The organism is Nonomuraea sp. NPDC050556 (assembly GCF_044457355.1).
GTDB lineage: Bacteria > Actinomycetota > Actinomycetes > Streptosporangiales > Streptosporangiaceae > Nonomuraea.
This window is the reverse complement of the sequence record NZ_JBITGU010000001.1, coordinates 1,359,530-1,576,993: the sequence shown is the minus strand read 5'-3', so window position 1 is coordinate 1,576,993 and position 217,464 is coordinate 1,359,530. Positions and strand designations below refer to the sequence as shown.

The window sequence follows — 217,464 nt, the reverse complement described above, 5'->3', positions numbered from 1 at the left end:
TGCGCCAGACCGAGCCGACCGCCCAGATCTCCTTCGTGCCGGGGATGCGGGCCAGGCCCCAGAGGTCGACCTTGTTCCCCGCAACCCGGGGTGCGCTGGTCGTCCACTGGCCAGAGGCGGAGCGCGACAGCACCACGGAAGTGCCGTTTTCCGGGTGGGCGAGCAGGCGGATGCCGCCCGCCCCGTCGGCGACCGCCTGGCCGAGGGTCCAGCCGCGGTAGGGGAGCGGCACCGGTACGGACGTCCACGCGGAGCCGTCGAAGTGGGCGGCGACGGCGGGCTCGCCGAAGATCCACACGTCCTTCGCCGAGATCGCCAGGACGCCGGTCAGTGAGGTGGCCTTGGGTACGGCACTGCCGGGCCGTACCCGCCGCCACGTCGTGCCGTTGAAGCGCATCACCCGCTCGGCGTCGACGGCCCAGACGTCCGTCTGGGAGGCGGCGCTCAGCTGGGTGGGGACGAAGGGGGCCGTGGCGCGGCGCCACCGGTGACCGTTCCAGAACCAGGTGCCCGAGCCGAAGGTCCACACGTGGTGGCGGCCGAGCACCAGGCCCTGGTCGAAGCCGCGCATCCCGGGCGCGGTCGTGTCGCGCCAGCGGGAGCCGTCGAAGCGCAGGGCATGCGCCTCGCCGGTGTCCGACGAAGTGAACGCCCACACGTCGCCGGGCGCGGACGCGCCGCCGGAGGTGGCCGTGCCGTAGATCGGGCCAGGCAGCCTGGCGGTCTTCCAGGCCCGGCCGTCCCAGTGCTGGGCGACCGGGTGGACACCGCCACCGGCGCACTCGTCGTCGATCGGGTCCGTCTGGCCGAAGGCCCACACGTCGGAGCGGCTCAGCGGGACCAGCGTCAGCATCGAGTCGCACCCGCCGTAGTCGTGGAGCCTGATCACCTCCCAGTCCGCCGGGGCGGGCGGCGGCGGGAGCAGGGTCAGGACGGTGGCCATCGCCATGCGGATCAGCACACCGCCATTGTGACGAATCCACCGGCAACTGGTGACAGATGCCGATAGGCCGGCCGTAACTTGATCATTACCGTGGCAGCATGAAGCCCTTCAGCCTGGCGATCACGGTCCTCACCCTCTCCCTGGGAGTCGCGCCCGCCCATGCGAGCACCAGCGACGCGGTCTGCTTCTCGGGAAGCCGGACGCCGACCGGCGGCGGCTACTACAAGGTGTCGGCGTCCGGGTGCGACGGCCACAGCGGCACGACCGTCACCATCCGCTTCGGCCCCGCCGCCGGGACCTACAGCTGCGGCTGGACGTTCCTGTGGAACAGCCAGCTCGGGGCCGAGAACTGCCTGGTAAGCAGCTCGGCGTAACCCTTGCCCTGGTAAGGTGCGGACATGTCCGTCTCCGCGCGCCTCGCCCCTGGTTGCCGCCCGCGCGGCTGCCGGGCGCCTGCGCGGCGGGTGCACGGGCGCCGGGTCCGCTATGCGATCGGCTCCGACCCGGGTCAGGTGAACGGCATGCGATGGCTTCGCGCGCCGCGCATGACGCAGGGCGTCTGAGGACCCTTCCTCCGCCCGTCCTCTGCCTTCTGGTGCGAAGGCGGGAGTTCTGCCTCTCTGCGTGGAGACGCCCTCGGTGATCACCGCTGACCCTGACGGCAGAGGAGCTGTCGCATGTCCCTTTCCCCCCACCGAGAAGGCTACTTCGGCGCCTTCGGCGGCACGTTCATCCCTGAGGCGCTCGTCGCCGCGGTGAACCAGGTCGCCGACGAGTACGAGAAGGCCAAGGCCGACCCCCGGTTCGCCGCCGAGCTCGGCGAGCTGCTCGCCGACTACACCGGGCGGCCGAGCGCACTGACCGAGGTGCCGCGCTTCGCCGAGCACGCCGGCGGCGTACGGATGTTCCTCAAGCGCGAGGACCTCAACCACACCGGATCCCACAAGATCACGAACGTCCTCGGGCAGGCGCTGCTCGCCCGGCGCATGGGCAAGCCGCGGATCATCGCCGAGACGGGCGCCGGGTCGCACGGCGTGGCCACCGCCACCGCCTGCGCCCTGTTCGGCCTCGAGTGCGTCGTCTACATGGGCGAGGTCGACATGGAGCGCCAGGCGCTCAACGTCGCCCGCATGCGGATGCTCGGCACGACCGTCGTCCCGGTGACCTCCGGGTCCCGCACGCTGAAGGACGCCATCAACGAGGCGTTCCGCGACTGGGTCGCCAACGTCGAGTCCACGCACTACCTGTTCGGCACCGCGGCCGGCCCGCACCCCTTCCCGGCCATGGTCCGCGACTTCCAGCGGGTCATCGGCGTCGAGGCCCGCCGCCAGCTCCTGGAGCGCACCGGGCGCCTGCCCGACGCGGCGATCGCGTGCGTCGGCGGCGGCTCCAACGCCCTCGGCCTGTTCCACGCCTTCCTGCCCGACGCCGGGGTGCGCCTGGTGGGCTGCGAGGCCGCCGGGCACGGCATCGAGTCGGGCAAGCATGCGGCCACGCTGTCGGCGGGTGAGCCGGGCATCCTGCACGGCTCGCGCTCCTACGTGCTGCAGGACGAGGAGGGCCAGATCACCGAGGCGCACTCGATCTCGGCGGGGCTGGACTACCCGGGCGTCGGCCCCGAACACGCCCACCTGCGCGACCTCGGGCGCGCCCAGTACGTCCCGGTCACCGACGACGAGGCCATGCGGGCGATGCTGCTCCTGTCCCGCACCGAGGGGATCATCCCGGCGATCGAGAGCGCCCACGCCCTGGCAGGAGCGCTCGACGTGGGCAAGGAACTCGGGCCTGACGGGCTGATCCTGGTCAACCTGTCCGGGCGCGGCGACAAGGACATGGACACCGCCGCCCGCTACTTCGGCCTGTACGACACCGACGGGGAGTCCGAGTGAACCGGCTGCTGGACGACACCTTCGCCAGGACCAGGGCCGAGGGCCGGGCGGCGCTCGTGGCCTACCTCCCCGCCGGGTTCCCGACCGTCGACGGCGGCATCGAGGCGATCAGGACGGTCCTGGACGCCGGGGCCGACATCATCGAGATCGGGCTGCCGCACAGCGACCCGGTCCTGGACGGTCCCGTCATCCAGACCGCCGACGACATCGCCCTCCGCGGCGGGCTCAAGATCGCCGACGTGATCCGTACGGTCAGGGAGGTCCACGCGGCCACCGGCAGGCCGGTCCTGGTCATGTCGTACTGGAACCCGATCTCCCGCTACGGCGCCGAGCGGTTCGCCACCGAGCTCGCCGCAGCGGGCGGGGCGGGGTGCATCCTGTCCGACCTGCCCGTGCAGGAGTCGGCGACATGGCGCGAGCACGCCGACAGGCTGGGCCTGGCGACCGTGTTCGTCGTCGCGCCCAGCACCGGGGACGAGCGGCTGAAGCAGATCACGGCGGCCGGTTCCGGCTTCGTGTACGCCGCCTCGACCATGGGCGTCACCGGCGTTCGCGAGACCATCAGCGCCTCGGCCGCAGATCTCGTACGGAGAACCAGGGCGGTCACCGACCTCCCGGTGTGCGTCGGGATCGGCGTGTCCACCCCCGCGCACGCGGCCGAGGTGGCGGGCTTCGCCGACGGGGTGGTGGTCGGCACCGCCTTCGTCCAGACGGTCCTCGACGCGCCCGACGAGGCCGCCGGGCTGGAGTCCCTGCGCACCCTCACCACCGCGCTGGCAGAGGGCGTCCGGTCCTGACCCGAACGGGGGGAGACCCCGGTCTTCCCCCGTTCGCCTTGACCTTGTCACCAGCGTCAACCCTTAGCGTCGCGGGATGAGCAACACGGATCGGGTCGCCCTCCTCGCGCGCGACCAGAGCTTCTTCGACGCCCTGACGTCCGGCGACCTCGCGGCTCTGGAGGAGCTGCTGGATGACGACTTCGTCCTGGTCGGGGTCGAGGACGGGGCGCTGGCGGACAGGAAGATCGTGCTGGACCTGATGGCGTCCGGTGCACTCCGCTTCCCGGCCATCGACTCGTTCCCGGACGAGGCGATCGTCCGGGTCATCGGCCCGGTGGGCATCGTCGTCGGCCGCACGGGAATGACCTTCACCAACCCCGACGGGGCGACGTTCAGCGCAGGAAGCCGCTACACCCACGTGTACACCGCCGACACCCAGGGCACCTGGCACCTCCTCTCCGCCCAGGGCACCACCATCAAGCCCTGATCGGCGACCACACGCTCATCACCCGCCGCTCGCCCGAGCCTGACGCCGCTGTGCCCTCTCAATGATCCAGGTCGTGGTTTCCGATCCTGCTTCGGGCGAGAAGAGACCGAGGTGTCGCGGCAGGAGCGACACACCATCAAGCCCTGATCTCACTTCCCACAAGATCAGGAGATTTGACAGACTGTTGCCCCACACCGAACGCCCATGGCCCGATGAGGAGAGCCCCCATCTCCGCTCCGTCCAGCTTCGCGCAGGCGCTGCGCCGGCACCGGCGGGCAGCGGGCCTGACGCTGGAACAACTGTCCGAAGCCTCGGGCGTCAGCGTCAGGACCCTGTCCGACATGGAGCGCGGGCGCAGCACCGGCCCCCAGCATCGGACCGTCACCGCGCTGGCGCAGGCCCTCTCGCTGCCGGACGAGGACCGCCAGCAGCTCATCGACTGGGCGCGCGAAGGGCGCCTGCGCGACCACTGGGCCAGGCCCGGCGCCCTGGCGGAGCTGCCCAGGTCGGTGGACGACTTCACCGGCCGCTCAGCCGAGCTGGCGTGGGCCGACGACTTCATGCGCGCCGGAGACAGGCCGGGCGCCGCGGGCGTGGCTCTCGTCACGGGCGCGGCAGGGCTGGGAAAGACGACGTTCGCCGTCCGTACCGCTCACGTGCTGCGGCCAGGCTTCCCCGGCGGGGCGTTCTTCGTCGACCTGTTCGGCATGTCCGCCCGCCCGCTCCCCGCACAGGACGCCCTGTCCCTGCTGCTGCGCGCACTCGGAACCGCCGAGCGGGACATCCCACACGCCCCAGCGGAGCGCGCCTCCCTGTACCGGTCGTTGCTCGCCGAGCGGCGCGTGCTGGTGGTGCTCGACAACGCCGGGTCGGAGGAGCAGCTTCGCCCGCTGCTGCCCGGCGGGGGCGCGAGCCGCGTCCTGGCCACCAGCCGCCGGCTGCTGGCCGGGTTGGAAGGGGTGCACCGGCTGGGCCTCGGCCCGCTGCCGCCGGAGGAGGCGGCCGAGCTGCTGTCAGGCATCGTGGGCAGGCGCGGATCGTCGGACGGCGACGCGGCGATCAGCGAGCTCGCCGCGTTCTGCGGCGGCCTGCCCCTGGCGCTGCGCATCGTCGGCAACCGCCTGGTCAGCAGGCCGAGCTGGCCCGCAGCCGAGTTCGCCTACCGGCTGGCCGACGAGGAGCGACGCCTGGACCAGCTCAAGGCCGGCGATCTCAAGATCGCGACCGCGTTCGGGATGTCCTACCAGCAGCTCGCAGGCAGCGCGCAGCAGGTATTCCGCCGCCTGGCCCTGGTGCCGGGCCGCGACTTCGACGCCGACCTCGCCGCCGTACTCGGCAGCGTGCCGGTCGTGGACGCCTGGGACGCGTTGGACGACCTCGTGGACCTGGGCCTGCTGCAGGACGGCGCCTTCGGCCGCTACCGCTTCCACGACCTGGTCCGGCTGTTCGCCCGTGAACGGCTCATCGAGGAGGAGGCGACGGCCGAGCGCGAGGCGTCGGCGGAGCGGATGACGTCGTGGCTGGTGCGGATGGCCACCCTGGCCGGGCGCTGGTTCGAGCCCGCCTTCGGACCGCCAGACCAGCCAGACGCCGACCTCGCCGACCTGCCGTCGGCCGACCGCGCCGAGCGGTGGCTGCGCGCCGACGCCGACAACTGGCTGAGCGCCTTACGGCACGCGGCCGCGCACGGGCAGCACGCCCTCGTCCTGGAGTGCGCCGAGGCGATGCACTGGTTCTCCGACCGGTGGATCTCGTGGCCGCACTGGGCGGAGGTCTTCACCCTCGCCGCCGGGGCGGCAGCCGCCCTGCGGGAACCGGCCCGCCAGGCCACCCAGCTCAACTATCTGGCCTGGGTGCACTCGATCCCGCCGTCGGAGCCCGAGGCCGTGCTGCGGGTGGCCGCACAGGCGCTGGAGCTGGCCACCGCCAGCGGCGCCACCGCCCAGATCGCCGAATCCCACCAGTACCTCGCGGGCGCCTACCGGCGGCTCGGCAGGCACGCCGACGCCGTCGACTCCGCGGCGAAGGCCGCCGAGCTCTACCAGGACGACGGCGACGTGCTCAGCTACTGGATCAGCTTGGGCACCCTGGCGGAATGCCTGCGCGTCGACGGGCAGCACGAGGCGGCCCTGACACAACTCCGCCTGGTGCAGACCCTGGCGAGCCAGGACACCGCGCAGATGGCCTCCGCCGTCGCCCTGGAGGCGCCGCGCGTCCTGGCGGCCAACCTCATGGGAATCGGCCGCTGCCTGCTGCGGCTCGGCCGCCACGACGAGGCGATCACCACCCTGACCGAGGCCGTCCCCCTCCTGGAGCAGGCCCAGCTGCCGCACCATCGGGCCGTCGGCCTCCAGGACCTCGCGACCGCGCTCGGCGAGGGCGGCCGGACGAGCGAAGCCCTGGAGCACTACGCGCGTGCCGCCGACGCCTTCGACGCGGTCGGCGACGCAGCGGCGGCCCAGCGCTGCCGGGAGCAGGCGGCCGCCCTGGCCTGAGCAGAACTCTGCCTGCTGTTCTGCATGGTCCCGGCCGGGTGCCCGCGACTTGGATGGAGTCACACAAGGCACCATTCATCCAGGTCAGGAGCAACCATGACCATCAAGAACGTCGTGCTCGTGCACGGCGGATTCGTGGACGGATCCGGCTGGCAGGGCGTCTACGACGAGCTGTCCAGGGACGGCTTCACCGTCCGGATCGTGCAGAACCCCACGCTCTCCCTCGCCGGCGACGTCGCCGCGACCCACCAGGTCCTCGACGGTCTCGACGGCCCGGCCGTCCTGGTGGGCCACTCCTACGGCGGGGTGGTGATCAGCGAGGCAGGCAACCACCCCAACGTCGGCGTGCTGGCCTACATCGCCGCCTTCGCCCCAGACAAGGGCGAGTCGGTCAACACCCTCATCGCCGACCCGCCGCCCGGCGCACCCGTCCCGCCGATCCTCCCGCCGGTCGGCGGGTTCCTCTTCCTCGACAGGGACAGGTTCCACGCCTCCTTCGCCGCCGACCTGCCGGCCCAGCAGGGCGCGTTCCTGGCCGACGCGCAGGTGCCGTGGGGCGTGGACGCCCTGGGCGGGGCGGTCACCGAGCCGGCCTGGCGGCACAAGCCGGCCTGGTATCTGGTGGCGACCGAGGACCGGATGATCCCGCCGCCCGCCCAGCGGGCCATGGCCGAGCGGGCGGGCGCCACCACCGTCGAGGTGATCGGCAGCCACGCCGTGTACGTCTCCCAGCCCACCGGGGTCGCCGACCTCATCCGCCAGGCCGCCGCCTGACTTCAACGCATCACGCCCGGCCCGCGCGGGCCGGGCGGCACACCCCTCAACGTTCGGAGATCCGCCATGAAGTCCGCTTCGCCGCGCCGCCTGCTGCTCACGAGCGCCGCGGCCGGTCTGGCCGCCGCCCTGCTCGCCGTACCCTCCGCATCTTCGGCCGCCTCGGCCGAAGGCGGCGTCAAGCCCACGATCGTGCTGGTCCACGGCGGGTTCGCCGACGCCTCCGGCTGGACCGACGTGATCGAGCGCCTGCAGGCCGACGGCTACAAGACCATCGCCCCCGCCAACCCGCTGCGCGGCCTGCCCGTCGACGCGCCGTACATCACCAGCGTGCTCAAGTCGATCGAGGGACCGATCGTCCTGGTCGGCCACTCCTACGGCGGAGCCGTCATCACCAACGCCGCCGTCGGCGTCGACAACGTCAAGGCCCTGGTCTACATCGCGGCCTTCGTCCCCGACGAGGGTGAGCAGCTCGGCGCCCTGATCAACAAGTACCCCGGCACCGAGATCCCCGCCTCGGTCAAGGAGGTTCCGTATCCCGGCGGCGTCGACCTGTACCTGCGGCCCGACAGGTTCCGGGCCGCCTTCGCCGCCGACCTGCCCGCCTCCACCACCCGGCTCATGCAGGCCACCCAGCGGCCCTTCGCCGCCTCCTCCTTCACCGACACCACCACCGGCGCCGCCTGGCACACCATCCCCTCCTGGGCGCTGGTCGCCAAGGAGGACAAGGCGATCCCGCCCGCCCTGGAGCGCTACATGTACAAGCGCGCCAGGTCGACGGTCTACGAGACGGCCGCTTCCCACGTGCCGATGATGAGCCAGCCTCGGCTGGTGACCCGCATCATCAAGGACGCCGCGCAAGCAGTCGACTGACCCCGGCTTCCCCCGGCGAGGAGACGACACCCATGTCCCGCGAGCCCCTGCGGCCAGGCACCCACACCGTGGCCCTGCTGGGCATCCCGCACCGCTACCACGTCGCGGGCTCCGGCCCGCTCTGCCTGATGCACCCGGGCGGGCCGGGGATCGGGTGGGAGTACCTGCGGATGCCAGAACTGGAGCGGCACCTGACGCTGCTCTACCTGGAACCGGTCGGGACCGGCGGCTCCGGGCACCTGGCCACCCCCCGGGACTACACCGTCGGCACCTACACCGGCCTCCTGCGCGCCCTCGTCGATCACCTCGGCGCGCGGGAGGTGTTCCTGCTGGGCCACTCCCACGGAGGCCTCGTCGCCCAGACCTACGCCCTGACCCATCCGGGCAGCCTCGCCGGGCTCATCCTCTACAGCACCACGCCCGTCACCGGAGAGGAGTTCCGGAACCAGACCCTCCTGGAACGCCATCCCGCGGGCATCCTCCGGGCCTTCCGGCAGATGCTCGCCGCCACAGACAACGCGTCAGCGACCGAGGCCCTGCGCGCCGTCCTGCCCGCCTGCTTCGCCGACTACCAGGCACGCGAACACGACTTCGCCCCGCTCCGCGGCTCCATCCGAGCCTGGGCCGATCCGCTGCACGCGGAAGAGCCACCCTTCGACCTCCGCCACCGGCTGGCCGAGATCGGCACACCGACGCTGGTCGTCTCCGGCGCGCACGACGTCATCTGCGGCCCGCGCTGGGCCCGGATGCTGCACCACGGCATCCCCGGCTCGCGTTTCCTGCCCCTCAAGGGCAGCGGGCACCTGGGCCACATCGAGGAACCCGAGACCTTCGTCCGTGAGGTGACCGCATTCGTCCAGGTCAGCGGCGGGAGGCTATGGCGCCTGCCGAGGCGATGTTGATGATGACGATGGCGATCCACACCAGCAGGATGCCCGGCCCCTCCGCATAGGATCCGGCGATCGCGGTCAAGGGGATGCCCAGGGCCATCGAGCCCAGCGCGATGGGGATCATGGCCGCCCCGCCCCCGTCGGACTTCTTCCTGGCCTTCGGCCGTGGTCCGTACGCGTCCACCTCGGCACGCACCCGCGCGGCGATCGTGGCGTCCAGGCGCTCCGCGAAGGAGTCGACCAGCGCGGCTTCGTAGTCGGGTCCGAGGTCGCGGCGGGCGTCGAGAGTCGCGCGCAGATCCTCCCGGATGGGGTGCATGTCGGGCATGAGCCGACTGTGTCATGAGAAGGGCGCGCCGTCATCCCACCTGAGAGCCAGGTGCGAGATCCTCCCCAGGTACCGTTGCCCCATGGAGATCGAGACGCCGCGGGGGCCGGCGCTGGTCGAGGTGGACGAGGTGAAGCGGGCCAGGCTGCTGCTGGTCATGACGCACGGCTCCGCGGGCACCGTGGACGCGCCCGACCTGCTGGCCGTGCGCGACGCGGCGCTGGCGGCCAAGGTGACGGTGGCCCGGGTGACCCAGCCGTTCCGCCTGGCCGGGGCGCGCGCCCCCGGGTCGCCGGAACGCCAGGACGAGGCGTGGGCCGCCGTCCTGGCGGTGCTGCGGGCCAGGTGGCCGCGCCTGCCGCTGGTTCAGGGCGGCAGGAGCAACGGGGCCAGGGTGGCCTGCCGTACGGCCAAGGCCGTGGGCGCGAGCGCCGTGGTGGCGCTGGCCTTCCCCCTGCACCCGCCGGGCAGGCCGGAACGCTCCAGAGCGGACGAGCTGCGCGGCGCGGGCGTCGACGTGCTGGTGGTCAACGGCGACCGCGACCCCTTCGGCGTACCGGAGGAGGGGGACACCACCCGGCTGGTAGTCCTGCCGGGGGAGGGGCATGACCTGAAGAAGGACCCCGCGCGGGTGGGGGAGATCGTCGCCGAGTGGATCGCGGGCTACGCGAGACCCTGAAGGAGAAGCTCAGGCGGCTCCGACCGCGGGCCGGTGCGGCGCGATGCTCATGCCGCTCGGCAACAGCTCTCCGGTGTCCTCGAACAGGACGACGCCATTGCAGAGGAGGCTCCACCCCTGCTCGGGGTGGCAGGCCAGGGTGCGCGCGGCCTCGCGGTCGGGCGCATCAGCCGGCGGACAGGCCGGGTCGTGCGGGCACATCGGCGTGCCTCCGATATCTCGTGGACGGCTCCCCCGTGGAACGACTCAAGGGGAACGCTCGGGTGATGTTCTCAGCAAGTGTGCAATCTACGTCACACTTTCCGACATAGCCCGTTAGGACGGTTGAAGGAGGAGGCAGAGGGTGATCCTTCAGAGCCAGGGGGTCGTGTGACCTATGACACAGGGTGCCTCATGCTAGATAACGGTCCAACCTCAACACGCTGACAGAGTGGTAAACGATGGATTACGGCACCAGCCCGCGGATCAGCGCGTCGAGCCCGCGCTCGAAGTCGGCGTCGGCCCGCTGGTCGCGCCTGGTCCACGTGTCGACCTCGGGATCGGCCCACCCGGACTGCTGAACCTCGACCGCCACAGCCCCGAAGACGAAGGCCCGGAGCGTCCGTACGGCTTCCGCCGCCTCGTCCAGCCCGCCGTCCTCCAGCTGCTGGATCTGCTCGGTCACGGCGGCAGCCGTACCCCCTTTAGGTGGCTTGGTGAGGGCCAGTGCCAGCACGCCGGGGTGTTCGCGGAGCGCCTCCCTGCTGGCCCTGCACCAGGCGCGGGCGGTGTCCTGCCAGGTGGCGCCGCGGGCGACGCGGATGGCGGTGACGTGCTCGGCCAGGGCGTCCATCAGCGCCTCCTTGCCGCGGGGCAGGTGGTGGTAGATGGCCATGGCCTCCACCTCCAGCGCGTCGCCCAGCCTGCGCATGGTGAGCCTGCGCAGGCCCTGGCCGTCGGCGATGTGCAGGGCGGCGTCGATGATGCGCTCGCGGGAGAGCGGGACGGGCGGTCGTTTGGCGGGCATGGTGATCATCTTGCCAACCGTTACATTACTTTGTAAAGGGCGGCTCGCCGGGTCGAGTGCAGATCGCGATCGAAAACGGCGTAGGCTTCCGCTGGTAACGAGTGAAAGGGAGCTGTCGATGGCATTTTTCCGTCCGCGTGTGAGCCGTGAGGCCGAGGTGCGCTTCCACGCCGATCAGGAGATCTCCAAGAGCTTCCCCGACCTGCTGGCCAGGGCCAGGGCGGCCGAGCTGGTCCTGCGCGACCTGCTGGCCTCCGACGTGGACGAGATCGAGCTGCGCGCCGGGGGGCTGGCCTTCGACGAGGCGCTCACCGAGGCGCTGCGTGCCGCCGAGGCGGGGCAGCGGGCCACGTTCGGCGTGTACGCCTACGACGACCGCATCCGCCGCCGCAAGGCCAAGGCGACGCCCGACGGCGCGCTGTGGACCGCCGAGGTCGACAGGCTGCGCACGCTGCGCGAGGAGAACAGGCTCAACGGCATCGCGCGCGTCCCGCGCCCGGTGCCCGCCGCCGCCTGACCCACCATGGTGATCGTCCGGGTGCGGACCAACCTCGGGCTGGTGCCCGGGGTGGAGCGCCTGGGCGACGCATTGCTGGAGGCGGGGCTGGCCGAGGGGCTCGGCGCGGAGCTGGGCCCTGTGGTGGAGGCTCCGCCGTACCGGCACGAACGCGAGCACGACCTGCTCAACCGCGACGCTCTGGCGCGGGTGGCCGCCGAGCAGGCGGCCGTCGTCGGTGAGGTGCTCGACTCGGAACGGTTTCCGATCGTGCTGGGCGGCGACGACAGCGTCATCTTCGGCACCCTGCTGGCCCTGCGCGAGCGCGGCGTGCACGGGCTGGTGTTCCTCGACGCGCACACCGACTTCTACCCGCCCGCCGGCTCGCCCACCGGGCAGGCCTCCGACAGCGAGCTTTACCTGGCCTTCCATCGCGAAGGCGCGCTGGGCTGGAGCGGCCCGCTGGTGACCGGGGAGCGCGCCGCCCTCATCGGGCACCGCGACCCGGACGAACCTGGCGACACCGGCGAGCTCGTGGCCGACAGCGGCGCCCTGGTGATCACTCTGGAGCAGGTGCGCGAGCTGGGCGTGGCCGAGACCGCCAGGCGGGCGCTCGCCCGCGTCGGCGGCCCTTTCCTGCTGCACATCGACGCCGACGTGCTGGACGACGACCTGATGCCCGCCGTCGACTACCGGCTGCCCGGCGGGCTGAGCGCGGCGGAGTTCACCGAGCTGGTGAGCCTGCTGCCCGCCGCCGCGCTGGACGTCGCCATCTACAACCCGGCGCTCGACCCTGACGGCACCGCGGGCCGTACGCTCGCGCGGTGCCTGGTCGAAGGGCTAGGCCAGCAGGTCGAGCAGCCGGTCGACGGGTAGCGCGGGGGAGCGGTGCCCGTCGCGCCCGGTCATCTCGCGCGCCGCGAGCAGGGCGTTGAGCACCGCCTCCTCCACCGACCGCACGACGGCGTCGAAGAAGGGGTCCATGCGGCCCCACGGGACGAACCGGAGCTGCTGGTAGTCGTCGGATGGCTCGCCCGTGTCGGCCGTGGAGAAGGCCAGGAACACGTCGCCGGAGAAGTGGCTGCCGGTGGTGCCCGTCCTGGCCAGCCCGAGCGGCACCCGGCGGGCCAGGGCCTTGCACTGGCCGGGCAGCAGCGGCGCGTCGGTGGCCAGCACGACGATGACCGAGCCGGATCCCGGCGGCACGTGCCAGGCGCCCAGGGGGTCGTCGTCGAGCAGGTGCTCGCCGACGCGCACGCCGCCGACGGTCAGCTCGCGGCGGCTGCCGAAGTTGGCCTGGACGAAGGCGCCCACGGTGTAGGTGTCCCCGGCATGGGACACCAGGCGCGAGGACGTGCCGGAGCCGCCCTTGAAGGAGTAGCAGTTCATGCCGGTGCCGCCGCCGACGTTGCCCTCGGCCACCGGCCCGCCGGTGGCCGAGGAGATGGCCTGGGCGGCGTGTTCGGCACGCACGTGGGGGGCATTGATGTCGTTGAGGTAGCCGTCCCACGTCTCGGCGACCACCGGCAGCAGCCAGGGCGAGGGCACGCGCGGGGCTGCCCATTCGATGACGCCGCGGTGGACGGTGCCGACGGCGTGCGTGTTGGTGATCATGACGGGCAGGGTCAGCGCGCCGGTCTCCTCGATCCAGTGCGATCCGGTCATCTCGCCGTTGCCGTTGAGCGCGTGGATCCCCGCGGCGCACGGGACGGCCACGCCGTCCCTGCCGCGCGGAAGGATCGCGGTGACGCCCGTGCGCGCGGCGCCCTCGGTGAGGGTGACGTAGCCGACCTCCACCCCCGGCACGTCGGTGATGGCGTTGTACGGCCCGGCCGTGCCGTCCAGGACGATCGGCAGCTCCCGCGCCCTCACAGCGCGCAGCCCGTCGCCGACCTGGCATAGCTCAGCAGCAGCTCCAGCGCCCGCGAGGGCGGCAGCGAGCCGTTGCGCGAGACGATGTGCAGCCCGTAGGCGTCCTCGAGCGCCACGAGGTTGGCCGCCAGGTCGAGCACCGGCCCGGTCAGCTCGAAGTGCCCCTGCCCCACGCCCACCTCCAGGATCGCCGCGTACATCGCCACCTGCCTGTCCCACAGGCTCTGCGACAGCGCCGTGAACACCGGGTTGGTGCGGCAGTTGCCGAACTCGTACAGCACCACGGCCAGCTCGTCGTCCGGCCCGTCCGGCAGCCCGTGCATGATCGACTCGACCAGCTTGTGCCGGGCGTCGGGCAGCGCGGCCGCCGCGTTCATCCGGTCGGTGAAGAAGCGGTCGCCCGCCTGCTGGTAGACGCGCTGGAGGAGTTCGTCCAGGTCGCGGAAGTAGTAGTGGACGGAGCCTCGGGCCACCCCCGCCTCGTCGGCGATGTCGGCCACGCGCACCTGGGACAGGCCGTGCCTGCGCACGGCCCTGGTCGCCGCGGCCACGAGCTGGTCGCGGCGCGCTGTCTGGTTTCTCGGTCTAGCCACTCCACAATTCTTTGACGTAACCGTCAATTTACGCAAGTGTCTTGACGTGGGGTAGGTAAGTAACTTTGGCTGAGGTGCCAAAGAATCCCTCACCCCCCGGGATGCCACATGGCGTACGCGCAGGACCTGAACCGCTCCCTGTCCCTCAAGGAGAACGTGCTGATCACGCTCTCCTCCGTCACCCCCGCCTCCAGCGTCTTCATCATCGTGCCCGCCATCGTGGCCGGGATCGGCGGCGCTTCGGCGATCGCGCTGGTGCTCGGCGCGATCGTCGGCGTCTTCATGGCCTTCTGCTACGCCGAGCTGTCCAGCGCCTTCCCGGTCACCGGCGGCGAGTACGCCTTCGCCGCCAGGATCCTCGGCAAACCGACCGGGTTCGCCCTGTTCGCCCTGTCGATGGTGGGCAACGTCTTCATCGTCGCGGTGATCGCGCTGGGCACCGGCGACTACCTCGGCGTGGTGTGGACCGCGCTGTCCGGCAAGACCGTCGGCCTGATCGTGCTGGTGGCCGCCACGCTCATCGCGGTGTTCAACATCCGCGCCAACGCGTGGCTGACCGGGGTGTTCCTGCTGCTGGAGCTGGCCGCCCTGGTCGTGCTGTCGGCGCTGGGCTTCCTGCACGTCTCGCGGCCGGTCAGCGTGTTGTGGACGCCCGGCCAGGACGTGTCGTGGGGGCTGATCGCCAGCTTCACCGCAACCGCGCTGTTCGCCTACAACGGGTACGGCACGGCCGTGTACTTCTCCGAGGAGACCAGGAACGCCGGCCGGCTGATCGGCAAGGCCATCCTCGTCTCGCTGGCCGTCACCGTGGTGGCCGAGCTGGTGCCCACGGTCGCGGTGCTGCTCAGCGCCCCCGACCTGGCGGCCAAGGCGCCGATGAGCGACGTGCTGGGCACCCACGGCGGCGCGGTCGTCAACACCGTGGTCAGCCTGGGCATCGCGCTGGCCATCGTCAACGCGGTGATCGCGATCCTCATCCAGTCGGGGCGGCTGCTGTTCTCCTCGGCCAGGGACGGCTCGTGGCCCGACGTGATCGGCAGGCCGCTGGCCTCGGTGCATCGCAAGCTGCTCACGCCGGTGGTGGCCACGCTCGTCATGGGCGGGCTGGCGACGCTGGTCGCGGCGTTCGTGAGCCTCGACGTGCTGATCATCGCCACGGGTGCGAACGTGGTGGCGCTCTACACGCTGGTGGCGCTGTCGGCGCTGGTCGGGCGGGCGCGCGGGCTGACCGACCGGGGCGAGTACCGGATGCCGTGGTGGCCGCTGGCGCCCGTCGTGGTGATCGTCATGATGGTCTACGTGGCCTACCAGACGCTGGTGGCCGACTGGGTGCCGATGGCGGCGACGCTGGGGATCCTGGCGGCGGGCTACGTCTACTACGCCGTGTACCTCTATCCGCGCCGTGCCGAGCGGTTCACCCTTCCCGATCCCGTGCCGGAGGACTGAGGATAGGGGCGTGGCCGGTCGATGGGTTCCTGCGGCGGTCGCGATCGCCCTCGTGGTGCTGGGCGTGGTGGCGACAGCCGTACGGCTGGACGCTCCCTCCGACGGCACCGTGGTACGGCTGGGCGGGGCGACCTGGCACCTCGACGGCGTCGTGGTGGACGTCCTGGCTCCCCGTCCCGGGGAACTTCGCGCCGGGGACCTGGTCACCGGGGTCGCGGGCAGGCGGCTGGCCGACGGCCTCGGCACGGTCCAGCCCCCGGCCCCTGGCACGACCCTCGCCTACGAAGCGGGCAGGACGGTGGCGGTGCGGGCCGAGCGGTCCGACCCCGCCCCGATGCTCGTGGAGAGCTGGGGCAACCTGGTGTTCGTCCTGGCGCTGGCCGGGCTGGCCGCCGCCCTGTACCTGCGGCGGCCGGACGAGCCCGCCGCCGCGCCGCTGCTGGTGCTGTCGGCCGGGCTGCTGGGCAGCACGCTCACCGTCACCGCCGGGCTGCCCGCCCTGGCCCTGGCCACCGGCGGGCCCCAGCTGTGGCTGTTCCACCTGAACGCGGTCGTCTCCTACTCCGTCGCCTGGGGCGCGCTGCTGGCCTTCGCCACCGCGTTCACCGCACGCGAACCCCGGCCGCGGCTGACCGCCGCCCTCTACGCCGCGCCCCTGGCCGTGATGGCCGGGTGGGCCGCGCTCGCCGCCCTGGCCGCGCCCGACGCGTTGCGCTGGCTGGGCCTGCTGCACACCGGGCAGACAGCGGTCGTGGCGCTGTCCCTGCTGACCTCGATGGTGTGGGGCACGATCAGCTACCGGGCCAACCGCGACCCGCTGATGCGCGCCAGGATGCGCTGGCTGCTGGGCGGCGGCGCGGTCGCCGCCGTGCTCGGCATCGCGGGATGGCACGTGCCGCAGCTCATCACCGGCGCGCACCCGCTGCCGTGGGGCGCGCTCGGACTGACCGGGCTGCCGTTCGTGGCCGGGATCGGGGTGGCGCTGCGCAGGCACCGCCTCTTCGACATCGAACGGCTGGCCAACAGGTCGCTGGTGTACGCCATGGTGATCGCGGCGCTGGTCGCCGGGTACGCGGCCGTGGTGGCGCTGCTGGTCAGCGGGTTGCGGCTGTCGGGCACGATGGCGGCGGCGCTGGCCGCGGCGGGGGCCGCACTGGCGCTCGCGCCGCTGCGCAACCTCGCCCAGAGCACGGTCAACCGGGTGATGTACGGCGACCGCCACGACCCGGTGGGCGCCATGACCAGGCTCGGCGCTCGGTTGCAGGCGGTGCTGCTGCCCGACGACGTGCTGCCCGCCGTGGTGGAGACCGTGGCGCGGTCGCTGCGCGTGCCGTACGCGGGCATCGACCTGGTCGACGGCAGGACGGCCGAGTACGGCACGCCGGTCGGCGAGGTGCACCTGGAGCCGCTGCGCTACCACGGCACGCTCGTCGGCCACCTGCGGGTCTCCGCGCGCGGCGCCGACGACCCGCTCGACCCCGTCGACCTCGGCCTGGTCGCGTCGCTGGCCCAGCAGGTGGGGACGGCCGTGCAGGCGGTGCGCCTGCACGACGACCTGGTCAGGTCCAGGGCCGAGGTGGTCGCCTCGCGCGAGGACGAGCGCCGCAGGCTGCGCCGCGACCTGCACGACGGCCTGGGCCCGTCGCTCGCGGCCATCGGGCTGAAGGCCGGGCTGGCGGCCCGCGCGGTGCCCGGCGACTCGGCGGCCAAGGCCCTGCTGGACGAGATCGCGGTCGAGGTGAGCGCGTCGCTGGCCGACGTGCGCCGCCTGGTGGAGGCGCTGCGCCCGCCCGCGCTGGACGAGCTCGGCCTCGTCGGCGCGCTCAGGTCGCGCGCCGCGTCCCTGGAGGGCGCCATGTCCATCGACGTGCGCGCCGAGGAGGAGCTGCCCGACCTGCCCGCGGCCGTCGAGACGGCCGCCTACCGGATCGCCGTCGAGGCGATAACGAACGCGGCACGCCACAGCGGCGCGACCCGCTGCACCGCGACAATGACGATGGCGGACGGCGGGCTGGAGGTGCGGGTGCGCGACGACGGCGGCGGCCTCGACCCGGCACGGGCGCCGGGGGTGGGGTTGCGTTCCATGCGGGAGCGGGCGGCCGAGGTGGGCGGCGAGTGGTCGATCGGCTCGCCGCCCGAGGGCGGCACGCTGGTCAGGGCGTTCCTGCCGACGCGGAGGGGAGGGGCGGGATGATCCGGCTGATCGTCGCCGACGACCACCCCGTGTTCGTGTCCGGCCTGCGCGCGCTGCTGCAGGCCGAGGCGGACATGGAGGTGCTGGCCGTGGCGGCCACCGGCGCCGAGGCGCTGGCCGCCGCCCTCGAGCACCGGCCCGACGTGGCGGTGCTGGACGTGAACATGCCCGCAGGTGACGGGCTCACCGTCACGGCCCGGATGCGTGCGGAGGGGCTGCCGACGCGGGCGCTGATCCTGACGATGTACGACGACGACGAGAACGTCCTGGCGGCGCTGCGGGCGGGGGCGCACGGGTACGCGCTCAAGGGGGCCGGTGGCGAGGAGATCGTGGCCTCGGTGCGGGCGGTGGCCCGGGGGGAGGCGGTGTTCGGGGCGGGGGTGGCGTCGCGGCTGCTGGCGCACTTCGCGCGTGCTGTGTCCGCCACGCCGTTTCCGCAGCTCACCGAGCGGGAGCACGAGGTGCTGGGGTTGGTTGCTCAGGGGCTGGACAACACGACGATCGCGCGGCGGCTTGGTGTGAGCGGGAAGACCGTGCGCAACCACGTGTCCAACGTGCTGACCAAGCTGCACCTGGCCGACCGGTCCGCCGCCATCGTGAGGGCCCGCGAGGCGGGGCTCGGCTAACCCAACGCGGCTGGCGCCTCCAACCTAGGGCCCCGCCGGAGCCCACCCTCGGCGTGCGCCCGCGCGCCTTCCGCCTCACCCCAGAGGGCCGCGCCCACGCGCTGGAGCTGCTCGGGTTGACCGAGTCGGCTATCGCCTTTGTCTCCATCGGGACCGTCCTGCCCGACGGCGGCAGTCTGCTGCGGCGCTGGTACGTCCTCGACGTGCCAGGCATCGTCATCTCTACCCTGGAGCGCCATGAGCGACATCTACCAGTACACCGACCGCGACGGCGACGAGCTGACCGTGGAGTCCGTCGACTACGACGGCGTGCTCGGCGTCCTCACCACCGACGACAGGATTGTCGCCGTCCACATTGAGCCCGATCGGGCCTGGGAGGTCCGCGAAGCCATCCTCGAGGCCGCAGGGAGCTCGGTCTACGACCGGATCGAGTTGCGCATCGCGGAAATCCTCCAGGACGGGCCGACCGACCCGTCGGAGGTCGCGGGGCACGCGACATCGGCCGCCTGCGATGCCCTCGACGAGGCGGGCCTGGTCGTCGTCTTCCCTGATCACCATCAGGAGCTGCTCGCGCTGCTCGCTGAGCTGCACGACCCCAACCCGTGCGACCACTTCGACCACCACGGCAGCTGCCAAACCCATGGCTGGCTGGAGGACGGCCGCTGTGCTCGTGCACGAGCCCAACAACTCCTTGCAGCCCTTCCCGAGAGAAGTGCCGCTGACGGCCTCTGCCAGTGTTCAGCTGCGGTTCCGCCCGATGATCAAACGCCGGGTGGGAGGGATAGCGAACAGCAGCCCGAGGGCCGTAGCCCAAGCGATCATGATCGTAAGCGGATCCCCACCGGGGACCGCGAACATTGCGACGACATAGACGACGAATGCGGCGACAACTCCACGAAGAACGCGCACGTGATCGACTCTAGGGCACAAGACCTCCGCCACCGCTACGCCGAAGCGCTCATCGCGCGGATCAAGCAGTGCGTCGTCCCTAATTCGGGGTGGGGTCCTCAGGAATGGCTCAGATCTTCGGAGCCTCCGAGTTCGACCTTGCTGACGCCGCCTTGGCCATACGGGATGAGGAGCTGGAGCAGTTCCGCCATGAGGTGTACATCCAGAAGATCGGGACCAAGGGCCTGCATGCCGCCGCTGATCGCGGAGCACAGTACCTACGCTATGAACATCGTGAATGGCAAGTAAGGGGCAGTAGTCGGGCCGGCGCAACCCCCGAATACCTGGAAGATTCACTGCCTTCAGGTCTGGAGGAATGGCGCTTTCAGTTTTGGCCAGTGTTTCAGGCTGAACCAGAACTCCACCGTCTACCCCGTCGGCCCCTTCCCTAAGGTGCGCGGAACGGGAACGGCATGGGCTTCCGGGGTCTCCCTCGGCGGCAGCGTCCTTTGCGCGGTTCGCCTACTCGGTTTGAGCAGGTAAGCCGGCAAAGACCTGCTCAGTCGGTCCATAGAGGGCCGTACGCCCCGTCCAACGGGATCAGTGCCACCGTCGGGTGTTTCCCGGGTTGGTCGGGACTGCTGTCCCGTGACGTCGGGACATGCGCCCGTGCAGCCTGGCGTCCATGAGGACGCGGGCGGTCAGCGGGCTGGGCCTGGTCGGCGCGGCGGCGGTCTGTCTCACCGGGGCCGCGCTCGCACCGGCGCCCGCCGCGTGGGCGTCGGTGGTGGGCGCGTGGCTCGCCGTCGTGTCGGCCGCCCTGGTCTACCGCGACCTGGCCCGGCACAACGGCCGCAGGAGGACAGCGGTCGCGTTGGCGCTGCTGGGCGTCGTGGCGTCGGCACGGACGGTCGAGGCGACGCTGCTGGCGGCCAACACGCGGTGGAGCACGGCCCAACCCCTCAGTGCGATGGGCGCTGCTCAAGCGGGGTGGGCCGCCCAACCCCTCCTGGTGGCGGGGGCGGTCGCCGGGCTGGTGCTGCTGGCGTACGCCGCGGGCCGGGCCGGGCTGGCCGGACCCGTCCTCGGCGCGTGCGCCGCGGCCGCGGCGCTGCTCGGCGCCTTCCTCACCGACCCCTACACGCCGGGCGCGGGCCTGCTGGGCGCCGCCGTACTGGTCAGGACGATCTCGAAGGGAACGACAGGATGAGAGTGGTCTACAAGGTGACGGCCTACGTCATCGCGGCCGAGGTGGCCCTGCAGGGCGCGTTCATCGCGCTGGCCATCGCCGGGCTGGGCAAGTGGGTCGCCGACGGCAACGTGTTCGACAAGGCCGTCATGCAGAGCGAGGAGCTGCCGTTCCCCGAGGTCATCGGCATCATCCTGCACGGGATCAACGGAGGCCTGGTGATCCCCGCCCTGGCGGTCCTGCTGCTGGTGTTCTCCTTCTTCGCCCGCGTGCCCGGCGGGGTGAAGTTCGCGGTGCTGGTGCTCGTGCTGGTCGCCGTGCAGTCGAGCCTGGGCTACGCCGGGCACGACCTCCCGGCGATGGGCGGGGTGCACGGGCTGAACGCGCTGCTGCTGTTCGCCGCCGCGCTGCACACCGGGCGGCGGGCGCACCCGGTGAGCGCTGACGCGCCTGTGGCGACGACGGTCTGATGTCCCGGTTGCGGCTCGTGATCTCGGGGGTGGCGGCGCTGGCCGTCCTCGGTCCGCTCGGGTGGATGTGGCAGGACAGCCTGCTCCCCTCGGCGTACTCGGTGATGGGCGAGCACGCCCGTCACGGTGGGCGCAGCGTCACCACGCTGGTGGCCGATCCGCTGCGCAAGGCGGACGTCGAGGTGACGCTCACCGCGCGCGAGGCGCGGTTCCGGCTGGCCTCGGGCCGCCAGGTGGACGGGTACACGCTGAATGGGAGCTCGCCCGGCCCGCCGATCGAGGCCAGGCAGGGGCAGCTCGTGCAGGTGAAGCTGGTCAACGCCTCGGTGCCGGGCGGGGTGACCCTGCACTGGCACGGCGTGGACGTGCCCAACGCGGCAGACGGCGTGGCCGGGGTCACCCAGGACGCGGTGGCCGTGGGCAAGGAGTACGTGTACCGGTTCGTCGCCCGCCAGGCGGGCACGTTCTGGTACCACTCCCACCAGGTCTCCCACGAGCAGGTGGCCGGGGGCCTGCTCGGCGCGCTGGTCGTCCACCCGGCCGGGCGCGCCCCCGACGTGGACGTCGTGGCCCTGACGCATCTCTACCGGGGGACGCGCACGCTCAACGGGGCCGAGAGCGACACCCGGGTGGCCGCGCCGCCGGGCGCCAGGGCGCGGGTCAGGGTGATCAACACCGACAACGGCGCCACCTCGGTCTGGGTCACCGGCGCTCCGGCGCGGCTGGTGGCGATCGACGGCACCGACGTGCACGGCCCTGCGCCCTTCGAGCGCGCGGCGGTGCTGGTGACGGCGGGGGCGCGGGCCGACCTCGAGGTGACGATGCCCGCCGACGGCAGCCCTGTCCGGGTGCAGGTCGGCGGGCCGCTGTCGGTGGTGCTCGGCTCGGGCGCTCCGCCACCGAGCGCCAGACCGGCCGCGACGGTCGATCCGCTGACGTACGGCACCGCCGTACCCCTGAAGCTCGGCCCGCCCGACCGGAGCTTCCGCTACGTGATCGGCAGGCGGCCGGGGTTCATCGACGGGGTTCCCGGGCTCTACTGGACCGTCAACGGGCACCTGTTTCCCGACATGCCGATGTTCATGGTCGCCGAAGGGGACGTGGTGCGCATGACGATCGTCAACGACAGCGGCGAGGTGCACCCGATGCACCTGCACGGCCACCACGCGGTGGTGCTGTCCAGGAACGGGGTGGCGGCGACCGGCAGCCCCTGGTGGGTCGACTCGCTGAACGTCGGCACCGGCGAGTCCTACGACCTGGAGTTCGTGGCCGACAACCCGGGCATCTGGGTCGACCACTGCCATGACCTGCCGCACGCGGGCGAGGGGCTCATGGCGCACCTCATGTACGAGGGCGTGACGACGCCCTTCCTCATCGGCGGTTCTGCGAACAACTCATCGGAGTGAGACATGCGCGCATGGGCGGGCGTCAGCGGAGTCCTCGGCTTGGTCGCGGCCGCGTTCCTGGTGCTGTTCTACGTGGCCGCGCGGCCCTGGGAGGCAGGAGGGCAGGAAGGCTGGTACGGCCTGGCCAACGACGTCCTGACGGCGCTGCAGTACGTGGCGCTGGTGCCCGTCGTCGTGGGGCTGGGGCGGCTCATGCCGGGCGACGCGCGGGCGCGCCGGTGGACGCGGGTGGGGCTGGTGGCCTCGATCGGGGTGGTCGTGCTGCAGGTGCTGCTGGTCACCGGGCTGCTGCCGTTCGCCTACCAGGTCGTGCCGGTCAGCCTGTGCGGGGTGGCCGCCATGTGCTGGGCGGGCGGCATCAGCGCCGCCGGTGCCCGCGCGGGCGCGCTGCCCGGGGCCGTGACCGGGTTCGGGCGGGCGGTGGCCGTCGGGCTGCCGGTCGCGGTCGTCGCGTTCGCCGTCGGCGCGCTGGTCACCGCGGTGTTCGACGTGCCGTGGGCGTGGGTGGCCGGAGGGGTGCCCGGCGTGGTGGTGTGGGCGATGTTCCCGGCCTGGGCGGTGCTGCTGGCAGCAGTACGGCCCGGCACCACGTCGGTGCCGGGCCGTACCTGAGACGACGTCAGCTGGCCCAGTCGAGCAGCGGGCGGGTGTTGCTGGGGTGGCGCAGCTTGGACAGCGACTCCTTCTCCAGCTGCCTGATCCGCTCCCTGGTCAGCCCCAGGTGCTTGCCGATCTCGTCCAGGGTGTGCGGCTTGCCGTCCACCAGGCCGAAGCGCAGCGCCATGATGCGCGCCTCGCGCGGCGACAGGTTCTCCAGCACGCCGCGCAACTGGTCGCCCAGGAGCTGGCGGTCGACGATCTCGGAGGCCTCGGGGGAGTCGACGTCCTCGATCAGGTCGCCGATGGTCGTCTCGCCGTCCTCGCCGATGGTGGCGTTGAGGGAGATCGGCTGCCTGCTGGTGCGCAGCAGCTCCTCGATCTGGTCGGGCGTCTTGTCCAGCTCGACGGCCAGCTCCTCCGGGGTGGGTTCGCGGCCGAGCTTCTGGTGCATGTCGCGCTCGATGCGCGACAGCTTCGACAACATCTCCAGCACGTGCACGGGGAGCCGGATCGTGCGGGCGGAGTCGGCGAAGCCGCGCTGGATGGCCTGGCGGATCCACCACATGGCGTAGGTGGAGAACTTGAAGCCCTTGGTGTAGTCGAACTTCTCCACCGCGCGGATCAGGCCGAGGTTGCCCTCCTGCACGACGTCGAGCAGCGCCATGCCGCGGTCGGTGTACTTCTTGGCGACCGAGACCACGAGGCGCAGGTTGGCCTCCAGCATGTGGTCCTTGGCCTGCCTGCCGTCCTCGACGACCAGTTCCAGGTCGGCGCGGCGGGCGGGGGTGAGATTATCCTCACACTCCAGCTTGTACTCGGCGTACAGGCCGGCCTCGATGCGCCTGGCCAGGTCGACCTCCTGCGCCGCCGTGAGCAGCGTGCGGCGGCCGATCGACTTCAGGTAGGTGTGCACCGAGTCGCCCATGACGGACTGGTTGTCGTCCAGGTCGAGCGGCTCCGCCTCGATCTCGGCGTCCTCAGCGGACAGCACGACCTCGTCCGGCCCGTCCTCGTCGGAGGCCTTGGGAGCGTCCTTCTTGGCGGGTTCCGCCTTTTTTGCAGCGGTCTTCTTCGTGGTCGTGGCCTTTTTGCGTGCCGCCTTGGGGGCCGCGCCCAGAGAGGGCTCGTTCTCTGCCGCCAGGCTCACGCCTGCCTCGGTGAGTTCGCGCAGGATGGACCGGCCCTCGGTGGGGCTGATGCCGGCCTGGGCGAAAGCGTCGCGCAGCTCCGCAAGGGACAGGTGACCCTGCGCTCGCCCTCGGGAAAGGAGCTCGTCGAGGGTGGCTGGCTGGGTAGCCACGGCGGTTGTGGGCATGAGGACACCTCCTCCATCACGGAGTCGTACAACAGTCGTCAGAAGTTTGGGTGGGGCGGCTGCGGCCGCTCGGCGCACCAGTATCAATAACGCCACAGGCCGCCATTTGTTCCCGCGGCCACGAAAAAAGGGCAGATCAGCCTATGAGGTGATCTGCCCTGCAGGCAAAAGCTCAGCCGGCCGGCTTCACCTCGCCGTTGATCACCACTTCCGGCATGGGCATGGGCTCGGCCTGTTCCATGCGCTCGCCCGTCCAGTACTCGGCCACCTTCTGGGGGTCGCCGTTGACCTCGTGGGAGACCACGAAGTCGGGGGTCGTGGGGGTGGGGGACGGCTCGGCCGCCGGCTGTTGCTGCTCCACCACTGCCTTCGTCTCCTGGGCTGCCTTCTCGATCCTGCCCGCCGAGGCAGCGGCGGCCACGGAGGCTCCGCCGACGACGATGACGCCGACGACTCCCGCTGACACCCACATCTTGCGGGTCGGTTTCATGAAGGACTCCTTGTCGTTCCAGCTGCACTCACTATGACGCAGCCGGAGCCCGTCAGGTTCCGGTCCGGAGCGCGGCCATATCGGTTTTGCCATTCGCCAGCAGAGGAAGCGCGGACAGTATCCGCAGTTCACGGGGCGCCGCGTAGGGGGGGAGGCGGTCGGCGGCGTAGGCGCGCAGCTGCTGCAGGGTGGGCGGGCGGCTCTGGTCGGCTGGCACGACGAAGGCGGTGACGGCCTCGCCCCACTCGGGGTCGGGCGTGCCCACGACGGCGACGTCGGCGACCTCGGGGTGGCGGGCGAGGACGGCGGCCACCGAGGCGGCGACCACCTTCTCGCCGCCGGTGTTGATGACGTCGTCGGCCCTGCCCAGCACGCGCAGCCGGCCGCCGGTGAGCTCGCCGAGGTCGGAGGTGGCGAACCAGCCCCCGTCGTACGGCTCGCCGAACCGGTAGCCGGAGAACAGCACCGGGCCGGAGATGAGGATGCGCCCGTCGTCCCCGATTTTGAGATCTACATTGTAAAGGGGGCGGCCGTCGTACACGCAGCCGCCGCTCGTCTCGCTCATCCCGTACGTGGTGACCACCCGGGCGCCGAGCGCCCTGGCCTCGGCCAGCAGGCCGGGCATGGGGGCGGCGCCGCCGAGGAGAACGGTGCCGAACACCGACAGGTCGGCGTTCATGGCCACCAGCCGGTGGAGCTGGGTGGGCACGAGCGAGACGTGCGTCGCGCCCGACTCCAGTACTGCTACGGGGTCGAACCGCTCGTGGATGATCGGCTCGGCCTCGGCCAGGATCGATCGGACCAGGACCTGCAGCCCTGACACGTGCGACGGAGGCAGGCAGCACAGCCACCGCTCGCCCTTGGCGGCGCCGAGCCTGCGCAGCGAGGCGGCCGCCGAGGTCCGCAGCGCCTGCGCCGACAGCTGCACTCCCTTGGGCGTGCCGGTGCTGCCACTGGTGGCGATGACCACCGCGACGTCGGGCGGCACCCCTTCGCCGTCGGCCTGCCGTACCCCGTCCACGTGGGTCGGCCGCAGCGGTCCTGGATCCATGCCGGGCGGCAGCGGCAGGACCGCGGGACCCTCGCCCGACAGGGCCGCCGTGACGGCCTCGAACAGGCGTGGACCGGGCGGCAGCGTGAGCGCGTGCAAGGGCCGGTCCGGATGCGACGGGTTCCTCCTCATGCTCGTAAGGTTATGGGCACAGGCATCGGACAGGAGAACGGGCGTTGACACCGCGGGTCTTCAGGATTGCTATGCGTACCCGCTTTCGTGGTCAGAGCGTGCGCGAGGGCGTGCTCATCCACGGGCCCGCCGGGTGGGGGGAGTTCTCGCCCTTCCCCGAGTACGGGGCGCGGGAGTGCGCGCGCTGGCTGGCGTGCGCGCGGGAGGCGGCGTTCGACGGCTGGCCCCGGGCGGTGCGCTCGCGGATCCCGGTCAACGCCACCGTTCCAGCTGTGTCGGCTGAGCGCGCTTTCGAGCTGGTCAGAGGTTCGGGCTGCACGACGGCCAAGGTGAAGGTGGCCGAGCGCGGTCAGAGCTTCGCCGAGGATCTCGCGCGCGTGGAGGCGGTGCGGGACGCGCTGGGCTCGCAGGGCAAGGTGCGGGTGGACGCCAACGGCGCCTGGAGCGTGGATGAGGCGGTGCGCCACCTCAAGGAGCTCGACCGCTTCACCCTGGAGTACGCCGAGCAGCCCTGCGCCACCCTGGAGGAGCTGGCCGAGGTGCGCAGGAAGGCCGACGTGCCGATCGCGGCCGACGAGTCGATCAGGCGCGCCGAGGACCCGCTGAAGGTGAAGGCCGCCGAGGCGGCCGACATCGCGGTGGTCAAGGTGCAGCCGCTGGGCGGGGTGCGCAACGCGCTGCGGGTGGTGGAAGCCTGCGGGCTGCCGGCCGTGGTGTCCAGCGCGGTGGAGACGTCGGTGGGCCTGGCGGCGGGGCTGGCGCTGGCGGCGGCGCTGCCGGAGTTGCCGTACGCGTGCGGGCTGGGCACGATGTCGCTGCTGTCGGGCGATGTCGTGACAGACTCTCTGGTGGCCGTGGACGGTTTCATCGAGGTACGCCGCCCCCCGGTGAACCTTCAAGCTTTGTCGGAATATGAGATCCAGTCGCCGTCATGGCTCCACCGGATGCAGGAGGCCGCCCAGTGAACCCCGCCACCGCGCTGGCCACGGTCCTCGTCGACGAGTTGGTGCGGTGCGGGCTGACCGACGTGGTGCTGTCGCCCGGCTCCCGCTCTGCCCCGCTGGCGCTGGCGCTGCACGCCGAGTCGCGGGTACGGATGCACGTGCGCATCGACGAGCGCTCGGCCTCCTACGTGGCGCTGGGCCTGGCCCGGCGGATGGAGCGCCCGGTGGCGCTGATCTGCTCCTCCGGCACGGCGGTGGCCAACTTCCACCCGGCCGTCATCGAGGCGAGCGAGTCGGGCGTGCCGCTGCTGGTACTGACCGCCGACCGGCCCCCCGAGCTGCGCGGCACCGGCGCCAACCAGACGATCGACCAGGTCAAGGTGTACGGCGGGGCGACCCGCTGGTTCGCCGAGGTCGGCGTCCCCGAGGAGCGTCCTGGCCAGATCGCCTACTGGCGTTCGCTGGCCTGCCGCGCCTACCAGCGCGCGATGGGCCCCTCCGACCCCGGCCCGGTGCACCTCAACCTGGCCTTCCGCGAGCCGCTCATCCCCGACGGCGACACCACGTGGTGCGAGCCGCTGGACGCCGACGGCCCGTGGGTGCGCGCCCGGGTGGCGCCGCCGCCGGTGGCGCTGCACCTGCCGCCGACCAGGCGCGGCGTGCTCGTGGTCGGCGACGGCGCGGCCAACGTGCGCCGCTATATCGCCGCGGCGGGAATGGCGGGCTGGCCGGTGCTGTCGGAGCCGAACGGCGGCGGCCGTTACGGCGACCACGCCATCTCCACCTACCACTTCCTGCTGGGCACGCCGGAGTTCGCCGACGCATACCCGCCCGACGTGGTGGTGACGCTGGGCCGTCCCGGGCTGTCGCGGCCGCTGCTGTCGTGGCTGAAGCGGGCGCCGGAGCACATCGTGGTGGCCACCGACCTGTCGCGCTGGCCCGACCCGACCCGCTCGGCCACGCAGGTGGCGCAGGCGGTCGAGATCCCGGTCGCGGCCGGTGACGACAGCTGGCTGCACGGCTGGCGGCGGGCGGACGCGGCGGCGCGGGCGGCGATCGACGACCTGCTGGACACCTCGGGGCTGAGCGAGCCGCGGCTGGCGCGCGACCTGGTGGAGGCTCTGCCGAACGGGGCGCTGCTGTTCTGCGGCTCGTCGATGCCGATCAGGGACCTGGACCAGGCGATGCGGCCCAGGCGCGGCATCAGGCTGCTGGCCAACCGCGGCACGTCGGGCATCGACGGGCTGGTGTCGACGGCGATCGGGGCGGCGCTGGCGCACAACGGGCCGTCGTTCGCGCTGCTGGGTGACCTGACGTTCCTGCACGACCAGAACGGGCTGATCCTGGGGCCGCGCGAGCCCAGGCCGGACCTGTGCCTGGTGGTGGTCAACAACGACGGCGGCGGCATCTTCTCGCTGCTGCCGCAGGCGGCGCTGCGCGACCCGTTCGAGCGGATCTTCGGCACCCCGCACGGGGTCAACCTGGAGTACGCCGTGGCGGCGACCGGCACGCCGTACACGCTGGTCAGTGATCTGAGCGAGCTGCCCAAGGCGTTGCGCGGGGAGGGGTTGCGCGTGGTGGAGGTGCGGACGGAGCGTGAGCAGAACGCGGCCCTGCACGCGGCGATGCGCGAGGTGGCCCAGTCGGCGATCCGCGCGTCGTTGACCTGACGCGGAGCTGACACTGTGCGCGCCGGACGGCTGCTGTCGCTGCTGCTGCTGTTGCAGACGCGCGGGCGGATGACGGCGACCGAGCTGGCCGGCGAGCTCGAGGTGTCGGTGCGCACCGTGTACCGGGACGTGGAGGCGCTGTCGGGGGCCGGGGTGCCGGTGTACGCCGATCGCGGTCCTTTGGGCGGCTACCAGTTGCTGGACGGGTACCGTACCCGGCTGAACGGGCTGACGCCGGAGGAGGCGTCGTCGTTGTTCCTGGCCGGGTTGCCTGGTCCGGCGGCGGAGCTGGGGCTGGCGGAGGTGGCGGCCAACGCGGAGCTGAAGCTGCTGGCGGCGCTGCCGCCGGAGCCGCGCTCGCAGGCGGCCCGCATGCGGGAACGGTTCCACCTGGACGTGCCCGGCTGGTACCGGAGCTCGGACGACGTGCCGTTCCTGGGCGAGGTGTCCGAGGCGGTGTGGGACGAGCGGCCGATCAGGATGACCTACCGGCGCTGGGGCCAGCAGGAGGTCGAGCGCGTCGTCAACCCCTACGGGCTGGTGCTCAAGGGCGGCTCCTGGTACCTGGTGGCCGCGCCCGAGGGCGGGTCGCCGCGCACCTACCGGGTCTCGCGCATCCTGACCGTGCAGGTGCTGCCCGGCACGTTCACCCGCCCTGCCGACTTCGAGCTGACCGCGTTCTGGCGCTCCTACGCCCAGGAGTTCCGCGAGCGCATGTACACCGCCGAGGCGGTGGTGCGGGTCGCGCCGGGGATGGACAGCCTGCTGGCCTACACGCTGGGCACCGACGTCGTCACCGCCGCGCTGGCCGGGGCGGGTGAGCCCGACGAGCAGGGCTGGGTGACGATCACGCTGCCGGTGGAGTCGCTGAACCACGCGCGCTGGCTGCTGCTGCGGCTGGGCGCGTCGGTGGAGGTGCTGGCGCCGCAGGAGCTGCGGGAGCTGATGACGGCGGAGATAACCGCGTTGAGGAATCTGTACGGATAACCCAGGATGGGGATCATGTTCCTCCTCGCCTTCGTCGGCGCGTGCGTCCTGGTGGCCATGGTCCCCGGGGTCAGCACCGCGATCATCCTGCGTCAGACCCTGCGAGCCGGGCGCGGCAGCGGCATGGCGGCCCTGCTGGGCAACGAGACCGGCATCCTGCTGTGGGCCCTGGCCGCGGCGTTCGGGCTGTCGGCGCTGGTGCTGGCCTCCGAGGTCGCCTACGACGCCATGCGGATCGTCGGCGCGCTGGTGCTGCTCTACATGGGCGCGCAGTCGCTGTGGCAGGCCAGGCGTGCGGGCTCCGGGCTGCCCGAAGAGGGCAAGGCGGTCGACGGGTGGGGCAGGTCGTACCTGGCCGGGTTCGGCACCTGCCTGGCCAACCCCAAGGCGGCGGTGTTCGCGATGTCGTTCCTGCCGCAGTTCGTGCCCGAGGGCGCCAACGTGCCAGTAACGCTGGTCACGCTGGCAGTGGTGTGGGTGCTGGTGGACCTGCTGTGGTACGTCGGGGTGATCTGGATGGTGGGCCGGGCCAAGGCGCTGCTGAGCAGGCCTAAGGTCAGGTGGCGGCTGGAGCAGGTCTCCGGCGTCGTGCTCATCGGGCTGGGCGTGCGGCTGGTGATGGAGTCACGATGACCCTGCGGTACGGCAGAGCCGGATCGGGTGAACCGCTGCTGCTGCTCCACTCCGGGGTGTGCGACGCGCGGATGTGGGACCCGCAGTGGGAGGCGCTGGCCGCCCGGTTCCTGGTGGTGCGGCCTGATCTGCGGGGTTTCGGGGAGACGCCTTACGAGGCGGCCGGGCCGTACAGCGATGTGGGGGACGTGACGGAGCTGCTGGCCTCCCTCGGCCTGTCCAGGGTGGCGGTCGCCGCCTCCTCCTACGGGTGCCACGTGGCGCTGCAACTGGCGCAGGCCGGGCTGGTCAGCCGCATGGTGCTGCTCAACCCTGGCTCCGACCTGCCCGCCACCCCGGACAAGAAGGCGTTCGGCGCCGAGGAGAACCGGCTGCTGGAGGCGGGCGACGTGGCTGCGGCCACGGACCTGAACGTGCGCACCTGGCTGGGCCCCTCGGCCACCGCCGAGATGCGGGCGTTCGTGGGGGAGATGCAGCGGCACGCCTTCGAGCTGCAGCTGGCGGGGGAGGAGCTGGCTCAGGTGGACCACGAGGTCACCCTGACGCTGATCGAGACGCCGGCGCTGGTGGTGGGCGGCGGGCACGACCTGCCGTTCTTCCGTGAGAGCGCCAGGCACGTGGCGGCGTCGCTGCCGAACGGACGGCTGGTGGAGCTGGAGTGGGCCGGTCACCTGCCGGGGCTGGAGCGTCCTGAGGAGATCGCGGCGCTGCTGCTGGACTACCTTTAGCTCATGACGAACGACCTGGCGACGCTCATCACCCAGGCGCAGGACGACGACCCGCTGCTGGCGTTGCGCGCCACGACGGCGTTGCGGCGCGAGGTGGAGCGGCTGGAGGCGGTCCAGGTGCGCAGGGCGCGGATGGCCGGGTTCCCGTGGGCGATGATCGCCGACGTGATCGGGGTGAGCAAGCAGGCCGTGCACAAGAAGTACGGCAGGAGCTAGCCGTTGAGGGCCTCGGCATACCAGCGCAGGGCGATGTTCCAGGAGTAGCCGCGCCTGATGCGCCGTTCCACCTCGGGCGGCAGGGTGTCCAGGCCGCGGTGTTCCAGGGTGACGCTGGTGCCGTCGCCGTCGGGGGTGAAGACGACCTCGATCTCCATGGCCGCGCCGTCGTTGAGCAGGTCGGCCCAGGCCAGGCGGTGCGGCGGCTCCCAGGCGATGACGCGGCCGACGTCGACGTGGCCGCCGTCCGACCACAGCTCGCGCAGGTAGCCGTCGACGAAGCGGATGCCGACGGCTTTGGCCTGGTCGACCCAGCTGTGCGGGCCGCGCACGTACCAGGCGTCGATCTCGGCGGTGAAGACGGCGAAGGCGGTCTGCTGGTCGACCGGGACGGTGACGGTGGCCTGGACGGCGTTCACCGGGTGCGCTCCACGTGCTCCTTGAAGGAGCCGAGCTGCTCGGCCCAGAAGGCCTGCACCTGGTCCAGCCACGCCTGCAGCGCGGTGAAGGGCTCCTGGCGCAGGGTGTAGAGGCGCAGGCGGGCGTCCTGCTCGCCCGCTTCTGCCTCGACCAGGCCTTTGGCGCGCAGCACGCGTAGGTGCCTGCTCAGCGCCGGGGGGCTCATCTGCACGGCCTGGGCCAGCTCCCCGGCCGGTCGCGGGCCCTGGCGCAGCAGGTCGATGACCTTGCGCCTGGTGGGGTCGGCGAGGGCGGCCAGGGTGGCGTCCAGATCGGTCACAACGTTTAACGATAGCGGCAACCTTTGTCAGGCGGGGGCCTGGATGGTGCCGATGCCCAGGGTGCTGGTCATGGGCAGGATCCCGGCCTCGAAGACCGCGCCCAGGAAGGGCAGGTTGAGCTGCGCCAGCCGTTCGGCCCTGGCCTCGCCGAGCGCGCGCCACGGGCGGGCGGCCAGCTCGTCGGTGGTGCGTTCGACCTGGTCGCGCAGCGCGCGGCCCGCCTCTGTGGCGGTGCCGTCGGCGTTCACCAGGCCGCGCTCCTGGAGACGGTCCTGGGCCTGCGCCCACTCCTGCTCGCTCCACCCGCGCCCGGCGAAGTTGGCCACCGGGGCGGCGCCGACGGCGGCGAAGGACACCAGCGCCTCGCAGCCGTCCAGCCCGGCGTTCCGCAGCGCGGTCAGGTGGCCGTCGCCGCGGTGCTCGCGCAGCACCGTGTAGGCCTGCCAGAGCGCCAGGTGCGGCTCGTCGGGCCAGGGCAGGTCGAGGTTGGCGGCGGCCATCGGCCGGTGTTCCACGTCGACGGACTCGGCCGCCTCGATGGCCAGCTCGGCCGCCTCCTTGGCGTTCAACGCGTCGTCGCCGAGCATGTCGCGCAGGGTCCTGTCCATCGCCACGAGCCGCTTGTCCAGCAGCTTCTCCGGGCTCGCCGTGTGCCAGATGCCGGGCACGATCCCGGCGATCATCGCGGGGCTGAAGCTGTAGTAGGTGGCCGTCACCAGGGCCGGTCCTGCGGCGCCCAGCGGCGCGGTGCGCCAGGCGAAGTAGCTCGGCCAGCGCGACTCGACGTCGAGCCCGAGCTTGGCTGCCTCGTCGAAGGCCTGGGGGGCGAAGTAGAGGGCGGCGTGGACGGGCTCGATCTGGTGCCACATCCGGCGGGCGAGTCCGGCGAAAACATCCATCACATTTCCTCACTGGCTAGATAAGCTATGACAGTGACGATAGACGTGTGGAGCATCACTGGTCAATCCCAGGTAGACAGTTATGTCGGACGGTGGGCGGGCGTGGCCGTCGACCTGGTCAACCACCTGGCCGTCCGCGCCGCGCACGGCCGCCGGGTCGTCCTGCCCCCGGCCGAGCCGCCCTGGCCCGAGGTGAGCGCCGCGGACGTCGAAGGGCTGACGCGGGTGGCCGAGGAACTGCTGCCCGCCTTCCTGGGCGCGGCCACCTCGCTCAACACCATGCTCGTACGGCACGCGGCCGTCCCTGCCCTGCACGGCCCGGCGGAAGGGCCCTGGCAACTGGCCTTCCACCAGCCGGGCGCGCCGCTGGTGGAGGAGTGGGCGGCCAACGCCGGCACCGCGCTGGCCATGGTGATGGGCGTGGGCCAGGGTCAGCGGCTCGGCCAGTGCCAGGCGGGCTCCTGCGACCTGGTCTTCTTCGACACCACGCGCAACGCCTCGCGCCGCTTCTGCGGGCTGTCGTGCCAGAACCGCGCCAAGGCCGCCGCCTACCGGGCCCGCCGCGCCACGCCCGTCCCGGTGATCCCTAGAGAAGGTCGCTGACGATGCTCGCGGCCGCCGCCGAGCCCGCCGCCGCTGCGGTGATGAGCTGGGCCATGGGGTCGGCGACGTTGCCCGCCGCCCACAACCCGGGCACGCTGGTGCGTCCCATGGCGTCGACGACCACGCGGGTGAAGAACTCGTTGGTCTCGGTCTCCACGCCCTTGAGGAAGTCGAGGTTGCCGACCATCGCCGGGGCCACGAACACCGCCGACCGGGCGACCACGGAACCGTCGGCCAGCTCCACGCCGGTGAGCGCGTCCTGCTCGACCACGAGGCGCTCGACCACGCCGTCCACGACCTTGACGCCGCGTTCGGCGAGCTGGGCGGCGTCCTTCTCCGACAGGGGCGGCATGGTGTGGGTGAACAGGGTCACGTCCGGCGACCACAGGCTCACCAGTGAGGCCTGGTGGACCGAGCGGCTGGTGCCGCCGATCACGCCCAGGGGCTGGTCGCGCACCTCCCAGCCGTGGCAGAACGGGCAGTGCAGCGCGTCCCTGCCCCACCGCTCCGGTAGTCCCTCGACGGCGGGCAGCTCGTCGGTCAGGCCGGTGGTCACCAGGGCGCGGAGCGCGGTGACGCGGCGGTCGCCGAAGGTGACGGCGATGCCGCCCTCGACCTGCTCCACCCGGGTGACCTCGCCCTGGGCGAACTGCCCGCCGTACCCCTCGACCTCCTTGCGGCCGATGGCCAGCAGCTCGTGCGGCGGCAGGCCGTCGCGGGACAGGAAGCCGTGCAGGTGGCCGGCGAACCTGTTGCGCGGCGTGCCCGAGTCGATCACGAGTACGTTGCGGCGCGCCCTGGTCAGGACGAGCGCCGCGTTGAGTCCGGCGGCTCCGCCGCCCACGATGATCACGTCGTGTTCCATGCGTTCACCTTGCGCGACCGGAGGCGCTATTGGCAAACCTGGTTTGCTAGCATGGCAAACATGGACGAAGTGGGTGCACGGCTGCGGGCCGTACGGGTGGAGCGCGGGCTGACGCTGGCGCAGCTGGCCCAGGAGACCGGCATCTCGGTGAGCACGCTGTCGCGGCTGGAGTCGGGTGGCAGGCGGCCGACGCTGGAGCTGCTGCTGGCGCTGTCGCGGGCGCACCGGGTGTCGCTGGACGACCTGGTGGGAGCGCCGCCGGTGGGCGATCCGCGTGTCCACCTGCGGCCGGAGGAGCTCAACGGGATGACGATCGTGCGGCTGACCCGCGAGTCTGGGGGACTGCTGGCGTTCAAGATGGTCATCCCGGGCGGCAGGTCTAAGCCCGAGCCGAAGACGCACGAGGGCTACGAGTGGCTGTACGTGCTGAGCGGGCGGCTGCGGCTGATGCTGGGCGAGCACGACCTGGTGCTGAAGGCGGGCGAGGTCGCCGAGTTCGACACCCGGGTGCCGCACTGGTTCGGCAGCGCCGACGAGGCGCCGGTGGAGGTGCTGAGCCTGTTCGGCAGCCAGGGCGAGCGCATCCACGTGCGGGCGCAGCCCCGTAAGAAATCTACTTAGTAAAGGCGCTCGGCTTGAGCGACACCGCTGACGCGGCCATGAACAAGCACAACAGCACCGGGATGGTCAGGGCGGCGGGCAGGCCGACGAGTTCGGCCGCGCCGCCGATGATGACCGGGCCCAGCATGAGGCCCGCGTAGCCGAGCGTGGCCACCTGGGCGATCGCCTCGCCCGCGCGGGCCGGGTCGTGGTTGCCCGCGGCCGAGAACACCTGCGGCACCAGCGTCGCCAGGCCCAGGCCGAACAGCCCGAACCCGGCCATCGCCGCGGCGGGCTGGGCGACGACGAGCGCCCCGCCGAGCCCGGCCGCCGCCAGCAGCCCCGACCAGCGCACCAGCCTGACCGGGCCGAGCTTGAGCGCCAGCCAGTCGCCGGCGAAGCGGCCGAGCGTCATGCACGTGGAGAACACCGCGAAGGCGATGGCGGCGGGGCCGGGGGCGGTGCCGAGGTGTTCGTGCAGGTAGACGGCGCTCCAGTCGCCCGCAGCCCCCTCGCCGACCAGGCCGGAGAAGGCCATGACGCCCATGAAGACGATCCAGCCCGACCAGCGGGCGCGCTTCCTGGGCTCGTGGTGGTCGGTTCTGGCGGTGGGGAGCAGGGCCCGCTTTGCCAGTACGGCAAGCGCCGCCAGGGGGAGGGTGACGGCGGTGAAGGTGGGGCCGGGAGGCACCTCCAGCCAGGCGAACAGGGCTCCGAGACCGGCGCCGATGAGGCCGCCGACGCTGAACATGCCGTGGAAGGAGGACATGAGCGGCCTGCCGTACACGCGCTCCACCTCCACGGCGTGGGTGTTCATGGCGACGTCGAGGCAGGCGTTGACCATGCCCCAGGCGAACAGGGCGGCGATGAGGGCGGCCAGGTTGGGGGCGAAGCCCGGGGGGATCATGAGGAGGCTGGAGGCCACGCCGGCGGGCACGATGACGGCGGCGCTGCCGAGGCGGTCGGTGAGGCGTCCTGCGAACTGCATGCCGAGGACCAGGCCCACGGCGACGGCCAGCAGGGCCAGGCCCAGCTCGCCGTCGGTGAGGGAGAGGTTCTGCTTGACGGCGGGGATGCGGGCGGCCCAGACGCCGGACACGAGGCCCAGGACGGCGAAGAAGTAGGCGACGGCTCGTCGGGCTTTGACGCCTTGCGCGAGGTCTGTCACGTTCTCCCCAGATTCACCGGATCGAGTCTGCCGGGTTCCCCGTCTCCAGCACAACCGGGCAGGATGGCCGCATGGTTTCCTGGACGGAGTTCGAGAGGGAGGCGCCGGATCTGGCGCGTCAGGTGCTGGCGTTGATGGGGTCGCACAAGCACAAGGTGCTGGCCACCCTGCGCAAGGACGGCTCGCCGCGGGTGAGCGGCACCGAGACCGACTTCAGGGACGGCGAGCTGTGGCTCGGCTCGATGCCGGGCTCGCTGAAAGCGCTGGACCTGCGGCGGGACCCGCGGATGGCGCTGCACACCTCCTCCCCTGACGCGGACGAGGCGAATCCGTCGTCGTGGCCGGGCGACGCGAAGCTGGCGGGCCGGGCGGTCGAGGTGACCGACCCGGCCGTGCTGGCCAGGTTCGAGATGCCGGGGGAGGGGCCGCACCTGTTCCGGGTCGAGGTGGAGGAGGTGGTGTGGACGCGGGTCGAGGGTGACCTGATGGTGATCGACACCTGGCACCCGGGCCGGGGCACCCGCCGGATCAAGCGCCAGTAGCCCGGAGCCGCGCTCTAGGCGTCGCGGGTGTGCAGGAGGCGGGTGGCGGTGGCCAGGGAGGCGGCGGCCCAGGCGGCGGCGACGCCCAGGCCGGCCCAGGGGGTCAGGGGGAGTTCTGCCAGGTATCGGGTGCTCTGGATGGCCAGGCCGGCGTTCATGGGTGAGATCTTCCACACCCACCTCTGCCAGTCGGGGTCGGGGATCATGGCGCCCAGGATCGGCAGGAGGAACAGCACGCCCAGCACCGTCCCCACTCCGGCGGCCGGGTCGCGCACGATGGTGGCCAGGCCGAGGCTGAGCAGCGCCACGAGCACCAGGTAGAGCACCGATCCCGCCACCGCGCGCAGCGTGGTCGGGTCGGTGAGGGGCGGCAGCGGCGGGAACCCGCGTGCCGGCAGGATGAGCCGCCCCAGGAGCCACGAGGCGAGGGCGGCGGGGATGGCCGCGCCCAGCACGAGGGCGCTGAGCACGGCCGCTTTGGCGGCCAGCATCCCGGTGCGCCGGGGCAGCGCGAGGAGCGTGGTGTGGATCATGCCGGTGCCGTACTCGTCGCCGATCGACAGCACGGCCAGGACCGCGACGACGACCTGTCCTGCCTGGATGCCCATGAGGGCGAGCTTGGTGGTGTCCTGGCCGCAGCGGACCGCGTCGCAGGTGACGGTGGCGGTGGCGGCGGCGCTGACCAGGACGGCGAGCGCGACGATGCCCAGCAGCATCCAGCCGGTGCCGCGCAGGGTGGTGGCTTTGGTCCATTCGGCGCGCAGGTGGCGGCTCATGCGTCCCTCCTGCGCAGCCGTACGGTGGCCAGGGCCAGGACGCCGGCGGCGTAGGCGCACAGGACGGCCAGCCCGCCCCACGGGGGCAGCGGGTAGTAGCCGAGCTGGGGCGCGTAGTTGGAGACGACCTGTTCGTAGGCCGGGATGCTCTGCATGGCGGCCAGCCCGGCGGCCGGGGTGAGGCGCAGCAGCCATCGGGCGGCTTCGACGGGCAGGATCGAGGTGGTGGCCAGGGTGTAGGGCAGCACGATGGTGACGGCTGCGACGATGACGCCCCAGGCGCTGCGGCGCAGCAGCGCGCCGACGGCCAGCGCGAAGACGGCGGCGACGGCCATGAAGGCGGCTGCTCCGGCGATGACGCGGAGCTCGGTGAGGGTGCTGACGGGCCGCAGCGGGATGCCGTTGGCGCGCAGGATGGCGCTGCAGACGGGCACGACGACGGCGGCGGCGATGAGGCCGGTGGCGAAGGTGACCGCGGCGATGACGGCGGCTTTGGCGGCCAGGACCCCGGTGCGGCGGGGGAAGGCCAGGAGCGTGGTGTGGATGAGGTTGCGCCGGTATTCAGCGGTGATGAACAGGACGGCGACCACGATGACGACCAGGAGGGCGGCGATGAGGCCGGACAGGGTGGTCTCGATGGGCTGGCCCTCGGTGGAGGGGCCGATGTCGCCGGTGCCGGACACGGTGAGGGTGTCGCCGCTGGTGATGAGGCCGTTGGGGGTGTGGAGGCGTTCCCAGTCGGTGAGGTGTCCGGCGAAGCCGACGTCGGTGGCGGTCCAGCCGCCCGCTGGGGTGACGTGGTCGAAGGTGGCGGTGGCCTGGGTGAAGCGGCACTGGCCGATGGTGCCGCCGAGGTCGCCCTGCTTGAGTGTCAGGTCGCAGGGGGAGGTGACGAACAGGCCGATCTGGACGGTGCGTGGCAGGCCGGTGAGGTCGGCGTCGCCGATCGGGGTCCAGCGTTTGCCGTCGGGTGAGACGTGGCCGGTGAGGGTGTCGCCGGTGCGGGTGAGGCGTAGCCAGGCGCCTTCGCCGCCCGCGGTGTCATGGACGAAGTTGTGTTGCATGCGGACGCCGTGCGCGCCGGTGAGGGTGACGGCGGCGTAGCGGGAGCCGGGCCGGGTGCCGTCCTTGATCATGACTCCGGCTTTGGCCCAGGGCACGACGCCGGTGACGATCTGGTCGTGGTTGGGTGGCGGGTAGGTGATGATGCCGGTGAGTTCGGCGACGCGGGCGGTGATGGCGCCGTCGCCGTCCAGGGTGCGGTGGACGAACTCGAAGCGGTCGTTGACCTGCTCGCCCTCGGGTCCGGTCAGGACGACGGGGCAGACGCTGCCCGGGGCGCCGTCGCAGGAGCCGCTGCTGCCGTTGGCGGCCAGCAGCCCGAGCCCGATCATGAGCAGGGCGGCTGCGGCCATGGCGGCGACCCAGCCGCGTACGGTCCTGAACTTGGTCCATTCGGCGCGGATCATCGGGTGCCTCGGTATTCGACGGCGTCCTTGGTGAGCTCCATGTAGGCCTCTTCGAGGGTGGCGCGGTGGGCGGAGATTTCGGAGAAGGGGACGCCGCGTGGGCCGAGCAGGGCGATGATCTGCTCGCTGGGCAGCCCGGAGACGGTCAGTCCTGTGGCGTTGGGGGTGACGGTGGCTCCGGCGTTCGCCAGGAGGCCGGTGGCCTGGTCGGGGGCGGTGGTGCGCAGGGTGACGCGGTCGCCGGCGACGGCGGCGAGGAGCTGGGCGACGCTGGTGTCGGCCAGGACGCGGCCGCGGCCGACGACGACGAGGTGGCCTGCGGTGTCCTGCAGTTCGCTCATGAGGTGGCTGGAGACCAGGACGGCGCGCCCTTGGAGGGCCAGGTCGGTGAGGAATTCCCGCATCCAGACGATGCCGTCGGGGTCGAGGCCGTTGAAGGGTTCGTCGAGGATGACGACGGGCGGGTCGCCGAGCAGGGCGGCGGCGATGCCCAGGCGCTGGCGCATGCCGAGGGAGAAGCCGCCGGCGCGGCGGTGGGCGGCGCTGTCGAGGCCGGTCAGGCGCAGCACCTCCTCGACGCGGGCGGCGCCGAGGCCCTGGGAGTGGGCCAGCCACAGCAGGTGGTTGCGCGCGGTGCGGCTGGGCTGCAGGGCGGCGGCGTCGAGGAGGGCGCCGACGTGCCGCAGCGGGGTTTCGAGTGTCGGGTACGGTTTTCCGCCGACCAGGGCGGTGCCCGCGTCTGGGGCGTCGAGGCCGAGGATGACGCGCAGGGTGGTGGACTTGCCGGCGCCGTTGGGTCCGACGAAGCCGGTGACCGTACCCGGCCGTACGGTGAAGGTCATGCCGTCGAGGGCCTGGGTCTGGCCGAAGCGCTTGCGCAGGCCGTCGACGTCGATGGTTGCTCGCATGGCCAGAGTTGTACGCAGGTGCGCCTAACGGGGGCAGAACGGTCCCTGTCATGCCGGTGTTAGGTGGTGCAGGGCATTGTGGGGGTCATGAGGTTTCTGCGAGACCGGCCGATCGGGGCGCGGTTCACCGTGTTGTTCGGCGCGCTGTTCCTACTGTCGGGGGCGGGGTTGCTGCTGGTGACCAACGTGGTGGCGTTCGGGTCGACGCGGATCTCGGTGCCGGTGGGGGCGGGCGGGCCGCAGGTGTCGCTGGCGGCGGCGCAGGAGCACATCAGGCAGCTGGAGGCGCAGTTGCGGCGGCAGTCCTCGGTGCTGCCCGTGGCTTCTGTGGTGGCGTTGGCGATCATGGCGGTGGTGTCGGTGGTGCTGGGGCGGATCGTGGCGGTGCGGGTGCTGCGCCCGTTGCGGACGATCACCGCGGCCACGCGCCGCATCTCGGCGGACAATCTGCACGAGCGGCTGGCCGTACCCGGTCCTGAGGACGAGGTGAAGCGGCTGGCCGACACGATCGACGGGTTGCTGGAGCGGCTGGAGGGCTCGTTCGCGGCGCAGCGGCGGTTCGTGGCCAACGCCTCGCACGAGTTGCGCACGCCACTGGCGACGATGCGGGCCTTCGTGGACGTGGCCGAGGGCAAGCCGGGGCCGGTTCCTGAGCAGACGCTGGTGCTGGCCGGACGTATCCGTACCGAGCTGGATCAGGTGGACCGGTTGCTGGAGGGGTTCTTGACGCTGGCGCGCGCCCAGCACGGCGCTGTGGAGGGGCCGAGCGTGGTCGATCTGGGTGAGCGGGTCGGCCTGGCTCTGCAGGCGCGGGCTGAGGCGGTGGCGGCCAAGGAGCTGCGGGTGGAGGTGGTGGACGAGGGGTCGCGGACGCGGGGCAGCGCGACGCTGCTCGCGCGGCTGGTGGACAACGTGATCGACAACGCGGTCACGCACAACCGGCAGGGCGGCTGGGTCCGGGTGCTGACGTCCGGCGGCAGGCTGGTGGTGGAGACCGGTGGGCCGGTGCTGGACCAGGCCGAGCTGGTACGGCTGGCGCACCCCTTCGAGCGGCTGGGCGCCGACCGGACGGGTTCCGCGACGGGGTCGGGGCTGGGGTTGTCGATCGTGTCGGCGATCGCCGAGGCGCACGGCGGCGGCCTGGAGTTGGTGGCGATCCCGTCGGGTGGTCTTCGGGTCGAGGTCACGCTGGTGGAGGCGGGCGCGTGAGGGTTCTGGTGGTGGAGGACGCGCGGGCGCTGGCCGAGGCGCTGGTGGAGGGGTTGCGCGACCAGGGCATGGCGGTCGACGTCGCCTTCGACGGGCTGGAGGCGGCGGCGAAGCTGGACCTGAACCCTTATGACGTGGTGGTGCTGGACCGGGATCTGCCGGGCATCCACGGCGACACGCTCTGCCAGATGATCACCGAGCGGGACGACCGGGTGATGGTGCTGATGCTGACCGCCGCTGCCTCGCCGGGTGAGCGGGTCAGCGGGCTGACCCTGGGTGCGGACGACTATCTGGCCAAGCCGTTCCACTTTCCGGAGCTGGTGTTGCGCATCCACGCGCTGGCCCGCCGACGGCCCGGCGCCAGGTCGCGCACGTTGCGGGCGGCGGGGGTGGAGCTGGACGCGGTGCGGCGTAGGGTGACCCGCGACGGGCGGTTGCTGGAGCTGTCGGTCAAGGAGTTCGCTTTGCTTGAGGCGTTGCTGCGGGCCACGCCGGCGTTCCTGAGCACCGAGGACCTGCTGGAGCAGGTGTGGGACGAGCACGCCGATCCGATGACGAACACGGTGACGGTGACGATCGGGCGGTTGCGCCGCAAGCTGGGCGCCCCGTCGATCATCACGACGACGCCCGGGGTGGGGTACCGCATAGATCCGGACTTATGACCCTCTATTGTCACGAACGTGAAAAAGCTCCTTTATGCGGCACATACCTACATGATTGTTGGTGTGATCAGCGGGCTGTACTACCGCGAGATCACCAAGCTCAACGACTTCACCGGCGACACCCAGCTCGGCGTCGTGCACACCCATCTGCTGGCGCTGGGGATGTTGTTCTTCCTCATCGTGCTGGCGCTGGAGAAGCTGTTCACCCTCAGCGCCGTGGGCAAGCTGTTCACCTGGTTCTTCTGGGTGTACAACGCCGGGCTGGTGTTGACGGTGGCGATGCTGACCCTGCACGGCACGCTGACGGTGCTGGGCAAGGAGTCCGGCGCGGCGATCGCAGGGATCGCCGGGCTGGGGCACATCGTGCTGACGGTGGGGCTGGTCCTGTTCTTCATCACCCTCGGCAAGCGAATCCCCGCCAAGGCCTGATCGTCAGGGCGGCGTGGCCGTCCGGTCGATGGGGCGTGCGTGCAGGACGGCGTTGTCCAGGTGGCGATAGCTGCCTGGGCTGCCGACTCTGGTCGTGCAGGAGATGATGTACAGGGTGTTGTCCCCGCCGGGGCTGAAGATGCGCCGGGGGAGGTCGTGTTTGCGGTACTTGCGGATGGAGACCGTTCGGTAGTGGCGCACATGGTCACCCATGCGGAGGGCGATCTTCGCTCCGACCTTGACGGACATCAGCCGGTGCAGCGCCCCGGGGGTTCCGGCGGAGTCGGAGACGTGGCCGTCGAGAACGATGCCTCCGGCCGGGCTGGTGATCCTCGCCCCTCCCCGCCACCAGCCGACCCTGGCGATGGGTGGGACCTGAAGCACGCCTCGAACGATCGCGACCTGGTCGATCCTGGCGTGGACGCCGATGGACTCGATGGTGAGCCTGCCCACCTTGCGCCCGCGCCAGACCGGGACGGGGTTGCGTGCGGGGTCGGTCCGCGCCTCGGGTCCACCTCTTCCCCGGCCGCCTCCGGGCTCGGGTCGACCGTCTGCCGCAAGAGCGGCCGCCCGCACGGGGCCGGCCTCCGTCACAACCGTGCCAGGCAGCAGGAACGCTGCGCCCGCCATCAGCAGGCGCGCGACGCCCGTTGGGCGGGCGGATCTGCGACTCGTGCTCAGCATGTCTTCGCGGTCAGTAGAAGACCACACCAGGCAGCTTCACCCCACCGCCGGTCAGCACCTTGGGTGGCTTGTGATGCTTGTGATGTTTGTGCGGCTTGGGTGGGGTGGGCGGCTTGGGCGGAGTGGGGGGCTTAGGTGTCTTGGGTACGAGGCTGTGTTCGTTCGTGCCTCCACAGGAGGCGCCCAGGATGGTGCTGCCGTCGGACGTGTCGCGGTTGATGGGATCATCGCCTCCCTCGACGCGGATCACGATGGGAAAGGTGGAAGTGACTCCAGCTTCGCTGAAGGTGGCGGTCCCCCGGTTCCCCACACGTAGTAGCCGGGTGCGGTCACCTTTACGGGAGGGGTCGTGAATTTTCCGGATCTCAGGTCGCTCCCGGTGACCGTAAAGGTGAGGGGCTTCTTGGTGATGAGCTTCGCCGGTAGGTACGGCGCGTCCAGATCAGGTGTATCTGACGCGCAACGACCAGGGCCGGGCAGCGTGGGGTACGGCCCGTAGAGAACCGAGTAGAACTCGATCTTCACGATGGGCGCCGTGCTGTCCGCGGGCCGGGACCAGCTCACGGTATCGGTGAGCTCGAACCCGCCACCGCGCGCCCTGGCCATGCTCGACGTGGACTTGGCGTTGAAGATGGACACCGATCTCGCACGCTCATCGCTTCCCGTGATGCCTGCGTGTGCCGGGGCGAGGTGGCTCACGCTCATCGTCGCCAGCCCGGCGGCCAGAGCTAGCAAATGCCTGGAATACCCCATGATGTTCCCTTGACGTGTTGAACTCGGACTGCGGGCATCGCGCTAGCCAGCGCCGGCACACGCCGTATTCGCCGGGAGCGGGAACTCGGCGAATCGATACCGGTCACAGAGCGTTACGATCAGCTTGAGCGATGATTTCCCTCGAAGAGGTACCTGAAACGATCTTTCATTCCCTCTTCTGGCAATCCCGGCATGCCCCGGTCGTACACTTCGGCGCCCTCACGTCACAACGGAGGACGCCGAACGCGCGGGGAGGGGCTTCAGCCGTTGAAGGCGGTGAAGGCCAGGCGCTGGATCACCGGCGGGATGCCGTCGACGGGGGCCGTGGTGCCCACCGAGTAGGCCACGCGCCGGGTGAGGTCGCGGGAGGCGAACACGCCGCTGCGGTAGCCGGGGTCGGAGCCGGTCTTGCCCCACAGGAGCGTGCCGTCGGGCAGCGGCACGTACTTCAGGCCGACGCTGAAGCAGGCCGTGCCCTTGCCCGGCCCGACGTTGCAGTTGGCGTCGTCGGCGTAGGGCAGCGGCTTGCCGTCGGCGCCCGTCGGCACGGCGAACAGCTCCGCGGCCTGCGCCGGGCGCAGCAGCCGCCCGTCGAACAGGGCGGTGACGAAGCGGTCCAGGTCGGCGGTGGTGGAGGTCAGGCTGGAGGGCAGCCCGCCCTGCACGTTGACGTCCACCAGCTTGCCGTCGCCCGCCTGCTGGTATCCGGGCAGGTACGGCCGCGGCACGGGGGCGGCCGCGCCGGGCATGGTCACCGCGGTCTCGCGCAGCTTGAGCGGCTTCAGGATGCGCGTGTACACCTCGTACTGGTAGGGGTGCCTGGTGATCGTCTCGATGAGCTTGCCGGCGATGCGGTAGCCGAAGGAGTTGTACTCCTGCCGGGTGCCCGGCCGGAACCGGGCCCCGGGGGCAGGGCGGCCCACGGGGTGCAGCGTGCGCTGGATCGCCTGGTCGAAGGTCAGGTAGTCCAGGCGGCTCCGCAGTTCCTCATCAGGGGTGGGGGTAGGGGCGCCCTCGGAGTCGCGGGGCAGGCCGCTGGTGTGGTTGAGCAGCTGACGCACGCTGATCGCATCGGGGAAGCGGTCCTGCGGCAGCAGCCCGGGCAGGTAGTGCTGCACGCTCTGGTCCAGGTCGACCCGGCCTTCGGCGGCCAGCTGGAGCAGGATCACCGCGTCCATCGGCTTGCTGACGCTGCCGATACGGAACCGGGCGTCCGGGCTGACCCGCCTGCCGGTGACGACGTCACCGGACGCGCCCCTCCACGCCTCACCGTCGCGGTGCACCCGGGCCACCACCCCGCTGGCGCCGTCATCGGCGCGCACGGCGATCGCCGCACGCAGAGCGGAACGATCCAGACCTGCGGCTGCCTGCGCGGGGGCGGCGACACCGACGGCCACGACGGTGGCGGCCAGGGAAAGGGCCAAGATGCGACGCATGGGGGAAACTCCTCGTTAGGGCGGTGATCAACTGCGTCCGAGTCTGTCGAACCGGCCCCGTGGGTTCGACAGGGATCACCCCGACCCCGCCCCTGAACCGACCCCGGCCCCGCCTCAGGTCGGCGCTCCCCTCATGGCGCGCCGAAGAAGTCACGCAACGCCCGGGCCACGACGAGCGGCGCCCCGTCGTCCTCCGGCGCTGAGTGCCCGACCCCCGGCAGGGTGATGGTGCGCGAGTGCGGGAGCACCTCGGCGAGCCTGCGAAGGGCGAGACCCAGATACGCCGCGCTGCGCGCACCCCCGAGAAGCAGCACCCGCGCGTCGAGCGCCGCGTAGTCCATGACCGTGTCGGCCATCTCCCCGACCACCCGCATGTCGAAATGCTGCGTGGGGATGAGCGCTTTGACCGGCACCTCATCGGCGGGCCCAGCGCCCTGCAACCGCGCGCCGAGCGCCAGGAGCGGCACGAGGGCGAAGCGCGGGATCCTGCTGAACAGCGACGGCTCGGCCTTCAGCCCCTTCAGCGCGGTGACCAGCGCTGACGCGCTCTTGCCCGCGGCGATCTCGCGGTCGTAGCGCGGCACCCAGTCCACCGGCGCCGACCCGTCGATCGACAATGGGGGCTCGTACAGGGCGACCCGGTCGAGGGCGGGCGTGCTCAGGGCCGTGCGCAGGACGACGAGCGCGCCGGTGCTCAGCCCGAAGACCCGCGACGCGCCGGTCGCCGTGACGAGCGCCCGCAGGTCCTCGACCTCACGCAGGACGCTGAAGTCGGCCCCGTGCGGGCCGCTCAGCCCGCGCCCACGCCGGTCGGGCACGTAGACGGTGAAGTCCGCCGACAGGGCGGTGGCGAGCTTGGTGAAGTGCTGCGAGGCCTGCATCCCGCCGTGCACGAGGATCAGCCCGGGCCCGCGGCCGCGGCGGCGGTAGCCGATCGTGGTTCCGTCGGCGGAAACAACCTGTTCGAGTACGGCACGCAGCTCGTTCTTCAGAACACGTGTCATCGTGATCCCCCATCTCGAAGTGAACAACGTTCGCGTGTACATTGTTCACGTAGGGGAAGCAGGACTGTCAACCCCGGATCCGGAGGACACACGATGGGGCAGCGACGCGCCCAGGTGCTGCAGGCGGCGATCGAGCTGCTCGACGAGGTGGGCCTGGACGCTCTCACCATGCGGCTCCTGGCCGGCAGGCTCGGAGTGCGGGCCAGCGCCCTGTACCGGCACTACCCCAGCAAGCAGGCCCTGCTCGACGCCATGGTCGCGCACCTGGTCAGCCCGGCCGACGACATCGCCCCGCTCGCCGACGCCCCCTGGGAGGAGCTGTTGCGCGGCGTGGCCTCCGGCATGCGCGAGGTCATGCTGGCCCACCGCGACGGCGCCCGCCTGCTGTCCGGCTTCCAGCACCCTGGAGAGGCGGCCGTCGCCGCCTTCCAGCACCTCATCTCCGCCCTGACCGCCGCGGGCGTCCCCGCGGGCACGGCCGCCGTCGCCGTCGACACCGTCATGGCCTACGCCAACGGCTACACGATCGAGGAGCAGGCCCGCAAAACCGGCCGGCCCAGGGAAGACCGGGATCGGACCTTCGACGACGGCCTCGAACTGATCATCGTCGGCGTCAGAGGATCCCTGCCGTCGTGACGTTGCCATACTGTGGGCGTGGAGTACGTGTCCAGAGTGCCGCGGCCGCCGCTGGACGGGCTGATCGACGACCTCTACTACCTGGAGGGGACGCCGCCGTACGCCCGGCTGATGCTGCCGCCGATGCCCGCGGCGTTGCTCATCGTCAACCTCGGCGCGCCGTTCCGCATCCGCGCCGGCGCCGACGACGAGACGGACGGGTACGCCGACGGCTGCGTGGTCTCCATGCCCACGCGCGCCTTCGAGTTCGGCTATCCGCCGGGCACCCGGTCGGTCGGCGTGCACTTCAAGCCGTGGGGGCTGGCGCCGTTCGTGCCGATGCCCGCGGCTGAGCTGTGTGATCGGCCGGTGACCGTGGAGCAGGTGTGGGGCCGGCGTGCCGTCGCCGGGCTGCGGGATCGGCTGGCCATGGCGGCCGGGCCGTACGAGATGCTGACGGTGCTGGAGGAGGAGCTCAGGCGGCGGCTGTGCGAGGCCGACGGCCTGGGGCTGGTCCGCCACGCGAGCAGCGTCATCGGGGCGGCCGGTGGGTCGGTGGCGATCGGCGACCTGAGCGTGGCGGCCGGGGTCAGCAGGACTCACCTGGCGCAGCGGTTCAAGGAGCTCGTCGGCGTCACGCCGAAGCGGCTGGCCCGCATCCATCGCTTCACCGCGACCGTGTTCGCGATCGACCCGGCCGGGCCGGTCGACTGGGGCGAGCTCGCCAGTGGCGCGGGGTACTTCGACCAGGCCCATTTCGGTCACGAGTTCCGGGCGTTCACCGGGCTCACGCCGACCCGGTACGTCGAGGTGCGGCGGCGGTTCCTGCGTGAACATCCGGACCACGTGCTGGACGGCTGGTCGCTGCCGGTCGATTGATTTCTTACAAGAGCCGCAGCTCACGACGCGCTAATTTTGGGGCACCCCAGAGCAGAGGAGAGCCTCGTGGGCAAGGTGGTCTTGTACGGCTCGGTGTCGGTGGACGGTTTCGTCGCGGACGAGAACGACCAGCCTGGACCGTTGTTCGACTGGTTGACCAGCGGTGACGTCCCCTTGGACGAGGGCGGCGTGCTGAAGGTGTCGCAGGCGTCCTATGACCACACCCGGGCGTACTGGGACCAGATCGGGGTGACCATCGCCGGGCGGCACGTCTTCGACCTGACCGACGGCTGGGACGGCAAGCCGCCGAGCGGGATCGACCACGTGGTCGTCGTGACGCACCGCCCGGCGCCCGAGGGCTGGGACCCCGGGGCGCCGTTCCACTTCGTCGACGGCGTCGAGGCGGCCGTGGCCAGGGCGCGGGAGCTGGCGGGTGACCGTGTGGTCGAGGTCGCCGCCGGGGACGTCGGTGGCCAGGTGCTCGCCGCGGGTCTGGTCGACGAGGTGCGCATGGACGTCGTGCCGGTCGTGTTCGGGTCAGGCAAGCGCTTCTTCGGGTCGGTCGGCGCGCAGCACCTGCTGGAGGATCCCGACGTGGTGATCCAGGGCCACCGGGTGCTTCACCTGCGCTGTCAGGTGCGCAGGTAGAGGTCGCGCAGGAGGCCGATCTCGCCGCCGTGATGGGAGACCTCGACCAGGGCGTGCAGCGCGAGCTTCAGGTAGGTCTCCTCGGCCCAGCCGCCGGGGCCCATGCCGATCGGCGCCAGCAGGCGCTCGTCGCCGAGGGCGGCGATGCGGGAGGTGAAGTGCTCCCAGTCCTCGGCCAGCGCCTGGAGGCCCTCCTTCGCGGTGCCCGGCCACGCGTCGCGGTCGCCGAACTCGGGGACGTCGTCGAAGAAGTGGATCACGTAGCCGCGCAGGCACAGGCTGCCGATGTGCCAGACGCGCCAGGCGATCGTCGTGACGGGGTCCGGCACCCCCGGAACCGATTCCGGGATCATCTCGGCCACGCGGAAGACGCCGTCGTCGCCGGGGCGGATGCTGAGGCAGTCGCCGACCGGCTCCCACAGGTACTCGGCGTCGGTCAGGCCCTCCAGGCGGCCGAACAGGCGGGTACGGGCGCGTTCGAAGATCGCGCGAATGTCGCGCGTGGCGGGGTCGGGCAGGGTCATGTCAACTCCAGGGCTCGTTCGGGATGACTAGTGGGTGGAGAACCCGCCGTCGACGTACAGGGTCTGGCCCGTGACGAAAGCGCCCGCCGGGCTGGACAGGAAGACGGCTGCGCCGGCGAAGTCGGCGGGCAGGCCGTTGCGGCCCACCATGTGCCGCGAGGCCATGTGCTCGACCCGTCCGGGGATGGACTGGGCGGGTTCGGTCAGGGGCGTCAGGATGAAGCCGGGGATGATGGTGTTGACGCACACCCCGCTCGGCGACCAGGCCTCGGCCTGCGAGCGGGTCAGCCCCGCGATGGCCGCCTTGGACACCCCGTAGGCGCCGCTGTCGCCGAAGGCGCTGATGCTCTGCTGCGAGCCGACGTTGATGATCCGCCCCCACCCGCGCACGGCCATGAGCGGCCCGAAATGCTGTCCCAGCAGGTAGGGCGCGGTGAGGTTGACGGCGATGGTCTGCTCGTAGTCGGCGTCGGTCAGCTCGCCCATCGGTTTGCGTATGTTGTTGGCCGCGTCGTTGACCAGGATGTCGATCTGACCCGCCCCGGCGATGACCCGTTCGACGTCGGCGCGCACGCCCATGTCGGCGCTGATCCACGAGGCCTTGACCCCGCGGGCGGCGAGCCGGTCCACGGCCGCCGCCAGGCCCTGCTGACCGCGGGCGACCACGACGACCTCGGCGCCGGCGCGGCCCAGCGCCTCGGCCATGGCGTAGCCGATGCCGGAGCTGCCGCCGGTGACCAGGGCGCGCCGCCCGTCGAGCGAGAACAGCTCGCGCAGGAAGTCAGACATGGGCCAAGAAATTATCATCAGGCGCGGGAATGAGCGGGACCCGGAGTGCTGTTAAGCTGAAGCATTCATGCTCTGCAACAGTGTCTCGACAGACGTCCCGTTAGGAGTATACCACCAGATGGGAAACCGTCAAGCGGCCATCGCCGAGGAGCAGGTCAAGGTCTCGATGTTGTACGGCAGGCTGGACGAGGCGCGCGAGCGCTCGCGCCAGGTGCTGCGCGAGGTGCACGCCCTGGGCGGCGCGGTGGCCAACACCCAGGGCAGGGTCGAGCGCGAGGTGCTGGCCGAGGAGCGCACCCGCAGGCTGTCGCAGCTGTACGCGGTGGAGCGCGGCCTGTGCTTCGGCCGGATCGACGCCCGCGACGGCTCGCGCACCTACGTCGGCAGGATCGGGCTGCGCGACGACGAGCACGAGTCGGTGCTGGTCGACTGGCGTGCCCCGGCGGCGCGCCCGTTCTACACCTCCACCCCTTCCGAGCCGGGTGCGCTGGTGCGGCGCAGGCACGTGCACACCAGCGGACGCACCGTGGTGGGGCTGGACGACGAAGTGTTCGACCTGGAGCGGATGAGCGAGAGCGACCGCGGCACCCTGGTCGGGGGGGCCGCTTTGCTGGCGGCGCTGCGGCGTGGCCGTACCGGGCGGATGGGCGACGTGGTGGCCACCATCCAGACCGAGCAGGACCGGGTGATCCGCGCGGGCCTGGCGGGGGCGCTGGTGGTGCAGGGCGGTCCTGGCACCGGCAAGACGGTGGCGGCGCTGCACCGGGCCGCCTACCTGCTGTACGCCCACCGCGAGACGCTGGAGCGGCGCGGGGTGCTGGTGGTGGGGCCCAACGCGATGTTCCTGCGCTACATCGGCCAGGTGCTGCCCGCGCTGGGGGAGACGCAGGTGGTGCTGGCGACCGTGGGCGAGCTGTTTCCCGGCGTGCGCGCCACCGCCGTCGACCCGCCGGGGGTGGCGGTCGTCAAGGGGGACGCGCGGATGGCCGGCGTGGTGGCGGCAGCCGTACACGATCGGCAGCGCGTGCCGGACGGTGACCTGGAGGTCGAGGTGGAGGGGCAGGTGCTGCGGGTGGCGCACGCGGCGTGCGTGTCGATCAGGGACCGGGCCAGGCGGGTACGGCTGGCGCACAACCAGGCGCGCAAGCTGTTCGTCACCGAGATGCTGCGCGAGCTGGCCGAGGACGAGGCGCGGCAGTTCGAGCAGGTCACGGCGCTGGAGACGTTCCTGAGCCCGCAGGAGATCGCCGCCTTCGAGGCGGAACTGCCGCCTGTGACCGAGGAGGAGGAGCCGCCCGACCTGGCTCATGCGGCCGCCCAGCTGTGGGCCGAGCCGTCGGTGCGGCGGGCGCTGGACGCGCTGTGGCCGGAGCTGACCCCGCAGGAGCTGGTCGCCGACCTGCCCGCGCGGCTGTTCCCCGAGGGGCTGGACTGGCGGGCTCTGGTGCGTACGCCGGGGGCTGAGTGGACGGTCGGCGACGTGCCGCTCCTGGACGAGGCGGCCGAGCTCCTGGGCGAGGACGACTCGGCCGGCCGTTCGGCCCGGCGGCTGTCGCGGGAGCAGCGGCTGGAGCGGGAGCTGTACGCGCGTGAGGTGCTGACCTCGGTGGACCTGCCCGACGAGGTCCTGGGCGCCGCCGACCTGGCTGAACGGCACGCCGACGACGACGGGGCGCTGAGTACGGCGGAGCGGGCCGCGGCCGACCGCACCTGGGCCTACGGGCACGTGATCGTGGACGAGGCGCAGGAGCTGTCGGCGATGGCGTGGCGGATGGTGATGCGCCGGGTTCCCGCGCGTTCGCTGACGGTGGTGGGCGACATCGCGCAGACCGGTTCCGCGGCCGGCGCGCGCTCGTGGGGCGAGGCGCTCGACCCCTACGTGGCGGGGCGCTGGCGCGAGGAGCGGCTGATGGTCAACTACCGCACCCCGGTGGAGATCATGGACCTGGCCGCCGAGGTGCTGCGGGTGGTGGATCCCGGGCAGGTGCCGCCGGAGTCGGTGCGCTCCGGTGGCAGCGTGCCGGTGGCGTTGAGGCTGCCGGTGGAGGGGCTGCCCGAGCTGGTGGCGGCCGAGCTGGCCGAGGTCGGCGAGGGCAGGGTGGGGGTGGTGACCTCCGACGTCGTGCACGCGCGGGCCCAGGCGTTGATCCCGGGGAGCGGGGACCTGGACGCGCCGGTGGCGGTGCTGACCGTCACCCAGGCCAAGGGGCTGGAGTTCGACGCGGTCGTGGTGGTGGACCCGGCGGGCATCCTGGAGCAGTCGCCGATGGGCGGGCACGACCTGTATGTCGCGGTGACCAGGGCGACGCGTAGGCTGACCGTCGTTCATCAGGGCGACCTTCCCGACCTCCTTATTAATCTACAATGTAAAGGCGCCCTCCGGTGATCAAGATCACTACCTTTGAGGCCTGAAGGCCTTCTTCTTCAAAAACGAGGGGCCTGTGCCGGAAGCTGTCATCGTCGCCCGCCTGCGGGCGGCCGGTTGCGTGTTCGCCGAGGATGAGGCGCGCCTGATCCTCACCACCGCCTCGACCCCGCAGGAGCGGGAGGCGATGGTGGCCGCCCGGGTGTCGGGATTGCCGCTGGAGCACGTGCTGGGGTGGGCGGAGTTCTGCGGGTTGCGCATCCAGGTGGATCCGCAGGTGTTCGTGCCGCGCCGCCGTACCGAGTTCCTGGTGAGCCAGGCCGTCGCGCTCGCGCGGTCTGGCGCCGTGGTGGTGGACCTGTGCTGCGGCACCGGCGCGCTCGGTGCGGCTCTTGCCGCGCAGGTGGAGGGCGTGGAGTTGTACGCGGCCGATGTGGATGCGGCGGCGGTGCGGTGCGCGCGGCGCAACCTGCCGGGGGTGGGGGTGTTCGAGGGCGACCTGTTCGAGGCGTTGCCCGGTGGTTTGCGTGGGCGGGTGGAGGTGTTGCTGGCCAACGTGCCGTATGTGCCGTCGGGTGAGGTGGCGTTGCTGCCGGCTGAGGCGCGGTTGCACGAGGCGGCGGTGGCGCTGGACGGCGGGGGTGACGGGCTGGAGGTGTTGCGGCGGGTGTGTGCTGGGGCGCCGGGGTGGCTGGCGCCGGGCGGGGTTTTGCTGTTCGAGACGAGTGAGCGTCAGGTTCCGGGGGCGGTGGCGGCGGTGGAGGCTGCCGGGCTGGTGGCGCGGGTGGCTGTTTCCGAGGAGTTCTTTGCGACCGTGGTGATCGCGACAATGGGCCTTGACCGTTCTTGACTCGCATGTTGAAGTGGTGATCGTCTGCGACGAGAGGACCCCCATGGGAAACAGTAATTCGGACGGCGTGATGTTGCTCAAGCCCGGTGGTTGGGCGGTGGAGGATGAATTCTCGGTGACGCTGACGGAAAAGGCGTTGCTTGATGAGTTGTTCACCGCCGGTGACGAGCAGGACGTTTTCTGACGGTGAAGGGGCGCGCTGGGAGAGAGCGTGAGTTGGCGCCTGGTGCGGCTCTGGCGCTGGTGGAGTCGGTTCTGGATGAGCGTGGGTTGCGGGTGGAGTTCGTTTCTTCTGGCTCTGCTGGTTTTCCTTTGCATCGGTGTTCTGTCTATGGGCCTGGTGGGCGGCTGGTGGCGGAGTCGCTGGGTAAGGGGGCGGGTGGGCAGAGCCGGGTGAGTGCGTTGTTCGAGGCGTGGCAGCATCTGCGGCATCAGGAGGGGCAGGCCGCGTGTGATGTGCGGGTGTTGCCGGTGTCGTATGTGGTGGGTCAGGCGGGGCTGGCCGGTGAGGAGATGTTGCGGCGGTTGGCGGGGGATTTTCCGGCTGCGCGGTTGGCGTGTGTGTGGTTGGAGCCGTTGCGTGGTGGGTCGGGTGGGTTGTGGTTTCCGTTGTTCGCGCGGGCGCCGTGGTGTCGGGATTCGCCGGTTCCGGGTGATGACCTGCGGGGGTATGCGCCGTATTTGCGGTATGCGTATGACAACGGGACGGCGGCTGGGGCGTCGGTGAACGAGGCGGTGCTGCACGGTCTGCTGGAGGTGGTGGAGCGTGATGCGCTCTCGCACGCTTTGCTGGAGTGGTATGCGCGGGGTGAGGGTCCGGTGCGTGCGGTGGGGCGGGCGGTGTTGCCGGCGGATGTGCGGGTGTTGTTCGACGAGGTGACGCAGGTGTTGGGGGCGCCGCCGCTGGTGGTGGAGGTGACGTCGGACCTGGGGGTTCCGGTGTTCGCCGCGTTGCCGTCCGCTGCGTGTGGTTTTGCTGGGGTGTTGGGGTCTGGGGCGTCGTTGTCTCCGGCGTATGCGGTGGAGCGGGCGTTGTCGGAGGTGGCGCAGTCGTTGTTCAACCTGTCGTTGGGGGTGGATGCGTCGTTGGAGCGGCGGTTGTCGTCGTTGGCGCGGTGGCCGGTGCTGGAGCGGTGTGCGCGGGTGGATGCGGGGCCGTTGCTGGAGCGGGTGGTGTGGTCGGCGCGCGGGCCTGGTGAGGGGTCGTCGCTGGGGGTGGCCGATCAGGTGGAGGTGGTGTTGTCGGCGGTGGAGGCTGCGGGGTTTTCCGCGTATGTGGTGCGGTGGAATCCGTCCGATGAGGTGTGTCCGGTGGTGACGGTGGTGGTGCCGGGGCTGGATGCTTTTTCGATGGTGCACAACGCTGTTCCGGTGCTGCCGACGGGGCGGGCGGTGCGGTTGCTCGGCCGGCGCGGGTGATTCCTGGGGTGTTGCGGCGCCGGGATTTCCGGCTGGTGTTTTGCGGGATGGTCGCCAGTTTGCTGGGTGATGCTTCTTTGTTGTTGGTTCCCGCGATTTTGGTGAAGAAATGGACAGGGTCTTCGTCTGCTGCTGGGTTGACGTTGTTTTTCTTCACGTTGCCGCTGTGTTTTTCGCCGTTGTTCGGGGTGGTGGTTGATCGGGTGGATCGGCGGCGGCTTCTGGTGGTGGCTTGTTTGGTGTCTGCTGTGTCGTTGGTGCCGTTGGGTTTTGCTTCTGCTGTGTGGGTTGTGTATGTGGTGTCGGCGTGTATGGGGTGTTCGTACACGGTGGTGTTCGGGGCTTTGGGTGGGTTGTTGAAGGGGGTGTTGCCTGGGGGGTTGCTGGCGCAGTCGAACGGGGCTTTGCAGGTGGCTCGGCAGGGGGCGCGGGTGGTGGGGCCTGTGGTGGGGGTGGGGTTGTTGTCTTGGGTGGGGGTTTGGGGGGTGGTGGTTTTCGACATGGCGACGTTCGTGGTGGCGGCGGGTGCGTTCTGGCGGCTGCGGCTGTTGGGGGGTCGTTTCCCTTTGGCCGATCGTCCTCACTCCGCGGTCCGAGCTGATGAAGGCGGCGCCGGATGGGGACGGTGGTGGCGCGAGGTGGGGGCCGGGGTGGTGCATGTGTGGGGGGATGTGGTGCTGCGCCGGGTGCTGGGGTCGCTGGGGTTGATGTTCGTGGTGGGTGGGGTGACGGAGTCGTTGATTTTCGCGGTGATCGAGGGGTTGGGCAGGCCGCCGGAGTTCACCGCGGTGACGGGGATGGCGATGGGCGTGGGGGCGATCGTCGGCGGGGTGCTGGCCGCGTGGCTGGTGGGGCGGTTCGGCGAGGCGGCCGTGGTGGGGGCCGGGGTGGCGTTGTACGGCGTGGCGGTGGCGTTGTGGTTGATCCCCGCAGCGTGGGCGCTGGTGGGTGCGATGGGCGTGGCGGGGGCGAGCCTGACGGCGACGGCCGTGGCGGTGCGGACCGTGATGCAGCGCCGTACCCCTGAGGGGTTGCTGGGGCGGGTGTCTGCCGCCTATGACGCGATGGCGGGGATGGGGTCGCTCGCCTCTGTGGGTGTGGGAGCGGTGCTGGTATCGGTGGTAGATGCGCGGGTGCTGGTGGGGTGCGTCGCCGTGGCGATCGTGTGCGCAGGCCTCCCCGCCTGGCGCGTCGCCACGCTCTCGCCTAACGCGGTGAGCTCTGGCCGGTCAGGTCCTCACCACCCGTGAGGAGGTTCCGGTTGGACCGACCGACGCCAGTCCGTGATCAGTCCGCGGCTACGAGCTGACCAGCGCCAGGTCGAGTACGTCGATGCCGACGGGGGTGCGTTGGGTCGCGATCCGGCTCGTCGACCACGGACCGGGGAAGCGGTGCAGCAGTGCGTGAAGCGCGATGGCGACCTCGTGCCTGGCCAGGTGGGCGCCGAGGCAGAAGTGCACGCCGTGGCCGAAGGAAAGGTGCTCGTTGGGCGTTCTGCCGGGCCGGAACTCCTGTGGCTCGGCGAACACCCGGGGGTCCCGGTTGGCCGAGAGCATCATGGCGATCACTCGTCGGCCGGTCTCGATGGGGTGCCCGGCGAGGTCGGCCGGGCCGGTGGTGAACCGGTCGGTGCCACCGATCGGGGGGAGGAAGCGCAGCACCTCCTCGATGGCGGCGGGTACCAGTGCAGGGTCGGCTCGCAGCCTGGCCAGTGCTTCCGGGTGGGCTGCCAGGCACAGCACGGTGTTGACCAGCAGGGTCTTGGTCGTTTCATGGCCGTTGATGAGCAGCAGGGTGCAGAAGTTGAGCAGCTCTTCGTCGGAGAGCCGGTTGCCGTCCGGTTCTGCGGCCAGCAGGGTGTCGATCACGTCGCCTTGGGGCCGGGCGCGGTGTTCGGCGAACACCTGGTGGAAATATTCGGCCAGTTCGGCGTGCGCGGCGCGGAACGCGGCCTGACGCGACGGGTCCTCGCTGAAGGAGCCGGCGAAGGAGGTGATGGCCTCGGTCCAGCGCACGAAGTCCGGTTGCCTGTCCGCTTCCACTCCGAGCAGTGCGGCGATGGTGCGCACCGGCAACGGCTGGCCGAGCTGGCCGATCACGTCCAGTTCCCCGTCCACTTCGGCGAGCTGTGTCCGCACGGTGTCGGTGATCGTGGGAAGCAGCGCCTGGATCGCGCGGGGTGTGAAGGCTCGGCTGACGAGGCGGCGCAGCAGGTGGTGGCGGGGCGGGTCGATCGCCGCCAGGCTGCCGAGAATCGGGTTGTCCTCGTGCGGGACGGGTCGCGCGCTGTGGCGCAACTCGTCGGATGAGAACACCGGGTGGTCGGTGAGCACCTGCTTCACCTCGGCGTGGCCGTGCACCGTCCAGGCGCCGAGCGGTTCGACGAAGCGCACCCCGTCCCCGGCGAGACCGTCCTGTGCGGTGTGCCGGTACCAGTCGAGGATCTCCTTGACAGCATCATCAGCCATGCGTCGAGTGTGTTAGCCCCGGCCGGTCAGGGATTGGAGAAAACGGACGTCCGGCAGGAGTGTGGTTGGTGGTGCTCCCACCGCGTGCCGGAACTCGGCGAGCAGGTGTGACTGGTCGTAGCAGCCGCTGCGTACGGCGATGGCGGCCCAGTTCGGGCGTTCGCCCTTGGCCAGTGCGGCGCGTGCGGCGGCGAGCGCGTGGTGCAGCCGCACCACCCGCACGTAGGACTTGGGCCTTAGCCCGACCGCGACGCCGAACCGCCGCCGTAGTTGCCGCTCGGACAGCCCGGCCAGGGCGGCATGGCGGTCTACGGGCGCGCCGGGGGCTGCATGCATTGCCGCCAGGACGATTTCCACCCGCTCGTCTATGCGGCATTGCCCGGCCCGCGCCCGCACCAGTGCCAGCGCCCCGGCCAGCCGTTCGGTCACTGACCCGTCCAGTCGCCCGACCTCGATGGGCGTCCCGGCCAGTGGCACCTCGTCGGCTGCGACGCCGAACAGGCCGGTCACCGTTCCCGGTCGTAGCCGTACCCCGATCAGAGGCCCGCCTGCGGGCAGCGGTCCCTGCCGGACGCGTGTCTCCGGACCGGCCAGCCAGCATGTTCCGTCGGGCATGACGAGCAGGTCGACGGCGGGCTGTGGCAACCCTCTCGGCGCCGCGCCGCCGTCCAGCGCCCAGGTCCCGGCCACCAGGTGGGCCAGGTCGGCGGGCACGGGCATTGCGATCACCACTGCAGTCAACCCGGCGACCACCGTGTTCGCCAGCGATTAAGCGACCAAGGACGTGGGACGGGCGTCGCAGGATCAGGCCGTCCACAATCTCCCCGAGCTCGGCCATGATCGCCAGTGGCTGACGTACATGAATACGCCCTTTGTTAATGGTGCGCGATGTAGCGGCTGGAGCGGCCCTGCCTGCAGCAGGTGCATGGCCTGCTCGTAGCCCCACCAGGACTCCGACTGGCCGGGGACGAGCAGCGGGGCGGGCTTGTCGCCTCGGGGAAGTCGTGCGGGGCGTAGGTGCGGTCGGGATGGTCGGGGCCGTAGCGGTGACTGATCATCGGGCCTCGCCGAGGATCGACTGCAGGGCTTGGGACAACTGGGCCGGTGCGTCGGTGGGCTGCTGAGCACGCCAGGCGATGAACCGGTCGGGGCGGATCAGCACCGCGCCCGCCGGTCCGTGGCCGCGGTGGCGGGTCCAGGTGGAGCGGGGATCGAGCAGATCTCCGTCCTGGTGGCCGACGCGGACGACGTCCAGCGGCCAGGTTGCGGTGAGTTTGGCGGCGGCCTCGCACCAGTCCTGGCCGTCCTCTCCCGCGATGAGCAGGAATGTGCCCGGCTGGAGCAGGTCGTGCGTGGACAGCCGCCGTCCGTGGTCGTCCTCCAGCCAGGCGTGCGGCAGCGGATGGCCGGGCCGGGCGCAGGGCTGGTAGAGGCGGATGGGGTCGGGGTTGGCGGGCTCGGGGGTGCCGTCGTCGACGACGGCGGCCGAGGTGGCCGAGGGGTAGGTGTAGCCGTACTCGATGTTGTGCTCGTTGAACTCCATCGACTGGCTGGCGATGGCGCGGTGGATGGCGCGGGCGTGCTCGGTGTCCTCGGGCAGGCCGCTCCACAGGCGGCGCAGCTGCCCCCAGTTCGTCTCCGGATCACCACCGGGCACGAGGCCTGCGGCCTGGGTGGTGACGATGTGGTTGAGTGCGTTCTCGACCGAGCGTTGCACGTTGCGGGCGGTGACGGGCTTGCGTTCGGGCTCGTAGGTGTCCAGTAGCCGCTCGTGGGCGTGGCCGCGCAGGACGGCGGCGAGTTTCCAGGCGAGGTTGTGCGCGTCCTGGATGGCGGAGTTCAGGCCGAGGCCGCCGGTGGGCGGGTGGCGGTGGGCTGCGTCGCCGAGCAGGAAGACGCGGCCGTCGCGGAAGCGGTCGGCGACGACGCCCTCGATCGACCAGCGGGTGATCAGGTGCACGGTGAGCGGGTGGTCGGGCAGGCCGAGCGCGGTGCGCAGGTCGGCGATGACCGTCTCGTCGTCGAGGCCGCGCGGGTCGTCGGTGGCGTAGTTGAGGTGGACGACCCATTCTTCGCTGTCGGGGCCCCAGTGGTCGGGGCCCATGGGCACCATGGTGGCGCCGCCGCCGGTGTGCGGGAGGGTCAGCCAGCGGATGAGCACTTCGGGGTCGCGGGCGACGGCGGACAGGTCGGCCGTCAGGTGGACGGTGGCGACGCGGGCCAGGTCGCGGGCGCCCTCCATGACGACGCCCAGCTGCCGGCCGACGGTGCGGCCGCCGTCGCAGGCCAGCAGGTAGCGGGCGCGCACCTCATACGTCTGGCCGCTGTCGCGGTCGAGGACGGTGGCGGTGACGCCGTCGGCGCCGGTGGTGAAGGCGGTCAGTTCGTGGCCGAAGCGGATGCGGCCGGGCGCGAGTTCTTCGGCGCGGGCCTTGATGAGGGGTTCGAGGCGGAGCTGGGGGAGGTTGGTCTGGCGCTGGGGGCTGGCGGCGGCCCAGTCGCCGGACAGCCCGCCGCAACCCCACGACTCGACGAGTCCGAAGCGGCGGCCGTAGTCCTCCGTAGGGCCTGCCAGGCCGGCGTACCAGCCGGAGTAGCGCATCTGCTCGGGCGGGGTACCGCGTTCATAGACGGTCTCGGCGATGCCGAGGCCGGCCAGGATCTCCATGGTGCGCTGGTTGAGCAGATGCGCCTTGGGCAGTGCGGAGGTGGTCGGCAGCGAGCTGATGAGCAGGTGGTCGACGCCGAGCTGGGACAGCAGCATGGAGGCGGTCAGGCCGGCGCCGCCGCCGCCCACGATGAGCACGTCATGCACGGGGTGCCTCCTTCAGGCGGGGGAACAGGTTGCGGGCGTTGTCGTGGTTGATCGCCTGGTCGGTGGCCCAGGTGTTGAAGTAGGCGACGGCGAGTTCGGGGGCGAAGGGCCAGTCGCTGCCGTACAGGACGTGGCTGGGCTTGGCGAAGGCCAGCAGGGACGGCAGCGCGGCCGGGCTGGCCGACAGGGCGGTGTCGAAGTAGAAGCCGGACAGGTCGTCCAGGATGTGCTGGAGGTCGCGGCCGGTGTCGTTGAAGATGCTGAGAGCCAGGCGGTGGGCGGCGTAGGGGACGAACCCGCCGGCGTGCGCCAGGATGAAGCGGAGGTGCGGGAAGCGCCGGGGCACGTCGTGTTTGACGAGGTTGTAGGCGGCGCGGGTGGTGTCGAGCAGGAAGTCGGCGGCGAACGGCGCGATGCCCTCTGCGGCCGGTCCTGGCAGCTGGGCGGGGTGGACGAAGACGACCGCGTGGTGCTCGTCCAGGGCGGCCATGAGCGGGTCGAAGGCGGGGTCGCCGAGGTAGGCGCCGTTGCTGTTGGCCAGCAGCATGACGCCGTCGGCCGACAGGCCGGCGAGGGCGTGGGCGGCCTCGGCGACGGCGGCTTTCACGTCGGGCAGGGTAAGGGTGGCGAAGAAGCCGAACCTGCCGGGATGGGCGGCGGCGAGCTGGGCGGCGTACTCGTTGGCCTGGCGGGCCACGTGTGCGGCGTCGGCGCCGTCGCCGAGGTAGGCGCCGGGTGTGGTCAGCGACACGAGGGCCGCCGCGATGCCCTGCTGGTCCATCAGTTCCAGCGCCTGGTCCGGACTCCATTGGGGCAGTGGGCGGCCGCCGGGCGCGTCCACGCCGTGAGAGCAACCAGCGCGCGTACGGCTCGGGGACCAGGTGCTGGTGCACGTCGATGCGGCCGCTCATGCTGTGTCCTCCAGATAGCTGGCGCCGTAGACGCGCTGGACGGTGATCTCCAGAACGACGCGGTTCATCGCGGCCAGGTCCGCATCGCTCAGCGGCTCGACGTTCTGGCCGCCGATCCGCGACCACACCGCGGCCGTGTCGGCGCCGATGCCGGCGGTCCGGATCCGGGCCGTGCCTTCCAGCGTCACTGACGGGTACGGCGCCGCCGCCCCGACCACGCACAGGGACGCGCGGCCGGTGCGCTGCACGTCTTTGGCCTTGGCCCGGCCGGGTTCGGTGGAGATGAGCAGCCGGTCGCCGTCCAGGGCGAAGTACACCGTCGATTGGCGGATGCCGCCGTCGGGGCGGGTGGTGGCCAGCACCCCGGCGGCTTGCCGGGTGAGGAAGCCGCGAACCTCCGCACCGATCACCACGGTGCGGTGGCGGATGGCGTACCGGTCGAGGGCGGCGGCCAGGTCCGGGGCGCGGCCGATCAGCACGATCGGGCGGCCGTCTTCGAGGACCACGTCGGCCGCGGCGTCGGGGGCGAGTTCGGTGAGGACGCGGCGTACGGTGTCGGCGAGGAGTTCGGGCTTGAACAGCTTGCCGACCGCGGTGGTGGGCAGCTTGTCCAGCACGTGCACGGCCTTGGGTGCGGCGGCCGGTTCTGGCGCGTGCCGCCGTGCCCAGTCCAGCAGGTCCTCCTCGCTGACCGGACGCGAGCACGTCACGTAGGCGACGGGAACCTCGCCGGAGTGCGGGTCGGGGCGGCCCACTGCCGCCGCGCCCGTGACGGCCGGGTGGCTCAGCAGGGACTCCTCGATGGAACGCGGGTCGATGTTGTGGCCGCCGCGGATGATGAGGTCCTTGGCGCGGCCGGTGAGGTGGACGTAGCCGTCGGCGTCGACGTGGCCGAGGTCGCCGGTGAGCAGCCAGCCGTCGGAGATCTTGCCGGTGGGGTCGGGGCCGTCCGGGCCGAGGTAGCCGGGGAACACCGCGGGCCCCTTGATGGCCAGCACGCCCGTCTGGCCGGCCGGGCAGTCCTCGCCGTCGTCGGTGACCGCCTTGATCTGCTGGTACGGCAGGCGCAACCCGACCGATCCCGGACGCGGCGCGAAGGCGGGTGTCGCCGCGCTCACACACGTCGCCTCCGTCAGTCCGTACCCCTCCAGCATCGGCACTTTCACCTGCTGCTCGAAGTCGGCGCGGACCCGGCCGGGCAGCGGTGCGGCGCCGACCGCACCGGCCCGCAGGCTGGAGATGTCCACGCCGTCAGGGACCGGCGGCAGGCTCGCGTACACGGTCGGCACGGCCGAGAACGCGGTCACCCGGTACCGCTCGATGATGTGCCAGAAGTCCGCCATGAGCGTCTTGTCGCGGTAGCCGAGCGGCCCCAGGCTGACCACGGCGGCACCGTGCATGAACGGCGCCAGCCCGGTGACGTGCACCGCGTTGACGTGGAACAGCGGCAGCCCGGCCAGCGCCACCCCGCCGCCGTCCGCGTAGGCGCCGGAGCAGCCGAGCGCCCAGGCCATGTACACCTCCATGGCGTGCGTGTGCGGGGCGATCTTGGGTGTGCCGGTGGTGCCGCCGGTGTGGAAGTACGCGGCCAGATCTCCCTGCTCCGGACGGGGGGAGGTGGTCAGGCGGTCGCCGGGCTGTTCGGCGGCCAGCCGCTCGAAGTCGCCGCCCCGCACCTGCGCCGGAGCGTGGACGGCGTCGTTGGAGCCGTTACCGCCCACGATCAGCAGCGCCCGCAGTCCCGGCAGCGCTTCGGCCACGCGCAGCGCCTTGTCCCACAGCCCGGGCAGCGTCGCCGGACCGGCGACCACCAGGATCTCGGCGCGGGTGAGGCGGAAGATGTCGATGACGTGGTGGTCGGCGAGCATCGGGTTGACCGGGTTGGCCACGCCGACGGCTTGGGCGCCCAGCAGCGCGGCGTAGGTGTGCCCGCTGTTGGGCAGCAGCAGACCCACCGTCCCGCCCGGCGTCAGCCCCAGGGAGGTGTAGAGGTTGGCCGCCTGGTGCACGCGGCCCAGCAGCTCGCCGTAGGTCCATGTGGTCGGCGCGCCCTCGCCCAGCAGGTGCAGGGCCGGCGCGTGCGGGGTGGCGGCAGCCGTACGGCGCAGCAGCTCGTAGGTGGAGGCCGGCAGGTTCCGCTCGGCCAGCGGCACGGCCTCCACCAGCGGCAGGTCCTCGGGGACCAGCACCAGGGGCCGGTGCCCGTCGGTGTGGTGGCTCATGCGGTGTGCGCCCCCGCCATCAGCGCGGCCAGGTCCTCGGGCTCGATGAACGACGGCGGCAGCGGCGGCCCCCAGCTGTAGAGGATGCGCATGTCGGAGAACACCTCGGGCTTCCAGATCGCTTCGTCCACGACGCAGTCCAGGTCGCTGTAGTACTCAGCGAAGTTGCCTGCCGGGTCCTTGAGGTACCAGAAGAAGTTCGAGCCGATGTGGTGGCGCCCGAGACCCCACACGTGCCGCTCCGGGTGGCCTTCCAGCATCCGGTGGGCGCCGCGGCCGATCTCGTCGACGTCCTCGACCTCCCAGGAGGTGTGGTGCAGGTACGGCACCGGTGCGGGCTGCACCAGCACGTTGTGGTGGTCGGTCGAGCAGCGCAGGAACGCGGCGATGCCGGGCACTTCGTCGCTGACCTTGAACCCGATGCCGTCGGTGAAGAACCGCTGGCTGGCCTCCTGGTCGGTGGAGCCGAGCACCACGTGGCCGAGTTTGCGTGGCCGTACCGGCTGCTCGCGCAGTACGCCGGGGGCGCGGGCGTCGACCCGCTCGGCGCGGCCCGGCCCGTTGTAGACGGGGGCGGGCTCGGCGGGGCGGCTGATCCGGCCGGCGATCGACACGTGGACGCGGACGTTCGTGCCGGGGTCGGTCACCCGGCCGCCGGCGTCCAGCGCCAGATCCAGGCGGGCCAGGCTCGCCTTCATCCGGGCGAGGTCGTCGGGGTCGTCCACGCCGACGCCCAGCTCGACCAGGCGGCGGGTGGGCGTGTGGACCAGCTGCAGCTGCTCGCCGCCGTCGGTGGTGGCGAAGGTGTTCTCGCCGGTCTGGGCGAGGCCGAAGTCGGCGTAGTAGGCGGCGGTCTCGGCGACGTTCGGGACGCCGATGGTGATGCGGGTCAGGCGGTGCAGTGCCATGGTCAGGCTCCCGTGAAGCTGGTGCGGAGGGTGCCGATGCCCTCGATGACGGAGTGCAGGTGCTCGCCCGGGGCCAGGAAGCGGGCCGGGGTACGGGTGCCGCCGATCCCGCCCGGGGTGCCGGTGAAGATCACGTCGCCGGGCAGCAGCGGGGTCACCGCCGACAGTTTCTCGATCAGCTCCGGCACGCTGAAGATCATCTGGCTGGTGCGGGCGTGCTGCATGCGCTCGCCGTCCAGGAAGCAGGAGATCTCCAGGTCGCCGGGGTCGGCGAACTCGTCGGCGGTGACCAGCCACGGCCCCGTCGGCCCGAAACCCGGGAAGGACTTGCCGAGCGAGAACTGGTGCGGTTGCGGCGGCGACAACTGGGTGATCCGTTCCGACAGGTCCTGCCCTGCCGTCAGCCCGGCCACGTACTGCCAGGCGTCAGCCGTGTCCACCTGGTGGGCGCGGCGGCCGATCACCACGACCAGCTCCACTTCCCAGTCCGTCAGCCCGCCCGCAGGCAGTGCCACCACCGCGTCCTGACCGGTCAGGCAGGAGACGAACTTGGTGAACACCGGCGGTCTGGCGCCCGGCTCGATCTGCGACTCCTCGGCGTGCTCGTGGTAGTTCACCCCGATCGCGAACACCTGCCGCGGTGCGGGCGACGGCGCCCCCAGGTCGGCTTCCTCGAACGGCGCCGGCTCGGCATCCGGGGTCCAGGACCGCAGCTCGTCCCAGCGCTCGAACAGCGCCTGCGGATCGGCGGGGAGACGGCCGCCGCTGGCCTTCTCGATGTCGATCGCGCCATCACCGCTCAACAGCACGGCCCGGCCGGCGAGGTTGGCGACACGCATGGGTTTCCCTTCGTCAACGGCTTGTTACGCCGATTTAACGAAGGCCCCGCCACCCGCCGCTTGTGCTGAGCGCCCAAACTTTCGCCGCAGTTTGGGCTCAGGGCGGGCTCGATCGGGCTCAGAGCGGAATTCGGGTGATCTCCAGCGCCAGCCGCAGCTCCAGCAGGTCCTCCGGCAGCGGCCGGCCGAGCAGTTCCTCGGCCTGCTTGACGCGGTAGCCCACGGTGTTGCGCGAGACGTGCAGCAGTTCGCCGGCCCGCTGCGGGCTGCGCCCGGCGGACAGGTAGACGCGCAACGGCTCGCGCAGTTCCGCCCGCCGCGTGTCACCGCCGGCCAGCCCGCCCAGCGTCTCCTCGGCGAACCAGCGCGCCCCTTCCCCGCCCGCGGCCAGGAGCGACCGCACCCGGATGTCGGCGTGATGGCACAGCCGGGTCTCTCCCAGAAACGCCTGGGCTTCTTTGGCGCCCAGGTGGCTGCGCCGGAATCCGGCCGTCCCGTACGCGAGCGGCCCGATGGCCAGCCGCAGTCCCGCCGGCACCTCGACCTCCGCGCTGGAGGTGGAAGCTGTGCGCCGGCCTGTCCACGCCCACACCTGTGACGGGCCCGCCTGCACCGTCAGCACGCCGTGGCCGTTCATCGCGCGCGCCGCCTCCGCCGCGAGGCGCCGCAGCACCTCGGCCGGGGTGTCGAGCTCGTCGGCGACGACCACGAACGCCACATGGTGGCGGCCCAGCTCGTAGCCCAGCGTGCGCTCGGCCGCCTCCTGGTCGATACGCCGGCCCGCCACGATGTCGTCCACGATCCGGTGCCGCGCCGCCTCGGTGCTGGCCTGCCAGCGGTTCCGTTCGGCGATGTACTCCTCCGCCATCCGGCTGGCGTGGACGTCGGCATAGGAGAACAGCAACTCGCTGACCCGATGGCTTTCCGCCAGCCGCACCGGCTCCGGCTCGGCGTCGATGGCGTCCATCAGCCGCTGGTGCAGGCACGCGTGCCCGATCCGCACCCCGCGCAGCACCAGGTCCAGCGGCACGCCGCGGCGGACGAGATCCGCGTTGCCCTCTACAGCCTCCACCGGCACCAGCTCCGGCGAGGGACGAGAGCCCAGCAACAGCCCGGTCAGCGCCACCAGCACAGTCGACTCCACCGAGCGCCGCAACGTCTCGAACGGTGTGCGTCCGCCGCCGTAGGCCGGCACCTGCCTGATGACCTCCTGCGTCATCCACACGGCGGTCTCCACCGCCCACCGTGCCGGCCCGTCTCCCAGCGTCCGACGGGCGAGGGCCAAGGTGGCAGAGGAAGCCGCGGGCGGATGCCCGCCGCCCTGCGCCCGCAGGCCCAGCAGCCACTGGCACGGCATGTCACTCACGAGGCCAGTCCTAGCACACGACGACCCGGCGGTGGACGCAAGGACTGCCGGTGGAGAACAAGCTTCTACGAGCAGAGACCAGCCTGGTCTCAGGGCTTGTGGTTCATCCTGACCGCACAGGGCTTACCCACCATGCGATACGTAGAGCGCTATCGCGGGCATCCCGTGCTCGTCGCGCAGCACCGCGACGTGCTGCCGTACCTGCCTGGCGCGCTGGCACGACATCCCCGCCGAGCTAGGCTACGTCGTGGAAGCGATCTGCCTATGGATCGTTGGGCAGGCGGAAGCCGATGCCGCGTTCGCGTAGTCCGGCCCCGCAGGGAGCGGCCCAGGCCATCGGGTTGAACATCGGGCTATGGTCCAGGCCGCGCCGCAGGTTTTCGGCGAGGTGATTTCGTCCCTCACCCGTGTCACGGGCTGACGAAGTCGTTCGCGTAGGCCTCTCCCGGTGGGATCTCCGTGATCACGTCGATGAGCACGCCGTCGGGCCCCGCCACGATGAAGTGCCGCTGGCCGAACTCCTCGCTCCGCAGCTCCAGCGCGACTTCCAGGCCGCCCTCCACGACCAGCCGCCGGTACTCCTCGTCCACATCCGTCACCTCGAAGTTCAGCAGCAGCCCCTGAACCGGCTTGCGGTACCCGGCCGGGATCGTGGGGTGGCTGTGGTCGAGGATGGCCAACTCGTACGGCTGGTCGCCGGGCTGGCGGAGGCTGACGTACCAGTCGGCCTCGAAGACGACCTCGAAACCGAACCATTGGACGAAGAACGCGCTGGCCTCCTTCACCTGGCTGCTGGCGATCACTGGATAGAAGCTGGTGATGTTCATGATTACCACCTTTCGCATACCGTTGGTATGCGAAAGGCTATTGGCGTACCATCGGTATGTCAAAGCGAAGGAGGCCGGGTGAGCAGGGCGGAGCAGCGGGAGCGGACGCGGCTGGCGCTGGTACGTGAGGCCAGGCGGTTGTTCGCGGCCGAGGGGTACGGCGCGGTGGGGTTGTCGCAGATCGTGGCAGCTGCCGGGGTGACCAAGGGGGCGCTCTACCACCACTTCGAGGGCAAGGCCGAGCTGTTCCGCGCGGTGCTGGAGGAGGTGCAGCAGGAGGTCGGCGCGGGGGTGGCGAGGCAGGCCGACGCCCAGGAGGGGGCGTGGGAGCAGTTCGTGGCCGGGTGCCACGCTTTCCTGACGGTCAGTACGGCGCCGGATGTGCGGCGGATCATGCTCATCGACGGCCCGGCGGTGCTGGGGTGGGCCGAGTGGCGCGCGATGGACGAGGCTGCCTCGGCCCGGCATCTGGAGGAGGCGGTCGCGGGATTGGTGGAGGCGGGGATCGTGGCGAGCCAGCCGACGGGCCCGATCACGCGGCTGCTGTCGGGGGCGATGAACGAGGCGGCGCTGTGGCTGGCGGAGTCGGGCGATCCTGCCGACCTCGCGGCGACACAGCGAGCGCTGACGGGGCTGTTGGAGTCACTCAGGGAGGTCCCGGTCCACGGTCGCTCTTGACGGGACCGGGCCTCGCCCCCCTGTTCGCGCTCCAGTCCGCCAAGGGCACCTCAGGCCACATGGAGCTCGCCCCCGGCGCCCTGGCCTGCTGGGGTTAGCGGAGGTTGTGGTGGGTGGCGAAGGTGGTGAGTTCTTCGCGTTGTTCGTCGGCTGTGGTGGCGGCGCTGTTGATGACCAGGCGGGTGACGCCCTCGGCGGCCAGGGACTCCACGTGGTCCCGGGTGATGTCTATGGAGGCGAAGCGGGTGTAGTCCAGGGACTTGGGGTCGCGGCCTGCTTCGGCGGCGGTGGTTTGGGCCAGGTGCCACTGGGCGGTGCGTTCTTCAGCGGTCAGGGCGCCGCCGGGGAAGTAGCCGTCGCCGCGTAGCCCGGCGCGGCGGGCGGCGGAGCGGGTGGATCCGCCGATGTGGATGGGCAGCTGGGTGCTGTCGTAGGGCTTGGGGTAGCTGACGAGGGTGTCGAGGGTGAAGAACTCGCCCTTGTAGGTGACGCCCTCCGGGCCGCCTGCCCACAACAGGCACAGGGCGTCGATGGCTTCGTCGGCGCGCCGGCCGCGGGTGGGGTAGTCGACGCCCACGGCCTGGGCTTCGCCGGGCAGGGCGCCGAGGCCGATGGTGAGCAGGCGCATGCGGCCCCTGGAGAGCTGGTCGATGGTGGCCAGGCGTTTGGCGAGGGTGACGGGGTGGTGGTAGGGGAGCAGGAGTACGGCGGTGCCGAGCAGGATGCGCCGGGTGGATGCGGCGACGAAGGTGAGGACGTCGAGGGGGTCGGCGTAGGGGAGGGTGACGGGCAGTTCGTAGGGGCCGATGGTGGCGCCCGGGTACAGGACGATGTGTTCCGGCTGGTAGATCGATTCGAAGCCGCATTCCTCCGCCAGCTGGGCGAAGGTTGCGATCTTGTCGGGGTCGACGCCGTGGTACGGGGTGCTGTAGGTGATGCCGAACTTCATCGCTGGTCCCTTGGTCCGTGCCGACTTGGTTGCGCGGTCAGGCTAGGACCTTGCCACCGGCGTCAAGGCAAACCGCGCCCCATGGGTGGGCCTCGGGGCGGGCGCGCGGGTCAAGAGGGTCCGGCGGGCGGAGTCAGCGCGGGGTCAGTGCCGGGTCAAGGGGACGAGAGCGTGCCGGGCTTACGTAGCCGCGCTGGACCGCTGGGGGACAGGGGTTACGACGTGGGCGGGCAGGGGTTGGCGATGAGGTCTTCGGCTGCCTGGAGGATTTTGGTGGTGACGTCGTCCAGGGCGCGCAGGGTGTCGGTGTCCAGGCGTTCCATGATGCGCCGGAACGACTGGGTGCCGGTGTCGTTGATCTGCTCGACCAGGGTGCGGCCCTGGTCGGTGAGTTCGATCCTGCGTACGCGCCGGTCGTGCGGGTCCTCGTGCCGGCTGACGAGCCCGTGCCCGACGAGCCGGTCGACGATGCCGGTGACCGTACCCAGGCCGACACCCAGGTTGGCGGCGAGGTCCTGACCCGAGGCGGACCCGGTGAAGGACAGCAGCATGACGACCTTGAGCTGTCGCATGGTGAGGTTGGAGGTGAACAGGGGTGAGGGGTCTCTGGCGAAGTGTCTGCCCAGGTCGCGCTGGCTTTCGCTGATGCGTTTGATCAGCCGGTCACGCTCGTCGTTCACGCTCACCTCTCGCTTCCTGAGAAGGTTATCAGGAAAGCCACGCGCGGTTAAATATTCGTGCTGAGCGAAGTGTTAGTCTGGGGCGAACTCTTGAAGCGTCTCCCCTCGTGAGGACCCCCATGACCGCTCTGGCCAGGTTGAGCCTTGCCAACCGCAGCCTCGTCGTGCTGGTCGCGGTCGTGTTGAGCGCGTTCGGCGCTTTCACGATCCCCCAGCTGAAGCAGCAGTTGCTGCCGTCGCTGTCGTTTCCCGGGGCGTTCGTCATCGCCCCCTACCCCGGCGCCTCCCCCGAGATCGTGGAGGATCAGGTCACCAAGCCGATCGAGGACTCCTTCCAGGGGATCGACGGCGTGGAGGAGGTGACCTCGACCTCCAAGGAGGGCATCGCGCAGGTGCAGGTCGCCTTCGCCTACGGCACCGACATCGAGGCGTCGGTGGCCAAGATGCAGAACGCGGTGAGCCGGGCGCCGCTGCCCGACAGCGTGGATCCGCAGGTGGTGGCGGGCAACACCGACGACATCCCGGTGCTGGTGCTGGCGGTGGGCGACGGTGGCGATCAGCGGGCGATGGCCGACAAGCTGCGCAAGGTGCTCATTCCCGAGGTGCAGGGCATCGAGGGGGTGCGGGAGGCGACGGTCAGCGGCACGCGTGACGAGACCGTGGTGATCACGCCGGATCTGAAGAAGATGGCGCTGGCCGGGGTGTCTCCGGCGCAGATTCCCGACGTGCTGAAGGCCAACGGGACGCCGATTCCGGCCGGTTCGCTGACCGCTGACGGCAAGTCGCTGACGGTGCAGGTGGGTACGCGGGTCGACTCGGTGGACAAGGTCAAGGACCTGTACCTGACGCCGACCCAGCCGCAACCCCAGGCCCAGGCCCAGGCCCAGCCCCAGCAGCAGCAGCCGAACCCCCAGCAGATGCAGGGCCGCCCCCAGCAGCAGCAGCAGGTTCAGCCGGTCAAGGTGCCGAAGCTCAAGCCGGTCAAGCTGGGCGAGGTGGCCGAGGTCAAGCGCGACCTGGCCGCGGCGACGACGCTGACGCGCACCAACGGCCGTTCCAGCCTGGGCGTGTCGATCACGATGACGCCGGACGGCAACGCGGTGGCGATCTCGCACGCGGTGCGTGACAAGCTGCCCGAGCTGACCAGGTCGCTGGGTGATTCGTCGGAGACCGCGGTGGACGTGGTGTTCGACCAGGCGCCGTACGTGGAGCGTTCGATCGAGTCGCTGGCCACCGAGGGCCTGCTGGGTCTGGCGTTCGCGGTGCTGGTCATCCTCATCTTCCTGCTGTCGGTGCGCTCGACGCTGGTGACGGCGGTGTCGATCCCGCTGTCGGTGGTGATCGCGCTGATCGCGTTGTGGGCGGGCGACTACTCGCTGAACATGCTGACGCTGGGCGCGCTGACGATCGCGGTGGGCCGGGTGGTGGACGACTCGATCGTGGTCTTGGAGAACATCAAACGACATCTGGCGTACGGCGAGCCGAAACGGCAGGCGATCCTGGCCGCGGTGCGTGAGGTGTCGGGCGCGGTGACGGCCTCGACGTTGACGACGGTGGCGGTGTTCGCGCCGATCGCGTTCGTCGGCGGCATGGTGGGTGAGCTGTTCGCGCCGTTCGCGGTCACGGTCACGGTGGCGTTGCTGGCTTCGCTGGTGGTGTCGCTGACGGTGATCCCGGTGCTGGCCTACTGGTTCCTGAAGGCGCCGCAGCTGAACCCGGAGGCGGCGCGCGCCGCCCGGGAGGCGGCCGAGGCCAAGGAGCTGCGCTCGCCGCTGCAGCGCATGTATCTGCCGGTGCTGCGGTTCGCGACCAAGCGGCGCTGGATCACGCTGCTGGTGGGTGTGCTGGTGTTCGTCGCCACGATGGGCCTGGCGGGCAGGCTGGAGACCAACTTCATCGACTCCTCCGGCCAGGACACGGTGTCGATGACGCAGAAGATGCCGGTCGGCACCGACCTGAAGACCTCAGACGCCGCGGCGCAGAAGGTCGAAGAAGTCCTCAAGGGCCTGGACGGTGTGGAGTCCTACCAGGTGACCGTCGGCGGCGGCAGCCAGATGATGGGCGGTCTGGGCGGCGCGGCCGACCGGGTCTCCTACTCCCTGACGGTCAAGGACGGGATCAAGACCCCGGACCTGGAAAACCAGCTGCGTTCCCGCCTGGGCGACATGTCCGGGGTGGGGGAGATCACCGTGGGCGGCAACGGCGGCGGCATGGGCGGCTCGACCGACTCCGTCGACGTGGTCGTGCAGGCCGGTGACCCGGAGGCGCTGAAGACGGCGGCCGACACGGTGGCCGCCTCGATGAAGCAGCTGACCGGGTTGCGTGATGTGTCGTCGAACCTGTCGGCCAGCGCCCCGCGCGTCGAGGTGCGGGTGGACCGGGAGAAGGCGGCCGAGAAGGGCCTGTCGGAGGCGCAGATCGGGCAGAGCGTGGCGCAGGCGTTCCGCGGCGCCCCGCTGGGCCAGGTCACCCTGGACGGGCGGGCCAGCGACCTGATCCTGCGCACGGGCGACGCGCCTGAGGACGTGGCGGCGGTGGAGAAGCTGAAGATCCCCACCGCCGCGGGGCTGGTGAAGTTGTCGTCGGTGGCCGAGGTGAGCGAGGTGGCCGGGCCGACGCAGGTGACCCGCATCGACGGGGCGCGCTCGGCGACGGTGTCGGCCAAGCTGGCCGGCAGCGACCTGGGCAGCGTCACCACCGAGCTGACCAGCAAGCTGAAGACGCTGACGCTGGCCGGCGGCGCCACCTACAAGATCGGCGGGGTGTCGGCGCAGCAGAGCGACGCGTTCGCCGACCTGGGGCTGGCGATGCTGGCGGCCATCGCGATCGTCTTCATGATCATGGTGGCGACGTTCAGGAGCTTCGTGCAGCCGCTGATCCTGCTGGTGTCGATCCCGTTCGCGGCGACCGGCGCGATCGGGCTGCTGCTGGCCACCGGGACGCCGCTGGGCGTGCCTGCGCTGATCGGCATGCTGATGCTGATCGGGATCGTGGTGACCAACGCGATCGTGCTGATCGACCTGATCAACCAGTACCGGGAGCAGGGGCTGGGCATCGTGGAGGCGGTCATCGAGGGCGGGCGGCGCAGGTTGCGGCCGATCCTGATGACGGCGGTGGCCACCATCTGCGCGCTGACGCCGATGGCGCTGGGGGTGACCGGGTCGGGCGGGTTCATCTCCCAGCCGCTGGCCATCGTGGTCATCGGCGGCCTGATCTCCAGCACCCTGCTCACGCTGGTGCTGGTGCCCACGCTTTACGTTGGTGCAAGCATGACGCATGAGCGAATCAAGCGGCGTCGGGGCGCTGGCCAGGGGCCTGATTCCAGCGATCGGGTACATCCGCGTGTCGATGATGCTGGAAGAGAAAATCTCGCCAGCCATTCAGCGTGACTCCATTGAGTCATACGCCGCCCGGCGGGGCTACTACATCCCGCCGGGCATGTGGCCCGAAGGCGGCTGGATAGAGGACCTGGACGTGTCCGGGAGGACCTTCCAACGTAAGATCATGGACGCGATTGCCCAGGTGGAAAAGGGGGCAGTCAAGGCGATCCTGGTCTGGAAGTACTCCCGGTTCGGCCGAAACCGGACTGGGAACCAGCTCAACCTTGCCCGGGTGGAAGTAGCCGGTGGCGAGCTGATCTCCTCCACCGAGGAGGTGGACGCGCGTACCGCGGTGGGAAAGCTGACCCGCGGCGTGCTCATGGAAATCGCCGCGTTCGAGTCGGACCGGGCTGGCGAATCGTGGGCAGATGCGTATCAGAACCGAGTCGCTCGGGGCCTGCCGCCCTACGGCCGCGCCTACTTCGGTTACATCCGGCGCGGACGGATGCCTCATCCCCTATCGCCGACGCACACCCTGCGAGATCCATCTGACGGCGAGGAGCGGTACGAGCCAGATGTGGAATCAGGCGCAGCAGAGATGCACGCCGAGCTGTACGAGACGTGGGTCGTGGACCAGAATTTCGTGGCCCTGGCGCGGGAGCTCAACCGGAGGGGCTTCCGGACCGCTAGCGGGCTGCAGTGGAGCGCCGAGACCGTTCTCCAGCTCATGGACAGAGGGTTCGCCGCCGGTCTGATCCGCATCCACGATCCGGAATGCGGTTGCCGCAGGGCGTCGCACTGCACGCGCAGGGTGTTTCGGCCGGGAGCCCATCCTCCACTCATCAGCCCTGAGCTGTGGGCGCGCTACCAGGCGTTGCGAGCCGGGAAGGTCATTCGCCGGGTCCGCTCTGTCCATCACTACGTCTCGTTCATCACCTGCTGGCACTGCGGCGGTGGCATGCACCTGAAGCAGCATTCGGCCTCGTTCATCTGCGGGTCCAGGGCTCGCCACGATGAGGAGGTGTGTGGATCGCGGCATGTGCCGCTGCGTGCGGTGGACGAGGCTGTCGTGGGCGTCTTGCGCGCGTGGGCGCCGGAGATCGAAGCTGCCGCCGCTGCGGTGATGGTCGAGCCCGCGCAGCGGGAGAAGGACGTCCGGCGGTTGACGAAGGAGTTGGAGCGGGTTGCGGGGGATCTCGACAGGCAGACCATTCTGCTGACCCGTGGCCTGATCCCGGAGGACTCGTATGTACGTACCCGGGATGGCCTGCTCGCTGAGCAAGAGCAGTTTCGGGTGTCGCTGCGGCAGCTGGAGACGGATGCCGAGGAGGCGCGGATCTCGCCTCGGGCGGCTCGGCAGGTCATGGACGGCCTTGTGGCGGAGTGGCCGAGTTTCGGCGTGCTGGAGCGCCGCTCGCTGCTGATGCAGGTGATCGATCGCGTGGCGGTGGAGAAGCCGTCGTATGAGCAGGCATGGCTGTGGATCTATCCGACGTTCGAGGGGGAGGCAAAGCGGGTCCGTTTGGGCGGGAAGGCTCAGCTTGAGCGCGTCATTGAGGTGGTGTTGGAGCGGCTGACGGCCGCGGGTGGCCGGTCGGTGGGGGCAGGCGAACTGCATGCGTTGGCCAGGTGTTCGTCGCCGACGTTTTGCCGGGCGATGCGGGATCTGATGTCGCTGGGTGTGGTGGCTCGGGAGGGTCAGGGGCCGATCACTCGGTACCTGCTGTTGAAGCCGATGCCTGCTCAGCCCACCCTGGATGGCGTCAAGACGGAGATCGTTCGGGCGCTGGTCGAGATGCGAGGGGAGACGCTCGGCGCGCGTGAGTTGCGGCTGAGGATTGGAGCGACGTTGCCGACCTTCGGTCGTGCGGTGATGGTCCTGGCGGCGGAGGGTGTCCTGGCTCGAGAGGGGGAGGGCAAGCTGTCGCGGTATCGGCTGGTGAGGCGGTCTCGGTCTGGAGAGCGTCCGGCGCTTCTGTAGGGGTCGCTGCGCGCTGCTTGGGGTTGGGTCCGGGAGTTGGTCCCCCCATCGTCTCCTGGTCGGTTTGGGAGCTTCTGGGGACTGTTCGAGCTGGTCGCAGCGTAACGACCCGATCGGTTGCGAAAACGCAAGTGTCATGAGAGTATCGGTGAAGATCAAAGACGCTCTGAGCTGCGAAAACGCCGCCCGGAGTGACCCCGCCAAACCGGCTCAGCCACAAGACTCCAGAGACAACGCACAAGCCAAACCGCCAGCAGGGACCGGCATACGCCGGTCCCTGCGGCATTTCCCGGAAGGAACGCCATGACCCACACCCGCTACGTCGCCACCGGCATCATCGAAGCGGACACTTTCCTCACCGATCTCAACGGGGACAAGCTGCCCCGCAACTACCTGCTCGTCATCACCCAGGCCGACACGGACGAGCCGGAGGTCAGCAGCGATTCCCTCTACGCCACCGACATGGTGATCGCCGTCATCGACACCCACACTTGCTACTGCCAGCCCACCCCCGACTGGGACCAGGTCCTCGCCAGCCATGGCTGGAAGCGCCCCGATGACGCTCACTGGGTGGAGAGCGACGGCTGCTTCCAGACCGAAGTGGCCGCTGATGACGCCACCCAGGTTCCGCCGCCGGTGATCTACGACGCCGGTGAGCCGCTCCCGCTGTACGTGAAGGCCGCCGAAGCCCGTGAGGCGGGAGCGAGCGTCGAGCACATCATCGACGCCGTGGCATGGGCCGCCGCCCAGGACGCCCACCTGGACAGCTACGGCCTCACCTGGGATGAACTGCACGACAGAGTGGAAGACGCTGCCCACGACGCCGCCGCCATCGCAGCCGGGGCGCTCGGCCTGACCGCGGACGAGACGACAGGGCGCGACGCTCAGCTGATCGTCGCCGCCGCGATCGACGCGGCCTACGAGGTGCTGGAGGAGAAGCCCGCCTTCTGTCGGACCTGCGACAAGGTCGCGACCGGCATGTTCGAGGGTCAGCCGGTCTGCAGCAGCGGCCACTGACCCGCAAGCCAAAACGCTTTCCGGGCCGCGTCCAGCCAGCGCGGCCCGACCTCACCCGAAGGAGTCCCGATGTACAACTTCCATGCCCTGAAAGCGATGGCGGACGACCTCGCCAAGGGGGACGCGCCGTCGACGGCCACGCTCGCCGAGTGCCTGCTGATGACTCTCAGCGCCCTGAACCAGGCCGCCGACCAGACCCTGGCCCACGGCAACAACGCCTACGGCGATGTCCGGCAGGCCCTCATCAAGGTGCTCGCCACACAGGACTGGGGCCCGGAGATGGCAGCGCAGGCCATCGCCTTCGCGCTCGACCAGTCGGTGTCGATGCGTGAAGGCATGATCGCCACCCAAGCCTGACCTCGCAGTCTCCGCCCCGGCGTAGCAGACCGGGGCGGCACCCCCACCGAAGACGACCAGGAGATGACCATGGCCCCTACCCCCACCATCGAGCAGCAGTCCGTCATCGACGCCTACCTCACCGGCAAGAACCTCGTCATCGAGGCCGGCGCCGGAGCGGGAAAGAGCTCCACGCTCAGGATGTGCTCCGCCGCGACTCGCGGCAGGAAGGGTCTGTACCTGGCGTACAACAAGAGCATCCAGACCGATGCGGCCAAGTCCTTCCCCTCCGATGTCACGTGCAAGACCGCCCATTCCCTCGCGTTCGGGGCGGTGGGCCGCTTGTACGCACGTCGGTTGAAAGCCCCTCGGATGCGGGCCCTCGACATCGCCAAGGCGCTCAAGATCAATGATCCGATCCGCGTCAGCGAGCTCCTGATCTCGCCGCAGATGCTGGCCCGCGTCGTCATGGTCACGGTCGCCCGGTTCTGCCAGTCCGGTCACGCGGATATCGCGCTTCAGCCCGTGCCGCGCCTCACCGGCCTGGACGATCCGGACACGATGGCGGCGCTCCGTCAGGTCATCCCGCCGCTCGCGGCTGTGGCCTGGACCGACATCTGCCGGACCGATGGGCGGCTCCCGTTCTCCCACGACGCCTATCTGAAGATCTGGTCGCTGTCTGGGCCGCAGCTGCCCTACGACTACGTGCTGCTGGACGAGGCTCAGGACTCCAACCCGCCGGTCATCTCGATCGTGGAGGGCCAGCGGAACGCCCAGAAGATCATCGTGGGGGATTCGGCCCAGTCGATCTACGGATGGCGCGGCAGCGTCAACGCGATGACCTCGTTCGACGGAGTGCGCCTCACTCTGTCGCAGAGCTTCCGCTTCGGCGAGGCGGTCGCGGCGGAGGCCAACAAGTGGCTCGACATTCTGGATGCTCCTCTCCGCCTGACCGGCTTCGACCAGATCAACTCCCGCATCGACCTGCTGCCCGACCCAGACGCGATCTTGTGCCGCACCAACGCAGCCACTCTGCGACATGCGGTCGAGCAGATGGAGGCACATCGCCGGGTGTCGATCGTCGGGGGCGGTAGTCAGATCAAGTCGCTCGCCGAAGCAGCCATCCAGTTGAAGGCAGGGGCCGGGTGCGCGCACCCCGAGCTGTTCGCCTTCCAGAACTGGGGTCAGGTTCAGGACTATGTCGAGCAGGAGGAATCGGGCTCCGACCTGGCCCCCATGGTGAAGCTGATCGACCAGTTCGGGCCTGATGAGATCATCTCGCTCATCGAGGGGCTGTCCGCCGAGGACCGCGCCGACGTGGTGCTGTCCACCGCGCACAAGAGCAAAGGCCGGGAGTGGCACCGCGTCCGGATCGCCGACGACTTCCCCGAGCCGAAGCCCGCAGCAGACGGCAAGCCCGGCAGGGTGAGCGCCAGCGACGCAATGCTCGCCTACGTCACGGTGACCCGCGCCCAGTTCGTCCTCGACCGAGGCGGTCTCTCCTGGGTGGACGGCTACGCCAAACCCGCAAGCGAAAACGCCAACGACAATGCCTGAAGCTCCAGGAGAACAAGCCCCTATGACCGCGCTGCTCCCCGCCTTCGACCCTGACAGGCCGATCTTCGTAGTCCTCACCGAAGGTCTCGTACGGGACATCATGTACGGCCTGGAGGAGGCCGCCGCGGAGTACCACGAAGTGGGATTCTGCGCCGACTGCAACCGCATGGTCAGAGACTCTGGGATCTCGGACCTGCCCTGCGAAAACCATGCCAACGACTTCGCGAAAGCAGACGGATGACTGGACGTTGTCGCCATCTTGAAGACGCTGACCGGGGTGACCGAGTGACCGCTGTCACCTGGTCGAGACTCCTCCTCCCGCTGGAGACCAACTGGCCGTGCGGCGCCACCGGCTGCGATGACATCGCCGTTGTTGCTGCCACGATCGACGGCTGGCGCTACGGCCTGTGCCAGTCGGACGCCGAGCTGATCCCCGGCTTCGACCCCGCACTCCTTGAGACGGCCGAGCCACCCCCCGAGGCGACACAGCCCGCCATGCCCTAATCCCTGCGGGTGGCTCGACAGCCACGAGCCACCCGCACAACCCGCAAGCCAAATCGCTTTCGAGAGGACCTCACCCGACATGGCACGGACAACCACGACCCGGCGCAAGCGCCGACGCGTCACCGACGACATGAAGAACAAGGCCGCCGAAAACAAGGCGGTGGCCAACGCGCTGCTGGAAAGCTACGCTGCGCTGCTCATCGCCGACCCAGACGAGCTGGACCTGTTCTGCGCGATGGCAGCCAGCATCGGCGTCAAGCACGACCCCGCCGACGAGACCGGCGAAGGCTACTCGGCGAAGAACGTGATGCTGCTGGCCGCGCAGCGCAGGCCCATCTCCCACTGCGGCAGCTTCCAGTACTGGCTCACCCAGGGGCGCTGCGTCAAGAGCGGCGAGAAGGGCATGGTCACCTTCCGCCGCGCAGGCCGCAAGCACGAGGACAGCGAGGAAGACAAGAAGGCCCGCGAACAGGGAGAGATGACGATCCCGCCCAAGGTGCGCTGGTTCGTCAGGGGCGGCACGTTCGACGTGCGCCAGACCCGCCCGATCGAGACCTGCCTGTTCTGCGGCACCACCCCGACCAGCCGTGACGACACGACCACAGAGTGCCCAACCACGTGTGAGGCGTTCGCCCTGCGCTCCGGCCCTGTGATCGACCTCGAAGCCGCTCTGACGCTCGCCGAGGAGATTGTCGCTGCCGGGGAAGACGAGGACGACCTGTGATCACGATCAGGCACACCCACGTCGACGGCACCCTGGTCGAGGGCACTAGAAAGGGCGACGGCGCCTGGGAGATCCTCAAGCCGATCGGGTTCCACTACTTCCCGTCCATCCGCGCCATCGGTATCCGGCACTCCCGTGACCGGGTCGCCGACCGCTGGACGATCAACCGGGGCGCGGAGAAGCTGCGCGAGGCCGGGTTCGAGGTGGAAGTCGACATCGACGGCGAGCACCGCGACCGGGCGACGGTGCTCGCCGACCAGGCCGACCGGCTGGAAGACCGTCGCCACGCGCTGGCGAACAAAGCCGAGCGTCACGCCGGCCGCGCCGCCTCCGCGTACGGCAGGGCCCACGAGATCGCGGACGGCATTCCGATGGGTCAGCCAATCCTGGTCGGTCACCACTCCGAGAAGCGAGCTCGCAAGGATCGGGAGAAGATCGACCGGGCGATGCAGACCGGCGCTGCGGAGAGCGACCTTGCGAACGATGCGGCACGCAGGGCAAACGCGGCCGGTTCTGCCGCCGCCTACTCCGCACGGCCGAGGGTGACCGCCCGCCGTATCAAGAAGCTGGAGGCCGAGCTACGCGGAATCCAACGGAGCCTCAACGGATATGAGCGGGTGTTCCGCGACCACAACGGCAACCCGTACTACGTCGAGACCCACCAGCCCGCCACCGGCGAGCACCGCGAGCAGTTGCTTGCGCGCCAGGCCCAGCTTGAAGACCAGCTCGCCTACGACAAGCAGCAGGTGGCCGCCGCCGTTGAGGGCGGCACCCTCGTCCCGTACGGCAAGCACAACGTGCACGTCGGCGACCGGGTCTGGGCGTGGGGCTACAACGGGCTGGCCATGAAGGTCAACAAGGTCACTGTGCAGCTGGACTTCCGCGATCACTGGCGACCGAAGGTTGCCTTCACCGACGTGCTGAAGGTGGAGTGCCCGCATGACGCCGAGGGACCCGTCACCATCGCGGCCACCAGGGACCGGCCTGCGGCGCAGCGGGAGAAGGTGACGGTCGCCCCGATCGTGGACCAGGAGGCGATGGCCGCGCTCAAGTCGAAGGTCGCCGCGGTGAACACCACGGCGTCGGCGCACCTGGACGTGTTCGTCACCCCGCCTGAACTCGCCGTCCGGCTTGCGGCCCAGGCCGGAGTTCAGGCGGGGGTCACGGTGCTGGAACCTTCGGCTGGCACGGGGAACATCGCGAGGGCGGCGGCAGCTCGTGGCGGGCTGGTGGATTGCGTGGAGTTCCACCCGGGCATGGCGGGACAGCTCGCCGACGCCGGTCTTGCTCGGGCGGTCCTAGTCGCGGACTTCCTCACGGTCGACCCCGGACTTGAAGAGCTCCGCCCGAATGGCTACCACGCCGTGATCATGAACCCGCCTTTCCGATCCGGTAAGGACATCGAGCACGTCAACCACGCGCTCAGATTCGTCAAGCCCGGCGGGACCTTGGTCGCCGTCATGAGCGCGGGAGTGGCACATAGTACGAGAACCGCTGCCGTCGCCTTCCGCGGCATGATCGAGGCCCGCGCCGGTTGGATCGAGCAGCTCCCCCCGGAGACGTTCAAGGCGTCGGGAACGTCGGTCAGCGCCGTCCTCGTCGTCATCCCCGGCTGAGGGTAGAGCGTGCACCCGATCGCGAAGCTCGCCGCACGGCTCGCCGCGTGGGAGGAACTGGCTCAACGCAGCACGTCAGAGCACGAACGCGTCGCGGCCGACGAACGGGCCCAGGCCCTGCGCCGCAGATTGCGGCGGGAACGTGCGGAAGAGCTGCACGAGTGGCGCAGCCTCGACATTCCGGAGACCGGCGGGTACGGCAAGGCTCGCTACCAGGCGATGGTGTCGATCGTGAAGGCGTACGGCTGCATCCTGCCGGTGTACGGGCCGGGGGACTCGCCACGCGATCGGTGGGGCGGCTTCCTGTTGCGTTTCGGAGGGTTGGGCGGTTTGGCCGAGGAGGTGGCCCTCAGGCTGCCTGAGCTGCTGGATGAGATCGACGAGGCGTCCAAGGCCGCCGTGAAGGTCTACAACGTCCACCTTCGGTCGCTGCCGGACACTGATCACGATCCGCAGTGGCGGCCGTCGCTGCGTCGCCGTTTCCGCAGCGACTACATCGCCGCCTACGGCAGCGTGCTCGCCCACAAGATTCTCCTTGGTGGGGGTAGCCCTGACCTGCCGCTTTCTGATAGCCCCGAGGGTTTCTCCAGGGCCCTCGCCGACGCCGCCCAGGCCGATGTGAGGCGGTTGGAGCTCGGCGGAGGGATCGATGCGCCCATGGCGCGGCTGTCCCTGCGCCGGGTCCACGTCTTGGAGCTCGTCGAGCCGGATGGACCGGCCGACATGCCGCCAGCGGAAACGCTGGCGGCAAGAATGTCCGCACTACAAAGGGAAACAGGAGATCGATCATGAACAAGCGTGAGTTCGTTGCGGCCGTGGCCGCCGAAGCCAAGCTGCCCAAGAACGAGGCCGCAGAGGTGGTCAACGCCGTGCTCAACGTCATCGCCAACACCGTGGCCAGCGGCGAGAAGGTGAACATCATCGGATTCGGCTCGTTCGAGCAGGTCCACAAGCCTGCCCGCGATGCACGCAACCCCTCGACCGGGGCCAGGGTCGAGGTAGAGGAGAGCTGGGCTCCTAAGTTCCGGCCCGGTTCGGACTTCAAGGAGCTGGTGAACGTCAACGGCCGCCAGGCCGCCGACCGTTAGCCGTCAGTCTTCGGGTGCGAGCGGTGCCTCCGTTCGCACCCTGTCCCTCGTCCCCTCTCGTCCTTGGAGGCACTGTGAGTAGTTGGAGTGAACTCGAAGACGCGCGCCTGGCCGCGCTGTATGCGCAAGTCCCCGATGTCGGCTGCCGGGGGTTGTGCCAGGAATCGTGCGGGCCGATCACAATGAGCCCGCGCGAGCACCAGCGGATCCGCGGGGCCGGCTACCGGATCCCCACGGCGCAGCGCGCCTTGGGGCAGCTACTGGACGGAGGGTATGCCTGCCCTGCGCCGGAGGACGGCAAGTGCGCCGTCTATGAGGTGCCGGGCAGACCGATGCTGTGTCGGCTATGGGGCGCGGTAGACAGCCCGCTGATGTTGTGTGAGCACGGATGCCGTCCAGCGGAGGCACTGCTGTCGGCCGATGAGGGGCACCAGCTCCTGGCGGACTCGCTGGGCGGGGCCCAGCCTGAGGGCAGCGGGGGCTTGCTCAGGCTTGGACTTCGCCCTGAACGACCTTCGTGACCGAGCTCGCCTCGACATGATGCGGAATCTTCATGCGCATGAAGTAGGCGCTTAGCGCTGTCTCGGCCATGTCCTGGGGCCCCATCGCCATGTTCTCGCAGGCGTAGGACAGTCTCGCGTCCGTCAGGGGCAGCAGGCGGATGCCGATTGGAATCAGGTCCAGATGTGCGGTGCCGTGGGTGCGTTTCCGCGGGGTGCGTTCACGTGGAGCTCGTTCGCCCTGCGGAATGGGCAGGTCCTTGGGGACGCCGAGGGCGTCGAAGTAGAGATTGAGAGCGTCCTCGACCACCTTTTGGGGGCCGCCGCCAGTGACCTTGCATGCCACAGTGAGTCGGGCGTTGACGCTCGGGTCGATTCGTACGGCGAAGCGCAGGCGTGTGGTGGGCTGCTTGACGCGGCGGGCCGCAAGTTCCAGGTCTCGGCCTTGGGTGGTCGGCGCTGGCGGTTTTGCTTGTTCGGTCGTCGGCGAGACGCTTTTGTCTCCGGGCTCGACGAACATGGCCTGCGGAGCTGCGTCGGCGGCCTGTTCTCGCGAGTTTGCCCTTGCCATAAGGGTGGCTTTCTCCATCCGGCTCAGGACTCCTGTCCCCTAAGTGATCCCACGATTCCGGTTTTTGCGCAAACCGACGCGCCAATTCAGCATGCAAAAGCGCTTGCGCGACGACTTGCGAAAGGGGTCTGTATGCGTCTGTGTGCGTCCGTGACGGTCTCTGGTCGCGTGTCGGTCCGTTCCCGTCGGAACCCGTCTCGCGCTGACTGTGAAGGTCTCAGCGCGTTCTAGATTAAGTTGCGAAAACGCATTCAAACTGAGAGACTAACGAGTGATCACGAAGCGTGAACCGGCAGGTCAACGCGGTACACGCAAGCGAAAAAGCTGGCGACTAGCCATCGCCGGACCTCACCCGAACACTGCCCGCGAACGGAGTCCACGTGACCGACGTGTCCGACAAGATGCTCAAGCGCATCCAGAACCTTCTTGCCAAGGCCCAGGGCACCGACAACGAGCACGAAGCCGACACCTTCATGACGGCGGCTCTGGCCCTCATGGCCAAGTACGGCGTCGAGATGGCCCACCTCGCCGACAGCGGCCAAGTCGCCGACGAAGTCACCACCTTCGAGGTCCTCATCGGAACCTCCTACGGCGTCGACCGGCGCGCTCTGCTGGTCAACATCGCCCGCGCCAAGCGGTGCCGCCCCGTCTACAGGCAGATGCCCAACGGCTACCTGGTGACGATCGTCGGCCACGCCTCCGACCTGGAGCAGGTCAAACTGCTCAACGCCTCCCTCCAACTCCAGATGGGCAAGGGCGCACGAACCGCCCGCGACGACAGCGGCAAGAGCTCCACGGCGTTCAAGAAGGGCTGGATGCTCGGGTTCTATACCCGTGTCTACGAACGCATGTTGGACGCCGAGCGCGCCGCGACGCGCGAGCCGCGGCCCGCCGACACCACGGCGACCACGGGCCGCTCGACAGAACTGGTCCTGGCCAGCCGCGAACAGGCGGTCCAGGCGGCCTTCGAGAAGCGCTATCCGAAACTCGGCAAGGCACCGAAGCGGACGCTGACCAACGCTTCCGGATACGTGGCCGGGCGCGCGGCCGGCGACCAGGCCGACATCGGCGGCAGCAACCGGGTGTCCGGCGCTGCGGCGCAGGGCTCGCTACGGTGACGCGCTTCGCCATGCCGCTCGACGACACCGTCTGGGAAGGCGAGCGGCCGATCGCGCGCATGTTCCGGCACGGGACCAACCCGATCGGCCCCTCTGAGCCGGTCTGGTGGAACGTCTGCGACAGCTACGGCGCGCTCTACGCCTTCCTCGTCACCAACCACGGCGAACCCATCCGGTTCGGGCGCAAGCCGTATCAGATCACTCTGCGCGAAGCGTCCACCACCACCCCCTGAACTCAGGCTGGCTCCGCCGTACGGCGGAGCCAGCGTCACCGCAACGGAGGCACCACCCATGTACCTGCCAACAATCGACGACATCGCTACCGAGATCCACGACGGCCTGCTCCAAGCGCTCATCATCTCCGACGACTCGGACAAGCTGCCCGCACCCGAGAAACTCGACTACAGCGGCGGCGACACCGTGAGCATCGTCTACCCCGGCCGCCACTTCACGATCACCGTCAGCCAGGACGGCGCGTGATGGACCTCGACGACTTCGCGCCCGGCGACCGGGTCGAGCTCGTGGCCACAGCCGACCGCTACACCGGGCTCCAGCCAGGCGAACACGGCACGGTCATCCGGGTGGAACCGATGGGCGGCGTTGCCGTCCGCTGGGACTCCGGCGCCGTACTCGGCATGCTGCCTGACCAGGGTGACGAGATCAGGCACGCAAGAGGGCGCGCCGATGTATGACGTCGCCCAGCTCATCACCATCCTGACCGGCCACGGGCTGAGCGCCGTACCGGACGGCACGGGCGTGTTCGTCGCCGCGGACACCGAGGTCTGGCTCTTGGCAACGCCCAACGGATGGCAACTCGGCTACGACACCAGCTCGCCCACCGCCGAGGAGGGCGCACACACGCTCGCCGCCAGCGACGTGCCAGACGCGATGGTCGTCACCTTCGCCCTGGCGCTCATCGCCGAGCTGGAGAGCCGCATCGGCCCCGAGGTCACCTTCGACCTGCGCACCGAGGCCGGTGGACTCGCCGCGCTCAAGTGGCTGGCACTCCACCTCGACAAGCCCAGCACCGTGGCGCTCACCTTCACCAACGGCACGGCCTTCTACACCTACGACCTCACCGAAGCCCACCCCGAATCCGTCCGGGCGATCCGGCACAAGGATGGCTTCCCCCTCGAGGTGAAGCCGCGTGATACGCCGAGCATCTCCCTGACCGGCACGATCGTGTGCCGCTCCTACCCGGGCAGGAAGGAGGGACATCCGGATGCGTGAGCCGTACGGCTGGACCATCACCGTCGACCACTGCGGCGGCGAGTACACCGGGCGCTTCTTCCTCCGCGGAACCGGAAGCCGCGCCGCCCGAGACCAGGTGCGCGCCGCGCTCCTCGCTGGCCAGGGCACCCCGTTCCGGATCTACGACGGCGACGGGCGCCTCGACTACGAAGGAAGCATCGTGGTCCCGCCGGGAGAGGAAGGCGGAGCGCTCTGCTTCGCGCCGAAGGACTGGGCCGCCGCCGACACCGGATCGGCCGAGATCCGCTACCTCAACACCGACACCGGAGCGTGGGAACTGCTGTGACGCCGCACCCGGCCGGATGCCCGTGCGATTCCTGCGCGGGCATCCACTGGCCGCCCCCTGACGAGATCCGCGTCGACTGGGCCCAGCTCCAGGCCGACGCCGACCTGCTCGGCGACCTGGCCGCCGAGATCGGCCACAACAACCACGACCCCGAGATCCGCGGCGACCACACGGTGGTCTGCTGCGGAACCACCCTGCCCATCACGATCTACGGAGCACCATCATGAGCACCCTCGCCGAACTGGTCGCGGCCACCGGCCTTCCCGCATCGCACCCCATCAGGCAGCTGCCCGGCGTGTCCTGGCATCTTGCGAATCCGCTGGCCGGAGTCGGCATCCGTACCCTGGGCCACCTCGCTCAACACACCGACGACGAGATGCTGGGCTACGCCGGATTCGGGTCGGGCCGCCTGGCCAAGCTCAAGGACGCCCTTCGCGCGGCGGCCGACGAGTGATGGCCCAATCCGCCGCCCAGGGCAATCGGTTCGCCCATGTCCTGCTTGACCAGGTGGACCAGTCCGTGCTCGGCGACGCCCAACTCGTGCGCGGTCTCAAACGAGAGATGATCGCCCACTGCCGGGCCCATCACATCCCGCAAAAGCTGATCGTCCCCTACACCACGCGGTGGGGGTACGGGTTCCTCATCGCCGGGCCCACCCCTTATGGCGTGCATCCGAACACGATCACGCTGCTCACCACGCGGGGCTGGGTCGACTGCCCGCTGAAGCTCGGCGCATGGGGCTACAAGACGCAGTGCCTCGACGTGGCCGTGAACATCCCCGGCGGCACCACCGCCGGTCTCGGCCTGGTCCTCGACGCCATCGCCACCGACTACCCGGAAGGCACACCGACCTGCTCGATGGCCAAGGCACTCACCGAAGTCGTCCGGCTCGTTCTCGACAGCCGCGCTCACCGCCGATCGCTGGTCGACGGCCGTGCAATCGACGAAGCGCTCGCCCTCCACCTCAATCCCCACATCCGAGCCTGGCTCGGGCAGGAGGACTAATGACCCGTCTCATCGTCAAAGTGGAACCGTTCTCCAACCGCTGGCACATCGCGATCTGCCGAACCGGTACCTGCCTCTTCGTGTCACCGCGGCAGGTCGTGAAGGTCGCGGCCGAAGAGGCTGCAACCCACCACCGTCAATGGCACCGGGCCAACCCCGGAGCCGTATGGACGACATCCGCGGAACCGGTCGTGGAGTGGAACCACGACAAGGCGCACCGGTGCCCCTCCTGCCACACCATCGCCGTCGACCTCGACGACCACCCGAAAGCCGGGTGGATCTACACCTGCTGCGGCTGCAAGACCCGCTTCGCTGACGATCCCGGCGACTCGCTGCTGCGCGAAGCCGGAATCTGCTGCACCGAACACCCCAACGGCAAACCCATGCTCGGCCCTGGGGCGGTGTGAACCACGTGGGCACCTACACGATGACGGCGGACGCGGATCGGGTCACCGCCGCATTGCTGCGCGCAGACCAGCGGGAGGACCTGTTCGCGGGCTCGCCGCCTGCGGAGGCCAGCCACGTCCTGGTGCTGGCCGTGCCATACAACTGCGACGAGTTCGTGGTGCTCGGCAACCATGTCCAGGTGGCTGATCTGGTGAGGCGCATCGTCGTCACCGCTCGCAGCGCGCTGGCTGGGGGCGGTGCCCGGGTCATGCCAGAGCTCAGCATCCCGGTCGAGATAATCGCCGCCGTCCTAGCGACAGCGGGGGAGGGGATGGACGCAGTGCGTGCGATGCTCCTGGCCGACCAGATCGACATGGCCTTGCACCGCGCCGACCTGGACATCGTCAAGCGAGACGAACCGCCAAAGCAGGTACCGGTGCTCCCGCCAATCCAGCGGAGCGAGACGGTTCGTCCCACGGACCTGATAGCCGGTAGGACGATTTTCCGGGAGGTGGACCACCTCGTCGGTCTACGGCATGTGGCGGCGGTGCCGTGCTGCGGTCGACCGGTCGAACTCGAAGCCGATGTTGAGGAACTAGCCGCGATCATGTGCCCGTACTGCGGGCTGCTGTACGACGGCGAGCTGGTCGAGGAGCCCGATAGCGGCGGCTGGGATGAAACGCGGTCGTTCGTCGCACGCTTCGCGGTGGCACGAGCTGGTTTCCAGGTCGTCAAGCGCCACCCGCAGAAAGGCCGATCATGAGCGAGCTGAGTCGGCCGGTGCTGTGCGAGCACTGCGAGGACGCTGTCCCGGTCACGCACGTGGTGAGGATGAATTACTGGGTTGGCGAGTACATTCTGCTCGGCTGTCTGTCCATGGCGATGGAGTACCTCCGTCGCCCCCTGCCAGGACACCAGGTCCACGTGTGGGCGCTGGGTCTTCCGGTTGCCTTGGCCATCGAGAGCGAAGAGCTTCACGCGTGACGGCGCAACCGCAAGCTGAAACGCTGGCTGGCTCAAGCTGGGCACAGTTCAACGACTGGGTCAGGCCGTGGTACCCAGAGGGCTCCATCGGTCACGTCCACGCCGACTGCCACTGGATCGCCGAAGGTTTGTCGCTGGTCGAAGGATCCGGCTGGTTGAATCTCCGCGCCGCCTCCTCACCCGGGGGCTTCTCCTCATGCGAGGAGTGTGTGCGGCGCTATGACCCGTCCATGGCCGAGGAGCTGTTCGGCGAGCCAGACGAGCTGAAGCCTATGAAGCCCCGGAAGAGGAAGAAGGAGACGTCGACATCATGAAGGTGACGCTCGACCTCGCGCTCCTGCGCGACGCTGTCGCCTGGACCGGCCGGGCCGTCGCATCCCGACCTGTCTCGCCGGTCCTGTCGGGCATGCTGCTGGAAGCAGAAGGCGACAAGCTGCGGCTGTCGGCCTACGACTATCAAATATCCGCGCAGTGTGACATCACTGCGCAGGTCGCCGAGCCAGGACGGGCGCTGCTGCCCGCCAGGCTGCTCGTCGAGGTGTGCAAGAGCCTGCCACGCAAGGCGGTGGAACTGTCCTTGTCCGAGGCGGAGATGATCGTGCGCTGCGGTACGGCCGAATTCGGGCTACTCACCATGCCCGTTGACGACTACCCGAAGCTGCCCGCGCCTCCGAACCCGAGCGCGGTCGTCAGCGGCGCGCTGCTCCAGCAGGTAGCCGGACAGGTCACCGCAGCGGCGTCGAAGGACACCACGCTCCCGATGCTGTGCGTCGTCCGCTTTGACATCGAAGGCGAGAACGTGTGGGCCGCCGCCACTGACCGGTACCGGATTGCGGGCCGCACTTTCGCATGGTCCACGATCCCCCCGCAGGGCAAGAAGGCGGCTCCGCCTGCGTTCATGATGGTGCCGGCTGCGGAGCTGGAAAGCACCGTGAAGGGGTACGGCTCAGGCCAGGCGGAGATCGGCTGGAACGACAAACTGGTGTCGATCTCCGGTGCCGGACGCCTCACCACGATCCGGATGCTGGGCGAGGACTACATCGACTACCGGGCCCGGCTCAAGCTCGACTATCAGACCTGGGCCCAGGTCGACGGGGCCTCGCTCATCGCGGCGGTCAAGCGCATCGGGTTGGTGGCGGAGAAGAGCACGGCGGTGCGGCTGTCGTTCAGCGACGGCCAGGTGCTCGTTGAGGCCGGTGGCGGTGGTCTCGGAAGAGCCACTGAATCTGTGGAGGCGGATGTGTCGGGCCCGCCTGTGACCGTCGGATTCCAGCCGAGTTTCCTGCTGGACGGCCTCGTCGGCGTGGACACGCCGCGTGTTCGTCTTGGCATGAACCAACCGGCAAAGCCTGTGATGGTGACCGAGGACGCCGACCATCCGGAGTACCGCTACCTCGTCATGGCGCTGCGGTTGGGGTGACCAGCCACAATGGAGGGTCATTCCGCAAGCGGTTTCGCTTGCGGAATAACCTCGCCCATGACTGGAGGGAGCCCCTTGACCCAAACCACCCTGTGCGTTGCCCCCCGCTGCGGCGGAGACGGCGATCCCCGGCAGGCTGCGGACGGGCAGCTGATCTGCCTTCCGTGCACAAACCGGCTCCGGCGCGACCTGGGCGTGACGCCTGCGCTGCACCGCTGGCTCAGCGAGCACGTGATGCCAGGAACCAGCGGCGGTGACAAGGTCTCCGGCGGACGAACCGAAGCGCCTGTGCCCGCACGGCTGGATGTCCTCTGCATGATCAACGACGGTTCCGTGCCGTACCGTGGGGACGACGATGATCAGGTAGGTCCGCCGTCGATTCCCAGCACCCTGAAGAGCTGGACGTGGCTGATCTGCGAGCACCGGGGCCTCGTCTACCCCATCACCGCAGGCGTTGCGGAGCTTGCCGCGCTTCTCGCCCGGCACGTGGAGTGGGCCGCTGGCAGGGAGTGGATCGTCGACTTCATGGAGGAGATCGGCGCACTGCGCAGAGCAGCTCACGGGCTGGCCCCGTGGACGGTCCACGTGCAGGAACTGATCGGCCCCTGCCCGTCGTGTGACCTTCGCGCGCTGATCCGTACGGCGGGGGAGGAGTGGATCGAGTGCGACGCTGCCGTGGGTGGCTGCGGGTCCTTGTGGAGTTTGGCCTACTACAACGACCACGTCAGCGAGATTCTCAAGAGAAAGGCGATATCATGACGATCATGATAGAGGTCTCGCGGCGGGAAGCCTTGACTGCACTCCTCCGCCAGGGCAAGAGCGTGCCGGAGGCCGCCGCCGATCTGGAGATCCCCGTGGCCACCGCCTACCGCTGGGATGCCGAGGACCGGCGAGCCAGGGCGCACGATTGGCCGACTCTGGCCGAACAGCAGCAGGCGGCGGCCGACAAGTTGTCTACGGCGATCGAGACCTTCTATCGGGCGCGTGCCGCCATGGAGGAGGCCATCATCGCGGCCTGCCAACCGCCGCTCATTGAGCCGTCCACGACCCGGCCGCTGGTGAAGCGGCAGGACATCGTGGACATGACGAGGAACGCCGACCCGGCTGGGGTAGGTCTGACGATCTACGAGCTCCGGCAGATTGTGGACGGCGGCACCAGCCGCTAAATTCGGCTTGCGGGCGTTGAATGTCATCACATCCGCACCGGCCCCCGGCGATCCGTCGGGGGCTTCATTCATCAGCGCTGGACGGCGCGAAAGTCCTCCGTCATCTCCTGTGCGTGAAGCATTCCCAGCTCGTACGCCTGTCTGCGGTTGGCTTCTTTCCGGCGATGCCGCCAGATGACCACGCCGGCCAAGGCCCATCCTCCTGCCGCCACGACAGCGAGGATGGTGTCGGCGTAGTCCAGGAACGGCATAGATGGCCTCCAAGTGCGCAGTTAGGCCACATATTAGAGCATATGTTCGCATTCTGGGGTAGATGGGACGGGCTATCTGAACAGGGGAAAGTCCGCTCTGTCGAGGGTGTGCGGCACCCACGACGCCGAATCCTTAGGCGATCAGCTCACAAACAGGGTGCTGATCACGCGGAGTCGAGCCGTACCTCTGCCAGGGGTTGCCACTCCCACGTCGTTTCGGGCCCATCCTGCGCCACGAGGCTGAGGCTGTGGACTGTCACCTCTCGGTCGGGGAGCCGCTTTCCGAGCGCATTGATGATGGGTGCGGCTGGTCCGTTTGCACTGCTGTAGGCCACGGTCACATGGGGCGTCCAAGAGTCGTGAGCGAGGCGTCCTTCCTGACCAGTGACCGCGCGGGTAGCCGTCCTAGCCGCCTCAAGGAGCGGCGCTAGCCGCTCGGCGGGCTGAGCCGCCAAGATGATCGCTTCCGGGTGGTACAGCACTCGGCCTAAGGTCACCGAAATGGGTTCGGCCTCGGCCAGTTCACGCCCAGCCTCCCGAGCCATTTCGTCGACCTGGGCGCTGGTGATCTCGTGAGAATAGCCAGCGACCAGCACCGTCAGATGGATGTGGGTGAGCGGTACTAGGTCGAGCCCGGACAGCCCACCGAGGCGAGCCTGAGCTTCCTGCACGATGGCCACCGCATCAGGCTCGTCTCCCAGCAGCACGTGCCAGTAGAGCAAGCCCTGGCCGGGCGGCAGCATCAGGGATCGGCGAAGCTCCCAACGGTTTGCCATCTGTACAGGTAGGGGGCTCACGCGTCCTCCGTGGCGGGAAGAAGAGCGCGAGCTGAGGTGAATGCACTGATCTGCTCGCGCAAGGTGGACACCGTATCGGAGCCGCGAAACTGAGGCATTTGCAGGCGCGAGTCCATGCGCACCAGATAGCTGGTGATCGTGGCCAGTCGGTGCTCGGGTGGCAGGAGTAGCGCAGGGGCGATGTGCTCGGCCGCCGCTTCGACATCGTTCATCATCACGTAGGCGATCCCCGCGCCGAACCGCACCTGCGCCCACGACGCGACAACCCGTGGAACTCCATCAGCCCACGCACTCTCAGCCGCGTCCGCCGCGTCCAGGGCCGCTCTCGCGTCCCCAGCCTGGAGGGCCACGGACAGGGCATACAGGGATCGGCGCGGCGCAGGACAGGACCATGGGGTCACTCCGGAATCGTCGCTGACTACCTGGGCAGCATCTTCCGCGCGGAAGAGCGCGGCCTGGGCACGCGAGAAGTCACCCAGCAGGCTCGCCGCGTTCGCCTCCTGGCACGCCAGGAGCACACGCAGCGGGGTGGCCGGACTGCAATCGAAACCGCGACGAGCAGCATCGGCGGACGTCGTATACCGGCGTCGCCAGCGCTCTGTCTTCGCTTGGGCGCTCAGTGCCGCGGCCTGGCTTGCGTCGGCCTCTTCTGCGGACAGCCGTGCCGCCTCACCGTAGACCGCCGCCGACTCGTCGTCGTAGAGGTCGCCCATGAGGATGCACGCGTGCGCGAGGAGGTCAGCGTCTATGCGGAACAACTCACGGGTCTGCCTGAGCCGCTGTTTGCCGCCGTGCAGGAGTCCATGAACCTGGCGGTGATAGCGGAGCACGCTGGCGAGCATCTGAGCAGGCGGTGTGAGTGTGTGCCTCTCCCCGAGGTGGTAGCGGGTCTCGTCGAGCATGGCAATGGTGGAGTCACCCACGTTAGTTCGCTCGACCCACGAGGCGTGCTCCATGAGGTCGTCTACGGCGGGTTCCGCAAGCTGGGGCACGGTTTGGAACAGGGCGGCTTCGTCGATACCGAACACGCGGCAGTACAGCAGCGGGTACGGGTCTTTCGGTTTGTACGTTCCGGCCTCATGGGACTTGATCCGACGAACCACGGAATCGAACTCGGGTAGTACAACGGAGCAGGTGCTCGCCGCCTTGAACAGCTCCGCGGCCAGGTGCTTCTGGGACCAGCCTTTGGCGCGCCGTTCGTCGCGAATGCTGTCGGCCCAGGCCGGGGGCCTGCCCGCTTCGCTCATGTCCTGGCACCTCATCAGCAGGGAAGGGGACACGCTCGTGTCCCTCAGTGTCCCCCATCGACATCTGTCTGCGCATCGTTACTCGCCGTTGTGATGGGTGCATGAGTGAGATCCCCGACGACGCCGATGGCGCGGCGAAGACTGTCTCGACCTGCCGTGAGGCGATGGCCTACTCCTTCGCGGAGCAGTTCGAGCGCTGGCGCCGCTTGATGGGCTCGTGGCGCGGCGAGCGGGATGAGAGGTTTCGCCTGGCCGAGGTCGCCTGGGTGTCGGCCATGCATCAAACCACCTACAGCTATGCGATGGCCTCGACAACTAGGGCCCTGCTACAGAAGGCTCCAGTGCCCGCGGTTGTGGACGCGCTTGGCGTGGCCGACCTCGACGGCCTGTTGAGACTGTGGCAGCCGTGGGCATCTGAGCAGTCTGTGCTGTTCGTTGAGGGTTTTGGCATGGTGTCCCCGCAGGACTACACGCGGGTGGGCCGCCTGCTGGCCATTGGGCAACAGTGACGGTCGTTTCGCGGTTGCGCGTCCCGTACGTCACCGCCTACGACGAGGAGTGCGTCCAGCGTCCGTTCGCCGTCGTCCTCGACGCTGGCGCCACCGAGGGTTGGAGGCTTGGTTTCGTCGGTGCGGGCGAGCAGGACTGGATGCTGGGTGTGCTCTGGTACCGGCCGGGGCTGCATCGTCGAGGCAAGCCTGAATGGAGGCTCGTCAACACCCTCCGGCAGCGGCGATGCATGCTCTACTTGTTGTGTCAGGTGTGCGGTGGGACAGCAGTGAACGATGACCGCCGTATCAACTGGGTGCTGGCCGAATCGCCCGAGATGACCCCGCAGGGGGTTCCGTTCACGAACGCACCGCCCACGTGCCAGGGCTGCGTTTCCGAGGCCCTGGACTCCTGCCCAAGGCTTGGTTCAGAGGCCCGCGTCTATACCGTGCGAGCTGCTGCGCCGTACGCGGTAGTGGGCGACGTCGTTCAGATATCCCAGACGGGCTTGAGCGTGGCCGAATGGAATCGCCTCATCACCATCGACTCCTTCCGCCAGCTTGAGCACACCCTCGCCAAGCAGCTGCTCGTGACGCTCGACGACCTTCAGCCATCGTCGGCGTAATCCGCAGGCTCCTCGATGTGCAAGAATCCCGTCACTAGCCGCCCCACCAGCATGGACAATCCACGATGCAGCGCCTCAGCCCTCCTCTGCGCCAGCGCCACCTTGCTCAGCTCCTTCGCGACATGCGCGCCGATCGTGACCTGACGCTGATCGACGCGGTCGCTCGGCTACGCCCGATGGGACGGGCGTGGAGCCGAACCAAGCTCTCCAGAATCGAGACCGGGGAGACGCTGCCCACGCCTGGTGACTTGGCTGACTTACTTGACGTGTACGAGGTGAGTTCTGAGACCAGGACAGCGTGCAACGACCTTGCGCGTCAGGCCCGCATGAAGCCTTGGTGGAAAGAGTACGACGCCGTCATAGGGGAGTACATCGCGCTCGAAACCGAAGCCACGATCGAACGCTCCTGGCAACCCCTTCTCGTTCCTGGTCTGCTCCAGACGGCCGCCTATGCGCGAGAGATCTTTGCCGTCGGCCGCCACGGCTCTTCTACTCGGCTGATCGAGCTCCAGGTCAAGGCGCGCCTGGCCAGACAGGATGCCCTGCTGAACTGCGACCTCCCGGTCCAACTGCACGCGCTCCTCGGAGAACAGGCACTCCACCGCAGGATTGGCACCCATGACATCATGCGCGAGCAGTTGGAGAGATTGACTCTCATCTCCAATCGGCCGAATCTGACCCTTCAGGTGCTTGAAGAAACGGTGGGCGCGCACCCTGGTCTGAGCGGGTCTTTCGTGTTGTTATCGCTCCCCGGCGGAGCTGACTACGTGTACTTTGAGACGCCGCTGGACGAACGAGTCGCCGATAGGATCGACACCGTCCGTGAGTACGAGCGCCGCTTCGATCACCTCGCGGCTTTGGCGTTGACTCCCGAGAAGTCCGCCGCTCTGATTTCGGACATCCTGAAGGAGCTGTAGTGCTGACTCCCGAGTGGCGTAAGAGCACGTGGTCGGACACCGCAGATGGCTGCGTCAAGGTGCGCCGCATCGGCGACCGCATCGAAGTTGGGGATACGAAAGCCGAGGGTGCGGGCATCGTGCTCTCCTTCACGCCTTTCGAGTGGGCGTGTTTCCGCAACGGCATGCTTAATGGCGAGTTCGACCTGGAGGAGTGACGGCACCTTGTCCGGTGATGGTGTCGAGAGCGCGTGCCTCTACCTTTCCCGTCCTTGGGCGTCATCTCGTCCTTGGCGGTAGGCGTCCGCCGGGGGAAGAGGCACCGGGCCCTTGCGTGGCAGGAGAGGGCCTCCGAGGAGCGCGCCGGAGGCGAGGAGAACAACGAATGCCCATGTCAGGAGGGGGTGTTCCAACGCGTCTGGCGTGACGACGCTGGCGATCATCACCGTGGCCGCTCCGCATAGCGTGACGACCGCCGCCACGGCTCGGGCCGTTCGTCTCATGCGAGCCTTCTTTGGATGGGAAAGAGGTCCGTGATCCCCGATGGTCACACCATTGCATGTCTCGGGATTCCCGTGCCATGGGCGCGAGGTGCGGCGATAGCTGATCGTTATCATCGGTACTGACTTCTTGGGGTCCCTGCCTAGACAGGGGGTGTGCGCCTAAGTCCGCTGTTCAGAGCCGGGTCACCGTGTCGGAGATGAGGCTTCCACTCACCGCATGCCTCACTCGCGGGAGTTGCAGAGCCAAAATGGCCACAAGTTATCTCTTGTGCCCCACAGGTGATCGTGTCACTCTGTCGTGACGCGCAGAAGATCGTATAACTCTCACGTGATGGGGAGGTGGCATGGCGCGCCAGCCGTACCGCCGGCCATTGGCGGAGATGCTCGATCACTTGTTTAACACCGGCTTGCAGGACGATGGAACTCCCTACAGCTACGAGCAAGCGGCCGAGGAGATCACCCGCCAGGGGACGCCGATCTCGAACACCACGCTATGGCGGCTGCGCACCGGCAAGACCGACAAGGTAACCGTCCAGCACCTGGCTGCGATCGCCGAGTTCTTTGGCCTGGACATCGCGTACTTCTTCGACGCCGGCTATGCAGCCCAAGCCGAAGTTGAGCTTGGATTGCGTCTGGCGATGGCCAATAGCGACCTGCGGATCCTTGCTGTGCGCGCAGGAAGCCTGTCCGAGCTGGGCAGACAGAGTCTGATCAACATCGCGGGCGAGCTTGCCAAAATGGAAGGCAAGCCTGTCATGCCCGAGCTGGAGCACGACTCGCGCCGGGACGGTACCCAATGACGGCGCGCGCACGGAGCGAACCCGGAACGGTGAACCCGCAGGCCGTCATCCGGCCCCTACGGGTGAAGTTGGAAGACTGCCGTGCGGTCAATGTGCTCCATGATCGTCTCAAGGCTGGCGTCGGGGTCGTAGGCGAAAGCCTGCAGAGCCCACGGCAGATCGACCAGCACCGCCAGATATGTCTTGATGACCCGAGCAGCCTGCTCGCCGTCAACCAGCACGGCCTGCACCGGCTCTACGACATCATGCAGGCGACAGGTGGGATCGGCGAGGAGATTGCGCACCCACTGCCGTTCTCGGTTGGGAGCAACCAGGAATTGGTTGCCATCGAGCTGAACCACGGCGATCGGCGTGGAACGTTCCTGACCGCTCTGGCGACCACGCGTCACCATGACGCGCAGCACGTAGCCGCCCTCGATGTAGGGCCGCACCGGCATCCCCTTGATCCGCTCGATCATTAACGCATTGATCTCGCGCGGATCCCTGTCCTGAGGGTTCATGACCACCACTCACATTGGTATCTGGAAAAGATGATCAAAGGTAGCGTGCGATTCCGATGGAGAACAAGGGCACAGCCCTCGACGAGGGTCAGCGAGCGCGCGGTGGCGCGTCAATGTCGCAGACTGCTGCGGAAGCTGAACATCAAGCCGCCGCTGGACGTGTACGACCTGTGCCAGCGCTTCGCCGAATGGAGAGAAGCCCCCATCAGGCTGGTGCCCTGGGCCTTCGACACGCACGGAACGACTGGCCAGCTCCTCGAACTACCTGGAGGCGGTCACGCGATCGTGTACGAGGCTCGAACCTCGCTGCCGCACCAGCACCACATCATCGTGCAGCAGTTGGGCAGGCTGATCGCTGAGCACAGTGAAGGCGACCTTGACCTGGAGCCCAGGCAAACCATGACCAGGGTGCTCCTGCGCAGGCTACGCCTCACCCTCAGGCCACCCGTCAACTCTCCTGTGGAGCGGAAACTCGCCATACATGACGCCATCATCAAGCGTCGGAAGGCCGAGCTGACAGCCACGATCATCCTGGGATGGGCCAGCGTCGTGAACGCGACTCATCCCCGTCTTCTTGACCGGGCTGACCCCGGCAAGCACCCGCACCTTTCGCTCATTCACCACCAGGGGTGGCTGTGAACGCCGTCTTCGTCTGTTTCGTCGTAGTCGTTGTCGGACTCGTCGTGCTGGCGGTCAAGCTTGTGCAGGTCTGGCGAGCTCCCGACGACCTGCCTCTGCGAACTGTGATCGCCGCGATCGTGGCGATCTTCTTAGCAAACATCGTCAACTTGCCCGCAGCCCGTTCCACGCTGGACGGGATCGAGGTGGGCATCGCCAAGCTCTCGGTGAACCTTGTCACCCTGGTGTGCGCCTACCTGGTGATGGCGTTCTTCCTCTACTCACTGCGCGGCTACGCGGCGTTGTCCCGTACTCGTCGCGAGCGGATTGTGTTGAGCATCGCCTGCTGCGTAGTGACCGGCGCGTGGCTACTGGCCCCGAAGCAGATCCGCCAGGACCCGGCAGCTCTCACCAACAGCTTCGAAATTCACGGCCGGATCTTCCTCCTTGCCGCCATGGCGTACATGGGCTACGCCATGATCCGCTCCCTGAGCCTGGTGCGGGAGTACACCCGTCAGGCGATCAGTACCCACGTCCGGCGCGGCATGTGGATCGTCCACGCGTCGCTCTACCTCCTGCTGCTGGGTGTTGCACTCAAGGTCGTCGTCCTGTTCTTGCAGACCGGATCTGTATCGGTGACGTCGCCAACGCTGGTGATCCCCAACCACGGCTACCTCTACAGCGTCGGATTCGGCATCATGCTGTTTACCGTTGGGCTCGGGTACGCCTCCATCTCCGGAATGATCTTGAGCGTTCCGGTATGGATCAGACACCGAGACCAAGCGCGCCGACTGGACTTCCTCTGGCGTGCCGTTTGCGAGGACGGCCACGCGAACGGCGCACCGGCGCTCCTTTCAGAACCTCGCCGCGGGTTCGGTCTCCCTCACGTTCACCGCACCCGGTATGCCCGAGTGATGGAGATTCGCGAAGGAATCATTAACCTTGCGCCCTTCTATGACCAGCAGGCTGCGGAGGCAGCTGAAGCCGAGGCCGACCGTCGGCAGCTGTCCGGTGCGGAGAGGGACCGGTACGTTCAGGCGTCTCTCATCGTTCACGCCGTGCAAGCCAAGGGCACTACGCCCACTGTGGAGCGTGCGAACCTTGCCGCATTCGAAGGTGGGGTAGACCTCGACTCAGACGCCGAATGGCTGGCCGCCGTTTCCGTTCACGTGCAGGAACTCATGGACACACCTGTACCCGGTTCCAGCCAGGCCGGGAAGCCCTGACTCGGGGGCGCCACGATCACTGAAAGGGTGCCGCCGAAAGGAACGATCCAGCCCCTACACCTGCGGACCGGATCTTTCACCTAGAGTCGCCAGCGCTTCTACTTGCGAATTGCGCTCCGTTGGCCACACGAACGCGAGGAATCCCATGCCGCCAACTCGGACCAGACTGAGCCCATGCCACTCTTTCGCAGCCGCCGGCTGGGCCATCGCAGTAGCCGCGTTCGCCCTCATGTGTGCGCGGTCAACTGTGACGGCGCATTCGGCGAGCTTGCTGGTGGTTTGGCTGGTCTGCGTACCCCTGCCCGCATCTGTGTGCGTGGTCCGCATGAGTCGGTGGAATGGCCGTGCGGCCGCCGCCGTCGCGGCCTACGAGCTGGGTGTCCTGCACGAGCAAGAGCAGTTCCCCCGGTGGCTCTGCGACGAAGCGTGACACCTTCGGCCCAGATACCGCGTGCGGGCCGCTGCGTTGGAGGCCGATGAAGTCGGAAGTCCCGGCCTCTATCGGGAACGGAGCTTCAAGGTCGCGGCGTGCATGTCCAGCAGCGCGTTGAGCTGGTTGAAGAGAACCTCCCGCATCTGTACGCGGTCCTGTTCGGTTGCCCCGGGCAGGCGGTCGATTTCGGCCAGCTGACGCAGCAGCTTCTGCTTTGTCTCCTGTGGAATGTCGTTCAGGTCGAAGCGGGTCGCCGCTAGCTCAACCTGGGCCCGCTTGTCGATCTCCTGACGCAGCAGGCTGGCGGCACTATCCCGGCCGACCTCCTCAAGCTGTGAGGGAGTCGCGCCAACGACGAGTGCAATGAGCACTAGCTCCCAGTCTTGAGCGATCTTTCGGCCGGTCTCGATGTTGCGCCAGTTGCCGTCGGAGAAGCCGACGCCGTCCTCGCTGACTTCTGCTAGGCGCTCCATCGCAGTGGACAGGCTCATCTTGCGAGTCAGAGCGCTGGGCCGTTCGCGTAGCTGACGTACAAGGACCGCCTCGGGCGGCAGCGCCGGTGAGCCGCTCTGCTTGGTGGTCACAGCCTGCTCCTTCGTGGTTTCCGTGATCCTGCGGTTTTTGCGCTTGTTGCGCCAACCGTACCAGCGAGTACGCGGAATACCAGTACCTACAGGCAATTCCCAGCATCGCTAGAGCGTACGTGTTTTTCGAGAATTTCCCGAAAATCATTGACTTTCGCGCACAACCGACTAGCGTCTGATTGTGCTTGTAGATCATCACCAACCAAGGTCGAAATGGGGGACAGGAACCCCTTGAACGACACCACCGAAAGCGCAGAAGCCCTGGTAGACGGCATTCTCGACGCGGTGGCTCCCCCGGCCGTGACCATCCTGACCGTCAAACAGGCCGCGCTCGCCATGCGCGTGAGCGAGTCCACCGTCCTCGGGCTCATCCGAGACAACAGCCTGGGCAACATCCCGATCCACAAGAAGAGCTTCCGCATCCCACGCCAGGCTCTCCGAGACCATCTGCTCCACCGATACGTGGCCGTTGAACTCACTGCGGCCACGCAAGAGCTCGCCCTCGTGCAGCTGGAGCTCAAACGCCGTAAGGCCGAGCTCGACCACATCAACAAGCGCATCGCCCAAGCCAGCGGCGCGTCCACCGAGTAGCCCTCACCCGAAAAGGAGCCTGCGATGCCTCGACTCATCCCCTCGACGCTCAGCATCCGCACCCGCCGAAGCACGTGGACCGTGGTTCACGCCGACCACCTCGACGTCGTCGTCCGGCGGACGCCCGACAATCGCAGCCCCCGCTTCTATGCCTACCGCCACATCGCCGGGCTCGCCTGGATGCAGATCCCCGGCCACTCCTACCGCCTCGACCAGGCCCGTGCCGCTCTCGCAAGCGGAACTGCCAACATGACGGTCTGGGAGCCGCTGATCGCGCTACTCGACCTCGCGGCCCAGACCCAGCCGGTGAGCAGCGAGACTCTCCTGGCCGCTGCGGGTGGCGAGTGATGGCCATGCCCGACGTCGAGACCCACGCTGTGCGTGACATCGGCAAGCAGTACGGCAAGCCCGTCGCGATCCTCGCGCTCTCCACCTACCAGCACGAGACATGCCCCGCTTACGGGCCGCTGCGTGCCGCACTCGTGGAAAGCCTCCCCGAAGACCTCACCCCCCGAGAGGCATCCGACCTCGCCGACACGCTGATCGACAAGGTCCGCCGCCACGTCCTGATCGCCGAATCCGTCCCGGAGCCCACCCCGTGACCAGCGCCACCATCAATCCGCCGGGAGAGCAACCGCCCAGCGAGGACGAGCTCCACGCCTACATAGGAGCTCTCTACGATGACCAGCCCGCCCAGCAGCGGCGTCACCCGTACCGTCCAGTGCCGACGTGGCGCGGCGGACCAGCCTTGGGCGGCTACGGCGAGTGGGAGTACGAGCGCGAGCGTGGTCTGTGACGGCTCTGACCGCCCACCAGGTCCCGACCATCGAGCCCGGCTCGCCCGATTGGTTTCGCTACATGTCCGCGTCGAAGGCCGCCGCAGTTCTCGGTTTGTCGCCGTGGGAGTCGCCGTTCTCCCTGTGGTGCCTGATGGCCGGACTGGTGGAACCGGAACCGCAGACCAAGGAACAGGCGCGTGGCCACTATCTCGAGCCCGCGGTCGCGAACTGGTTGGCCGACCGGCACCCGGAGTATCGGATGCTGCCGGGCGGCACCTGGGTCAATAACGACCGACCCTGGCAGCTCACCTCGCCGGACCGGCTCCTGTACGCCGGGGACGAGCTGGCCGAGCTGATCGAGTGCAAGACCGACGCGGACGGCCGCGACTGGGGCAGGCCCGGCACCGACGAGATCCCGCTGTACTACCTCGTCCAGGTGCTGTTCCAGATGGACACCATCGGCGCCCGCCGTACCCGCGTCGGCCTGCTCACCGGCAGGCTCGAATTCCGCGAGTACGTGGTGGATTACGACGAGCACTACGCCGCCGTGATCCGCGAACGATGCGAGTCATTCATGGCCTCACTCCTCCTAGGAGACGTGCCCGACTTGGACGACCGTAAGGCCACGTACGAGTCGCTGCGCCGCCAGCATCCTCTGATCGACCGCGCTGGCAAGTACTTCATGGAGCCCGGCCTGGCCATCGAGGTGATCGACGCGCTGCAGGAGCTCGAATCCGCAGAAGCAGCAGTACTGACGGCCAAGGGCAAGCTGCTGGTCGCGATGGGCACCGCCCGCCGGGCCTACTTCAACGGCGACCTGGTCGCTATCCGCATGGCCAAAGGCGCGGAAGGCGTTCCCTTCCTGAAGTTCGAGAAGACCCTGCCCGACATTTCCGAGCTCATAGGAGCATTTTGATGACCACCGAGACTCTGCCCGCCGTGATCCATCGCGAGGACAGCCTCGTCGAACGGCAGGAGTACGCCAAGGCTCTGGCCGTGTCGGACCTCCTGCCAGCCCAGTACCGGAACAAGCCGGGCAACGTACTGTATGCGGTCGAGTTCGGCCGCTCGCTCGGCATCTCCCCGATGGCCGCGATCCTCGGCGTTCACATCATCGAAGGCCGGGCTTGCGCCTCCTCCGGACTCATCTCCGCACTCGTGCGGGACGCCGGCCACAGGCTGCGCATCTGGGTCGAGCGCAATCCGCAGACCGGCGCGCTGGAGAAGGCGGTCGCCACGATCGTCCGTGCTGATGACCCCGACTTTGTCTTCACCTCGGAATGGACGTGGGCCCGCGCCGTGGCCGCCGGGGTTACGGCAAAGAAGGTGTGGCAGAACTACCCCGAGGCCATGCTCAAGGCCCGCGCCATCACCGAAGCAGCCCGCGAAGCCTGCGAGGAAGCCCTGCGTGGCGTCGGCTACACCCCTGAAGAGCTCGGCGCGGAAGTCAACGAAGACGGGTCCATCATCATCACGGACGCGAAGCCGCCCCACGGCCAGGCGCTCGGCGACGCGCTCGGCGTCAACCCCGGTCGAGGCGACGGACCCCAGGAGACGGGCAAGGCGACCAGGAAGCAGCGCAACGAGATTAGCGCGGCGATGGTCGCCCAGGGCTACACCAAGGAAACCGCGCCCGCCTACCTGACGAAGGCCGTGGGCCGAACGGTGCAGAAGACCGAGGACCTCACCGGAGCCGAAGCAGCCCAGGTCATGCACGCCCTCAACCTCGCGGCCCAGACCCCGGCCGATCCGGTGACGCAGGCCGCGCCGGAGGACGACATCGACGAGGCTGAGTTGGTCGACGACGAGGAGGAGCATGAGTCTGAGCCGATCGTGATGATCAGTAAGAGTCAGCAGGCCGAGATGCATGCGCTGCTCAAGGACTGCGGTGTCACCACCGCAGTGGGCAAGGGCTCCACGGCCGCCAACGACGAGAAGCGGTTCGCCTACCTCTCCCACTTCCTCAACCGCCCGATCACGTCGAGCAGCGACCTCACGAACGAGGAAGCCACACGAGTCATCACCGCGCTGCGAGTGCTGCGAGCCGAAATCGAAGCCGAGCGCAGCCTTCAGCTCTCCCAGATCGGGGGCCTCTTCCAGGGGCTTGGCGTGGAAACCAAGGAAGACCGGCTCCGCGACACCTCCGCCCTTCTTGGCCGCACCATCTCCACGCCCGATGAGCTCACCTCGGCCGACATCGCCACGCTCCTCGAGAGCCTGAACGCCGCCGGAGGCGTCATCGACGTCTGGACCACGATCATCACCCAGGCCGAGGCCGCCCGCACCGAAGCGAACGGGCAGAGCTGATGACCCGCGAGAAGGCCCGCCAGCACGGCAAGGCCGGAACCTACAACAGCGGCTGCCGCTGCCAGCCTTGCACAGCCGCGGTAGCCGAGCGGCTCCGCATCACTCGGGCCAACCTCCGCGAGAAGGCTCGCACCAATCCAGAGCTGGTGCCGCACGGCACCTCCGGCGCCTACCACAACTGGGGATGCCGCTGCCCCATCTGCAAGTCCGCCCAGCGGGCTCGCCAGAGCCGTACCCGCACGTGACCCCCCGAACGGAGCCTCAGCATGATCAGACAGATTTTCGTCGCTGACACGCCATTCAGCCCCGATCAGATCTACCACCAGGTCAGCCTGGAGGAGATCACCCTCGTGGCAGGCCAACTCCGTATCCCGGTCGCAGGAGGCGACCTGAGCGCGCTGGCCGAAGCAGAGCGGATCGCGGACAAACTGGCACGGGTGGTCGCGGCCTACCACCACGACCTGAAGGGCAGGATCGCCCAGCTGCGGCGTGCAGACGAGCAGCGAGCCACCGCCGCGGCGTTGTGCTCCTGCGGCCAACCGGCCGCGCCCGGCCTGACGCACCGTACGGACGCGCCCTGCTATCGCGACGAGACCCACACCTTCGCCCCGGGCGAGTTGGAGAGCGCCCTGGGCGCCATCGACCCGCATCTCGGCAAGGTGGTGGACCGCGTGTTCGCGGCCCCCACCAACGAAGCCACCTAACCCGCAAGCGAAACCGCTTGCGGAAAGCCACCTCACCCGAAAAGGACACGCCATGGAACTGCTGAAGGAGCAGATCGTGCTCAACGGCGACGGCAGCGCCGACTACAGCGTCATCGACTACGACGAGGAGAAGGGGCCGTACTGGTACGTCTTCGTGGACGGCACCCCCGTGTCGCCGGACAGGCCGCTTCCGCTCACCTACGCGCTACGCGAGTTCGAGCGATGCGCCAGGCAGGCCATCGAGGAGGACGACGGCGAGAGCGTCGAGCTGCGTCCGTGCACTTCGGACGACCTCGAATGGGCGGGCGTCACCGGCGCCGCCGACAGGGGCGAGTGACGATGCTCCTCGCCTTTCTGATGATGGTCGCCTACTGGCTGGTCAACTCCTGGCTGATCATGCTGGCGGTCACCTACCTCCACCACCAGTGGTGGGCCGTCATCCCCGAGATGACCTATGGCAACGCCGTCGTCACCTCCCTCCTGCTGCACGTGATCGCCGCTCCGGCGGTCGCCGTCATCTCGAAGGGACTGCGCTGATGAGCCGTTACACCATCGCCAACGAGCCTGGTGCCTCCGCAGGTCGCACGACTGAGGTCGGCTGGGACGCGCCGCTGTCCACCTACTTCCTGATGGCGTTCGAGCCAGGCGACGACCCGGACGGCGATGAGACCGAGGTGTTCTGGTACGGCTGCACGCCCGCGGAGGTGCCGACGGTCGAGGCGCTCGACGCGCTTCTCGCCAAGCACAACCTCGTCGTCACCGCGCCGATCGCGCACGCCCTCGTCCAGGACCGCGAGCGCGAAGGCCGCCGGTTCGCCAACCGGCCCGCGGCGGTACTCATCGCGGACATGGTCCGCCTGGAGGTCGACGACGCGCAGCAGGAGCGCATCGATGCCGAGCTCGCCCGGAGGCGCTCATGAGGGCCGTCATCGGCCTGGCCCTCGTCGCCATCATCGCGGTCGCCATCATCGCGGTCGCCTACGTCGCCGTGGTGTGGATCCAGTCCCGCGTCAAGGACGCCCGCGCGAACCAGCGCGAGCTCGCCCAGCACCGCGAGTTCGTTGCCGAGCTCCACCAGATGGCCAGAGAGCAGCTCGGCGTCGACCCGACCGCCCAGCTGCTCGACCTGAAGATCCGCAAGTTCCACACTCGCCCCTCCACCCGCAAGGACATCCGCTCATGAACCGCAAGCTCACGCCCGTCGCCCTGCTCGCTGTCGCGCTCACGGCGACGGCCTGCACGATCACCACGCCCGAGCCGGACCAGGTCGGCATCGTGTACGACGCTGGAACGTTCTCCTCCACCACCTTCCAGAACTGCATCAACCCCGGCCAGCAGGACATCTCTGGTCCCGGCGACGCCGCCTACACCTACCCTGCCGGGCAGAGGACGTTCGAGTTCGCCGACAAGCCCGACGCCGAGGCTAAGCCGCTCACCGTCGTGTCCAAGGACAACCTGGAGATGACCGTGTCGGGCGTGGCCACCTTCAGCTTGGCCACCGACTGCAAGACGCTCCAGCAGTTCCACGAGCAGATCGGCCTGAAGTTCAAGGCATATGACGACGAGGGCTGGCGGAAGCTGCTCGGGGTCTATATCGGCCAGCCGCTCGACCGGGCGATGGACGCCGCAGCCAAGGAGTACGGCTGGAAGGACCTGTTCTCCAACCCGGCAATCAAACAGCAATGGGAGCAGTCGGTCGCCAAGTACGCCGCCCAGTTCATCCAGGAGCAGGGGGGCGCAGGGTTCTTCACCAAGTTCGCCGTCACCCTCCAGCAGCCGCAGCCTCCTCAGGGCGTCCGTGACGCCCTGGCTGCCGCCCAGCAGGCGATCGAGGAGAACGCGGCGCAGAAGAACAAGAACGAGAAGGCCAAGACAGAGCTGGAGTCCATCAGGGCCCTGGTGGACGTCCTGGGAGCCGAGGGTTACGTGCTCTACAAGGCGATCCAGGACGGCCGTATTCAGGTGATCGTGTCGGACGGACAGGTCAACGTCACCCCCGGCAAGAAGCAGTAGCCGACGCGATCACCCCGCGCTGACCGGCCGCCGTGTGCCTCACGCCGCAGCGGCCGGCGGCGCCTCCTCTTCGACTCCACCAAGAAGGCGACTGCCATGACTCTCCAACTGTCTGACCTGTACAACGGCGGCCTGCGCGCTCTCGACTCCGCCACCAAGTACCCCTCGATCCCTACGTACCATTCCCTCGACACGTCACGGCGCAAGGCTCCGCTGCTCGACGAGAACCCGATCGCATTCCACGGGGCTGTGTGGGGCCACGAGAAGGTGGACGGCACGAACGGGCGCATCGTCGTGCTGCCAAGGAACTCGGGCTGGCTGATTGGCTCGCGCGACGAACTGCTGACCGCCGTAGGCGACCTGGTGGTGCGCGACACGCTCAGCATCGTGGTGACGCTGAGCGGCATCGCCGAGCGGCTGGCCAACTCCCGCCCGGACGAGATCGTCACCGCATACCTGGAGGTGTACGGCCAGCAGGGTGAGGCCGCCACGCAGTACGGCGATAGAAGCGCTTCCGGCGCGCGGCTGTTCGACGTGTCGATTGTTCCCGCTGCGCTCCTGGATCGCGATGTTGAAGCTGTGGCTCGCTGGCGGGACTACGGCGGCCAGCAGTGGCTGAACGAGGACGAGCTGGACGCATTCGCCGAACGCCAGGGAGTCGAACGAGCCCCGGAGCTGTTCGGCGTGCCGTCGACCATGGTGCCGACCACGGTGACTGACATGCGCTCATTCATGGAGCCATACGCCACCACGCGCGCGCACCTGAACGGCCAGCCCGGTCGTAGCGAAGGGTTCGTGCTGTCCACCACGGATCGGCGCACCAAGGCGAAGGTCCGCTTCGCCGACTACGACCGCACGCTGAAGCTCCGGGCCGAAGCGGCGGCCAAGTGATCGGGGCGGCGTGGGCGGTCGTCTGGTCAGTCGTCACGTTCCTCAAGGACTTGGTGGGCTGGGTGACCCTGGCCTGGCTGGCGATCGGCTTCGGCTACGCCTACCTCAGGCACCGGACCAGCCAGCGAGCCGCCCGCGCCGCCGCTCGCCAGATTCGACAAACCGACCGAGAGTTCGCCCGGATCGCCAATCACCTCAAGAAGGACCTGCCGAGGAAGGGGGCGTCGTGAGGCTGCCAGACATCGCCATAAGGGTGCACGGCATACCCGCGCCGCAGGGCAGTAAGAACAGCTTCCCCATCTACACGGGCCGAGGAAAGAACCGCCAGTTCACCGGACGGGTGGCGCTCCAGGAGTCGTCGCAGAAGGTGGGCCCCTGGCGCGAAGCCGTCCGGGAGGCCGCCCTCCTCGAGGCCGGACCGGACTGGATCTGCCTGGATGGCCCCTTGGTGGCCGAGTTCTGCTTCACGTTCACCCGAGGACGGACTGTGAAACGCCTTCACCACACCGTCTATCCCGACCTCTCCAAGATCATCCGCTCGACCGAAGACGCACTCACCACCGCGCATATCTGGAAGGACGACGCACGCGTGGTCGCCTACCACAACCCTCGCAAGCTCTACGTCGGCGCACCCGACCCCGACGCCCTGCCCGAACCGGGCGTCGTGATCCGCATCTGGGCCCTGGGAGAAGCCCAGTGACGGAACGCGATCACGGCTACGCCCGGTACAAACTCGACCATTGCCGTTGCTACACCTGCGGCTACGCCAACGCTACCTACTACGAGGCCCGAGAGCGGGCCATCATGTACGGCACGTGGCAGCCGTTCGTGGATGTCGACCCCGTCCGCGAACATCTCCTCCGGCTCCGCGCGTGCGGCGTCGGCCTGCGTCGTATCGCCGAAGCCGCCAGCGTGGACCGCAAGAACCTTCAGGCAATCCTGAACGGTCGCTCCGATCGGGGGACCGGCCCGCAGAAGAAGATCCGGCCCCAGATCGCGACCGCGATCCTCGCGGTCGAGCCGACGCTCGAACTGATCGGCGGCAGGACCCCGATCGACGCGTCCGGCACCCGCCGCCGTCTCCAGGCGCTTGTGGCAATCGGCTGGTCACAGTCCAAGCTCGCTGCCCGCATCGGCTGCACGCAGGGCACCTTGACCAGACTGATGGTCGAACCGCGGGCTTTCGCCGCCATCGTGCGCCAGGTCCGTGCCATCTACGACGAGCTGTGGGACCAGCCACCGCCCGAAGAAGGCTGGCGAGACAAGATCGCAGCCTCGCGCGCCCGCAACCATGCGCAGGCCATGGGATGGCACCCGCCACTTGCCTGGGACGACGACCTCCTTGATACGCCAGATGACGAGCTGGAAGCCGCCATCGAGCGGCTGGTCGAGCGCATGGATGACGACGATCTTGCCCGTGCTCACGGCGCCTACTACCGCAACGGCGACCGCACCCCGCTCGTGGTCGCCGCGAAGAAGCAGTACACCCGGCTGACGAAGGAGAGGCAGCGCGCCAGCCGACAGGGTGTGACTGCTTGATCCGCACCCTCTTTGGCGAGGTCCCCGACTTCCACGCCCGCGCAGCCTGCGTCGGCAAGGCCCTGCTCATGTCGTCCAGAGAAGACCAGGACATTGCCCAGGCGAAGGCGATCTGCTCCCGCTGCCCAGTGCTCAGCGAATGCCGGGAATGGGCCGCAGAACTCACCCAAGAGCAGGACCCAGAGATGGTGATGGGCGGGCTCACGTACGCCGAGCGCCGCCGCGGCCTGCCGCGCCAGATGCGTCGCTGCAGCACCTGCAATGAGGTCAAGAGCATCGAGGAGTTCGGCCGGCGCAAAGACGGCAGGGACGGCCGCCAGTCGAGGTGCCTGGTCTGCACCAGGGCGCAGTCGAACGCGGCCTACGAGAAGAGGGTCGCGAAGACCAAGAAGGCTCCGCCCACGGGGTTCCGTCTCTGCCCTGGCTGCGACCGGGTGAAGCCAGACGACGACTTCGGGCGGCGGCGCACATGCGCGACCTGCTCGATCGACGCGCACCACATCAGCCAGCAGCGGAAACGCGACGCCCACAAGAAGAACAGCGAGACCGCGTCGTGACGTCACCAGACACCGACGATGCGGTGCCGATCCTCGTCGACGCCCAGCTGATCGGCCACCAGCTTCCCCTCTTCCAAATCCGCCCAAGCGAAAACCACAGCCGAGAGGAAACCTGATGATCCCCAGCGGATATGAGCTGTCCCTCTGCGGGCTGTGCCGAGAGCCCATCCTGTGGACCATGACCGAAGCCGGACAGCGGCTGGCAGTCAACCCCAAACCCATCCTCACGGGTAACACCGCCTGCTACCGGGCGGGGCCGCGCGCGTGGAAATCCAGAGCTCTACACGGCGCGGAGGCGCTCCCGCGACAGCCCTGGGAGGACGTGTTCATGCCGCACGTCGCCACCTGCGCCCGCGCCAACCCCGTCCAAGCCGAGCTGCCCGAAGTTCTGCCGTCGAACGTGGTCCGGTTCGACCTGGCCCGCCGCCGTGTCCTGAAAGGAGCCCGCCGAGATGCAACACGGTGAGTACGCCACCTACGTCATCCAGAGATGCCGCTGCGCGGAATGTAAGGCGGCATCGGCCGCCTACGCACGTGAACGGTACCGACTCCAGGCGTACGGCAGGTGGCAACCCTTCGCCGATGCGGAGGCTGTCCGGATTCATGTGCTGAACCTGCGCAGATACATCTCCTACGATGCCATCGCCGCGCTGGCAAAGGTTTCCGCTCGCAGCATCGACCTGCTCGTGTACGGCGAAGGAGGCTCAACGGGGTCGGCCCGGATCAGGACGGAACCAGCGAGGCGGCTGCTCGCGCTCACCATCGACCTGGACACGTTGCCCGACGACACACGCATCAACGTGGCTGGCAGCCGCCGACGCCTCCAGGCGCTCATGCTGCGCGGCTGGCCCATGCCGCTCGTGGCTGCTCGATGCGACGTGCCTCGCTGGCAGCTCGACCGTGTCCTCAACAAGGCGATGATCCTGAGGGCCTACCAAGCCCGTGCCATCCGCGATGTGACCGCCCTCCTGTTCGACCAAGATCCACCGCGAACCAACCGCGGTGAACGCCACGCCGCCTCCGTCGTCCGCAATCGGGCTCGGCGCAGTGGATGGATGCCGCTTGCCGCCTGGGACGACATCGACGATCCCGACGCCGAGCCCGATCTTGGGGCCACCGTGTCCCGAGCCCAGGCCGTCACGGAGGACGCCGAGTTTCTCGCCCGGCAAGGCTTCACCCCTGATCAGGTGGCCGAGCGCCTCCAGATCTCCCGCGGCTACCTGCAGACCGCCCGAGCCCGAGCCGCCGCCAGTGCTTGACGTCAGCCTGGCGATCCCCGGCCACCGCTAGGAGAACCGTGAAAACACTCAAGGAAGCGCCGTACGACCAGCGCGGCAACCTCATGCACTACCCCGAGGACAGTTACTGCAACGACGCCGAAACCGGCACCTCTGCCTGGGTGCCGCCGGATTGGCGGCCCATCAGCACGTTCACCGCCACCCTGACCTTGACGGGTCGCCGCCGTGGCCGGTCGGCCGCCTACTTCATGTGGACCGACCAGGACGGGCACGAGTGGCCGATGTTCCTGACGGACCTCGACTACCTGATCAGCTCGGCCACGATCACGAATGGCATCGTCACCGGCACCTGGACGGTTGGTAAGCGCGGCGCGAACTTCGGGGTCCGGTACGTGTCCTCGCCCGAAGGTGGCGCGTGAAGAGCCGCCCCAGCAACGCCGACCGGCAGGTCAACGCGAAGCCCCGCGGCGCGCACGACAAGTGCGTGGACGGCGAGAACCACCTGTGGAAGCCGCTGTCGTTCGTGTTCGAGACCCAGCTGCTCGACGCGTACGGCCGGGTCCGGATCCGTCAGCCGAAGACCACGGCCGCCAGGGTGTACTGCGTCTGCCTCGGCTGCCGGTCGTGGACGTACGTCGAGGCGGACTGGGTCGGCTACTACCTCGGGGGGCCCGAGCACGTCGATCCGACGCTCGACAACCCCGACGAGGTGTTCACGAAGAGCGCCGACCCGGAGCCGTGCGAGTGGTTCGTGCGGGTCAGCCAGCCGTACAGCTCATGCGACCGGTGCGGCAAACCCGCTTGGGAGCACCGCGGCCAAGAGACCTACATGCAGGGCGGTCCGTTCGATGCCGCTGAGACAGCCCGTCGCCTGTGGGCGAGGGGCGAGGCAGACCACATCCGACAGAAATGGGAGAGCTTCTGATGCGCATCTATTACGACACCGAGTTTCTCGACACGGGAACCACGATTGAGCTGATCTCGATTGGCCTGGTTGCAGACGACGGCCGGGAGTTCTACGCGGTCAACTTCAACGCGCCGTGGCAGGACATCGCGCGGCACGACTGGCTGGTGGAGAACGTCATCCCGCACCTCCCGCTGGTCGGCGATGTCCGGAGGAGCCCGTTCGGTGGGCCGCCGCAGTTCCAGATCGACCAGTCGAACGTAGCCGTCAAGCCTAGGTGGGTGATCGCTAACGAGGTTCGCGAGTTCATCTTGGCGACTCCGGAGCCGGAGCTGTGGGCCTACTACGCGGCGTATGACCACGTTGTTCTCGCGCAGCTGTGGGGGCCGATGGTGGAGCTGCCGACGGGTGTCCCGATGTTCTCGTGTGACCTGAAGCAGGAGCATGTCCGGTTGGGCCGACCGCCGCTGCCGTCCCGGGACGGGAGTGAGCACCACGCGCTCGCCGACGCTCGGCACAACCTGACGATGGGCGCACTGCTGGAGTTCCTAGGGCACCAGGTCGTCGTCGACGAGCTGGCCGTGACCGAGCGGAGTGACGCGTGAAGGTTTGGAAGCGCTGGCAGGTCATGGCGGAGGCGCGGTTCGGTGGGGCGATGGCCGATCGGCACTTGCGGCCTCGCCGGTTCTGGACGCGGGCCGGGGCGGAGCGGGACGCGCGACGTCGTCGTGCCCAGGCGGAGCTGGAGCTCAAGATGCACATCACCTACACCGTGGTGGAGGCACCGTGAATCCCAAGGTTCGGCCTGGTCAGGTATGGGCGGACAACGACAAGCGGGCCTCCGGCCGCACCATGCGCGTCGAGAGCGTCGACGGCCGGTACGCGCACGTCGTCGATTCTCGTGGCCGCAGGAGCCGCATCCTCATCGAGCGGATGCGGCCGACATCCACGGGATACCGGCTTGTTGAGGAGGCTCCCGGTGAGTGACCAGCAGAGGATCCTGGCGCCTGCCCGGTTTCGGGTGCTCGTCACCGGTTCGCGAACGTGGCGTCAGTGTGACCTTGTCGATCGCGCCCTGTCGGCGTTGCGGGCGGAGCACGGCGCGCTCGTTGTCGTGCACGGCGCATGCCCGACTGGCGCGGACGGCTACGCGTCGGCGTGGGTGATGAGGATGGCCGCGATCGGGTGGGACGTTGTCGAGGAGTACTACCCGGCGAACTGGGCGAAGGGCGGCAAGAAGGCGGGCCCGCGCCGGAACCGGGAGATGGTCGATCGCGGCGCGGATCTGGTGCTCGCGTTCATCCGGGACGGGTCGCCGGGGGCGACTCAGTGCGCGCGCTACGCCGAGAGCAAGGGCTTGCCGGTACGGCGGGTGATTGCGTGACGCTATGCATGATCAGTAAAGCGAGACCTTCCCTCAAGGCCCTCGGCACGTTGAGGGGGAGGGGAGCGGGTGAGCGCTCGACTGATAGGCGAGGTCGCCGGCTGGCTCGGTACGGCAGCCGCCGAAGGGCTGACTGCGGCCGAGCGGCTGGTGCTGCTGATCGTCGCGGAGCGCGCGAACGAGCACAGCAGGCGCATGTGGTCGCACCGTGGCGACCGGCGCGACGACGGAACGCGGATCACGCTGACCGAGCTGATCGCGGACCGGGCCGGGTTGACGCCGCGCGGGTTGAACGACGCGTTGCAGCGGCTCGCCCGGCGGGGCCTGGAGCTGCGTGTGCAGATCGGGACGGACACGCGCGGCCGACCGGTGTTCGCGCGGAAGGGTCACGCGACCGACTATCAGCTGCCGTTCCTGCCCGCGCTGTACGAGCTACCCCCGCGACCTGTGGATAACGGGTCGTCGGACGCCCCCGAACACGACAGGTAGGTCACGCCACAGCGTGACCTAAGGGCCTGTTAGGTCACGCCTGAACGTGACCTATGGGGCTCTTAGGTCACGCCACAGCGTGACCCCATCCCTATAAGACCTATCCCTCTAACACCTTCTATCCCTAACGCGGGCTGGAGTCTCACAACCTGAGGTGGAAGGGGACGAGATCACACCCGGAGAGATGTGGACAACCCGCAAGCAGAAAAGCCAGCAAGGAACCACCCATGACCACCCACGAGAGCCTCGACCGCCAAACCCGGACCGCCGTCGCCGCACTCGCCCACCGCATCCGCGAACGCGACCAGCAGGACGACCCCACCGACGCCGACATCTTCGCCCTCGAGTACCTCCACGCCCTCCGCGGCCAAGGCTGGCGGCCCACCAACGCACGCCGGCCCCAACCCTGGAGCACCGACCAGGGCCCACGCAGCGAAGACACCGCACGCCGCGGCGCCCACCTCGCCCGAGACCTCCTCGGGCTCCCCGCCAACGACCACCAGGAGCAGGAATGACCACACCCACCCTCGCCGACTGGCGCGGCACCCCCTACACGATCGGCACCACCGTGCTCTACACGCGCAGGAACAGCAGCAGCTGCGAGATCGCCGAAGGGGTCGTCCTCGACATCTACGACGCAGTCCGCGACCCTCGCATGCGCCGGTTGCGCTGGGTCCGCGCAAACCCCGACAACCCCACCCACCAGGCCATCACCGGCAGACACGAGCGCGAGACCCGCGTCATCATCCAGCCCACCGGACGCGAAAGCAGAAACTGGCGGCTGAACACCCGCCAAGTCCGCGACGAGAACGGGAGAGATCTCCACGACGAGCACGGCTCCCCGCTCTACGAGCCGGTCACCCACCCGCCCGTCACCCTCACCGCCCTGGAGAACATCACCGTGATCACCCCATGAGCCGCACCACCGTGCCCAGCATCGCCATCGCCTGCGACACCAACGGCTGCCCCGTCGCCTTCGTTCGCGTCAACGACACCAGCATCGAACGCTGCCGGGCCGAGGCAGCCCGACGAGGCTGGATCCACTGCGCCCTCGGAGGCGACCACTGCCCCCACCACACCTACAAGCCGAAGCGGACACTTCTCGACCGCATCACCGGGCGATGACCAGCACAGGCACGCGCGTCCCCAGCTCCACACCTCGTCGCTGCCGGGGTTGACCTTCTACGAACCGTTCGCGCAATACGCGCAAAGCTTGACACAAGACGCACGCTAGACGGTCCCAGAATCGATGCTGGGACACGAACAAGGGTCGGTCGGTATCACTGGATACCCCCGACCCTTTCGTGCACTCAGAGACGACTACAGCGCTTCGACCCTGGTCGGACCAAGATCAAGACGTCCCCTGAATCCGCTGAATCCGCCGACGAGTCGTCTCCGACCACTCCCCATACGCAGCCAACGCCACATCCCGCGCCTGAATCCCCAACTCCTCGCGACACCGAAGCACCAACTCCCGCTGCTGACGCTCGAACCTCGCCAGCTCGGCCGACACGTGCTTCAACTCCTCAAGCGCCACCCGCTGCTCATCCGACAACTCACGCTCAGCCATGCCCCACAGGCTAGACACAAAATGTCCCGCCCGGAAGAGCGTCAACCAACGTTGCCTCACCCCAAAAGCCGGGCCGCAAGTCAGCCAAAGTTGACGAATGCCACCAAAAGGCCAGGCCGGGAGCCAAATGTCGGCCCACAACGGTCGCTAGCTGATCAAATTCAATGTGATTATTTCGAGATCAACTTGAGATCGATTTGTGCTTCATGGCCACATGATCTAGCGACACAGTTTGTGTCGTGATGACATTCACCAACGCCCGACGGGGGATCGCAGCACTCGCCGCGACCCTCGCAATCACGGGCACACCAGTCGCCGCATACGCGGCATTCGATGATCCGCCCAGTGGAACACCCGGACCGGAGGTCACCGTAACGGTCACCGTCACCAAGACGGAGGTGATCGCGGTCACCGGTCCGCCCGGACCCAAGGGCGACACCGGACCTCAGGGTCCGGCGGGATCTCCCGGACCTCAGGGCCCGGCGGGTTCCCCCGGTCCGGTCGGCGCGTCCGGCAAGCCCGGCGAACCAGGCAAGGCAGGGGCAGACGGCAAACCCGGTGCGCAAGGACCCAAGGGCGACACCGGCCCATCCGGCAAGCCCGGCGCAGACGGGAAGCCCGGACCCGCCGGTCCGCCCGGAAGCACCGGCCCACAAGGGCAGGCAGGGCCGCGCGGCATCGCCGGTCCGAAGGGTGACCCCGGACCCACGGGTCCGCCCGATTCCCCCGGACCATCCGGAGCTCTCGGAAAGCCGCAAGCGGAAACGCAAGCGGACTCAACCGTCCGCCCGGACCCGCTCGCGGGAGCTGGCCTGGTCAGCGTGGACGGAGCAATCCCGCCCGCCGCTGGTCTGACGGTCGGGTCACTCCTGCTAGCCGCCGCCATCGGTATCTGGCTCACGTTCCGATCCCGCAAGCGGAAGCGCAAGCCGGTTAGCGCCTCCGAGCCCGCCACGTCCACGGACACGGGCGGAGAGACGCAAGTCCTGTAACACCCTCCGGCGCTCCCGTACAGGGCGGGAGCGCCACCTACAGCCCGAAAGGCGACAGATCATGACCAGCTTCAACACCGGCGAGATCCTTACCGGCATCGGTGACGCGCTCGCCGCGTTCGACAAGCTCAACCGCTTCACGCGGTACATCCCTCTCGTTCCCGCCGTCTGGGCGGACTACTTCACCGCCGGTCAGCTCACGGGCGACGTGATGCCCGTTGACGAGCTGGTCAAGGCAGGCGACGGCGACGCCGCCGCGCACGTCTTCACCGACACGAAGGGCGGCAAGTGGGTCAAGCGGTCCGCCCGTGGCCTGGCCAAGCTCGGCGGTGACTCCGCATACGTGCAGGCCATGACCCCCGCGCAGTTCCGCGCCGTCGTGGACAAGATCCGCGCGGAAGCGGCGGAAGCCGAGAACGCGCGCATGAAGGCGGAGCTTGAAGCCGCAAAGGCAGAGCTTGCCGCGCTCAAGAGCAAGCCCGCCAGCAAGCCCGCCGCCGCCAAGTAGCAACACTGGCGCGCGGTTCGGGGACCGCGCGCCACCCCACATGACCTAGCCAGTCACCCAACCTCACCCGAACGGAGCAACACCATGCGAATCCTGGTCAACGTCAAGACGCCGCTACTCCGCAAGGCGGAGCGCTACGGCATCGACATCAGCCGCGTCATGTACGACGGGCTTGCCGCCGCCGTGAGGCGCGCGGAAGCCGCCGCCCCCGTCAAGGTGTCCGACCGCATCGCCGCAGCGAACCTGTGCGTCGAGACTGCGGCGGAAGATTGGGCGGACATCCTTTACATGGCGGGCGTCGTCGCGCCGGTCGTCACTGAGGAAGCGGCCACCGGCGTACGTCGTGCCGTCGTGGACGACGGTTGGCTTGTGCAGGTCTGCACGTGGCTGACTAGGAAGCCCGCCGAAGTGCGGATCGTCACGACCACCGCAATCACTATCTGGCGGAGCCTGGCCGAGATCACCGAAACGGCCGCACGCAAGCAGTCGCGCCGCACGCCGGAGCACATCGAAGCGCGGTACGCCGACACGGTTGCCGCCCTTAGCCATGACATGGCGATGACCAAGGCCGCGCTTGCTACGCACGTCGGTGGCGTCGCGCCGCGCCGCGCCTAGCAGCACCGAACGAAGCCGCCGCAAGCGATCACCGCTTGCGGCGGCTTTCGCGCGTTCGGGGAGGGGGTACCCCCCAGCCGGCCACCGGCCCGCGCTGCTGTTGGCGTCGCGGTTTGGCGGGGTTGCCGCATGATGGTTGGTGTGTGGGTGGATCTTGATGGTGCTGCGGCTCGTGTTGGGGTTTCGCGTTCGACGTTGAATCGGTGGGTGGCGTCGGGTGCGCTTAGGTGTTGGGTCGTCGATCGGGGGTCGGGGGTGCCGAGGGGCCGTCGTCCGGGGGAGGGGGGCGGCCTGGTCAGCGTGTCGGAGTTGTTGAGGGTGGAGCGGGAGATGCGGAGGGCGCGGGGGAGGCCGGGTGCGAGGGGGGTGGGGCCGACTTTGCTGGCCGCGTCGCTGCAGGGGCGGGGGTTGGGGTCTGAGGCTGGCTGAGCTGGTTGACCCATAGGCCGATGGGGAACGAGATGACGGCGGATACGAGGACGCCGAGCCCGAATTGCGTCCATGAGCGGCGCCGGTCGGCGCGTTGAGAGTCGCTGGCCGCACGGGTGAGGTACTGCCCGACGAGTTGTGCGTGTTCGGGGTTTAGAGCGAGGACGGCGCGATGTTCTTCGGCCTGGGTGACGACGTCGTCGAGGGCGACTTGTTGAGCGGAGAGTTCGCGTTGCAGCTCGTCCGCCAGCGTCGTGGCTTCTGTGAATGCCAGGTTGACGGCTTTCACGCGGCGACGGAGACGGTCGGCAGGGTCTCCTAGGAGGTCAAGGTAGCGGCGTTCGAGTTGGTTGAACCGCCTGTACATGAGGGCGGATGCGGCAATCCAGCTGCCAGCGAGGAGAGGGATCCACCACCAGGTGACTGGTAGCTGGAGGTTGGCGAGGAGGGTGAAGACAACTACGAATCCTGCGATGCCTAATTGGGCCGCGATCTTGAGGTTGTCGTTCCCGCGGAGCGCCTTCCACTGTATCCGCAGCGTCATGGGGCTATTGGATCGCGCCAATGGGGTTGCTCGCTTGGAGTTGGCCGGATTTGGGCCCTGCTCAGAAGGGGAGCTGCCACAACGTGATGATGCCAGCGATGGTGATCAGCGCGATGGCGACGAAGTAGCTGACCGCGTTGATGATCGTCACGATGGTGCGGGCGAGCTCTTCGATCTGCTCGCGAAGCTTGGGCAGCCGGTCCACTTGTTCTCCATGACAGCAGCGGTGCTGCCGTGCGGCCGGTGTCGTGGCGGTTTCCTTGCTCTCACCCTAGAGCTTCGGTCTGTTCCAATTTTTCGCGTAAACCTTGTAACTCCCGATAGGGTTCCCTTATCATGGGTCAGAAACCTTGATCATCCTGCTAGCCACGGGATGATTCCCTCACCCGAAAGCGAGAAGACCATGAGCGAAATCCGCCCTCAGCGTGGCGTCGTAGTGCCGACACCGGAGGAGTGGCGACCAGGTGACCTCGTGCTCGACAACCAGGGCCGCATGTTCACCAGGGCGTCAGCCGAAGACGAGGCAAGCGGCTGGCCCTGGGGTTATGCCAGCGAAGACGTCCGCGATGTCACGGGCCGCCCGCACGTACCCGAAGGGGCGGTCGAGGAGGGCCATCCGACACGCCCGCTCCGGCTCCTGGTCCGCGACGGACGCCCAGTGACTGCGCCCGACGTAGCGAATGCGCAGCCGTACCTCGGGTTCGACGGGGTCGCGACCACTGACCTCATCCTCTTCGACCAGCTGCTGCGCGCCGACGAGACCGGCCTCACGGAAGCGGTCGGGCTCACTGGGCGTATCCGGGACGAGCTTGCCCGCCGCCCCGCCCACGACAAGGAAGCGGCCCTTCGGGACTTGTCGGAGACGGCCGTCCGGTTCGGCGGGTCCGGGACGTGGCCGGGGGCGAGCGCGTGATGATCGAGCGTGAGAACGTCACGGAGACGGAACAGGCGCAGCTCGACAAAATCCGGCGTGGGCTTGAGGAGCTCGGCATCACCAACCTTTCCGTGTGCCCCGCGCCGCAACCGGCCGCAGTGCGTCCGGCGGCGACCGAACGCCCTGCTGGCGGGCGGCGCCTGGTGCGGCGGGTGATGGCCGCACTGCCACCCCGCCCGGACATCCCCGTCACCGGCAACGTGCCCCGGCTCGATCCTGGGCAGTGGGCGCGCATCGTGCTCCTGGTCGTCTGCGAGGCGGCCCTGGTCGGTGGTGCGCTGGCACTGCTTGGCGGGAACGCGTGGATGCTGTCGTTGAGCGCGGTCGCCCTTCCGGCGGCTGGGCTCGGCTGGTTCCTGCCACTGGACGCCGCCATGTGGATAGCGATCGGCGTGCAGGTCGCCTGCACGATCCTCTGGTTCGTGCGCTTGTCTCGGCAGGACAATGAGTCGGCGGCGGCGTCCCGCTGGGACGCGACGACAACGGGAGCCTTTCAGGAGGAGGCGTGGTTCCGGCTCGGGGCCGAGCGCTGGACCCGAAGCCAGCGCACGAATAGCACCCTGCTGTTCGGGCTGGTGCACCTGACCTGGTACCTGCCGCTGATGGTCGCGGTCCTGCCCGCGCTCGGGGGGGTGCTGTACATGTCGGAGTACCTGCGGGGTACCCGCGCGGACGGCCAGGAGCAGGGAATGCTGCGCGCCACCGCGGTTCACGCCGCCTACAACCGGTACGGCATCGCGATGCTCGGCGGCCTGCTCGTGCTCGGCTTCGCGGTCTACGCCGTGGTGTTCCGGTGACGGGCGAGCTGGCGGCGCTCTCAGGCGGCACCCTGGTCATAGACGACGAGGTGGCGGAGCGGCTGGCCGCGCTCGACCAGGCAGCCATCGCCTACCTAGACGAGACGACCAAGCCGAACACCAAGCGCGCGTACGACGACGACTGGAAGACGTGGACCGCGTTCTGCGGAGACCTTGGCATCCCGACCGGCGCGGCGACGCTCGGCACACTGGTCGGGTTCGTTAACTGGCTGTACGCGGCAGGCAGTGCGCCCGCCACCGTCGATCGGCGGCTGGCGGGTGTGTCCGTGACGTTCCGGGACGCGGGCCGGCCGATCGACAAGCCGGTCATGCAGGCCGCGCGGAAGGCTATGGCCGCAGAGTCGGACAACCTCGCACGCGTGAACGAGCGTCGCGGCCGGGGTAAGGCACCCGCGGTCACGGTCGCGCAGCTGCGGCTGATGTGCCGGGCCTGCCCGAACGACAGGCTCGCCGGGGTCCGTGACCGGGCGCTTCTCCTGATCGGGTTCGCGGTCGCGGCCCGCCGGTCGGAGATCGCGGCGCTGTATGTGGCCGACGTCGACCAGGTCGAGGAGGGGCTTCTCGTCAGGGTCCGGTACGGCAAGCGCGGTGCCCGCGAGGTGGCTGTGCCATACGGGGCGAACCCGGTCACATGCCCGGTCAGGGCATGGCGGGCATGGCTGGCCGCATCTGGCTTGACAGAGGGTCCTGCGTTCCGATGGATCGACCGGCACGACAACCTCAAGGACCGCGGCCTGTCCGGGCAAGCGGTCGGGGACGTGGTGACCCGAGTCGCCGAACGGGCCGGACTGGACGGCCGGACAGCGCACGGCCTGCGCTCGGGCCTGGCGACCGAGGCCCGCCGCGCCGGGCACGACGCGGTGTCGATCGCGGCACAGGGCGGCTGGTCGCCCACGTCTAGGGATCTATTCGGCTATATGCAGATTGTGGACCGGTGGACGGACAACGCCGCCGCCGGGCTTGGGCTTTGATGCCCATGGAGAAATTTACAGTGGCGCCAAGATTCTCGTGTCACTCACATCATGAAGACGCCGTCCGAATCTACTGATTCCAAAATCGCACCCTCATACAGGTCGTGGAGGTGCTCCTTGCAAACGAGATAACCATGGGCGGGGCTGTGGTCACACTTCTTCCCCGGCTGCTTATATGTCATGCAGCCGCGTGAGGAATAGCCGATCACTGATCGCTGTCGCCCTTCAAGATTCATATCCAGAGCCGCAAGATCTTCCTCGGACCACGGGCGCTCGACGTAGCGTTCTACAGAGAAGTTCTCCGGTGAGATGTAGTCGTCATGCGGGGATTCGGCTCTACGGCGCTTGCGTTTCGGTTTGGGGGCCGCTGGGGCGCCTTCGTCGGCCGACCCGATCTCTATTGGGTTTGGGTTGCTTGGCTTGTCGTGAATAGTTGACGCCTTTCCCTGTGAGGGGGCCGTGCGCCGTGCATTTTCTTCACTGCCTCGATTCGGGGTATCGACAGAGCTATCGCCTGGGCTGCTTGGGCGGTGGCTGGGATCGGAGACAGGCCCGCTGGGTAGGGCGCGGCGCGTAGGCATGGTAAAAGCAGGCGGGATGGTGAACGGCAGTTGGTTTTCCGCGATTCTCTCGCCAAGCAAGGCTGCCTGGTTGACGTCTAGGGCTTGTATGGTCTTGTGATACTTGCCCTCGTCGCCTACGTGAAAGATATGATCGTCGAGTATGGCGGCCCGAATCGTTGGTCTATCGCTCACTCCGCGCGGCGAATCAAGAAAGAGGGCAAATACGTCGTATCCAGAAATCTGGAACGGGATTTTGACTTGATGTGGCCGACCGCAGAGTAGCGGGATGGTCAGAGTCGGACCTTCCCTTGATTTCAACCCGAACAGGACCCAGTGCGGTTGGATCGCGATCGGCTCGCGAACTGCAAGTCGTACGGACATTCGAACGGTGAGCGGAGCGCCATCCGATAGATCGATCGCACCCTTCGCATCCAGCCGTCGCTCGATGTACTTCCCCGTGGCTGCTTCAGCGCCTTTGAGGACCAACTGCCAGAAGGCCATTGCGATGGTCAGCGGGTCCACCATGTTCGCCTCCTGAGGGGGATCGCACTGAGATGATTACACGCGTTGTAGTCCCCGTGCCAGTCGATTCAGCCCGCCAAGAGAGGGGATCAAGGATGTACCGGCGGCCTCCGAGCTCTGGAGAGCTAGTGGCCATACGCGGATGGTGGACGATAACGCCGCGGCGGAACTCAGGCCCCTCGCGACCTTGTGTTCTCCGCCGTAGCACGGAAGGGGCCGAGAATTCATCCGCAGTCGTGGTTGCGGCGGCTTGACAAGCGTGCGTAGGGTAACGCCCATCGTGAGACGAGTGTCTCCACCACCATGATCTAACCCTTGAAAGGCCCCAGACCTGCACAGGTTTGGGGCCTTCACCATGAACGCGGGCATGTCCTGCACAGAGGTCTCGGGCTGGTCGCAGCGCTCATTTGGGGGAGTGAAGCGCACGACTGGCCCGGGAACCCAACATCGCCCCTCTGTCCGAACGAGGTGGACCTTGACGGCATCCCGCTACATCGAGCACATGGCGCTCGCCTCCATCCCACGCGCCCCACGCAACCCCAAGGACCACGACCTCGAGGGAATCCGCGGCGCGATCCAGAAGTTCGGCCTCCTCATCGCGGGCGAACTCGACGACCGGACCGGGCGCCTGGTCGTCGGTCATGGCCGGCTCGAAGTGCTCGAAATGATGAAGGCGGAACGCGCCAGCGCACCATCCGGTGTGCAGGTGGCCGATGACGGCGAGTGGATGGTTCCGATCCTGCGCGGCTGGGAGTCCCGGTCCGACGCAGACGCCGAGGCGTATTTGATCGCCAGCAACCACCTGTCCGAGAAGGGCGGCTGGCACAAGCAGGGCCTGGCGGAGATGCTCGCTTCGATCGCGGCGATCGACGCGCAGCTGCTGGCCGCGACCGGCTACGACGCCGACGACCTGGCCGACCTTGAAGAGGCGCTGAACGCCGACCGTCCCACGTTCGACGATCTCGACGAGCCGCTCCCCGAGCCGGGCGACGCCGACGAGGAAGACCGCCCGACCGTCTGGGGCGTGGTCGTCACCTGCGAGAACGAAGACCAGCAGGTCGAACTGCTCCAGCGCATGGTCAAGCAGGGCTACAAGGTCCGCGCTCTCATGTGATCATCCTGCGTTTGGTCCTTGAACGTCCCAGGCCCGTTCCTGCCAAGCAGGTGTAACGATCTCTATCGTGGAGTACCCGGCGGCGGCCAGCTCATCAGGGGAGTCAAACCGAAGTTCGCACGACGCGCAGAAGAACGCCTCTGGGAAGAGATGGTTCTTCTCGTCGAGTCCCTCTGACGAAAGAGGAACCGGGGAGATGTTCTGCAGAGCCTCGTAGCCCCATTCCATTCGTCCCCAGAGGGACGCTTCTGAGTTGTTGCACGCGGGGCATCTCGTTGGGAACCGTACGGCCAGGTAGTCGGTGAGTTCGTACTCCGGCTTGAAGAAGGTGTAGGACATCGGCATGAGCGCCTGGCGCGCGGCGTCCACCGCAGCCTGCTGGTCCGGGGGAACCATGCTCATCACGCGAATGAGATGCTGCTTAGCTGCCGTGATCTTCCTCTTGACCTCGTGGTCGATCTCAGTGAGTGAGTCTCTAATCAGCGATGCAGCGAGCTCAGCATGGCTACTCCAGCGAGACGACTCCTCTACTTTCATCTCGTCGTAGAGCTCGTTGGAGAATCGGAGGAAGGCCGCCAAGACCTCCCGGGTATTTGCTGGACTCAAGTAGCCCGCGTGAACGACACCGTCTCGCACATCGATAAGTTGCTCCAGCAACGGTCGAGGCGTTCGCACCGACGTCAGCTGTTCAACCCGCGTGAGCGCCTCCCTTGCGCTGATTGTCCGAGGCTCCTTGAGCTTGCGGGCACTGGCTCCTAAACCCGTTAGATGCAGCAGCGAGTCGAAGTGGCCGTTGCGGATCTCCATCAGCATCGCCGGATGCCTGTCGTACAGGTACGCCTTGCAGAGGTGCTCAAGCGAGAACGCGGCGTTGATCAGGATCACTCGCGTGTCGTCGTCGATGTAGGCGGTGAGAGCACGCCGGGCAAAGTCCTGCGCAGATGCTACGAGCTGGTCGCGGTCGAGGGTGGTCACGCCGTTGAGGCTAGAGCGATCGCGGATCGATCGCACCCTCATTCTCACTCGATGCCTTCTCCCGGACCCTCATCTTCCGCAGCAGCTCGCCCGGCTGATCACAGTCGATGGTTGGGCAGCGCGCTGGCCAGTCCCAGCCGATCGGGCCGAAATAGTGCCCACGGGGGCACCGGACGTGCAGCTCGAACGGCGCGAACGGGTTCGCTGCGGGTACTTCCATCCCTCATCCCCTCGAAAGGCGGTGCGCGGTGCGCGCTGACATCACCCTGTCGTCCCCTGTTCAGCCCTCAGCCCGAGTCCTCCAGCTTCAGGGCATGTTCGACGTCGCCATCGAGGAGAAGCTGACCAACTCCTGGGCCATCGAGCTCCCCATCGAGCAGAAGCCCTGGAACGTCGGACTGATCGTAGGGCCATCCGGCGCGGGCAAGTCCACGATCGCCCGACACCTGTGGCCAGACCAGATCATGGGCGCCCAGACATGGACCGACCAGGCCCTCGTGGACGACTTCCCGCAAGGGATGGGCATCAAGGACATCGTCGCGCTGCTCGGCGCGGTCGGCCTGTCCAGCCCGCCGGCGTGGCTCCGGCCGTACGGCACGCTGTCCAACGGGGAAGCCTTCCGAGCCTCGATCGCCCGCGCGCTGGCCGACACGAGCAGCCTGATCGTTGTCGACGAGTTCACCAGCGTGGTCGACCGCCAGGTCGCCAAGGTCGCCAGTCACGCCGTGGCGAAGGCCGTCCGGCGCGGTGGGCGCCAGCTTGTCGCCGTCACCTGCCATTACGACGTGCTCGACTGGTTGCAGCCCGACTGGATGCTCGACGTCGCCACCAGCACCTTCCAGTGGAGGTCGGTTCAACCCCGGCCCGCGCTCCAACTCAACGTCCGCGAGGTCGATCGGTCGGCCTGGGAAATCTTTCGCCGTCATCACTATTTGACCGGCACCCTACATAAGGCCGCGCAATGCTTCGGCGGTTTTATCGGCGGAGAATTGGTGGCGTTCACCTCTTTCCGCCATTTCCCGCACCCGAGGACCCGAAATATCAAGATGGCTCACCGAACGGTGGTGCTGCCGGACTACCAGGGGCTGTCGATTGGCGGCCGTATGACGGAATGGATGGGGCAGCACCTGTACGAGCGCGGCTATCGCCTGCGCGCCGTCTTGTCTCACCCCGCGCTGATCGCCTACCGCTCCCGGTCGCCACGCTGGAGGCTGGTCGGGCAGGACAAGAGCCTACGCACCACCTCGAAAGAGAAGCACCTGCACGCGCACTCCCTCAACCCCCGGCGGCTGGGCACCGTCTCTTTCGAGTACGCGCCGATCAGCCCCCGGTGACCGCCAGATCCCGCACCTTCGACCAACCCATCAGCCCCGGCGCGTCCACGTCGGTGAAGCCGCGCCGCCAGTCAAGCGGCGGCGCGAACAGCCCCAGCTTGCCGCTGACCTCGACGAACCGGGTCGCGGGCTGGGCATCGGACAGCACCCAGTTCCACTGGTAGGGGTTGGCCCAGGCAGAGTCGTGCTCACGCACGATGTCGTCGAGCTCGACCGACCCCAGGATCACGCCGAACTGAAGCAACTCCTGGGGGAGCGCTACCCCCAGCTCGGCGACTCGGGCCCAGCCGCGGGCGTCTTCCTTTTGGCCGGCATGGATGAGCAGCTCACCGCGGTAGCGAGTTTCCCACGAGCGGTTTTCCGTATCTTTGATCCCGGCGATGATCAATGCGGCCCAGGGCTGCTTGATGGTGATGGCCTTGACGACCTTCATGATGCGTTCCTCTCATTACTGTTGCGCCGAAGGTAAGCGGCGGCTGCTTCGCAGCGGTCAGGATCGTCGCCAAGGTTGCCCAGGCCGCGGTTGCAGCTACCGCAGAGGATGCCGCGGACGCGGCCAGTCTGATGGTCATGATCGACGTGCAGGCGGAAGTCTCTTCCGTCCGCCTGGGCACCACCGCAGATGGCGCAGCCGCCGCCTTGGTCGTCGAGCATCGCGTTGTAATCCTCGACGGTGATGCCGTACCGCTTCTTGAGGTGGGACTTGCGTCGGGCTCGTTCCCATCTCGTGGGGTTGGCCTCGATCCAGGCTCGCATGCGGACGCGAGCGCACGGGCGACAGATGGTGGGGTGCGACTTGGACATGATCGCGACGTACTTCGTCTCGTTGCAGTCGCGGCAGACCCGCTTCTCCGCATCTCTCGCCGTCGCAAGGTGCGCAGCGTACGCGGAGCGCTGAGCCCGTTTCGTGATCGCTGCCGAGTCTGTCCAGCCACAAAGGCATCCCGCAAGCGGATTCGCTTGCAGCATGCCGTGACCAACAACCATTTTCCCCACGAGTGGACCTGACACTTTCAGTGATTTGGTGAGCACAGCGCGAATGGTGACCCATTCGCATTTTCGCAGGATAGCTCACGGATTATCGATTTGAACGCAGACCAACTTTGACTATTTAGGGGGTGCTGCTCAATGAGTATTCTCCTTGCTAAGCGAGTTGAGGTCGCTGAGCGGCGAGCAAAAATCGTTCAGATGCGTCTGGCTGGAATGAGCCACGACGCGATCGCACGGCAGCTCGGCATCAAGGGCGGTGCCCGCGCTGTCTCTAAGGACATGACGCGTGCGCTGGCCAATGCGGCGAAGGCGCAGCAGGAGTCCTCGGAGCAGCTGCTCGACATCGAGATCAAGCGGCTGGACCGGCTGATGCAGGCCCTTTGGCCGAAGGCCCTCGATGGTGACGTCAAGGCCGTTGAAGCGTGCGAAAAGCTGATCACCCGCCGCAGCTACCTGCTCGGCCTGGACCAGATGAACCGCAACGGCGCCCAGGACGGCGACGTGCTGTCGCTGCTCGGGTCGCTGTTCGACTCGTTGCGCGGCCAGCACGTGCCGGGCGAGGTAGTCGAGGCGACCGTGGTCGGCGAGATCGAGTCCGGCGACGAAGACGACCTGGACGAAGAGGACGACGGGTGAGTCTGGGCCTCGTACGGCTGTCGCCCAAGCAGGAGAAGTCGATCGCGGAGTCCACCGCGCGCATCAACATCTGGACCGGTGCGGTCAGAAGCGGCAAGACCATCGCGTCGCTGCTTAGGTGGCTGATGTACGTCTCCCGAGCTCCTCGCGGCGGCAGCCTGGTGATCGTCGGCAAGACGAGCGATACGATCTCCCGGAACGTGTTTGAGCCGTTGATGGATCCCGCGCTGACCGGGCCTGTGGCGCGCAGAGTGTTCTACAACCGGGGCGCGCCGACCGCGAACATCCTCGGACGCAGGATCGAGATCATCAGCGCCAACGACGTCCGCGCCGAATCTCGCCTGCGAGGCATGACCTGTGCAGGCGCGTACGTGGACGAGGCCACCCTGATCCCCGAGGCGTTCTGGGACCAGCTCCTCGCACGATGCAGCGTCCCCGGCAGCAAGATCTTCTGCACCACGAATCCGGATGCCCCCAATCATTGGCTTCGCAAGCGTTTTCTCTTGCGAGTTCATGAGCTGGACCTGCGCTGGTGGCAGTTTCAGCTCGACGACAACCACAGCCTCGACCCCGTCTACGTCAGCAACTTGAAGGCTGAGTACACCGGGTTGTGGTTCAGGCGCTACGTGCTTGGCGAATGGTGCATGGCCGAGGGCGCCATTTACGACATGTGGGATCCGGATCGGCACATCGTCGACCACATTCCGCTCATGGAGCGCTGGCTCAGCGTGGGCGTCGACTATGGCACGGTCAACCCGTTCGCGGCCCTGCTCATCGGCGTCTCTACCCCGGACAAGGTCGGCCAGCGGCGCCTCTATCTGGCCTCCGAGCTGCGATGGGACTCCCGTGTCGAACGCCGCCAGCTGACCGACGCCGAGTACTCGTCGCGGCTGCAGGGCTGGCTCGACGGCATGCCGGACTCCTACGGGCCCGGCACCCGCGGCGTGCGGCCGGAGTGGCTGATCGTGGACCCGTCCGCCGCCAGCTTCATCACCCAGCTGCACCGCGACGGGCTCCTGCCAATGATGGGAGACAACGCGGTCCTGGACGGCATCCGCACTGTCTCCAACCTCATCGCCGCCGACCACCTGCGGGTTCACCGATCATGCACGGGATTCCTGGGTGAGATCGGCTCCTACAGCTGGGACGAGAAGAAGGCCGAACGTGGCGACGACGCACCCATCAAAACGGACGACCACAGCCTGGATGCCGCACGATACGGCCTGCACACCACGCTCGCCGCGTGGGCGCAGCTCCTGGAGCCTGTCCCCAACTACAAATAGTCGGAGGGCGGATTGGCGGGATTCCGAAACTCCTTCGACGGCGGCACGTCGGGCGCGACCATCACCGTCGAGAATTCCGGCGGGGCCAGCGGTGACGCTTTCTACTCCGTCGACGCCCTGACCTACAGCACCGCCCAGGTGTATGCGGGGACGCTGGCCGCCGCCAGCAGCTTCCTGTACTACACGGTCAAATATCTGGGGCTGTCCTTCGTGGGTGCCTGGTACCTGCGCTCTCACATCTACGCACCGGCGCTGCCGTCTTCAGCGAGCCGCATCCAGTCCATCGACGGCAGCGGAGCGCTGAACCAATACGTCAGTGTTTTGCCCGACGGGCGGCTGGAACTCGGAACCAAGGTGAGCAGCTCCGGATACGGGGTGGTAGCGACCACCTCGGCGGCCATGGCGACCGGCCAGTGGGTTCGGGTGGAAACCATGTGGGATCTGAGCGGCCCGGCCGAGGTCCGCCTGTTCAACAACCCGAGCTCGGCAACTCCCACATCGGTGGCCTCAGGCACCCTCAACACCAGCTTCGCCGGGTTCTCCACCGCGAACTTCATCACCCCAGCCGGATGGTATCTCGACGAGGTCGCCGCTGCCGACGGCGGCTGGATCGGCCCAGCTGAGCCGCCCCGCCTCACCGGCGGCGCGCGCCTGGTAGGCACCGCGGCCGCGCGCCGCGCAGCGACCTGGTAACGCCTACTTCCCGATCGTCCGTCCCGCCTACTCCGCGGGACGGGCCTGCTCCGCGCCTGCACCTCATCCCGCACGGCACGTCGAGCACCTGGTACGGCCCACGCCTTGCTCTGTTGAGGGGCAGCGCACGGCGCGGGCCGTACCTCTCCTACCTCCCGCCTGGCAATCGACCTCCAAGGAGAGGGCCTGTGGCCGATTTCAAGTTCAACGTGGGGCTCGGCCGGGTGGCTGAGCTGTACAACCGGGTCAAGACCGGCGATCCCGCCGGGTCCGCGCTGGTGCTGGTGGCTCTGTCCGCCGCCAACCTCGAGTCCGACGCCGTCCTGAGGGACAAGGACACGCTGGCCGACGTGCTGTCCGGCTCGACCGACGAGGTGACCAACACCGGGTATTCGCGCAAGGTGCTCCTGGCCGCCGACCTGGCGCCGCTCACCCCCGACGACGTCAACGACCGCCTTGACCTCGACATCCCCGACCAGACCTACACCAGCGTTCAGGCGGGTACGAACTGGGCCAAAATTCTGGTCTGCTACAAGCCGGGCGCCGCCTCGCCCGACACGGCGATCATCCCGCTGACCTCGCATGACTTCCCGCTGATCCCGGACGGCACCAACGTGGTCGTGCAGATCGACGCCCTCGGCTTCTGGCGGGGTGCCTGATGGCTAAGGCTGGATACACCGCCGCGACCGTAGTGGGGCAGGTCACCACCCCGGTCGTGCTGAGCGCTGGCGTGGCCCGCAGCGTTCTCGGAGTACTCGCCCCTGCCAGCTTCGGGCTAGAACTGAAGAAGATCCGGGTCGGCCTGTACGGGGTGTCGGCCTCCGGCGTGCCCGGCGACATCGAATTGTGCATGGCGACGTTCGCGACTTTCCCGCCCGTGGCGGCCACCACGGCGGACGTGACGGCGGTGACACCGCAACAGGTGTACGGCAAGACCATCGCCCCGGGGTTCCTTGCCTCGATGGCGTGGGCGGCGACGAAGGAGCCGACGGTCCTGACCGTAGTTGACACCTTCCCGCTGTCACCGAACGGTGGCCTGGTGCTGTACGACTTGCCGCTCGGTGACAGCCCCGACTGCGTGCCGGGCACCGGGTTTGTGCTGCGCGCAAAGTACGCCGCCGCCGTCAACCTGTCGGCCTGTATGTGGGTCGAGCGAATCTGAGTTGGTGCCGGGGGGAGGGGTTGTGCCGATCTTCTTCCGAGAGTCGCCCGCATTGGTCTTCGCCGACGCGGTGGGGACAGTCACCTCCGGCATGCTCGACCAGAAGGTCCGCGATCTGCTAGTGGCGGTGTGCTTTTCGGAGAACTATGGGGCGGCGCTCACTGTGTCCGATACCGAGGGCCGCGCTTGGGTCAAGCAGGCACACAGCAATGTGGGGCCCGGTACCTGCGCCGTTTTCACAACCTGGGCCGAAGCGACCTCCACTGCTACTGTCACCTTGGCCACCGACCAGGACGATGCGGCGCTGAAGGTTTTCATTGCGGCGGGCGTTGACCCCTTCACGCCCATCGGCGCGATCTTCGTCGGACAATCTGAGCTCGCCACCTTCGCGCCAACCACCTGGGTGGCCACCCGGCGCGGGTCGATCGCGGTCGGAGGCGGAACCGAGTACAGCGCCAGTGGCGTGTGCTCCTCACCTGACTATGGGGAGGCATTCGACGCCTCCAGCGATATGGGCGGCGTTGCCGTACAGAAGCCGTCGCCCGCTGAGAGCGCGGGCGAGGCGGTCACGCTCACCTTCACTACCACGGCGTCGTCCCCCAGATGGGCCGTTGCCGCCGTCGAGCTCCTGCCGCGCGAGGGCGTACCGTATCAAAACAGCTTCGACGGGGGCGCGCACGGCGCTTCGGTCACGCCTGCCAACTCCGATGGGCTGAGCGGTGATCCCTTCACCGGTTGTGTGGGCAATCCCGTCTACAGCAGCGACCAGTTTCACGGCGCGGCCGGGCTATCGGTCGTCAACGGAGTCCTGGACTCCGACACCCACATCGACTGGACCGCACCGCAGCCGGGCAACTCGCTATACGTCCGGTTCTACCTCTTCCGCACCGGTGCGCTGACGTCCGGCAACCTGTCCAAGCTCTTCGCAATTATCAGCGGAGCCGGTGTGGACAACATCATCTCTGCAGTGTGGCAGCGGAACACCAGCGGCCTGATCCGAGCCTTTACCGGCTTCAACACCGACACCGCGAAGACGGCGGCCACGACCGCGGTCCCCATCCCGCTGAACGCCTGGGTGCGGGTGGAGATCTGCTACACCCTGGACGCCGCGCAGAACGGCACCGTGGAGATCTGGACCTACCTGGATCCCGACTCGCTGGTCCACGACGACTACGTGATCTCAGCGCCGCTGACCTGGCCGGGCAGTAAGCCCGAGACAGCCGAATTTCACCTCATCAAGGAGGCGGCTGGTGCCTTGCACATGGATGACATCGCCCTCGGCCCCGCCAAGGTCGGGCCGGTTGCCGGTGATGGGCGAAGGCGCCGCCTGATCACCTCCGCTGCGGCAATCCGTCGCGCCGGTACCTGGTAGGGGGCCGGGGTGGCGATCGAGGTTCATTCGTCTTCTCCCTCCCTGGTGTTCGGGCACGTCAAGACGGTCACCACCGACTCGTTCACGCCGCCGGCGGGCGCGTTGCTGGTGGCGTCCGTGATGTCGAAATACGACAGCAGCATCCCGCTGACCAACGGCGGCTCGTCGCTGTTGTGGACCCAGCAGGTGCTGGCGATCAATACCAACGCCATCTCCGCGATCTACACCGCGCCCGCCATTGCGCAGTTCACGACGGTCACCGCGACGATCGACTACTTCGGCGGGAGTGAGACGACCGCACCACTGGCGTTGAAGATCTACGTGCTGACGGGGGCGGATGTCGCCAACCCCGTCGGGGCCAAGAACGCGGCCCAGAACACGGGGGTCCAGGACTGGAACTGGACACCGTTCTCCTCGGCCGAGGCCGACTCGCTCAGCATCTGCGCCGCCTGCGACGACTACCAGACCAACATCAACTCCTCCACCGACCCCTACGAGCAGTTCAACCAGATGGCGCCTGCTGGGACGGGAAGTTCCAGCTGGTTGTCGGGGCTGGCGCTACGCAAAGCGACACCAGTCGATGCGTCAGGTACCCCGGTCACCTTCAACATCCACTGCAACGCCTCTTCCCCCAGCACCAAGTGGGCGGCGACGGCGGTGGAGATCCGGGCGGCAACCACGCCCCGGCCCCGCCCACTCGCGATCACATCGTCGGCACACCGTGCAGGAGCCTGGTGAAAGAGGTGAGCCATGGCGCGTTCCGGGCGTAGCCACCCCAATCGGCCGATCGTCGTGCGTGCAGCCGCATTTCCGATGCTGACGCAGGTCGTGGAGAGCGACCAGGTAAGGCCGATGAGCGCCGCCCGCTCCCGGATCACAAGCTGCCTCGTCGAAACTGACCAAGTGCGCCCGATCACCGGCACGAAGATCGGGCTGCTGCGCCAGGTCGTCGAGACCGATTCGGTGAGCGCGCTGGTTGCATCCAAGCGCTCCCAGCTGGGCCAGGTCGTCGAAACCAGCCTGGTTAGGCCGATGCAGCGCACCAAGTGGCGAGTGCTGTTCAAGGTCACCGAGACCGACACGGTGTTCCTGTTCCGTAACAAGCCGATCCTTAGCCGCGTCGTCGAAGCCGACCAGGCCCGCCCGGTCACCGGCACGAAGATCGGGCTGCTGCGACAGGTCGTCGAAACTGGGCAGGCCAGGCCCGCCCAGTTCGCCCGCGCTGGGCGGCTGGCCCGCCTCGTCGAAGCTGACCAGGTGCGCCCGCTCACCGGGACGAAGGTCGGCGTCCTGCGACAGGTCGTCGAGAGCGACAGCGTCGGGCTGTTGCTGCGCCGTACCCCGCCGCTGTGGGTGGGACTGCCGTGGCGACGCTGGTCGGCACGCTACATCGGGAGGAGAGGTCGAGTGGAACCGATCAGCAGTGAATCCCGCGAATGGGTTCCCTTCTTCGTCGGCAACGCCCTTGGTAGCGAACCTGCGGAGATCGCATTCACCACACCTGGCGTAGAACCGGTCGAAAGCGACTGGCGGGCAGCTTCGTGGGCCGGACAGAACTCTGATGGCGCGATCGCTCAGGTCCTGATCGGGCCTGGCACAGCGTCGGCTCTGGCAGCTGGCACCTACCAGGGGTGGGTCCGCGTAACCCGACCCGACGAAAGGCCGGTACTGCCCTCCGGCCTGGTCCCCATCATCTGAGAGGTCCCTTTGTACCCAAAGCCGAGCGTCGGCCGCATCGTCCACTACGTCTCCTACGGAACCCCAGGGGGCGAGTACACCTCCCAGTGCCGGGCTGCCTGCATCATGGAGGTCGCCCCTGACGGGAACACCGTGGGCTTGGCCGTACTGAACCCGACCGGTATGTTCTTCCACTCCCTGGCGCAGGGAGGCTGCGAGCATCACGAGACGTACGGTGTCAACCCGCCCGCACGCCGTGGGGGCACTTGGCACTGGCCTGAGCAGCTCTGATCAACCTCCGCACCCAGCCCGCAAGCGTTTCCGCTTGTTAATTGTCACGTAGCTGACCACCCGTCTGCGGGGATCCGCACGGCCCAGTTGCTCCATTTCACGAGCTTCACGGCTCGCCATTCCCGCAAGCGATTTCGCTTGCAAGAAGGGAGGTGGCGGTGCCGCTTCCCGACCGTGATATGGAATGGCCCCCGCCCCACACACGGCAAGAGAACCGCCTGTACGCCCAGTGGGGGGCCTGGTACTCAGGCGACCCCGACCGCCTGTCGCAGGTGTACGGCGCAGGCGTGACGCCGGGCCTTGGCCTCGACCTGAAAGGCTGGGACCGACCGCTTCAGTACGCCGGCGGCGTCGTTGGCCGGGTGGCCCGCTGGTTCTGGGGATCGCCGATCCCTGCCGGTCAGTCGCGCAGCACCAAGCTGCACGTCCCGATCGCCTCCGACATCAGCGCCACCAGCGCCGACTTGCTGTTCAGCGAGCCGCCGACACTGCGCGTCCCCGGCAAAAAGGGCCAGGCCCGCCTTGACCGCATCCTCGCGGACGGCGGCGTCTACAGCATGCTGCTCGAGTCCGCCGAGATCGGCTCCGCCTACGGCGGCGTCTACCTGCGAGTCGGGTGGAACAGCGAGGTCGCCGACTACCCCATCCTCGACCTGGTCCCAGCCGACGCTGCCGTACCGGACTTCGCCAACAACCGGCTCCGCGCAGTCACCTTCTGGAAGGTCGTCCACGAGGAAGAAAAGGCGGTCTGGCGCCACCTCGAACGGCACGAGCTGGGCCGGATCTACCACGGGCTGTACCGCGGCGACCGTGAGCGGCTCGGCATGCAGGTACCCCTTGAAGATCACCCGGAGACCGCTGGGTTCGCGGAGATCGTGGACGCCGAGGGCGGCCTGGACACCGGCTACGACAAGGGGCTGCTCACCTACTACGTGCCGAACATCAAGCCTCACCGGCTGCTGCGCGGCACCTCGCTCGGCCGGAGCGACTACAGCGGCGTCGAGCCGCTCATGGACGCACTGGACGAGACGTACACGAGCTGGATGCGGGACCTGCGTCTCGGCAAGGGCCGGATCATCGTCCCCGAGGTCTACCTGGCCAACACCGGTCGAGGCAGGGGATCGACGTGGGACCCGGACCGGGAGGTCTACTCGGGGCTGGGCATGATGCCGCCCGCCAACGGCGGCCCCAGCATGATCACCATCTCGCAGTTCGACATCCGCGTCGCCGAGCACAAGGAGACCGCCCGCACCCTGCTTGCGCAGATCCTGCGCGGTGCGGGTTACTCCGTGCAGAGCTTCGGTGAGGCTGGCGACGGCCAGGCCGCCACGGCGACGGAGATTCACTCGCGTGAGCGCAAGTCGTTCGTTACCCGACAGAAGAAGGTCAACTACTGGACCCCAGCGCTCGCCTGGTTGGGTGAGGCGCTCCTGTCCATCGACTTGGCGGTGTTCGGGACGAAGGTCGTCGCGGAGCGTGCCCAGGTCGAGTGGCCAGACGGCGTTATGCCCGACCCGGAGGCGCTGTCGCGGACGCTGGATATGTTGAATCGCGCCCAGTCGGCCAGCCTCGATACACGTGTGCGCATGCTTCATCCGGACTGGGACGAAGGCCAGGTCAAGGCAGAGGTTCGGCGCCTGCGTGACGAGCTCGGGCTGAACCTGCCCGACCCGGTCGAGCTGTCGGAAACGTACGTCCCGGGCGATGGCGACGAGTAGCGGGCCCACACCGGCGCAAGCTGTCCAGCAGGCGTTGGAGCGGGCTCGGCTGGTGGCCAACATGTACGCGGAGTCGGAGAAGCTCCTGGCGGAGAAGATCGCTAAGTATGCCACCGGGGGCGATGACGAGCAGGATGGCGGACGCTGGCAGGAGCAACGGCTCGCGCAGATCAGCCAGCTGCGCAAGGAAGCGCAGCGGATCGTCAAACGCCTCGACTCGGTGGCGAAGAAGGCCGCCGAACGCGCCGTGATCGAGTCCTACCGCGACGGCATGGATGCCGCTGTGGTGTCGGCCATGCTTCAGGTTCACGAGGAGAAGCTGACCAAGCGGTTGAACAAGGTCCTCAAGGATGCCCGGAACCTGGGTTCCAAGAACCTCATCAACCCTGGCCAGGGCGTGAACGAGCTAGCACGGCAGACGGTCGACAAGCTGTCGTCGCTGCACTTGTCGGCATTGCGCGTGGTTGAGGACATCTACCGCAAGACCATCGCCGACACAGCGGGGGCGGTGCTGACTGGCGCTCGCACCCGCAGGGACGCGGCCCGTGACGCTCTGAAGCGCCTCGACTCGGTCGCGCCGTTCCGGGACAGCACTGGTCGTGCATGGAAAATGTCCACCTACGTGGACATGGCCATGCGCACTGCCACAGCCCGAGCCGCGGTAGATGGTCACCTCGCCACCATGCGCGATGCGGGCCTAGACCTCGTCATGGTGTCCACCACGCCATGGAACTGCTCCAGGTGCGACCCGTGGGAAGGCAAGATCCTTACACAGACCGGGGCGGCCGGGGTCCGCACGATGGAGCACGCCGTTGACGACGGCACGCAGGTTGAGGTGGACGTGGCCGCGACCGTAGCTGAAGCCCGGCTGGACGGCCTGTTTCATCCGAACTGCCGCCACTCGCTGTCGGTGTTCCTTCCCGGCGTAACTAAGGCTCCGACGAAGATGAAGGCGCTGCCTTCACAGAAGAAGTGACCGGCGACCGCGCCAGCCTCTCCATCCCCACCTCTTGACCTCGGATGGCCCGCCCCGTGCGGGCCATCCGCATGCCCAGCTCTGTGAGCTGTGGACCCCTGCTCGCGCAGCACGCAGGACGGCGGCGAGCAGCTTCCCCCAGATCACGCCGGACAGCCCGCAGGCCGGGCGCGGCAACCCGCAAGCGATAGCGCTGGCGGATATTCAGGCTGCCCGCAGGCCGGGCAGCGTGCGCAGCCCGTAGGCCGGGCGGCACCCACTGAACAAGGAGCACATCTTGGATCCCGACGAGAACGACAAGCCGCAGGACCCGCCCGCGCCAGAACCGGCACCCGAGCCGACTCCCGAGCCTGGTCCCGCACCGGACGAGAAGGCCAAGACCGACGCGCGCAAGATCGACGACCTGCCCACTTGGGCGCAGGCGGAGCTGCGCCGAGCCCGCATGGAAGCTGTCAACGCCCGTAAGGCCGCCGAGGAGCAGAAGGCCCAGCAGGGCCCCTCTCCCGAGGACCTGGTCTCCCAGGCGCAGAAGGACCTGGCCCAGCAGATCGGCAAGGCACTCGGCCTTGTGGCCGAGGAGGAGACGCCTCTCGACCCGCAGCAGGTGATCGAGAAGCTGACCGCAGAGAAGGACAGCACGGCCAAGGAGCGGGACGCCGAAAAGGACCGGCACCGCAGGGCCTTGATCGAGCTCGCAGTGCACCGGGCGAGCACCAAGCTGGGCGCCGACCCCGACGCCCTACTCGACAGCCGTTCGTTCCTGCGCAACGTGCGTGAGATGGACCCCGACGGAGACGGCTTTAGCGCCGCGCTGACCGGGGCGATTCAGAAGGCCGTCGAGGACAACCCTAAGTTCAAGGCGGCCGGCACGTCCGGCCCACCTGCTAAGAGCGGCGGCGAGTTCACCGGGGGTCCCGGTGCGCGCGCCAGCGACCCCGAGCAGATGACCACCGACGACTTCCGCGCCTTCCGGCGCAGTAAGAAGTCCTCTGACTAAGCCGCAAGCGGTTCCGCTGGCGACTTCCCATGCCTAAGGAGGGGCATTCGTGCCTAACAACTTTCTGACGCCGAACGTGATCGCGCGAGCGGCGCTTGCCACCCTGTACGAAACCTGCGTCATGGCGCAGCTCGTACACCGGGACTACGACGAGGACTTCGCGTCCAAGGTCGGCGACACCGTCAACGTGAGGAAGCCCGCAGTCTTCGAGGCCAAGGAATTCTCCCGCGCGAACGGAATCGAGATCCAGAACGCCCAGGAAACGGGCATTCCCGTCACCCTCAACCATTTCGCCGACGTCAGCTTCGCGGTCACGGCTGAAGACCTCACCCTCCGCATTGAGGACTTCGGTGTCCAGCTGCTCAACCCGGCGATGGAGGCGATCAGCCAGAAGATCGACCGGGACATCCTCGCCCTCCGGAACGACATCGTGCAGGAGGTCGGCCGAACCGGCCAGCACGCCGCCAACCCGCCCGGCGTCAACGTCTTCCTCTACGACAACCCGCGTACGGCGATCGATGCCCGCCGTGTGCTGAACCAGCGCAACGTGCCGGCCGCTGACCGCCACCTGGTTGTCGGTCCTGAGATCGAGGCTAAGTGGCTCGGTGACGAGCTGTTCCATCGAGCTGACGCGCGCGGTGACACGGACGGCCTTCGTGAGGCGTCGCTGGGAAGGCGCGTCTTCGGATTTGACCCCTACCAGACGCAGAACATCAAGGTGCCTGACCAGGTGACCGGCGCATCCACGACCGAGGTCGGCGTCGCCTTCCACCGGACCGCTTTCGCGCTGGTCACGCGCCCGCTGGTGCTGCCCCAGGGTGCGGCTAACGCAGCGGTTGCCTCCTACAAGGGCTTCGGTCTGCGCGTGGTCATGGACTACGACATCGACCTCAAGCAGGACGTCGTCTCAATCGACTGCCTCTACGGCACCAAGACCATCGATCCCAACCGCGCGGTGCTCATCAAGGGCCCCAACGTCGCCTAACCAGCGCCCCCACGCACATTCGAGCCTGCCCACCTGGCGGGCTTTTCGCATTTCAAAGGAGGACACGCGATGTCGTACAAGGCTCGGCTCACCGAGCGGGTCCTGACCCTGAAGGCCCCCGCCCCCGGCACCCACATCCTGTGGCGAGCACCAGTCGCCTGCAAGGTGAAGGCCATCCGCGCCTACCGCCTGGGCGGCACTGGCGCCACCGTCAACGCCCAGAAGAACGGCAGCAACCTCCTGGCCGCGGACCTGTCGGCCGCGGCTGCGGCCACTTGGGTCTCTGCCAGCCCTACTGCCGCTGTGGGCAAGCTGGCCCCTGGCGACACGCTCGCCGCCGTGGTGGTGACGGCAGGGGGCGCGCCAACCGATCTCACCATTCAGATCGACGTCGAGCTGGACGCCAACGGCTGATGTTCGTCTACCGCAACTCCAGCACCGGCCAGGTGGTCGAGCTGCCCGAAAGGGATGTCCGGCTCGACCACCTCGACGTGTGGCTGCTGATCGCTGAGCCAGCTCCCGAGGACATCCCGGACCAGGTCCTCGACCCTGAGCCGGAGCCCCGGCCGGAGCGGCCGTCCGAAAACGACAACAAGGCGGCCTGGGTGGTCTACGCCGTCGCCCGCGGCATGGCCGAAGGCGACGCCAGGTCCCTGTCCAAGGCCGCACTCATCGAGGAGTTCGGCCGAGATGACGAGGAGGATCACTGATGGCTCGCGCTGAAGCCACCATCACCCCTATGCCCCGAGCGGGCCTTTCGGTCGGAACCGCGCCAGTCAACCCGGCAGTCGCGGACGGCCTCATGTTCACCTGGTCAGACCGGCGGATGATCCGCATCAAGAACACCGACGCCGCGCCCAAGACCGTCACCCTGGTCATTCCCGGCGCGATCGACGGCCAGGAGATCCCTGACCGTGACTACATCATCTCGGCCATCAACGGGGATGTCCTCATCCCGCCGCTTCCCGCCGTCTACCGGCACCCGGACGGCAAGGTGTGGATCAACTTCTCCGCCATCACCGGTGTCTCGGTCGCCATCTACGAGCTTCCGGCCTGAGCCGTGCTGGTGTATGCGACCGCGCAGGACTACGCGGACTACACCGGCCAGATTGCGCCGGACGGGATCGAGCAGGCGCTCGCGCGGGCTTCGGAACGCATTGACGAATTGCTCATGGGCGCGGTCTATGCGGTCGACGCCATCGAGATGCCCACCGACCCGAAGATTCGGCAAGCAGTACGGCAGGCGACATGTGCACAAGTGGCCTGGTCGATCGCGGTCGGCGACCCTTACGGCGTCGCGTCAGCCTTCAAGAGCGTCAGCATCGGCTCGGTGAAGCTGGACCGCGCCAGCGGGGGAGCAGGAGACGGACCGCCGCGGTACGCCCAGGACGCTCTGTCGATCCTGCGCACAGCCGGTCTTTTGCCGGGCATCGTCATCGACGGCCCCCGCTGGTAGAGAGGCGGGTGCCCTGGTGACGACCCTGCCTGGCTGGCTGCTGCGACACACCGCCGTGATCAAGCCGTTCGAGGGTGACTCGGCCTATGGACCTGTCTACGGCCCGCCGGTCGCGGTGAGGTGCCTGGCCGACGACGAGCGCCGCATGGTCAGAGACGACAAGGGCGTCGAAGTCGTCTCCGAGATCACCATCTACATGCTGCCTGGGACCCGGTGCCCTTCCGGATCCCAGGTGACGGTCAACGGCCGAACCACCACCGTCCTTGCTTCCTACACCCGCGACGGCGGCGGACTCCCCACCCCGGACCACGTGGAGGTGGTGTGTCAATGAGCCGTGCCGAGTTCAACGCGAAGGTCACCCCCTACGAACTGACCGTCAAGGTCAACCGGGCCGCAGCGCGCGGACTCCGGATGGGCGCTGAACACGTGCTCCAGGTGTCCCGGACACAAGTCCCGATCGACGAGGCCACCTTGGAAAGGTCTGGCGCTGCCAGCGTGGACGACGCGTCGCTGACGGCCGCGGTCTCCTACGAGACGCCTTACGCGCTGGTCCAGCACGAGGACCTCGACCTGAAGCACGCGCCAGGCCGTAAGGCCAAGTATCTGGAGGACCCTGCGCGCGATGAGGCCGACATAGTCCGCGCGCTGATCGCCGCGCAGATCCGGCGAGCGCTGTCATGACCTTCACCCGAGATCTTCTGTCCGGCCTGGCCACCCTGCTGGCCGACGCCGGAGCAGGGGACTGGAACCCGTCCGGCATCTACAGCGACGACCAGACCGCGATCACCATCGGTGGACTGCCCGCCAGCCCGGACATGGCCATCACACTCACGGTGTACGGCACCGGCCGCGCCGGCGACGACCTGACCCAGTCCGACACGAACACCCAGATCCAGATCCGCATCCGCGGCAAGGCCGATCCCCGCGTGGTGGACGACCTGGCCGACCTAGTGTTCGACGCGCTGCACGGCCTGTCCAACCACACCTTGGACACAGGCGTATACGTCCTGCTCGCGCAACGCCGCATCGTCGCGCCAATCGACCGTGACGCCAACGGGCGGTGGGGCCGCGCCGACTCGTACGAGCTGCTCGTCGACCGCCCATCGCCCCACCGCCACGGATAACTCACAACCCAACCCGCAAGCGAAAACGCGTGCGGGTCTTCCGCATGCCCGAAGGAGCAAGCACATGGCGCTTCGCAGCCTCCTCGCCAAGGACTGGACCCTGGAAGTCAACACGTCCAGCACAGCCGTACCCGCCTGGACCACGGTCAAGGGCCTCACCAAGGTCGAATTCACCCTCGACAGCGAGACTGAAGACGACAGCGACTTCGACAGCAACGGCTGGGCGAGCGAGGTCGTCACCCAGCGCAAATGGTCGCTGGAGATCGAAGGGCGCCGCAAGCGCGACACCGGCAGCGCCTCGTTCGTGCCCGACCCAGGCCAGGAGGCCCTTCGCAGGGCCGGTCTCGTCGTCGGCATCAACGCCAACGTCGAGATCCGCTGGTATCGCAAGGACGGAAGCCCCGACGCCTTCCGAGGAACCGCCGCCGTGCAATACAAGGGCGCGGGCGGCGAGGTCACCGACCTGGAGCCCTTCGAGTGCGAGCTGACCGGCCAGGGCGAGCCCGTCGAGATCGACAACCCGGTGGCGGCCTGACCTCGATGGCGAAGTTCACTGACCTCAACGAGTTCTTCCACGACGGCCTAGACCTCCCGGTCGGCGGCAAGGTCTACCACGTGCCGCCCGCCTCCGCCGAGGTCGGCCTGTTCTGTCACAAGCTGATGGCGGCTGGGATCAGCGCCGCCAACGGCCAGGAGATCGACGCCGCCGACCTTGACGACGACGGAGAGAAGGATCTGTACCGCCGGGTACTGGGCGCCGTCTACGACGAGCTCATCGCCGATGGGGTGTCCTGGGCGAAGATCAAGCATTGCGGCGTCACGGCGTTCCTGTGGATCGCCAGTGATGAGGACACCGCGGCCAAGTACTGGCGGGCCGACCCGGAAGCGGCAGCCCCGAAGGCGAAGGCTCGGGCGGGCCGATCGACCCGGTGACGGGGCTGCGCGAATGGTATGACGCGGATGACGGCCTGGCCGTGGAAGGTAATGCCGTCTCCTGGGCTGACCTGCTGGAACGGTGGGCCCTGGTCGAGGCCGACCTGCACACCGAGTACGGCGTCGACCTCGGCCAGCCTGACCTTCTTCTCAACCGCACTTGGCGATGGCTGCGCGTGCGCATCCTCGGCCTGTTGTCCGCCGACACGCGGACCACCCGCTCTCTCACCCCCGAAGACCGTCACCACCGGAGGTGAGCCGTGGCGTTGAACGTGGGCGAGCTGTACGCGACGCTCGAATTGAAGGACCGCCTGACCGGTCCGCTGGGCAAGGCCACCGCCGGGATCAAAGTCAAGGCGACCGGCATCCACGCGGCGATGATCATGGTCGGGATGGCCGCCGTGCGGATGGCGGGTGCGGTCGCCTCCGGTGCGTCGAGAGCTGGGGCCGCATTCGTCTCAGCTGGCGCGATGATGGCGTCGGCGGGCGCGAAGAGCGCCGGGCTGCTGGCGGGTGTCGGCGTGGCTGGCGTCGCTGTTGGTGGCGTTCTCGCAAGCGTTTTCGCTGGCATTACTGCTGGGATTGCCAAGATTGGCATCCAGGCGGCGATGTCCGCGCCCCAGGTGAAGGCCGCATTCGCTGACCTGAAGTCGAGCGTGCAGACCGACCTGGCGGACGCGGCATCGGTGTTCCAGGGGCCGCTGATCGCAGCTGCTGGCCAGCTCAAGGGCATGTTCTCTTCCCAGATCGCGCCCGCGCTGGCGGACATGTTCAAAAGCCTATCGCCGCTGATCGGCCAGTTCACGGCCGGGCTGGGCAGCTTCCTAACGCCGATGCTGCCCGCGATCCAAGGCGTCGTCGCGGCGGTCACGCCCATGCTGTCGGCGCTGGCTGGGTCGATGGGCACCTTCGGCTCGCAGCTGGCCGGATTTCTCGCGCCCATCTCGCAAGCGCTTTCGCAATCAAGTGGGCTGCTCTCTACACTGGTAACCGGTATTGGCAGCATCCTACAAGCGCTAGCCCCTTTGCTTGCGGCTTTCGTCGGGTTGGCCAACCAGGTCGCCGGTCCGCTCATGAGCGGGCTGACGCTGGTGGCGCAGACCCTGTCGGCGCAGCTCGGGCCAGTGATCACACAGCTCGGCCCGATCATCGGGCAGCTGATCACGCAATTCGCGCAGATCGCCGTTGCGCTGATCCCGCTGCTGCCGCCGTTTCTCCAACTGGCCGCCACGCTGGCGTCAGCCCTGATGCCGGTTCTAACCCAGATCGTGCAAGCGCTGGTATCGGCTCTCCAGCCGATCCTGGTGGCGCTCCAGCCCGTCCTTGCTGCTCTGGCAGAGGTCTTTGGCCAGGTCATCACCGCCCTGATGCCGATTCTGCCGCCGATCTCTCAGCTGATCACCGCGCTACTACCGGTGGTCGTCACACTGGTCAAGGCGCTGACGCCGATCTTGACCATGCTCGCGACGGTTTTCGCCAAGATCGTCGGCGCCGTCACCCCCTTCATCGCACCGCTGGTCCAGATAACAACCGCGCTTCTTCCGCCGCTGATTTCCCTGGTCCAGGCCGTGGTCAAGCTCTTCCAGGGAGATTTTCAGGGGGCGCTGAAGGTCGTCCAGGACGCCTTCTCGAACGCGGGCAAGGTCATCAAGGACGCCTTCCTCAAGATCATCGATCTGGGGAAGAACCTGCTAAGCGGCCTGTGGGAAGGCATCAGCACCAAGGTCCAGTGGTTCCTGAACAAGATCGGCGCGTTCTTCGGCAACCTCCTGCCCGACTGGGTCAAGGACATCCTCGGCATCCACTCTCCGAGTCGCGTGTTCGCCGCTATCGGCTCGTTCACGATGCTCGGCTTCGCCGAGGGCGTCTCGTCCGAGCAGCCGGCCATCCTGCGCGCCGCTGACCAGGCGACCAGCGGGTTCGGGGCTGCGTTTCGCGCCGGGCTCGCCCGCGAGTCCAGCGGCCTGGGCGATGCGATCAGCGGCGCTATCCCCGACAGGGTGGGCATCATCCCGCCCGGACTCGGGAGCGCGTTTCGCGCCGGGGGTCGCCGAGCGGGGAGGGTTCCAGCAGGGGCCACCCGCCTCGCGGGCACCCAGGTCGGGGGCACCGCCTCGGGGAACGTGACGGTGAACGTCACCAACATCCACCCCCAAGCGGAACCGACCAGCCGCACGGTGAATCGAGGGTTGCAGTACGCCGCCATGATCGGCCTCGCCTGATCCGCATCGCGCAAGCCGGACGGGAGGTGCGCGGTGGCGATCAACGTCGGCGAGCTGTTCATTCTGCTCGACCTGCGCGACACCATGTCCGCCAAGCTCCAGCGGGCGTTCGTCCGGAGCCGCGCGTCGGCCACGGACTTCGGGGACCGTCTCGGGCGGGTGACCGGCGGCGCGGTCCAGTCGCTCACCTCCACTGCCGTCGCGGCGACCGCCACGGCGGTCAAGTTCGCGGTCCTGTCCGCGGCTGCGGTCTCTACGGCCAGCCACCTGCAAGCGCTCGGTGCCGCACTGGCTCCAGCGGGCGGCATCATCGCCGCCCTGCCAGGGGTGGCCGCGCTGGGCGCCGCCGGGCTGGCCACGCTCGCGCTCGCCTTCCGCGGCGTCGGTGACGCTGCGGGGGCGGCGCTCGGCGACGACGAGGAGAAGTTCGAGAAGGCGCTGGCGGGCCTGTCACGCGAAGCCCAGGGCGCGGCGCGGGAACTACGGCAGCTCAAGCCTGTCATCGACGGCTTGCGTTTGTCGGTGCAGGACGCCTTCTTCGCTCCACTCGCGGGGCAGGTCACAGCCGTTTTTGATGCTCTTTCCGCAAGCGTTTCCGCTGGCATGTCAGCGGTCGCGGCTCAGTTCGGCCTCGCCGGACTGGCTGTCGCTGACTTCCTTCGCACTGCCGACACCGCCGCCGCGCTGGAGGCTGTGTTCGGGTCGCTGGCCAGCGCCATCGCCGATCTCACCCCAGCGATCCAGCCCGTCGCCGCAGGGCTTCGGGACCTGGTGGTGGTCGGCGCGTCGTTCTCGGCCGGGCTCGCGCCCGGCATCGCGAGCGCAGCCGCCCGCTTCGGCGACTTCCTGAGCACGGCTGCGGCCTCCGGTCGCGCGCTGGCCTGGATGACTGGCGCGGTCGAGGTGTTCAAGCAGCTCGGCACGGCGGCCCGCGATGTGGGCGGCATCGTGACCGGCGTGCTCGGCGCGCTGCGCAGCGCCGGTACGAGCGCGCTCGGCGTGATCGGACAGGTGCTCGACGGGGTCAACCGATGGGTCAACTCGGTTGAGGGCCAGCGGGTCCTGGTCGAGGTCTTCGCAGCGCTCGGCAGGGTCGGTGAGGCTTTCGTCCCGGTTGTGCTCGCGGTAGCGAGCGGCCTGGCCGAACTGGCGCCCGTCGTCGCTGATCTGGCTGTGCAGCTGGGTCCGGTGCTGACGGACGCCATCTCGGCCGTTGCCCCTGCTCTTGCCGACCTCGGTCCAGGAGTGATCGCCGTCGTCGAGGCGATAGGTCTCGCCGTGCAGGAGCTCGGCCCCGCGCTTTCCCCCATCGCAATCACGCTAGCGGAACTGCTTACGGCAGTCGCGCCGCTGATTCCCGTGGTGGCGGACCTAGCCTCGATCATCGTGCGCAGCCTGGCCGCTGGGGTGCAGGACATCCTGCCGGACCTGGCCCGCATGGTGTACGCCTTCACCGACGTCGTCTATGCGGCGCTGCCGCTGCTGCCGCCCCTGCTCCAGCTCGCCACAGACCTGCTGCCGGTCATCGCCGACCTGGTCACCGGCGTTGCACGACTCCTGTCTGGCGACTTCGCCGGAGCGCTCACCGCCGCGGGCTACGCGGCCATCGGCTTCGTGACCAGCATGGGCAACATCGGCTACCTGCTGCTTACCGGCCTGTGGGACGGCATCGTGTCGGCCGCAGCCTGGTTCAGAGACGCGATCTACAGCTTCTTCTCGTCGATTCTGCCGGACTGGGTGCGCGACGCGCTCGGCATCCGCTCCCCAAGCCGTGTATTCGCCCAGATCGGACGCCAGACGATGCTGGGAATGGCGGACGGCATGACGAACTCCACCGGGCGAGTCCTGGCCACGGCCGGAGGAATCGCGGCCCGGTTGGAGAAGTCGTTCGCTCCGAACCTGGCCGCTTCCATCGCCTCAACGGGGACGGTCGCGTCGGGCGCGAGCCGTACTGCGGGGCCGGTCAATATCACCGTCCACACCTACAACCCGCAGGCCGAACCAACCTCGTCCACGATCAACCGCGGACTGGCGTACGCGGGCATGCTGGGGGTGCTCTGACCTTGCCAACCTACACACTCGATGGCGTAGCACTGGATCATCCGGCAGGCTGCTGGAGGCTCAAGAGCGGTACCCGACGCCGTCCGCTTCCCGCCGCCCGGTCGGTGTCGGTCAAGATGCCTGGCCGGTCGGGGGAACTCCCCATGGTGGGCCTCGATCTGGAGACCACCACGATCCCGCTGACCTTCGGACTCACCAGCCGGACACCGTCCGGCGCAGACGGCGGGTTCGAGCAGTTGGAAACCAACCTTGAGGCGCTCACTGCCTTGATCGGCGTCCGCCACCGCCTGATGACGCTCACCTACACCGCGGGCTCCATCGTCCGCGTCGCCCAGGTCGCACTCGACTCGGTGTCCGAGCCGGAGGTAGACGTCGGTTCGGCCCGCGGGCGGCTCACAGCGGTCTTCAAGATACCCGGTGTCTTCTGGCGAGACCCGATCACGACCACGTGGGCAGGGAACGCGAACGCGGCCGAGCAGCCCGTCACAACGCTGGCCGGGTCAACCGGCGAGGTGACTGACGCGCTGCTCCGCTTCACCGGCCCTGCCGTCAACCCCGTGATCACAGACGTAGCCACCGGGGACACCATCACTCGGCCCTCTGGCCTGACGGCCGGGCAGCGTCTCCTGCTCGACTGCGGCCAGATGAAGGCACGCCTGGTCACCACCGACACCTGGGACATGAGCGCGGGCACAGACGTGACCGGCCAGATCCAGGCCACCGGCCCCGGCTCGGCGTACCACTGGCTCCACCTCACTCCTGCGGTCGGCGTGGCCGACCCGTTCTCGCGCGTCGTGCTCATCACGAGCTCGGCGACTTCGACCACCGCGGCCTCCCACGTGGAGATCCGCGCTCGACGCTCCTATTTGTGAAGGAATCCATGACCGGCACAACCGCGCCGCACCAGCACTCCGAGTACACCCATTTCGGGCAGCGAGGCTTCGCCCAGACCATCCCCACCTACGCCAGCGCCACCGTGCTGGCCAGTGCCAACGTGCCAAACCTGATCGCGGTCGCGATGACCCTGCCCGCTGGCCGGGAGACCAACGGGTTGTCTGTGGCGACCATCCCGGAGTCGTTCGTCGCCGGTACGTGGCGAGCGGCGATTTACGACGCCACCGGTGGGGACTACCTGCCTCTGGGCGTCACCCAGGCCGCGCCTACCGACAAGAACCCGTGGTGGTACGCGTCCCTTCCGCGCCCCATCCCGGCCGTTGACCAGCCGCGCTCGATCTGGGTGACGGTGGAGACCACCCAGGCCGAGGGTATGGCGCTGCTGGTGCACAAGCCGTATCTCCCCCAGCTCCTGGACGGCCTGTCCTACGCCACATCCGACCACACTGAGCTGCCGGCGCGGCTGGCCTTCCACGGGTGGAGCGCGAACAGCCACATCCCGGTAGTTGCCCTGAGCTAACTGCGCTTGTAGTCCACTGCGGCAAGTCGGTGCCCCTTCGGAGAGTGCGGGGAGGGCGCCATGTATCTCAGGCTCGCCATCTACGCCCCGAACGGGGCACGGATGGGCGTTCTTCCGGCAGTTCTCGGCACAGAGATCGGCTGGCCGTTCAACGACGTGCCCGCGCTCAAGCTGATCCACAGCCAAGCTGGTCCGGGGAGCCACCTGCTCGCCGACCCGTGTGAGATTGCCGTCGAGGTCTCGAGAGACGGGGTCGGTTGGGCTGAGCCCGCCGACTCCCGGTTCCTGCTGATCCGGCGTCGTCTCGATCTCACCGACAAGGCGGCCATCGAGCAGTTCGACCTTCCGGGCTATGTGTGGATGCTGCGCAAGCTCGTCCTGTACCCCGGCAGTCAGCCGCTGGTCGACGGCAAGCGGGCGTTCCTCAGCGCGACGCCGGGTGCGATCCTCGCCACGTTCCTGGCCGAAGGGCAGGCGCGCGGCACACTGTCTGGGTTGACGTGGAGCTTCACCTCCACTCACGACTCCGCTGGCCAGCCGTGGGCCAAGATCCTGACGATCTACTACGAGCCCGGCCTGGACGCGCTCACCACGCTGATCAACCTGGCCGAGCAGGGCGTCTGCGACTTCTCCGTACAGGGGCGCGAACTGCGCGCCTATAACTCCGACACAGCGTTGGCGCGTGACCTCGCGACCGGGCCCGCGCCGGTAGACCTGCGCCATGGTCGCGACATCACCCAGGCGCCCGATATCGGCACCCTGGAAGACACCGCCTCCGCTGTCCTGGTCGTAGGCGACAACGAGTTCCAGCAGACCTACACCAACCCGTCAGCTGCCGCGCCGTGGGGACGGTGGGAGCAGTACGTGGGCCAGGGCGGCGTGTCCGACCCTGGTACGGCAGCGCTGCTCGCCGACGCAGCGCTTAAGCGCGCCGAGCACGAGCGGGTGCAGCGCACCCGACAGATCAGCCTGGCGGCGGCACGCTGGACGCCAGTCCTGGACTACCGGCCTGGTGACCGGGTGCTCGCACCTGGCGCGGACGGTCGGTTGGAGTCGCTGCGGGTACGGCAGATCACCCTTGTTCGTGACCAGTCGGGCGTGATCTCCGGCAACGTCGTCCTCAACGACAGACTGCTCGAACAAGACATCCGGCTCGCCCGCCGTACGGCGGGCATCGTCGGCGGCTCGACAGCGTCCGGCGGGTCAGGGGCACGTCCGGCGCCCTCATCGCCCCGGCCGCGCACCCCCGCCGCGCCCGCCGGTCTGATCGTGGAGGCGCAGGCGTACATCGACTCGGCAGGCGTCCCCCAGGGCCAGGTCACCGCTACCTGGGGTGCGGTCGTCACCGACGTCAACGGCACAGCCGTCGAGATTGACGGCTACGAGCTGTTCATGCGCGTCAACCAGGCGGGCGCACCGTGGTTCCTCGTCGCACTGACCCAGGCCGACGACACGAACGCGACCTACAGCCCGCTCGTGATCGGCGAGCAGTACGCGTTCAAGGTCAGGGCCACCAACCAGGGGGCACGCGGCGCGTTCTCGGCGCAGCAGGTGGTCACGGTCCCCGACGACGTCGATGCGCCGCCCGTGCCGACGCCCCCTTCGCTCTCGACCCGTCTCGGCGTCATCCACGTCGGATGGGATGGGCACGGCGTCGGCGGTGTCCTCATGCCGTCCGACTTTGCTCGCCTCCTGGTGTGGATGCAGGACCCGCTCGCGCCCGGCTGGTCCGACGTCGGCTACCTGGAGCAGGCGGGCGGCATCGTCGTGCCCGGCCAGCCGTACGGCCAGGACAGAGAATTCCGGTTGACCGCGGTGGATCGCTCGGGGAACGAGTCCGCGCCGTCGAGCTCGGCCACGATCGCGGCCGTTCAGCTGGTGTCCGGGGATGCCGCGGAGGGCTCGATCACAACTGGACACCTGGTCGCCAACGCCGTTACCGCGGTGAAGGTTGACGTCGGCGCGATCCAGGCAGCCCACATCGGAGCCAATCAGGTAACGGCGGGCAAGCTCGAATCGGTGCTGACGCTGTCCACCCGGATCGTCGCGGGCAGCGCGGCCGGGGCCCGGGTCGAGCTCAACAGCACCGGGCTGGCCGCCTACGACTCGGGCGGCGTCCAGACGGTCTCCATGTCCTCGGCGACCGGCAGCGTTTCGCTCGTGGGCCAGCTGGCCTCCGGCGTGACCGGGGCGCGCGTCGTCATCAACCCGTCCGGCGCGACCGTCCCAGAGTTGCGCTTCTACCCCGGTACTGGAGCCAATTACTCGCGCATCTACAGCGACGGCTCGCTCTTCCCCGGCGAGGCCACGCTCATCACCCTGTCTGGCACGAACGGCAGCACCGCCGAGACCAGGGTGATGCACGCGGCTGGCGCCTACCACGTGCGGGTCCGTGACCCGGCCACGACCTTTGACAACGGCGGGTTCCTCGCGCTGGAGGAGTCACAGTCGCGGGTCGGCTTCAACCGGCACGCTACCGCACAGCTCCAGCAGCTCACCTTCCTCCCGGCCTCAACCCGGCACACCGGGACCTGGTCCTACAACGGCGGCGACGCCGGGCTCGTGATGAGCACGGTCACCATCCCCGCCAACCAGGCCGGAGCCACCTTCACCTACGGCCCGACCATGGCCAGCGCCCCGTTCGTGGTGGCCACCATCGACGTCGGCTCGACCGGCAGCCCGCGCGTCGGCGCATGCGTGTCAGCCAGGACCACCACCAGCGTCTTCGTCAGCCCCACCACGACGCAGGTCGTCTCCATCACCGCCCAGCTCTGGGGCTGGCGCACGTAACCAAGGAGCACTGAATGCAGGACCTGAGTATCGAGGCCGAGCGGATCATCACCGTCCTCCGCCGCCGCATCGACGAGCTGAGCTACGAGAACGTCGTTCTGTCGGTCGCGGTGGACCAGTTGCAGGAGCGGCTCGCCGAGCCGATCCGCAAGAACGCGAACTGAACCGCATGGCGGGCATGAACGGAGGCCAGCCGTGCAAGTGATCATCCCGGGGGAGCGTCTCCGGTTCGGGATGCGACTCGTTGCCCACGCCCCGAACGGGCCCCGGCTCGGGCTTCTGGGAGAACCCCTGAGCTGGGACGCCGGACTTCCGCTCAACGACGTGCCGAGCCTGGAGCTGACCTACACCACCCACGCTCAAGGCGCGGCCTGGCTGCGCGAGCCATGCGAGGTGGCGCTGGAGTACAGCGTGGATGGCGGTGCCTGGATCGAGGCCGCCAACAGCAGGTTCCTGAGGATCAAGAGGTCCGGAGACGCGACCGACCAGACCGGTGCGCGCCGCTACTCGCTGCCCGGATGGGCGTGGATGCTGCGCAAGCTCGTCCTATATCCGTCACTCGACATGGTGGACGGCAAGCGCCAGTTCAACGCCGTCCGCGTCGGCCACATCCTGACCACGCTGATCAGCGAAGGAGCAGGCCGCGGCACACTACCGGGCCTCGGCGTGGACTTCACGGCCACCCACGACTCCGCAGGCCAACCCTGGTCGGCCGAGCTGACCATTGGGCTCGAACCCGGAACCGATCTGCTCCAGCTCCTCATCAACCTGTCCGAGCAGGGCGTATGCGACTGGCAGATGACCGGCCGGGTACTGCAGGTCTACAACGAGGGCACCGCGTTGGGCCGCCAGCTGGCCGCCGGACCGGCGCCGGTCGAGCTGGTCCTGGGGCGCGATATCGACCAGGCCCCCGACGACGCCACGCTCGAAGATGCAGCCTCGACCATCCTGGTTGTTGGCGAGGAGGGGCTGCGCGTCGAGGTCACCAACCCTGGCGCGGTCGCGCCATGGGGTCGTTGGGAGGCATACCAGTCTCAGGGCGGCGTCAAGGACGAAGGGACTGCGCGGCTTCTCGCCGGGCAGGCGCTGGAACGGGCGAGCCGGGAGCGGGTGCAGTTCACTCGCCAGATCAAGCCGCAACAGGCACGGTTCCTGCCGCTGGCCGACTACCGGCCGGGTGACACCATCCGGGCGCCGGGGGAGGAGGGCAAGCTCGACGCGCTGCGGGTTCGGCAGATCACTTTGTCCCGGGGTGATGACGGCGTCGTGGGCGGCAACCTCACGCTTAACGATCGCTTTTTGGAGAGGGAGATCAAGATCGCCCGCCAGGCTGCGGGCATCCTCAACGGCGGCGTCTCCAGCGGAGGCAACGGCGGAGATCCCGGTGGGGACAGCGAGAACCGCGTCCCGGCAGCTCCAACTGGCCTTCTCGTAAGCCCTTCCGCTTACCAGGACGACGAGGGCTATACCTACGGACAGATCACCGTCTCCTGGGTCGGCGTGACCACCGACATCAACGGCACGCCGCTCACCGTTGATGGCTACGAGCTGGTCGGACAGACCCCGCCCGGCACTGGGGCGACGCGTGTCTTGGCGATCTCGACGAGCACGAGCGTCACCTACTCGCCGCTTGAGCCGAAGTCGCGATGGCAGTTCGGCGTCCGAGCCACCAACCAGGGCACGAAGGGCCTGGTCGCGGGCACCGCCGTGATCACTATCCCGGACGACGAGACGCCGCCGCACGATCCATCCACCCCGCAGGTGGACTCCCGGCTCGGGATCTTCCGCATCGCCTGGGATGGATTCACCAGCTCAGGTACCGGCATGCCGCGCGATTTCGCGCGGGTCCTGGTGATGATGCGTGACCCACTCGACCCCGCCGACGAGGGCCACCAGGTCGAATGGCTGGAACGAGCAGGAACCGCCGTGGTCCCCGGCCAGCCGTACCACGTTGACCGGGAGTTCTGGCTGCTCGCCATCGACAGGTCAGGCAACCTGAGCGGCGCTTCGGCTCACGTCATCTCGCAAGCGAAACCGCTTGTGGATACCGACATCATCGGCCAGGTCATCAACGGCGCGACCGCCATCATCGACGGCACCGTCCCGGCGAACGCGAAGATCACCGCAGGCACGATCACAGGTGGACTGATCCAGGCGTTGGCGATCAACGCCGGGCACCTCAATGCCAACAGCGTGACCGCCGACACGATCGAGGCTGGTGCGATCCAGACGGCACACCTGGCCGCCGCTGCGATCACTGCTGACAAGATCGCAGCAGGCTCGATCACCGCGTCCAAGATCGACGCGGATGCCCTCAACGGCAAAATCATCACCGGGCCGATCGTGCGCAGCTCGGCCACCGGCCGCCGCTGGGTTCTCGACAGCAGCACACTCGACCTGCGGTTCTACCCATCCGGCGGGTCCAACTACTCGCAAATCTACGCTCAGGACTACGGCGGCGAGGCAGCGGTCTACCTGACCACCAACACCTCCTTCAGCAGTCAGCAAGCCCAGCTCCAGGTGTCGTCGGGGCTGATCCGGCTGGGCATGGTCGGCAACGGCAGCCCATCCGGTGGCGGGCTGGACATCGCCTCCACCTACGCCCGCTACGGCTACAGCGCGGGAAGCAGCTACAGCGAGGCGTCTATCTACTTCGACGGCACCGGCGGCCGATGGACCATGAAGGGCAAGGTGTATGAGTGGACCACGTCCAGCCCTAACGAGACGGTCTGCGCCGGATCCGGCGTCCTGTCCTCCGGATACTCCGGGACAACGATCACCTACGGCCCGACCATGCTCGACAACATGGGGCCGATCGCGACGATCCGCGACGGCGCCCGCACCCCGAACTTCTACTGGTGCGAAGACGGCTCCAGCAAGTCCGGGTTCTCTCTGGAGTGGAGCCAAGGCGGCGGCGTCTACTCGGGCAAAGCCTTCTACTTCTGGTCCTTCCGCCACCCCGGGTCGGAATGACGCACACCTCACCCAAGAAAGGAACGGCATTGGCGGCAGAAGTATGGAAGGTGTGGGATGCCGAACTCGGCTACACCCCCACCGACTTCACCCAGCTACGAGAAGGACAACCGATCCCTCCGCGCGATGGCGCGGATCCGCTGTGGGGCGTGAGCAGGGTCGATGAACAGGGCAACGCCAAGTTGCACCTGTTCCCGCACATCACCTTCGAGTGGCGGTGTGCCGAGTACGGGTTCGACCCCGACGACATCGCGACCATCCTCGATGTGATCTTGCATGAGCCGTGGATTCCCAACGCTGACGACCCGCTCGCGCTCACCGACGAGCGCGCGGCGAAGATCCTTGCTGACATCCACGGCCTGCCCACCTGCTGGACTCCGGGCGTCAGCGACGAAACCCGGCGCCAGGCACACCTGACCCGCATCGCTGCCGTCAAGAGCCACAGCGCGCGACTCGAACCCGAGACGCTCACGATGCGGCAGGGAGTCATCGACTACCTCGGGATCGACGCCACCCTGCCGGAAGATCCGCTCGCCCCGCTGCATCAAACCCGGCTAGACCCCATCCGGGTAGAGGCCCGCAAACTCGCGCTCGCGCGCTACCGGGACCGGCGCAGCAGCTTCACTCCTGTTTCGATCACGTCGAAGCCCCCCTCGACCTTCGCGGGCCGACGCCCCTGGCCGGCTGCTAGCACCGGGGCCGCAGAGTGACGGGAATCCTCTGGCTAGACGTCTTCGTCACCATCACGATCGTCGGCGGCGCGCTTGGCCTTCTGGCACGCGCGCTGACCAGCCTCGCCCGCCGATTGCGCCGCCTATCGCACTTCCTGGACGACTGGAACGGCGAGGAGGCCCGCCCTGGCGTGCCGTTCAGGCCGGGGTTCGCCGAGCGGGTGGCACTGATCGAGGCCGAGCTGAAGCCCAATCACGGATCGTCGCTTCGGGATGCGATCAACCGCGTGGAAGACGGCGTGCGTCGAGTCGAGGACGGCCTAGCTGCTCATCTCCAGCAGCACCGCGATGCGCTCTCCTCTGTGGTCGAAGCTCCCGAGGACACGCCCCCCACACAATGACGATCTTCCCGACAGACGGCGGTGTGCTCGTCGTACTCCCTTTCCACATACCGAGCTCGGCGCTCGGAATCACCGTCGCCGAGTGGCTTCACCTTGACCCCGCACAGGAGGTGACCAATGTCCGAACCGACTGAGGAGCAGCTCGTGGCCACAGGGGTGGACCAGCGGCCGTGGGGCCCGACCGAACCCGACGAAGAGCACGTCCTGCGCGCTTTGGGCTACGTCCTCAACCCGTCGACCGGCATCTACGAAGGCGATCCCCACGACGAGGACGGAGAAGACGCATGAGCATCGGCACCATGCTCGCCGCCGCGCGCGCAACACTCGGCACCCAGGGCCGCCCCAACCCGATCACCCGCGCGTATGCGGGACGACACGGCGCCCTCTTCCTCACCGCGCCCTGGTGCAACATGAGCGTGACCGAGTGGGCACGACGATCCGACAACGCTCCAGCCGTACTGCCGCGCGGCGACCGCGCCTACACCGTCTGGCACGCCCAGGACGGTAAGGAACTACGCCTCTGGTTCGCCGGTACGGCCGACAACCTCCGCAAGCACGCCCGCCCCGGCGCGATCGTGTTCTTCGACTGGTCCGGCAGCGACACCATCGGCGCGATCGACCACGTCGGCATCGTCGAACGCAACCTCGGCGACGGCAGAGTCCAAACCATCGAGGGCAACACGGGCGACGCCTGCCGACGCCGCGTCCGGGCCGCAAGCGTTATCGCTGGCTTCTGGAACCCGCCCTACAAGACGCCGACCAAGCCCTCCCAGCCTAAGCCCCAGCCCGAACTCGATTGGATGGAGGAGATCGTGAGGAAGCTGCCCACCCTCTACTACAACGGAGACAAGCCGCTCAGCGGCTGGCACGTCAAGACCCTGACGTGCCTGCTGGAGGCCCGCGGCTACCCCGTGCCGGACACGGTCGACGCCACGGTCTTCACCCGCCACCACGACCGGCAGCTGCGCGAGTTCCAGAAGGCCGCGGGCCTGGCGGCCGAAGCTGGCCGGACCAGTCCTCCGACATGGGCTGCCCTGCTCAAGGTGGCCTGACGTGGAACAGGACGGCGCCGCCGCCCAGCCGGACAGCTTCGAGACCCCGGTGGACGTCGCCGAGGTGGAGCACATCCTCGACGAGCTGCACATGCAGCGTGTGCCGGGCGTGATTGACGAGACGAACTAACCCCGGATATCCCTTCGCCCCGCTCGGCGCGGGGCTTTCGCATTTCTAGGAGTGATCATGTTTCATGCGTGGATTCTGTCGCTGTGGCGCACCGTCGTGCCGACTGCGGTAGGCGGTCTGCTCGGGTGGCTCGCGCTTCGCGGCATCACCATTGAGGGCGTCACTGCCGAGCAGCTCAGCGCTGGCGCGGTCGTGCTCGGCACCGGCCTGTACTACGGCGTCTTCCGGGCGCTGGAGCAGCGTTGGCCCGCGCTCGGCGTCCTGCTCGGCTCGACCAAGCAGCCGTCTTACACACAATCGCAGCAGCGGCCCTTCCGATACGACCAGTAAGATCATCGCGTCTCACGTCCCGGCACCTTGAACGAGGACATCCGTGAGACCCCGGCATCGTGAGGTGCCGGTCTACGGCGGCCCGGCCTAGGACAACGGGCCGCCGACGACGCGGGGTGACGCAGTCAGGAAGCGTGCTGGCCACATAGCCAGAAGTCGCCGGTTCAAATCCGGTCCCCGCCACCAACGACGAAGGCCCGGTCATCCGTTGAGGATGACCGGGCCCTTTTGCCGTGCGCCGCTACTGCCGAAGGAACGCGTTGACCACCATCGGGAGACTCGCGTCGAGGCCCGCGATGTTCAGCACCCCCTGGTCGCGCGGGTCGCCGATCGTGTGCCCCGCAGGTGTCATCGCGGCTACGACCACACGGGCCTGAGCCGACGTGGTGCGCCGGTAGGACTCCAACGCCTGCGACGGGTGCGAACGTCCCGCCCAGCTCTCGCTGTCCGTCAGGACGACGAAGCCCTCCACCTCCATGCGCTCCCTGGCCGCCCAGGTGAAGGGGAGACTCAGGTCCGTGCCGCCGCCAGACGGCCGCCACGACTTGATCTCCCGCAGGTTCGTGCGCGGCGTGACGCGTGAGGGGTGGACGCTCGTGTCCACGTCGATGACGTGCGCATTGCCCTTCTCGATCCTCGCCAGCATGACCGCCATCGCACAACCGACCTCGTACGGCGTGCCGATCGCCGAACCGCCCACCACGACAAGGCCGCCATACCAGCCGCCCGACATGGACCCCGAGGAGTCCACCGCGACCAGCAGACGACTGCCCGAGGGCTCGACCGAGCCGAACGACAGCTCGTACGTCTCCTCCAGGGCATCCATGAGAGCCGGGACCGGCGCCCAGGTGTGTGCCTCGGCACGAGGGTTGGGCTGCGACCGGCCCGAGCCGTACACGCGGAGCGCCAGGAACACGTCCATCGGATGGATGCGCGCCCGCAGCAGCGCATCCCGGTCGGTGAGACGCGCGACCGCGCGACTGGTGGCGTCGGCCATCGGCCGCAGAGTGCCCAGGCGGGTCATGCGTGCCAGGTTCCGCAGAAGAGCAGTCAAGCCGACCGTGTCCACCAGGGCATCCCACACCTCCGGCTCGCGCAGCAGGTCACTGGGCAGGAACTCCCACGGCACACGCTCCTCGGACACGATCCGGACCGCCTGCTTCACAGTGGTGACCGCCTTCGCGGTCAGGAACCGGTCGAGCGCGGGCAGCTCGTCACGCGCCTCGTCGTCGGTGAGGTTCCCAGCAATCCACCCGAACAGCGTCTTCCGCTGCGCGGAGTCCGCCGTCGGGTGGGCGATGCGGAGCACGTCGCGCAGATCGAACGCCTCGCCCTGCGGTGTCTTGCGCTGCCGCGCCTTGACCGCCTTGAACGCGACATGGTCGACATCGCCCTGAAGGAACCAGGAGCCGAGCGCGGTCCGCAGCGACCGACCGACGCGCGGAGCCGTACCACGCGGGGTCGGCTTACCGCCCAGGCTCTTGTGGTAGCCGAAGAACTGGGCGAGGTGGTCGGTCGTTCGTGCCACCTTCGGCAGCGCCACCTTGGCCGCCTGGCGGGTCGCGGCGTCCCCGCGGGCGTAGCAGGACGCGAGCGCGAACAGCGCAGGCCGCTGCTTCGGCGCCCGCGGCGGGTGCGCGGTGGAGATGTCAGTGAGCAGCGCGACGACGCGCGGGCCGTCCTCGGCGATCGCCTGGAACAGCACGTCGGCGTTGTCCGCCGTCAGCTTGTCCTCACCCACGTAGTAGGTGCCACCGGTTGTGCCCAGGATCAGGAAGTCCTCGACGCGCTGCCACACGTCTTTGCCGAAGGTGTAGCCTCCCGCGTTGTTGCGCACCATGTCGGCAGCCCGACCCGGGATGGGCTGCGTCTGTGTCGTCGCGAAAGCGGAAACGCTTGCGAGAGGGTCACGGTTGCGTGCCATCCGGCACCTCCTTGTGTTCGACCCGCCAACGGCGGATGCAGCGGAGGGGAGGGGCGGATGTGGTGACGCCTACCGGATCAAACCGCAGTCCTGCCGTTGAACGACACCCTCATGAGCCGGGCGGCGGGGACTCGAACCCCGCATTGGCGGTACCTGGAGATAACCGGTCAGCTTCGACCCGCCCCTCCCCGTGCTCGTCAGCCCTGCCGATGCCATGGATATGGCACTCCGCACCGGGTGCCCAGCCGACCTGGGCCGTGGCAGCCTTGACGGGGCTACCGCAGGAGTCGAACCTGTACCTCACCTAGATAACCGGCAGGATTCGACCCATGACATCGGCGGGACTGACGAACAATGCGGTCTGGAGAGGGCACGGATGTGGGATGTCCAACGGCGTTTAGGTGCTCTGCCAACTGAGCTACTGACCCAAAAGTCAGACAGGACTTGAACCTGCGACAACCCCGTTAATAGCGGATAACCGGCGGACTTCGACCCGTGCTCCCACCAGACCGCACCAACGATCGCAAGGCCGGGAGCGTGCGCGGATATGGTCTCGACGCCGGATGGTGTCTTCTTAGCAAAAAGATAACCGGCGGCCGTTCGACCCGCGCCCGCACCGAGCCTGACGATCAGGACGCTGAGGGAAGCGATTTCGCTTGCGAGACTAGCCGGATCTTCGACATCCCCGCATCTGGAATTGCGTGTGAAAACGACCACGCACCCCCGGACGGTTGCATGCCATTCGGCATCCTCATCCAAGGGCGCGTGGCCGCGACTGGCTATTGACCGATCGTGGCTGACCAGCGGCCACGCCGAAGAGTGATCACCCCATCTGGAGTGATCGTCGCTCTGGCACCTCGGAACGGCAACTCGCCGTTCCGGAGCCAGAAGTCGCGCACCTGGTCGAGGTAGTCCCACAAACGCCGCGGTCCGGCCTGGTGGACGATGACGTTGCCGTCACGCTCCTCGGCGCGGGCCCATGAGTTGTCCTCGTGCGTCATCACTGCGACGCGGACGTCCCCAGCCTCGTGGTAGTGGTGGGCGATGCCGGGGGCGAGGATCGTGAGCATGGTGTGCACGTCCCACGCCTCGACCACGTCCAAGACCGGGTATCGGCTCGGGCCTACATGCTCCCCGTCCTCGACGAGAGCGCGCTCGAGGAGCGCAGGATCACGCGACGGGTAGTCGTCGCCGCGTCGAGTATGCATAAATGCGGCTTGGTCACGTTCGATCCGGCCTGCGGCTGTGCCGTCTTCGCGCTTCTCCGCGGTGAGGATGACGCCCATGTCCACGAGCGTGGTGGCCAGTCTTCCGCCGGTCGGCAACGCCTTCAGCCAGGAGGGCGGCACGGTGGGGACGGCGACCATGGCGACGATGCGGTCCCACTGGCCGTCCAGCGGACCGGTCGCGTCCCCGGTGACGACCTGAGGCCGCAGGTTCAACTGCGCCAGCCGTTCCCTGCCCACCCGGTTCAAGTGGTCGTCCACGTCGATGGCGGTGACTCGTGCGGCACCGACGCGAGCGCAGAGGATTGCGGTGCCGTACGCGCTTCCTGTGCCGACGTCCAGGACGGTGGAGTGCTCCCCGATGGAGGCGTGCCGGTACATCTGCACGACCAGGCCGGGCAGAGTGGATGACGAGGTGGGGCGCCCTTGCACGACCGAGCCCGGTGTGGCGTGGTCGGCATGCAATGGTCCGACGCGGGTCACGAGCGTCTGATCACGGTAGGCGGCGGCCATCCACGCGTCCAGGTCGGAAGGGCCATCGCGCAATACCCACCCGTCGTCTGGGTCCGACCACGCCCACCAGCGAGGGACGAACAGGTGGCGCGGCACGGTTTCCACCGGCCCCCGCCAGCGGGAGCCAGGCGGGGTCGCGACGGCGGCCAGGCGGGCGGCATGATCCTTCCAGTCCATGCTGAAGTATGTCCCGGCACTGCTCATTCAGCGCTACCGTTCGGGCGGATCAGCTGGGAAGGGATCATCGGCAGGATGAGGGCGTTGCTCTCGCAGATTGTTTCGGCTGGCGAGCAGTCGTTGCCGTCCGACCCTGGCTTGCAGGCGCGCTGGCCGTGGCGTGGCACTTGGACGAGCAGCCCATTCCACTCCTCGCTGCGGAGGATGGTGGCCAGCGGCGTGGAGCGGACGTTTCCTCCGGCGGGGAGGAAGCGGGACAGGACGCACATGCGGACGTCGCCGTCCCAGGAGACGGCAGCGCGGCCGTCGCCACACTGACCGCACAGCTCGCCGACGTTCGACTCCATCGCCATGGCGTCGGTGGCGCGGCCGACCGCGCGCACGCGGTCGATGGGTCCGACGCGGGGGACACCGAGCGCGATCATCTCCGCGTGAGCCTCTTGGGCGCGTTGGTTGGGGTCGCCGAGGTCGATCACGGCGACCTTGAGCGCGATGTCGCGCTGAAGGGCCTCGCCGATCGCAGCGCGGGTCCGCTTGTGTGAGCCTGCCCGCCCAGTGATCTTGTCGTGCTCGGACGCTGTGTCGCTGTAGTAGCTGGTCGCGAGGGTGACGCCGGGCCTGCTGTAAAGATCCCAAAGGGCGGGGCTGACCTTGTAGAGGTTGGAGTACACCTGCACGTGAAGGCCGGTCTGGAGTGCATGGAGCATCAGGGGCAGGAAGTCGGGGTGCATGGTGGGTTCGCCGCCGATGGCCTGGACGGTCTCGATGCCGGCAGCTGGCGCGCTGTCGATCAGATGCAGCCAGTCAGTGAGAGTCATGGTGCCGTGGCCCTCTGTGGGGGAGGCACCGGAGTAGCAGTGCGTGCAGGCGAGCTGGCAGCGGTTGGTGAGCTCCAGCTCAAGAAAGGTCACGGGGCTGAGCTGGCGAGCTGGCGTGGTGAGGTTGGTTGCGACTTCCATCGTGGTGCCCTTCTGCGAGGTGGGGACTGGCGGACGTGTCGTGATGGTGCGTCATTTCGGTGTCGAGAGCTGATCGGGGCGGGCTTCATGGGTTCTGCGGTGTCTGGCCGTGTGGGTGGTGCCTGCGGTCCCGGGAGATACGGCCGGAAGGGTGCGCCCCCTCCGTGCGCTTCCGGCGGCGGGGCTCGATCCCGGGACCGCAGGGTTTTGCCCAGCAGGCTCTCCAGGCAGGGCGGATGCCTTTCGAGCCGGGGTGTGGGCTTCGCGAGCCTGCTGGAGTTCGAGTTCAACCTCGACCATCAGCCATGTGAGCAGGGTCTGATCCTTGGCCTCGACGACACGGCACTCGGACGGGTCGGCCAGGTGCCAGGCGGTCAAGGTCTGGGCCCACGGGCGCGAGTAGATCCACCAATGCCCCGGCGTAGGCGACAGGAGCGCCACAAGCTGGTTACTCGTGGGCGGCATCGTTCACCTCCGGCAGGTCGAGGGCGAAGTCGACGAGCTCGGCGAGCGGCACAGGAAGAGGCCGCGTGCGCAGAATCCGGTAGGTGTCGGCGAGCCTGGCCGCGGCGGTAGGGGCAACCCAGGCGAAGGTCCAGAGCGCCCGCCCCCGCACGCTGCGGCGTGACGTGGACCACCAGATCATCCGCCCGTCCATCCTCGCCACGAGGTCGGGCCACAAGCTGCATACAGCCCTCTCGGCGTCTCCCATGACGATCGCCGGCACGTTGAGGGCGGCGAGAGCGGCCTGCAACTCCTCCGCCATCGCGTCGGCTGCCCTCGCAGGCAAGTCAGAGGTGATCCCAGCCAGGGGCCCGAATCCTTGAGAGGGACCAGGATCTATGGAAGCCACATGGCCCTCCCTTGCACGTGAGGTTGGATGGGTCGCCTCCTATCTGACCTTGGGCGGACCGCGCTGGGGAGAGAGCCAGCGGGGTCGGGGTGGTCAAAGTGGTCAAAGATCAACGGCGAAAGCGGAGATCTTGAGGCGCTTTCCCGAAGGGGCTGGGAACGGCCCTCAGAGACAACTACGGTTGATTACTGGGGGCGCTAGATCCTTTATGGCAGAGGACTGAACTGCGGGAGAGCCCAAGACATGGCGCGCGTTCGCAACGACCGGCTAGCAAACCTGCTGACCGAAGCGGGCTGGTCACGAGCCCAAGCGGCGGCTGCGTTCAACCGGGTTGCGCGAGACAGCGGAGTCTCCGAGGCGCATATCGGCCGATCGCACATCAGCATGTGGGTCGCTGGCACCCACCCCTCCGGCCAAGCGCCCGCGTTGCTGTGTCAGGCTTTGTCTCGCCGTCTGGGGCGCGATCTCACCCTTGCCGATCTCGGGTTCACCGACTCGGCCACCGCCGGGCAGGAACCGCCGCTGTGGCACCTTGACCCTGTCGCCGCGCTGGCCAACCTGGGGAGATCGGACTTGGACCCAGACCGCAGAAAGCTGCTGAAGGGTGCCGTCTACTCGGCGACCACGCTAGCGTTGCCCGACCAGGCGTGGTGGGAGCGCATGGCCACCACCCCTGCCGACCGAGCCGCGCGACCGCAGCGGGTCGGCAGCGGTGACGTGGCCACCGTCAGCGACCTCTTCGCCACCTTCTCCCAGATCGACCAGCGTCGCGGCGGCGGCCACGGGCGGACCGCGCTGGTGCAGTACCTCCACACCGAGGTCGCAGCATTTCTCCGCGGGAGCTTCCCCTCCGACAAGGTGCGCGCCGACATGTTCTCCGCGGCCGGCGAGCTGGCCTACCTGTCGGGCTGGATGGCCTTCGACAACAGCGACCACCCGCTCGCGCAGCAGTACTTCATGCTCGCGCTGAAGCTCTGCGCACACGCCGGGAATCCTCCGCTGACCGGGCACGTCCTGCGCGCCATGGCGCACCAAGCCCTGGATCTCGGCCACCCCCGGCACGGGTTGGAGCTGGCCGAGGCGTCCATCCAAGGCCAGCGATACCTGTCTGCCACCCCGCGGGAGCGGGCCCTGCTCGGCGTCATCTACGCCCGCGCTCAGGCCAGCGTCGGGCAGCCAAGGGCTGCGGCCCAGACGCTGCTGCGCGCCGAGGACGACCTGTCACAAGCGCGGGACGGGATCACAGAGCCGTTTCGGACCTTCTTCTTCTCCACGGCGAGCCTGGCCCATGAGACGGCGTGCACACTGCGCGCCAGCGGCGATCATCGTGGAGCGATCCGTCAGTTCCGACACAGTGTCCGCACCCGGGGTGCCGCCTTCAAGCGCACGCACGCGGTGACCCTGGGCTACCTCGGTGCGGCGCACCTGTCGGTGGGAGATGTGGACCAAGCGTGCGCCACATGGGACACGGCATTGCAGGCCATGCAAGACGGGGTCTACTCCGGCCGTGCCCGGAAAACCGTGGTCGAGATGCGCACCCTGCTGTCGCCCTACCGCCGCCGCGGCGTCCCGGCGATCGCCGACCTCGACGCCCGCGCCGCCGCGTACCTGGCCAACCTCGACTGACCAGCCAGCCCGACACGAATGGAGCCCCCGTGGCCGAACCCTTGATGATCACACCGATAGGCGTAGTCGTAGGCGGACGCACCGAACCCACCGACGACCATTGGGGAGAGCAGGCGATCATCCGCCTGAACGCCGACTTCCCGCCCGAGGTGATTCAAGGGCTGGAGGAGTTCAGCCACCTGGTGGTCGTGTGGCACTTCCACCGAGCATCCCCGGCCGACGTGGCGCTGCACGCCCGCAGCCCCCGCAACGATCCCCGCTGGCCGCCCACCGGCACATTCGTGCACCGCAACCACCGCCGCCCCAACCAGCTCGCCCAGTCCTTCCCCCGGCTCCTCAAGGTCGACGGACTCGATCTGCACGTCGCCGACCTGGACGCGATCGACGGCACGCCGATCTATGACCTGGCCCCGTATTTCTCGCAGATGGGGCCGCGCGGACCGATCCGGCAGCCGGACTGGCCCGGGGAGATGCTCTCCGACTACTGGGCCGATCCTCAGGAGTAGCCCGTCACCGCGCGGGGCGGAACGGCGCATCCACGGTCTGGATCCGCACCCGCTGGGGATTGGCGACGACGCGCAGCAGCTCCACCGCGCGGCCCTCCTGATCGAGGACGACCCGCTCGGCCAGCAGGACATGAGCGCCGCGTGGCAAGGTCAGCTGGCCCGCTTCCCGGCTGGTCGACGGGCGCGTCCACACCGTGGCGTGCGCGACGCTCCCGGGTGCGTGCCCGAGGTCGCCAAGGGCGGCGCCGGTTCCGGCATCGATCGTCATCGGGCGGGTTAGGACGCTGTCTTTGACGAGGTCTGCGGGGTAGACGGCGTGGTCGAGCCGGACGGTGGTCCCGTCGATCGTGGCGCGTCGGACGCGCATGACCACTTCATCACCCGCGCGCAGGTCGAGCAGCTCGGCGACCTCGGCGGTTGCTGGCTCACGGCTGACGTCGGTCACCTTCATGTCGCCGACAACTCCGGCGCGTTGGCAGCACCAGCGCCATAGCCCGCCGTTCGCCAGCACGTTGAGCGGCACGTCGACGATGGCGGGTCGGGGGTCGAGCACAAGCAGGCCCTTGTTGGCGACGCGGCGGACCATGAGCTGCTCGGTGAGCGCGCGGGTGGCTGCGGCGATCGTGTTGGTGGCCACGCCGCCGTACTCCTGGCGGAGCTGGTCGCGGTGCGGCAGGTAGGAGCCCGGCGGGAACTCGCCGCTGCGGATGCGCGATTCAAGGTCGGTCGCGATCCGCTTCCACTGCGGCTCTGCCACAGGGGCCCCCTCGTGTCCGGTGATCAGAGAGAGGTTAACGCGTCTCGCGGCAACGTCCCTACCAGCTGAGTTGACACGCGTCCCCTTGGGTCTCATCCTGACCTACATGCCTCCTGTTGTTGCAACAACAGGGGGAGGTTTGACCGAAGAGTGCGGCCCCCGGATTGATGCGTCAGCCAAACGCTCCGGGAGCCGCTGTATCTCCCTCACCCGAATGTGAGCCACGACCCGAAGGACGTGAAGAGATGTCCCTCAGTATCGCATCGCCCTGGCTGAATCAGGACGTACCCACGACAACCCTGCAAGAGGAGGTGTCGGCAAAGGCCGGCTGCGTCGGCCGCGACGTCGACGACTTCTTCCACGGCAAAACCGGGCGCCTCGGAGCTGCGCGCCTGTGCGGCACCTGCCCCGTCATCGCCGCGTGCCGAGAGCTCCAGACGCGTGCCGACCTGGCGCGAGTCCTCGCTGCCAGGAACAAGGCGGAGGAACTGCGTCTCATCTACGGGGTGTTCGGCGCTCAGATCGCCGCCGATCGACGCGAAGAGGTGCGCACGCGCCTGCGTAGCCTCAAGTCGCAAGCGACACCGCTTGCGACTTTCCCCCAGGAGGTGGCGGCGTGAAGCTGTGGTTCGCCCGCAAAGACATTCTCGACCCGGAGCAGGCCCGCCAGCGGCTTGAAGCAGAGCGGCTCAACCAGGAGCGCCTGGCGCTCCTCGTCCACGGAACCCGCGAAAGGACCCAGGCCGAGGACACGGGCCGCCGCGAGCTCGCCGAGCAGGCCGCCGCCGAACGGGCTCAGGCCCGAAAGCAGGCCGAGCACCTGCGTGCCGAACGTCGCGCCGCGAGCCGGCAGCGATGGGCGCGGCGTGGTTTCCACGCGACCCTCGCCACTGGCATCGTGGGCGTGAACGCCGCGGCCGTACTCGGGCAGGTCCTGGCGCTGGTCCTGGTGTCCGGGTGGCCGTGGTGGGCAGCGCTGCCCCTGGCGATCGTCGTGGAAGCCATCGCGAACATCGTCGGGTTCTTCAGCCACGACAAGACCGTCAAGGGCTACTCCGCCCCGCTCCTGCGCCTGCTGTCGCTGGTCATCGCCGCGGCGATCGGCTGGTTCAACTGGCAGCACAACCTCGACCACCCCCTGACCAGCGGCTACGCGATCGTCTTCGGGTGCGCGTCGTTGTTCTCGCCGGTGCTGTGGCAGCTGTACTCAGGCTGGCGGCGCTGGGACGCCCAGCGGGAGCAGGACCTTCTCGTACGGCAGAAGCCCACATTCGGCGCATGGCGATGGATCATCCCCTCGCTGCGGAGCGAGACGTGGGCCGCGTTCAAGATCGCCGTAGCGGAGGGGATCACCACCCGCGAGGAGGCACTCGCGAGAGTCCGGACCGAGCGGCTGCGCCGTGATGCGCAGGCGGCGGTGATCGCCACCCACGAGCACGCGCTCGAACTCGCTCTCACCCAGCTCGCCGCGACCGCCGACGAGCTGTACGGCCCGAACCCCGATCCGGCGGCCGTCGAGGCGATGCGCAACATCCAGGACTTCATCGGCCGATTCGGCCCGATCGTTCCACCATTCATTCCCGCAAGCGAAATCGCTCGCGGCTCTGATCGGCCTCCGATCGAATCGGGCCACGGCACCACCAGTCCTGCCACACCGGCCACCAACCGCGATCGGGTGCCCGACCCGATCACCAACGAGCCCGACCGGATCGACCCGACCGCGACATCAGCCGATCAGACCCCGATCAACTCCACCCGATCGGAGCAGCCGACCGATCCGGCCGAGTCGGTCGAGCCGAGCAGCTCCACCCGATCCGACCAGACCACCCGATCGTCCGATCCCGCCCCGGATCGGACCAGGTCAGCACCCGATCCGGCTCGATCCGATCGGCGACGGACGCGCCCGATCGAAGAGCTCCGATCGGAAGCCGCGGATCTGATCGAGCAGGGCGCACTCGATCGGCCCGTCACCGCCGATCGGCTGATGGAGGTCCTCCGGATCGGACCAGCGAAGGCCCGGCCACTGCGCGACCAGCTCAACCACGAACCGATCAACGGACACGAGGTAGCCCCATGAAGAAGTCCATCCAGATCTGCGTCCCGCTCGTCGACGCCGACCCCGCCTGCGATCGGGCCCTGATGGTGCGGCTCGCCTACCGATCGGACGATCCGTTCTTCGTGACGCTCTCAATCCGCACCCGCAAGGGCATGAAGACCATCGCGGAGTACCCGCGCCAGCAGCTCGACGACGCACTCGGCCGCCCGACCCGGTGGGCGGACATGCAGGTTCACCCGAACCCCGACGACGTCGCCTCGATGCTGGTCCGCCTGCCCGGGGCGATGGGGGAGCGGATCTACCTCATCAGCAAGCGGGCGGTCTGCGACTTCCTCGTCAACAGCTACACGATCGTCCCCGACGGCGGCGAGTGGGGTCTCAGCTGGGACGCGTGGGCCGCAAACCAGGCCGCAAAGATCTCCGCCTGATGTCACTCACCGTCACGGACTCACGGGCGGTTCCAGGAACTGCATCCCGCCCACCCGCCCAGACATGGGCGGCCAACGCGCGGACGCGCACATGCGCACGTGCGCCCGCGCGCGAAGCCACCCTACCCGACAACACGGACAGTAGCCACAGACAAGGAGGGACATGTGGCGGAACCGCCCGTCAACGGCAGTGAACGCCGCTTCCTCAGACGTGCCAAAGCCGCCAAAGACGGCCGCGACGTTCTGCAAGCCGCCTGGGGATGGCTCCTGGCCGAACTGACCGACCTCGCCCACCTCAACCCCGACCGCGCAGACGCCGCCCGCCGCGATCTGGCCGAACAGCTGTGCCACATCGCCCGCGACACCCTCAAGGAGGTGAACGATGAGAAGGCTCGTCAGCCCCTTCGCCGATGACCCGGACCCCCAAGACCCTGCCCCGCAGGCCGAACAGGAAGGACGCATCTACGCCTTCCCCGGCGGCAGCGACACCCCGACCGAGCAGCCGCCGGAGGCCACGCCAGCGCTCGTCGTCGCCTGGCGCGCTGCGGGCGAGTGGCGACGCTCCACCGCCGCGACGATGAAGAAGGCGGTCACCGGCGACACCGTGTTCGCCGAGCAGCTGCCGTCCGTCGAGGAGATCGTCCACCAGTACCGGACCGCGACGCCCACCGACGTCGTACCCCTCCTGCTGCTGTACCGCGCCTACGGGCTCCTCATCGTGGTCCCGGCGAACGTGCTCACCCAGACCGCCCTATGGCTGGCCCGCTACCCCGCCCGAACCCTCGCCTTCCTGGCCGTCGAACGGCTGCTCGTCCTGGTCAGCCCCCAGGCCCGCGACCTGCTCACCACGCTCATCAAGTGGCTGTCGTCGGCCGCTCTTTTCCTCCTCACCTGAAAGACCACGCCATGAACTCGATCCTCCAGTGGGCGGCCGGCCTCGGCACGACCGTCATCGTCTACTTCGTCGCCCGCCCCTTCATGAAGCGCCACAAGGCCCCGTTCCTGTGCGTCGTGCTCATGTTCATCGCCGGGTGCACACTGGCGCTGGCGCTCGTCGGCGACCCGATCACCTGGGCGACCAGCTGGGTCCCCGGCGAGATCCTGCCCATCGTGTCCGCCAGCGCCCTGGCCGGATGCGGGCTCGGCGTCGTCCTGGACGTCAGTGATCACCTGAAGAAGCGCAAAGCCAAGGGTAAGAAGGCCGACCAGGGGGAGGGGAGCAAGGGCCTGGAGCAGCCCACCATGTGGATCGCGGCTCTCGTGCCCACGCTGATCCTGCTCGTGCCCGGCGTGAACAGCCAGCTCACGCCCATGGTCAGCACGATCGGTGTCACCGCCGACAACGTCATCTCGCAGATGACGGCCGGGCGGTGACCACATGATGCTGCTACTGTCGCTGCTCATCGCCGCCCTGGTGTGCAGCCTGATCCTGTGGCGACGCCCTGATGCCCGCTCCGCCGCAATCGGCGCATGGAGGGCCGGGTCCGAGCAGGCCGCCGCCGAATTCCGCACCGGATACCAGGCGCTGCGCGGCGCCTACACGAGCACGCGCAAGCAGCTGCTCGACGGCAACCCCGGCTGGAAGGAGCCCCGCCGCTGGCTCGCCGCCGGTCTCGCCACGACCTGGGGAGCTGCCAGCCTCGCGGGCGGCATCCTGTACGGCACCGGCAAGACCATCGCCGCAGGCGGGCGCATCCTGTTCAGCGCCTACCAGGGCATGGCCGCGGCGTACGCCGCCTACAAGGACGAGCACGCCGAGCCGATCGAGCTGGAGGTCATCCGGGACACCCAGCACGTGTGCCGCGACTGCGCATCCCGGCACGCCGACCACCACCCCGGCCTCGACCCGCCCGGCTGGTACTGCCGACCATGCGCGGCCAGCCGTACCACTCCCGAACCAACCGCCCCCGACATCGACACGGCCCCCGTACCACCCACACCTGAAGACGAACACCGAACACCGAAGGAGCCCACCATGACCGCAGAAGCCAACGGCCTGGCCAGCTTGACCGTCTGGTGCGAAGGTGAGGCCGCCGCTCAAGCCGGACGCGTCTCCAGCAGCGACAACGTTAAGGGCAACATGCTGGGCGCCCTGGCCGGCCACGGCGAGATCATCACCCTGCTGTCCGCTTACCAGGACACCGTCGCGCTGGCGAAGTCGCAAGCGGACCGGCTTGCGGATGCTGTACGGGGCCTAGCCAACAACTAACCGAACCAGCCGCGCTGGCGGCTTGCGTCGCCGTCCGTCCCCGACCAATCGGGGGCCGGGACGGACGGCGGCCTTGGACGCCAGACCCCTTGCCCGAACCTGAGGACAAGCCATGACCATCACCGCCGACCAGGACACCGAGCGACCAACCAAGCCCCACGGCAAGGAGCTGCGCCGCGCCGCACGCAAGACCGCATTCAGGCACCGCCACTCCCTGATCATGCTCGCCCCGATCGTGTGGCTGAGCGGCCTCCAGTTCGCCGGATGGCTGTTCGAGGTCACCGCGATGAGCCTCCTGCTCCGTCTCGGCTTCGTCATCGTCGGCGTCGCCGCAGCCGTCATCGCCATCGCCCGGCGCGGCGTCGCCCCGTTCGGCGTCGGCATCACCTTGAGTTTCCTGTGGCTGCTGGCCGCCCACATCTGGGGCCCCTACGGCGGCACCGCCCTCGTCCTGTGGAGCGTGGGCCTGGTGATGAGCATCCCTTTCTGGCGACGCCACCGCGCCCGCTACCGCAGGGGCCCGGTGGCCGAGCCCCAACCCGAACTCCCGGCGACACCAGCGGCCGACCAGGCACCCGTCCAGCTGTGGGCTGAGCGCGCCGCGCCGAACAACCCCCACCTCGCCGGCACGCACCTGGCCACTCCCGAACCGCTTCCCGGCATCGGCTTCACCGCCGAGATCGTCGGCGTACCCGGCAAGACCCAGACCGACAACCTCATCAAGGCCACCGGCACCATCGCCTCCGCATGGGAGGTCTCCCTCCCGCAGGTCATCGTGGAACCCACCCGTGACGGCAACAACTCCCGCGGTCGCCTCACCGTCATCGAGCGAGCCGACCAACTCCAACAGACACGCTTCCTCGAGGAGGACGGCGCAAGAATCGACCCCGAAACGGGCATCGCCCGGATTGGCTTCTTCGGCGACGGACAACCCGCACACTGGGCGTTCTACACCAGGAAGCGCGGCGCCCAGATGGGCTGCAACTGCGGAACCACCGGTAGCGGCAAGTCCGAGTTCGGCTCGACCAAGATGGCCCTCGCGCGGGGCTGCGAGACGATCGCCACCATCCTGCTGGACTCCCAGGGCGGCAACAGCCAGCCAGACTGGAACGACCGGACGAACCTGACCGCGCTCGGCGTCGACAAGGTCTTCGCCACCACTCTGGCGCTCGACTACGTGATGGGCCGCCGCTCGGAATTCCTCGCCACCGTCTCCTGGGCCGACGAGCACGGACGCGAGCGGCGCGGCAAGAAGTTCCTGTTCCCCGGAGACCCCGATGTCGGCGGCAGGCCAGGCGTGCCCTGCTCCGGGATGAAGCTGCTGTACTGCGTGTTCGAGGAACTCCCGCTCCTGCTGAAGTCCCCCACCGTCGGCAAGCAGGCGATCGACGTCCTCGGCCCCGCGGCCAAGACCTGGCGCAAGCCGGGCGGCGCGATCGACATCTACGCGCAGAACATCGGCCTGGCCGAGCTCAAAGAAGACGTCTTCCGCGCCAACATCTTCGGCGGCGGCTCCATCGCCGCCTTCCGGACAGGGTCCAGCGTCGACCACCACATGGCGGGCCTGTCCGCCGACCCATCCAAGCTGCCGGAGTACTTCCCGGACGGGCAGGAGACCGTAGGACTCGGATACCTCAAGGGCGTGGACCGCCGCTCAGCCGCCTCGTGGCGCTCCATGATCGCCAAGGACACCTACGGCATCGCGACCTCTCCGGCCGCCTGCCAGATCGACGACATCACGCTCGGCTTCTTCGACGAGTACTTCCACCACCTCGCCCGCGGACGACAGCCGATCCCGGCCACCAACGGCGGCGAGCGCGAACAGACCGGCGGCGACGTCGAAGCGGCCATCGAGAGTGTCCTGGAGCGCGCCACACGGTTCCTGGACGTCGCCGACATCGTTGCAGCGGCTGGCGGCCAGCTGGGTGACGCGAGCCTGAGCGAGATCAAAGCTGCGCTGGCGCGACTCGCGACCCGCCTGCCCGTCGCGCGGGATGGCGACACGTGGGCTCTGCTGACCCCTGAGGGCACGCTCCGGCCTGGCCGATAACCTCACGCCACACCCGAATACGGGTTTTGCGAGAAGTTCGCGCAAAGCTGGTAAATATCATCTTGCGGACGCTAGGGTCGGAACGCCAGACCCTGCCCCAACCCTCGACAGCGACCCCCTCAAGGAGCCCCTGAAAAGCAGAAACGCCCCGCACTGCGGGGCGTCCCTTCACATCTGAACATCAAGCAGATCAACTGCCTCGCTCCGGCCCAGGCGACCAACCAAACGGCCAGAGCAGCGCATCACCAGATCCACGATCGCTTGGAGATTTACCATAGCACTTCACCAAGCGGCCAGTCCTGCATGCCCAGAAACAGGCACACAGCTCGCCGTCCCCGGTCTCTCGGCCCACCTCGCCGAAGACGAGCACCACGCCGAACAGCGCATGGTCGCGCCCGCGCTCGGCCTCTGGTTCGACGCCGTCGACTACCTGTCCGGCGCGACCAACCGCCGCAACGACTGGCGACGCCGCATCCTCCAGCTCGCCTGGCAGCTTATGAAGCGCTCTACCCGCGACATGCTCACCGCACCCAAGAAGGGCGCCACCTGGGCCGTACTCGCCGAAGAGCTCGGCGTCAGCACGCGCACCATCGCCAACTACCTGGCCTGGATGCGCGACAACGGCCTGCTGCTCACCGAGGTGCACGGCACGACCGTCCGCTACCGTCCGGGCACCATGTACGGCACCCGCGACGACGGACGCGGCAACGAGGCCGCCCAATACCGCCTGACGATCCCCACCAGCATCCTGGAGGGCGACCTCGAACCCGATACCTTCGACGTCGACCACGACGAGATCCCCTGGCCGGTCGAAACCGTCGCGACGCGCCCCCACCTCACCCCCGTGTCCAGCATTTCCGCAGGTGATAGCCCTGGGGACGGAACCTTCACCCCCGCCTTTGTGGTTGCTCTTGAGGGAGGATCTCTCCCATACGCACGCGCGCACGCGCGCGAGGAAACCGCCAATACCTGGCGACGCACCGTTCGCCCCAACCGGCAAGCCGAAATGCTTGCTGCAAGCGAACGACTCCGCTCCGACAACCTGACGCTCCGGGCGCTGTCAGCGCGCGATCTGCGCTCCCTGCTCCGGCCTCTGTTCAAGGCCGGAGCGACGCCCGCTGACGTGGAGCACGCACTGAACGTCCGCCCGGACGGGGAGCGATGGGGCAACGTCGACCCCAGCTCGCCGACCCCGCCGTTGCCCCCGGCAGTTCGAGCCCGAACCCTGCGTGCCCGTCTCCGCCACCGCCTGGCCCTCTGGCTCGGACCGGAGGGGGAGTTCAGGGGGGAGCTGCCGTCCTACGCGGAGGCTCGCGCCGCCAAGGCCCGCATGCGTTCCCGGGAGGCGCTGCCGGCCAGCGCCCGCCGCCAGACGGCTGACGAGGTACGGGCGGCTGTCGAGTCGTGCGCGCGGGGTATCGCTGCGGCGAGGGCCGCGCTGCGCAGCAAGGGTGCGGCTTGAACCGCCTCGCTGGGTAAAGCGATCTAAAAATCTACATTGTAAAGGCGCTCACGCCGCTGCATTTTCAACCACAGCATCTCGCTGCGCTCGAATCAAGCGCACAAGCTCATCGAAGGAAGGGCCGCCAGGGGTGTGCGCCTCACGTGCGGCTTCCTCGGGGGAGAGGGAGTCGCGTCGAGCGCGAGCGCGGGCAAGGATCAGGCCCGCTGACGCGAAGGCTTCGGCACGAGTCGGCATGACGCTATTTTCTCATATTTCGCGCATTTCTAGTACGGCGCGAACGTGGCGATTGTGGGAGCGATGATGGGGCCGGACGGCTCGCGGGGCCCCAGCGCAGGTCACGGGCATCGAATCTTTTTTGCATCAATTCCGGCGTTCGGCGTGCCCACCTTGTACACGATGGTGGAAAGGGCCAAGCAGCGGCTGAGCCGTACCCCGCGTGAGGCCAAGCACGAGGCCAAGGAGCTGGCGGGCACCCACTAGCGCGCCGACCTCATGCGGCGCTGACCCGATCCCCCGTACGGCCCTGCCGTACGGGGGATCGCGTTTTCTATCGGGTGAGGACGTCGGTGATCGCGGCGGCGATGGTGGCGGCGTCTTTGGAGATCACCTGGATGTGGTTGTGCGGGCAGGTGGCGAACACGCGCACCTGGGGGTTGGCGCCGTTGACGGCGCTGCGCGAGGCGAGCAGGGCCCGGCTGGGGGAAGGGTTCCGTGCAGGGCTAATACACTGGGGCAACGTGACGTCCAAGCCGCGTATCCCCAATGTCCTCGCCGCTCGCTACGCCTCCGGCGAGCTGGCCCGCCTGTGGTCTCCCGAGGCGAAGGTGGTCGCCGAGCGGCGGCTGTGGCTGGCGGTGCTCAGCGCGCAGGCCGAGCTCGGCCTGGCCGTGCCCGACGGGGCGCTGGAGGCCTACGCCGCGGTCGTGGACGAGGTCGACCTGGGCTCCATCGCCGAGCGTGAGCGCGTCACCCGCCACGACGTCAAGGCGCGCATCGAGGAGTTCAACGCGCTGGCCGGGTTCGAGCAGGTCCACAAGGGCATGACCTCGCGCGACCTGACCGAGAACGTCGAGCAGCTGCAGATCAAAGACAGCCTGGTGCTGGTGCGCGACCGGGTGGTGGCGCTGCTGGCCCGCCTGGCCGAGCTGGCCGTCCGCTATGAGGACACCGTGATGGCCGGCCGTTCGCACAACGTCGCCGCTCAGGCCACCACGCTCGGCAAACGGTTCGCCAGCGCCGCCGACGAGCTGCTGGTGGCCTACCGGCGGCTGGAGGAGCTGATCGCCCGCTACCCGCTGCGCGGCGTCAAGGGCCCGGTCGGCACCTCCCAGGACATGCTCGACCTGCTCGGCCCGGACAACCTGGCGGCGCTGGAGGCCAAGATGGCCGACCACCTGGGGTTCGAGCACCGCTTCACCAGCGTCGGCCAGGTCTACCCGCGCTCGTTGGACTACGAGGTCGTCACCGCGCTGGTGCAGCTGGCGGCAGCGCCGTCCTCGCTGGCCAAGACGATCCGGCTGATGGCCGGCCACGAGCTGGTCACCGAGGGGTTCAAGGAGGGGCAGGTCGGCTCCTCCGCCATGCCGCACAAGATGAACACCCGCTCGTGCGAGCGGGTCAACGGGCTGACGGTCATCCTGCGCGGTTACGCCTCCATGGTGGGCGAGCTGGCGGGCGACCAGTGGAACGAGGGCGACGTGTCGTGCTCGGTGGTGCGCAGGGTGGCGCTGCCGGACGCGTTCTTCGCCTTCGACGGGCTGGTGGAGACCATGCTGACGGTGCTGGAGGAGTTCGGCGCCTTCCCCGCGGTCATCTCCGCAGAACTCGACCGCTACCTGCCGTTCCTGGCCACCACCAAGATGCTGATGGCGGCCGTGCGGGCCGGGGTGGGGCGCGAGCAGGCCCACGAGCTGATCAAGGAGCACGCGGTCGCCTCGGCGCTGACGATGCGCTCGCGCGGCACGGCCAACCCGCTGCTGGACGCCCTGGGCGCCGACGAGCGTTTCCCGCTGGACCGCGAGCAGCTGCAGGCGCTGCTGGCCGACCGCATCACCTTCACCGGCGCTGCCGCCGCCCAGGTCGCCGCCGTGGCCGCCCAGGTCGCCGACGTCGTCAAAACCCACCCCTCGGCCGCCGCCTACACCCCGGGCGCCATCCTGTGATCCGCGCGCTGGCCGGGCTGGAGGAGCTGCGGGCGGCGTGCGGGGACGACGAGTTGCTCATGTGGGTGGCCCAGGACCTGCGCGGCGGCGCCCGCGCCTGGGCCGGCGGGGACGCGGTGGTGGTTGCCGCCCCGCAGGTCGCGCGGCACGACCGCGTGGCCGTGTTCGGTGGTACGGCGAGCGCGGCGCGCCTGGCCGGGCACGCCCTGGCCGAGCTGGGCCCCTCCTACCGGATCCAGGGGGAGCCCGGCCTGGTGGGCGAGGTGGCGGGCAAGCTGTCGTTGCGGGTGGCGGCGCGGTTTTCGATGATGACGCTCACCACGCCCGTCCCCGCGGCCTCCGAGGGCGTGGGGTGGTTGCCTGCGCAACAGGAGGCCGAGGTGGGGGAGTTGCTGGCCGAGCACGCCCCGCACTCCTACGCCGTGCCCGGCATGGGCGGGGTGCGGCGCTGGGCGGGCCTCCGGGTGCGGGGACGGCTGGCGGCGGTGGCCGCCGAGGCGTGGAGCGCGCCGTCGGTCGGGGTGCTGGCCGGGGTCGCCACCTCCGACGCCTTTCGCGGGCAGGGGCTGGCCGGACGGGTGTGCGGGTGGGTGAGCGAGCAGCTGCTGCAGGCCTACGGGCGGGTGGCCCTGGTGGTGGACGACGACAACGTGGCGGCTTTGCGGGTGTATGAGCGGCTGGGGTATCGGCGCAGGCCCATCCTGACCGCCGGTCCCTGACCCGTTGCGGCGGGCCGGGCGCGCGCCCGGTGACGCGTAACCCTGGACAGAGCCCAGCCCCGTACGGCGGGCGGCGCGTCCCCCGGCCCCGCCGTACCCCCAAAAGAGCGGCACCCCCCTGTTGGGACCTCCGCCCGAAATTGGGATGAGAAGGAGACGGCGCTCAGGCAGAGTTGACGGAGTGATATCTGGATTTGTTCCTGGTTTGCAGCTGTCTAGGGCTTTTTACGCTGAGGTGGTCGGCCCGCTCGCCGCCCGCCTGCCCCATAGCGCCGCGCTCATCGGACCCGGCAGCGAGGTCCTGGAGTTCGACACGGAAAGATCGGCCGATCACGACTGGGGGCCGCGCGTCCTGGTGTTCGTCGAGCCGCACCGCGTCGCCGAGGTGAGCGAGCGGCTCACCGCCGCCCTCCCCGAGCGGTTCTGCGGCTACCCGACCGTTTTCGACCAGCACGGCAGCGTCCGCCCCGGCGTGGCGGTGACCGACACCGGGTCCTGGCTTCGGCAACGCCTGGGGTTCGACCCGCGCGGCGGGGTGTCCACCTTGGACTGGTTGTCGGCCTCCTGGCAGAGCCTGGTGGAGGTGACCGGCGGCGAGGTCTTCCACGACGGCCTCGGCGAGCTGGAAGCGGCCAGGGCGGCGCTGCGCTGGTATCCCGGCGACGTGTGGCGCTACGTGCTGGCCTGCCAGTGGCGGCGCATCGCCGAGGAGGAGCACTTCCCCGGCCGGTGCGGCGAGGTCGGCGACGAGCTCGGCTCGGCGGTGGTGGGCGCCCGCCTGGCCCGCGAGGTGATGCGCCTGGCGCTGCTGCTGCGCCGCCGCTACCCCCCTTACGCCAAATGGCTCGGCAGCGCCCTGGCCCGCCTGCCCGGCTCCCTCGAACTCGTCCAAGGCCTGCAGGAAGCCACCTCCGCGCACGGCTGGCGCGAGCGGGAACAGGGCCTGTGCGCCGCCTACGAACGCCTCGCCGCCCTGCACAACCGCATGGCCCTGTCAGCCGCGCAGGACGAGCACGTGCGGCCCTTCTACGACCGGCCCTTCCAGGTGATCGGCGGCGACCGCTTCGCCGACGCGCTCATGGCCGAGGTGAGCGACCCCGCCATCGCGGCGCTGCCGCCGCTGGGGTGCGTGGACCAGCTCAGCGACAGCGTCCCCCTCCTGGTACGGCTGGCGGCCCGCCGCGCCGTGACCGCCGCAGCCCTCGGCCTCAGCTGATCGCGAACGCGCCCGTCGGGGCCCGCCTCCGGGGTTAGGTTGGCGGGCATGACGACCATCGCGGTGAACGGCGCCAAGATCGCCTACGACGAGGCGGGCAGCGGCCCCGCAGTGCTGCTGGTGCACGGGGCCGGCGCCGACCGCAGGCTGTGGAACCACCAGTTCGACGCCCTGCGCCGCACCCACCGGGTGATCCGCTACGACTGGCGCGGCTACGGCGAGTCCGGCGACGCGCTCGGCGACTACGCCCACGCCGAAGACCTCCTGGGTGTGATGGACGCGCTCGGTGTGGAGCGGGCGACGCTGGTGGGCTCCTCCATGGGCGGCTCGCGCGCCGTGGAGGCCGCGTTGACCGCCCCCGGCCGGGTCGAGGCCCTGGTGCTGATCTCCTCCGGGCTCGCCGGGCACGTGTGGCCGGAACGCATGCTGGCCCAGGCGCGCGAGATGGTGCACTCCTCCATCGCCCCCGACCGGCTGGCCGCCTACCGCACCAAGTCCGCGCCCCCCACCGCCGAGGATGTGGAGGCGTTCGCGGCCGCGCACGTGTTGTGGCAGGTCGCGGGTCCCTCCCGCACCCGGGCCGACCTGAGCGAGCAGGTGTGGCGCGACGCCAACGAGATGGCCCGCCTGGTGTTCCAACGCCTGTGGACCGCGCCGGCGGCCACCGAGCGGGAGGTGGCCGCCAACCAGCGGCTGGGCGAGATCACCGCCCCCACCCTGGTCATCAACGGGCTGGCCGACGTCCCCGACATCCAGACCGTCTCCGACCTGCTCACCGACGGCATTCCTGGGGCGCGACGGGTCGACCTGCCCGACACCGGTCACCTGCCGCCACTGGAACGCCCCGAAGAGGTCACCGCCGCGTTGATCGCCTTCGCCAGGTAGGCGGCCAGGCCCGGCGCGGCTGCGTCGATGGCCTGGGTGAACCGCTCGTCCTCCACATACAGCCGGCCCAGGCACTGGTGCATGTCGGAGGAGCAGTCGTAGAACCAGCGGCTGATGTGCGCCCGGTGCCGCTCGGCCAGCTCCACCACCGGGTCGCTGCCGGGCTCCAGGCCCGCCCGCATCGCCTCCACCAGCTCGCCGTTGAGCTGCTCCGCCTCCTGGCGCAGGAGCAGCCAGTCGTCCTTGGTGTAGGAGGCCACCCGGCGGCGGCTCTGCTCGAACTCGGCGGTGCCGCCCCAGCGCTGCTCCACCTCCTCGTCGTAGTCCTCGGGCGTGAAGTCGCCGAACACCTCGAACCTCTCCTGCGGGGTCAGGGTGATGTTGTTGATCCGCGCCTCCATGGCCCGCTCCACCGCGGCCACCATGTCGCCCAGCCGGTCCATGCGGCGGCGCAGCAGCTCGTGCTGCCGGCGCAGATGCGTCAGCGCGTCGGTGCCCGGCTCGTCCAGGATCGCCGCGATCTCCTCCAGGGGGAAACCCAGCTCCCGGTACCACAGCACCTGCTGCAGCCGTTCCAGGTCGGCGTCGGTGTAGCGGCGATACCCGGCCCCGCTGCGCTCGCCCGGGCACAGCAGGCCGATCTCGTCGTAATGGTGCAGCGTGCGCACGGTCACCCCGGCCAGCCGCGCCACCTGCCCCACGGAAAGACTCATGCCCACCAGCGTGCACCCTCCCCCTACGTGAGGGGCAAACTGGTGGGCATGAGCGACTTGCTGCCCATCGGGGCCTTCGCCCGGCTGGGCCGGTTGAGCGTCAAGCAGCTGCGCCACTACGACGAGCTGGGCCTGCTGCCGCCCGCCCACGTCGACGCCGACAGCGGATACCGCTTCTACCACCCCGCCCAGGCCCGCCAGGCGCTGGCGATCGGGCTGCTGCGTTCCCTGGACGTGCCGCTGCCCGCGATCGCGCAGGTCCTGGCCGGTGATGAGGGGGCGCTGGCCGGGGTGCACGCCGACCTGCAGGCCGAGCTGGTACGGCGGGCCGCGGCGCTGGCCGCGCTGGGCCGCATCCTGGACGGCGGCCTGCCCCGGGCGCAGGTGCGGCTGCTCACCGTGCCCGACACCCGGGTGGTGACCGAGCGGGAACCGGCCGACGGGCCGCTGGACCTGGGCCGCGCCACCACCGCGGCGGTCACCCGGCTGCTGGCCGCCGGGCACGGCGCCGGGCTGGTCGGGTTGTTCCCGCTCGACCTGGACGAGGCCATCGTGGTCCGCGTCACCGCCCCGGCCCCCGACGGCGAGCTGCTGGCGGGCGGCAGGTTCGCGTGCGCCACGCACCAGGGGCCGTATGAGCACATCCAGCTGACCGCGCACGCCCTGCTGGCCTGGTGCGCCGAGCGCGGCCTTGAGGTGGCCGGGCCGATCCGCGAGGTCTACCTCGACGACCCCGCCACCACCCCGCCCGAGCTGCTGCGTACCGACCTGATGGTGAAGGTGACCTGATGCGCGAACAGACCTACACCACCCGCGGCCGGGCGCGCGAACGCGGCGGGATGTTCATCCCCGTCCCGTTCGACCCCGACGCCGTCTGGGGGCCCAAACCCGTGCACCACGTGAACGGCACCGTCGGCGGCGCCCGGGTCCGCGCCGTGATCGGTTCCCTGGACGGGGAGCGCGGGCTGCTGCTCGGCCCCTCGTGGACGCCGGGCGGGCTGGAGCCGGGCACGCAGGTGGAGGTGGTGCTGGCGCCGGAAGGGCCGCAGCGGGCCGACCTGGCCGACGACCTGGCCGCAGCGCTGGAGGCCAGCCCGGCCGCCGGGGCGTTCTTCGACGGGCTCGCCCAGTTCTACCGGCGCGCCTACCTGCGCTGGATCGACGGCACCAAACGCCACCCCGACCTGCGCGCCCAGCGCATCGCCGAAGTGGTGGCCCTGCTGGAGTCGGGAAGGAAACAACGGTGATGTCCGGTCACGGACCGCGGCTCCGACGTCTCCTGTGTCGGACACCACTTCAGGGAGAAACACCGTGAAATACATGATCCTCACCTTCGCCTCGCAGCAGGACTACGACGAGATGTCGGGAAAGACGGTCGGCGAGCCCGTCTGGAGCGCTGACGACTTCGCCGCCATGCACGCCTTCATGACCAAGCTCAACAACGACCTGGCCGCCTCCGGCGAGCTCGTCGAAACCCGCGCCCTGGCCGCGCCCGTCCACGCCCGCCGCCTGTCCACGCGCGAGGGTGCGCCCGTCGTCACCGACGGCCCGTACGCCGAGACGCAGGAGGTGCTGGCCGGGTACTGGATCGTCGAGGTCGACAGCTTCGACCGGGCCACCGAGATCGCCGCCCGCTTCGGCGAGTGCCCCGTCCCGCCGCAGGCCGCCGCCCGCGCCTATGCCGACGTGCGGCCGATCATGGACTCGGCGGCCGAGCTGGACCTGTGACCCACCCGGCTTTGGAGGACCTGCTGCGCCCGCTGGCGCCGCAGGTCCTCGGCGCGCTGGTGCGCCGCTACGGGCATTTCGCCACCGCCGAGGACGCCGTGCAGGAGGCGCTGCTGGCCGCCGCCCAGCAGTGGCCTTCGCGCGGGGTGCCGGACAATCCGCGCGGGTGGCTCATCACGGTCGCCTCGCGGCGGCTGACCGACCTGCTGCGCGCCGAGCAGTCCCGCCGCGAACGCGAGACCCGCGCCCTGGTGCTGCCCGCGCCGGAGTCGGTCTCGGGGGTGGACGACACGCTGATCCTGCTGCTGATGTGCTGCCATCCGAGCCTGTCGCCGTCCTCGCAGATCGCCCTGACGCTCCGCGCGGTGGGCGGGCTTTCGACGGGGGAGGTGGCGCGGGCGTTCCTGGTGCCCGAGGCGAGCATGACCCGGCGCATCACCCGCGCCAAGCAGTCCATCAGGGACAGCGGGCAGCCGTTCGCCCTGCCCTCGCCGCAGGAACGCCCGGCGCGGCTGGCGGCGCTGCTGCATGTCCTTTACCTGATCTTCAATGAGGGTTATGTGAGTACGGCGGGGCCGAGCCTGTACCGGGCGGACCTGTCGGGGGAGGCGATCCGGCTGGCGCGCCTGACGCACCGGCTGCTGCCGGGCGACTCCGAGGTGGCGGGGTTGCTGGCGCTGATGCTGCTCACCGACGCCCGCCGTCCCGCCCGCACCGCCGCCGACGGGGCGCTCATCCCCATGGCGGAACAGGACAGAACCCTCTGGGACGCCACCGCCATCACCGAAGGCGTAGCCCTGGTCACCCAAGCTCTGCCCTGCGGCCCTGTCGGGCCTTACCAGCTGCAGGCCGCCATCGCAGCCCTGCACGACGAGGCGCCCACGTGGGAGCAGACGGACTGGCCGCAGATCTGCGCCCTGTACGAGGTGCTGCTGGGGTTGTCGGACAACCCGGTGGTGGCACTCAACCACACCGTGGCCCTGGCCATGGCCCGCGGACCCGTGGCGGGATTGGAACGGCTGGCGGAGCTGGAGGGGGACAAGCGACTGGCAGGCGACCACCGGGTACCCGCAGTACGCGCCCACCTGCAGGAGATGGCGGGCGACACCACCGCAGCGGCAGCCTCCTACCGCCAGGCGGCGGCCCACACACTGAGCCTGCCGCAACAACGCTACCTACACGCCAGAGCCGCCCGTCTCACCCCGCCCGATCCCTGAGGGCCATGTCGGCCGTCTGGCTCGGGGTCGCGCTCCACCGGTTCGCGGGAAAATCCAGAACCCAGTCGGCCTGGCACAACGCCGGATAGCCGAGGGTGAGATCCATCCGGCCATTCGTTCGAGGCAGATCAGCTGCCGCGACCGTGGTCGGGGCGAGGATCGCGTCCCCGGCACGGGCTTCGGCCATCACATACAGCTCGGTTTCCACCTGCGTCCCGGTGGAGTCGGTGCCGGTGGCTGTCCCGATGGGTTGGAACAGGTCGCTGTGTTCGGTGAGGAAACCCCGGTCCACGACGGTGATGCCGGCACCGGAGTCCCAGCATGCGCGACCGGTCGTACCAGGCCAGACAACGTCGATGAAGGGGTGGCCCCCGGGGCTTCGTTCCAGCGGCCAACGCGTCGGGAACGAGCCCGACGCGGCCATCGAAAGCTCGGCGCGAAGGAAATCGAATCGCAGGGCGACCGATCCCAGAACGTCCATGCCGAGCAGGCTGCGGCTGGATGGCGCGCGGGTGACTTCGAGGTCTGGGATGGTGACCGGCCCGAGGGACACCGAGGGGAGCATGACCAGATCCTGGCCGCATGAAGCGAACACCCCTGTCGCCTGATGTTGGGCGTGGCTGGGGAGTGTCGAGGTGTAGTCGTCGGCGGTGACATGGGTGCGGGCTGTGCCGGTGTCCAGGACGAACCGGTGCGGCAAGCCCGCGATCACACCGTCAACCAAGATCGTTGCGCAGTCGGGGTAGTCGGGATCAGGCTCAACAATGAGCGGCACGCTCAGCGGGTCAGTCGCCATGCATCCATCCTTCGCTTGCTCCGCCGTACCCCCCGAAGAAGGTTAGAGGGTGGTGAGGATGCGGGGGAGGGTGTCGGTGATGGCGATGGTGTGCTCGACGTGGGCGGCGCGCTGGCCGGACACGCTGTGCAGCGCCCACCCGTCGGCCGCCGGGTAATACCGGCCGTCGCCGCCGATCACCAGCATCGGCTCGATCGCCAGTGTCAGCCCGGGACGCAACACCATGCCCCGCCCGGAACGTCCACGGTTGGGGACCGCTGGGTCTTCGTGCATGCGGCGGCCGATTCCGTGGCCGCCGAAGTCCGGTGGCAGGCCGTAGCCCTCGGCTGTGGTCGCGATGGCGTGACCGATGTCGCCCATCCGGTTGCCCGGCACCGCCGCCGCGATCCCCGCGGCCAGCGCCCGCTCGGCCACCTCGATCAGCTCCACGTCCCGCGGCCGCGGCGTTCCCACGATCAGCGTGATCGCCGAGTCGCCCGCCCAGCCGTCGAGGTAGGCGCCGCAGTCGATGCCCAGCACGTCGCCGTCGCGCAATCGGTAGCCGCCGGGGATGCCGTGCACGATCACGTCGTTCACCGACGCGCAGATCACCGCCGGAAACGGGGTGGGCGCGAAACCCGGGTGGTAGTGCAGGAACGCCGGTTTCGCGCCCGCCTCGGCGATCACCGTGGCGGCCGCCTCGTCCAGCTCGGCCAGGCTCACCCCGACCGCGGCGCGCTCCTTGGCCGCCTTGAGCGCCTGGGCCACGACCTGTCCCGCCGCACGCATCGCCTCCACCTCGGAGGCCGTCTTGAACTCAACCATGCCGATAACTATACCGGTATTACTATTGGCTTGGGCTTGGTAGGGTGGCGTCATGGTCCGACCTCCGCTCACCCCCGACGAACGCCGGCGCGGCGAGCGCCTCGGCACCCTGCTGCGCCAGGCCCGCGGCGGACGCAGCATCGTCGAGGTCGCCACGGCGGCCGGAATGTCCGCCGAAACCCTCCGCAAGATCGAGACCGGGCGCATCGCGACGCCGGCGTTCTTCACCATCGCGGCGCTGGCCGACGTCCTCGGCGTCTCCCTCGACCAGCTGGCCCTCCGCCTCACCCCGGCCGTCCACAGCTGACCCTTGCGCGCTGCGGCCGATCAGGTTCTACGTGAGATGACCATGATGTATTCGCAGGCGGCGTCCGTCCGGTTGGCGAAGCCGTGGTCGGTGTCGGCCTGGAGGAACAGGGAGTCGCCCGCCTCCAGCGTCTCGATGATCCCGCCGATCGCGACGGTGAGAGTGCCCGCGAGCACGACGAGCTGTTTCTCCGTACCCGGCGGGTAGGCGGGCAGCAGCCCGGTGGAGACCTGCGCGGGCAGGTAATGCATGATCATCTCCGACCCGCCCGCCCCCGGAGCCGCTGACACGATGTGCCGCTCGAAGCCGGTTTCCGGGTCGCGGAAGACGGGCCGGGCCTTCCTGCGCATGACGATGGCCACCCCGGACCCGGCGCCCGCCGGCGCACCCACCAGATCCGAGAGCGACGCGTTGAGCGCATGAGCGATCCTGGACGCGACGCCGATCGTCGGGCTCTTCTCCCCGCGTTCGACCTTGGACAACATCGCCCGGCTCACCGACGACTGGACCGACAGCTGCTCCAGCGTCAGACCCGCCTCCTCGCGCCGCCGCCGCACGTTCCCCCCGAACGCGCCCGCCAGGTCGTCACCGGCCGCGTTCTCGTCTTGCTCGACCACCGTGCTCCTCGATCGTTGGTTACCTCGCTGCCCACAGTGTAGGGTTTCTTCTAAAGAAGATTTAGTCTTCTATCGGAGACACTGTGGAGGGTTTCATGCGTTTGATCTCGAGTGGCCGCCACCATGCCAGCTTCGCGTTCGGCGATCTGCGGGTGGTCGCGTTGCGGGACGGCTACATCGACATGCCGCCGACCCGGCTGCGCGACGAGGACGGATGCGCCCTCGCCGAGTTGCCGGCCGCCGTACCGCTGGCCGGCGACAACCTGCGGCTGGCGGTCAACGCCTTCTTCGTCACCGACGGCACCCGGTCGGTGCTCATCGACACCGGCGCGTCCAACGTCTGGCACGACCCCACCATGGGTTTGATCTACGACGCGCTCGACGAAGCGGGAATCGACCGCGCGCAGATCACCGACGTGGCCATCACCCACAAGCACGAGGACCACGTGAGCGGGCTGATCACGCCGGACGGGTCGGAGGCGTTCACCAAACTCGAACGCGTCTGGATCGGCGCTGGGGACACTTCGGTGTTCACCGGACGGCTCGCGCCGATCCGCGACCGGGTCGTCCCGGTGTCGGAGAAGGTCGCGATCAACGACTGGGTCACCGCGATCCCGACCCCGGGCCACACCCCCGGCCACACCGTCTACGACGTCAGGAGCGGCACCGGCCACCTTCTGGCGTGGGGCGACACCGTCCACGTTCCCACGCTCCAGTTCGACCAGCCGAAGGTGTCGTGGGAGCTGGACGGCGACCAGTCCCAGGCCCGCGCCGCACGGGCGGCCCTGCTCGAACGGCTGAGCCGGCCGGACCACTTCGTGGCCGGCGCCCACCTCGACTCACCCGGCATCGCCCGCGTCACCCCCTCGGGCGAGGGCTACACCCTGGAATACCTCGCCCCACCCATCGGCTGACCAGGGCGGAGCTGGTCAAGCTGGAGTTCGCGATCGACGTCGTCGTACAAGGCTCGGTCCTGGGCGCCGACCACACCTGCAGCCCAGAAGGACCTGACGTCGTGGCCGGGCCGATCCGGGAGAGGTACGGCCCGCTGCAGGCGTCGCTGAGCTTCGCCGATCTGCGGGCCGCGCTGGCCGACCTCGGCGTCGACCTCATCGAGCAACCGAGCACGAACGCGGGGTACCGGGAGTACCGGCAGCCGGACACCGCGGTTCACCTCCTGGTCACCGACGGCCACGTCGACCACATCACCGCCCCCTCGCGGCCTGTGATCACCGACGTGGCCGTCGATCAGCAGCGCATCAGGCACCTGCTCCAAGCCTCCGACGAGCGGCGCCTCGCCTGGAGCGACCGGCACCGCCCCGACGCCGGCGACGCGGCCAACTGGTGGCTGGGGATGTTCCTCCAGATCGAGCGCACGATCCACCGCAACGCCGATCAACGCCTCCCCGCCACCCGCCTCTACCTGTGGGCCGTTCGCCGCTCCCACCAGGACGGCGCGTTCTCCGCCGGGGAGACGGCCATCCGGGTCGCCACCCTCTTTCACGGCTACGCCGCCGAGCTCGGCGACGTGCTGCCGACCCGCGGACCAGATCGTCCGCGACTGCCTCGACGCCCTCCCGATCACCCTCGACCAGGCACGCGTTCCCCGCATCCTGAGCCCGGACAACCTCCCGGCGATGCGCGCCAGGCCAAGAACCTCATCAGCGCAGCCGCCCCCGCCTGCCCGACCAAGCCCTCACCGAACGGCTTCGCGCCTGGATCGCGGTGAAACCCGACCTCGTCTGAAGGCTGCTCTAAGCCTGCTCCTTGTACACCGCCTCGATGTTGTTGCCGTCCGGGTCGTCGACGAACGCGCAATAGGCGCCGTACTCGGGCCACAGCCGGGGTTCGTGCCGGGACGTGCCGCCCACCGCCAGCGCGGCCGCGTAGAAAGCGTCCACCGCCGCCCGGTCGCGGGCGGTGAACGCGATGTGCGCACCCCGGGTGACCGTGGCATCTCCTGCGGGGTACAGGCCGAAGGACGGGGTGTCCACGTCCTCCTCCCAGAACTCCGCCCCGCCGTCAGCCGCCTGCCCGACGACACCCAGAGGCTTCAGCGCCTCGGTGTAGAAGCGCGTGCTCGCCTCCAGGTCGGAGGCGATGAAGGTCACGTGGTGAATGAAAGGCCATCGTTCAGTCATGACCGCGCAGTCTACGAGAGCCCGGCACCGACACCTCCCGCCGGGCTCAGCGCCGCTACAACGAGGCCAGGAATTCCCGTACGGCCAAGCCGATCTCGTCGGCGGAGTCCTCCTGCACGTAGTGGATGCCTGCTACTTCGACCTCGCGCTGGTTGGGCCAGGTGCGGGCGAAGTCCAGCGCCCGCCCGATGAGGATCGCTCCCGGCCTGGCCGACACCAGCAGCTTGGGCACCGGCGAACGGCTCAGCCAAGCCCCGTACTCCTCGACGATCGCCGCCACATCAGCGGGTTCGCCGTCGATCGGCAGCTCCCGGGGGAACACCAGGGTGGGCATCCGCGACTCCCTGGTCGTGAACGGCGCGCGGTAGGCGTCCATCTCCTCCGGCGTCAGCGCGCGCAACACGCTCTTGGGCAGCACCGTCTCGACGAAGAAGTTCTCCTCCAGGCACAGCCGTACCCCCTCCGGCCCGCGCATGGCGCGAAACAGCGTGTCACGCCCCTCGGGGAAGTCCGACCACAGCCGCGGCTGGACGATCGCCTCCATGTAGGCGATTCCGCGCACCCGCTCGGCGTGCCGGTGCGCCCAGTGGAAGCCCAGCGCCGACCCCCAGTCGTGCAGCACCAGCGTGACCGGCCCCTCCGGGACGACCGCGTCGAACCAGGCGTCCAGGTGGCGGGCGTGGTCGGCGAACCGGTAACCACCATCGGTGATCGGCCCGGAAGCGCCCATACCGGCCAGATCGGGCGCCAGCACCCGGTGCCGGTCGGCCACGTGCGGGATGACGTCGCGCCACAGGTAGGACGAGGTCGGGTTGCCATGCAGGAACACCACGGGCCCGCCGCCGTCGTCGGCGGCCCCGGTCTCGACGTAGCTCATGAAGGTGCCCAAGACGTCGACTGTGCGACGTGGGAGTCTGTTCATGGCGATGCTGTCCTTTCCTTCGTGTGCGGTCTCAGACGGTGGCCGGTTGCACGGCGCGCCGCGTGCGCAGGGCCAGCGACGCCGTACGGGCCAGCAGCATGGCCACGGCGAGGAAGATCAGAGCGTCGGTGAGCGCGCCGACCGTGATCCCGGTGCTGACCATCCACGCGCCGAGCTGCGGCCCGAACACGTGGGCCGCGCCGTAGGCGGAGCAGATGCGCGCGCCCACCACCGCGATCCAGATCAGCGCGTACGGTGCCCCGGCCCGGGTGACGACCCGCCCCTCCTCCTGCCCGACCCGGAACGCCGCCCCGGCCAGCACCCCGAGCGCCAGCCCGGCCACCACGGCGGCCACCTCCAGCAGCAGCCCGTTGCCGCCGGTGGCCACGCCCTGGAGGAAGAACGGGATGATGACGGCCGCGGCGATGAACGGCCGCAAAAGCCGCAGCTTGGTGACCTTCCTCGTGCCCAGGTCGGACACGAGCACCATGGCCAGGATGACCAGGTTCGGGATGAGAACGGCGGCGTCCATCTCGGGCTCCTTCAGGGGGTCGGTGTCGATGTCCCAACGGTAGAAATCGGGCCACCCGTCACGCGTCCACCCACGGTCAGAGACCGGGTGGAGACCGCCGCCTCCACCCGTGGGCAGAGGCGGAACGTGGCGGTTTGCGGTTACGTTGAGGGGGTGTTGCGATCACGTTCCGGGGTGCCCGTCCCCCCGGCGCTGCGCGCCGTCCGCCTGGTGGTCCTCGTGGTGGCGCTGGCCACCGTTCCGCTCGCCCAGCCGCACCTCGACCAGGGAACGCAGGGGCTCGCCGTCACCTGCGCCCTGGCGGTGTCGCTCGCCGGATGGGCGATCTGGGCGCAGTCACGAGGACGGCCCCGCGCCCTGGTCGCCGGCCTGGCCGTGATGGGCGTGGGATCGGGGGCGCTGGCGGGACTGTCGCCGTTCAGCGCGGCCATCGCGGTCGGCTGCGTCGTCAGCGCGGCGGCCGCGGTCGCGCTGGGCAGCCAGAGGTCGTTCGGGATCGTGGCGGGCACGGCCGCCTCGTTCATGGTCGCGGGGCTGGTCGCCGAGGCGCCGACCGTGGCGCTGCTGGGCTACCCGCTGGCCTACCTGGGCATGTGGGCGTTCGGGCTGACCCGCCACGCCTACCTGCTGCGTGCCGTACAAGCCGAACAGACGCTGGTGGAGACCCGACGGGCACGCCAGGCCGAGACCGAGGCGGCGGCGCTGGCCGAGCGGGCGCGGATCGCGCGCGAGATCCACGACGTGCTCGCCCACTCGCTGGCGGCGGTGTCGGTGAACCTGCAGGCCGCAGAAGGGCTGCTCGCCGCACTGCCCGACGACCGTCCCGAACTGGGCAAGGCCTTGGAGTGCATCGGGCGGGCCGGGGCGTTCACCCGGGAGGGGATGGCCGACGCCCGGCGCGCCATCCTGGCGCTGCGTGAAGACGTCGCGCCGCTCGTCGACCAGGTGACGGCGCTCAGCGGCGAGCACCAGGCCGAGCTCGACGTCACCGGCACGCCCCTGCCGCTGGCGGCCGAGACCGGGCTGGCCGCGTTCCGCGCCGTGCAGGAGGCGCTGACCAACGCGCGCAAACACGCCCCCGGCCAGCCGGTCCACTGCCGCCTGGACTACACCCCTGACGGGCTGACCGTCACCGTCACCAACCCGCTCCCGACGTACGCTGACGGCAGGTCGGCGCTGGCCGACAGCGGTTCCGGGTACGGCCTGGCCGGGCTGAGCGAACGCGCCGCCCTGTGCGGCGGCACGCTGACCGCCGGGCCGGTGGACGACCACTGGCGGGTGCGCCTTGAAGTGCCCGCATCGGCGAGGATGTCCGCATGACGCCCGATGAGCCTGTCCACGTGGTCGTCGCCGACGACCAGTCGGCCGTACGCGAGGGGCTGGCGCTGCTGCTCGACACGCTCCCCGGCATCCAGGTGGTGGGCCAGGCCGCCGACGGGGAGGCCGCCGTGGAGCGGGTCGCCGAGCTGCGGCCGCATGTGGTGCTGATGGACCTCACCATGCCGCGCTGCGACGGTGTCACCGCTACGCGCCTCATCACCGAGCGGCATCCAGGCACGCGGGTCGTCGTGCTGACCACCTACGCCGACGACGAGTCGATCCTGGGTGCGCTGCAGGCCGGGGCGCTGGGGTACCTGACCAAGGACGCGACCCGCGCCGAGATCGGTCGGGCCGTGCTGGCCGCTGCCGCCGGGCAGGCGATCCTCGACCCGCAGGTGCAGCAACGGCTGCTGCTGGCCGCGTCGCGCGCTGCTCCCGCGCCGGGTGTGGAGAGCCCCGAGGATCTCACTCCGCGCGAGGCTGAAGTGCTGCGCCTGATCGCCGCCGGGCAGTCGAACCGGGAGATCGCCAGGACCCTGTTCGTCAGCGAGGGCACGGTGAAGACGCACATCAACCGCATCTTCGCCAAGACCGGCTCCCGCGACCGCGCCCAGGCGATCCGCTACGCCTACACCCACGGCTACGCCACCACGTGACCATCTCGGGGCCAACGGACCGACCAGCCCTCATCGAGGCACACGATCACTTCTGGCGTAACGCATGGTCGAGATGGTCGGCCAGCAGAAGTGAGCCGCCCCACCTTGGGCCCGGCACTGGGATCGCAGGAGGCAGGCGGATCGACCCCTCGACCACCCTTGGGCGCGGCTGGGCGCGCTTGGCCCGGGGTGATCGGCCGGGCGGCGTGGGGCCATCCGGTGGCGTCACGCTGTGGGTCGTGTCACCCGGTGGGGTTGTCAGGCTCCGCGCGGCGGGGAGTGGGAGTCTTCGGGGCGCGGAGCAGCGGGTGGGTGCGCATCGCCACCTCCAGCTCGCCCGGCAGCTCGTCACGGTACCGACCCAACGTCGACAGATCGCTGTGACCCAGCACCCGGCGCACCGCGTCCATGTCCACCGCATCAGCCAGCAAATGCGTCGCCGTCGTATGACGCAGCCCGTGCGGAGTCACCGAACGCCGCCGGTCCGGATCGACCTGGCGCTGCACGCGGTCGATGACCGCCTGCACGTCCCCCCGCGCCAGCCGCCGCCCCCGCCACGACAACAACAACGCCTTGTCCACCGTCTGCGGCCGCCCCTCAGCCAGATACGCCTCCAACGCCTCCGCCACGTCACGGGGGAGTGGCACGTCACGCGTCCTGCCGCCCTTGCCGAAAATACGCCAGTAACGCACCCCGTCGTTGGTGTAGAAATCCTCCACGTTCGCCCGCACCAGCTCCGACACCCGCGGTCCCAGCGTCGACAGCAGCAACACGATCAGCCCGTCACGCAACTCGGTACGCTGATCGCGCCTGCCCGCCTGCTCCGGCACCTGCCTGCCCAGCTCGCGCGCCGCCCCGATCAACCCCTGCGCCTGCTCCCGCGTCAACGCCCGCCGCTCGGCCCGCAGCCCGCCCCGCTCCTTGGCCGTCACCGTCGCCATCGCCATCGGATTGATCTGCACCCACCCCGCCAGCGTCGCGTGCTTGAACAACGCCGAGATCGACCGCCGGAACCGCGCCTGCGACGAAGCGCTCTGCAACCCCTGCGACGGCTCGGCGCGCCTGCCGTCCGGCTTGCGGGCGAACGCCAGCAGGATCGCGTCCACATCCTCACCCGTCAGGTCGTCGAGCACCGTGCCGGCCCCGGCCAGATCCATCAGCGTGGCCACGTCACGCGCGTAGACCTCGGCGGTGGCCGTCGACAGCGCGCCGGTCAGGGTCTTGGCCCGCACCAGCTCCACGTAACGGTCACCAGCCTCGGCCACGGTCAGCCGGTTGAGCTCCGCAGGCCGCAACGTCCCCCCAAACCCTCGATGATCGGATGCCAGCCCAACCTAGCCGCCACCACCGACAGAATCCGTCTGACCAGCCGCGCGCCCCCTTGCCCGGAACGGCCCGCTGTTGCGGAGGCCGCCGCACCGACATGCTCGCGGCCGATCCCCAAATGTTCACCGGATCAATCGGCGGGCTGGTGCCGAGCATGTGAGCGGCCCTACACGAGTGCAGAGTTTCGGGGGAGTAGCTGCGGGCTGAGGCCGGACGCACGGGCCGCCTTGCTGGGGGATGTGGTCCGTACGGCAAGGCCTGCGGGTTACGGGTGTGGCTGGTTGAACTGGATGATCTGCAGGTAGTTCCCGTCCGGATCGGTGAAGGTGCCGAAACGGCCCGAAGTGCGGTCCTCGGCAGGGGCGAGCCACTCCACACCCGCCGCCTTCAGCTGCGCCTCCACGGCGGCGAAGTCGTCCACGTGGAAGTTGAGGATCATCCGCCCAGGCTCGTTGTTCTTCACCTCGACGTCGTCGCGACCGTCGATCACCAGCAGGAACCCGCCCAGATCGATCGGCCCCTCACCCTGGTGCTCCGGCGCGAGCGCCTTGATGTACCACTCACGCAGCTCAGCCGGCCGCGTGGTGCCCAGGAGGATGCTGCCGGGCCTCGGTGTCGTCATTGGGGGATCTCCTTCGGTGTCACGAGACGAACTTGCATCATGCAAGCGACCGTAGCTTGTGACGCTTTCATCATGCAAGCCCCTAGGTAGACTGGGACCCATGCTGGGGAAGACCTACGACACACAGGTGTGCTCGATCGCCCGATCCCTGGAAGTGATCGGCGAACGCTGGAGCCTGCTGATCGTCCGCGACGCCCTGTTCGGCGGCGCAACCCGCTACAGCGACTTCCAGCGCAGCCTCGGCATCGCCACCAACATCCTCAAAACCCGCCTCGACGGGTTCGTCGAGACCGGCATCATGGAGCGCCACCGGTACTCCCAGCAGCCGGAGCTGCACGAGTACCTGCTGACCGACAAGGGACGCGCACTCGCCCCCGCGCTGATCGCACTCACCGAATGGGGCGACCAATGGGCCACCGAGGGGGAGCCGCCCATCCTCTACACCCACACCGCGTGCGGCGACACCATCACCCAGCAGACCACCTGCGCCACCTGCGGCCAGATCCACGAACCCACCGAAATCCAGGCACAACTCGGCCCCGGCATGCCCCCGAAGGCCTGAGAACACTCGCGAGCACCACACGGCAGCCATAGGACTAAAAATCATCGTTCCGGGGTCCGGCGCCCATGACCGCGCCCTGCTGGATACCCTGAGTGACGATGGACACCTATTTGATACTCCTGCGTGGCATCAACGTCGGCGGCAAGAACAAGGTGCCGATGGCCGCCTTGCGCAAGCTCCTGGAAGACCTGGGGTTCGCTGGCGTCTCGACGTATATCGCCAGCGGCAACGTGATCCTGGACTCCGACAAACACGCAGATGAGATCAAGACGCGGATCGAGAAGGCCCTGCCCGAAGCGTTCAGGCTGGACAGCGAGCTCATCAAGGTCCTGGTGCTGACCCGCCGGCAACTCCAGGCCGTTGTCGACAACAAGCCCAAGGGCTTCGGCGAGCAGCCGGACCAGTATCACAGCGACGCCATCTTCCTCATGGGCATCGACTCGACCCACGCCATGCCCGTCTTCAACCCCAGAGACGGAGTGGACAAAGTCTGGGCAGGTGACGGCGTGATCTACTCACAACGCCTCAGCGCCCAGCGCACCAAAAGCCGCCTGAGCAAAATCGTGGGCACACCGGCCTACACGTCCATGACCATCCGCAGCTGGAACACCACGACAAGATTGCTCGAGCTGCTACAGCGGCCATGAAGCTCCATGGCAAGCCAACCCGGGGCCTTACGAGCGCCGTCGCGGCGGCCAGGCACGCACGCCCGAGGACCGTCACCCTGGACAGAGCCCAGCCACGAACGGCGGATGGGCATCTCCCGGCTCCGCCGTACCCACAAAGGCCCTGAAAGGGCCCAACGAGCGGGACAGCCGCGCGGGCCGTCAGATGTCGCGGAAAGTCTCGATCCGCGCCCCCAGCGCGTTCAACCGCTCCGCCAGATCCTCATACCCCCGGTTGATCACATACACGTTGCGCAACACCGACGTCCCCTCCGCCGCCATCATCGCCAGCAACACCACCACAGCCGGCCGCAACGCCGGAGGACACATCATCTCCGCCGACCGCCACCGCGTCGGCCCCTCCACCAGCACCCTGTGCGGATCCAGCAACTTCACCCCCGCCCCCAGCCGCGTCAGCTCCGTCAGATAGATCGCCCGGTTGTCATACACCCAGTCGTGAATCAACGTCGACCCCGAAGCCGCCGCCGCAATAGCCGCAAAAAACGGCACATTGTCGATGTTCAACCCCGGAAACGGCATCGGATGAATCTTGTCGATAGGGGAGACCAGCTTCGACGGACGCACCGTCAGATCCACCAACCGCGTCCGCCCGTTCGCCGCCCGATACTCCACCCCCCGATCATGATCCAGCCCCATCTCCTCCAACACCGCCAGCTCGATCTCCAAAAACTCCACCGGCACCCGGCAGATCGTCAACTCCGACGACGTCACCACCGCCGCCGCCAGCAACGACATCGCCTCCACCGGATCCTCACTGGGGGAGTAGTCCACATCCCGATCGATCACCGGCACCCCGTGCACCGTCAACGTCGTCGTCCCCACACCCTCCACCCGGACCCCCAGCTCCTCCAAAAAGAAGCACAGATCCTGCACCATGTAGTTCGACGACGCATTACGGATCACCGTCACCCCGTCATGACGCGCCGCCGCCATCAACGCGTTCTCCGTCACCGTGTCCCCACGCTCGGTCAACACGATCGCCCGCGCCGGAGCCCGCCGATCCACCCGAGCGTGATAAACCCCACCCGTAGCCGCCAACTCCAACCCGAAATGCTTCAACGCACTCATATGCGGCTGCACCGTACGGGTCCCCAGATCACACCCACCCGCATACGGAATCGTGAACCGATCCGCCAAATGCATCAACGGCCCCAGGAACATGATCACACTCCTGGTACGGCGAGCCGCCTCGTCATCCATCGACTCCAGCTCCAACCGGGCAGGCGGCACGATCTCCAGATCAGCCCCATCGTTGATCCACCGCGCCCGAACCCCGATCGACGCCAGAACCTCCAGAATCCGATAAACCTCCTCGATCCGCGCAACCTTCCGCAACGTCGTCCGCCCCGCATTCAGCAACGACGCACACAACAACGCCACACACGCGTTCTTCGACGTCTTCACCTCGATCGAACCCGACAGACGCCGCCCACCCACCACCCGCAAATGCATGGGACCCGCATACCCCAGCGACACGATCTCACTGTCCAGCGCCTCACCAATCCTCGAGATCATCTCAAGGCTGATGTTCTGATTCCCGCGCTCGATCCGGTTCACCGCACTCTGACTCGTCGCCAACGCATCCGCCAACTGCAACTGCGTCCAACCACGATGCCGACGCGCATCCCGAATCAACCGGCCGATCCTGCCCAGAAAGTCGTCTGCCACAGCAGCAGACCATATCTCACATATGAGATTCCCCAGTGACTACCGAGACACCAGCGCCCTATGCACCGCCAGATGCGGGGGAGTCACCAACGCCCGCTCCTTCCCCACAAAAGCCCGCCGCGCCGCAGCAAAACCCCGCCGATCATCGAACATGTCCCGGCTCATCTCCGCCAACTCCTCCACCCGATACGCCTCCAACGGCTTACGCCGCTCATCCCGCTCCCGCACCACCCGCTTCTCCCGCACCAACGCCCCAGCATCCAAAGAACCAGCGAACTCCACCACAGACTCCTCAAACCCCACCCGAGACCCACCCACCACCCGATCCACCAAACCCAACCCCAACGCCTCCACCGCCCCCACCGGCAAACAATCACCCGTCAACGCCCCCGCCACCCCAGCCCCCACCCGACGCGGCAACACATACGTCCAGAACTCCGACCCGAACAACCCCATCGACGCATAATGCGGATTCAGCACCACCCCCTCCCGCACCACCACCCGATCAGCCCCCAACGCCAACATCACCCCACCAGCCCCCGCATTACCCCCCACCGACGCCACCACCGCCTGCGACGTGCACTCCACCACCTCACGACACACCGCATTCATCGCATTGATATTCACCCACGCCTCCAACTCCGGATACGGCGCAGCCTCGATCACATTCAGATGAATCCCATTCGAAAACACCTCACCACCCCGCAACACCACCACCCGCGTATCCTGCGCCACCGCATAACGCAACGCCGACGCCAACCGCCGACACTGATCCGCCGACATCGCCCCGTTGTAGAAATCGAACCCCACCACCCCCACCGCACCCACCCGCTCATAAGCAACCTCCACGAACCCCATCCGCTCCGGCACATCCGCCACCAGATCACCCAGCAGCAACGACGCCGGCAACTTCACCCCACCACCCTCCAACCGCAACTGACCCACCCACACCGACCCATCCCCGGTACACACCAACACCGCCCCCTCACACCGCGCCACCACCGACCCAGGCACCCCCCGCACCACAGGACCACGCCGCACGTCGAACACCCGCACCCCCAACCCACACAACTCCGCCCGCCCACCCGGCGCACCATCAGCAGCCGCCACCCGGCGCACCACCACCTCCGTCGACTCCGCCCACGACACCTCCCGATCGGCATGCCGCATCGCCCGGCGCGCCCGCCCCGCCCCCTGCACAGCGGGCACGAACCCCTGATCGCCCGCCTTACCCACCACCTCCAGCGCCAGCGACACCGCCGCATCCGCCACAGGCCCGTTGTAAAGCTCACTCTTACGAGCGTCCTCCGGTACGGAGAACAGCCGGAAACCCCACACCGGCCCCGCATCCATCTCCGCCACCGCCTGCAGCGCCGTCACACCCCACTCGGCCACACCGTCGGTGATCGCCCAGTCCAGCGACGACGGGCCACGGTCACCGGGCGGGCCGGGGTGGATGACGATCGTCCTGAACTCCCGCCAGACCCGGTCGGGCACCCGCTCCTTGAGGAAGGGGCAGATCACCAGGTCGGGGGAGACCAGCTCCACCGCCTCCACCATCACCTCGTCACTGATGGCCAGCTCAACGGTTACGTCGTGACCGGCCCGGCGCAGCTCCAGCCAGACGCGCTGGCTGAGACCGTTGAAAGCAGAACAGAGCAGCAGTACGCGCACGTCATATCTCCGGGTTTCGGGGGAGCCCTTAAAGCCACCGATGTTGACACGAAACCAACAGGATTTCTGACATATCCCGAAAAACACGGAGCTCCAGCTAGGGGAGCACCCCGCAACCTGGAGTCCCAGAACAGCAACAGAGGGTAAGGAGCCACGCTCGCCCCCTTGGGGGCACTACTCCACCCCGACGAACGCACAGCCGTACACAAGGACGGCCATCACTGTCGATTCCTGTAGTCCTCTGCACTACTGTCGCTCTTCGTCTGTACATGTGGTGAGGTCGGCGTGGTCGACGACGTGGCGGGTGTGGCCGAGTTGGGTGTGCTGACGGCTTCGGCTGAGGAGTGGTCGCTGGCTGTCCGGCGGGCAGAGGTGATCGGCCGGTTGGCTCAGGGGCAGCGGGTCGGGATAGCTGCTGTGGATGAGGCGGCCGCTGAGCTGGAAGTTTCCCGCCCAGCGGAGGGGCGACCGCCGCCTTCTGCTCCCACAGGAAGACCACTGACATGGCCGAGCTGACCGAACACGAGATGGTCTTCCTGCAGAACCTTCAGCGGGGCCAAACCATCACCGGCACCGTCACCGAGATCGCCACCTTCGGCGTGACCTTCGTCGACATCGGCGGCTACACCGCAATGATCAATATTCCGGAGCTGTCGTGGAGACCCATCGGCCATCCCAGTGACGTCGTCGCGGTCGGGCAGACGATCACTACCGAGATCTTGGACGTCGACCTTGGCCGCGGGCGGGTATCCCTGTCGCTCAAATCGCTCCAGCCCGACCCGCTGATCAACTTCAAGGCGCAGACTGGCCGCATCGTCGCCGGCCCAGTCACCAAGGTCGTCCCCATCGGCGCCTTCGTCCGCATCGAGGACCGCCCCGACGGCTTCGAAGGCCTCGTACCAAGCACCGAACTCGCCAACCTGCGGGTGGACATCGGAGATGCCTTGACCGTGGAGATCGTCGATGTGGACGTTATCCGGCGGCGCATCGAACTCGCCCTTGCTGAGAGCCTCGCCACCGTCACGGCCCTCTGGGCCGATCACGTGCACGAGCCCTTTCCCGACGACCTGCGATGGATCAACGTACCCAGCGGCGAATCCGTCCCAGCCCTGGACTCCTACATTGCGGGCTGCATCATCACCTACATCGCCAGGCAAGGAACTCTCGATCCACAGCGACAGCAGATCCTGACCGGCTGCGCCGAGGATCTCGCTGCTCTCGTCCCCTCACTGGAGGGAACGGCAGCAGCGTACGTCGGCAGGCTCATCAAGATGGCCGACCTGGCCAGGGCGGAGACCCGTCAGTGAGTAGAAAACGCTACGTTGCCAGAGGAGTGCCGGGCGGCTACAGGATCTGGAACACCAAGGCACGCCGATGGTGGGGAGAGCTCTACGAACTGTGCCCAGACGACCTGCTTGACGAACTGAACGGCGCTGCGGACCCCGAGAAGATCACCGCTCTTCTCAAGAAGTACCGGGCCCTCAAACGCTGAGCTGAGCCTGAACACCGATTGGACTTCGGAAGTCGACAGCCATCACCCCTGGCCAGAGCCCCTCTGAAGCGCGCTAGCTATACCAAACAGAAGCTGGATTCTGTCTGGTATGGCATATTCTGTCCGATTTCAAAGACGGCGGACGAAGCGCGTGGCGGCGCGGTGGCTCATACCGGTCTCACCGCGCACCAGGAAGATCGCCTCCTGCAGTTGGCCGGTGCGTTTGAGCTCACGAGCCTGAGCCTCAAGATCGAGACTGGGCGCCAGTCGGTTGCGCGGATTCCTGGTCAGCCGTACGGCCAGCCAGATCAGCCACAGGATGCCCGCGGTGACGACGACGGTGAGCAGGATCAGGGCCGTGGTGGATACCGCCAGGCTGGGCATGTTGCGATGGTAACGCGACAAGGCCCGCAGGCGTCAGATTCCCCTGGATCGACGCCGGTTGCCAGTTGCTTGATAATGAACATTATGTCAAGTAACCCTGATCTCCCAGCGCGCCTCCACTCCCCAAACACTCGCCCGTGCTATCCCCGCACCACGGGGGCGCGGACCAATCGAGGCGGCGATGGCTGCCGGTGCCACACCTCCAGGTGGGACGATGAAGTCCGCTCCCCCGGCGGGCGGTATCCACCACGGCCCTGATCCTGCTCACCGTCGTCGTCACCGCGTGGGACCTGCGGAAACGACGCGGCTAAACTCAGGAGATCTGAGTCTGCTGCACTGCGTCGCGACCTTCTGGTCTCGCGCCCGGCTTCTCTTTGCCCGAGAAGCCGGGTATTCCTTTTCCTTTGCGGGCATTCGCCAGCATGCGTTCTGGACAACTCCGCCAAGATCGCCCTTTGGGCCTTCCGACCTGCGGATGTGTAACTCTCTTTACGGATGATCGTGTCAAATGTTTGACACCAGGGGTGATATTTTCCGTCAGCAGGATTACCGTTTCTGGTGGTAGTGGAATTGGTCGAATCATTGGTATTTCGCCACGTCAATTCCCGCCTGCCATTTTGCGGAGAATATTTCCGCGCCCCGTAGTGCGATTTACGTCGCGGAGGGTGTCGAGCATCGGCCGCCACCGGCGCTGTCCTCAGGCCCGCCATCCGGGGCCACCATGTGCGTCCTCCGCACAGGGACGGCGTCCGCTCCCCCACACCGTCCGGCGGCCTGGGGATTGTGCGGTACAGCGCAGACCAGCGCCTGGTATGACCTTCCGCTCTCCAGTGACCGCCGCGGAAGTCGGAGATGGACTCAATCTGCTGGTTGATGTCTCCCGGGTGGTGCTCACTCTATGTTTCGTGCAACCCCGTCAACCTCAGTGAGGGTCGCATGCGACAGGCGCTCGTGGTCGTGCTGGCCGTTGTTCTGCTCGCTGGTACGGCGCAGCCCGTGTCGGCTGAGCCGTACCAGCATGACCCTGTCAAAGCAGGGGAAGTGGCGGCCGACGGGGAGGCCCTCGCGCGAGCCCGCGAGTCGGGTCAGAGGGTCGAGGTCCTCTCCCGCCGCGGTGAGACGCGTGAGGTGTTCGCGACGCCGACGGGTGCGTTCGAGCTGATCGAGCATCTTCGCCCCGTCCGTGCCCGGCGGAATGGTGCGTGGGTGGATGTGGATGCGACGTTGCGCGCCAATCCGGATGGCTCGCTCTCCCCTGTCGCGTCGACGGTCGCGTTGCGGCTGGGGGCGGGCGGCGGGGAATCGCTCGCGACGATGGGGCGTGCCGGGCGGGAGCTGGGGCTGAGCTGGCCGACCCCGTTACCGGCCCCGGTGGTGAGCGGTGACACTGCCACCTATCCCGAGGTGCTGCCGGGTGTGGACCTGCGGGTGCGTGCCGATGTGGATGGGTTCTCGCACGTTCTGGTGGTCCGGGACGCGCAGGCGGCGCGGAACCCGGCGCTGCGCAAGCTCGAGCTGGGTGTGACGGCCCGTGGGTTGTCGGTGCGTGGCGACGCGGACGGGGTGTTGCGCGCGCGGGATACGGCTTCGGGTGGTGAGGTGTTCGAGGCGCCCTCGCCGCTGATGTGGGACACTCCCGCCGCAAATCCGGGCAAGGCCGGAGAAAGCCGGGCGATCGCCCCTGAAGCAGCCGAGGGCCGGGCGCCCACGCCTGGGGCGAAGGTCGTGCCGCTGCGGGTCACGGCCGACAAGGGGAAGCTCACGATCGAGCCCGATCAGGCGATGCTGGCGGCCGCGAACTATCCGGTGTACATCGACCCGGTGTGGAAGACGGTCAACCGGTCGGCCAGGCTCATGGTCTCCAGCGGCTACCCGACGACCTCCTACTACAACTTCAGCGACACCGAGGGTGTCGGTTACTGCGAGGTGTCCAAGGACGGCCGCTGCGTGAAGAACCAGGCCAAGCGCCTCTTCTACCGGATGCCGATCAACGAGCTGGCCGGAAAGTACGTGATCTCCGCTGAGTTCACCGCTTACGAGACCTGGGCCTACGACTGCAACAACAGCACGTCGATCCAGCTCTGGCACGCGAGCGGCTTCGGCTCCACCTCCACCTGGAACACCACCTCCGACAACTGGATCAAGCACCTGACGTCGCGGGATGTCGCCTACTGCTCCCGCACTCCGGTGGAGTTCGGCGGTACGGCGCTGCGTGACGTCGTGCAGGCGGCCACCGACCGCAAGGACCCGGCGATCACCTTGGGCCTGCGTGCCTACTCCGAGTCGTCGATGACCTGGTGGAAGCGGTTCGCCAACGACGCCTACCTGCGGGTGCAGTACAACACGCCGCCGTCGCAGCCGAAGATGAAGGAGTTGTCGATGAGCCCGGGCGGGCCGTGCGTGGACTGGAACGCGCCGCCCGCGGTCAACCGGCTGCCGGTGATGTACGCGATCCTGCGTGACGCGGACGCGGGCTCGGCCGACAAGATCCAGGGCCAGTTCAAGATCGGCTGGGACACGGGGTCGTGGACGTCGCCGATGACCGCGGCCAAGACCACCGGCTCGACGTTCCAGGTGACCGCGCCCTCCTCGCTCCCGGCCAACAAGGCCATGTCGTGGGCGGTGCGCGTCTGGGACGGCTACCAGTGGAGCCCGTGGAGCTGGGCGGGCAGTGCCACCTCCTGCTACTTCTCCTATGACCCGACGGTGCCTTCCGCGCCCGGGGTGAGCTCGGCCGACTACCCGGCCTCCAACCCCGAGGACCCGAACGATCCCTGGTACGACGGGGTCGGCAGGTATGGCGCGTTCACCGTCACGGCCGGTTCTTCTGACGTGAACCGCTATTGGGTGGGTGTGAACACCACCCCCACCTCGACGGGTGAGTACCGTCCGGCCACGCCAGGTGGAGCGGTGACCGTGCGGGTCGCGCCGACGAAGGCGGGCGTCAACTTCCTCTACGTCAAGGCGCTCGACGCGGCGGGCAACGTCAGCGCCCCGGCCACCTACATGTTCCGGGTGAGTGTGGGCAGCGCGCCCCGGGCGTTGTGGAGGCTCGACGAGCCGGCGGGGAGCAGCACGCTGGCGGCGACCGTACGGGACGGGACGACGGCGGTGACGGCGGCGCCCGTGGGCGGGGCGACGCTTGGTGTCGACGGCCAGGTCGGTACTGCGCTGCGCGGCGACGGCACGAGCGGGTACGCCGAGACCGCCGCGGGTGTGGTGGACAGCTCGCAGTCGTACGCGGTGTCGGCGTGGGCGCGCCTGGCCAACGTCAACGCGTTCGCCGGCGTCGTCAGCCAGGAGGGCTCGGCGGTCAGCGCCTTCAACCTGCAGTACGTGAAGAGCGCCAACCGGTGGGCGTTCAGCGTGTCGAGCTCCGACAGCGTCGCGGGTGTCGGCGCGGTCGCCGCCAAGTCCACCGCAGCGCCGACCGTGGGCGAGTGGACCCATCTGGTCGGCGTGTACGACGCGGTGGCCAAGACCGCCACCCTTTACGTCAACGGCGCGCCGCAGGAGAGCAAGCCGGTGACGACCGCCTGGAACGCCACGGGACCGCTCGCGATCGGCCGTGCCAAGTACAACGGCGCCAAGGTCGATTTCTTCCCTGGCGAGATCGACGACGTGCGGGCCTATGACCGGATCGTCACTGCGGACGAGGTCGCCGACCTGGTTGCTCAGCACCCGGTGGTGGCCGGGCGGTGGAAGCTCAACACCGACGGCGCCGACGACTCCGGCCGCGGCCGTCCCGTCATCCTGTACGGCGATGCCCGCGTGGACCAGAGCGCGGGGTGGCTGGGCAGCCCGATGGGCGCGGTTGTGCTCGACGGCTCCGGCGACTACGCGGCCACGTCCTCGGCCGTGCTCGACACCGGGCGCAGCTTCACGATCGCCGGGTGGGTGACGGCCGCGTCGAGGCCGGGTGCGAAGGCGTCGGTGTTCTCTCAGGAGGGCGCGGTCAACAGCGGGTTCATCCTGCGCTACAACCCGGCGGGCGCCGGAGGCTGGCAGGTGGAACTGCCGGCCGCCGACACCGGCGGCGCCACCGCGCAGACGGCTGCGCACTCGGCCTACCAGTGGCAGCTGAACTGGGACCACGTGGCGCTCACTTACGACTCGCTGGCCGATGTGCTCAGCCTGTACGTCAACGGGCAGCTGGAGCAGACCGAGGCCAACGTGTCCGTCCGGTGGAACACGGTGAGCTTCGCCGCGACCAGGCCGCTGCAGCTGGGGCGGTCCAAGAGCGGCGGCACGTGGGGCGAGTACTGGCCGGGCGTCATCGACGACGTGTGGGCCTTCTCCGGCGTGCTCAGCCAGGAGCAGGTGCAGGCACTTGCCGGGTACACCGAGATCCCCAGCGATTCCCCCTTCTAGCCCGAGAGGAGCCGCTGTGACCAGGCTCACCGTGGCAGGTGTCGTCGCGCTCGCGCTGCCGTTGTTCGTGGCGGTTCCCGCACAGGCCGTTGCGGGCGGGCGCCCTGACGCGCCCGACCGCACCAAGGTGGTCAGCGGTGAACCCGTCGCGGTACGGCCGCGCATCCCTGATCCGGCGACCGTACGTCCGGGCGGGAAGAGCGATCGGGGGGTCACGCCGGGTTCGCCGATCAGGCTGGCGGTCACGGCTGGGAAGGTGTCGGTGAACGTCAAGACCGCCTACGGCGGCGACTACGGTTCCCGGCTGCGGCTCGTGCAGCTGCCCGAGTGCGCGCTGACGACGCCTGAGCTGGCGCAATGCCGTACGAGAACGCCGTTGAAGACCAGTAGTGACGCGCGGACCGGCATGCTGAGTGCCGAGGTGACCTCCACCGGCACGAGCGTGCTGGCCGCCGTCGCGGCGGCCGAGAGCGACAAGGGTGACTACAAGGCCACCCCGCTGTCGGCGTCCGCGACGTGGACCGCCGGGGGCAATTCGGGCGACTTCTCCTGGTCCTACCCGCTGCGGGTGCCCCCGGTGCCGGGCGGGCTCGCCCCGGACCTGGCGATCACCTACTCCTCGGCGTCGGTCGACGGGCGCACCTCGAACACCAACAACCAGCCGTCGTGGGTGGGCGAGGGTTTCGATCTGTCGCCCGGTTTCATCGAGCGCTCCTACAAGCCGTGCGCCGACGACGGCGCGCCGAAGAACAACGGCGCCGACCCCGGCGACCTGTGCTGGGCCTACGACAACGCGACGGTGACGTGGAAGGGACACGGCGGCGAGCTGATCAAGGCCTCTGACGGCACGTGGCGCGCGACGAAGGACGACGGCACCCGTTACGAGCACCTGACCGGGACGACCAACGGCGACAACGACGGCGAGTACTGGAAGGCGACGACCACCGACGGCACCCAGTACTTCTTCGGCAGGCACCGGCTGCCGGGCTGGGCGTCCGGCAACCCGGAGACGTCGTCGGCGTGGACCGTCCCGGTCTTCGGCGACGACGGCGGCGAGCCGTGCAACAACAGCGGGGGCTTCGCCCAGTCGTGGTGCCAGCAGGCGTGGCGGTGGAACCTCGACCAGGTCGTCGACCCGGACGGCAACGCGATCACCTATTACTACACGGCCGAGACCAACAAGTACGGCAGGAACGTCAGCTTCACCGACAACACCACCTACCAGCGCGGCGGCTACCTGGAGCGGATCGAGTACGGTCTGCGCTCGGGAGCGCTGTTCGCCGCGCCGCCCGCCAGGGTCGTCTTCGGCACGGCCGAGCGGTGCGTCCCGGACGCCGGGTTCGACTGCGCCGCTTCCAAGATCTCCGACAACCCCGAGAAGTGGCACGATGTCCCCTGGGACCAGAACTGCGCCGACAACTGCACCCGCGACGGCAAGTTCGCTCCCACGTTCTGGACGCGTAAGCGCCTGACCGGCGTGACCACCCAGATCAGGAAGGCCGACGGCACTTACAGGGATATCGAGGGGTGGGCGCTGAGCCAGGCGTGGGGCGACGCCGACATCGACCAGGCGTTACTCCTCGCCTCGATTGAGCACATGGGCAAGGGCGCGAGCCCGGCCGTGACGTTGCCGAAGGTGACCTTCAACCACGTCCAGCTCATGAACCGGGTGGACAAGAGCGGCGACGACATTCCGCCGTTCATCAGGTACCGGATCGGGGCGATCTTCGACGAGTCCGGCGGGCAGATCGACGTCGACTACTCCTCGACCGACTGCACGCTCGACGACCTGCCGGCCCCGGAGACCAACACGCGGCGCTGCTACCCCGTCTACTGGCAGCCGCCAGGGCATGACAACCCGATCCGCGACTGGTTCTACAAGTACGTGGTCACCCGCACGATCGTCTCCGACCGTACGGCTCTGGCCCCCGACATGGTCACCGACTACGCCTACGAGGGCGGCGCGGCTTGGCACTATGACGATGACGACGGGCTGACCAGGGAGAAGTACAAGACGTGGTCGCAATGGCGCGGCTATCGCGACGTGCGGGTGATCACCGCGGGCAAGGCCAGGGTCGACCACCGCTTTCTGCGCGGCATGGACGGCGACCGGCTCAACGCCTCCGGCGGCGCCAAGAGCGTCTCGGTCCCCGATGACGAGGGCGGCAGCACGACCGACCACAACTCGCTGGCCGGACTCGAACTGCAGACGACCACCTACACCGGCCCGTCGGGGACGGTCGACAACCGTACGGTCAACACGCCGTGGCACGCCCAGACCGCCTCCCGCACCCGCTCGTGGGGCACCACCACCGCGGACCTGACCGGGGTCGCCACGACCAGAACCTGGCAGACTCTCGACGGCGGCGCCCGGCGGCAGACCCGTACGGACACCACCTACGAACCGGTGGCCGGGCTGCCCACCGTGGTCGACGACCAGGGTGACGTGGCTGTTGCCACCGACGACCTGTGCACCCGCAGCACGTACGCGGTCAACGCGGGCGCGTGGCTGCGTGCCTTCCCCGCACGTGAGGAGACGGTCTCCGTCCGCTGTTCGGGGACCCCGGACAGGACCCGGCAGGTCGTCTCCGACGTGCGCTCCTTCTACGACGGCGGCGTGTTCGGCGCGGCGCCCACGAAGGGCCACGTCACCCGAGCGGAGAAGCTGGCCGCGCACGACGGCACCAGTGCCACCTACGTTGCGACGGCCAGGACCGCCTACGACGGCGTGTACGGCAGGCCGCTCACGGTCACCGACGCCCTCGGCAACATCACGACGAACACCTACACCGAGACCGCCGGGCTGACCACGCAGACCACGCAGACCGGCCCGCCGGTCGTCGTGGGCAACGCGGCGAGCGCGCACACCTCCGCCCAGACGCTCGACCCCGCGTGGGGCCTGCCCCTCACGGTGACCGACGCGGGGGGCAAGGTGACGACGCTCGCCTACGACGCCCTTGGACGCTCGGCGAAGGTGTGGCTGCCGGACCGGCCCACGACCAGCACGCCCAACCTCGAGTTCGCCTACCGGATCACCGAAGGCGAGATCGTCGCCGTCACCACGAAGACCCTCACCCCGGCGGCGGGACAGCGGGCGGCGATCCAGCTCTACGACGGGTTGCTGCGGCCACGGCAGAACCAGGCCGAGGGGCCGGGCGGAGGACGGCTGCTCACCGACACCTTCTACGACGAGCGCGGGCTCGTCGGCCGCACCTACGAGTCTTACTACGCCACTGGTGCGCCCGCTCCCACGCTGTTCGGCGTCGCTGTGCCGGGAGACGTCGAGGCGCAGCACGCCTACGCCTACGACGGGCTCGGCCGGGTCACTGTGGAGCGGTTCCTGGTGGGCAACAACGACACGCAGGAGAAGTGGCGCACGGTCACCGCTTACGGAGGCGACTGGACCACGATCGATCCGCCGGACGGCGGTACCCCGACCGCCCAGTTCACCGACGGCCGAGGCCGGGTGACAGAACGCCGCCAGTTCCGCGGCACCTCACCCACGGGCGCCTATGACCAGACCAGGTACGCCTACACCGCCGACGGCAAGCTCACCACCGTGACCGACACGGCCGGTGCCGTGTGGACGCATGCCTACGACGTGCGCGGCAGGGAGATCACCACCGTCGACCCCGACCACGGCACGACCATCTCGGCCTACGACGACCTGGACCGGCTGACCTCGGTGACCGACGGGCGCGGCAAGAAGCTGTTCCACACCTACGACCCGCTGGGCCGCAGGATCGAGACGCGTGAGGGCACGCCGACCGGGACGCTGCGCGCCTCTTGGTTGTTCGACACGGTGCGCAAGGGGCAGCCGACCTCCGCGACCCGATATGCGGGCGGCCAGCCGTACACCACCAGGATCGACGTCTACGACAACCTCAACCGTCCCGTACGGCGCAGCGTCGTGATTCCTTCCACTGAGGGCGCGCTCGCCGGGACCTACACCTTCTCCACCGCCTACAACCTCGACGGGACCGTCCAGTCGAGCGGCTTCCCCGCCGCGGGCGGCCTGGCCGCGGAGAACGTCGTCACCACCTATGACGCCACCGCCAGGGCCACCCGCCTGACCGGCAACCTCGGCGCCTACGTCAACGCCTCCACCTACGCCCTGTCCGGTCAGCTGCTCCAGCGCGAGCTCACGACCGGGGTGAAAAAGGCGTGGCAGACCTTCACCTGGGAGTACGGCACGCGCCGCCTGGCGAGCACGCGTGTCGACCGCGAAGGTGTCTCGGGCGTCGACAGCAACGCGACCTACTCCTACACGCCCGCCGGGACCATCACCGCGATCTCGGACGTGTCCCGCTCAGGCACGGAGACCCAGTGCTTCGGCTACGACTACGCGCAGCACCTCACCGAGGCGTGGACGCAGAGCACCACGACCTGCGCGGCCGGCCCGTCCGCCGCGCTGGTCGGCGGGCCCTCGCCGTACTGGTCGAGCTACGCCTACGACGCGGCGGGCAGCCGCACCTCCGAGACGTTGCACGGCGCGAGCGACACCAGCAGGGCGTACACGAACCAGGGCCACCGGCTGACCCGCGTCGACCAGAGCGGCGGAGCGGGCGCGCGCACCGACACCTTCGGCTACGACGCGACCGGTAACCTGACCAGCCGCTCGATCGGCGGGACCGCGCAGACGCTCACCTGGGACACCGGCGGCGAGCTGAGCTCGGTCACCCAGGGGTCGGCGACGACGTCGTTCGTCTACAACGCCGACGGCGGGCGGATGATCCGCCGCGACCCGTCCGGCACGACGCTGTACCTGCCGGGTACGGAGTTACGCCTCGCCTCCGGTGCGTCGGCGCCCTCGGGCACCCGCTACTACTCCCACGGTGAGGCAACCGTGGCCATGCGGACCGTCACGGGAGTGACGTTCCTCGCCGGTGATCATCAGGGCACCTCGCAGCTGGCGATCAACGCGACGACGCAGGCGCTCGCCCAGCGGCGGTTCACCCCGTTCGGCGCCGACCGGGGGACGCCCACCGGCACGTGGCCGGATGAGAAGGCGTTCGTCGGCGGCACCCGCGATCCGTCGACGGGCCTGACCCATCTGGGGGCGCGCGAGTACGACCCGGCTGTGGGACGGTTCGTCTCCGTCGACCCGGTCCTCGACCCGAACGACCCGGCGCAGCTGCACGCCTACGTCTACGCGCGCGGTAACCCGGTGACGCTCAGCGACCCCAGCGGCAGGTGCCCGGTCGACCTGTGCGGGATCATGCCCGGCATCAACGCCCCCAAGGACGCAAAACCCAAGAACGCCACCCAGGCCTGCGGAAACGACCTGGACTGCCGCAACAACTACAACAACAGCCACGACAACCACAAACGGCCCTCACCCAGACCAGGACCGCCGGTGCCGCAGAAGCCAGCGCAGAGACTGGTCGGCCCAAGCCCGCTGACGCTCCTCGGCGACCACCCGATCAATCCGGGCAACGCGCTGAACTCGGCGAACTGGCTCGCCGACCAGTTCGCGCAGTTCAGCACCTCCTGCGGGCGAGGCGAGATCCAGATCATCTGCTACGGCTACTCCCCCGCCCTGGACGGCAAGCCGATCACCATCGGAGACGTCTTCTTCTACCCCCACAGCGAGCCCGAGCTGGCCAACCAGCTCAGCCGGGAGAACACGGAACGCGACGCGCTGAGACGCGGCTACGGGGAGGAGTACGCCAAGAAGTACGGCCCCGACCTACTCAGTCACGAGGCGGTGCACTCCAGGCAGTGGGCCAGTTACAAGCACGCGGACGGCTACGCCATGGCGTACGCGGCCGAATCGATCAAGTCCTACGTGATTACATTCAATCCGTGGGAACGCAACCGGTTCGAGCAGGAGGCCAACCTCTACTGGGGTGGTTACCTCGTCCCGCCGGACCTGGACCGCAAACCGTCACCGTCGCCGGGGCCGCACCCATGAGACGCATCGCCGTCATGCTGATGGCGCTCGGCGTGCTCACCGGGTGCACGCCGGGGCCGAGCCCCATCGCCGCACTCCACCTGGGCGCCGACGGCCGGGTCAAGCTCCTGTACGGCCTGTGCGAAGGCGAACAGCCCAGGTCCGCGAGCCTCGCCCCAGGCAGCGGCGGCGGAACGTGGACGGTGCTGGCGCTCGACGGAAAGCCTGCCGCCGAGCTCACTCTCCTGGAGAAGGCGCCCGGCTGGGAGCAGACCTCGGCCGAGCTCGACGCCCTGGGCCCTGGCCGCTACTTCCTGGAGGTCACCACCGGCGGCTACCGGGGTAACCAGCGGCGCAACGCCAGGTTCGACTTCACCCTCGACGGCCTGCGTGGCCTGGCGGACGGGCAGGTGCTGGCGGCCGACGCCGACGGGAAGGCCACGCCGATGACCAGGGGGGAGTTCGCCGAGCGGGCGCGCGAGTCGTGCTGAGCCGGGTGCGTCGCGCCGATCCGCTGCTGCTCGACGGGGCGCTGGCGGTGGCGTTCGCGGTGGGCACCTGGCTCTGGGTGGCCATCGAGGGCGGGCACGCCACCCGCTCACTCGACGCGGCGGGCGCCCTGCTGATCCTCGCGGTCTGCCTGCCGCTGACCTTCCGCCGCCGCTACCCCTGCTCGGTGCTCGTCGCGTCCTGTGTGGCCGCGATCGTGTTCCACCAGCTTGGCTACCACACGGGGCAGAACAACATCGTGCCGCTGGTGGCGCTGTACTCGGTGGCCGCGCACCGGCGCTTCCCCCTGGCCCTGGTCTGCTGGGCCGTACAGGCTGTGGAGTGGTCGCACGCCACGCTCCTGGCCGCCCCCGGCGTCGCGCTGTGGGTGGTGCTCGCGCAGGAGGCGGTCGTCGGGTCACTGGTGATCGCGTTCGGCGCCACCACCAGGCGGCTGGCCACGCTGACCGCACGGCTGCGCGACGACCACGAGGACCTGGCCCGGCTCGCCGTCGCCCAGGAACGCGCGCGGATCGCGCGCGAGCTGCACGACATCGTCGCCCACCACATGTCGGTCATCTCGGTCCAGGCCGGGGTCGCCCGCTACGTGATGGGGTCCGACCCCGCGACCGCGCAGGCCGCGCTGGCCACGATCTCGGATGTCGGCGCCGAGGCGCTGGCCGAGATGCGGCGGCTGCTGTCGATCCTGCGCCTGGACAACGACGACAGACCCGTGGACGACCTGCACTCGGCGCCCGGGCTGCGTGACCTGCCCGCGCTGGCCGACCGGGTGCGCTCGGCGGGGGTGGAGGTCGAGGTCGTCGTGACCGGCGAGCCGCGCCCGATGCCGCCCGGCATGGATCTCAGCGTGTACCGGATCCTGCAGGAGTGCCTCACCAACATTCTCAAACACGCCGGCCCCACGACGGCGCGGGTGTCGCTGACGTACGCGCAGGCCACGCTGGTGATCCAGGTCACCGACGACGGCAAACCCCGCAAAGCACCCAAAAACAGTGACGGGCACGGCTTGCTTGGGCTGACCGAGCGCGTCAAGCTGTATCAGGGAACGATCTCCGCGGGCCCCCGCCCGATGGGTGGATACGAAGTGGTGGCCGTGCTCCCGCTGCCCACGATCCGGACCGGGACTCGTTTCGATGATCAAGGTGCTCCTGGCGGACGACCAGATGCTCATCCGCGTCGGCCTCGCGGCGCTGATCCGAGCGACGCCAGACCTCGACCTGGTGGGTGAGGCCGAGAGCGGCGAGGACGCGGTCGAGCTCGCCCGCACCGCCCGGCCCGACGTGATCCTCATGGACATCCGGATGCCCGGCCTGGACGGCCTGGCCGCCACCGAGGAGATCATCGCCTCCTCGGCCGGCGAACCACCGCGGATCCTGATCCTGACCACGTTCGACATCGACGAGTACGTCTACCAGGCGCTGCGCGCCGGAGCCTCCGGCTTCCTGCTGAAGGAGACGGCGCCCGAGCGGCTCATGGCCGCGATCCGCACGGTGGCCACCGGCGACGTCCTGCTGTCGCCGTCGAGCACCCGGCGGCTGATCGAGTCCTTCCACCGCCCCCAGGCGCCCACGCCCAACCCGGCCCTCGACCGGCTCACCCCGCGCGAGACGCAGGTCCTCCCGCTGGTGGGGCGGGCGCTGTCCAACGGCGAGATCGCGCGGCAGCTGCACCTGAGCGAGGCGACCGTGAAGTCCCACCTCAACCACGCGATGAGCAAGCTGGGGCTGTCCAGCCGGGTGCAGGTCGTCACGCTCGCCTACGACGCGGGACTCGTCGCACCCGGCTGGACCCGTTAGACGGGCGCGTACCAGGTCTGGCCGGCCGTGTTGGCGCAGTCGGCCAGCAGGAGCTGGGTGTTGTCCGCGCCACCCGGGTTGCTCAGGTACTTGACGATCAAGGGGCTGGCCTGGTCGTAGCCGTACCAGACCAGGTTCCCGCCCGGCGCGACCACCCACATCTGGCTACGGTCGGCGGCGACGCAGGCCTTGTTGTACGCCTTGCCCGCTGTGGCGGTCAGGCACCGGCCGGCCGCGATGAGCGCGTCGGTGTTGGCGATCGTGAAGGTCTGGGGCGCGGTGCCGTTGCATGGGTAGATGCCCGCCTGGTCCAGGCCCGACCAGAGGTTGAAGTCGAGGCAGCGGTTGTCGAGGGCGCTGGTGAAGGCGCCGGTGACCCGCTGGGCGTCCACCGGCTGGTACGGCACGCTCCACTTCTGCGCGTTCGAGGCGTTGCAGGTGTAGATCTGCAGCTGCACGTTGTTGGCCGTGTTGGAGCCCGGCACGTCGAGGCATTTGCCCGAAGCCGGGTTGAGGAGGCTGTTGTTGCCGCGCGGCTGCCACTTCTGCCCGCCGGCGCCCGTGAACGCGGCCAGCGTGATCTTGCTGGCGTTGGCCGTGCCGTTCGCCGTCAGGCAGTTGGCGCCGTTCTGCGGGCGGATCGTGCCGTCGTTGGCCAGCGTCCACCGCTGCGCGGCCCCGGGGTTGCAGCGCCAGCTGGTGACCTTGTTCCCCGCAACGTCGTCGCCGTGGTAGTTGTCCACGCACTTGCCCGCCAGGCCCGAGGCGAGCATCCCGGTGGGGACACCCTGCTTCAGCTCGACCGAGAAGGCGTTGGTCTTCAGCCCGGTGCCGCCATCCGACACCTCGAACCCCGCCTGGATCTTGCACAGGTAGGCGTTGTGGCCGAGAAGGCCACGCAACACCGCGTCCTGGGTGATCAGCCGCAGGTTCAGGCGGTTGACCTTGCTGACCGCGGTCTTCATGTCGTAGATCAGCGCGACCTGGCCGGTCGGTCCGGTGAACTTGAACACGTCGTACGTCCGGCCGCCGACCGTCAGGTCGCCGGCGATCTTCCAGCTCGGGTCGGGGTCGACTCCTGGGCTGGACAGCCAGACCATGATCTCGACACTTGAGGCGTTGGTCACCACGGACGGGCAGGTGCTCGCGCCTGGGCTGTACCAGATGTCATAGGCGGCGTTGTAGGCCCCCGTGCCCGGCAGGGTCGTGTCCCAGCTGGTGGTGGTGTCACCCATCGCGCTGACCTGCAGGGGCAGTCCGGGGTGGGTGTTCGACGTGCCGATGTTCGGGTACGCGCCCGGGCCGCCGCCGTTGTGGTTGCCCCAGGTGATCGTGCTCCGGTTGACGGTGAAGTCGGTGCCGCCGGTGGTGGTGACGCACAGGTCGCCGCTGGAGTTCCACCGGTTCGGCGCGACCAGGTAGCCGCCGGAGACCGTGGTCTCGCCCCAGTTGCACAGTTCGGTGTCGGCGTGCGCGGCCGTCTGGGGGACCAGCAGGGCGAGCAGCATGAGCAGGAACAGTCCGATCCTCATGGCCGCAGACCCTAGTGAGCAGACCGCCCCGTGCCATCAGCCTCCCGCCGGTCAAGACCACCGCGAAAGTCGTAAACCCATCGGCTAGGTCCCTCCACGTCCGTCCGTCCGCTGCGCGCAGTCGGGGTCGGTACCGCGGTGATGCGCATTTCCGACGACAACAATGCCGAACCCACAGCTGACGACCCACCTTGGATATGCCGTCAAAGCCGTAGCCAACGACACGGGCCCGTCACCCTGTACCGGCAACGGCCGGGTGGCCTCGACTGCACGCCCTCCGCTTCCGGCTGGTGCCCCATCTGGCCAGAGCCTTGAGTGGGATTGCTTCTTGAAGGGGTAACACTCCCTCCCCGCAACCGTGAGGTATTTCGGTGGAAAGCCTCAGGGGTCGCGTAGGGCGAGTGCTTCGGCTTCGCTGAGGCCTTGACGGGCTGCTTTTCGGCGGCGGGCTCGGACCTGGGTGCTGGTTCTGGGGCGGTATTTGGGGTCTCGTGTGCAGCCGCAGATCACGAAGCCTTCGTAGCTGAGGCCGGTTTGTAGGACGGCGGTGACGGCCTTCCACCGGCGGGTGTCTGCTTTGCGTGGTGCGGCGAAGTCGTGGCCCGCGAGGATCATCGGGGTTCGGCAAGTCGTGCACGGGTGCTCGGTGTCGTCCCAGGGGAGCTTTCGGCTCTGGCGGCAGGAAAGGCACACGTAGTGGACCTTGTAGGTGACCGAGGTGTATGTGCACACAATCCGGAGACTATTCGTGCCGAACTGATGATCGCTAAGCATTAACGCTGAGGGAAAAGGGCGGGGCTTCGGGAGGCGAAGAAGTCGCTGCTGGTTGGTTGCGAAACGGGGGTTTGCGGCTACTCGGCTCCCACCTGGCGGTTCGTCGTGCTGGTCCCCTATCTGCGCACCCGGTCCCTCTTGAGGCCGGTGGGTGGGAACTGGATGGTCGGCGTGTCCGTTGTGCGGCGAAAGAAAAAGGGGACGGTTTATGGGGAGAAGGCGGGAGCCTGGCTTTCAGGCTCGTCCGTGGAGTGAACTGTCGGTCAGGCATCGGCTGTCGACTGCGCCGGGTGAGCTGGCGTTACTCGGGGCGCTTCTTGTGGTGGTCATCGGGGTGGCTACGGTGGATGACTTCGTGCGGTTGCGCGATATTCAGCAGCATGGCGTTCCCGCCACTGCCGTTGTCGTGGATGTGCGTGACTTCAGCAAGTCGCCCGATCGCCCGATCGTGAGGGTGAACACGGCCGATGGCGGCTCCTTCTCGGCCGAGGTGGGCTGGCAGCGGTGGGAGGGAGGTCCGGTGGTCGGTGACACTCGTCCGGTTCTCTATCTGCCTGCGGATCCTGAGGGCACTGTTGTGGACAGGACGCTTTCTTACGCGCACACGACGCATGTGCTCGGGCTGGTCGCCATGGCCGTCATCGGTTGGGGGGATGTCGTGCTCTGGAGGAATGGGACGCTTGTGCCGCGCCATAGGCGGGGGCTCCTTTCGCGGAGACAGGGCCCAAGAGCGTAGGGCGCCGGGTGGGTTGTGCGGTAGTTCGGTGGTTGCCTGGGGCGCGGGTAAGTGGAGCCGGGCAGCGGCGCGTGGGGTGTCAGTCTGGACGGGTCGGTGGGTGGGCGCCCCTGGCTCTGCCGTACCTCTGGAGGGCTCTCGGCCGTGGAATCGGGTGTGATGCTTGTCTCATGGGGGTGGTTCCCGGTTGGGGGTGTGTGTCGGTTTCTGGGGTGGGTGGTTGTGGGCCGTACGCTGGCGTGTGCGGGCTTGGCGTAGCACACTGGGTGGGTCCGCTCCCCCGTTTGTGGGGTGAGGTGGGGTTTTGACGGGGTTCTTGACGAGTCGTGGAAATGCTGACTCGGAATGAATGGATACGCTTAGTCTGGCTACCTGCTACTACGTCGGGAATGGAGCACACGTGGGGAACGACGCGGTCTTGTGCCAGGTGTGTCAGGGGGTTCTGCCCGCTTCCGGTCGTGAGGCGTACACAGCTCTTCGTGGTCGGTTGATCGTTTCGAACGGTTACTGCGGTGGGAGTTGTGGGGAGCGTCAGCAGGCGGCTCAGCAGCAGACGCAGCAGATGGCGCGTCCGGTGCAGCAGCCGCAGGTTCAGCCTCAGCAGCAGCCGGTGCATGTTTTCTAGTTAGCCGGTGTGCCAGTAGTCGCGTGTTTTTACGGCGAGCCCGTCCTGGTTGAAGTAGATGAAGACGCATCCGGCCAGGGTGACGGGTTCGCCGTTTTCGTGTGCGGTGACGTGGTATTCGATGGCTGCTTGGTCGCCGTCGACGAGGGGTGTGCCGAAGTGCACGTGGGGGTTGGTTTCTGTGCTGAATGACCAGCGGATGTAGTCGGTGATGGCCTGTTTGCCCTGGTGGGGTGGGCGGAAGGGTGCGCTGGTGTGTTGTGCGTCGTCGGTGTAGAGGGTGGCGATGGTGTCGGGGTCGTGGTGGGTCCAGGCGTGTTGCCAGGTGTCGGCGAACTGTTGGGCGGCGTCTCGGGTGTTCATGGGGTTTTGTTCCAGGCGCGTTGGTTGCGGGCGATGTGCTGGAAGGCGTGTTTGAAGGCGTCGTAGGTGTCTTGTCCGAGGGTTTGGGCGTGGCGTTGTTCGATGGCGGCGACGATGGCGTCGGAGCGGGTCATTTCGTCGAGGCCGCGTTCGGTGGGGACGATGAGTTTGGCGCGGCGGTCGGTGGGGTCGGGTTGGCGGGTGACGTAGCCGAGGGTTTCGAGTTCGTCGATGAGGGTGCCGATGACTTGTTTGTGTTGGCCGGACATGGTGGCGAGGTCGGTGGCGCGGGTGCCTTGTTCGTCGAGGTAGGCGAGGACGGCGCCGTGTTGGGGGCGGAGGTCGGGGTGGCCTTGTTGGGCGAGGGTGGTGAAGAGTTCTTTTTGTACGCTGAAGAGGACTTGTCCGGCGAGGACGCCGAGGTCGGGGTTGGTGTGTTTGCGGGTGCTCCGCTTCATTAGTCACCTCCATTGACTATCACTTCTGTTGACTATATCGTGTTCTGCGTTGGAACTTCAACGAGGAGGACTGTGATGTCGTCGACTGTCGAGCTGGTGCGTTTCCGGGTGGAGCCGGAGCGGGTGGAGGCGTTGCTGGAGGCGCGCACGGCCATGGTGGCGGAGTTCGCCGCCGATCGTGCGGGTTTCCTGGGGGCGCGGCTGGTGCGGTTGGGCGGGGATGAGTGGCTGGACATCGTGGAGTGGCGCTCCCCCGAGGATTTCGCCGCCTCTCGGGCGAAGGGTCCGAACCTGCCGGGGGTTGCGGCGTTCTTCGCGGCGATCGGTGGTTTGGTGAGCGATGAGCAGGGCGTGCTGGCGCAGGGCTGAGGGGCCGCTCAGCCGGTGTGGAGGGTGCGGAAGGTCTCGGGGTGGTCCGGGTCGCGGTCGGCGACCTGGACCGGCGGCCAGGCCCATTGCCAGACGCTGATGCCCGGAGTGCGGGTGAAGCGGATCGCGCCGCGGGTGCCCTCGACCGCGACGCCCGCCCAGTCGGTGCCGCCTGAGCGCAGCAGGTCGGCCAGGACGGTGATGGTGTCGTAGCCCTCGAAGGCGACGAAGGACGGGCTCTCCCCCAGCCGCTCGCGCAGCGCCGTCTCCACGCGGGCGCCGAGGGGGCTGAGGTGTTCGGGCAGGTAGCGCAGGAACGGGATCCCGCCCAGCAACTCCGCCGATCCGGGGAGTTCGGGTTGCCCGGCTGGGGCGCCGATGAGGAGGCCGGTCAGGCGTGGGTCGCTGCGCACGGCCTGGACGATGGGTGCGGCCGGTTCCGGGATGCCGACCAGGAGCAGCAGCGCCGTAACCCCCTGTGCGGCGAGCTCGTCGCACAGGGCCACAGGGGTGAGTGTGGTGGCGTCGAGTTCGACGACCGTGAGGTGTTCGCGCAGGATGCGCGTGCCGGAGGCCCAGTAGAGGCTCGGCTGGGTGGCCACGGCGATGCGGGTGTGGCCTGCTTTGCGCAGGTGGTCGGCGTAGATCTGCCAGCCGTAGGACTGCGCAGGGGCCAGGCGGGCCACCCACGGTGTGGGGTGGTCGGTGAGGGCGTCGAGGACGGCTGAGGAGCACAGGTACGGCAGGCCGAGGGCGTCGGCGGTGGCGGCCGCCGAGCGGGCGACGACGCTGTGGTACTCCCCCGCCAGCGCGGCCACGCCCAGGCCGGCCAGTTCTCGTACGGCTGCCGCGGCCTTGTCGGGGTTGGCCGCGGTGTCGCGGACCAGGAGCTCGAGGGGCCGTCCCGCGACGCCTCCGGCGGTGTTGATCTCGCCGGCGGCCAGTTCGAGTCCGGCGAGCAGGTGCCGGCCCGCCTCGACCCAGCCGGGCGGGGTCAGGGGCGCCAGGGCGCCGATCCGGAGGGCTGGGGGTGGCGTGTTCATCGGTGGTGGCGTCCCTTCTGCGGTTGGACCGGATGATAGTGGGACCGTTCACCCTCCCCTGTGTTCGCCCTGGGCTGATGGGGTGGAGGGGTGGCTGCGGCGGGAAACCTGGTTGCGGAAGTGTCGGTGCGGCCCGTTAGGGTCTGACCTCGTGTCTGGACAACAACCTCTCATTTACGCGCGTGGCCTGGTCAAACGGTTCGGTGACTTCACCGCGGTCGACGGGATCGACCTGGAGGTCGCCCCGGGTGAGGCGTTCGGCTTCCTGGGGCCCAACGGCGCGGGCAAGTCCTCGACCATGCGGATGATCAGCTGCGTGTCGATGCCGACCGCTGGTGAGCTGCGGATCCTGGGGCGTGACCCGGTCAGGGACGGGCCGCAGATCCGGGGCAGGCTGGGGGTGTGCCCGCAGCTGGACAACCTGGATCCGGATCTGACGGTGCGGGAGAACCTGACGACGTATGCGCGTTACTTCGGGCTGAGCCGGGCGCAGGCGCGGGCCAAGGCGGAGGAGCTGCTGGACTTCGCGCAGTTGCAGGACAAGGCGTCCTCGACGGTGGAGCCGTTGTCGGGCGGGATGAAGCGGCGGCTGACGATCGCGCGGGCGATGGTGAACGACCCGGATCTGGTGTTGCTGGACGAGCCGACGACGGGGCTGGATCCGCAGGCGCGGCATCTGCTGTGGGAGCGGTTGTTCCGGTTGAAGCAGCGGGGCGTGACGCTGGTGCTGACGACGCACTACATGGACGAGGCCGAGCAGTTGTGCGATCGGCTGGTGGTCATGGACGCGGGCAAGATCGTGGCGGAGGGGTCGCCGCGTTCGCTGATCGAGACCTACTCCTCGGCTGAGGTGGTGGAGTTGCGGTTCGGGGTCGATGAGCTGGCCTCGTATGTGGGCAAGCTGGAGGGGATCGGTGAGCGGGTGGATCCGCTGCCGGACCGGATCCTGCTGTACGCCAAGGACGGCGACGCCGCGGTCAACGAGGTGCACCGGCGTGGGCTGGCGCCCTCCAGCGTGCTGGTGCGGCGCTCGTCGCTGGAGGATGTGTTCCTGCACCTGACCGGCCGGACGTTGGTGGACTGATGGCGCATCCGAGCGTGGCGGTGCTGGAGCGGCACCTGACGTTGTACAAGCGGTTGTGGCGGGCGTCGTTGTTCTCCTCGTTCGCGTTGCCGTTGCTGTTCCTGGCCAGTATCGGGCTGGGGGTGGGGCAGTACGTGGGCACGGTGCAGGGCGTGCCGTACGCGCAGTGGATCGTGCCGGGGGTTTTGGCCTCGACGGCGTTCCAGATGGCGGTGGGTGAGTGCACCTACCCGGTGCTGGGTGACTTCAAGTGGACGCGCGGGGCGCACGCGATGTTCGCCACCCGGGTGTCGGTGTGGGACATGCTGCGCGGGTGGCTGGCCTATCTGGTGTTGCGCATCCAGATCGCGGTGCTGGTGTTCCTGGCGATCGTGGCGTGTTTCGGGATGCTGGATTCGTGGTGGGCTCTGGTGACGCCGCTGGTGGCGGCGTTGCTGACGGTGTCGGTGGCGGCTCCGGTGACGGCGTTCGCTGCGACGATCGACCATGACAGCTACTTCGCGTTGCTGTTTCGGTTCGTGATGATTCCCTCGACGTTGTTCGCGGGGGTGTTCTTCCCGGTGGAGCAGTTGACGCCGGTGCTGCGGCCGCTGGCCTACGCCTCGCCGTTGTGGCATGGGGTGGCGTTGTGCCGGGCGGCGACGCTGGGTGGCGCTCCCCCGTGGCCGGTGTGGCTGCACGTGGGCTACCTGGTGGCGTTCGCCGCCGGTGGCATGGTCTGGGCGGCCTACGCCTTCCGCAAGCGACTTCAGGACTGATCATGGTGACGTTGGTGGTGGCTCGTCACATCTCGGCGAGCCGGGTGGGTGCGGTGGTCAACCGCAATCTGGGTGCTCTGCGTTCCGGGGCCTCGTATTGGCTGGTGCTGATCTCGGGGTTCTTCGAGCCGTTGCTGTATCTGCTGTCCATCGGGGTCGGTGTCGGCGCTCTGGTGGGTGAGATCCCGTTGCCGGATGGGCGGGTGGTGTCGTATGCGGTGTTCGTGGCGCCGGCGATGCTGGCGGCTTCGGCGATGAACGGGGCGCTGGCGGAGACGACGTTCAACTTCTTCTTCAAGATGAAGTACGCCAAGACGTTCGAGGCGATCCTGGCGACGCCGGTGCGGCCGATCGAGGTGGCGCTGGGCGAGCTGTCGTGGGCGATGATCCGCAGTTCGTTCTACACCGCGATGTTCGTGCTGGTGATGGCGGTGTTCGACCTGGCCGAGCCGTGGTGGGCGCTGGCGGCTTTCCCGGCGACGATGCTGGTGGGGCTGGCGTTCGGTGCGGCGGGGATGGCGATGTCGACGTTGCTGCGCGGGTGGCAGGACTTCGATCTGCTGACCGCGGTGCAGTTCTCGCTGTTCCTGTTCTCCGGGACGTTCTCGCCGGTGGGCGCTTATCCGGAGGTGTTGCAGTGGGTGGTGTACGCGACGCCGTTGTATCACGCGGTGGAGCTGGTGCGCGGGATCGCGCTGGGGCAGCTGGAGTGGGCGCTGGCCGGGCACGTGGTGTATCTGGTGGTGATGGGTGCGGCCGGGTTGTGGTTTGCCGGGCGGCGCATTCAGAAGGTGTTGTGCTCGTAGGGGGTCACGGTGGTGACGGCTGCCACGGGCAGGGGTCCGTACAGGTGGGGGAAGCCGCCTTCCTCGCGGATGTCCAGGCCGGTGGGGTCGAGGTGGAGGATGAGGAGGGGTTCGGTGACGTCGGCGTAGAAGGCTTGGGCGACGCCGCTGAGCTGGGTGTGGTCTTTGCTGCAGTGGATGAAGCCCTCCTGTTCCAGGGTGCGGCCGCGGGTGGAGATGCGGTACTCCCCATCCTGCTGGGCTTTGTCCCAGTCGGTGGCGTAGGCCAGGTGCAGGATCATGTGAGGGCCTCCAGGGCGCGGTCGACGTCGTCGGTGGTGGTGTAGAGGTGGAAGCTGGCGCGGACTTTCCCGGCGCGGACGGCTGCGGTGATGCCGCGGGTGGCCAGGCGGTCGGCGTGGGGGGTGTCGACGGCGACGATGGCGCTGTCGCCCTCCG

257 protein-coding genes (2 of these 257 only partly in view) are annotated in these 217,464 nt (G+C 68.8%); 185 read left to right on the top strand and 72 right to left on the bottom strand.

What is annotated here, in order from left to right; genetic code table 11:
* A protein-coding gene (locus ACIBG8_RS08050; RefSeq protein ID WP_397341857.1) for a hypothetical protein crosses the window boundary here: on the bottom strand, positions 1 to 961 show its 5' portion. 44 nt of this gene lie to the left of the window's left edge; the window shows 961 of its 1,005 coding nt (coding positions 1-961); the start codon lies at positions 959 to 961; its stop codon lies beyond the left edge, outside the window.
* 80 nt (positions 962 to 1,041) lie between these two features.
* On the opposite strand from ACIBG8_RS08050, the gene ACIBG8_RS08045 reads away from it, so the two are divergent.
* From ACIBG8_RS08045 to ACIBG8_RS08005, 9 genes are all read left to right on the top strand, one after another.
* Positions 1,042 to 1,317, top strand: coding sequence for a hypothetical protein (locus tag ACIBG8_RS08045; RefSeq protein WP_397341856.1), 276 nt, complete (start codon positions 1,042 to 1,044; stop codon positions 1,315 to 1,317).
* 24 nt (positions 1,318 to 1,341) lie between these two features.
* Positions 1,342 to 1,506: a tryptophan biosynthesis modulator TrpM gene (gene trpM / locus ACIBG8_RS08040; RefSeq protein WP_397341855.1), complete on the top strand. Its 165-nt coding sequence runs from the start codon at positions 1,342 to 1,344 to the stop codon at positions 1,504 to 1,506.
* Between the two features lie 114 nt (positions 1,507 to 1,620).
* Entirely contained in the window at positions 1,621 to 2,832 is a 1,212-nt protein-coding gene (gene trpB, locus ACIBG8_RS08035) for a tryptophan synthase subunit beta (protein WP_397341854.1), read from the top strand.
* Positions 2,829 to 3,629 (top strand): tryptophan synthase subunit alpha, encoded by an 801-nt coding sequence (trpA, locus tag ACIBG8_RS08030; RefSeq protein ID WP_397341853.1) that lies wholly within the window; start codon positions 2,829 to 2,831, stop codon positions 3,627 to 3,629. The genes trpB and trpA overlap by 4 nt, the downstream gene beginning before the upstream one ends.
* A gap of 76 nt (positions 3,630 to 3,705) precedes the next feature.
* Complete coding sequence (locus ACIBG8_RS08025) at positions 3,706 to 4,098, top strand: nuclear transport factor 2 family protein (protein ID WP_397341852.1); 393 nt, start codon at positions 3,706 to 3,708, stop codon at positions 4,096 to 4,098.
* 212 nt (positions 4,099 to 4,310) lie between these two features.
* Positions 4,311 to 6,593 carry a tetratricopeptide repeat protein gene (locus ACIBG8_RS08020; protein WP_397341851.1) on the top strand — a complete coding sequence of 761 codons (2,283 nt, stop codon included), beginning with the start codon at positions 4,311 to 4,313 and terminating at the stop codon, positions 6,591 to 6,593.
* A gap of 96 nt (positions 6,594 to 6,689) precedes the next feature.
* Complete coding sequence (locus tag ACIBG8_RS08015; protein WP_397341849.1) at positions 6,690 to 7,367, top strand: alpha/beta fold hydrolase; 678 nt, start codon at positions 6,690 to 6,692, stop codon at positions 7,365 to 7,367.
* A gap of 66 nt (positions 7,368 to 7,433) precedes the next feature.
* The gene (locus ACIBG8_RS08010; protein ID WP_397341848.1) at positions 7,434 to 8,240 is read left to right on the top strand and encodes an alpha/beta fold hydrolase; all 807 of its coding nucleotides are present in this window, start codon (positions 7,434 to 7,436) and stop codon (positions 8,238 to 8,240) included.
* A gap of 32 nt (positions 8,241 to 8,272) precedes the next feature.
* A complete protein-coding gene (locus ACIBG8_RS08005; protein WP_397341847.1) occupies positions 8,273 to 9,142 on the top strand; it encodes an alpha/beta fold hydrolase in 870 nt (289 codons plus the stop codon).
* On the opposite strand, the gene ACIBG8_RS08000 is transcribed toward ACIBG8_RS08005, so the two are convergent.
* Positions 9,102 to 9,458: a hypothetical protein gene (locus ACIBG8_RS08000; protein WP_397341846.1), complete on the bottom strand. Its 357-nt coding sequence runs from the start codon at positions 9,456 to 9,458 to the stop codon at positions 9,102 to 9,104. The two genes, ACIBG8_RS08005 and ACIBG8_RS08000, sit on opposite strands and share 41 nt — an antisense overlap.
* Before the next feature lie 82 nt (positions 9,459 to 9,540).
* On the opposite strand from ACIBG8_RS08000, the gene ACIBG8_RS07995 reads away from it, so the two are divergent.
* Positions 9,541 to 10,137: an alpha/beta family hydrolase gene (locus ACIBG8_RS07995; RefSeq protein WP_397341845.1), complete on the top strand. Its 597-nt coding sequence runs from the start codon at positions 9,541 to 9,543 to the stop codon at positions 10,135 to 10,137.
* Between the two features lie 9 nt (positions 10,138 to 10,146).
* Here the strand turns inward: ACIBG8_RS07995 and ACIBG8_RS07990 are convergent, their stop codons facing one another.
* Complete coding sequence (locus tag ACIBG8_RS07990; RefSeq protein WP_397341844.1) at positions 10,147 to 10,338, bottom strand: DUF5999 family protein; 192 nt, start codon at positions 10,336 to 10,338, stop codon at positions 10,147 to 10,149.
* A 244-nt stretch (positions 10,339 to 10,582) separates the two neighbouring features.
* Entirely contained in the window at positions 10,583 to 11,143 is a 561-nt protein-coding gene (locus ACIBG8_RS07985) for a TetR/AcrR family transcriptional regulator C-terminal domain-containing protein (protein WP_397341843.1), read from the bottom strand.
* Positions 11,144 to 11,261: 118 nt separating this feature from the next.
* On the opposite strand from ACIBG8_RS07985, the gene ACIBG8_RS07980 reads away from it, so the two are divergent.
* Positions 11,262 to 11,660 (top strand): hypothetical protein, encoded by a 399-nt coding sequence (locus tag ACIBG8_RS07980; RefSeq protein WP_397341842.1) that lies wholly within the window; start codon positions 11,262 to 11,264, stop codon positions 11,658 to 11,660.
* Between the two features lie 6 nt (positions 11,661 to 11,666).
* Positions 11,667 to 12,515, top strand: coding sequence for an arginase family protein (locus ACIBG8_RS07975; protein ID WP_397341841.1), 849 nt, complete (start codon positions 11,667 to 11,669; stop codon positions 12,513 to 12,515).
* Here the strand turns inward: ACIBG8_RS07975 and ACIBG8_RS07970 are convergent.
* Both ACIBG8_RS07970 and ACIBG8_RS07965 read right to left on the bottom strand, forming a co-directional pair.
* The gene (locus tag ACIBG8_RS07970) at positions 12,480 to 13,511 is read right to left on the bottom strand and encodes a P1 family peptidase (RefSeq protein ID WP_397341840.1); all 1,032 of its coding nucleotides are present in this window, start codon (positions 13,509 to 13,511) and stop codon (positions 12,480 to 12,482) included. The genes ACIBG8_RS07975 and ACIBG8_RS07970 overlap by 36 nt on opposite strands.
* On the bottom strand, positions 13,508 to 14,104 hold the full coding sequence (locus ACIBG8_RS07965) for a TetR/AcrR family transcriptional regulator (RefSeq protein WP_397341839.1): 597 nt from the start codon (positions 14,102 to 14,104) through the stop codon (positions 13,508 to 13,510). Before ACIBG8_RS07965 ends, ACIBG8_RS07970 begins: the two co-directional genes overlap by 4 nt.
* Positions 14,105 to 14,212: 108 nt before the next feature.
* Between ACIBG8_RS07965 and ACIBG8_RS07960 the strand changes: the two genes are divergently transcribed.
* From ACIBG8_RS07960 to ACIBG8_RS07925, 8 genes are all read left to right on the top strand, one after another.
* The gene (locus ACIBG8_RS07960; protein ID WP_397341838.1) at positions 14,213 to 15,550 is read left to right on the top strand and encodes an APC family permease; all 1,338 of its coding nucleotides are present in this window, start codon (positions 14,213 to 14,215) and stop codon (positions 15,548 to 15,550) included.
* Between the two features lie 10 nt (positions 15,551 to 15,560).
* Complete coding sequence (locus tag ACIBG8_RS07955) at positions 15,561 to 17,744, top strand: sensor histidine kinase (RefSeq protein ID WP_397341837.1); 2,184 nt, start codon at positions 15,561 to 15,563, stop codon at positions 17,742 to 17,744.
* On the top strand, positions 17,741 to 18,370 hold the full coding sequence (locus tag ACIBG8_RS07950; RefSeq protein ID WP_397341836.1) for a response regulator: 630 nt from the start codon (positions 17,741 to 17,743) through the stop codon (positions 18,368 to 18,370). Before ACIBG8_RS07955 ends, ACIBG8_RS07950 begins: the two co-directional genes overlap by 4 nt.
* A 237-nt stretch (positions 18,371 to 18,607) precedes the next feature.
* Positions 18,608 to 19,567, top strand: a complete 960-nt coding sequence (locus tag ACIBG8_RS07945) for a hypothetical protein (RefSeq protein WP_397341835.1) — start codon at positions 18,608 to 18,610, stop codon at positions 19,565 to 19,567.
* Positions 19,568 to 19,943: 376 nt separating this feature from the next.
* On the top strand, positions 19,944 to 20,468 hold the full coding sequence (locus ACIBG8_RS07940; protein ID WP_397341834.1) for a hypothetical protein: 525 nt from the start codon (positions 19,944 to 19,946) through the stop codon (positions 20,466 to 20,468).
* Positions 20,465 to 20,917: a hypothetical protein gene (locus tag ACIBG8_RS07935; RefSeq protein WP_397341833.1), complete on the top strand. Its 453-nt coding sequence runs from the start codon at positions 20,465 to 20,467 to the stop codon at positions 20,915 to 20,917. Before ACIBG8_RS07940 ends, ACIBG8_RS07935 begins: the two co-directional genes overlap by 4 nt.
* Complete coding sequence (locus tag ACIBG8_RS07930) at positions 20,917 to 22,323, top strand: multicopper oxidase family protein (RefSeq protein ID WP_397341832.1); 1,407 nt, start codon at positions 20,917 to 20,919, stop codon at positions 22,321 to 22,323. The genes ACIBG8_RS07935 and ACIBG8_RS07930 overlap by 1 nt, the downstream gene beginning before the upstream one ends.
* 3 nt (positions 22,324 to 22,326) lie before the next feature.
* Positions 22,327 to 22,935, top strand: a complete 609-nt coding sequence (locus tag ACIBG8_RS07925) for a hypothetical protein (RefSeq protein ID WP_397341831.1) — start codon at positions 22,327 to 22,329, stop codon at positions 22,933 to 22,935.
* 7 nt (positions 22,936 to 22,942) lie between these two features.
* On the opposite strand, the gene ACIBG8_RS07920 is transcribed toward ACIBG8_RS07925, so the two are convergent.
* From ACIBG8_RS07920 to ACIBG8_RS07910, 3 genes are all read right to left on the bottom strand, one after another.
* Complete coding sequence (locus ACIBG8_RS07920) at positions 22,943 to 24,238, bottom strand: sigma-70 family RNA polymerase sigma factor (RefSeq protein WP_397341830.1); 1,296 nt, start codon at positions 24,236 to 24,238, stop codon at positions 22,943 to 22,945.
* Positions 24,239 to 24,410: 172 nt separating this feature from the next.
* On the bottom strand, positions 24,411 to 24,728 hold the full coding sequence (locus ACIBG8_RS07915) for a hypothetical protein (protein WP_397341829.1): 318 nt from the start codon (positions 24,726 to 24,728) through the stop codon (positions 24,411 to 24,413).
* Between the two features lie 52 nt (positions 24,729 to 24,780).
* Positions 24,781 to 25,911: an AMP-binding protein gene (locus tag ACIBG8_RS07910; protein ID WP_397341828.1), complete on the bottom strand. Its 1,131-nt coding sequence runs from the start codon at positions 25,909 to 25,911 to the stop codon at positions 24,781 to 24,783.
* Positions 25,912 to 25,982: 71 nt separating this feature from the next.
* On the opposite strand from ACIBG8_RS07910, the gene ACIBG8_RS07905 reads away from it, so the two are divergent.
* Genes ACIBG8_RS07905 through ACIBG8_RS07880 form a run of 6 tightly spaced genes read left to right on the top strand, consistent with a single transcriptional unit; the run spans position 25,983 to position 31,089 of the window.
* The gene (locus ACIBG8_RS07905; protein ID WP_397341827.1) at positions 25,983 to 26,876 is read left to right on the top strand and encodes an o-succinylbenzoate synthase; all 894 of its coding nucleotides are present in this window, start codon (positions 25,983 to 25,985) and stop codon (positions 26,874 to 26,876) included.
* On the top strand, positions 26,873 to 28,525 hold the full coding sequence (gene menD / locus ACIBG8_RS07900; protein ID WP_397341826.1) for a 2-succinyl-5-enolpyruvyl-6-hydroxy-3-cyclohexene-1-carboxylic-acid synthase: 1,653 nt from the start codon (positions 26,873 to 26,875) through the stop codon (positions 28,523 to 28,525). Before ACIBG8_RS07905 ends, menD begins: the two co-directional genes overlap by 4 nt.
* 15 nt (positions 28,526 to 28,540) lie before the next feature.
* The gene (locus tag ACIBG8_RS07895; protein WP_397341825.1) at positions 28,541 to 29,512 is read left to right on the top strand and encodes a helix-turn-helix transcriptional regulator; all 972 of its coding nucleotides are present in this window, start codon (positions 28,541 to 28,543) and stop codon (positions 29,510 to 29,512) included.
* A gap of 15 nt (positions 29,513 to 29,527) precedes the next feature.
* Positions 29,528 to 30,145, top strand: a complete 618-nt coding sequence (locus ACIBG8_RS07890; protein ID WP_397341824.1) for a LysE family translocator — start codon at positions 29,528 to 29,530, stop codon at positions 30,143 to 30,145.
* The gene (locus ACIBG8_RS07885) at positions 30,142 to 30,873 is read left to right on the top strand and encodes an alpha/beta fold hydrolase (RefSeq protein ID WP_397341823.1); all 732 of its coding nucleotides are present in this window, start codon (positions 30,142 to 30,144) and stop codon (positions 30,871 to 30,873) included. Before ACIBG8_RS07890 ends, ACIBG8_RS07885 begins: the two co-directional genes overlap by 4 nt.
* A gap of 3 nt (positions 30,874 to 30,876) precedes the next feature.
* The gene (locus tag ACIBG8_RS07880) at positions 30,877 to 31,089 is read left to right on the top strand and encodes a hypothetical protein (protein ID WP_397341822.1); all 213 of its coding nucleotides are present in this window, start codon (positions 30,877 to 30,879) and stop codon (positions 31,087 to 31,089) included.
* On the opposite strand, the gene ACIBG8_RS07875 is transcribed toward ACIBG8_RS07880, so the two are convergent.
* Genes ACIBG8_RS07875 through ACIBG8_RS07865 form a run of 3 tightly spaced genes read right to left on the bottom strand, consistent with a single transcriptional unit; the run spans position 31,086 to position 32,728 of the window.
* Positions 31,086 to 31,508 carry an SRPBCC domain-containing protein gene (locus ACIBG8_RS07875; protein WP_397341821.1) on the bottom strand — a complete coding sequence of 141 codons (423 nt, stop codon included), beginning with the start codon at positions 31,506 to 31,508 and terminating at the stop codon, positions 31,086 to 31,088. The genes ACIBG8_RS07880 and ACIBG8_RS07875 overlap by 4 nt on opposite strands.
* Positions 31,505 to 31,828: an ArsR/SmtB family transcription factor gene (locus ACIBG8_RS07870; protein ID WP_397341820.1), complete on the bottom strand. Its 324-nt coding sequence runs from the start codon at positions 31,826 to 31,828 to the stop codon at positions 31,505 to 31,507. Before ACIBG8_RS07870 ends, ACIBG8_RS07875 begins: the two co-directional genes overlap by 4 nt.
* A 27-nt stretch (positions 31,829 to 31,855) precedes the next feature.
* Positions 31,856 to 32,728 carry a hypothetical protein gene (locus ACIBG8_RS07865; RefSeq protein WP_397341819.1) on the bottom strand — a complete coding sequence of 291 codons (873 nt, stop codon included), beginning with the start codon at positions 32,726 to 32,728 and terminating at the stop codon, positions 31,856 to 31,858.
* Positions 32,729 to 32,761: 33 nt separating this feature from the next.
* Here ACIBG8_RS07865 and ACIBG8_RS07860 point away from each other — a divergent pair, with 33 nt between their 5' ends.
* Positions 32,762 to 33,331 (top strand): CGNR zinc finger domain-containing protein, encoded by a 570-nt coding sequence (locus ACIBG8_RS07860; RefSeq protein ID WP_397341818.1) that lies wholly within the window; start codon positions 32,762 to 32,764, stop codon positions 33,329 to 33,331.
* On the opposite strand, the gene ACIBG8_RS07855 is transcribed toward ACIBG8_RS07860, so the two are convergent.
* A complete protein-coding gene (locus ACIBG8_RS07855) occupies positions 33,315 to 34,196 on the bottom strand; it encodes an NAD(P)/FAD-dependent oxidoreductase (RefSeq protein WP_397341817.1) in 882 nt (293 codons plus the stop codon). The two genes, ACIBG8_RS07860 and ACIBG8_RS07855, sit on opposite strands and share 17 nt — an antisense overlap.
* Before the next feature lie 60 nt (positions 34,197 to 34,256).
* On the opposite strand from ACIBG8_RS07855, the gene ACIBG8_RS07850 reads away from it, so the two are divergent.
* Positions 34,257 to 34,817 carry a helix-turn-helix domain-containing protein gene (locus ACIBG8_RS07850; RefSeq protein ID WP_397341816.1) on the top strand — a complete coding sequence of 187 codons (561 nt, stop codon included), beginning with the start codon at positions 34,257 to 34,259 and terminating at the stop codon, positions 34,815 to 34,817.
* On the opposite strand, the gene ACIBG8_RS07845 is transcribed toward ACIBG8_RS07850, so the two are convergent.
* Positions 34,810 to 35,964, bottom strand: coding sequence for an MFS transporter (locus ACIBG8_RS07845; protein ID WP_397341814.1), 1,155 nt, complete (start codon positions 35,962 to 35,964; stop codon positions 34,810 to 34,812). The two genes, ACIBG8_RS07850 and ACIBG8_RS07845, sit on opposite strands and share 8 nt — an antisense overlap.
* A gap of 71 nt (positions 35,965 to 36,035) precedes the next feature.
* Between ACIBG8_RS07845 and ACIBG8_RS07840 the strand changes: the two genes are divergently transcribed.
* Positions 36,036 to 36,506, top strand: a complete 471-nt coding sequence (locus ACIBG8_RS07840) for a pyridoxamine 5'-phosphate oxidase family protein (protein ID WP_397341813.1) — start codon at positions 36,036 to 36,038, stop codon at positions 36,504 to 36,506.
* A 14-nt stretch (positions 36,507 to 36,520) separates the two neighbouring features.
* Here ACIBG8_RS07840 and ACIBG8_RS07835 read toward each other — a convergent pair whose 3' ends face one another.
* From ACIBG8_RS07835 to ACIBG8_RS07825, 3 genes are read right to left on the bottom strand one after another with little or no spacing between them, the layout of a single operon-like run.
* Positions 36,521 to 37,282 carry an ABC transporter permease gene (locus tag ACIBG8_RS07835; protein WP_397341812.1) on the bottom strand — a complete coding sequence of 254 codons (762 nt, stop codon included), beginning with the start codon at positions 37,280 to 37,282 and terminating at the stop codon, positions 36,521 to 36,523.
* Entirely contained in the window at positions 37,279 to 38,751 is a 1,473-nt protein-coding gene (locus ACIBG8_RS07830; protein ID WP_397341811.1) for a hypothetical protein, read from the bottom strand. The genes ACIBG8_RS07835 and ACIBG8_RS07830 overlap by 4 nt, the downstream gene beginning before the upstream one ends.
* Positions 38,748 to 39,659, bottom strand: a complete 912-nt coding sequence (locus ACIBG8_RS07825; RefSeq protein WP_397341810.1) for an ABC transporter ATP-binding protein — start codon at positions 39,657 to 39,659, stop codon at positions 38,748 to 38,750. The genes ACIBG8_RS07830 and ACIBG8_RS07825 overlap by 4 nt, the downstream gene beginning before the upstream one ends.
* 87 nt (positions 39,660 to 39,746) lie before the next feature.
* Between ACIBG8_RS07825 and ACIBG8_RS07820 the strand changes: the two genes are divergently transcribed.
* From ACIBG8_RS07820 to ACIBG8_RS07810, 3 genes are read left to right on the top strand one after another with little or no spacing between them, the layout of a single operon-like run.
* On the top strand, positions 39,747 to 40,868 hold the full coding sequence (locus ACIBG8_RS07820) for an ATP-binding protein (protein ID WP_397341809.1): 1,122 nt from the start codon (positions 39,747 to 39,749) through the stop codon (positions 40,866 to 40,868).
* Positions 40,865 to 41,530, top strand: coding sequence for a response regulator transcription factor (locus ACIBG8_RS07815; protein ID WP_397341808.1), 666 nt, complete (start codon positions 40,865 to 40,867; stop codon positions 41,528 to 41,530). The genes ACIBG8_RS07820 and ACIBG8_RS07815 overlap by 4 nt, the downstream gene beginning before the upstream one ends.
* Before the next feature lie 18 nt (positions 41,531 to 41,548).
* On the top strand, positions 41,549 to 41,959 hold the full coding sequence (locus ACIBG8_RS07810) for a DUF2871 domain-containing protein (RefSeq protein WP_397341807.1): 411 nt from the start codon (positions 41,549 to 41,551) through the stop codon (positions 41,957 to 41,959).
* 3 nt (positions 41,960 to 41,962) lie between these two features.
* Here ACIBG8_RS07810 and ACIBG8_RS07805 read toward each other — a convergent pair whose 3' ends face one another.
* The 5 genes from ACIBG8_RS07805 to ACIBG8_RS07785 form a co-directional block, all read right to left on the bottom strand.
* Positions 41,963 to 42,643, bottom strand: a complete 681-nt coding sequence (locus ACIBG8_RS07805; RefSeq protein WP_397341806.1) for a class F sortase — start codon at positions 42,641 to 42,643, stop codon at positions 41,963 to 41,965.
* 10 nt (positions 42,644 to 42,653) lie between these two features.
* Positions 42,654 to 42,893, bottom strand: coding sequence for a hypothetical protein (locus ACIBG8_RS07800; RefSeq protein ID WP_397341805.1), 240 nt, complete (start codon positions 42,891 to 42,893; stop codon positions 42,654 to 42,656).
* A complete protein-coding gene (locus ACIBG8_RS07795) occupies positions 42,890 to 43,396 on the bottom strand; it encodes a hypothetical protein (protein ID WP_397341804.1) in 507 nt (168 codons plus the stop codon). Before ACIBG8_RS07795 ends, ACIBG8_RS07800 begins: the two co-directional genes overlap by 4 nt.
* 260 nt (positions 43,397 to 43,656) lie before the next feature.
* Positions 43,657 to 44,832 (bottom strand): serine hydrolase domain-containing protein, encoded by a 1,176-nt coding sequence (locus ACIBG8_RS07790; protein ID WP_397341803.1) that lies wholly within the window; start codon positions 44,830 to 44,832, stop codon positions 43,657 to 43,659.
* A 131-nt stretch (positions 44,833 to 44,963) separates the two neighbouring features.
* Entirely contained in the window at positions 44,964 to 45,836 is an 873-nt protein-coding gene (locus ACIBG8_RS07785; protein WP_397341802.1) for an alpha/beta fold hydrolase, read from the bottom strand.
* Between the two features lie 93 nt (positions 45,837 to 45,929).
* On the opposite strand from ACIBG8_RS07785, the gene ACIBG8_RS07780 reads away from it, so the two are divergent.
* From ACIBG8_RS07780 to ACIBG8_RS07770, 3 genes are all read left to right on the top strand, one after another.
* Positions 45,930 to 46,472: a TetR/AcrR family transcriptional regulator C-terminal domain-containing protein gene (locus ACIBG8_RS07780; protein ID WP_397341801.1), complete on the top strand. Its 543-nt coding sequence runs from the start codon at positions 45,930 to 45,932 to the stop codon at positions 46,470 to 46,472.
* 18 nt (positions 46,473 to 46,490) lie between these two features.
* Positions 46,491 to 47,330 (top strand): helix-turn-helix domain-containing protein, encoded by an 840-nt coding sequence (locus tag ACIBG8_RS07775; RefSeq protein ID WP_397341800.1) that lies wholly within the window; start codon positions 46,491 to 46,493, stop codon positions 47,328 to 47,330.
* A gap of 66 nt (positions 47,331 to 47,396) precedes the next feature.
* Positions 47,397 to 47,978, top strand: a complete 582-nt coding sequence (locus ACIBG8_RS07770) for a dihydrofolate reductase family protein (RefSeq protein WP_397341799.1) — start codon at positions 47,397 to 47,399, stop codon at positions 47,976 to 47,978.
* Here the strand turns inward: ACIBG8_RS07770 and ACIBG8_RS07765 are convergent.
* A complete protein-coding gene (locus tag ACIBG8_RS07765) occupies positions 47,963 to 48,502 on the bottom strand; it encodes a DinB family protein (protein WP_397341798.1) in 540 nt (179 codons plus the stop codon). The two genes, ACIBG8_RS07770 and ACIBG8_RS07765, sit on opposite strands and share 16 nt — an antisense overlap.
* Positions 48,503 to 48,529: 27 nt before the next feature.
* Positions 48,530 to 49,291: an SDR family NAD(P)-dependent oxidoreductase gene (locus ACIBG8_RS07760; RefSeq protein ID WP_397341797.1), complete on the bottom strand. Its 762-nt coding sequence runs from the start codon at positions 49,289 to 49,291 to the stop codon at positions 48,530 to 48,532.
* A 118-nt stretch (positions 49,292 to 49,409) separates the two neighbouring features.
* Between ACIBG8_RS07760 and ACIBG8_RS07755 the strand changes: the two genes are divergently transcribed.
* The 5 genes from ACIBG8_RS07755 to ACIBG8_RS07735 are packed head-to-tail and all read left to right on the top strand — an operon-like array spanning position 49,410 to position 55,175.
* Positions 49,410 to 51,677, top strand: a complete 2,268-nt coding sequence (locus ACIBG8_RS07755; RefSeq protein ID WP_397341796.1) for a HelD family protein — start codon at positions 49,410 to 49,412, stop codon at positions 51,675 to 51,677.
* A 55-nt stretch (positions 51,678 to 51,732) separates the two neighbouring features.
* Positions 51,733 to 52,506 carry a putative protein N(5)-glutamine methyltransferase gene (locus ACIBG8_RS07750; protein ID WP_397341795.1) on the top strand — a complete coding sequence of 258 codons (774 nt, stop codon included), beginning with the start codon at positions 51,733 to 51,735 and terminating at the stop codon, positions 52,504 to 52,506.
* Positions 52,493 to 52,690 (top strand): hypothetical protein, encoded by a 198-nt coding sequence (locus ACIBG8_RS07745; RefSeq protein ID WP_397341794.1) that lies wholly within the window; start codon positions 52,493 to 52,495, stop codon positions 52,688 to 52,690. Before ACIBG8_RS07750 ends, ACIBG8_RS07745 begins: the two co-directional genes overlap by 14 nt.
* A 2-nt stretch (positions 52,691 to 52,692) precedes the next feature.
* Positions 52,693 to 53,925: a YcaO-like family protein gene (locus ACIBG8_RS07740; protein ID WP_397341793.1), complete on the top strand. Its 1,233-nt coding sequence runs from the start codon at positions 52,693 to 52,695 to the stop codon at positions 53,923 to 53,925.
* Positions 53,926 to 53,972: 47 nt separating this feature from the next.
* Complete coding sequence (locus ACIBG8_RS07735) at positions 53,973 to 55,175, top strand: MFS transporter (RefSeq protein ID WP_397343909.1); 1,203 nt, start codon at positions 53,973 to 53,975, stop codon at positions 55,173 to 55,175.
* Between the two features lie 48 nt (positions 55,176 to 55,223).
* On the opposite strand, the gene ACIBG8_RS07730 is transcribed toward ACIBG8_RS07735, so the two are convergent.
* The 8 genes from ACIBG8_RS07730 to ACIBG8_RS07695 all read right to left on the bottom strand — a co-directional run bounded on the left by ACIBG8_RS07730 (position 55,224) and on the right by ACIBG8_RS07695 (position 65,445).
* Positions 55,224 to 56,393 (bottom strand): cytochrome P450, encoded by a 1,170-nt coding sequence (locus tag ACIBG8_RS07730; RefSeq protein WP_397341792.1) that lies wholly within the window; start codon positions 56,391 to 56,393, stop codon positions 55,224 to 55,226.
* A 12-nt stretch (positions 56,394 to 56,405) separates the two neighbouring features.
* Complete coding sequence (locus tag ACIBG8_RS07725) at positions 56,406 to 57,113, bottom strand: helix-turn-helix domain-containing protein (protein ID WP_397343908.1); 708 nt, start codon at positions 57,111 to 57,113, stop codon at positions 56,406 to 56,408.
* A gap of 334 nt (positions 57,114 to 57,447) precedes the next feature.
* A complete protein-coding gene (locus tag ACIBG8_RS07720) occupies positions 57,448 to 59,208 on the bottom strand; it encodes an FAD-dependent monooxygenase (RefSeq protein ID WP_397341791.1) in 1,761 nt (586 codons plus the stop codon).
* Positions 59,201 to 60,049 (bottom strand): amidohydrolase family protein, encoded by an 849-nt coding sequence (locus ACIBG8_RS07715; protein WP_397341790.1) that lies wholly within the window; start codon positions 60,047 to 60,049, stop codon positions 59,201 to 59,203. The genes ACIBG8_RS07720 and ACIBG8_RS07715 overlap by 8 nt, the downstream gene beginning before the upstream one ends.
* Before the next feature lie 66 nt (positions 60,050 to 60,115).
* Positions 60,116 to 62,341, bottom strand: coding sequence for an acyl-CoA synthetase (locus tag ACIBG8_RS07710; protein ID WP_397341789.1), 2,226 nt, complete (start codon positions 62,339 to 62,341; stop codon positions 60,116 to 60,118).
* Complete coding sequence (locus ACIBG8_RS07705; RefSeq protein ID WP_397341788.1) at positions 62,338 to 63,249, bottom strand: VOC family protein; 912 nt, start codon at positions 63,247 to 63,249, stop codon at positions 62,338 to 62,340. The genes ACIBG8_RS07710 and ACIBG8_RS07705 overlap by 4 nt, the downstream gene beginning before the upstream one ends.
* 2 nt (positions 63,250 to 63,251) lie before the next feature.
* Entirely contained in the window at positions 63,252 to 64,088 is an 837-nt protein-coding gene (locus tag ACIBG8_RS07700) for a fumarylacetoacetate hydrolase family protein (protein ID WP_397341787.1), read from the bottom strand.
* Between the two features lie 118 nt (positions 64,089 to 64,206).
* The gene (locus ACIBG8_RS07695; RefSeq protein WP_397343907.1) at positions 64,207 to 65,445 is read right to left on the bottom strand and encodes a PucR family transcriptional regulator; all 1,239 of its coding nucleotides are present in this window, start codon (positions 65,443 to 65,445) and stop codon (positions 64,207 to 64,209) included.
* Between the two features lie 160 nt (positions 65,446 to 65,605).
* Here ACIBG8_RS07695 and ACIBG8_RS07690 point away from each other — a divergent pair, with 160 nt between their 5' ends.
* Entirely contained in the window at positions 65,606 to 65,761 is a 156-nt protein-coding gene (locus ACIBG8_RS07690; protein ID WP_397343906.1) for a DUF4186 family protein, read from the top strand.
* A gap of 103 nt (positions 65,762 to 65,864) precedes the next feature.
* Here ACIBG8_RS07690 and ACIBG8_RS07685 read toward each other — a convergent pair whose 3' ends face one another.
* Positions 65,865 to 66,281, bottom strand: a complete 417-nt coding sequence (locus tag ACIBG8_RS07685) for a VOC family protein (RefSeq protein ID WP_397341786.1) — start codon at positions 66,279 to 66,281, stop codon at positions 65,865 to 65,867.
* Between the two features lie 27 nt (positions 66,282 to 66,308).
* Here ACIBG8_RS07685 and ACIBG8_RS07680 point away from each other — a divergent pair, with 27 nt between their 5' ends.
* On the top strand, positions 66,309 to 66,959 hold the full coding sequence (locus tag ACIBG8_RS07680; RefSeq protein ID WP_397341785.1) for a TetR/AcrR family transcriptional regulator: 651 nt from the start codon (positions 66,309 to 66,311) through the stop codon (positions 66,957 to 66,959).
* A 94-nt stretch (positions 66,960 to 67,053) separates the two neighbouring features.
* Here ACIBG8_RS07680 and ACIBG8_RS07675 read toward each other — a convergent pair whose 3' ends face one another.
* Complete coding sequence (locus tag ACIBG8_RS07675; RefSeq protein ID WP_397341784.1) at positions 67,054 to 67,908, bottom strand: TIGR03619 family F420-dependent LLM class oxidoreductase; 855 nt, start codon at positions 67,906 to 67,908, stop codon at positions 67,054 to 67,056.
* Positions 67,909 to 68,123: 215 nt separating this feature from the next.
* Entirely contained in the window at positions 68,124 to 68,594 is a 471-nt protein-coding gene (locus ACIBG8_RS07670) for a MarR family winged helix-turn-helix transcriptional regulator (protein WP_397341782.1), read from the bottom strand.
* A 113-nt stretch (positions 68,595 to 68,707) separates the two neighbouring features.
* Between ACIBG8_RS07670 and ACIBG8_RS07665 the strand changes: the two genes are divergently transcribed.
* The 11 genes from ACIBG8_RS07665 to ACIBG8_RS07615 all read left to right on the top strand — a co-directional run bounded on the left by ACIBG8_RS07665 (position 68,708) and on the right by ACIBG8_RS07615 (position 80,731).
* Positions 68,708 to 71,977, top strand: coding sequence for an efflux RND transporter permease subunit (locus ACIBG8_RS07665; RefSeq protein WP_397341781.1), 3,270 nt, complete (start codon positions 68,708 to 68,710; stop codon positions 71,975 to 71,977).
* Positions 71,865 to 73,889 (top strand): recombinase family protein, encoded by a 2,025-nt coding sequence (locus ACIBG8_RS07660; protein ID WP_397341780.1) that lies wholly within the window; start codon positions 71,865 to 71,867, stop codon positions 73,887 to 73,889. Before ACIBG8_RS07665 ends, ACIBG8_RS07660 begins: the two co-directional genes overlap by 113 nt.
* 303 nt (positions 73,890 to 74,192) lie before the next feature.
* Positions 74,193 to 74,906 carry a hypothetical protein gene (locus ACIBG8_RS07655; RefSeq protein WP_397341779.1) on the top strand — a complete coding sequence of 238 codons (714 nt, stop codon included), beginning with the start codon at positions 74,193 to 74,195 and terminating at the stop codon, positions 74,904 to 74,906.
* A gap of 69 nt (positions 74,907 to 74,975) precedes the next feature.
* A complete protein-coding gene (locus ACIBG8_RS07650) occupies positions 74,976 to 75,263 on the top strand; it encodes a hypothetical protein (RefSeq protein WP_397341778.1) in 288 nt (95 codons plus the stop codon).
* Positions 75,264 to 75,332: 69 nt separating this feature from the next.
* Positions 75,333 to 76,799, top strand: coding sequence for a UvrD-helicase domain-containing protein (locus ACIBG8_RS07645; RefSeq protein WP_397341777.1), 1,467 nt, complete (start codon positions 75,333 to 75,335; stop codon positions 76,797 to 76,799).
* Between the two features lie 22 nt (positions 76,800 to 76,821).
* Positions 76,822 to 77,040 carry a hypothetical protein gene (locus ACIBG8_RS07640; protein ID WP_397341776.1) on the top strand — a complete coding sequence of 73 codons (219 nt, stop codon included), beginning with the start codon at positions 76,822 to 76,824 and terminating at the stop codon, positions 77,038 to 77,040.
* 44 nt (positions 77,041 to 77,084) lie between these two features.
* Entirely contained in the window at positions 77,085 to 77,303 is a 219-nt protein-coding gene (locus tag ACIBG8_RS07635; RefSeq protein WP_397341775.1) for a hypothetical protein, read from the top strand.
* A gap of 79 nt (positions 77,304 to 77,382) precedes the next feature.
* Complete coding sequence (locus tag ACIBG8_RS07630; RefSeq protein ID WP_397341774.1) at positions 77,383 to 78,027, top strand: ArdC family protein; 645 nt, start codon at positions 77,383 to 77,385, stop codon at positions 78,025 to 78,027.
* Positions 78,024 to 79,643: a DUF3560 domain-containing protein gene (locus ACIBG8_RS07625; RefSeq protein WP_397341773.1), complete on the top strand. Its 1,620-nt coding sequence runs from the start codon at positions 78,024 to 78,026 to the stop codon at positions 79,641 to 79,643. Before ACIBG8_RS07630 ends, ACIBG8_RS07625 begins: the two co-directional genes overlap by 4 nt.
* A 9-nt stretch (positions 79,644 to 79,652) precedes the next feature.
* Positions 79,653 to 80,435 carry a hypothetical protein gene (locus ACIBG8_RS07620; protein WP_397341772.1) on the top strand — a complete coding sequence of 261 codons (783 nt, stop codon included), beginning with the start codon at positions 79,653 to 79,655 and terminating at the stop codon, positions 80,433 to 80,435.
* Positions 80,432 to 80,731, top strand: a complete 300-nt coding sequence (locus tag ACIBG8_RS07615) for an HU family DNA-binding protein (protein WP_397341771.1) — start codon at positions 80,432 to 80,434, stop codon at positions 80,729 to 80,731. The genes ACIBG8_RS07620 and ACIBG8_RS07615 overlap by 4 nt, the downstream gene beginning before the upstream one ends.
* A gap of 486 nt (positions 80,732 to 81,217) precedes the next feature.
* On the opposite strand, the gene ACIBG8_RS07610 is transcribed toward ACIBG8_RS07615, so the two are convergent.
* On the bottom strand, positions 81,218 to 81,820 hold the full coding sequence (locus ACIBG8_RS07610; RefSeq protein WP_397341770.1) for a hypothetical protein: 603 nt from the start codon (positions 81,818 to 81,820) through the stop codon (positions 81,218 to 81,220).
* 362 nt (positions 81,821 to 82,182) lie between these two features.
* Between ACIBG8_RS07610 and ACIBG8_RS07605 the strand changes: the two genes are divergently transcribed.
* The 16 genes from ACIBG8_RS07605 (at position 82,183) to ACIBG8_RS07530 (ending at position 89,419) form a co-directional block, all read left to right on the top strand.
* A complete protein-coding gene (locus tag ACIBG8_RS07605; RefSeq protein WP_397341769.1) occupies positions 82,183 to 82,920 on the top strand; it encodes a DUF2786 domain-containing protein in 738 nt (245 codons plus the stop codon).
* Positions 82,917 to 83,153: a hypothetical protein gene (locus ACIBG8_RS07600; protein ID WP_397341768.1), complete on the top strand. Its 237-nt coding sequence runs from the start codon at positions 82,917 to 82,919 to the stop codon at positions 83,151 to 83,153. Before ACIBG8_RS07605 ends, ACIBG8_RS07600 begins: the two co-directional genes overlap by 4 nt.
* 58 nt (positions 83,154 to 83,211) lie before the next feature.
* Positions 83,212 to 83,400 (top strand): hypothetical protein, encoded by a 189-nt coding sequence (locus ACIBG8_RS07595; protein ID WP_397341767.1) that lies wholly within the window; start codon positions 83,212 to 83,214, stop codon positions 83,398 to 83,400.
* Positions 83,400 to 83,612, top strand: a complete 213-nt coding sequence (locus ACIBG8_RS07590) for a DUF4314 domain-containing protein (protein ID WP_397343905.1) — start codon at positions 83,400 to 83,402, stop codon at positions 83,610 to 83,612. Before ACIBG8_RS07595 ends, ACIBG8_RS07590 begins: the two co-directional genes overlap by 1 nt.
* Positions 83,605 to 84,150, top strand: a complete 546-nt coding sequence (locus ACIBG8_RS07585; protein ID WP_397341766.1) for a hypothetical protein — start codon at positions 83,605 to 83,607, stop codon at positions 84,148 to 84,150. The genes ACIBG8_RS07590 and ACIBG8_RS07585 overlap by 8 nt, the downstream gene beginning before the upstream one ends.
* Positions 84,143 to 84,457 carry a hypothetical protein gene (locus tag ACIBG8_RS07580; RefSeq protein WP_397341764.1) on the top strand — a complete coding sequence of 105 codons (315 nt, stop codon included), beginning with the start codon at positions 84,143 to 84,145 and terminating at the stop codon, positions 84,455 to 84,457. The genes ACIBG8_RS07585 and ACIBG8_RS07580 overlap by 8 nt, the downstream gene beginning before the upstream one ends.
* A complete protein-coding gene (locus ACIBG8_RS07575; RefSeq protein WP_397341763.1) occupies positions 84,454 to 84,684 on the top strand; it encodes a hypothetical protein in 231 nt (76 codons plus the stop codon). The genes ACIBG8_RS07580 and ACIBG8_RS07575 overlap by 4 nt, the downstream gene beginning before the upstream one ends.
* Positions 84,681 to 84,911, top strand: coding sequence for a hypothetical protein (locus tag ACIBG8_RS07570; protein WP_397341762.1), 231 nt, complete (start codon positions 84,681 to 84,683; stop codon positions 84,909 to 84,911). The genes ACIBG8_RS07575 and ACIBG8_RS07570 overlap by 4 nt, the downstream gene beginning before the upstream one ends.
* Positions 84,911 to 85,462: a hypothetical protein gene (locus tag ACIBG8_RS07565; protein ID WP_397341760.1), complete on the top strand. Its 552-nt coding sequence runs from the start codon at positions 84,911 to 84,913 to the stop codon at positions 85,460 to 85,462. The genes ACIBG8_RS07570 and ACIBG8_RS07565 overlap by 1 nt, the downstream gene beginning before the upstream one ends.
* On the top strand, positions 85,462 to 85,869 hold the full coding sequence (locus ACIBG8_RS07560) for a hypothetical protein (protein ID WP_397341759.1): 408 nt from the start codon (positions 85,462 to 85,464) through the stop codon (positions 85,867 to 85,869). Before ACIBG8_RS07565 ends, ACIBG8_RS07560 begins: the two co-directional genes overlap by 1 nt.
* Positions 85,870 to 85,874: 5 nt before the next feature.
* On the top strand, positions 85,875 to 86,612 hold the full coding sequence (locus tag ACIBG8_RS07555) for a hypothetical protein (RefSeq protein WP_397341758.1): 738 nt from the start codon (positions 85,875 to 85,877) through the stop codon (positions 86,610 to 86,612).
* The gene (locus ACIBG8_RS07550; RefSeq protein WP_397341757.1) at positions 86,609 to 86,833 is read left to right on the top strand and encodes a hypothetical protein; all 225 of its coding nucleotides are present in this window, start codon (positions 86,609 to 86,611) and stop codon (positions 86,831 to 86,833) included. The genes ACIBG8_RS07555 and ACIBG8_RS07550 overlap by 4 nt, the downstream gene beginning before the upstream one ends.
* Positions 86,830 to 87,147 carry a hypothetical protein gene (locus ACIBG8_RS07545; protein ID WP_397341756.1) on the top strand — a complete coding sequence of 106 codons (318 nt, stop codon included), beginning with the start codon at positions 86,830 to 86,832 and terminating at the stop codon, positions 87,145 to 87,147. The genes ACIBG8_RS07550 and ACIBG8_RS07545 overlap by 4 nt, the downstream gene beginning before the upstream one ends.
* Entirely contained in the window at positions 87,144 to 88,253 is a 1,110-nt protein-coding gene (gene dnaN / locus ACIBG8_RS07540) for a DNA polymerase III subunit beta (protein WP_397341755.1), read from the top strand. Before ACIBG8_RS07545 ends, dnaN begins: the two co-directional genes overlap by 4 nt.
* 195 nt (positions 88,254 to 88,448) lie before the next feature.
* Complete coding sequence (locus ACIBG8_RS07535; RefSeq protein WP_397341754.1) at positions 88,449 to 89,012, top strand: hypothetical protein; 564 nt, start codon at positions 88,449 to 88,451, stop codon at positions 89,010 to 89,012.
* Entirely contained in the window at positions 89,009 to 89,419 is a 411-nt protein-coding gene (locus tag ACIBG8_RS07530) for a hypothetical protein (RefSeq protein ID WP_397341753.1), read from the top strand. Before ACIBG8_RS07535 ends, ACIBG8_RS07530 begins: the two co-directional genes overlap by 4 nt.
* A 71-nt stretch (positions 89,420 to 89,490) precedes the next feature.
* Here ACIBG8_RS07530 and ACIBG8_RS07525 read toward each other — a convergent pair whose 3' ends face one another.
* The 3 genes from ACIBG8_RS07525 to ACIBG8_RS07515 form a co-directional block, all read right to left on the bottom strand.
* A complete protein-coding gene (locus ACIBG8_RS07525) occupies positions 89,491 to 89,670 on the bottom strand; it encodes a hypothetical protein (protein WP_397341752.1) in 180 nt (59 codons plus the stop codon).
* A 164-nt stretch (positions 89,671 to 89,834) separates the two neighbouring features.
* Positions 89,835 to 90,446 (bottom strand): 2'-5' RNA ligase family protein, encoded by a 612-nt coding sequence (locus ACIBG8_RS07520; RefSeq protein WP_397341750.1) that lies wholly within the window; start codon positions 90,444 to 90,446, stop codon positions 89,835 to 89,837.
* A gap of 17 nt (positions 90,447 to 90,463) precedes the next feature.
* On the bottom strand, positions 90,464 to 91,714 hold the full coding sequence (locus ACIBG8_RS07515) for a multiprotein-bridging factor 1 family protein (RefSeq protein ID WP_397341749.1): 1,251 nt from the start codon (positions 91,712 to 91,714) through the stop codon (positions 90,464 to 90,466).
* Between the two features lie 101 nt (positions 91,715 to 91,815).
* On the opposite strand from ACIBG8_RS07515, the gene ACIBG8_RS07510 reads away from it, so the two are divergent.
* The 5 genes from ACIBG8_RS07510 to ACIBG8_RS07490 all read left to right on the top strand — a co-directional run bounded on the left by ACIBG8_RS07510 (position 91,816) and on the right by ACIBG8_RS07490 (position 95,027).
* The gene (locus ACIBG8_RS07510; protein ID WP_397341748.1) at positions 91,816 to 92,223 is read left to right on the top strand and encodes a hypothetical protein; all 408 of its coding nucleotides are present in this window, start codon (positions 91,816 to 91,818) and stop codon (positions 92,221 to 92,223) included.
* Positions 92,220 to 92,828, top strand: coding sequence for a hypothetical protein (locus tag ACIBG8_RS07505; protein ID WP_397341747.1), 609 nt, complete (start codon positions 92,220 to 92,222; stop codon positions 92,826 to 92,828). Before ACIBG8_RS07510 ends, ACIBG8_RS07505 begins: the two co-directional genes overlap by 4 nt.
* A gap of 65 nt (positions 92,829 to 92,893) precedes the next feature.
* Entirely contained in the window at positions 92,894 to 93,745 is an 852-nt protein-coding gene (locus ACIBG8_RS07500; protein ID WP_397341746.1) for a helix-turn-helix domain-containing protein, read from the top strand.
* A complete protein-coding gene (locus tag ACIBG8_RS07495; protein WP_397341744.1) occupies positions 93,745 to 93,942 on the top strand; it encodes a DUF397 domain-containing protein in 198 nt (65 codons plus the stop codon). Before ACIBG8_RS07500 ends, ACIBG8_RS07495 begins: the two co-directional genes overlap by 1 nt.
* A 629-nt stretch (positions 93,943 to 94,571) precedes the next feature.
* Positions 94,572 to 95,027: a hypothetical protein gene (locus tag ACIBG8_RS07490; protein WP_397341742.1), complete on the top strand. Its 456-nt coding sequence runs from the start codon at positions 94,572 to 94,574 to the stop codon at positions 95,025 to 95,027.
* A gap of 56 nt (positions 95,028 to 95,083) precedes the next feature.
* Here ACIBG8_RS07490 and ACIBG8_RS07485 read toward each other — a convergent pair whose 3' ends face one another.
* Positions 95,084 to 95,527 (bottom strand): nitroreductase/quinone reductase family protein, encoded by a 444-nt coding sequence (locus ACIBG8_RS07485; RefSeq protein ID WP_397341740.1) that lies wholly within the window; start codon positions 95,525 to 95,527, stop codon positions 95,084 to 95,086.
* Positions 95,528 to 95,629: 102 nt separating this feature from the next.
* Between ACIBG8_RS07485 and ACIBG8_RS07480 the strand changes: the two genes are divergently transcribed.
* Complete coding sequence (locus ACIBG8_RS07480) at positions 95,630 to 96,166, top strand: hypothetical protein (protein ID WP_397341738.1); 537 nt, start codon at positions 95,630 to 95,632, stop codon at positions 96,164 to 96,166.
* The gene (locus ACIBG8_RS07475) at positions 96,163 to 97,371 is read left to right on the top strand and encodes an MAB_1171c family putative transporter (RefSeq protein WP_397341737.1); all 1,209 of its coding nucleotides are present in this window, start codon (positions 96,163 to 96,165) and stop codon (positions 97,369 to 97,371) included. Before ACIBG8_RS07480 ends, ACIBG8_RS07475 begins: the two co-directional genes overlap by 4 nt.
* A 498-nt stretch (positions 97,372 to 97,869) precedes the next feature.
* Here the strand turns inward: ACIBG8_RS07475 and ACIBG8_RS07470 are convergent, their stop codons facing one another.
* Positions 97,870 to 98,388, bottom strand: a complete 519-nt coding sequence (locus tag ACIBG8_RS07470) for a hypothetical protein (protein ID WP_397341736.1) — start codon at positions 98,386 to 98,388, stop codon at positions 97,870 to 97,872.
* A 231-nt stretch (positions 98,389 to 98,619) separates the two neighbouring features.
* Between ACIBG8_RS07470 and ACIBG8_RS07465 the strand changes: the two genes are divergently transcribed.
* From ACIBG8_RS07465 to ACIBG8_RS07325, 29 genes are all read left to right on the top strand, one after another.
* Positions 98,620 to 98,979, top strand: a complete 360-nt coding sequence (locus ACIBG8_RS07465; RefSeq protein WP_397341735.1) for a helix-turn-helix domain-containing protein — start codon at positions 98,620 to 98,622, stop codon at positions 98,977 to 98,979.
* Positions 98,980 to 99,003: 24 nt separating this feature from the next.
* Positions 99,004 to 99,327 (top strand): hypothetical protein, encoded by a 324-nt coding sequence (locus ACIBG8_RS07460; RefSeq protein WP_397341734.1) that lies wholly within the window; start codon positions 99,004 to 99,006, stop codon positions 99,325 to 99,327.
* Between the two features lie 5 nt (positions 99,328 to 99,332).
* Positions 99,333 to 99,581, top strand: coding sequence for a hypothetical protein (locus ACIBG8_RS07455; protein WP_397341733.1), 249 nt, complete (start codon positions 99,333 to 99,335; stop codon positions 99,579 to 99,581).
* A 190-nt stretch (positions 99,582 to 99,771) separates the two neighbouring features.
* The gene (locus ACIBG8_RS07450; RefSeq protein ID WP_397341732.1) at positions 99,772 to 100,674 is read left to right on the top strand and encodes a YqaJ viral recombinase family protein; all 903 of its coding nucleotides are present in this window, start codon (positions 99,772 to 99,774) and stop codon (positions 100,672 to 100,674) included.
* Positions 100,674 to 102,065, top strand: a complete 1,392-nt coding sequence (locus ACIBG8_RS07445) for a hypothetical protein (RefSeq protein WP_397341731.1) — start codon at positions 100,674 to 100,676, stop codon at positions 102,063 to 102,065. The genes ACIBG8_RS07450 and ACIBG8_RS07445 overlap by 1 nt, the downstream gene beginning before the upstream one ends.
* The gene (locus ACIBG8_RS07440) at positions 102,065 to 102,310 is read left to right on the top strand and encodes a hypothetical protein (RefSeq protein ID WP_397341730.1); all 246 of its coding nucleotides are present in this window, start codon (positions 102,065 to 102,067) and stop codon (positions 102,308 to 102,310) included. The genes ACIBG8_RS07445 and ACIBG8_RS07440 overlap by 1 nt, the downstream gene beginning before the upstream one ends.
* Positions 102,311 to 102,331: 21 nt before the next feature.
* Complete coding sequence (locus ACIBG8_RS07435) at positions 102,332 to 102,769, top strand: hypothetical protein (protein ID WP_397341729.1); 438 nt, start codon at positions 102,332 to 102,334, stop codon at positions 102,767 to 102,769.
* Positions 102,770 to 102,821: 52 nt separating this feature from the next.
* Positions 102,822 to 103,106: a hypothetical protein gene (locus tag ACIBG8_RS07430; RefSeq protein ID WP_397341728.1), complete on the top strand. Its 285-nt coding sequence runs from the start codon at positions 102,822 to 102,824 to the stop codon at positions 103,104 to 103,106.
* 2 nt (positions 103,107 to 103,108) lie between these two features.
* On the top strand, positions 103,109 to 103,306 hold the full coding sequence (locus ACIBG8_RS07425) for a hypothetical protein (RefSeq protein ID WP_397341727.1): 198 nt from the start codon (positions 103,109 to 103,111) through the stop codon (positions 103,304 to 103,306).
* Positions 103,306 to 103,689: a hypothetical protein gene (locus tag ACIBG8_RS07420; RefSeq protein WP_397341726.1), complete on the top strand. Its 384-nt coding sequence runs from the start codon at positions 103,306 to 103,308 to the stop codon at positions 103,687 to 103,689. The genes ACIBG8_RS07425 and ACIBG8_RS07420 overlap by 1 nt, the downstream gene beginning before the upstream one ends.
* Positions 103,686 to 103,952, top strand: coding sequence for a hypothetical protein (locus tag ACIBG8_RS07415; protein WP_397341725.1), 267 nt, complete (start codon positions 103,686 to 103,688; stop codon positions 103,950 to 103,952). The genes ACIBG8_RS07420 and ACIBG8_RS07415 overlap by 4 nt, the downstream gene beginning before the upstream one ends.
* Positions 103,949 to 104,782 (top strand): SPFH domain-containing protein, encoded by an 834-nt coding sequence (locus tag ACIBG8_RS07410; RefSeq protein ID WP_397341724.1) that lies wholly within the window; start codon positions 103,949 to 103,951, stop codon positions 104,780 to 104,782. Before ACIBG8_RS07415 ends, ACIBG8_RS07410 begins: the two co-directional genes overlap by 4 nt.
* A 96-nt stretch (positions 104,783 to 104,878) precedes the next feature.
* On the top strand, positions 104,879 to 105,673 hold the full coding sequence (locus ACIBG8_RS07405; protein ID WP_397341723.1) for an RNA ligase family protein: 795 nt from the start codon (positions 104,879 to 104,881) through the stop codon (positions 105,671 to 105,673).
* Positions 105,670 to 105,903 (top strand): hypothetical protein, encoded by a 234-nt coding sequence (locus ACIBG8_RS07400; RefSeq protein WP_397341722.1) that lies wholly within the window; start codon positions 105,670 to 105,672, stop codon positions 105,901 to 105,903. Before ACIBG8_RS07405 ends, ACIBG8_RS07400 begins: the two co-directional genes overlap by 4 nt.
* Positions 105,900 to 106,373: a RusA family crossover junction endodeoxyribonuclease gene (locus ACIBG8_RS07395; protein ID WP_397341721.1), complete on the top strand. Its 474-nt coding sequence runs from the start codon at positions 105,900 to 105,902 to the stop codon at positions 106,371 to 106,373. The genes ACIBG8_RS07400 and ACIBG8_RS07395 overlap by 4 nt, the downstream gene beginning before the upstream one ends.
* On the top strand, positions 106,370 to 107,212 hold the full coding sequence (locus ACIBG8_RS07390) for a hypothetical protein (protein ID WP_397341720.1): 843 nt from the start codon (positions 106,370 to 106,372) through the stop codon (positions 107,210 to 107,212). Before ACIBG8_RS07395 ends, ACIBG8_RS07390 begins: the two co-directional genes overlap by 4 nt.
* On the top strand, positions 107,209 to 107,769 hold the full coding sequence (locus tag ACIBG8_RS07385) for a WhiB family transcriptional regulator (protein ID WP_397341718.1): 561 nt from the start codon (positions 107,209 to 107,211) through the stop codon (positions 107,767 to 107,769). Before ACIBG8_RS07390 ends, ACIBG8_RS07385 begins: the two co-directional genes overlap by 4 nt.
* 178 nt (positions 107,770 to 107,947) lie before the next feature.
* Positions 107,948 to 108,235, top strand: coding sequence for a hypothetical protein (locus ACIBG8_RS07380; RefSeq protein ID WP_397341717.1), 288 nt, complete (start codon positions 107,948 to 107,950; stop codon positions 108,233 to 108,235).
* On the top strand, positions 108,222 to 109,028 hold the full coding sequence (locus ACIBG8_RS07375; RefSeq protein ID WP_397341716.1) for a hypothetical protein: 807 nt from the start codon (positions 108,222 to 108,224) through the stop codon (positions 109,026 to 109,028). The genes ACIBG8_RS07380 and ACIBG8_RS07375 overlap by 14 nt, the downstream gene beginning before the upstream one ends.
* A 38-nt stretch (positions 109,029 to 109,066) precedes the next feature.
* On the top strand, positions 109,067 to 109,426 hold the full coding sequence (locus ACIBG8_RS07370) for a hypothetical protein (RefSeq protein ID WP_397341715.1): 360 nt from the start codon (positions 109,067 to 109,069) through the stop codon (positions 109,424 to 109,426).
* Complete coding sequence (locus tag ACIBG8_RS07365; RefSeq protein ID WP_397341713.1) at positions 109,423 to 109,932, top strand: hypothetical protein; 510 nt, start codon at positions 109,423 to 109,425, stop codon at positions 109,930 to 109,932. Before ACIBG8_RS07370 ends, ACIBG8_RS07365 begins: the two co-directional genes overlap by 4 nt.
* Positions 109,932 to 110,516 (top strand): hypothetical protein, encoded by a 585-nt coding sequence (locus tag ACIBG8_RS07360; RefSeq protein ID WP_397341711.1) that lies wholly within the window; start codon positions 109,932 to 109,934, stop codon positions 110,514 to 110,516. Before ACIBG8_RS07365 ends, ACIBG8_RS07360 begins: the two co-directional genes overlap by 1 nt.
* A complete protein-coding gene (locus ACIBG8_RS07355; protein ID WP_397341710.1) occupies positions 110,513 to 110,701 on the top strand; it encodes a hypothetical protein in 189 nt (62 codons plus the stop codon). Before ACIBG8_RS07360 ends, ACIBG8_RS07355 begins: the two co-directional genes overlap by 4 nt.
* Positions 110,698 to 110,898: a hypothetical protein gene (locus ACIBG8_RS07350; RefSeq protein WP_397341709.1), complete on the top strand. Its 201-nt coding sequence runs from the start codon at positions 110,698 to 110,700 to the stop codon at positions 110,896 to 110,898. Before ACIBG8_RS07355 ends, ACIBG8_RS07350 begins: the two co-directional genes overlap by 4 nt.
* Complete coding sequence (locus ACIBG8_RS07345; protein WP_397341708.1) at positions 110,891 to 111,295, top strand: SLOG family protein; 405 nt, start codon at positions 110,891 to 110,893, stop codon at positions 111,293 to 111,295. Before ACIBG8_RS07350 ends, ACIBG8_RS07345 begins: the two co-directional genes overlap by 8 nt.
* Positions 111,296 to 111,364: 69 nt before the next feature.
* On the top strand, positions 111,365 to 111,784 hold the full coding sequence (locus ACIBG8_RS07340) for a hypothetical protein (RefSeq protein WP_397341707.1): 420 nt from the start codon (positions 111,365 to 111,367) through the stop codon (positions 111,782 to 111,784).
* A gap of 227 nt (positions 111,785 to 112,011) precedes the next feature.
* On the top strand, positions 112,012 to 112,299 hold the full coding sequence (locus ACIBG8_RS07335) for a hypothetical protein (protein WP_397341706.1): 288 nt from the start codon (positions 112,012 to 112,014) through the stop codon (positions 112,297 to 112,299).
* Positions 112,296 to 112,700, top strand: a complete 405-nt coding sequence (locus tag ACIBG8_RS07330) for a hypothetical protein (RefSeq protein WP_397341705.1) — start codon at positions 112,296 to 112,298, stop codon at positions 112,698 to 112,700. Before ACIBG8_RS07335 ends, ACIBG8_RS07330 begins: the two co-directional genes overlap by 4 nt.
* Positions 112,697 to 112,909: a hypothetical protein gene (locus ACIBG8_RS07325; protein ID WP_397341704.1), complete on the top strand. Its 213-nt coding sequence runs from the start codon at positions 112,697 to 112,699 to the stop codon at positions 112,907 to 112,909. Before ACIBG8_RS07330 ends, ACIBG8_RS07325 begins: the two co-directional genes overlap by 4 nt.
* Before the next feature lie 226 nt (positions 112,910 to 113,135).
* Here the strand turns inward: ACIBG8_RS07325 and ACIBG8_RS07320 are convergent, their stop codons facing one another.
* The gene (locus ACIBG8_RS07320; RefSeq protein WP_397341703.1) at positions 113,136 to 113,354 is read right to left on the bottom strand and encodes a hypothetical protein; all 219 of its coding nucleotides are present in this window, start codon (positions 113,352 to 113,354) and stop codon (positions 113,136 to 113,138) included.
* A gap of 1,053 nt (positions 113,355 to 114,407) precedes the next feature.
* On the opposite strand from ACIBG8_RS07320, the gene ACIBG8_RS07315 reads away from it, so the two are divergent.
* Both ACIBG8_RS07315 and ACIBG8_RS07310 read left to right on the top strand, forming a co-directional pair.
* Positions 114,408 to 114,854, top strand: coding sequence for a hypothetical protein (locus tag ACIBG8_RS07315; RefSeq protein ID WP_397341702.1), 447 nt, complete (start codon positions 114,408 to 114,410; stop codon positions 114,852 to 114,854).
* 84 nt (positions 114,855 to 114,938) lie between these two features.
* A complete protein-coding gene (locus ACIBG8_RS07310; RefSeq protein WP_397341701.1) occupies positions 114,939 to 115,469 on the top strand; it encodes a hypothetical protein in 531 nt (176 codons plus the stop codon).
* Between the two features lie 295 nt (positions 115,470 to 115,764).
* On the opposite strand, the gene ACIBG8_RS07305 is transcribed toward ACIBG8_RS07310, so the two are convergent.
* Together ACIBG8_RS07305 and ACIBG8_RS07300 are read right to left on the bottom strand one after the other, a co-directional pair.
* Positions 115,765 to 116,442: a hypothetical protein gene (locus ACIBG8_RS07305; protein ID WP_397341700.1), complete on the bottom strand. Its 678-nt coding sequence runs from the start codon at positions 116,440 to 116,442 to the stop codon at positions 115,765 to 115,767.
* Positions 116,443 to 116,503: 61 nt separating this feature from the next.
* Positions 116,504 to 116,647 carry a hypothetical protein gene (locus tag ACIBG8_RS07300; RefSeq protein WP_397341699.1) on the bottom strand — a complete coding sequence of 48 codons (144 nt, stop codon included), beginning with the start codon at positions 116,645 to 116,647 and terminating at the stop codon, positions 116,504 to 116,506.
* A gap of 198 nt (positions 116,648 to 116,845) precedes the next feature.
* Between ACIBG8_RS07300 and ACIBG8_RS07295 the strand changes: the two genes are divergently transcribed.
* Genes ACIBG8_RS07295 through ACIBG8_RS07285 form a run of 3 tightly spaced genes read left to right on the top strand, consistent with a single transcriptional unit; the run spans position 116,846 to position 119,165 of the window.
* The gene (locus tag ACIBG8_RS07295) at positions 116,846 to 117,355 is read left to right on the top strand and encodes a hypothetical protein (protein WP_397341698.1); all 510 of its coding nucleotides are present in this window, start codon (positions 116,846 to 116,848) and stop codon (positions 117,353 to 117,355) included.
* On the top strand, positions 117,355 to 118,173 hold the full coding sequence (locus tag ACIBG8_RS07290) for a hypothetical protein (RefSeq protein WP_397341696.1): 819 nt from the start codon (positions 117,355 to 117,357) through the stop codon (positions 118,171 to 118,173). The genes ACIBG8_RS07295 and ACIBG8_RS07290 overlap by 1 nt, the downstream gene beginning before the upstream one ends.
* Positions 118,170 to 119,165 carry a site-specific integrase gene (locus tag ACIBG8_RS07285; RefSeq protein ID WP_397341694.1) on the top strand — a complete coding sequence of 332 codons (996 nt, stop codon included), beginning with the start codon at positions 118,170 to 118,172 and terminating at the stop codon, positions 119,163 to 119,165. The genes ACIBG8_RS07290 and ACIBG8_RS07285 overlap by 4 nt, the downstream gene beginning before the upstream one ends.
* A 44-nt stretch (positions 119,166 to 119,209) precedes the next feature.
* On the opposite strand, the gene ACIBG8_RS07280 is transcribed toward ACIBG8_RS07285, so the two are convergent.
* Positions 119,210 to 120,253 carry a hypothetical protein gene (locus ACIBG8_RS07280; RefSeq protein ID WP_397341693.1) on the bottom strand — a complete coding sequence of 348 codons (1,044 nt, stop codon included), beginning with the start codon at positions 120,251 to 120,253 and terminating at the stop codon, positions 119,210 to 119,212.
* A gap of 472 nt (positions 120,254 to 120,725) precedes the next feature.
* Between ACIBG8_RS07280 and ACIBG8_RS07275 the strand changes: the two genes are divergently transcribed.
* The gene (locus tag ACIBG8_RS07275) at positions 120,726 to 121,364 is read left to right on the top strand and encodes a hypothetical protein (RefSeq protein WP_397341691.1); all 639 of its coding nucleotides are present in this window, start codon (positions 120,726 to 120,728) and stop codon (positions 121,362 to 121,364) included.
* Here ACIBG8_RS07275 and ACIBG8_RS07270 read toward each other — a convergent pair whose 3' ends face one another.
* The gene (locus ACIBG8_RS07270; RefSeq protein ID WP_397341690.1) at positions 121,365 to 122,339 is read right to left on the bottom strand and encodes a hypothetical protein; all 975 of its coding nucleotides are present in this window, start codon (positions 122,337 to 122,339) and stop codon (positions 121,365 to 121,367) included. It lies immediately after the preceding gene.
* A gap of 314 nt (positions 122,340 to 122,653) precedes the next feature.
* Here ACIBG8_RS07270 and ACIBG8_RS07265 point away from each other — a divergent pair, with 314 nt between their 5' ends.
* Positions 122,654 to 123,673 (top strand): GNAT family N-acetyltransferase, encoded by a 1,020-nt coding sequence (locus ACIBG8_RS07265; protein ID WP_397341689.1) that lies wholly within the window; start codon positions 122,654 to 122,656, stop codon positions 123,671 to 123,673.
* On the opposite strand, the gene ACIBG8_RS07260 is transcribed toward ACIBG8_RS07265, so the two are convergent.
* Positions 123,660 to 124,106 carry an ASCH domain-containing protein gene (locus tag ACIBG8_RS07260; RefSeq protein ID WP_397341688.1) on the bottom strand — a complete coding sequence of 149 codons (447 nt, stop codon included), beginning with the start codon at positions 124,104 to 124,106 and terminating at the stop codon, positions 123,660 to 123,662. The genes ACIBG8_RS07265 and ACIBG8_RS07260 overlap by 14 nt on opposite strands.
* Positions 124,103 to 124,705 (bottom strand): endonuclease VII domain-containing protein, encoded by a 603-nt coding sequence (locus ACIBG8_RS07255; protein WP_397341687.1) that lies wholly within the window; start codon positions 124,703 to 124,705, stop codon positions 124,103 to 124,105. Before ACIBG8_RS07255 ends, ACIBG8_RS07260 begins: the two co-directional genes overlap by 4 nt.
* A 96-nt stretch (positions 124,706 to 124,801) precedes the next feature.
* Here ACIBG8_RS07255 and ACIBG8_RS07250 point away from each other — a divergent pair, with 96 nt between their 5' ends.
* The 35 genes from ACIBG8_RS07250 to ACIBG8_RS07080 all read left to right on the top strand — a co-directional run bounded on the left by ACIBG8_RS07250 (position 124,802) and on the right by ACIBG8_RS07080 (position 154,010).
* The gene (locus ACIBG8_RS07250; RefSeq protein ID WP_397341686.1) at positions 124,802 to 125,299 is read left to right on the top strand and encodes a hypothetical protein; all 498 of its coding nucleotides are present in this window, start codon (positions 124,802 to 124,804) and stop codon (positions 125,297 to 125,299) included.
* On the top strand, positions 125,296 to 126,582 hold the full coding sequence (locus ACIBG8_RS07245) for a PBSX family phage terminase large subunit (RefSeq protein ID WP_397341685.1): 1,287 nt from the start codon (positions 125,296 to 125,298) through the stop codon (positions 126,580 to 126,582). The genes ACIBG8_RS07250 and ACIBG8_RS07245 overlap by 4 nt, the downstream gene beginning before the upstream one ends.
* A 12-nt stretch (positions 126,583 to 126,594) precedes the next feature.
* Positions 126,595 to 127,275 (top strand): hypothetical protein, encoded by a 681-nt coding sequence (locus ACIBG8_RS07240; protein WP_397341683.1) that lies wholly within the window; start codon positions 126,595 to 126,597, stop codon positions 127,273 to 127,275.
* 188 nt (positions 127,276 to 127,463) lie between these two features.
* A complete protein-coding gene (locus ACIBG8_RS07235) occupies positions 127,464 to 127,934 on the top strand; it encodes a hypothetical protein (RefSeq protein ID WP_397341682.1) in 471 nt (156 codons plus the stop codon).
* Positions 127,934 to 128,437 carry a hypothetical protein gene (locus ACIBG8_RS07230; RefSeq protein ID WP_397341681.1) on the top strand — a complete coding sequence of 168 codons (504 nt, stop codon included), beginning with the start codon at positions 127,934 to 127,936 and terminating at the stop codon, positions 128,435 to 128,437. Before ACIBG8_RS07235 ends, ACIBG8_RS07230 begins: the two co-directional genes overlap by 1 nt.
* A gap of 22 nt (positions 128,438 to 128,459) precedes the next feature.
* On the top strand, positions 128,460 to 129,809 hold the full coding sequence (locus ACIBG8_RS07225) for a hypothetical protein (protein ID WP_397341680.1): 1,350 nt from the start codon (positions 128,460 to 128,462) through the stop codon (positions 129,807 to 129,809).
* A gap of 9 nt (positions 129,810 to 129,818) precedes the next feature.
* Positions 129,819 to 130,547 (top strand): hypothetical protein, encoded by a 729-nt coding sequence (locus ACIBG8_RS07220; protein WP_397341678.1) that lies wholly within the window; start codon positions 129,819 to 129,821, stop codon positions 130,545 to 130,547.
* 12 nt (positions 130,548 to 130,559) lie between these two features.
* Positions 130,560 to 131,507 (top strand): hypothetical protein, encoded by a 948-nt coding sequence (locus tag ACIBG8_RS07215; RefSeq protein ID WP_397341677.1) that lies wholly within the window; start codon positions 130,560 to 130,562, stop codon positions 131,505 to 131,507.
* A 557-nt stretch (positions 131,508 to 132,064) separates the two neighbouring features.
* A complete protein-coding gene (locus tag ACIBG8_RS07210) occupies positions 132,065 to 133,495 on the top strand; it encodes a phage portal protein (protein WP_397341676.1) in 1,431 nt (476 codons plus the stop codon).
* Positions 133,482 to 134,471 carry a phage minor capsid protein gene (locus tag ACIBG8_RS07205; RefSeq protein ID WP_397341675.1) on the top strand — a complete coding sequence of 330 codons (990 nt, stop codon included), beginning with the start codon at positions 133,482 to 133,484 and terminating at the stop codon, positions 134,469 to 134,471. The genes ACIBG8_RS07210 and ACIBG8_RS07205 overlap by 14 nt, the downstream gene beginning before the upstream one ends.
* 277 nt (positions 134,472 to 134,748) lie before the next feature.
* Positions 134,749 to 135,468 (top strand): hypothetical protein, encoded by a 720-nt coding sequence (locus ACIBG8_RS07200; RefSeq protein WP_397341672.1) that lies wholly within the window; start codon positions 134,749 to 134,751, stop codon positions 135,466 to 135,468.
* A 49-nt stretch (positions 135,469 to 135,517) separates the two neighbouring features.
* Complete coding sequence (locus tag ACIBG8_RS07195; protein WP_397341671.1) at positions 135,518 to 136,453, top strand: P22 phage major capsid protein family protein; 936 nt, start codon at positions 135,518 to 135,520, stop codon at positions 136,451 to 136,453.
* Positions 136,454 to 136,522: 69 nt separating this feature from the next.
* Positions 136,523 to 136,867, top strand: a complete 345-nt coding sequence (locus tag ACIBG8_RS07190) for a hypothetical protein (protein WP_397341670.1) — start codon at positions 136,523 to 136,525, stop codon at positions 136,865 to 136,867.
* Positions 136,867 to 137,163, top strand: coding sequence for a hypothetical protein (locus ACIBG8_RS07185; protein WP_397341669.1), 297 nt, complete (start codon positions 136,867 to 136,869; stop codon positions 137,161 to 137,163). The genes ACIBG8_RS07190 and ACIBG8_RS07185 overlap by 1 nt, the downstream gene beginning before the upstream one ends.
* A 92-nt stretch (positions 137,164 to 137,255) precedes the next feature.
* Complete coding sequence (locus ACIBG8_RS07180; protein ID WP_397341667.1) at positions 137,256 to 137,510, top strand: hypothetical protein; 255 nt, start codon at positions 137,256 to 137,258, stop codon at positions 137,508 to 137,510.
* A 3-nt stretch (positions 137,511 to 137,513) separates the two neighbouring features.
* A complete protein-coding gene (locus tag ACIBG8_RS07175) occupies positions 137,514 to 137,909 on the top strand; it encodes a hypothetical protein (RefSeq protein ID WP_397341666.1) in 396 nt (131 codons plus the stop codon).
* A gap of 16 nt (positions 137,910 to 137,925) precedes the next feature.
* Positions 137,926 to 138,240, top strand: a complete 315-nt coding sequence (locus tag ACIBG8_RS07170) for a hypothetical protein (RefSeq protein WP_397341665.1) — start codon at positions 137,926 to 137,928, stop codon at positions 138,238 to 138,240.
* Positions 138,237 to 138,590: a hypothetical protein gene (locus ACIBG8_RS07165; protein WP_397341664.1), complete on the top strand. Its 354-nt coding sequence runs from the start codon at positions 138,237 to 138,239 to the stop codon at positions 138,588 to 138,590. The genes ACIBG8_RS07170 and ACIBG8_RS07165 overlap by 4 nt, the downstream gene beginning before the upstream one ends.
* A complete protein-coding gene (locus ACIBG8_RS07160; protein ID WP_397341663.1) occupies positions 138,587 to 139,033 on the top strand; it encodes a minor capsid protein in 447 nt (148 codons plus the stop codon). Before ACIBG8_RS07165 ends, ACIBG8_RS07160 begins: the two co-directional genes overlap by 4 nt.
* A 64-nt stretch (positions 139,034 to 139,097) precedes the next feature.
* Positions 139,098 to 139,568, top strand: coding sequence for a phage tail tube protein (locus tag ACIBG8_RS07155; protein ID WP_397341662.1), 471 nt, complete (start codon positions 139,098 to 139,100; stop codon positions 139,566 to 139,568).
* Positions 139,569 to 139,573: 5 nt separating this feature from the next.
* Positions 139,574 to 139,966 carry a hypothetical protein gene (locus tag ACIBG8_RS07150; RefSeq protein WP_397341661.1) on the top strand — a complete coding sequence of 131 codons (393 nt, stop codon included), beginning with the start codon at positions 139,574 to 139,576 and terminating at the stop codon, positions 139,964 to 139,966.
* The gene (locus ACIBG8_RS07145) at positions 139,963 to 140,223 is read left to right on the top strand and encodes a hypothetical protein (RefSeq protein ID WP_397341660.1); all 261 of its coding nucleotides are present in this window, start codon (positions 139,963 to 139,965) and stop codon (positions 140,221 to 140,223) included. The genes ACIBG8_RS07150 and ACIBG8_RS07145 overlap by 4 nt, the downstream gene beginning before the upstream one ends.
* Before the next feature lie 3 nt (positions 140,224 to 140,226).
* The gene (locus tag ACIBG8_RS07140) at positions 140,227 to 142,188 is read left to right on the top strand and encodes a hypothetical protein (protein WP_397341659.1); all 1,962 of its coding nucleotides are present in this window, start codon (positions 140,227 to 140,229) and stop codon (positions 142,186 to 142,188) included.
* Between the two features lie 33 nt (positions 142,189 to 142,221).
* Complete coding sequence (locus tag ACIBG8_RS07135) at positions 142,222 to 144,249, top strand: hypothetical protein (protein ID WP_397341658.1); 2,028 nt, start codon at positions 142,222 to 142,224, stop codon at positions 144,247 to 144,249.
* Positions 144,250 to 144,392: 143 nt separating this feature from the next.
* Positions 144,393 to 145,121, top strand: coding sequence for a hypothetical protein (locus ACIBG8_RS07130; protein WP_397341657.1), 729 nt, complete (start codon positions 144,393 to 144,395; stop codon positions 145,119 to 145,121).
* Between the two features lie 8 nt (positions 145,122 to 145,129).
* A complete protein-coding gene (locus ACIBG8_RS07125; protein ID WP_397341656.1) occupies positions 145,130 to 145,663 on the top strand; it encodes a hypothetical protein in 534 nt (177 codons plus the stop codon).
* Positions 145,664 to 145,723: 60 nt separating this feature from the next.
* The gene (locus ACIBG8_RS07120) at positions 145,724 to 148,453 is read left to right on the top strand and encodes a hypothetical protein (protein WP_397341653.1); all 2,730 of its coding nucleotides are present in this window, start codon (positions 145,724 to 145,726) and stop codon (positions 148,451 to 148,453) included.
* Between the two features lie 14 nt (positions 148,454 to 148,467).
* The gene (locus tag ACIBG8_RS07115) at positions 148,468 to 148,617 is read left to right on the top strand and encodes a hypothetical protein (RefSeq protein WP_397341652.1); all 150 of its coding nucleotides are present in this window, start codon (positions 148,468 to 148,470) and stop codon (positions 148,615 to 148,617) included.
* Positions 148,618 to 148,648: 31 nt separating this feature from the next.
* Positions 148,649 to 151,426: a hypothetical protein gene (locus tag ACIBG8_RS07110; RefSeq protein WP_397341651.1), complete on the top strand. Its 2,778-nt coding sequence runs from the start codon at positions 148,649 to 148,651 to the stop codon at positions 151,424 to 151,426.
* Positions 151,427 to 151,455: 29 nt separating this feature from the next.
* Positions 151,456 to 152,136 carry a hypothetical protein gene (locus ACIBG8_RS07105; RefSeq protein WP_397341650.1) on the top strand — a complete coding sequence of 227 codons (681 nt, stop codon included), beginning with the start codon at positions 151,456 to 151,458 and terminating at the stop codon, positions 152,134 to 152,136.
* On the top strand, positions 152,133 to 152,498 hold the full coding sequence (locus tag ACIBG8_RS07100) for a hypothetical protein (RefSeq protein ID WP_397341649.1): 366 nt from the start codon (positions 152,133 to 152,135) through the stop codon (positions 152,496 to 152,498). Before ACIBG8_RS07105 ends, ACIBG8_RS07100 begins: the two co-directional genes overlap by 4 nt.
* Positions 152,499 to 152,615: 117 nt before the next feature.
* Positions 152,616 to 152,786, top strand: a complete 171-nt coding sequence (locus tag ACIBG8_RS07095) for a hypothetical protein (RefSeq protein ID WP_397341648.1) — start codon at positions 152,616 to 152,618, stop codon at positions 152,784 to 152,786.
* Positions 152,783 to 153,550: a CHAP domain-containing protein gene (locus tag ACIBG8_RS07090; protein WP_397341647.1), complete on the top strand. Its 768-nt coding sequence runs from the start codon at positions 152,783 to 152,785 to the stop codon at positions 153,548 to 153,550. Before ACIBG8_RS07095 ends, ACIBG8_RS07090 begins: the two co-directional genes overlap by 4 nt.
* Position 153,551: 1 nt before the next feature.
* On the top strand, positions 153,552 to 153,680 hold the full coding sequence (locus ACIBG8_RS07085) for a hypothetical protein (RefSeq protein ID WP_397341646.1): 129 nt from the start codon (positions 153,552 to 153,554) through the stop codon (positions 153,678 to 153,680).
* Positions 153,681 to 153,731: 51 nt separating this feature from the next.
* A complete protein-coding gene (locus ACIBG8_RS07080) occupies positions 153,732 to 154,010 on the top strand; it encodes a hypothetical protein (RefSeq protein ID WP_397341645.1) in 279 nt (92 codons plus the stop codon).
* A 241-nt stretch (positions 154,011 to 154,251) separates the two neighbouring features.
* Here ACIBG8_RS07080 and ACIBG8_RS07075 read toward each other — a convergent pair whose 3' ends face one another.
* The 4 genes from ACIBG8_RS07075 to ACIBG8_RS07060 form a co-directional block, all read right to left on the bottom strand.
* Positions 154,252 to 155,850: a TROVE domain-containing protein gene (locus tag ACIBG8_RS07075; protein WP_397341644.1), complete on the bottom strand. Its 1,599-nt coding sequence runs from the start codon at positions 155,848 to 155,850 to the stop codon at positions 154,252 to 154,254.
* Between the two features lie 863 nt (positions 155,851 to 156,713).
* Entirely contained in the window at positions 156,714 to 157,850 is a 1,137-nt protein-coding gene (locus ACIBG8_RS07070) for a methyltransferase domain-containing protein (protein WP_397341643.1), read from the bottom strand.
* A 23-nt stretch (positions 157,851 to 157,873) separates the two neighbouring features.
* Entirely contained in the window at positions 157,874 to 158,809 is a 936-nt protein-coding gene (locus tag ACIBG8_RS07065; protein WP_397341642.1) for a radical SAM protein, read from the bottom strand.
* A 448-nt stretch (positions 158,810 to 159,257) separates the two neighbouring features.
* A complete protein-coding gene (locus tag ACIBG8_RS07060) occupies positions 159,258 to 159,599 on the bottom strand; it encodes a hypothetical protein (protein WP_397341641.1) in 342 nt (113 codons plus the stop codon).
* Between the two features lie 306 nt (positions 159,600 to 159,905).
* Between ACIBG8_RS07060 and ACIBG8_RS07055 the strand changes: the two genes are divergently transcribed.
* Complete coding sequence (locus tag ACIBG8_RS07055; RefSeq protein ID WP_397341640.1) at positions 159,906 to 161,288, top strand: hypothetical protein; 1,383 nt, start codon at positions 159,906 to 159,908, stop codon at positions 161,286 to 161,288.
* A gap of 29 nt (positions 161,289 to 161,317) precedes the next feature.
* Positions 161,318 to 161,794 carry an SAM-dependent methyltransferase gene (locus ACIBG8_RS07050; RefSeq protein WP_397341639.1) on the top strand — a complete coding sequence of 159 codons (477 nt, stop codon included), beginning with the start codon at positions 161,318 to 161,320 and terminating at the stop codon, positions 161,792 to 161,794.
* A gap of 4 nt (positions 161,795 to 161,798) precedes the next feature.
* Here the strand turns inward: ACIBG8_RS07050 and ACIBG8_RS07045 are convergent, their stop codons facing one another.
* Positions 161,799 to 162,551: a GntR family transcriptional regulator gene (locus ACIBG8_RS07045; RefSeq protein WP_397341638.1), complete on the bottom strand. Its 753-nt coding sequence runs from the start codon at positions 162,549 to 162,551 to the stop codon at positions 161,799 to 161,801.
* Between the two features lie 245 nt (positions 162,552 to 162,796).
* Here ACIBG8_RS07045 and ACIBG8_RS07040 point away from each other — a divergent pair, with 245 nt between their 5' ends.
* The 9 genes from ACIBG8_RS07040 (at position 162,797) to ACIBG8_RS07000 (ending at position 170,756) form a co-directional block, all read left to right on the top strand.
* Positions 162,797 to 163,171 (top strand): WhiB family transcriptional regulator, encoded by a 375-nt coding sequence (locus ACIBG8_RS07040; RefSeq protein WP_397341637.1) that lies wholly within the window; start codon positions 162,797 to 162,799, stop codon positions 163,169 to 163,171.
* Positions 163,168 to 164,628, top strand: a complete 1,461-nt coding sequence (locus tag ACIBG8_RS07035; RefSeq protein WP_397341636.1) for a DUF2637 domain-containing protein — start codon at positions 163,168 to 163,170, stop codon at positions 164,626 to 164,628. The genes ACIBG8_RS07040 and ACIBG8_RS07035 overlap by 4 nt, the downstream gene beginning before the upstream one ends.
* Positions 164,625 to 165,035 carry an SsgA family sporulation/cell division regulator gene (locus ACIBG8_RS07030; RefSeq protein ID WP_397341635.1) on the top strand — a complete coding sequence of 137 codons (411 nt, stop codon included), beginning with the start codon at positions 164,625 to 164,627 and terminating at the stop codon, positions 165,033 to 165,035. Before ACIBG8_RS07035 ends, ACIBG8_RS07030 begins: the two co-directional genes overlap by 4 nt.
* 165 nt (positions 165,036 to 165,200) lie before the next feature.
* On the top strand, positions 165,201 to 165,449 hold the full coding sequence (locus tag ACIBG8_RS07025; RefSeq protein WP_397341633.1) for a hypothetical protein: 249 nt from the start codon (positions 165,201 to 165,203) through the stop codon (positions 165,447 to 165,449).
* A complete protein-coding gene (locus tag ACIBG8_RS07020) occupies positions 165,418 to 165,930 on the top strand; it encodes a hypothetical protein (protein ID WP_397341632.1) in 513 nt (170 codons plus the stop codon). The genes ACIBG8_RS07025 and ACIBG8_RS07020 overlap by 32 nt, the downstream gene beginning before the upstream one ends.
* An 11-nt stretch (positions 165,931 to 165,941) precedes the next feature.
* Positions 165,942 to 166,409: a hypothetical protein gene (locus tag ACIBG8_RS07015; RefSeq protein WP_397341631.1), complete on the top strand. Its 468-nt coding sequence runs from the start codon at positions 165,942 to 165,944 to the stop codon at positions 166,407 to 166,409.
* Positions 166,410 to 166,413: 4 nt separating this feature from the next.
* Positions 166,414 to 167,244, top strand: coding sequence for a hypothetical protein (locus ACIBG8_RS07010; RefSeq protein ID WP_397341630.1), 831 nt, complete (start codon positions 166,414 to 166,416; stop codon positions 167,242 to 167,244).
* A 112-nt stretch (positions 167,245 to 167,356) separates the two neighbouring features.
* On the top strand, positions 167,357 to 169,294 hold the full coding sequence (locus tag ACIBG8_RS07005) for a hypothetical protein (RefSeq protein WP_397341629.1): 1,938 nt from the start codon (positions 167,357 to 167,359) through the stop codon (positions 169,292 to 169,294).
* Positions 169,295 to 169,679: 385 nt separating this feature from the next.
* Positions 169,680 to 170,756, top strand: a complete 1,077-nt coding sequence (locus ACIBG8_RS07000) for a winged helix-turn-helix domain-containing protein (protein WP_397341628.1) — start codon at positions 169,680 to 169,682, stop codon at positions 170,754 to 170,756.
* Between the two features lie 550 nt (positions 170,757 to 171,306).
* Here the strand turns inward: ACIBG8_RS07000 and ACIBG8_RS06995 are convergent.
* Positions 171,307 to 171,507: a hypothetical protein gene (locus ACIBG8_RS06995; RefSeq protein ID WP_397341627.1), complete on the bottom strand. Its 201-nt coding sequence runs from the start codon at positions 171,505 to 171,507 to the stop codon at positions 171,307 to 171,309.
* Between ACIBG8_RS06995 and purB the strand changes: the two genes are divergently transcribed.
* The 4 genes from purB to ACIBG8_RS06975 all read left to right on the top strand — a co-directional run bounded on the left by purB (position 171,497) and on the right by ACIBG8_RS06975 (position 175,741).
* The gene (gene purB / locus ACIBG8_RS06990; protein WP_397341626.1) at positions 171,497 to 172,921 is read left to right on the top strand and encodes an adenylosuccinate lyase; all 1,425 of its coding nucleotides are present in this window, start codon (positions 171,497 to 171,499) and stop codon (positions 172,919 to 172,921) included. The genes ACIBG8_RS06995 and purB overlap by 11 nt on opposite strands.
* Entirely contained in the window at positions 172,918 to 173,640 is a 723-nt protein-coding gene (locus ACIBG8_RS06985; RefSeq protein ID WP_397341625.1) for a GNAT family N-acetyltransferase, read from the top strand. The genes purB and ACIBG8_RS06985 overlap by 4 nt, the downstream gene beginning before the upstream one ends.
* Before the next feature lie 205 nt (positions 173,641 to 173,845).
* On the top strand, positions 173,846 to 174,856 hold the full coding sequence (locus ACIBG8_RS06980) for a DUF4037 domain-containing protein (protein ID WP_397341624.1): 1,011 nt from the start codon (positions 173,846 to 173,848) through the stop codon (positions 174,854 to 174,856).
* A 48-nt stretch (positions 174,857 to 174,904) separates the two neighbouring features.
* A complete protein-coding gene (locus ACIBG8_RS06975) occupies positions 174,905 to 175,741 on the top strand; it encodes an alpha/beta fold hydrolase (RefSeq protein ID WP_397341623.1) in 837 nt (278 codons plus the stop codon).
* Here ACIBG8_RS06975 and ACIBG8_RS06970 read toward each other — a convergent pair.
* Entirely contained in the window at positions 175,678 to 176,454 is a 777-nt protein-coding gene (locus ACIBG8_RS06970; RefSeq protein ID WP_397341621.1) for a MerR family transcriptional regulator, read from the bottom strand. The two genes, ACIBG8_RS06975 and ACIBG8_RS06970, sit on opposite strands and share 64 nt — an antisense overlap.
* Positions 176,455 to 176,502: 48 nt before the next feature.
* On the opposite strand from ACIBG8_RS06970, the gene ACIBG8_RS06965 reads away from it, so the two are divergent.
* From ACIBG8_RS06965 to ACIBG8_RS06950, 4 genes are all read left to right on the top strand, one after another.
* A complete protein-coding gene (locus tag ACIBG8_RS06965; protein WP_397341620.1) occupies positions 176,503 to 177,243 on the top strand; it encodes a GyrI-like domain-containing protein in 741 nt (246 codons plus the stop codon).
* Complete coding sequence (locus ACIBG8_RS06960) at positions 177,243 to 177,701, top strand: YdeI/OmpD-associated family protein (RefSeq protein WP_397341619.1); 459 nt, start codon at positions 177,243 to 177,245, stop codon at positions 177,699 to 177,701. Before ACIBG8_RS06965 ends, ACIBG8_RS06960 begins: the two co-directional genes overlap by 1 nt.
* A 73-nt stretch (positions 177,702 to 177,774) precedes the next feature.
* Positions 177,775 to 178,182, top strand: coding sequence for a YciI family protein (locus tag ACIBG8_RS06955; RefSeq protein WP_397343904.1), 408 nt, complete (start codon positions 177,775 to 177,777; stop codon positions 178,180 to 178,182).
* Positions 178,179 to 179,399, top strand: coding sequence for an RNA polymerase sigma factor (locus tag ACIBG8_RS06950; protein WP_397341618.1), 1,221 nt, complete (start codon positions 178,179 to 178,181; stop codon positions 179,397 to 179,399). The genes ACIBG8_RS06955 and ACIBG8_RS06950 overlap by 4 nt, the downstream gene beginning before the upstream one ends.
* Here ACIBG8_RS06950 and ACIBG8_RS06945 read toward each other — a convergent pair.
* Both ACIBG8_RS06945 and map read right to left on the bottom strand, forming a co-directional pair.
* A complete protein-coding gene (locus ACIBG8_RS06945) occupies positions 179,380 to 180,195 on the bottom strand; it encodes an aspartyl protease family protein (protein WP_397341616.1) in 816 nt (271 codons plus the stop codon). The two genes, ACIBG8_RS06950 and ACIBG8_RS06945, sit on opposite strands and share 20 nt — an antisense overlap.
* Positions 180,196 to 180,237: 42 nt before the next feature.
* Positions 180,238 to 180,999, bottom strand: a complete 762-nt coding sequence (map, locus tag ACIBG8_RS06940; RefSeq protein ID WP_397341615.1) for a type I methionyl aminopeptidase — start codon at positions 180,997 to 180,999, stop codon at positions 180,238 to 180,240.
* A gap of 52 nt (positions 181,000 to 181,051) precedes the next feature.
* Between map and ACIBG8_RS06935 the strand changes: the two genes are divergently transcribed.
* Positions 181,052 to 181,306 carry a helix-turn-helix domain-containing protein gene (locus ACIBG8_RS06935; protein ID WP_397341614.1) on the top strand — a complete coding sequence of 85 codons (255 nt, stop codon included), beginning with the start codon at positions 181,052 to 181,054 and terminating at the stop codon, positions 181,304 to 181,306.
* 20 nt (positions 181,307 to 181,326) lie between these two features.
* Here the strand turns inward: ACIBG8_RS06935 and ACIBG8_RS06930 are convergent, their stop codons facing one another.
* Entirely contained in the window at positions 181,327 to 181,923 is a 597-nt protein-coding gene (locus tag ACIBG8_RS06930; RefSeq protein WP_397341613.1) for a helix-turn-helix domain-containing protein, read from the bottom strand.
* Between the two features lie 95 nt (positions 181,924 to 182,018).
* On the opposite strand from ACIBG8_RS06930, the gene ACIBG8_RS06925 reads away from it, so the two are divergent.
* Positions 182,019 to 182,837, top strand: a complete 819-nt coding sequence (locus ACIBG8_RS06925; RefSeq protein ID WP_397341612.1) for an MBL fold metallo-hydrolase — start codon at positions 182,019 to 182,021, stop codon at positions 182,835 to 182,837.
* Between the two features lie 101 nt (positions 182,838 to 182,938).
* Positions 182,939 to 183,652, top strand: a complete 714-nt coding sequence (locus tag ACIBG8_RS06920) for a hypothetical protein (protein ID WP_397341611.1) — start codon at positions 182,939 to 182,941, stop codon at positions 183,650 to 183,652.
* Between the two features lie 25 nt (positions 183,653 to 183,677).
* On the opposite strand, the gene ACIBG8_RS06915 is transcribed toward ACIBG8_RS06920, so the two are convergent.
* Genes ACIBG8_RS06915 through ACIBG8_RS06905 form a run of 3 tightly spaced genes read right to left on the bottom strand, consistent with a single transcriptional unit; the run spans position 183,678 to position 185,518 of the window.
* A complete protein-coding gene (locus ACIBG8_RS06915) occupies positions 183,678 to 184,064 on the bottom strand; it encodes a VOC family protein (RefSeq protein ID WP_397341610.1) in 387 nt (128 codons plus the stop codon).
* A 55-nt stretch (positions 184,065 to 184,119) separates the two neighbouring features.
* Positions 184,120 to 184,986 carry a haloalkane dehalogenase gene (locus tag ACIBG8_RS06910; RefSeq protein ID WP_397341609.1) on the bottom strand — a complete coding sequence of 289 codons (867 nt, stop codon included), beginning with the start codon at positions 184,984 to 184,986 and terminating at the stop codon, positions 184,120 to 184,122.
* 31 nt (positions 184,987 to 185,017) lie between these two features.
* Complete coding sequence (locus ACIBG8_RS06905) at positions 185,018 to 185,518, bottom strand: hypothetical protein (protein ID WP_397341608.1); 501 nt, start codon at positions 185,516 to 185,518, stop codon at positions 185,018 to 185,020.
* Positions 185,519 to 185,671: 153 nt separating this feature from the next.
* Here ACIBG8_RS06905 and ACIBG8_RS06900 point away from each other — a divergent pair, with 153 nt between their 5' ends.
* Complete coding sequence (locus tag ACIBG8_RS06900) at positions 185,672 to 186,838, top strand: sensor histidine kinase (RefSeq protein WP_397341607.1); 1,167 nt, start codon at positions 185,672 to 185,674, stop codon at positions 186,836 to 186,838.
* Positions 186,835 to 187,494: a response regulator gene (locus ACIBG8_RS06895; protein WP_397341606.1), complete on the top strand. Its 660-nt coding sequence runs from the start codon at positions 186,835 to 186,837 to the stop codon at positions 187,492 to 187,494. The genes ACIBG8_RS06900 and ACIBG8_RS06895 overlap by 4 nt, the downstream gene beginning before the upstream one ends.
* A 242-nt stretch (positions 187,495 to 187,736) precedes the next feature.
* Here the strand turns inward: ACIBG8_RS06895 and ACIBG8_RS06890 are convergent, their stop codons facing one another.
* Together ACIBG8_RS06890 and ACIBG8_RS06885 are read right to left on the bottom strand one after the other, a co-directional pair.
* The gene (locus ACIBG8_RS06890) at positions 187,737 to 188,789 is read right to left on the bottom strand and encodes a tyrosine-type recombinase/integrase (RefSeq protein WP_397341605.1); all 1,053 of its coding nucleotides are present in this window, start codon (positions 188,787 to 188,789) and stop codon (positions 187,737 to 187,739) included.
* Between the two features lie 296 nt (positions 188,790 to 189,085).
* On the bottom strand, positions 189,086 to 189,442 hold the full coding sequence (locus ACIBG8_RS06885) for a VOC family protein (protein WP_397341603.1): 357 nt from the start codon (positions 189,440 to 189,442) through the stop codon (positions 189,086 to 189,088).
* A 100-nt stretch (positions 189,443 to 189,542) separates the two neighbouring features.
* Between ACIBG8_RS06885 and ACIBG8_RS06880 the strand changes: the two genes are divergently transcribed.
* The gene (locus ACIBG8_RS06880) at positions 189,543 to 190,004 is read left to right on the top strand and encodes a winged helix-turn-helix transcriptional regulator (protein ID WP_397341602.1); all 462 of its coding nucleotides are present in this window, start codon (positions 189,543 to 189,545) and stop codon (positions 190,002 to 190,004) included.
* A gap of 98 nt (positions 190,005 to 190,102) precedes the next feature.
* Positions 190,103 to 190,651: a DUF1697 domain-containing protein gene (locus ACIBG8_RS06875; RefSeq protein ID WP_397341601.1), complete on the top strand. Its 549-nt coding sequence runs from the start codon at positions 190,103 to 190,105 to the stop codon at positions 190,649 to 190,651.
* Between the two features lie 180 nt (positions 190,652 to 190,831).
* On the opposite strand, the gene ACIBG8_RS06870 is transcribed toward ACIBG8_RS06875, so the two are convergent.
* Together ACIBG8_RS06870 and ACIBG8_RS06865 are read right to left on the bottom strand one after the other, a co-directional pair.
* Entirely contained in the window at positions 190,832 to 192,358 is a 1,527-nt protein-coding gene (locus ACIBG8_RS06870; protein ID WP_397341600.1) for a helix-turn-helix domain-containing protein, read from the bottom strand.
* Between the two features lie 39 nt (positions 192,359 to 192,397).
* Positions 192,398 to 194,032, bottom strand: a complete 1,635-nt coding sequence (locus ACIBG8_RS06865) for an enoyl-CoA hydratase-related protein (RefSeq protein ID WP_397341599.1) — start codon at positions 194,030 to 194,032, stop codon at positions 192,398 to 192,400.
* Positions 194,033 to 194,535: 503 nt separating this feature from the next.
* Between ACIBG8_RS06865 and ACIBG8_RS06860 the strand changes: the two genes are divergently transcribed.
* Together ACIBG8_RS06860 and ACIBG8_RS06855 are read left to right on the top strand one after the other, a co-directional pair.
* Positions 194,536 to 195,339 carry a S1 RNA-binding domain-containing protein gene (locus ACIBG8_RS06860; protein WP_397341598.1) on the top strand — a complete coding sequence of 268 codons (804 nt, stop codon included), beginning with the start codon at positions 194,536 to 194,538 and terminating at the stop codon, positions 195,337 to 195,339.
* Positions 195,336 to 195,524 (top strand): hypothetical protein, encoded by a 189-nt coding sequence (locus ACIBG8_RS06855; RefSeq protein WP_397341597.1) that lies wholly within the window; start codon positions 195,336 to 195,338, stop codon positions 195,522 to 195,524. Before ACIBG8_RS06860 ends, ACIBG8_RS06855 begins: the two co-directional genes overlap by 4 nt.
* 129 nt (positions 195,525 to 195,653) lie before the next feature.
* Here the strand turns inward: ACIBG8_RS06855 and ACIBG8_RS06850 are convergent, their stop codons facing one another.
* Positions 195,654 to 195,908, bottom strand: coding sequence for a hypothetical protein (locus ACIBG8_RS06850; RefSeq protein ID WP_397341596.1), 255 nt, complete (start codon positions 195,906 to 195,908; stop codon positions 195,654 to 195,656).
* Between the two features lie 936 nt (positions 195,909 to 196,844).
* Here ACIBG8_RS06850 and ACIBG8_RS06845 point away from each other — a divergent pair.
* From ACIBG8_RS06845 to ACIBG8_RS06825, 5 genes are read left to right on the top strand one after another with little or no spacing between them, the layout of a single operon-like run.
* Positions 196,845 to 200,279 (top strand): LamG-like jellyroll fold domain-containing protein, encoded by a 3,435-nt coding sequence (locus ACIBG8_RS06845; RefSeq protein ID WP_397341595.1) that lies wholly within the window; start codon positions 196,845 to 196,847, stop codon positions 200,277 to 200,279.
* Positions 200,280 to 200,295: 16 nt separating this feature from the next.
* Positions 200,296 to 206,193: an RHS repeat-associated core domain-containing protein gene (locus ACIBG8_RS06840; protein WP_397341594.1), complete on the top strand. Its 5,898-nt coding sequence runs from the start codon at positions 200,296 to 200,298 to the stop codon at positions 206,191 to 206,193.
* Entirely contained in the window at positions 206,190 to 206,663 is a 474-nt protein-coding gene (locus ACIBG8_RS06835; RefSeq protein ID WP_397341593.1) for a hypothetical protein, read from the top strand. The genes ACIBG8_RS06840 and ACIBG8_RS06835 overlap by 4 nt, the downstream gene beginning before the upstream one ends.
* 5 nt (positions 206,664 to 206,668) lie before the next feature.
* Positions 206,669 to 207,910: a sensor histidine kinase gene (locus ACIBG8_RS06830; protein WP_397341591.1), complete on the top strand. Its 1,242-nt coding sequence runs from the start codon at positions 206,669 to 206,671 to the stop codon at positions 207,908 to 207,910.
* Positions 207,816 to 208,478, top strand: a complete 663-nt coding sequence (locus tag ACIBG8_RS06825; RefSeq protein WP_397341590.1) for a response regulator — start codon at positions 207,816 to 207,818, stop codon at positions 208,476 to 208,478. Before ACIBG8_RS06830 ends, ACIBG8_RS06825 begins: the two co-directional genes overlap by 95 nt.
* Here ACIBG8_RS06825 and ACIBG8_RS06820 read toward each other — a convergent pair.
* Positions 208,475 to 210,010, bottom strand: a complete 1,536-nt coding sequence (locus ACIBG8_RS06820; RefSeq protein ID WP_397341589.1) for a ricin-type beta-trefoil lectin domain protein — start codon at positions 210,008 to 210,010, stop codon at positions 208,475 to 208,477. The genes ACIBG8_RS06825 and ACIBG8_RS06820 overlap by 4 nt on opposite strands.
* Positions 210,011 to 210,992: 982 nt before the next feature.
* Here ACIBG8_RS06820 and ACIBG8_RS06815 point away from each other — a divergent pair.
* Positions 210,993 to 211,520 carry a DUF3592 domain-containing protein gene (locus tag ACIBG8_RS06815; protein ID WP_397341588.1) on the top strand — a complete coding sequence of 176 codons (528 nt, stop codon included), beginning with the start codon at positions 210,993 to 210,995 and terminating at the stop codon, positions 211,518 to 211,520.
* Positions 211,521 to 212,145: 625 nt separating this feature from the next.
* On the opposite strand, the gene ACIBG8_RS06810 is transcribed toward ACIBG8_RS06815, so the two are convergent.
* Both ACIBG8_RS06810 and ACIBG8_RS06805 read right to left on the bottom strand, forming a co-directional pair.
* Positions 212,146 to 212,508, bottom strand: a complete 363-nt coding sequence (locus ACIBG8_RS06810; protein ID WP_397341587.1) for a nuclear transport factor 2 family protein — start codon at positions 212,506 to 212,508, stop codon at positions 212,146 to 212,148.
* Entirely contained in the window at positions 212,505 to 212,966 is a 462-nt protein-coding gene (locus ACIBG8_RS06805) for a MarR family winged helix-turn-helix transcriptional regulator (RefSeq protein WP_397341586.1), read from the bottom strand. The genes ACIBG8_RS06810 and ACIBG8_RS06805 overlap by 4 nt, the downstream gene beginning before the upstream one ends.
* A gap of 75 nt (positions 212,967 to 213,041) precedes the next feature.
* On the opposite strand from ACIBG8_RS06805, the gene ACIBG8_RS06800 reads away from it, so the two are divergent.
* The gene (locus ACIBG8_RS06800) at positions 213,042 to 213,335 is read left to right on the top strand and encodes an antibiotic biosynthesis monooxygenase family protein (protein WP_397341585.1); all 294 of its coding nucleotides are present in this window, start codon (positions 213,042 to 213,044) and stop codon (positions 213,333 to 213,335) included.
* 8 nt (positions 213,336 to 213,343) lie between these two features.
* Here the strand turns inward: ACIBG8_RS06800 and ACIBG8_RS06795 are convergent, their stop codons facing one another.
* On the bottom strand, positions 213,344 to 214,378 hold the full coding sequence (locus tag ACIBG8_RS06795) for an ABC transporter substrate-binding protein (RefSeq protein WP_397341584.1): 1,035 nt from the start codon (positions 214,376 to 214,378) through the stop codon (positions 213,344 to 213,346).
* Between the two features lie 151 nt (positions 214,379 to 214,529).
* Between ACIBG8_RS06795 and ACIBG8_RS06790 the strand changes: the two genes are divergently transcribed.
* Genes ACIBG8_RS06790 through ACIBG8_RS06780 form a run of 3 tightly spaced genes read left to right on the top strand, consistent with a single transcriptional unit; the run spans position 214,530 to position 217,026 of the window.
* Complete coding sequence (locus tag ACIBG8_RS06790) at positions 214,530 to 215,462, top strand: ABC transporter ATP-binding protein (protein WP_397341583.1); 933 nt, start codon at positions 214,530 to 214,532, stop codon at positions 215,460 to 215,462.
* On the top strand, positions 215,462 to 216,220 hold the full coding sequence (locus ACIBG8_RS06785) for an ABC transporter permease (protein ID WP_397341582.1): 759 nt from the start codon (positions 215,462 to 215,464) through the stop codon (positions 216,218 to 216,220). The genes ACIBG8_RS06790 and ACIBG8_RS06785 overlap by 1 nt, the downstream gene beginning before the upstream one ends.
* 2 nt (positions 216,221 to 216,222) lie before the next feature.
* The gene (locus ACIBG8_RS06780) at positions 216,223 to 217,026 is read left to right on the top strand and encodes an ABC transporter permease (protein WP_397341581.1); all 804 of its coding nucleotides are present in this window, start codon (positions 216,223 to 216,225) and stop codon (positions 217,024 to 217,026) included.
* Here the strand turns inward: ACIBG8_RS06780 and ACIBG8_RS06775 are convergent.
* Together ACIBG8_RS06775 and ACIBG8_RS06770 are read right to left on the bottom strand one after the other, a co-directional pair.
* Positions 217,005 to 217,307: a DUF952 domain-containing protein gene (locus ACIBG8_RS06775; RefSeq protein ID WP_397341580.1), complete on the bottom strand. Its 303-nt coding sequence runs from the start codon at positions 217,305 to 217,307 to the stop codon at positions 217,005 to 217,007. The genes ACIBG8_RS06780 and ACIBG8_RS06775 overlap by 22 nt on opposite strands.
* Positions 217,304 to 217,464, bottom strand: partial view of an aminotransferase class V-fold PLP-dependent enzyme gene (locus tag ACIBG8_RS06770; protein ID WP_397341579.1) — the end only. Its footprint extends 859 nt past the window's final position; only the last 161 of its 1,020 coding nucleotides appear in the window; the start codon falls outside the window, past its right edge; its stop codon occupies positions 217,304 to 217,306. The genes ACIBG8_RS06775 and ACIBG8_RS06770 overlap by 4 nt, the downstream gene beginning before the upstream one ends.

Bases quoted from the DNA above. Each gene is read 5' to 3' on its own strand.
- ACIBG8_RS08045 (WP_397341856.1), top strand. From the start codon at position 1,042: ATGAAGCCCTTCAGCCTGGCGATCACGGTCCTCACCCTCTCCCTGGGA.
- trpM (WP_397341855.1), top strand. From the start codon at position 1,342: ATGTCCGTCTCCGCGCGCCTCGCCCCTGGTTGCCGCCCGCGCGGCTGC.
- trpB (WP_397341854.1), top strand. From the start codon at position 1,621: ATGTCCCTTTCCCCCCACCGAGAAGGCTACTTCGGCGCCTTCGGCGGC.
- ACIBG8_RS08025 (WP_397341852.1), top strand. From the start codon at position 3,706: ATGAGCAACACGGATCGGGTCGCCCTCCTCGCGCGCGACCAGAGCTTC.
- ACIBG8_RS08020 (WP_397341851.1), top strand. From the start codon at position 4,311: ATGAGGAGAGCCCCCATCTCCGCTCCGTCCAGCTTCGCGCAGGCGCTG.
- ACIBG8_RS08015 (WP_397341849.1), top strand. From the start codon at position 6,690: ATGACCATCAAGAACGTCGTGCTCGTGCACGGCGGATTCGTGGACGGA.
- ACIBG8_RS08010 (WP_397341848.1), top strand. From the start codon at position 7,434: ATGAAGTCCGCTTCGCCGCGCCGCCTGCTGCTCACGAGCGCCGCGGCC.
- ACIBG8_RS08005 (WP_397341847.1), top strand. From the start codon at position 8,273: ATGTCCCGCGAGCCCCTGCGGCCAGGCACCCACACCGTGGCCCTGCTG.
- ACIBG8_RS08000 (WP_397341846.1), bottom strand. From the start codon at position 9,458: ATGCCCGACATGCACCCCATCCGGGAGGATCTGCGCGCGACTCTCGAC.
- ACIBG8_RS07995 (WP_397341845.1), top strand. From the start codon at position 9,541: ATGGAGATCGAGACGCCGCGGGGGCCGGCGCTGGTCGAGGTGGACGAG.
- ACIBG8_RS07990 (WP_397341844.1), bottom strand. From the start codon at position 10,338: ATGTGCCCGCACGACCCGGCCTGTCCGCCGGCTGATGCGCCCGACCGC.
- ACIBG8_RS07985 (WP_397341843.1), bottom strand. From the start codon at position 11,143: ATGCCCGCCAAACGACCGCCCGTCCCGCTCTCCCGCGAGCGCATCATC.
- ACIBG8_RS07980 (WP_397341842.1), top strand. From the start codon at position 11,262: ATGGCATTTTTCCGTCCGCGTGTGAGCCGTGAGGCCGAGGTGCGCTTC.
- ACIBG8_RS07975 (WP_397341841.1), top strand. From the start codon at position 11,667: ATGGTGATCGTCCGGGTGCGGACCAACCTCGGGCTGGTGCCCGGGGTG.
- ACIBG8_RS07960 (WP_397341838.1), top strand. From the start codon at position 14,213: ATGGCGTACGCGCAGGACCTGAACCGCTCCCTGTCCCTCAAGGAGAAC.
- ACIBG8_RS07950 (WP_397341836.1), top strand. From the start codon at position 17,741: ATGATCCGGCTGATCGTCGCCGACGACCACCCCGTGTTCGTGTCCGGC.
- ACIBG8_RS07945 (WP_397341835.1), top strand. From the start codon at position 18,608: ATGAGCGACATCTACCAGTACACCGACCGCGACGGCGACGAGCTGACC.
- ACIBG8_RS07940 (WP_397341834.1), top strand. From the start codon at position 19,944: ATGAGGACGCGGGCGGTCAGCGGGCTGGGCCTGGTCGGCGCGGCGGCG.
- ACIBG8_RS07935 (WP_397341833.1), top strand. From the start codon at position 20,465: ATGAGAGTGGTCTACAAGGTGACGGCCTACGTCATCGCGGCCGAGGTG.
- ACIBG8_RS07930 (WP_397341832.1), top strand. From the start codon at position 20,917: ATGTCCCGGTTGCGGCTCGTGATCTCGGGGGTGGCGGCGCTGGCCGTC.
- ACIBG8_RS07925 (WP_397341831.1), top strand. From the start codon at position 22,327: ATGCGCGCATGGGCGGGCGTCAGCGGAGTCCTCGGCTTGGTCGCGGCC.
- ACIBG8_RS07920 (WP_397341830.1), bottom strand. From the start codon at position 24,238: ATGCCCACAACCGCCGTGGCTACCCAGCCAGCCACCCTCGACGAGCTC.
- ACIBG8_RS07915 (WP_397341829.1), bottom strand. From the start codon at position 24,728: ATGAAACCGACCCGCAAGATGTGGGTGTCAGCGGGAGTCGTCGGCGTC.
- ACIBG8_RS07910 (WP_397341828.1), bottom strand. From the start codon at position 25,911: ATGAGGAGGAACCCGTCGCATCCGGACCGGCCCTTGCACGCGCTCACG.
- ACIBG8_RS07905 (WP_397341827.1), top strand. From the start codon at position 25,983: ATGCGTACCCGCTTTCGTGGTCAGAGCGTGCGCGAGGGCGTGCTCATC.
- ACIBG8_RS07890 (WP_397341824.1), top strand. From the start codon at position 29,528: ATGTTCCTCCTCGCCTTCGTCGGCGCGTGCGTCCTGGTGGCCATGGTC.
- ACIBG8_RS07885 (WP_397341823.1), top strand. From the start codon at position 30,142: ATGACCCTGCGGTACGGCAGAGCCGGATCGGGTGAACCGCTGCTGCTG.
- ACIBG8_RS07880 (WP_397341822.1), top strand. From the start codon at position 30,877: ATGACGAACGACCTGGCGACGCTCATCACCCAGGCGCAGGACGACGAC.
- ACIBG8_RS07865 (WP_397341819.1), bottom strand. From the start codon at position 32,728: ATGGATGTTTTCGCCGGACTCGCCCGCCGGATGTGGCACCAGATCGAG.
- ACIBG8_RS07855 (WP_397341817.1), bottom strand. From the start codon at position 34,196: ATGGAACACGACGTGATCATCGTGGGCGGCGGAGCCGCCGGACTCAAC.
- ACIBG8_RS07850 (WP_397341816.1), top strand. From the start codon at position 34,257: ATGGACGAAGTGGGTGCACGGCTGCGGGCCGTACGGGTGGAGCGCGGG.
- ACIBG8_RS07840 (WP_397341813.1), top strand. From the start codon at position 36,036: ATGGTTTCCTGGACGGAGTTCGAGAGGGAGGCGCCGGATCTGGCGCGT.
- ACIBG8_RS07835 (WP_397341812.1), bottom strand. From the start codon at position 37,282: ATGAGCCGCCACCTGCGCGCCGAATGGACCAAAGCCACCACCCTGCGC.
- ACIBG8_RS07830 (WP_397341811.1), bottom strand. From the start codon at position 38,751: ATGATCCGCGCCGAATGGACCAAGTTCAGGACCGTACGCGGCTGGGTC.
- ACIBG8_RS07825 (WP_397341810.1), bottom strand. From the start codon at position 39,659: ATGCGAGCAACCATCGACGTCGACGGCCTGCGCAAGCGCTTCGGCCAG.
- ACIBG8_RS07820 (WP_397341809.1), top strand. From the start codon at position 39,747: ATGAGGTTTCTGCGAGACCGGCCGATCGGGGCGCGGTTCACCGTGTTG.
- ACIBG8_RS07805 (WP_397341806.1), bottom strand. From the start codon at position 42,643: ATGCTGAGCACGAGTCGCAGATCCGCCCGCCCAACGGGCGTCGCGCGC.
- ACIBG8_RS07795 (WP_397341804.1), bottom strand. From the start codon at position 43,396: ATGGGGTATTCCAGGCATTTGCTAGCTCTGGCCGCCGGGCTGGCGACG.
- ACIBG8_RS07790 (WP_397341803.1), bottom strand. From the start codon at position 44,832: ATGCGTCGCATCTTGGCCCTTTCCCTGGCCGCCACCGTCGTGGCCGTC.
- ACIBG8_RS07785 (WP_397341802.1), bottom strand. From the start codon at position 45,836: ATGACACGTGTTCTGAAGAACGAGCTGCGTGCCGTACTCGAACAGGTT.
- ACIBG8_RS07780 (WP_397341801.1), top strand. From the start codon at position 45,930: ATGGGGCAGCGACGCGCCCAGGTGCTGCAGGCGGCGATCGAGCTGCTC.
- ACIBG8_RS07765 (WP_397341798.1), bottom strand. From the start codon at position 48,502: ATGACCCTGCCCGACCCCGCCACGCGCGACATTCGCGCGATCTTCGAA.
- ACIBG8_RS07760 (WP_397341797.1), bottom strand. From the start codon at position 49,291: ATGTCTGACTTCCTGCGCGAGCTGTTCTCGCTCGACGGGCGGCGCGCC.
- ACIBG8_RS07755 (WP_397341796.1), top strand. From the start codon at position 49,410: ATGGGAAACCGTCAAGCGGCCATCGCCGAGGAGCAGGTCAAGGTCTCG.
- ACIBG8_RS07735 (WP_397343909.1), top strand. From the start codon at position 53,973: ATGGTCGCCAGTTTGCTGGGTGATGCTTCTTTGTTGTTGGTTCCCGCG.
- ACIBG8_RS07730 (WP_397341792.1), bottom strand. From the start codon at position 56,393: ATGGCTGATGATGCTGTCAAGGAGATCCTCGACTGGTACCGGCACACC.
- ACIBG8_RS07725 (WP_397343908.1), bottom strand. From the start codon at position 57,113: ATGCCCGTGCCCGCCGACCTGGCCCACCTGGTGGCCGGGACCTGGGCG.
- ACIBG8_RS07710 (WP_397341789.1), bottom strand. From the start codon at position 62,341: ATGAGCCACCACACCGACGGGCACCGGCCCCTGGTGCTGGTCCCCGAG.
- ACIBG8_RS07705 (WP_397341788.1), bottom strand. From the start codon at position 63,249: ATGGCACTGCACCGCCTGACCCGCATCACCATCGGCGTCCCGAACGTC.
- ACIBG8_RS07700 (WP_397341787.1), bottom strand. From the start codon at position 64,088: ATGCGTGTCGCCAACCTCGCCGGCCGGGCCGTGCTGTTGAGCGGTGAT.
- ACIBG8_RS07695 (WP_397343907.1), bottom strand. From the start codon at position 65,445: ATGCCGTGCCAGTGGCTGCTGGGCCTGCGGGCGCAGGGCGGCGGGCAT.
- ACIBG8_RS07685 (WP_397341786.1), bottom strand. From the start codon at position 66,281: ATGAACATCACCAGCTTCTATCCAGTGATCGCCAGCAGCCAGGTGAAG.
- ACIBG8_RS07680 (WP_397341785.1), top strand. From the start codon at position 66,309: ATGCGAAAGGCTATTGGCGTACCATCGGTATGTCAAAGCGAAGGAGGC.
- ACIBG8_RS07675 (WP_397341784.1), bottom strand. From the start codon at position 67,908: ATGAAGTTCGGCATCACCTACAGCACCCCGTACCACGGCGTCGACCCC.
- ACIBG8_RS07665 (WP_397341781.1), top strand. From the start codon at position 68,708: ATGACCGCTCTGGCCAGGTTGAGCCTTGCCAACCGCAGCCTCGTCGTG.
- ACIBG8_RS07660 (WP_397341780.1), top strand. From the start codon at position 71,865: ATGAGCGAATCAAGCGGCGTCGGGGCGCTGGCCAGGGGCCTGATTCCA.
- ACIBG8_RS07655 (WP_397341779.1), top strand. From the start codon at position 74,193: ATGACCCACACCCGCTACGTCGCCACCGGCATCATCGAAGCGGACACT.
- ACIBG8_RS07650 (WP_397341778.1), top strand. From the start codon at position 74,976: ATGTACAACTTCCATGCCCTGAAAGCGATGGCGGACGACCTCGCCAAG.
- ACIBG8_RS07645 (WP_397341777.1), top strand. From the start codon at position 75,333: ATGGCCCCTACCCCCACCATCGAGCAGCAGTCCGTCATCGACGCCTAC.
- ACIBG8_RS07640 (WP_397341776.1), top strand. From the start codon at position 76,822: ATGACCGCGCTGCTCCCCGCCTTCGACCCTGACAGGCCGATCTTCGTA.
- ACIBG8_RS07630 (WP_397341774.1), top strand. From the start codon at position 77,383: ATGGCACGGACAACCACGACCCGGCGCAAGCGCCGACGCGTCACCGAC.
- ACIBG8_RS07615 (WP_397341771.1), top strand. From the start codon at position 80,432: ATGAACAAGCGTGAGTTCGTTGCGGCCGTGGCCGCCGAAGCCAAGCTG.
- ACIBG8_RS07610 (WP_397341770.1), bottom strand. From the start codon at position 81,820: ATGGAGAAAGCCACCCTTATGGCAAGGGCAAACTCGCGAGAACAGGCC.
- ACIBG8_RS07595 (WP_397341767.1), top strand. From the start codon at position 83,212: ATGTACCTGCCAACAATCGACGACATCGCTACCGAGATCCACGACGGC.
- ACIBG8_RS07590 (WP_397343905.1), top strand. From the start codon at position 83,400: ATGGACCTCGACGACTTCGCGCCCGGCGACCGGGTCGAGCTCGTGGCC.
- ACIBG8_RS07585 (WP_397341766.1), top strand. From the start codon at position 83,605: ATGTATGACGTCGCCCAGCTCATCACCATCCTGACCGGCCACGGGCTG.
- ACIBG8_RS07580 (WP_397341764.1), top strand. From the start codon at position 84,143: ATGCGTGAGCCGTACGGCTGGACCATCACCGTCGACCACTGCGGCGGC.
- ACIBG8_RS07570 (WP_397341762.1), top strand. From the start codon at position 84,681: ATGAGCACCCTCGCCGAACTGGTCGCGGCCACCGGCCTTCCCGCATCG.
- ACIBG8_RS07565 (WP_397341760.1), top strand. From the start codon at position 84,911: ATGGCCCAATCCGCCGCCCAGGGCAATCGGTTCGCCCATGTCCTGCTT.
- ACIBG8_RS07560 (WP_397341759.1), top strand. From the start codon at position 85,462: ATGACCCGTCTCATCGTCAAAGTGGAACCGTTCTCCAACCGCTGGCAC.
- ACIBG8_RS07550 (WP_397341757.1), top strand. From the start codon at position 86,609: ATGAGCGAGCTGAGTCGGCCGGTGCTGTGCGAGCACTGCGAGGACGCT.
- dnaN (WP_397341755.1), top strand. From the start codon at position 87,144: ATGAAGGTGACGCTCGACCTCGCGCTCCTGCGCGACGCTGTCGCCTGG.
- ACIBG8_RS07530 (WP_397341753.1), top strand. From the start codon at position 89,009: ATGACGATCATGATAGAGGTCTCGCGGCGGGAAGCCTTGACTGCACTC.
- ACIBG8_RS07525 (WP_397341752.1), bottom strand. From the start codon at position 89,670: ATGCCGTTCCTGGACTACGCCGACACCATCCTCGCTGTCGTGGCGGCA.
- ACIBG8_RS07520 (WP_397341750.1), bottom strand. From the start codon at position 90,446: ATGGCAAACCGTTGGGAGCTTCGCCGATCCCTGATGCTGCCGCCCGGC.
- ACIBG8_RS07515 (WP_397341749.1), bottom strand. From the start codon at position 91,714: ATGAGCGAAGCGGGCAGGCCCCCGGCCTGGGCCGACAGCATTCGCGAC.
- ACIBG8_RS07510 (WP_397341748.1), top strand. From the start codon at position 91,816: ATGAGTGAGATCCCCGACGACGCCGATGGCGCGGCGAAGACTGTCTCG.
- ACIBG8_RS07500 (WP_397341746.1), top strand. From the start codon at position 92,894: ATGCAGCGCCTCAGCCCTCCTCTGCGCCAGCGCCACCTTGCTCAGCTC.
- ACIBG8_RS07490 (WP_397341742.1), top strand. From the start codon at position 94,572: ATGGCGCGCCAGCCGTACCGCCGGCCATTGGCGGAGATGCTCGATCAC.
- ACIBG8_RS07485 (WP_397341740.1), bottom strand. From the start codon at position 95,527: ATGAACCCTCAGGACAGGGATCCGCGCGAGATCAATGCGTTAATGATC.
- ACIBG8_RS07460 (WP_397341734.1), top strand. From the start codon at position 99,004: ATGCCTCGACTCATCCCCTCGACGCTCAGCATCCGCACCCGCCGAAGC.
- ACIBG8_RS07455 (WP_397341733.1), top strand. From the start codon at position 99,333: ATGCCCGACGTCGAGACCCACGCTGTGCGTGACATCGGCAAGCAGTAC.
- ACIBG8_RS07445 (WP_397341731.1), top strand. From the start codon at position 100,674: ATGACCACCGAGACTCTGCCCGCCGTGATCCATCGCGAGGACAGCCTC.
- ACIBG8_RS07440 (WP_397341730.1), top strand. From the start codon at position 102,065: ATGACCCGCGAGAAGGCCCGCCAGCACGGCAAGGCCGGAACCTACAAC.
- ACIBG8_RS07435 (WP_397341729.1), top strand. From the start codon at position 102,332: ATGATCAGACAGATTTTCGTCGCTGACACGCCATTCAGCCCCGATCAG.
- ACIBG8_RS07430 (WP_397341728.1), top strand. From the start codon at position 102,822: ATGGAACTGCTGAAGGAGCAGATCGTGCTCAACGGCGACGGCAGCGCC.
- ACIBG8_RS07425 (WP_397341727.1), top strand. From the start codon at position 103,109: ATGCTCCTCGCCTTTCTGATGATGGTCGCCTACTGGCTGGTCAACTCC.
- ACIBG8_RS07420 (WP_397341726.1), top strand. From the start codon at position 103,306: ATGAGCCGTTACACCATCGCCAACGAGCCTGGTGCCTCCGCAGGTCGC.
- ACIBG8_RS07415 (WP_397341725.1), top strand. From the start codon at position 103,686: ATGAGGGCCGTCATCGGCCTGGCCCTCGTCGCCATCATCGCGGTCGCC.
- ACIBG8_RS07410 (WP_397341724.1), top strand. From the start codon at position 103,949: ATGAACCGCAAGCTCACGCCCGTCGCCCTGCTCGCTGTCGCGCTCACG.
- ACIBG8_RS07405 (WP_397341723.1), top strand. From the start codon at position 104,879: ATGACTCTCCAACTGTCTGACCTGTACAACGGCGGCCTGCGCGCTCTC.
- ACIBG8_RS07380 (WP_397341717.1), top strand. From the start codon at position 107,948: ATGACCGAAGCCGGACAGCGGCTGGCAGTCAACCCCAAACCCATCCTC.
- ACIBG8_RS07375 (WP_397341716.1), top strand. From the start codon at position 108,222: ATGCAACACGGTGAGTACGCCACCTACGTCATCCAGAGATGCCGCTGC.
- ACIBG8_RS07360 (WP_397341711.1), top strand. From the start codon at position 109,932: ATGCGCATCTATTACGACACCGAGTTTCTCGACACGGGAACCACGATT.
- ACIBG8_RS07335 (WP_397341706.1), top strand. From the start codon at position 112,012: ATGACCACCCACGAGAGCCTCGACCGCCAAACCCGGACCGCCGTCGCC.
- ACIBG8_RS07330 (WP_397341705.1), top strand. From the start codon at position 112,296: ATGACCACACCCACCCTCGCCGACTGGCGCGGCACCCCCTACACGATC.
- ACIBG8_RS07325 (WP_397341704.1), top strand. From the start codon at position 112,697: ATGAGCCGCACCACCGTGCCCAGCATCGCCATCGCCTGCGACACCAAC.
- ACIBG8_RS07320 (WP_397341703.1), bottom strand. From the start codon at position 113,354: ATGGCTGAGCGTGAGTTGTCGGATGAGCAGCGGGTGGCGCTTGAGGAG.
- ACIBG8_RS07315 (WP_397341702.1), top strand. From the start codon at position 114,408: ATGACCAGCTTCAACACCGGCGAGATCCTTACCGGCATCGGTGACGCG.
- ACIBG8_RS07310 (WP_397341701.1), top strand. From the start codon at position 114,939: ATGCGAATCCTGGTCAACGTCAAGACGCCGCTACTCCGCAAGGCGGAG.
- ACIBG8_RS07305 (WP_397341700.1), bottom strand. From the start codon at position 116,442: ATGACGCTGCGGATACAGTGGAAGGCGCTCCGCGGGAACGACAACCTC.
- ACIBG8_RS07295 (WP_397341698.1), top strand. From the start codon at position 116,846: ATGAGCGAAATCCGCCCTCAGCGTGGCGTCGTAGTGCCGACACCGGAG.
- ACIBG8_RS07290 (WP_397341696.1), top strand. From the start codon at position 117,355: ATGATCGAGCGTGAGAACGTCACGGAGACGGAACAGGCGCAGCTCGAC.
- ACIBG8_RS07280 (WP_397341693.1), bottom strand. From the start codon at position 120,253: ATGGTGGACCCGCTGACCATCGCAATGGCCTTCTGGCAGTTGGTCCTC.
- ACIBG8_RS07265 (WP_397341689.1), top strand. From the start codon at position 122,654: ATGTTCGACGTCGCCATCGAGGAGAAGCTGACCAACTCCTGGGCCATC.
- ACIBG8_RS07260 (WP_397341688.1), bottom strand. From the start codon at position 124,106: ATGAAGGTCGTCAAGGCCATCACCATCAAGCAGCCCTGGGCCGCATTG.
- ACIBG8_RS07250 (WP_397341686.1), top strand. From the start codon at position 124,802: ATGAGTATTCTCCTTGCTAAGCGAGTTGAGGTCGCTGAGCGGCGAGCA.
- ACIBG8_RS07230 (WP_397341681.1), top strand. From the start codon at position 127,934: ATGGCTAAGGCTGGATACACCGCCGCGACCGTAGTGGGGCAGGTCACC.
- ACIBG8_RS07215 (WP_397341677.1), top strand. From the start codon at position 130,560: ATGGCGCGTTCCGGGCGTAGCCACCCCAATCGGCCGATCGTCGTGCGT.
- ACIBG8_RS07205 (WP_397341675.1), top strand. From the start codon at position 133,482: ATGGCGACGAGTAGCGGGCCCACACCGGCGCAAGCTGTCCAGCAGGCG.
- ACIBG8_RS07190 (WP_397341670.1), top strand. From the start codon at position 136,523: ATGTCGTACAAGGCTCGGCTCACCGAGCGGGTCCTGACCCTGAAGGCC.
- ACIBG8_RS07185 (WP_397341669.1), top strand. From the start codon at position 136,867: ATGTTCGTCTACCGCAACTCCAGCACCGGCCAGGTGGTCGAGCTGCCC.
- ACIBG8_RS07180 (WP_397341667.1), top strand. From the start codon at position 137,256: ATGTTCACCTGGTCAGACCGGCGGATGATCCGCATCAAGAACACCGAC.
- ACIBG8_RS07165 (WP_397341664.1), top strand. From the start codon at position 138,237: ATGAGCCGTGCCGAGTTCAACGCGAAGGTCACCCCCTACGAACTGACC.
- ACIBG8_RS07160 (WP_397341663.1), top strand. From the start codon at position 138,587: ATGACCTTCACCCGAGATCTTCTGTCCGGCCTGGCCACCCTGCTGGCC.
- ACIBG8_RS07155 (WP_397341662.1), top strand. From the start codon at position 139,098: ATGGCGCTTCGCAGCCTCCTCGCCAAGGACTGGACCCTGGAAGTCAAC.
- ACIBG8_RS07150 (WP_397341661.1), top strand. From the start codon at position 139,574: ATGGCGAAGTTCACTGACCTCAACGAGTTCTTCCACGACGGCCTAGAC.
- ACIBG8_RS07130 (WP_397341657.1), top strand. From the start codon at position 144,393: ATGGTGGGCCTCGATCTGGAGACCACCACGATCCCGCTGACCTTCGGA.
- ACIBG8_RS07125 (WP_397341656.1), top strand. From the start codon at position 145,130: ATGACCGGCACAACCGCGCCGCACCAGCACTCCGAGTACACCCATTTC.
- ACIBG8_RS07120 (WP_397341653.1), top strand. From the start codon at position 145,724: ATGTATCTCAGGCTCGCCATCTACGCCCCGAACGGGGCACGGATGGGC.
- ACIBG8_RS07115 (WP_397341652.1), top strand. From the start codon at position 148,468: ATGCAGGACCTGAGTATCGAGGCCGAGCGGATCATCACCGTCCTCCGC.
- ACIBG8_RS07095 (WP_397341648.1), top strand. From the start codon at position 152,616: ATGTCCGAACCGACTGAGGAGCAGCTCGTGGCCACAGGGGTGGACCAG.
- ACIBG8_RS07090 (WP_397341647.1), top strand. From the start codon at position 152,783: ATGAGCATCGGCACCATGCTCGCCGCCGCGCGCGCAACACTCGGCACC.
- ACIBG8_RS07075 (WP_397341644.1), bottom strand. From the start codon at position 155,850: ATGGTGCGCAACAACGCGGGAGGCTACACCTTCGGCAAAGACGTGTGG.
- ACIBG8_RS07070 (WP_397341643.1), bottom strand. From the start codon at position 157,850: ATGGACTGGAAGGATCATGCCGCCCGCCTGGCCGCCGTCGCGACCCCG.
- ACIBG8_RS07065 (WP_397341642.1), bottom strand. From the start codon at position 158,809: ATGGAAGTCGCAACCAACCTCACCACGCCAGCTCGCCAGCTCAGCCCC.
- ACIBG8_RS07055 (WP_397341640.1), top strand. From the start codon at position 159,906: ATGGCGCGCGTTCGCAACGACCGGCTAGCAAACCTGCTGACCGAAGCG.
- ACIBG8_RS07040 (WP_397341637.1), top strand. From the start codon at position 162,797: ATGTCCCTCAGTATCGCATCGCCCTGGCTGAATCAGGACGTACCCACG.
- ACIBG8_RS07030 (WP_397341635.1), top strand. From the start codon at position 164,625: ATGAAGAAGTCCATCCAGATCTGCGTCCCGCTCGTCGACGCCGACCCC.
- ACIBG8_RS07020 (WP_397341632.1), top strand. From the start codon at position 165,418: ATGAGAAGGCTCGTCAGCCCCTTCGCCGATGACCCGGACCCCCAAGAC.
- ACIBG8_RS07015 (WP_397341631.1), top strand. From the start codon at position 165,942: ATGAACTCGATCCTCCAGTGGGCGGCCGGCCTCGGCACGACCGTCATC.
- ACIBG8_RS07010 (WP_397341630.1), top strand. From the start codon at position 166,414: ATGATGCTGCTACTGTCGCTGCTCATCGCCGCCCTGGTGTGCAGCCTG.
- ACIBG8_RS07005 (WP_397341629.1), top strand. From the start codon at position 167,357: ATGACCATCACCGCCGACCAGGACACCGAGCGACCAACCAAGCCCCAC.
- ACIBG8_RS07000 (WP_397341628.1), top strand. From the start codon at position 169,680: ATGGTCGCGCCCGCGCTCGGCCTCTGGTTCGACGCCGTCGACTACCTG.
- ACIBG8_RS06975 (WP_397341623.1), top strand. From the start codon at position 174,905: ATGACGACCATCGCGGTGAACGGCGCCAAGATCGCCTACGACGAGGCG.
- ACIBG8_RS06970 (WP_397341621.1), bottom strand. From the start codon at position 176,454: ATGAGTCTTTCCGTGGGGCAGGTGGCGCGGCTGGCCGGGGTGACCGTG.
- ACIBG8_RS06965 (WP_397341620.1), top strand. From the start codon at position 176,503: ATGAGCGACTTGCTGCCCATCGGGGCCTTCGCCCGGCTGGGCCGGTTG.
- ACIBG8_RS06960 (WP_397341619.1), top strand. From the start codon at position 177,243: ATGCGCGAACAGACCTACACCACCCGCGGCCGGGCGCGCGAACGCGGC.
- ACIBG8_RS06955 (WP_397343904.1), top strand. From the start codon at position 177,775: ATGATCCTCACCTTCGCCTCGCAGCAGGACTACGACGAGATGTCGGGA.
- ACIBG8_RS06945 (WP_397341616.1), bottom strand. From the start codon at position 180,195: ATGGCGACTGACCCGCTGAGCGTGCCGCTCATTGTTGAGCCTGATCCC.
- map (WP_397341615.1), bottom strand. From the start codon at position 180,999: ATGGTTGAGTTCAAGACGGCCTCCGAGGTGGAGGCGATGCGTGCGGCG.
- ACIBG8_RS06935 (WP_397341614.1), top strand. From the start codon at position 181,052: ATGGTCCGACCTCCGCTCACCCCCGACGAACGCCGGCGCGGCGAGCGC.
- ACIBG8_RS06925 (WP_397341612.1), top strand. From the start codon at position 182,019: ATGCGTTTGATCTCGAGTGGCCGCCACCATGCCAGCTTCGCGTTCGGC.
- ACIBG8_RS06915 (WP_397341610.1), bottom strand. From the start codon at position 184,064: ATGACTGAACGATGGCCTTTCATTCACCACGTGACCTTCATCGCCTCC.
- ACIBG8_RS06910 (WP_397341609.1), bottom strand. From the start codon at position 184,986: ATGAACAGACTCCCACGTCGCACAGTCGACGTCTTGGGCACCTTCATG.
- ACIBG8_RS06905 (WP_397341608.1), bottom strand. From the start codon at position 185,518: ATGGACGCCGCCGTTCTCATCCCGAACCTGGTCATCCTGGCCATGGTG.
- ACIBG8_RS06895 (WP_397341606.1), top strand. From the start codon at position 186,835: ATGACGCCCGATGAGCCTGTCCACGTGGTCGTCGCCGACGACCAGTCG.
- ACIBG8_RS06885 (WP_397341603.1), bottom strand. From the start codon at position 189,442: ATGACGACACCGAGGCCCGGCAGCATCCTCCTGGGCACCACGCGGCCG.
- ACIBG8_RS06880 (WP_397341602.1), top strand. From the start codon at position 189,543: ATGCTGGGGAAGACCTACGACACACAGGTGTGCTCGATCGCCCGATCC.
- ACIBG8_RS06875 (WP_397341601.1), top strand. From the start codon at position 190,103: ATGGACACCTATTTGATACTCCTGCGTGGCATCAACGTCGGCGGCAAG.
- ACIBG8_RS06860 (WP_397341598.1), top strand. From the start codon at position 194,536: ATGGCCGAGCTGACCGAACACGAGATGGTCTTCCTGCAGAACCTTCAG.
- ACIBG8_RS06850 (WP_397341596.1), bottom strand. From the start codon at position 195,908: ATGCCCAGCCTGGCGGTATCCACCACGGCCCTGATCCTGCTCACCGTC.
- ACIBG8_RS06845 (WP_397341595.1), top strand. From the start codon at position 196,845: ATGCGACAGGCGCTCGTGGTCGTGCTGGCCGTTGTTCTGCTCGCTGGT.
- ACIBG8_RS06835 (WP_397341593.1), top strand. From the start codon at position 206,190: ATGAGACGCATCGCCGTCATGCTGATGGCGCTCGGCGTGCTCACCGGG.
- ACIBG8_RS06825 (WP_397341590.1), top strand. From the start codon at position 207,816: ATGATCAAGGTGCTCCTGGCGGACGACCAGATGCTCATCCGCGTCGGC.
- ACIBG8_RS06820 (WP_397341589.1), bottom strand. From the start codon at position 210,010: ATGAGGATCGGACTGTTCCTGCTCATGCTGCTCGCCCTGCTGGTCCCC.
- ACIBG8_RS06815 (WP_397341588.1), top strand. From the start codon at position 210,993: ATGGGGAGAAGGCGGGAGCCTGGCTTTCAGGCTCGTCCGTGGAGTGAA.
- ACIBG8_RS06810 (WP_397341587.1), bottom strand. From the start codon at position 212,508: ATGAACACCCGAGACGCCGCCCAACAGTTCGCCGACACCTGGCAACAC.
- ACIBG8_RS06805 (WP_397341586.1), bottom strand. From the start codon at position 212,966: ATGAAGCGGAGCACCCGCAAACACACCAACCCCGACCTCGGCGTCCTC.
- ACIBG8_RS06800 (WP_397341585.1), top strand. From the start codon at position 213,042: ATGTCGTCGACTGTCGAGCTGGTGCGTTTCCGGGTGGAGCCGGAGCGG.
- ACIBG8_RS06795 (WP_397341584.1), bottom strand. From the start codon at position 214,378: ATGAACACGCCACCCCCAGCCCTCCGGATCGGCGCCCTGGCGCCCCTG.
- ACIBG8_RS06785 (WP_397341582.1), top strand. From the start codon at position 215,462: ATGGCGCATCCGAGCGTGGCGGTGCTGGAGCGGCACCTGACGTTGTAC.
- ACIBG8_RS06780 (WP_397341581.1), top strand. From the start codon at position 216,223: ATGGTGACGTTGGTGGTGGCTCGTCACATCTCGGCGAGCCGGGTGGGT.
- ACIBG8_RS06775 (WP_397341580.1), bottom strand. From the start codon at position 217,307: ATGATCCTGCACCTGGCCTACGCCACCGACTGGGACAAAGCCCAGCAG.